We start from the raw sequence: 230,686 nt of genomic DNA, 5'->3' as shown, positions 1-230,686 counted from the left end.
TTACGTGTTGTAAAGTTGGATTTCATTTTAGTTTAAAATTGTAACTTTAACATTTTTTCTGCCCCAATTACTAGACGAAGCTTTATCTGGCATTAAAACATCAATTTTGTGACCTTTAATCGCGCCACCAGTATCTGCTGCAATTGCAATTCCATAGCCTTCAACATTTACAGTAGATCCTAATGGAATAACAGATGGATCCACCGCAATTAATTTCATTCCTGGGTTTGCAGTTAGATTATATCCTCCCCATGCAGAATACACTTGTTGACCTGGCGCATAACCATTTTCAGCTGGATCTGCTGTATAAGCTGTTGCGTGTACATACATTTCTTTTCCTCCAGCAGTTACCTTAGGTTGTTCAGGCTCTACTTTCGAATTATTATTAGCAACAGGTTCAGCTGGTTTATTAGCTTTTTCTTGCTTTTGCTTTTCAGCAACTTCCGCTTGCGCTTTCGCTAAAGCTTCTTGCTCAGCCTTTGCAGCTGCTTCCGCTTTTGCACGCTCTTCCGCTGCAATTCTTGCTGCTTCTTGTTCACGAGCGATTGTTTCTTGTACTGCTTTCATATTTGCTTCAACTTTTGCTTTCTCTTCCGCTGCTAAATTAAGTTGGCTTGCAACCTGATTATATTTAGCTTGAACTGTTTGTAAGTTATCTTGACGTTTTTTCAAGTTATCTTGCAAATCAGCTTGTGCTTTTGCTAATTTTTGTTTATCTACTACTAAAGATGCTTCTTTTTCATCAATCTCTTTTTTATCTTCTTCAATTTGACGAAGATCTTGTTCTTGTAGACGTAAAATTTCTTTATCTGCATCTAAAATTGTAGATACTGCGTTCATACGTTGTATAAAATCAGCAAAGTTTTTTGATTCCACAACAACTTCTACTACTAAACTCGTATTTGAGCTATTTTGAACAGAAACCATACGTTTTTTCATAATATCCTTACGAGCAAGGACTTTATCTTCTAAAACGACAATTTCGTTCTTTTTTTGTTCAATCTGCTTATGTGTTTCATCGATTTTACGTTGAATAGCAGCTTGATCCTCTTTATTTTTTGCAATTGTATTATTTAAATTATGTAGTTCGTTTTCGATACCTTGAATTTCTTTACTAACAGCTTGCTTCTCTTGCTCTTTCTTCTGCATATCTGCATCGTTTTGCTGCAATTGCTGTTGCATGTTGTTAAGTTTCTCGTCGTTTGACTCTGCTTTTACAGCGACTGTACTAGAAAGAACGATAATTCCTGCTAATACTAGACTACTGATTCGCTTAAAATAGTTCATAATCCGACTCCCTTCTTATACAGTTATACATGATTTATTTTACAGTTTGTTTACAGAACCATTAAATACAGTTTATTTTTCATGACAAAAAAAGGGAATTATGAATAAAATGTAATAGATTCTTAAATATTTAACAATTCCTATATTTAAAAATTATAAAAGATGCTAAAATCCAAATATAGAGAAAATATAACTTCTAAAGGCGGTTGAGATAAATACATGTTTACTCAAAAGAAAGCACTCCAACATAAAATTGATCAATTAGAAAATCGTATACAAGAGCTAGAAACAGAATTAAAACAAAAAGATATTGAAAGCCAAGAGACTATTTCTTCTATCCACGACCGTGTACAAAGCGTTGTTCAAGAGCATCAACTTGTAAATAACCAGCACCATACACTCCAAAATTTAATTCAACAATTAAACTCATGTTTTGAAAATGTTTCAACACGTACGACACATTCCAATGAATTAAATAGTGAAATGTTACAAAAAGAACAAAGCTTAATTCAGTCTATTGAAGAAATTATCGATTGCTCTAATGAAGGAAAAGAATCTGTTCACCGTTTACTTATTGTAATTAATAAATTAGGTGAACAATCTCAGCGCACGTCTAATAGTATGAATCATTTAAGTGAACGCTCAAAAGAAATTGAACAAATTGTAGAAGTGATTCAAAACATTGCAGCACAAACAAATTTACTAGCGTTGAATGCAAGTATTGAAGCTGCACGTGCTGGAGAACACGGTAAAGGATTTGCTGTTGTTGCTAACGAAGTAAGAAAACTAGCTGAAAGTACAGCTGAAAGTACAAAAAACATCGGTAACTTAACGAAAAAAATTCAAGAAGAAATTGAAAAAGCATACGATAACACAAAAGATAATTTGCATTTAGTTGATGAAGGTGTAGAAATGAGCGCTGATACTAACGCTAGAATTGAAAACATTTTAATTATGATTCAAACGTTACAAAGCGGTGCTACAAATGTTATTAAAGCTATCGAAAACCAAAAATCTTGTAATAATGATATATTACGTGAATTCGCTAATACACAACAAATGTTCCAAAAGTTAAATACTACTATTATGAATCATATTCATGATGCTGAGAAAGTCGATGTTCAATTAACGAAAAGTCTTGAAGAAACAGTAGTTTCTCATTAATAATAAAAATCCCTTATACTGTTATAAGGGATTTTTATTATATTTCGAATATTTATTTCTTCTCAATATTCATCCGTATTCTTGTTATAATGGACAAGTTGTTTCTTTCGACTAATAAACAAGGAGGTTATTATGGAACAATTTTACTACATTTTAAAATATTTAATTCTTGGTCTGTTCCAAGGACTAACAGAACCAATTCCGATTTCTTCAAGTGGTCACCTCGTTTTAGCACAGCATTTGCTAGGACTAAAAATAGAAGGATTTAGCTTTGAGCTACTTGTTAATTCAGCTTCATTATTAGCTGTATTACTTATTTATAGAAATGACTTAATTCGTCTAACAAAGAATGGTCTATCTTATATATTCACAAGAGCAGAAGATGCAAAATCAGATTTCTTCTTTATTATTTACCTTGTTATTGCAACCATTCCAGCAGGTGTAATTGGAGTTTTATTTAAAGATTATATCGACCACTATTTAAAAGGTGTTAAAATGGTTGGGATTTCCCTTCTTATTACTGCTATCGGCCTTTGGATTATTCGAAACTTGCGTGGACGTAAAAATGATGGCGACCTTTCTATGAAAGATGCAATCATTATTGGTCTAGCACAAGCTTGTGCACTAATTCCTGGTATAAGCAGATCAGGTGCTACAATCGTGGCAGCAATGTTACTTGGTATGAAGCAAGAAACAGCTCTTCGCTTCTCATTCTTACTATACATTCCTGTTAGCTTAGGTGGTTTATTGTTAAGTATTACAGACATTGCAAACGATCCAAATTTAGATACATTATTTGTACCTTATATTGTTGCTTTCATCGCAACATTTGTCATGACATATATTTCATTAAAATGGTTTATGAACATTATGGCAAAAGGAAATTTAAAATACTTCTCTTTCTACTGTATTATCGTAGGTGTGCTAACTATCATTTTCTTATAAAATGAAACTTTAATCAGTGAGGGTTTTGTTCATCCCCCCTGCTGCCTAACTTCTTTGCTCCACCTGAATTTTGAGGTGGGAGTTTTACTGCCCACAAATAGCGTGATAAAAACCCACTTACTGCCCTCATACAGTAAGTGGGTTTTCCTTATGCATAAACTTTCTTTTCCTGACAATACAAGCGAATAACATGTGTATTTTTTTGAAATAAATCATGTGTTAAGCGAATAATAATAAAATTTCGTTTTGTATTATCATCATGAACAAAAATCTGTTCCTCCTCTTGAAAACGCCATGTGCTTTCAAAAGTTGTAATATGATCCCCGCTTACCGAAAAAAGCTCATATTGCATATCATGTACCCTCTTTCAACTTGTATAATCATAATATATTTATATTAAACTTATTATAACTTAATCTATTTTAAATTTGTAATTTTTTCTATTTCGAGCTATTTCAACTTTGTTTTACATTCTTTTAAGCGCTATAATGATAAACGAAATTTCATTGAAAGGAGCTTCATTTTGACTGCATATTTATTTCCAGTAAAAACAGCTTTTATTTTATTTCCTATTTTAGCAATGTTTCTATTAATTCCTTTTTTAATATTTAATTATCGAAAATACGGTTATTTAAATAAATGGCGCTCATTTATTTTATACTCATTATTACTTTACTTATTAAATGCCTATTTTCTTGTTATTTTGCCGTTACCACAAACGTATGATACTTGTAGCCTACAACCCGCTAATACACAGCATATGCAACTCTCACCATTTTATTTCATACAAGAGATTAGTAATCATACATCGGCAATTTTAACGAAACCTACTACTTATTTCTTGTTATTAAAAGAATCTGCATTTTTACAAGTTGCTTTTAACGTTCTATTAACCGTTCCATTCGGTATTTACTTACGTTATTATTTCCGACGTAGTTTCTTCCAAACAGTGTGCATTTCTTTTTGCCTTTCACTGTTCTTTGAATTAACACAAGTAACTGGATTATATGGTATTTATAATTGTGCATATCGCTTATTCGATATCGACGATCTGTTTTTAAACACACTAGGCGGCGTAATCGGTTTTATCATTGCACCAATATTTACGTACTTCCTGCCAAAAACAAGCGAATTAGATAGTCATATTGATTTGGAAACGAAACCAGTCGGATTCGTTCGTCGTCTCATCGCTATGCAAATTGATTGGATCTTCTTATCTATCGTTGTACCTTTCATTAAAAACAAAGGAAACTCACTATTTATTTCTAACATCCAATCTTATACAAATGTATACGAACTCCTTTTCATCGCATGTTCAATCTTAATTTACTTTATTATCATCCCATACTTTACAAATGGAAGAACAATAGGGAAAGCGTTGCTTCGTATTTACATTAAAGGACAAGCAGAGCGTATTACACTAAAAGAATTATTCATTCGTTACGGTATATTCTATTTCATTTTAGGTGGAATCAATTACATTCTTTCTAGTAGCTCTATTTTAAATCATACAGAGCCTTTAGTATTACTAGTTATACTGTTATTCCAATTTGTAATTAACGGGCTATTTATTATTCATGTTTTATTACATGTATTTAGCAGTGATAAATTACTATTTTACGAGCGTATTAGTCATACAAGAAATGCAATTACACTTAAAAAAGCTGACAAATAATAATTTGTCAGCTTTTTTTCATAATCGTAAATAACTTTTTTGTATAAGGGCTTAAAAATATTCCTGTTTCATCTAGTGACTTCCTCACTTTTAGAAACGAATGCAATTCTGGATATATATTTTGCAATTTTTCGTACGTTAACGTATGCATTTTCCCCCAATGTGGGCGCCCTTCATACTTTAGAAAAATTTTCTCCACTTCACCAAAATAAGCGGCATACTTCATACCTTTATACATATGAACAGCTATATACGCTGAATCTCTTCCATATGCTGGACTGAGCCATATATCATCACCTCTCACGTAGCGGCATTCAATCGGGAAGTGCACCTTATACTTTTTCTTTTCAATAAGATTTGAAATTTCTTCTACAACAGCCCTCATATACTTTGAAGGGACACTGTACTCCATTTCATAAAATGGAACTGTACGTGATGTAGCGAACACTTCATAGCTTGGTCCAATTATTTTCGTGTTCGGTACAGCCTTAGCTGATAATCGGCTTACTCCTTTACTTATAGAAGGAAACCATTTACACCCTTTAGATAATAAAGAGAACATCCTATTTTCAAGTAACTCCACCTTTAGTTTATGCCATTTCAAATCACTTGCTTTACTCGTTGTTTCGTTTGTAAATTTCACTTGTACTTCATCTGAATAAGGAAAAACGAAAAATTCAAAATGACGATTCTTCTTATATTCTTCTAGTTTGTTCATTACAGTAGACAATGATTGTTTTTCACTTTCATAAACAAGCGAATACGCTGGGATAACCTTCAATTTTATCTTTACAATGATACCTAGCATTCCAAGCGACAACTGAAATGCTTTCCAATATTCGGCGTTCTCGGTTTCTGAACAAACTACACTCTCACCTGTTGATAAAACTGCCGTGATCTCTATAACTTGTGTTGATAAACTCCCAAATGTAACACCCGTCCCATGAGTCCCCGTACTAATCGCTCCTGCAATAGATTGTGAATCAATATCCCCTAAATTTTCTTGCGCATAACCTTTTTCCTGAAGTAACTTCCCTAAATCATGTAACTTTGTTCCCGCCCACACTTCGGCAACCATCTTCTCTGCATCAATATTCCCAATGCCCTTCAATTCATCTAAAGAAACTAAAATTTCTTCCGTTTGCACAAGAGGTGTAAAAGAATGCCCTGAACCGACAACACGAATTTTCTTTCCTTTTTTTCGTGCAAGCCCCACAACTTCTACTACATCTTGTATACTTTTTGGATACATCGTATAATGCGGTGTTCCTTCTACATTCCCTGTCCAATTTCTCCATTTTTGTCCCTTTATAGAAAGCATTGTCCATCCCCCCGATATGTTGAATACTCTCCAACGATTTCTCCTTGTTTAATGCGATACAAAACAGGAAAACGCTCACATAACTCTCCAGCTTTACTATGACGAAACAAGATAGAATCTCCTATCGCTACTCGTTCCTCACCGTCATAAAAAATTGGCGTTTGCACTTCACCAGCACCTTCTAAAGCTAATAGTTTTGCACCATGCGGCATCCAAACCTCAGGCTCTTTATCTTTACCAACTGCACCTGAGGCAATATATCCGCCACCTAGGCAAGTATAAATAAAAGGAGCCGGTTTGCGTACAACTGGTAAAGCAAATCCGGCAGCTGGCTGAAATTTTACTTCTTTATAATAGTCAAACAGTTTAGGAGAGTAAAAGGCGGATCCTACAGTAATCTCTGAAACTGAGTTATCTTGCTCAGTTGTTTTTATACTTCCTGTTCCTCCCCCATTTACAAATCTTAGTTCAATACCAAGGTTTTGTATTTCTTTTACGATACGTTCTCTTCTTTCTTTAACCTCTAACACTGATTTCTTCTTTAAATACGAAACAGCTTTACTTTTCATCCATTGATTCGGTATATGATCCCCCACCCCGGCAATTTGAGCTTCATATCCCATTACACCATCTAGTATTAAATATGATGAGCCCTTCACCTTTTCTACTATTTTCAAAGCGCTCTGCACATCTTTTACCGGGGATCTTTTTACACCAAAATGAAATTTCAAAAAACGACTACTCATATCAATATCCAAACAAACGCGAAAACACCCTTTAGACTTCTCAGCAATTTTTTCTAAATAAGTAATATGGTCTTCACAATCCACCATACAAGTTATAATGTGCCCTTGCTTTGTCAGCAAATTAATTTCATGTAAAGCTCTTTCATCATAAACAGGATATCCGAGCAATAAATCATTAAATCCTTGTTCAATTAAAAACAAAGCTTCTCTAGGAGAAAAACACATAATACCTTGAAAGCGATTATTTGCAGCCAAAATCTTTTTCATAATTGGAACAGAGCGTAATGATTTACTCGCTATACGAATCTTCTTATCTCCACTTAACTCTATAATCGATTGAATGTTCCTCTCTAAAGCCACTTCATCTAAAAATGCACACGGTAATGGAACTTCCTTAAAAATTCCTCTATCCACAGTTTTCTCTCCTCTTCTATATATGTCTTATACATATTGGAAAGAAAGAATGATTTTCCTGTTTTCAAATAAAAAAAGTTTCTTCTTTACGAAGAAACTTTTTCAAGGCTACTCTACTTCATAGAAATAGTCGCCTCTACTGGATAATGATCCGAGTAATCATTATATGTATATTCTTTGAGCCATGACGTAACAGTCCATTGTGGCGATTTCGACTGTAACACCTTATTCTCTATATACGATGGATTAGCATGGTCCTTACTTGTAATAATATAATCTAAATACTCGGCAGGGCTATCGGGGAAGTTATATTTCGCAATACTGTTTGTCGTCGCATCCCAAGTTGCAGTATGTCCAGTATAAGATGGAATAGAAGCGTGCAATGTTTTGAACATGGATGCGTACTCTGAGTCACTATTATTCTCAGCATTTATTTTATTCACATTCATATCACCACCAATTAACACATACTCGTTATTTGGTATATTTTTATTTTTAATAAACTCTTGAATTTCTTGTAGCTGTTTTGTACGTACAGATGCTGGCGAAGTTTGTCCACACATATTATCTTCAGCTTGTAAATGTGTCCCAATTACATGAACGAAACGATCATTTTTCTTAACTTTTGTGTATACAAATCCTTTATTTGATAAGTTATCTGGCCCACATCCTTTTTCAAATACATATTGAATCTTTTCAATGATTGGCCATTTACTTACAATAGCTACACCGCCATCTTCAGGGGTCGAAGATGAATAGTTACCTAATGTTTTATCCCATTCGTTTCCGTTACTACGACCTAATACTGCCGTTTGATTTGGATATTCTTTCTTCAAATTTCCTAATAAGCGATTTGAAGCGTTATTATCAAATACTTCATTTAATATAACAACATCTTGATTTTTCATATAATCCGCTGCTCCAATTAAATCAGCACGCTCATTTTGTCCCCAGTTCGGATATAAGTTCGTTGATAGCATGTACACATTATGCGTCATCACTTTTAATGTATTATTTTGATTTATAGACATTTCTGCTTGAGCTGAAGATCCACTATATAAAGCTCCTAAACCAATACCAAAGCTAAGTACACCTTTTAGCAATTTACCTTTCACGTTTCATACCTCCATGTACTGTGTAGTGATAAAAAGGCCAAATACTCTATTATGAGATTTGACCTTTTTCAAATATTTAACGATTTCCGTACGTATCAAACCAAAGCTGGATGTATCCAGCAGTAACACGTTGTGCATCCATTAATCGCGTACCTGTCATTGGTGTAACTTCAGCGCGCCATTTATCTGCATATTCTTGTGATACAGCTGCTTTCACGAACCAATCTTTCGTATTATCATTTACAATGCCAGAGTAATCTTGTTTCGCAGCTACTGCCGCTCCATGAATCCAATCTTCTGGATTTGTACCTTTCCAGTTCCAATATCCATTTCCATCCGTTACTTTATAATTATCTTTTATCGTATCTACAAAGTTTTCATATTTAGAATGGAACCCTTGTGGATACGAAAGATTTGTAAAGTTTGCTGCATGCATCGGTTGATTTACATCCCCTAAATAATGAAGAGATAACCCCAAATAGAAGAATGCTTGTTTCATATCTTTATTTTTGTATGACTCACCTGCTAATTTGAAGTATTTAGCCCCAGTTTCCTTTGCCTGCTTTGCAAATGGAATATAAGTTTTTCCATTGTCAGGGTCATAGAAGTGTGAAGCAAATGTGCTATTATCATAATAAGGATTTTCATAGTCCGCAGCATAAATACCGTTCTCTAACTCCGTACGCCATTCATTTAATAGTGCAACTTGATCTTGTTTTACAATTGTCGTATTACGAGACATAATATCCATTGCACGGTTTACAATCCATAAATGAGAGTTTACGCCTTCTTTATGCTTATCTTCAGCAGACCAGCGCGGAATAACTCCAACTCTCTGTCCTCCATCGTTTTCATGAGCAAATGCAACGCTTTGTAATGGCGCTACTAACGTAATAGCTGCTGCTAAAGCAAGAACTTTCTTTTTCATCTGAAATCCTCCATTTTATAATTGAATTATTTTTCATATTTTGTTAGGATCCTACGATGTCTTCCGGTTAACCTATGACTAGAATATCCCACCTTTCACAAAATTTCTATCAATAAATTAAAATATGCAAATGTTCATATCATTATAACTTTATACATAGTGAATATAATGAATGAATACACTTACATTGTAATAAAATATTGTTAAGCTACTGCAAATACTTGTCTAAACTAATGTAAAAAAAGAGTAAAGCGATTAACCGCTTTACTCTTTTTTTCTATTCGATAATATACTTGGCAGCTGTACATTAACTGCCAATTTATGAATAAATCCAAACACTAATCCAATCCCGATAAATATGTATAAGATTGTAAATACCTTTCCAAAATCAGTTTGCGGACTAAAATTCCCATCACCGACAGTCGTCAACGTGACCACACTAAAATATAAAGCATCAAGAGGACGTAATCCTTCAACTGTACTATAAAAAATCGTACCAGATGTTAATGTTAAAAATGTTAATACGAATAATACTTGAAATTCTTTATCTTTCCACGCTCGTAAACAAGCTTTTAACATCCGTTTCAATGTCAACATAAATGAAAGCATTAGACTTCCCCTTCCAAACAAAATACCTTTAGTTAAAGGAAAGTCTATCACCTTTCTATATTGAAGAATGTTCACTTTTCCTAGGATTCATTTTTTATCAAGAAGTATTGCTTCATTTTTAGCATAGATATACAGAATTCAAAAAAGGTATATTAGGTTATTGAAATAAAACCATTTATATTTTAATATTAATATACATAGTTTTATTTTAGTAGTTTTTTACTATTAGAGACAGAAGTACTATTTTAGGAGAGAGTGAATTAATATGGAGAAGAGTTTTTCAAATTTAATTGCTTCAGATGATAAAGAAATAGTCACTGAGACGATTATGATTAAAGATAATATTTTGAAGTTTAATGATATTACTTTACATTTAAGTAATATAGCAGTTGTATACGCGGGTAAAAAGAAATTAAGAATCCCTTATCTTGCGATAGTTATCTTTTTAATATCTTGCTTCTTTATGTTCCAAATTCCATTGGTTGGGTTCATTGGAGGGATTGGATCGGGGCTATATATTTGGTCGGTTTATAAATCGTATTTAAGTAATAATTTGTATTTGAATTTCCAAATGAATTCAGGTCAGTACTATCGAATTTACTTTTCAGATAAGTCTTTTCTAGAAAAAGCTAAGTCTATTGTAGAAAATTCTTTTAATAATAAAAATATGGAATATATAGTGAAGATAGAAGAGCAGAAAATAGTTTATGGAAATGATTACAAGGTAAATGGAGACAACAATGTTATTGATACTACTATTCAAGAGGGAGCCAATGTGAACTCTCATAATAAAGATAGTTTTAATAAGAGAAATGAAGATAATTCCGTGAAGATTCGAGATATTAAAGATTCTTCAATAAATGGAGCGAATTTTGGTAATAATAATAACCTTAAAACTAATAAAGTAGATAACTATGACTGGAAAGAACTTGGTTCAGAGTTGGAAAAAGTAATAGAAGCTATTAAAATTGATTCTGATGTAAAAGAAGCCAGTATTGAAGCTCTTCATGCTAGCAAGGCGGAAGATAGAGATCTTTTTGAATCAACTATTAGAAAAAGATGTAAAGAATTTTCAACAGAGCTTTTTCGAAATACAGCAGACAAAGTGCTTCAACAGATAGTAAATAAAATCTTGGGGCTATGATAACTATTAATAATTGAGAGTTTTATTAATAAAATTAGTTGTATACTTTAAAAGAGTAAAGCATCCACATGCTTTACTCTTTTTTTCTTTTCGATAATATACTTGGCAGTTGCACATTAACTGCCAATTTATGAATAAATCCAAACACTAATCCAATCCCGATAAATATGTATAAAATCGTAAATACCTTTCCAAAATCAGTTTGCGGACTAAAATTCCCATCACCGACAGTCGTCAACGTGACCACACTAAAATATAAAGCATCAAGAGGACGTAATCCTTCAACTGTACTATAAAAAATCGTACCAGATGTTAATGTTAAAAATGTTAATACGAATAATACTTGAAATTCTTTATCTTTCCACGCTCGTAAACAAGCTTTTAACATCCGTTTCAATGTCAACATAAATGAAAGCATTAGACTTCCCCTTCCAAACAAAATACCTTTAGTTAAAGGAAAGTCTATCACCTTTCTGTATAGAAAAAAAGTAGCCCTCTTCTATTTCTAGAAAAGGGCTACTTTTTACTATTCTCTATTATTTAGGTGAAACAAGAATTTTCACTTGTGTTTTATCTTTTACAAGTGCTTCAAATCCTTCTTCAACAACTTGATCCACTGTGATTTTTTTCGTAATTAATTTCTCTGCTTGAATTTGGCCAGAGCTAATTAATTTAATAACAGCTGGGAAGATATGACGGTATCCAAGAATACCGATAACTTCTTTTTCTTTTAGTACAAGGTTGTTTGGCGTAATTGTCGCATCTTTTTCCCACACACTAACAATTACAGTTTGTCCTTCAAAACTTGTACTTTCAATCGCTTGACGAAGTACTACTTCGACACCTGTTACTTCAAAGCTCACATTTACACCTAAACCATTTGTTAAGTTACGAATTTCTGCTAGTACATCTTGAGTTGCTGGGTTCAATACATAATCAGCACCTGCTAATTTAGCTAGCTCTTGACGTTCTTTAGAAAGTTCCACTGCGATAACAGGAGTTGCTCCTGCTGCTTTTGCTGCTTGGATTACAAGAAGTCCAATCGGACCACAACCAAATACCGCTACAGCTTCTCCCTCTTTTAATTTACTTTGACGTACTGCATGAACTGCTACTGCTGCTGGTTCTACAAGTGCACCTTGTTCATACGTCATTTCATCAGGAATATGGTGGACCATATCTTCTGGTACTACTGTATATTCAGAGAAACCGCCGCCTTCTCCGCCAAGACCGTGGAAAACAAGTTGTTCACAAACATTGTAATGTCCGTGTTTACAAGCTTCACATTTACCACAAGAATAAATTGGTTCTACAACGACGCGATCTCCCACTTTATGAGAAGTAACGCCTTCACCGATTTCAACTACCTCACCACTAAACTCATGACCTAAAATAACCGGTGCTTTTACGTGTGTTAATGGGTGCTCTTCTGTTGGAATAAAAATAGGTCCTGCTAAATATTCATGCAAGTCTGTTCCGCAGATACCACACCATTTCACTTTAATCTTAACTGCTCCTGGTCTTACAGTTGGTTCTGGTACTTCTTCTACTCGTACATCGCGTTGATTATGCCAAAGTAATGCTTTCATTTTATACATCCCTCTCTACGTATATACTTAACCTGGTGAAGTTTACCAATCTATTATAATACTTCTATCCATATATTTCAAAAAAACAATCTCGATTACACTAAATTTTAACAAATAACGTTCAATATTTTGTCACTTTGTACTTTTTTCCACATCTGTTAATGCTAATTTCATTGCGGTTGAAATTAGCATTATGCCATAATAGCATAGGAGAGGTGAATATCGCTTGAAATATTTTATTTACTTTATTGTTATCGTAGCGTTTTTAGATACATTTTCACAATTACCTATTATGAGTACTTTCGCTCAAAGTCTTGGAGGAACCCCTCTTGTTATCGGGCTAGTTATCGGTATGTACTCATTCGCTAATATAATCGGTAATATTATTGCTGGCGCTGCTGTCGATAAATTTGGTGCAAAAAAAATACTTTATATAAGCATGGGACTTACGAGTTTCATAGTCTTGTTATATACCGTTGTTCAAAGTGGTGAACAACTATTAGTTGTTCGCTTTATGCACGGTTTTAGTGACGGATTTTTAATTCCTGCTGCCTTTACGTTTTTATCAAAGCAAACGAATTCAGCAAGGCAAGGTAAAGCAATGGCTCTATCTGGTGCCGCTGTTGGAACAGCTGCAATCGTAGGACCTGCTTTCAGCGGCATTATGAAAGCAACAGCTGGTATAGAGTGGGTGTTCATTACTATTTCTATTTTAATGGTCCTTGGTACAATCGTATCTCTATTTTTCTTACCAAATAACGTATCAAGAAAAGATACATCAAGAACACAAATGATGAACAAAGAAGATATGATTGAACTATTGAAATCAGAACCGTTATTACAAGCATATATTGGTGCTTTCACACTAATGTTTTCACAAGGGATTGTCACTTATATGTTACCAGTAAAAGTTGAAGCATTAGCACTTAAAGCATCTACAACAGGCATGATGTTAAGTGTATTCGGAATTACCGCTATCCTCTTCTTCTTACTGCCAACAAATCGCATTTACGATCGATTTAATCGTTCCAAACTAATGCTAATCGGGATTGCAGTAATGGCACTAGCGTTATCTTTACTCGGATTATTTGCAACAAAAGGCATGCTCTTTATCGTTATGATAATTTATGGAATTGGATTCGCTATCCTCTTCCCAGCAATTAATGCTTTACTTGTTGAAAATACAACAGATAGTAACCGAGGGAAAGCATTCGGATTGTTTTATGCATTCTTCTCGTTAGGAGTTGTTGCTGGCTCCTTTACAGTCGGAGCAATCGGGGCATCGCCTAGCGTCAGCTTCGTTATCGGAACTGCATTCTTGTTAACATTTGCTGGAATGATTTTTGTAAGAAGCAAAGTAAAAAAGACAATGATGGGTTAATTCCATCATTGTCTTTTTTTAAAATGCATATTGATATAATCCGTAATATAATGGCAGCGTTGGGATAATACCAATTAATTTGAATATAAAAGGTAGCGGGTCATCCTTCTCTTCATATAAACGTAAAACAAAAACTGCAGTTAAAGTCCAAATGATGCTAAATACGAAGATGCATTGCCAAACGATCGGCGTCAATATTTGTACATCAAAAACAAATCCAAATAGTCCTATCCATGTAATAATAGTCACCACAAAATCAAACTTTTGAATTAGTGTTTGAAACATGCCTCTTACTAGCGAAGTTATAGTTAATATCGCTATAATTACTAAATAAACTTTCCACAACATAATGATAAGCTCCTATTCAACTTTTGACTTTCAACAAGCCGTATTTAATAAACAATATGGCATTATATTTTTCATAAAGATAATACAACGGATAACAAAATAAGAAGAAAATAAGTACAGTTGGTACATCATCTATAATAGAAAAATATTTTACTAGTAATTCCTTAATACTCTCTCCAATCATAATAAACAGTGGAATTATACAAATTGCCGCTAATATTAAACATGGTGTGATCCTCATTTCTTTTAATTTCACCTTACAGTGTGGACACCTGAATGAAAAAGGATGCGGAAGATCAATAATATGTTGTGCAGTAATATTCCCTTCACACTGTGGACATTCAATTATTTCTTTCATTTAGTTCACTCCTTTCTATCCATAAAAAAGAGCCCTATCGAATAGAGCTCTTTGATTGCCGAATATATCACTTTTGTGTATAGCCAAATAACAATGTAAATAAATTAAACTGTAAAGGCAATACTACATTTCTTCATCTACAAAGAAAGTGTATAAATACCGACGATACTTCGACAATTTCCTCGGAAATATTTCCTTTACCCACATAATTTGATACACTACATATGAACAGACAATTGTATTACATAAGCTAAAATAATAACTTAATGTACAAATTAAAAAGCACACTCTTCATATGAAGAATGTGCTTTTATGTTATTAACGTTTAATCCAAACAGCGCCTGCCGATTTATCCTCTGCCTGTCCAACAACTTGGAATTTAAGTCCAAGGTTTGGAACTTTTCTTCCCGCGTCTGCAATTTGTTTGTTACTATATACTTTTGAATCATCAAAAGTTGTAACACCTTGTAATCCAGAATAGTTAAACTGTCCACGTGTTAATGAATTTGCACTCCATGCGGGTGTTTGATCAAATGAAAAGGCAGCGTCTGCAATTTGCATGCCTGTATTACCATACGCTGGTTTCCCGTTTAAATTACCAACAAACGCTTCTGGATGAGAGTCTACAACACCAAGGAAGCCTTCACCTGGATGTACCCCAACCCAGTTATCTTTGAAACTATCATCTGCATACCAAACGACAAGACCAGTATTATACACCGGACCTTTTCCTGCTTTTAATCCATTATCTGATCCAGCATAGTTTCTCCACTCTAAATAATAATAATGTTGTTTCTTCTCTGTCCCATCAGAAACAACGAATCCATTTAACTTCATTTTAGACTGTCCTTCTGCGTCATCTGAAAATACTACTTGTCCATCAACTGTTACATTTACATTATCCATTGCGAAACCTTTATATGTTAAAGCTGGATCTGTAATATAGTCGAATTGTAGTTTAACTTTCTTCCCTTTAAATTGACTTAAATCGTATGATTTATCAATCCATTTTCCATCTGTTGTATCTTTATCTTCTTGGACTATGTTTTCTCCCAATCTATCAATTAATGTTTTCGTTCCATCTTCAGTTACAGCATGTACTTCGATGAAATCACACTCTGCTTCTAGTTCATAATTCGCTTTATAATCAAATTTCGCATTTGTTCCTTTTGTTAAATCAAAGAATGGTGTTTCTAATGTCGTATGCATATCATCTCCTCTTGTACTATAATATGCATGCTTTCCAAACTCCGGTTTAATTGTTTCAACACTTTTACCTGGTAAGTTAACACGTACAACGCCTGGACGATTGGATTTCGTAACACTTTGATCAATATATGTAGGAACGCCTACACCACTCTTAATTTTATCGTAATCTACTTCTAAAATTTTCGCCCAGTTTCCACCCATATTCTTTTGTAAGAAGTCTTTATTTTGTGGTGAAAAACTAGTTGGCTCTGTTCCTGCGATTTTTCCTGTCCAGCTACCTCCACTCATTAATGACCACGCTTCAACAGGTGAACCAGTTCCAGTATATTTCGTGTCATATTCATCCGGTAAGCCAAGGTCATGTCCAAATTCATGTGCAAACACACCTACCGCACCGTCTTCTGGTTCAATTGTGTAATCATGAGCCGCTACTTTTCCACCAAAGTAATCTACATTTGATTTTGTACCTTCAATCGCTACTGGATCTGTTGCTAATTTTGAACGATGTGACCAAATCGCATCATCACCTAATTTACCGCCACCAGCTTCTTGACCAACACCAGCATGGATTACCATTAAATGATCAATTACACCATCAGATTCATTTTGATTACCATCACCATTTGTATCATATCTGTCAAATTGATCAAATTGAGATAAATCTAATCCCTTTTCAGCTGCCACATTTAAAGCTTCCTTCACTAAATCACGTGCGCCTTTTGGTCCTTTATTATCGTGACCACTACTACCATCAGCACCGTAGTCAGACGCTTTTCCTGGAACAGTTAGCCACTCCGTTACATATCCATCTGTCGTATAACTTCCACCAGACTGCTCTTCATAATATTGTTTAAACGTTTTTACTTTTGAACCATCAAATAATGTGTACGGTTCATTACCAAATAACATTTTTTGATAATGCTCTCTACTAAAGTCATTCGAATACATATATCCTGGTGTTTGATCAATATTATTATGTTTATAATCACTAAATTCAACGAGTAATACTAATACTTTATCAGTTCGAACAGACCCTTTATACGGCGCTTGCTTTGCTTTAGAAGTTGGGACTTGTCCATTCAGTTGTTTTTTATTTGGTTCTGGTTTTTGCTCAGGACTCACATTTTTTTCAGGTTTCTTTACTTTCTCCTTTTCCTCCATTTTCTTCTCTTTTACTTTTTTCACGAAATCAGATGCCTCTTTAGCAGTATCCGCCGGAAGAATTTCTTTATTTGCCTGATCCCCTTGCTTCTTTTCAATATATTGCTCTACAGCCTTTTTCGTCTCTTCTTTAGAAGAGGCTGGATTAATCGTTCCTCTTTCTTTCAGCGCTTCTGCTAAACGATCTTCTTGAATTAAATTATGATCAATTGGCGTTGTAGACACACTTTCTTTTGCTGGCGTTTCTGCGTATGCTAACGGAGCACTCATTACAGCTGAGCATCCGATGAGTGTCGCGATCGTTAATGATGACAACACTTTAAATGGCGCTTTTTTTCTCATTTTAATCATCCCCTTGTATCAATCTTAAACTTCAGATAAAAATATGTAATCTATCCTCCCTTGTATAATAAAAGACATGATTCTATAAGAAATAAGCTTTCTGTTATAGAATCATGCCCTCCAGTTTTCTGGTCAGACCCTCTATCTTTTTATGTCGAAATGTGAAAAATAAAGAGTGATTTGTATATATTAAATAGCTTATATTAAAAATTTAAAAGACAATATGCACAATTGCATGAAAATTCTTTCAAACAAAAAAAGAACCCAAGTTAATTAAACTTGGGTTCTCTATTTCGTATTATTTCTCTTGTGTTTTTTCCCAATCAGCTAAGAATTTCTCAATTCCTTGATCTGTTAATGGATGCTTCACTAATGAAGCGATTACGTTTGCTGGGATTGTTGCAATATGTGAACCGTTTAATGCTGCTTCTGTTACGTGAACACTATGACGTACAGATGCTGCAATGATTTCTGTTTCAATGCCGTGAATTGCAAAGATTTCTGCGATTTGGCGAATTAAGTCCATACCGTTATGACCGATATCATCTAGGCGACCTAAGAACGGTGAAACGTATGTCGCACCAGCGCGAGCTGCAAGTAATGCCTGCACCGCTGAGAATACTAATGTAACGTTCGTACGAATTCCTAAATCTGAGAATGCTTTTACTGCTTTTAAGCCTTCTGTTGTCATTGGAACTTTTACAACAACGTTTGGAGCGATTTTTGCTAACTCTTTTCCTTCTTCAATCATTTTATCAGCTTCTAAGCTAATTACTTCTGCGCTTACAGGTCCTTCAATAAAGCTGCAAATTTCACGAATACGCTCATGGAAATCTACGCCTTCTTTTGCTACAAGTGATGGATTTGTCGTTACTCCAGCTACTACACCTAATGAATTTGCCTCTTTAATTTCGTTAATGTTTGCTGTATCAATAAAAAATTTCATTTGTTATTCTTCCTTCCTAATTTTCATTTTATATTTATTTATTTTTTCTTAATAAGCTCTAATTCAATCGGAATAAATTTGTCCACTTTTTTACCTTGTGTTATCTCTTTCGCTGTTTCCATCGCCTTCTCTCCGATTAATTCTGGTTTTTGAGCGACTGTTGCTGCCATACGCCCATCTTTAACCGCTTTTACAGCATCATCCGTTGCATCAAATCCAACAACGACCACATCTGTTTTACCAGCAGATTTCAATGCCTCAATTGCACCTAATGCCATTTCATCGTTATGAGCAAACACTGCTTTTATATCGCTATTTGCTTGCAAAATATTTTCCATAACGGATAATCCTTTTGCACGATCGAAATCAGCTGCTTGTTTTGCTACTACTTTTAAAGACTTATCAGCTACGTTATGGAATCCTTTCCCACGCTCACGAGCAGCAGACGATCCAGGTATTCCTTCTAACTCAGCGACATTTGTTCCTTCACCAACTACTTCCCGAATGTAATCACTAGCCATTTGACCACCTTCTACATTGTTGGAAGCTATGTGAGAAACAACTTTACCTGAATTTGCAACTCGGTCTACTGTAATAACAGGAACATTGGCTGCATTGGCTGCACTTACCGCTGAAGCAACAGCATCTGAGTCGGTTGGATTAATAACAATTACATCGACACCTTTTTGAATTAAATCTTCAACATCGTTTGTTTGCTTCGCTGCATCATTTTGTGCATCAACAGCAATTAATTCAATGCCGCTATCTTTTGCTTTCTTTTCTGCACCTTTTTTCAACGTGACGAAAAATGGATTATTTAAAGTTGAAACAGAAAATCCAACTTTAATAGTTTTATTTCGACCTTTATCGCTAGAATCCTTTGCCCATTCTGGTGGTTCCATTGAACAACCAGCAGTAACTACCATGATGCATGCAACGAGTATCAGTAACCATTTTTTCATGAATTGCCCCTCCATTACGCTTCTTTTCGACGATCAATTAGTACAGCTAGTAAGATTACAAGTCCTTTTACAACTTGTTGGAAGAAAGAAGATACACCTAATAAATTTAAACCGTTATTTAGTACACCAATAATAAGCACACCGATGAATGTACCAACAATCCATCCTCTTCCACCTGAAAGACTCGTTCCTCCTAACACAACTGCAGCAATTGCATCCAATTCGTAAGAAGTACCAGCAGTCGGCTGTGCAGAATCTAACCTTGATGTTAAGACAATACCTGCAAGCGCTGCCAAAATTCCGGAAAGACCGTAAATCATTACTTTAATTCTCGTAACATTAATACCTGATAAAGCTGCCGCTTCTTCATTTCCACCAATCGCAAACGTACGGCGACCAAACGTTGTTTTCTTTAAAATAAAGTACAGTACTGCAAAAGCGATCATCATTGTAACGGCTGGCACAGGAATACCAAGGAAATAACCACGGCCAAACATTTGGAACATTAAATGATCACCAAGGCCAGTGATCGGACGTCCGTCCATATAAACAAGCGTCAACCCGCGAAAAATAGTCATTGTTGCTAAAGTTGCAATAAACGGAGCTACTTTTCCCTTCGCAATAATGATACCGTTTACACTCCCCATTGCAAGACCTGCTAATAATCCAACTACCATTGCAAGGAACGGATCCATGCCACTTGCCATCATTCCGGCAACAAGTGCACTTGATAATGCTAAAATAGAACCTACCGATAAGTCAATACCCCCTGTTAAAATAACGAAGGTCATTCCGAATGCAATGAGTGCATTAATCGATACTTGGCGCAGTATATTAAATAAATTTGGAATTTCAATAAATGCTGGATTTAAAGCTGTAATTACCACGATAATTAATACTAACCCAATTAAAGAACCAAGTTGTTGTAATACATTCCCCTTCTTAGCCATATCTTACTCTCCCCCTGTAGCTAGTGCCATAATAGACTCTTGCGATGCCTGATCTTTCTCTAAAATACCACCGATTTTCCCTTCATGAATAACGAGAACACGATCACTCATTCCTAAAACTTCTGGAAGCTCAGACGATACCATAATAACGGCATCTCCTTGCTCAGTAAGCTTATTCATAATAGAGTAAATTTCTTTTTTAGCCCCAACATCTACCCCTCTTGTTGGCTCATCTAAAATGAGTAACTGCGGATGAATACCTAGCCATTTTGCAATTACAATCTTTTGCTGATTTCCACCAGAAAGAGATTTGACAGCTTGCTCTCCGTTTGCTGCTTTCACATTAAGAAGCTTCATCATATCCTCAGTAAATTGCTGTTCTAAACCTTTATTAACAACGCTTCCCTTTGAAAGACTTTCTAAATTTGGTAAAGCTAAATTTTCACGAATCGAAAAATCTAACACAAGCCCTTCAGATTTTCTATCCTCTGTAATAAAGGCAATTCGTTGTCTAATCGCATCAATTGGACTATCAATTTTTACTTCTTGTCCATTCATGAAAATTTTTCCTGAATCGAGCGGTTCATATCCAAATATTGCTTTCATAATATCCGTGCGACCAGCTCCCATCAAGCCCGCAACACCAAGGATTTCACCTTTTCTAACTTGAAACGAAACATTTTCAAAATTCCCCTTTTTCGTTCCGTTTCGCATTTCAAAAATCACTTCGCCAATTTGACTATTTCGTTCTGGATAACGTTCACCAATACTGCGCCCCACCATCATGCTAACTACTTCATCAAATGATGTTTCTGGAATTAATCTCTTCCCTACATATTCTCCATCACGCAAAATCGTAATAGCATCACATATTGAAAAAATTTCTTCCATCCGGTGTGAAATATAAACGAATGAAACGCCCTCTTTACGCAATTTATTAATAACAATAAACAGAGTTTCAATTTCGCGATCTGTTAATGCTGCTGTAGGTTCATCCATAATAATAACGCTCGCCTTTGTCATTAATGCTTTAGCAATTTCAATAATTTGCTGTTGTCCAACTGATAATTCACCTGCTAGCATAGCACCTCTCACATGTAGACCAAGATCTGCTAATTGTTGCTGGGCAATCGCATTCATTTGACGCGTACGTAAAATGCCCGTTTTCCCATACATTAACTCTTTTCCAAGAAACATATTTTCAGCTACCGTTAAATTCGGTAATATGTTCAACTCTTGATGGATAAATGCAATACCATACTCTTCAGCTTCTTTCGCACTTTTAAAAGTTCGTTCTTTCCCATCAATCATGACTGTTCCACTGTCTTTTTTATATACACCTGTTAAAATCTTCATGAGCGTCGATTTCCCCGCTCCATTTTCCCCCATCAATGCATGGACTTCTCCTGTTTCAATCATAAACTGTGCGTTTTTTAGAACAGGATTACCACTGAACGCTTTTGAAATGTTCTTCATTTCAATATGCATTCTCATCACATCCCTTTATTAAAAAATCACGCCTGCATGTAAAATAACATTCGCATAAGGCGTTGCTTCTCCTGTACGAATAATCGCCTTCGCTCTCTTTGTATGCTCTTTAAATTCCTTATGAGACACATATTCAAATGCTGGCTCTATTAATCGCATCTCAACTTCTTTATTTACCTCTGCATTATTTATAATAACTTCTTCTGCTAACATCACTTTTTCAATTGCCATATCATCAGCAACTACTTGTAATACGTCTAAAAAGCTAGGCTTTCCGATTTCAACTGCTAAATCAATTCGTTTTACTCCATCAGGAATAGGTAACCCGCAATCAGCAATTACAATCGTATCTGTATGTCCAAGTGAAGCAAGGACTGCCGCAATTTCGCTATTTAATACACCGTGCTTTTTCATCCGACAATCACCTGCACTTCACGTACTCTATCTCTCGTTGGCATACCGCCCTGTGCCCCAAGTTTCGTTACAGAAAGACCACCAGCAATATTTGCAAAACGAATTGCCTTTTGAAGTGTTACTCCTTCAGAAAGCGCAACTGCTAACGCACCGTTAAATGTGTCACCTGCTCCAGTCGTATCTACTACATCTACAGCGATACTTGGAACTTGAACAACTTCCGTTCCGTTATGGAAACGAACACCATTAGACCCTTCCGTCATCAATAGCTTATTTGGATATTTCGCAAGTAACTCTTCAATTGGTGATGTGAAATCATTTAATACGATGCGACATTCATGTTCATTCGGCGTAATATAAGTCGCTTTTTCTAAAATATCTTCTGATAAAAATTGTGCTGGAGCCGGATTCAACATAACTGGAATTTTATGCTCCTCACAAATAGACAGAACGTATTTTACTGTTTCAAGCGGAATCTCTAGTTGAAGAACAACCATATCAGCTTTTACAAGAAGGTCTTTTGAACGATCTACAACCGACTCATTTACAAGAGCATTTGCTCCTTGTACGACAACAATACTGTTATCCTCTTCTGCTAAAACGATATGAGCGATTCCTGTCGTCCTATCTGTAACCGGTACCACATAGTCGATAAAAATGCGTTCGTTCTCCAAGTTTTTTCTAACTACTGTTCCGTAATCATCATTTCCTACTGCACCAACCATCGCTACATTTGCTCCTAATCTAGCTGCAGCAACTGCCTGGTTTGCCCCTTTTCCTCCTGGTATCGTATGAAACGCTTCACCAATTACTGTTTCTCCTGCTTTCGGCCGTATTTTTGAAACAGCCACTAAGTCCATTGAAATGCTACCTACTACTGCAATATTTGGCATCTGTCTCATCTCCTTACTTCGTTGTATTTCGTTCTATAATTTCAATCGGTAAACGATAGTGTTTCTCTTCTAATGGATTTCCTTCCATCTGCTCTAACAACAATTCTGTTGCAATTTTCCCCATTTCATAAATTGGCTGTGCAACAGTCGTAATAGATGGATACATCATTTCAGTTAAAGAAATCCCATCGAATCCAATAATTTGTAAATCGTTTGGAATAGAAATTCCCTTTTGAAGTGCAGCCTTTACAATACCAATTGCAATTAAATCATTCCCAGCAACAATTCCATCAATATGCGGATATTCTTCTAATAATTCCACCGCTACCCGTTCACTATTAGCTGGATCGAATGTACTCTCTGCAATCATATAAGAAAGATTATTTTGCGTAATAACGTCTACAAAACCTTCAAAACGTTCATTAGCTGTGCTCACATCACGCGGTCCACGAATATGTGCAATATGTTTACACCCTTTGTCTATTAATAACTTTGTCGCCGCCTGGCTCCCTGCATAGTTATCTGCATATACAGTAGGAATGCGCTCATTAAACATACGGTCAATCGCAACAACTGGAATAGACAAATTCATGTAATTAACACTATTTTGTGGATTCGTTGCTACAATAAATCCGTCCACATTATTTTGTCTAAGCACATCAATGTATTGCTTCTCTTTTTCTAAATTTTCATCAGAGTTACAAAGTACAACTGTGTAGCCTTGCTTATGTGCTACATCTTCTACAGCACGTGCAACTTCCGGAAAGAATGGATTCACGATATTTGGAACAACTAAGCCAATTAAACGAGACTTTTTATTATATAAAGAACGCGCTACTGTACTAGGCTTATAATCTAGCATTTCAATTGCTCGCTCTACTTTCTTTAATGTATCCTCATGGACATATCCATTTTTATTTAACACTCTGGAAACGGTCGCAACAGATACCCCTGCTAATTTTGCAACGTCTTTAATCGTACTCATTCTCTTTTCTCCTCATTTCATGTAACCGTTTACAGAAAATAATATAACGCATTTATAAAAATACGTCAATCATTTCTAACTAAAAAGCATCGCCATAAGGCGATGCTTTTTTATTACGAATATGATACAGTTTTTTCCTTTTCTTCTACAGCAGGCTCTTCAGCATCTTTTTTACGATCAGACAGTTTAATTTTCTGTAAGAAAATCGTAAAGATAGCACCTACTACGATAAATACCAATCCTGTTAAGAATACAGTATGAAGTGAGTCCACTAAAGAGCTTTTCAAAATTGGTACGATGCTATTAGAAAATGCTTCTGGCATTTGTTTTAATGCCTCTGGACTAAATAGCATAGAATATAAACTTTGTGGATCTGTATGAATCATATCTTTAAATTTTGTTACCATTTGTCCCGCTTCTTTTGGGAATGTGTCTAATACAGGTACTAATTTATTTGTTAACGTTGTGCCTGAAGTGTTATTCATAATTGATCCTAAAATTGTAATCCCAAACGTTCCACCGATTTGACGGAAGAATTGACTTGATGATGTTACAACGCCAAGATCTTTTTTCGGGAAGCTTTCTTGTAATGCTAATGTTAATATCGGCATAACAAGACCCATTCCTAAACCGATAACCATCATATAAGAAGTAGCGGTAAGCTTAGTTGTGTGCATATCCATCGTTGTTAATAACCAGAAACCACTAGCCATAATAAGCATCCCTGTAATAATTTGTGGTTTCACACCAATTTTTAATACAAGCTGACCACCAATAATACTCATAACGATCATTGTAATCATCATCGGTGTCATAATCGTTCCTGATTCAGCAGCACTTACGCCTACAATTCCTTGCATAAAGAACGGTACGAACATAATTGCTCCAAACATTCCGATACTCATAAAGAAACCGATCGCATTCAGTAGTGTAAATGTGCGGTTTTTAAAGAAGTGCATCGGTAAAATTGGTTCTTCAGCCTTCGTTTCAACGATAACAAAGCTAACAATACCAATGGCAGCTAGTGCAAATAACCCGATAATTTGCCAAGAACCCCATGCATAATCTTTCCCGCCAAACGTTAACGCAAGTAATAAACTTACAACACCGAGAATCATCGTGAAGATTCCAGCGATATCAATTTTAATTGGTCCTGTTTGTTTATGTGCTTTTAATCCCATTGCAATGAAGATTGTCGCTAAAATACCAACTGGTAAGTTAATATAGAATACCCATCTCCAGTTCACTGCGTCTACAATCCAACCACCAACTTGTGGTCCAATTACAGAAGCAAGACCGTATAGAGCGCCAAAAATACCTTGCCATTTAGCACGTTCTTTTCCCGTGAACATATCTCCGATAATAATCATAGCCATTGGCATCATAATACCGCCACCAAGACCTTGAATACCACGGAAAATAATTAATTCTGTCATACCGTTTGCCATACCACATAACGCTGAACCAACCATAAAGATAATTAATCCTGCTATATATACGTTACGACGCCCAAGTAAATCCGCTAATTTACCTGCAATCGGTACAACCGTTGTTGATGTTAACATGTAAGCTGTTGTTAACCATGTCATTAAACTTAATCCACCTAGTTCACCGACGATACGCGGCATTGCTGTACCAACGATTGTTCCGTCCAATGCAGCAAATAGCATCGCGATTACTAAACCGATTAACAACAACTTTCTATTCTGATTTTCTTGTTGCTCCATGTAATCTCCTCAATTCCTCTTAGTTTTTCTCTTTTTTCTCTTTTTTCTCTGGTTTCCCGCAAATAATTGTTTCTAGCTTTTCAAAGAGGCGCAACAAATCTTCCCTCTCTTGTAATTCTAAGTGTGAGAAGTATTTTGCAATATGCTCATTACGAGCCGCCATCGCTTCTTCTACTGTAGTTTTCCCCTTCTTCGTTAGCTCAATGACAACAACGCGGCGATCATTATCGTCGTGATAGCGCTCTACTAACCCATGATCAATTAAACGATCAGTCATTACTGTAATCGCGCTCGGTTTCACGTACATTTTCTCCGCCAATTGTGTCGCTCTTGAAGCTCCGTAATGATCTAAAATCTTTAAAATATAAAACTGCGGTGGTGTAAGTCCTGATGCTTGCATTTGTTCTAATAGCTCTGTTTGCATTTTCTTTCCTATAGCGAATGTAAGAGCTTGAATCTTATCAATATGAGTCATATCATTTGGCATGTTATCCACCTCTTATTTAAGCAATAAAATATTTAACGTATTTAAATATTAATCCCACAAACAAAATACGTCAACAACTTTCTTTATAAAAACGTTTACATTCTTGTCACAAAGTTGTATAATTTTCGTCGAAGTTAATATTGACAGTCACGGAGAATCGGAGTATATGGCTATGAATCATAAAAAAGGGAACTTTTTTATATTTCATAGCCTTTTTGTATTCTCTCTGTCTTAAAACGCTTCCAATTAATTAGGGGAGGATTTTCATTTTATGTTTTTCACACAATTATTTAAACCTGCGCCCCACGCAGAACGCTTACCAGCTGATCGCACTGATAGCGAATACCGCAAATTGCGTTTGCAAGTATTCTTAGGCATCTTCATCGGTTATGCGGGTTACTACTTTGTTCGAAAAAACTTTTCACTCGCAATGCCATACTTAATCGAACAAGGCTTTAGTAAAGGGGAACTTGGGGTTATCCTTTCAGCAGTATCTATCGCTTACGGATTAAGTAAATTTCTTATGGGTATCGTATCCGATCGTTGTAATCCTCGCTACTTTTTAGCAGCTGGGCTATTTTTATCCGGTATCATTAATATTATTTTCGGCTCATTTTCTTTCATTACAACGAGCATTATACTTATGTTTGTACTTCAGTTTTTAAATGGATGGGTACAAGGTATGGGATGGCCTCCTTGTGGTCGTACGATGGTTCACTGGTTCTCCGTTAGTGAACGTGGTACAAAAATGTCTATTTGGAACGTCGCTCATAATGTCGGCGGCGCGCTTATGCCTTCTCTCGTTACATTAGGCTTATATTTCTTTGCAAATGACTGGAAAAGTATATTTTACTTCCCAGGTATTCTTTCAATTTTGGTGGGGATTTATGTATTAATTACGATGAGAGATACACCTCAATCTTGCGGGTTACCTTCTATTGAAGAACATACTGGGGAATATCCATCAGATGAAAAAGTAGCGGACCGTGAACGCGAACTTTCGGTAAAGGAAATTTTATTTACATACATATTAAACAATAAGTTTTTATGGTACATCGCTATCGCTAACGTCTTTGTTTATTTCGTTCGTTACGGCGTTGTAGACTGGGCTCCTACTTATTTAGTAGAAGAAAAAAGCTTTACTCACAGTAGCTCACGTACAGCTTATGCTCTATACGAATGGGCTGGTATTCCAGGTACACTTCTTTGCGGATGGATGAGTGATAAACTATTTAAAGGGCGCCGCGCACCTGCTGGCATTCTATTTATGGTCGGTGTATTCATTGCCGTTCTTGTTTACTGGCTAAATCCTGCTGGGCATCCAATCATTGATAGTATCGCACTTGTTTCCATTGGATTTTTAATTTACGGACCTGTTATGCTAATTGGTCTTCACGCGCTTGACTTAGCACCCAAAAAAGCTGCTGGAACTGCCGCTGGGTTAACTGGGTTCTTCGGTTACCTAGGGGGAGCTACTTTTGCTAGCGCAGCTATGGGCTTTATTGTAGATGGATTCGGATGGGACGGCGGATTCATTTTGCTCCTTGCTTCTTGTGTGCTTGCAATGTTCTTCCTTGCTCTTACTTTAAATACAGGATCTGCTAAATCAAAAGAAGTTTAAACAAAATATAATGTGTAGAAAAATAAACATAAAAATAGCTCTCAGCATTTACTTACATGCTAAGAGCTATTTTTTATTTATCGTTCTTCTCTTGCTATTTATATTAATCATTTCCCTTCTATTCATACGATTAAAACATTTGCTGAAACATCTTTATTAAAACAGCTAACATAACAGATCCAGTAAATCCACCTAAACAAATTAAACTTACCCCTTGGCTATAAGATAAATTTTGAAATGATTTCATACCTTCCATCCTCCCTATATCCCCTTTGATATTCTTATTGTATCAATGGGAAAAATTTCATAACATCGATTTCGCTGACAGCTAACTTACAAATTTGTAAGTTAACATTTTTTTAAACTTATATATATTCTGTCCACATTCTCCCTCTTAATACATCAAAAAAGACCTCGAATTATATCAAGGTCCTGCTTACACTACAGAATATCTCACTTTATTTTATAATCATAACCGGGCATTTCACACGCTTTGCTATTTTATGACTTACACTACCAAGCACCATCTCTTGCAGTGTATTTAGCCCTCTACTCCCAGCAATAATAAGATCTATATCTCCTGTATTTACATATTGAACAATCGTATCTCCTGGATCGCCATGTAGAATCGTAATTTTGTAGGAAATGTTCTCTTTCTTTAATAAACCCTCAATCTCTTTTAATTTATCTTTTCGACTAGCTGATATTGTTTCTAAATCCGTTTGTCCTTGTATAATATCTGACTTTGCCGTTCTATTATCTACTACGTACACAACTTCAACATGTGTTTCTTCGTTAAATTTCGCAATATATGTTGCATGCTCGGCTGCTCGAAGTGCATGTTCAGAACCATCGCATGCTAATAAAATTTGTTTGTACATATGCTGAATCCCCTTTTCGTTATCCTACCCGTATTATATAATAAAGCCCCCTAAAAAGGAGGCTTCTAACTAGCAATTCTCTTATTATAAGTAGCTAAATTCGCAACGAGCTTCGAGCTACGTTCATTTAACCCTGTGATCCTTACTTTCACACCGTTCTGTTCATATTTCATGATAACTTTATCAATTGCCGCTACTGCTGAATCATCCCATACGTGTGCGTTAGTAAAGTTCATCTCAATTTCTTTCACATCTTCATTGTATGAAAAAGCATTTATATACTCTGCCGTAGATGCGAAGAATAGTTGGCCGTGAATTTCGTATATTTTCTTATTTTCAATATACAAATGTTTCACGTGAATCTTTGCCATATTGAATGCAAATAAAACTGCACTAATTATCGTTCCGATAATTACACCTAATCCTAAATTATGTGTAATTAGGACAATCACAACTGTTACGATCATAACAAATGCGTTTCCTTTTGGTACTTTATGAATCATCGCTACAGAGTTCCAATCAAACGTCCCAATCGAAACCATAATCATAACTGCAACTAAAGCTGCCATCGGAATATGAACAACGTAATCACCTAAAACAAATAGCAATACGATTAAAAAACCACCGGCTACAAGCGTCGATAATCTCCCTCGACCACCTGATTTAATATTAATAACAGATTGTCCAATCATTGCACATCCTGCCATTCCTCCGAAAAACCCAGCAACAACGTTCGCAATCCCTTGTCCACGTGCCTCTTTATGCTTATTACTTTCCGTATGTGTCATATCGTCTAAAACCGACGCCGTTAATAATGACTCTAGTAAACCTATAACCGCTAGCATAACTGAATACGGTAAAATAATTGCTAATGTCTCAAGTGTAAATGGAACATCAGGAATACTAAAGAACGGTAATTCTTTCGGTAAGCTTCCCATATCCCCTACTGTTTTTAACTGTAATCCGCTCATAAGTGCAATGCTTGTCACAATAATAATTGAAATAAGTGTAGACGGAACAGCCGTCGTAATACGTGGACATAAATATATAATTGCAAGTCCTAATGCGACAAGTGCATACATTTGCCAAGTTGCATTTTTAAAATGCGGCAATTGCGCTGTAAAAACTAAAATTCCAAGTGAATTTAAAAAACCACTCATAACGGATTTAGGAACAAACTTCATAAATGAGCTCAGCTTGAACACTCCAAAAATAATTTGAACAATACCTGTTACTATTGTCACAGCAAATAAATATTGCAAACCGTGATCCTTCACAAGAGTGACCATTAATAATGCCATCGCACCCGTTGCCGCCGAGATCATCCCTGGTCTTCCGCCGACAAACGAAATTGTAACCGCAATACAAAAGGCCGCGTACAATCCAACCGTCGGATCTACACCTGCAATAACAGAAAAAGCTATCGCTTCAGGAATTAATGCTAAAGCAACAACAATCCCCGATAGCACGTCCCCTCTCATATTTGAGAACCATTCATTTTTTATAGTTTGAAACAAAGTAACACTCCTCCACTCTTTTATCATTTGATTTTCTCCATAAGAAAATCAAGGCCGACTGCACGAAGGCTATTATATAACGAGCAAAGGATGTTGTGCTATGTAAAAGTTTCCTAAAGAAAAGACGCTACCTTAGCAGCGTCTTTTCTCATTTCATTAATGTCCACCGTGACCTTGACCACTTTCCTGAACAATTTCTAACCTCTCATCCAATATACCTTGTGTTTCAAATGAAACATCACTACTACTTCCTAATAGGAAACCATGGTTATACGGTCCAAGTGTTGGATCATCTTTAAACTTCGGCTGAATAGTAGCAAGGAAGTCATAAACTGGTTGTGAAGCTTTTCCTTCCTCAAGCAAAACAACAGGGGCATGTTTACCCATATGTGAAAACGGTGCTCCCGCAATTGCTAAGTCTGGTGTTTTGCTTGAAACAAATGACAAACCGTGACCTGGTTTTGTGAATCCCCAGCCAAATTTCGTTTTTTCATCTTTAAATTTCGCAAATGCAACCGAATTTTCTGTTGGAGTCTCCCCACTAATACGCGTTACTTTCCCGTATTTACTTAACTCTTTTTCTACTTCTTTCGAAACGATTTTTTCTGGTCCTAACACATATATATTCGCTTTATCTTTTCTCGTCTTTAATGCCTCTATTGTCGCTTCTGGCACTTTATTTTTTTCAGTATATAGAAGAGGTTCTGGCATATGAGAAATCCAATTTACAGCTGGTGTTGTATATAAACGTCCTTCTTCTTCAGACGAACCGATAATAACGCTATTTGGATAATTTCCTGTTATATCGGCATATTCTTTATCAACCTCTTTAGCAAATTTAGCTGGATCCGTTTCTTTTATTTGCTTTACTTTATATTCTTTTAATTGCTCTAGGCTAGATGCCCCTATATCCCCCATCACCATAATTTGCGTTCCATCTTTCGTTCCGAGCGGATTTAATCGTTTTATTTCTTTTAACGTCATTTCGGGTACCTTTTCTTTTTCTATAAATAAAATCGGTCCGTTATTCGGATGATGAATAAGATCCGCACTTGCAATACCTAATTGCCACTCGCTTACTGGCACTAAAATAATAGCGCCTGGCTGATTCTCTTTATGCGTTGCTGGCCATATCGTTTGCGAAGTTAATACTGCCATTTGCAGAGGATCATTTGTATTTAATCTCGTTACATTTTTTAAACTTGTCGTTAATAAATCATTCGATGCACCTTGATTCATTTCTTTCGGCGCAGTTACCTCCTGATTCATTTTCATTTCCTTTTGCTCTGTTTTCTTCTCTTCTGTAGATTCATGATTTTTATGATCTGTACTCGTTTGTCCGCATGCCGCAAGACCGACTGCTGCAATTATTGTTATCCCCAAAATTCGGGTCATCTTTTTCACTATATCGCCTCCGTATTATTCGTTTTCGAGCCAATATTATTACCTAAAATGGAATTTCAACTTTACAATAACAAGCAATTCTGAAGAAATTATGCAGATGCATTATAATCTGCACCATTTCTTCATGATTTTGCCTTACAATTTAAGTAATAACTACAAATGCGGAGGTACTCTATGATCGATATACTACTCGTAGATGATGAACCGAGAATGCTTGAATTATTAACGCTTTATCTTACTCCAATCGGATATAACTGCGTATGTGCAGCATCCGGAGAAGAAGCTATTTCACATATAGAAAATCGAAACTTCAAATTTGTTTTACTCGATATTATGATGCCAAAGATGGACGGGTGGGAAACTTGCAAAAGAATTCGATCATTTAGTAACGTTCCTATCATTATGGTAACTGCTCGTGATCAGACGGTAGATGTCGTTCAAGGGTTAAAAATTGGAGCAGATGATTACGTGACGAAACCATTCCACGAAGAGGAGCTCTTCGCAAGAATTGAAGCTGTTTTACGCCGAACCAATCAACATGCACAAATCCAATATCACGGCATTTTATGGGATGAGGCCAAGCATTTCATTTCTGTCCATAATGAAGAACTTCTTCTCACCCCAATCGAATTCTCTTTACTCGGATTATTTTTACGTCATGTGAACTACGTATTAAGCCGTGATCAGCTCATTGAACGAATTTGGGGATTAAATACAAATACAGAAGATAGAACAGTCGATTCACATATTCGTAATTTACGTGATAAATTACGAAAAGTAAATTTCCCCATTGATCACCATTTAAAAACTGTTTACGGAGTAGGATATCGATGGATTGATATTGAAAACTAAGGAGCAAAACGATGAAGCGAATTTCTATTCAACTCGGATTTTATTTTCTAATTGTTACACTTTTAATCGAAAGTGTTCTATTTGTCTTGCTCTATTATAGCCTTGTAAACAATAGAGTAAATGAAGAAATGACTGCTTTATTAAAGCGTGGAAATAGTCACCGAGATGTCCTTGAAAAATATTTTGACAGGCAAACAATCTCCCATGTTGCTTTAATGGAATCCGAAGCTGAAACAACTGTTATTATTACAAATGCAAATAAGGAAATACTAGCTAAATCCAATGAAATAAATACTACTATAAAAAAACATATTGAAGGAATGCAAACACGAACAGATCATGATGGAGCAATTATAGAGAATCATTGGAAAACATCTAATTATATATGTACAGTTAGCCCAATTGTAGTGGCAGGAAAAACGGAAGGCTATGTATATATGTTTCTCGGGACGGAATCAATCGAAGAAATGGTTAACGGGCTCACACGGCAATTCATTATCGCTGGAGTCATTACTTTCCTATTAACAGCCATCACCATTTTTCTATTATCACGTTTGTTAACAAAACCATTGTTACACATGAAACAAGCGACTGAAAAAATGAGTAAGGGCGATTTATCCGTTTCATTAACAACTACTCGAAATGACGAAATTGGTGAACTAGCACAATCTATCCAAACTCTCGCAAATGATTTACATTACATGAAAACAGAGCGAAGTGAATTTCTAGCAAGTGTTGCTCACGAATTACGAACACCATTAACGTACGTAAGAGGTTATGCTGACATTGCATTAAAAGAAAACACACCCCCAGAGCAACGTCTACGATACTTATCCATTATAAAAGACGAGTCTGATTATATTACAAACTTAGTTCAAGATTTATTTTCACTCGCTCAAATGGAAAAGCATAACTTTTTCATTCAAGTACAGGAAGTGCATTTACACACCTTCCTTACTCGCATCACTGAAAAAATAAATGTGATGTACGGAGAAAAACAAATTAAAGTTGTTTTCACATGTCCTTCCTCACTCTTAGTAAAGCTAGATGAGCAACGCTTTGAACAAGTTATGGCTAACATTTTAAATAACGCGTATAGACATTCAAAAGAACATTCTCATATTAATATTTCTGTTACAGAAGAACATAAACATATTTCCATCAAAATTAAGGACAAGGGAGAAGGTATTCCCCCTGAAGACCTCCCTCACATTTTCGACCGCTTTTACCGTGTTGATAAAGCGCGCTCTAGAGCTACAGGAGGCACTGGTTTAGGGCTCTCCATCGTAAAAGAAATCGTAGAACTACACGGCGGGAATATTACTGTCACAAGTGAAATTGATCACGGATCTTGCTTTACAATTTCATTGCCATCTATATAGAAACACGACTATCATCAATAGTCGTGTTTTCTTATCCTTTAGGACTTTACTTTATAATATAAATTTACGAATTGGCCAAAACGTTTCGTATCCGTTAAAGTTAAATGAATTTCCGGGTTCTTTTCTTTAAATAACGGAACTCCAGAACCTAATATGTGAGGTGTAATCGTAACAACATATTCATCAATTAAATTATTCTTAAAGAACTCTCTCAGTAGACTCCCTCCACCGACCATCCATATTTTAGATCCTTCCTGCTCTTTCAACCTTTTTGTAAACTCTAATACATCTTCATTTACAAACTCTACATGTTCGTTTGAACCTTTTTCTGAATTAGAAAAAACATAACATTTTTTATCTAGGTACGGGAATGTTTCCGTATGCTCTACCACATAATCGTACGTTCTCTTTCCCATAATTATCGTATCAATTGTTTCGTACATTTCTGTATAACCGTTGTCTCCCTCACCTTCTGTTTCCATTAACCACTCTAAATCATCATCTTCTTTCGCGATAAATCCATCTAAGCTCGCTGCAATAAATAAAACAATTTCACGTGACATATCTTTTCCTCCTTACAGCTTCTATTGATAAAATCATCTTATAAGCACTATACTAACCATAAAACATGACAACTTATGTCATGTTAAAAAAGAAAAAGGTGATATCCTTGTCAAAAGCAAAACGTTTACTAGACATTCTTATATTTGCTTCTACGAAAAAAACATTTACAGCTCAAGAAATAGCTGATGAATTTAATATTTCCGTTCGTACTGTCCATAGATACATTTTAGATTTAAGTGATATGGGGTTACCCATTTACGCTGAACAAGGTCGCAACGGGGGATATAAAGTATTAACAAGCAGCATGCTTTCCCCCATTTTATTTACCGAAGAAGAAGCGGTCTCCATCTTTTTTGCTTTCCAATCTTTAAGCTACTATCGTAACTTGCCTTTTAATACAGAAATCAATTCTGTTACTCATAAACTGTATAGCTCTCTACAAAATGATGCGAAAGCTAAAGTTGATAAAATACGTTCTTATATCGCTTTTTGGAATCCGAAAAGAACAATTGATACAACTCTATTAAACGAAGTGTTAACTGCCGCTATTGAAAATAAAAATTTACACTTTCAATACGAATCTAAATCAGGGATAAAAATAAAATATGTTCATCCTATCGGTGTATATGCTCATGATGGGCTATGGTACTTACCATCCTATGACTTCAGCAGCAAAAAAATATTACTGTATCGCGTTGATCGTATTCTTTCTATATTATCAACAGAAGAAAATAAAGATACGTTCATGAATTTAGAAGAATGGTTTGCCTCTAGCTCTAACGTAGTGCATATTCCTACCCAGTTACATGTTTTATTAACGACTGAAGGCGTGCGCCAATGTAAAAGAGTTCCTTACCTTGAAGAATTCGTGGTAGTAAACGAAGACGGGGCAGGTTATATACATTCAACAATTGATAAAGGTGAAATTAACTTTATTACCCCTTTATTTTATAGACTTGGAAAAGATGCACGAGTTTTAGAACCGAAAGAATTAATAGATGGTTTACGTATACGTGCGAAAGAAGTTTTAAATATGTATGGAGACTAAAAAGGCGTAAAAAAACTCCTCTTACGCCTTTTCGCTATGTATTATTTTCTCTATTGCTTCTTTTAATAAATTCTTTGTCTCTTCAAAGTTATGATTCTGCTGTTCTCCTGGATGCACCGTATAAAACTCAGCAAACGAACGCTCTTTATATCTTGGTACGACATGCATATGATAGTGTGTTAGCTCGTTAAAGATTCCACCATTTTGACAAATTGTAATTCCGTCTGGTTTATATAATGCCCTAATCGCTTTTGCAATAAGCTTAGAAGCATCCATAATCGATTTCGCTACAACATCATCTAATTCGTCCACTTCTAAAACATGCTTCTTTGGCACAATTAAAGTATGTCCTGGGTAGAAAGGCGCATGGTCTAAAAAACAAGTTACATAATCATCTTCATACACTTTATATATAATTTCTTCTTCATTTGCTAATTTACAACCTAAACATTCCATCATACTTTCCCCTTTATTAAAAACATAAAAACGTGAGCGCCCTATTCTCACGTTTTTATGTTTCACTTTACTAATTCAATTGTTTCTGTAACTTTTATACTATCCTTTACAGATTGAACAATTGTGCAATTTTTCACCGCAAGTTGCAGTGCCTTGTCTAATTGTTCTTCTGTAATGTTTTGCGCTTTAATTTTATAGTGCAAATGAACACTTTCAACTGGTTTTGATAAAGCTTCACTTCTACCAATTTCAGTTTCAATTGTAAACGTATCGTATGCAATACGTTTCTTTTCTAAAATCGTTCGAAAAACAATTGCACTACATCCTGCGATAGAAGAAACGAGTAATTGTAACGGTGAATATCCGTTTTCTTTCCCAATCGCTAAGTGACCATGCGATAAATCTGCCTCTATATCATCATGCTTAATTTTTATTTTCATAGTTTGCTTCCATCTCCACTTTCATCGGTTTCTTCCGTTTCTTACTCATATAATAATATATGTAGCAGAAAATGATAAATGGAATACCACAATATAAAGCCATTCTTTGTTCTGGAATAAACGCTAAACTAATAACAACGATGCTATTTGTAATTAAAGCTAAAATTGGAACAAGCGGGTATAGTGGTGTTCTATACTTTAAGTCCTCTAATTTTCCTCCACCTTTTAAATACTGACTTCTAAAGCGAAGTTGTGATAAAGCAATAATGATCCAACTTGAAACAGCCGATAAACCAGCTATAGATAATAAGTACATATATACTGTATCTTCTGCAAGGAAGCTTGTTAATAAAGAAAGGCCCGCTACTGCAATTGTTACGACTAACGCTGTAATCGGAATACCACGTTTATTTACTTTCTTGAAAGAAGTTGGTGCCATTCCTTCATTTGCAAGTGACCATAGTATACGCGTTGCTGCATATAACCCTGAGTTCGCTACAGATAGAAGAGCTGTAATAATAACGAAGTTCATAATATCAGCTGCATATGGAATACCGATTTTATCAAATACAACTACGAATGGGCTTTCAATTATCCCTGCTTCTTTCCAAGAAATTAACCCTACTAAAATTGTCATTGTTAAAATGAAGAATAACATAATGCGCCATACTGTATTACGAATCGCACGTGGAATTGTTTTTTCAGGATTCTGACTCTCTCCTGCTGCAATCCCGATTAACTCTGTTCCTTGGAAGGAAAAGTTAACTGTAATCATCGTAAGAAGCACTGCAGCTAGTCCATTTGGGAATAGCCCACCATCACTTACAAAGTTAGAGAAAAGAGGCGCTGCTTCTTTTCCATCGTATGGTAAGAATCCTAGTAATGCGCTACCACCAAGTAGAATGAATGCAATAATTGTAACTACTTTAATACTAGAGAACCAAAACTCTAATTCAGCATAACTCTTCGCTGATATTGCATTTGAAGCATATAAAATAACTCCGAATACGAGACACCATACCCAAACATCAACATTCGGAAACCATCTTTTCATCATTAAACCGATCGATGTTAATTCTAATCCTACTGTTACTGCCCATCCAATCCAGTATAGCCAACCGATCATAAATCCAGTTCCTGGTCCAATAAACTTCGTTGCATACTTTTGGAAAGATCCTGAAACTGGCATTGCTACCGTTAGCTCTCCAAGACAAAGCATTGTTAAATACATAATAAATCCGCCCACTAAATATGAAAGGATGGCTCCCCCTGGTCCAGCCTGATTAATGGTGTAACCTGAACCTAGAAAAAAACCAGTTCCGATTACACCACCTAGTGCGATCATAAATAAATGTCTACTCTTCATCGTACGATGTAATTGCTCATTCGTTGTTTGCTGCATCTTAATCCTCCCCCTACAAGTACCCCTATCTCTTTTTAAAATTTTCTGATAATAAAAATATACACGAAAGCGATTACAATTTCTATATAAAATTAAAACTTTTCTGATAAAACAATATAAAAATTCAAATATTAAGAGCTCACAATACTAATTTGAGGAAAAAAAGGATTTATAAGGAAAAACTCTTACATTTTTTTGTAAGAGTTAACGTATTTCTAATCTTCTAGATAAAATTGATAAACCGTAGTTTACAACAAAATACATACAGGCTGCTAGTATAAATGTCGGAATCATATAATTTACATTCTGCCCGCTAATAATTTGAGCATTATGCATAAGCTCTGGCAATGATATAACAACCGCTAATGACGTATCTTTTAACAATGAAATAAATTGACTAACAAGCGGGGGGACCATTCTTCTTAATGCTTGCGGCAAAATAATATGCCAAAGCGCTTGCACATACGTTAATCCAGAAGACCTTGCAGCCTCAATCTGCCCTTTTTCGATAGATAATAGACCGCTTCGAACAATTTCAGATATCATTGCCGCTTCAAATATTGTTAAAGCAACAATTGCAGCTGTTATAATTTCTAACTTCAATCCCGCTTCCGGAAGTGCAAAATACGTAAAAAATATAATTAAAAGTAGCGGTAAATTTCGAATGACTTCCACGATAAAGCCTAATATTTGTGAGACGACAGGTATTTTCGTATAGCGCAATATTCCTATTACACTACCAATAATAAAGCTAAGTACAATTGCTATGAGCGCTACCTCTAACGTTATGAGTAATCCTTTTAATAAAAAGAGGATATGATCACCTGTTATCGCTCCTTTAAAATCCATTTATACCGCCTCCTTTGCCAAGCGTTTTTCTAAATAACGCACTAGCATACTTAGCGGAATTGTTAATACTAAATAAAACATCCCGACAAATATATATACATCAAACGTAACGAACGTCTTCGTTGAAATTAAGTCTCCTTGATACATTAAATCCGTTCCAGCAATAATTCCGAGTATTGAAGAGTTTTTTACTAAATTGAGAAATTGATTTCCTAGAGGAGGAATGACGATTTTCATCGCTTGAGGTAAGACGACATGATACATCGCTTGCGTATAAGTTAATCCTGAAGAACGTGCTGCTTCCATTTGACCTTTCGCGACTGATAAAATACCAGCACGAATTACTTCCGCAATAAAGGCCGCTGTATAAACTGTAAGCGCAACTGTCCCTGCTACAAAACCGTTGAAAGTAATTCCTATTACAGGCAAAGCAAAATAGAAAATGAATGCAATTAATACGAGTGGAATATTTCTAACAAACTCTACATAGGCAGAGCCAATCCAATTCAAAATACGAATAGGTGAAATTCGCATCACTGCCATAACAATTCCTAAAACAAAACTTCCTATTAGTGCAACTACACTAGACATAACCGTATATTTAAATCCTTCTAAATACATATCAATGTTATTCGTTAATATAGAAAAATCAGGCACATATTCTCCCCTCTTTCTTTACAAGAAGAGGATGAGTACTCTCATCCTCTCACTCTTACTATTTATCACGAGAAATAAAGTTTCATTTTACTTCTCTTGTTTTTGACCAATCCATTTTTCATACAATTTATCGTATGCTCCATTCGCTTTCATATCTTTTAATAAACTATTAATCTCTTTCGTTAAATCGTCTGCACCTTTTTGTACTGCAATTCCATACGGTTCATCCGTGAAAATTTTCCCTACAACTTCATAATTAGAATCTTGTTTTGCCATTCCGTAAAGAATCGCATTATCTGTAGTTAAAACATCGCCTTTACCTGCTTTTAACGCTGTAAATGCCTCACTATAATTCTCAAACTCTAATACTGTTGCTTCTGGTGATTTTTGGCGAATGTTATTTGTAGATGTTGATCCTTTTACAGCTAATACTTTAACGCCTTGTTTTATATCATCAATGCTCTTAATATTGCTTCCTTTTTTCACAAGTAACGATTGCCCTGCTTTAAAATATACATCTGAGAAATCTACTTCTTTTTTGCGTTCTTCCGTAATTGTCATTGTCGCAATAATTGCATCAATATCACCATTTTTCAGCATCGGAATACGTGTTTTAGACGTTACTTCTTTCAGCTCTAGTTTCTTTTCATCACCAAGAATTTTTTTCGCAAGTGCCTTCGCGATATCAATATCGAATCCTTCTACTTGCCCTGTTGAAGGGTTTTTCAATCCAAATAAATTCGTATCATTCTTCACTCCAACTACTAACTTCCCGCGCTTTTTAATTTGCTCAACAGCTCCGCCTTGCTTCGTATTCGTTTCTTTCGCCTCGTCTTTTTTCCCCCCGCACCCAGCAACAATAAACACGAATAAACATGAGAATACGATTAGGGTAAACAACTTTTTCATCTTAAGCATGAAATTCCTCCTTTAATGATTTAATACCCGGCTTAAAAATAGACGTGCTCTTTCTTGTTCAGGATTTGCAAAAAATTGTGATGGTGTTGTATCTTCGATAATTTGACCGTCATCCATAAATAAAATTCTATCTGCTACCTCACGTGCAAATCCCATCTCATGTGTGACGACGACCATCGTCATTCCTTCTTTAGCCAGCGCTTTCATAACATCAAGCACCTCTCCGATCATCTCTGGATCAAGAGCGGACGTAGGCTCATCAAATAGCATAATTTTCGGTTGCATCGCGAGCCCCCTAGCAATCGCCACCCTTTGCTGTTGACCTCCGGATAATTGATGTGGATATACACCTGCCTTCTCCGGGATTCCTACTTTTTCTAAATAAAACATCGCTGTTTTCTCAGCTTCCTCTTTTGAAATTTTATTTACTTTAATTGGTGCTAGTGTAATATTTTGAAGAACTGTTTTATGCGGGTATAAATAAAAGTGTTGAAAGACCATCCCAATATTTCGGCGCAACTCATTCATATTTGTTTTCGCATTGTGTACTTCTGTATTTTGTACAATTAATTCTCCATCGGTAATTGCCTCCAATTGATTTATACACCGAAGTAATGTACTTTTTCCTGACCCTGATGGTCCAACAACTACTACCACTTCACCTTTCTTTACTTGAAGATTAATATTTTTCAAAACTTGAAAGTCACCGTAATATTTATTAACTTTACGAAATTCAATCAACATAACCCCTCCTTCCCCTAACAAAGCATGTACATTCTTTTTATATTCAAAAATAAGCAAAAAAATAACTTTCCTCTTCATTTTGTCCATAAAAAAGAGCAAAGGGATTTCCCTTTGCTCTCTTATTCCTATTCTATTAAGATACTTCTTCTTTTTTATCTTTCCCATATTCATGCTCCCAGAAATCAGCATTTTTAATTCCTAACTGCTGCGGATCGAATACTGGATCTTTTCCTTCTTTTTTCTGCTTTTCATAATCCTTTAATGCGATCAATGCCGGTTTTTGTAATAATAGAATCGCAATAATGTTAACCCATGCCATAATTCCTACACCGATATCTCCTAAAGCCCATGCTGTTGCTGCTGTTTTTACACAACCGTAGAATACAACTCCTAAGAATACAAACTTTAGTACGATAGACATCCAAGGGCGGTCTTTATCACGGTTTAAGTAAGCTATATTCGTTTCTGCAATGTAGTAATAAGCCATAATTGTTGTAAATGCGAAGAATAGTAGAGAAATTGCTACGAAACCGTTTCCAAATCCAGGGAAAACAGATTCTACTGCTGCCTGTGTATAACCAGGACCTGGCTGTGCACCATTTAATTTATTGACGATAAAGTTTTTTCCGCTTGCATCAAATACGTTATACATGCCTGTAATAATCATCATAAATGCTGTTGCTGAACAAACAAATAATGTATCAATGTAAACGGAAAATGCTTGTACTAACCCTTGTTTAGCTGGATGCGATACTTCAGCAGCTGCCGCCGCATGGGCCCCAGTTCCTTGCCCTGCTTCATTTGAATAAATACCACGTTTTACACCCCAAGAAATTGCTAAACCAATAATCCCGCCAAAAGCTGCTTCTAATGCAAATGCACTTTTTAAAATTAACATGAAAGCGTCTGGTAATTTTTCAATATTCATAGCTACAATTACACAAGCTACTAAAATATAGCCAAGCGCCATAAACGGTACTACAACTTGCGCTACGTTAACAATTCGCTTAACTCCACCAAAAATAATAAGTGCTAATGCCGCTACTAATACCGCCCCGGATACAGAAGTATTAATACCAAAAGCTGTTTCTAGACTTACAGCAATACTATTCGCTTGAACACCTGGAAGCAGCATTCCTGTTGCAAGAATTGTCGCTGCAACGAATACTAAAGCGTACCATTTAACACCTAGTCCTTTTTCAATGTAATAAGCAGGTCCACCGCGGAATTGTCCTTGATGTTTCGTCTTATATATTTGTGCTAATGTAGATTCTACATAAGCCGATCCTGCTCCTAAAAAGGCCACCGCCCACATCCAAAAGACAGCGCCTGGACCACCAAATGCAACAGCCGTTGCAACACCTGCAATATTTCCTGTTCCAACGCGCCCTGATAATGAAAGTGCTAAAGCTTGGAACGAAGAAACACCCGCATCCGATTTTTCCCCTTGAAATGTAAGTTTCACCATTTCTCCTACATGTCTTACTTGTAAAAACCTCGTTCGAATGGAAAAATATAGACCTACTCCTAAACATAAATAGACAAGTGCTGGACTCCAAACAATATTATTTATCCAACTTACGATAGCTTCCAACTTTCCCCCTCCTTCTTTATAAAGAATATTCAGAATATATATAAAATTATAAGTGTATACCGAATCTATAACAATATTATTTTAATAAAACAAACATATTTTTGTATAAAAAAACAAAGTATATATTTATTTTATATACTTTGTTCCCTTATCTCTGTATTATATATTCACTATTGCCTCTTGCTTTATAATTCTTTCATACAACTCATCTGATAACTTTTGAAAATCCTCTGGCATATCTTTCCCCTTAAATTTCTTTTGAATCGTACCGTATAGGCCTATATCACGTAACCGTAAAAATAACGGTAACGATTCATACCAACTATCCGCCAGCCTGTGCTCATATTCGTACCCCTTTCTTAACACTTGTAACTGTTTACGAGCAAATTCCGTCTTTTTCTCCAATGTCCACGGTGTAAATAGAACAGAGTAATAGAGAACCATTGCTAAATCATGTATAAAGTAATTATAAGCTGCATCATCAAAATCAAAGACTGTTAGCTCTTTACCATCATAATGAAAGTTACCTGGATGAATATCACCATGCATAAGACCGAATGTTTCTCTTTCAATTGGAAGAGCCTTTATTTCATCCATTAATACAGAAGCAATCTCTTTCACCTTCGCATCTTCTAATCCGCTAACAATGCTACTTTCATCCTCTTCCCACGTATCACGGTAGTCTGTTTTAGGATAATCCATTGTGAGGCGATGCAGTTGTCCAATCGCTTTTCCCCAAGCTTCAAAGAAAGCATCTCCCCAATAAGCCGATTCTTCTCCTTTTACTTGCTCACCTTGTGCATATGTAAATAAAGACGCGAAAAAGAAAGTGCCATCTTCCGCTCCAATTTCTTCTACAAGGTTTTGAGATATTGAATTACGAGGTCCCGCCACTTTTGCCCCATGCTCTGCAACATACCGTAAAAAATCTAGTTCGGCCTCTACCTCTTTTTTAGACCGATGAGAAGAATGGGTTAAGCGTAATACGTAATCTTCATTATTTTTACCCTTCGCCTTAAAAATATAATTTTCAAAATCACCAAGTGGCTTTTCTTCTACTTTCACATTAAATATCTTTGCAGCTTCTGCTAAAATCTCATGTGTAAAAACTCGTTCCACAGCTATTTCCATATTTATTCCCTCCTATATGTACCCTCTAATTAATTCGACATGAATGTGAGAAGTACTGCTATGAAATTGAATAATGCGTGGGCAATCATAGCCGATAAAATAGAATTTGTTTTCTCATATAACCACGCAAATACTACTCCGCTTAAAAAATTCACCGGTAATGTGTTATATGTCGGGATATGAACAACAGTAAATATTATTGAACTTATAAGCATACCGCCCCATATACCATACCTATCACGAAAAAATGTATAAAAAACACCTCTATATAAAATCTCTTCATAGATTGGTGATATAACCGCCGCTCCAATTACCGCGATGCAAAACGAATATATTGATTTATCATTTTGGACCGTCTCCGTTTTAATATTTTCAAAAGAAATCCCCAGTTTCTCCACTATCATTAATACACCAATACTAACTACAATCAAAGAAATAACCGCTACAAATGTCCACAATAAATCTTTCCATGAAAGCTTCCGAATTCCAATATCTTTCCACAACAGTTTATATCTTTTTATGCAAAAAAGATAAACTAAAAATGTAAATATCACTGCCATTATAAGCCCCATTAATACTCCAGCATATAATGAGTTCCCTATTATTTTTAAAGCATAGTCATAAAAAAGAGATTCAACTGTTACTGGAACAATAATGAATACAAATCCAAATAAATATAAGATTTCTTTCCATCCCCACATATACCTCAAAGTCATCTATACCATCCCCTATATCCTATTTTCTTAAGTATAAAAGATGCCGTAACGTAACTTTCAAGCTAATTTTCCCAAATAATCCAAGCATAAATTTCTCACAAACAACAAAAATTAACAGAAGGAATTTTATTCTAAAAGAGGTGGAAATTATGACACAACAAGAAGAACAGCAAAAGAGTAAGAATCAAAAGCATATGTTTCCATCACTTCTGGAAAATATTAATTACATTGAAAATAAGCTCTGTCATTCAGATGATATAAAAAAATTAGATATCCCTTTTCAAAACGGAAAAGGAACAATTTTATATATCGAATCTTTAGCAGACCCAAATTTAATTCATCAATTAGCTCTTGAACCCTTATTAACTCGATCTGATCTATCTTTAGATAAAGCATTTTCTACATTAAATATGAAAAAAGAAACGAATTTAAATTACGGTGTACAACTCTTATTACAAGGTAAATCTTTATATTTCCATGAACATGTCGAAAGCTTTTGTATTTTTGAAACAGCATTATCTTTAAAGAGAGCTATAACAGAGCCTGATAATGAAGGGATTGTACGCGGACCACATACTGGTTTCGTAGAAGATTTAGCAACCAATTTAGCGTCTATTCGTAAACTCATAAAAAGTCCAAATGTCGTCGTTAAATATTTCACACTTGGTGAAGAAATGCACACGAAAGTGGCAATTGCTTATATTCAAAATATAGCTAATGACGATCTCGTTGCAGAAGTGAAAAGAAGATTAGAAATGATTAAGACAGATGCACTCATGCCACCAGGTTACATACAAGAATTTATAGAAGATACGTCTTTCTCACCATTCCCGCAGCAATTAAATACAGAGCGCCCAGATAGAACCGCCGCTAATTTAATGGAGGGACGAGTTGCTATTTTATCAGATGGGGATCCAACAGCTCTTATCGTTCCCGTCACACTATTTGCCTTTTATCAATCTCCAGATGATTATAATAACCGCTGGATTGTCGGTTCTTTCGTACGAATGATTCGCTTAGTAAGTTTCTTAATCGCCTTTCTCTTACCAGCTATATATATCGCAACCGTGGCCTTCCATCCTGATGTATTGCCACTTGAACTCGTTTATACAATTAAAGCTTCATTAGAAAAAGTACCGCTCCCTCCTATTTTTGAAGCTCTCTTAATGGAGTTGATTTTCGAATTATTACGAGAAGCTGGTATTCGTTTGCCGAGCCGCGTTGGACAAACAATCGGTATTGTAGGTGGTTTAGTAATTGGGGATGCAATTGTAAAAGCTGGACTCGTTTCTTACACAATGATTATCGTTGTGGCTTTAACTGCAATTGCGTCTTTTCTCGTTCCATCCAACGACATGAGTTCAGCAGTTCGTATTCTTCGTTTTCCGTTAATGATCCTTGCTGCTATATTCGGATATGTAGGGATTTCATTTGGCTTAATTATAACTTTCGTTCACTTATGTCAGCTTCATTCTTTTCATACACCATATCTTTCCCCTCTTGCACCAATGAATATAAAAGATATGAAAGATGCTTTTGTCAGACTTCCAATTTGGTCGTTTTGGGAACGACCAAATGATTCAAAGCCGAAAAAAATGCAACGACAACATGTAACGAGAGAGGATGAGAACGGTGACAAACACGCAAAGTAAAATTTCTCCAGTTCAATTGACCTTTTTCGTTATTCAATGCCAAATCGGTGTTGGTATACTTTCTCTACCAAACCGTCTTCACCCAATAGCTAAAGGCGGTGGATGGATCTCTATACTCGTAGCTGGTCTTGCGATTCAAATTATTATTTTACTTATGTGGTTTTTATTAAAAAGATTTCCTAATGCAAATATATATGAAATTGTTTGTATGATGTTTGGTAATAAATTAGGAAAACTATTAGGATTATCTTATGTTTTTTATTTTACCCTGATCGGTATGACTGTTATGTTAAATGCTTGTAATGTCATTAAAGTATGGGTTTTGCAAGCAACTCCTTGGTACGCAATTCTCATATTATTTACAATAGCTTGTTGTTATGTAGCTTATAATACATTTAAAGTCATTGTACGATTTTATGTTATGGCTTCTATTCTCATTTTACCAATGGCTCTTTTAATTGCCCTAGGGCTTTCGCGAGCTGATTTTTCTTATATTTTTCCCATTACAGAGGCTGGATGGTGGAATATTATTCAAGCATCGAAAGAAACAATTACGGCAATGTATGGTTTCGAAATTATTCTTATCGCTTTTCCAAAAGTAAATGGGAATCCTGTGGCACGGCTGAAAGCAGTTTCTATTGCTAATGGATTCGTAACCCTTTTTTACACTTTTACGGTTTGGATTTGCTTTATCGTATTTAGCCCAAAGCAAATTGAGCTTATTCCAGAGCCAGTCGCTTACTTATTGCGCTCCTTACATATTGGGATTATAGACCGTACTGATTTAATATTCATACCAATTTGGATGATAACTGTCGTAGCTTCTATTGCTAGTTGTTACTGTGCTGCTTCTATAGGAATTAGGAATATATTCAACCTTGCTAATCATAAAAAAGCTGTTCCACTTGTTGGACTTATCTCTTTTAGTGTCGCCTTATTTATAGATACACCTGAAGAATTAAAAGTGATTGCAAATTTCACTGATAAATTCACTTATATTTTCATCATCGTTCTTCCCTTTTTATTTCTTCTTTATTCCTTATTCAGAAATAAGAAAGGAGCCCCATATGCACAAAAAAACAGTTAAATTATGTAGCATCTTATGTGCTAGCTCACTTCTTTCTGGTTGCTGGGATCAAGAACCTTTAAGGGAGGCTCGATTAGCTTATAGTATTGGATTTGATATTACAGAAGAAAATAAACTTCAACAAACCATCGAACTTGTAAGAAGTTCAGGAAGCGAACAATCTTCATTTGAAAATGAAATACATTCAGCAACCGGCCATAACATACGAGATACTAGCGATACTTTGAAAAAAAATGTGACTGGGAATATTCGCTATTTCAAATACGGTATGCAACTATTAGGAACAAAAATTCAAAAAAAGGGGATATTATCTTATTTAGATATTAGTTTTCGGGACCCTACAAACCCTACTGCTCTGGTAAAACTTATTTCAGTAGATGGTGAAACGGCTGCAATACTAGAAAAAAAGAAAGTAGGAAATTTACTAATTGGAGATTTTCTAAAGAAAAAAATTAAAAGCTTAGAGGACATGAGCATATTTCCAAATGAAACTTTGGAAACAGCCGCTACAAAAATGTTAGATCCCGGCAAAGATTTCACCCTCCCATCTATAAAGCTAAAAGGAAAAGAAGTTGTAACCAATGGGATAGCTCTATTTAATAAGGATAAATTAACTGGGCTTTTACCTTCACGACAATCGGTACTCTTCGTATTACTAACTGATAAAATGGGAACGAGCGCTCGCATAACCCAAAAGCTTACAAATAGCGATTCATCTAGTACGTCTGACTACATTACCATTGACGTGAGCAATCAGAAATTAAAACGAGACTTAAAAATAACAACAGATAAAAAAGGAAATGTTTATGCTCACATTAAGCTCCAACTAAAAGTTATAGCAATTGAATCTCCGAGAGATAATCTGTATACAATGGACGACAGAGAAAAACTAAATAAAGAACTGTCTAAACAGCTCACGAAAGAGGCGAAAAAAATAATAAACAAACTCCAAAAAGCAAATTGTGATGCTTTCGGAATCGGCAGACATCTCATCGCTTATCATCCTGATTTATGGAAGAAAAAAAATTGGAATAAAGATTATGCAAAGGTAAAATTTAAACCGGAAGTAGAAGTAAAGATTTTATATAGCGGCGTCTTAAAATAAAAAGGTTGTATGCCAAGCCGGCATACAACCTTTTATTTCGTATAACGATATACAATTGACTCATACGGTCTTAAGTTAAGATTGGTAATATCTTTACTTGAATCTTTGTAATTTGATAATAATACTTCTTGTTTCATTCCATCCAATTGAACATTCACTGGTGCAGAATACGTTATTTCTTCTCCATAGAAGTTATTTATAACAAGTAATACTTCATTATTTATAGCACGCGTGTATGCCCATATATTCGGATGATTTCCATCTAAAACATCATATTTCCCGTCTGTAATTACATCGTATTTTTTTCTAAGTTCAATTAACTTTTTATAATGATAAAATACAGATTCTTTATCTTCTAATGCCTTCTCTACGTTTATTTCTTTAAAGTTTTCAGCCACTGAAATCCAAGGTGTACTTGTTGTAAAACCACTATTCACCTCTTCATTCCATTGCATCGGAGTACGTGAATTATCACGAGATTTTTGTTTTAAAATCCCGATAATCTCTTCTTTTGATAATCCTTCTTCTAGCTTTATATCATATATATTTAACGATTCCACATCACGATATTGCTCGATGGACTCGAATTTAGGATTCGTCATGCCAATTTCTTCACCTTGATAAATGTAAGGTGTTCCTTGCAACATATGCATAGCTGTCGCTAACATTTTTGCAGATTCATTTCGGTACTTTCCATCATCACCGAAGCGTGACACAATGCGAGGCTGATCATGATTACACCAAAATAACGCATTCCATCCTCCGCCCTTTTGCATTTCACTTTGCCAATTAGACATAATTTCTTTTAATTTAATGAAATCAAAATCAGCTTTCGTCCACTTATCACCATTCGAATAATCTACTTTTAAATGATGGAAACTAAACGTCATGCTTAGTTCATTGCGCTCAGGATTCGAATATTTAATACAATTATCAATTGTTGTAGATGACATTTCTCCAACTGTAATTACATCTTTCCCTTCAAAAACATTTTGGCTCATCTCTTGTAAATATTCATGGACGCGTGGACCATCTGTGTAATATTTACGCCCATCACTTGTAGCCGTGGTGCCTTCATCACTTAAAAATCTTTGATCTTTTGAAATTAAGTTAATAACATCAAGGCGAAATCCTTTTACACCTTTATCGAGCCAAAAGCGCATCATATCGTACACTTCTTCACGAAGCTTTTCATTTTCCCAGTTTAAATCAGCTTGCGTCTCATCAAATAGATGTAAAAAATATTGCCCTGTTTTCTCATCATATTTCCAAGCAGATCCTCCAAATTTAGACTGCCAATTATTCTTTTCATCACGCCAAATATAATAATTTCGATACGGACTATTCTTATCTTCTTTTGCTTCTTTAAACCACTTATGCTCCGTTGAACTATGATTTACAACGATATCAAGCATGATTTCAATGTCACGTACTTTCGCTTCTTTTAAAAGCTCTTCAAACTCTTCCATCGTCCCGTAAGATGGATCAATGCTGTAATAATCACTTACATCGTATCCATTGTCATTTTGTGGTGATCGGTATATCGGTGTTAACCAAATATAATCCACTCCAAGTTCCTTTAAATAATCTAATTTCTCTGTAACTCCCTTTATATCACCGGTTTCTTTATTATAGTAACTATTAAAGCTCTTCGGATAAATTTGATAGACTACACTTTTATGCCAATCTTTCATGCTTAATTTCCTCCTACTTCTGTTTTACTCGTTTCGCAAATAACCATGTTAATGTAAATGGAATTACTACTGCGATTATCATCCCTACAATAAACATTGGAATCGATTTCGGAATGATAGAAATAAATGCTGGCAATCCGCCAATTCCGATTGCTGGTGCTAATACACCATTTAATGTAATAAATATTGCTGCTATAGCAGACCCAATAATCGCTGCATAGAACGGGAATTTATTTCTTAAATTCACACCGAACATCGCTGGCTCTGTAATACCGAAGTACGCTGAGATTGCTGATGTTGATGCCATACTTTTATCATTTTGATTTTTAGAAATCCAGAACATCGCTAATGCCGCACTACCTTGTGCAATGTTAGAAAGAGCAATCATCGGCCAAATAAATGTACCGCCGTGCTGTGCAATTAGCTGCAAATCAATTGCAATAAACATATGATGCATTCCTGTAATTACGAGCGGTGCATATAATGCTCCAAATAATACTGCTCCAAGTACTGGTACCGTTTCATATACGCCAACTAATCCAGCCGTTAATAAATCGCCAATATGACGTGTAACTGGACCGATAATTCCTAACGCTAACACACCCGTTACAACGATTGTTGTAATTGGTACAACTAATAATTGAATTGCGTTTGGCACATGTTTCTTTAAGAAGATTTCAACTTTACTTAATACGAATGCTGCTACTAAAATGGGTAAAATTTGACCTTGATACCCTACCTTTTCAATTTGGAATAACCCTAAAATATCGAAGTACTCAATCTTTTGTCCCTCTAAACCAGTCGCTGCTTTTCCATAATCCCACGCGTTTAATAAGGCCGGATGCACAAGCATTAATCCCATAACAATCCCTAGTATTGGACTACCACCAAAGCGCTTCGTTGCTGACCAACCAACAAGTGCCGGTAAGAATACGAATGCTGTATTGGCCATCATATTAATTAAATCCCAAAGCCCACCTAAGTTCGGATATACTTCTAATAAATTTTTCCCATCAAAAAATAAGTCCTTTGCCCCTAACAGGTTATTAATCCCCATTAGTAAACCTGCCGTAATAATTGCTGGCAAAATCGGCATAAATACATCTGAAAATACTTTTACAAACTTTTGAACTGGATTTAATTTTTTATCCCCTGAACCTTTTACGTCAGCTACTGTCGATTCTTCCATACCTGCAAGCGTTATCAATTCAGCGTATACTCGATCGACATCACCTGGACCAATTACAATTTGAAATACCCCAGCGTTATGAAACGCTCCCTTTACTAATGAAACAGACTGTAATTTATCATTATCTATTTTATTTTCATCTTTTAAAGCGATACGTAGCCTCGTTACACAGTGCGCAGCTTGTTCAATATTGTCTTTCCCACCAATATACTGCAACACTTCTTCTGCTGTTTTACGATAGTCTTTCCCCATATTCCCGTCCCTCTTTTCTTTTTTTGATACCGTTTACACTTACATATTAACTCGTATATATAAGTTAGTCAACACTCGTATATATAAGTTGATGATTTTTTTATAAATAAAGAGATGGAACGATTATTTCGCTCCATCTCTTTATTTTCTTCGCGCCACATCCGAAAAGTGAAAAATATCTAAGCGGTGACGTGATTCCGTATATTCGAACTGACTCCCATCGTATAAATGAGTAAAGTTTTTTACAACGACAACATAGTCTGTTCCATTTAAATCTAAATACTTTCGGTCATCATCTGTACATGGCTGTACTTCAATTACCCTCTGTGAATAGCTAATATGTAGTCCTAATTCTTTTTCGATGTATTTATAAATCGATGCAGTTGCAATTTCTCTCGTTAATCCTGGAATATATTCCGATACAAAATGGTTTATATCTAAAATTACTTTTTCTCCATCAATATTTCGTACGCGTTTAATATGATCTATTTCCGTTTTTTCTTTCACATTTAATAACTTTGCTACATCTTTCGTCGCTTTCATTTTCTCTATTTCCACGACTTCTGTAATACAGTAACGTCCTAAACGTTCATTTTCTTCTTGAAAACTTACAATACCACCAAAGTTAAATTCAATGTTTTTGCGCTTTAATACAAAAACACCTTTTCCATGTATTTTTTGAACATATCCACGCTCTTGCAATAAATCTACAGCTTTTCTTACAGTACCCCGGCTTGCCTCGTACTGCTTCATTAATTCCGTTTCTGATGGAATTTTGCATCCTTCTTTTAATTGTTTATTATCAATAGACTTGCTGATTTCTGTATAAATTTGTTCATACTTACTCATCATCTACAATAGCCCCTTGTCACCTTCTAATTCTATATGTATTATACCACGCTATACTCTTCTGCCAATCTCTCACTTATTTTCCAGTACAAGAAAACTATGGGTAAATATTTAGTCCCTAAAACGTATTTTTATAAATTTTTTAATATTTTTCTTTTCATTCAAAAAAACATATAGTATACTAACTTCAAAATCAGAGGAGAAAGGGAGCAAAGAACTATGCTTACTTATACAACAATTGTAGTTACATTTGCACAAAAACATCATCATCATACTTAACCCTTGAAACCTAGCGGAAAAATTACGCGTAGGTACAAGGGTTATTCCCGTTGTACCTACGCTTTGGCAAAGAGCCATGTAGGTATTTTTTATCTACATGGCTCTTTTTTTATTGCCAAAAATGCTAGTAAAAAATGATGTTTAAGCAAAACTTACTACAAAGGAGTTAACAAAAATGGAAACGAAAAAATGGGGATTATGGATTTTAACAGCTTTTGTTATCGGGAATATGGTTGGCGGTGGCGTATTTATGCTCCCAGCAAATTTAGCACACGTATCAGGTCCAATGGGATCTACACTGGCATGGAGTATTACAGGACTTGGTGTATTTATGATTGCACTCGTATTTGGAAATTTAGCAATTCGTAAACCAGAATTAAAAGCAGGACCACAAAGTTACGCCCAAGCAATGTTCACTTCTCAAAAGACAGGTAAAGTTGCAGGATATAGTATGGCTTGGGGATACTGGGCTGCTAACTGGGCTGCTACAGCATCTGTAATTATTTCCTTTGCAGGATATTTATCAACATTCTTCCCAGTTTTACAAAGTAAGCAAATTCTCTTTTCAACAAACGGATTTTCATTAGAACTTGGAAAAGCTTTAACCTTCATAGTATGTAGTATGATGCTATGGGGAATTCAATATATTCTTTCTCAAAATATTGATAGAGCAGGAAATATGAACCTTCTTGCAACAATCGCAAAAATCATCGGATTTACAATGTTTATTGTAATCACATTATTCATTTTCAATGCCTCTAATTTCGGGGACGGTCAAACATTTATGAATGAAGCTGGACAACCTATTTCGTTGGGTGGACAAATAAATTCCGCTGCTATTGCAACACTTTGGGCGTTTATCGGTATTGAGTCAGCAGTTATGCTCTCTAACCGTGCAAAATCTCAGCACGATGTTAAGAAAGCTACGATTTTCGGATTAATCATCGCTCTTCTTATTTACATGGCAATTACTCTACTAACAATGGGCGCTCTTCCACAAGACGCTTTAAAAGAGTCTCAAAAACCATTAGTAGATGCATTAAATTTAGCAATTGGTACTAAAGGTGCTTATATAATGGCCTTACTTGCACTCGTATCTTTATTCGGCTCTACTGTAGGATGGATCGTTGTTAGCTCAGAAGTACCTTACCAGGCTGCTAAAAATGGACTTTTCCCTAAGTTTTTCAGTAAAACAAATAAAAAAGGTAGTCCTTCAAAATCATTATTTATTACAAATGTGATGACGCAAATTTTCTTATTCTCAACGATTTCTGGTACTGTTTCAGAAGCATATAATTTCGCTATTGTTGTAGCGACATTAGCATATTTAATCCCGTACCTTGTTTCTACCTTGTATCAGTTAAAATTAGTTATTACGGGGGAAACGTATGATGTAATGCCGGGATCTCGAATAAAAGATGGAATCATTACTGCACTAGCATTTTTATATTCCATATGGGTTATTAAAACGGGAACTGCTGATTTAAAAACATTCTTCTTAGGCATTGGTTTGTTTGTATTAGGTCTTATTCTTTATCCAGTTTTAATGAAAAATTCACAAAAAAAACAATAAAAAAGAGAAGCTTTTTGCAGTGCCCCCTGTCAAGTAGACAGTATTAAAAAAGCGCAACTAAGCAACCTGAGTTCTATATTTATATGGACTCAGGTTATTTAATTTCTTTTGAAATCTTTGATGATTATAAAAGTGCATATATTTACGCACGGCAAGTTTGACCTCATTCGCTTTATGGAAGGAGTGTAAATGAAAACACTCTGCCTTAAAGTGACTGAAGAAGTTTTCCATACAAGCATTATCCCAACAGTTGCCTCTTCGAGACATACTTGCCTTCATCTGATATTTTTTAAGTAATTGATTATATTGACGAGATGTATACTGGGACCCTTGATCACTATGTAAGAGGATTCCCTTCATATTTCGTTTTTTCTTTGCCTTTTTAAGTGTATCTAACACAAGTTTTAAGTCGTTTCTACGACTGGTTTCATAGGCAACAATCTCATTATTGTATAAATCCTTAATAGCGGATAAGTACAAGCGCTGTCCATTGAAAATCAAATAGGTAATATCGGTTACCCATTTCTCATTCGGTTTTGAAGCTTGAAACTCCCTATTTAGATGGTTCTCTGAAATCACATAAGCTTCTTTTTTTCCGTAATAAGGTCGTTTTTTCCTAATTACGGCTTTGATACCTAGTTCACTCATCAATCTTTGGATGCGTTTATGATTCAAATGAAGGTTATATGTGGCTTTCAGCCACACTTGTATTCTTCTATATCCATAAATTCCTCTTAATTTTTTATGACACTCCAATATCTTTTTCTTAATTTCGATATCCTCTGATTGTTTTTTTGAAGGCGTCGTATGCCGTTTTATCCATTTGTAGTACCCACTTCTGGTTACACCAGCAATATCGCATAGAATGGTCACTGTATAACCTGTTTTTGTCATTTCATGGATGACTTCGAATTTTTTCGTTTTGGATACGACTTTCATTCCTCCTTTTACATTCCTAAGAGCTTTTTTAACATTTCATTTTCCGCTTCTAATCGTCGGATCTTAGCTTCAGGATCTTCGGGTCTAACCCTTGGTCTACCTAAACCTGGTCCTTTCGCTTTACCGCGTTTTTCTTCTAGTCCTTTGATTCCTTCAGCTTCAAAGTATTTCACCCAACGACTTACAACCGAGTGATGAATACCCAATTCTTTCGCAATGGTTTTATAGCTCATGCCTTCTTTTAAGTGTAAATCTATAGCTTTTTTCTTAAATTCTACATCGTAAGTGACTCTAATTTTTCCCATAAAAAAATCCCCTCCATAGTAAACAGGTTAATGTGCTTTCTTTTTCCTGTCTACTATAAGGGGATCATATCATTTCGCTTCTCTTTTTTTATTAAAAATCAGTTAATAACTTTTCTTTTAGTTCCCCTATATCTAACGGTTTCGCATAATAAAAACCTTGTACAAAGTCGCAACTCATTGATTTTAATAAACTTTCTTGTTCTACCGTTTCTACCCCTTCAGCAACCACTAATAAATTTAAACTATGGGCGATTTCAATAACCGATTTTACAATCGTTCGCTCTGGTTGTGCATGATCATAATGAAACTCACGAATAAAATTACGATCAATTTTCACAATATCAAGTGGTAGTTGTTTTAAATAATATAATGAGGAATACCCTGTTCCGAAATCGTCTAAAGCGATTAAAATTCCCATACTTCTTAATTCTTGTAATGTAGCAATAATATAATCAAAATGACGTACAGCTATACTTTCTGTTATTTCTAATATTAAACGATTTGGCGGAAACCCTGTTCGCTTCAATATACTACGAACAGATAAAATAAATCGCTTTTGCATCAATTGTTGTATTGATAAATTAACAGATAACTTCAGTCCCTCTTGATAATCTGGTAAAGTTTTAAACAGTCGACATGACTTTTCTAGTACCCAGTCTCCTAGTTTTATAATAAGTCCACACTCTTCAGCTACAGGGATAAATTCACTTGGTGAAATAGGACCTTCTTCTGTCTTACAGCGTACTAAAGCCTCAATACCAGTACATTTCTTTGTTTTCAAATCAATAATGGGCTGTAATGCCACTTTTAATTCTTCGTCACGAATCGCTTTTTGCAAAGCAAATTCTATTTTCATTCTACGGTTTATTTTCGCACGTAATTCATCTGTAAAGAAGCACGCCGCATTTCTTCCTTGCTCTTTCGCACTATACATGGCTAAATCTGAATTTTTTAATAACGTTTCAACGTCTTTTCCATCTTGCGGATAGGAACAAAGTCCTAGACTAGCTGAAATATATACTTCATGACCTTCAAGCATAAATGGCGCTTGAAAGCATGACAACACGGATGTCGCTAACTGCCTCATCTCATCATGTGTATGAGTTTTTGTTAACAGCACAAATTCGTCGCCACCAAGCCTAGCCAGAACATCTTTCTCTCCTAGCACATAATGCAACCGTGAAGCAACTTCGCTTAAAAGTAAATCTCCTATCATATGACCTAACGTATCATTCACTAATTTAAAACGATCTAAATCAAAGTAAATCATGCCAAACTCTATTTTCTCTGCAATCATCTTATTTACAGTCGTAATTAACTGTAAACGGTTCGGTAAACTTGTTAACGCATCATGATAAGCAAGTTCCCTATAACGACTTTCGCTTAATCTTAATCTTTGTTCTGCTTCTTTCCTACTACTTATATCATTTCGAATTGCAATAAATTGATAAGGTTCTCCCTTTTCATTTAAAAATGGAACAATTGTTGTTTTAACCCAATAATACGTACCATCTTTTGCTTGATTTCGAATTTCCCCCGTCCAGACTTTTCCACTCAAAATACGCTTCCATAGGATTTGAAAAAATGCTTTCGGATGATATCCGGAATTTAAAATACGGTGATCTTTTCCTATTAACTCTTCTTTTTTATATTTTGAGATTTTACAAAATTTATCATTCACATATGTAATAAGACCATTTCGGTCTGTAATAGCAACAATTGAAGACTCATCTAATGCTAATTTTAAATCTTGCAATGAAGAGTCATATAATGCATGACCTCTTTGTTCTAGCATGCGCACCTCTCCTTGCTTCCTATCTGACTAAAACACAACTCGTTTCTCTTCATAGAAATAGAGATATTTCATGTTCTAACAATACGCCTTTACATAAAATGAAACTTTAATCAGTGGGGGGGTGTCCATTCCCCACTGATCATTAGCCTTCACCAATCGGGCTTTTATCTCCCACCTAACTTCCTCACATTCACCGAATTTTGAGGTGGGAGTCTTACTACCCGTTATTGCGGGATAAATCACAATTTTTTTCTAAATAGGCCGATTAAAATAACATAATATTATTTATAAAAAAGCAATATGGTGCTGTTTTAATTATAGTAGAAGCTTCTCATCTCTCTACTTATCTAAGCTTATTATACAGTATTCTCTTACATTCTTTGAATTTGTAAAGTGACAATTTCATCACTATTAGCCTCTGCTCCCTACTAATACGACCTCACACCTAACCTCTTTTATTTCATTAAATGTTAAGATGTAAATCTAACTGCCGATACATAATGAAATAGAGATTAATATACAAAATGCAACGATTCACGAATAATAATATAAAGTGATACTTTAATCAATGGGGGTTTTACTGCCCACAAATAGCGGGATAAAGCCAAAATTTTCATTTAACATATTGAATTATAATAACAAAATATTAACATATTTTCACCTTGTTTTTGGAAATATTTTATAAATAAATTATTAAACTAAAAAAGAGGATATCCTCTTTTTTAGTTTAATATTGATATGGTATTTGCTGATAACCCGGGTATGGCATTGGATATGGTGCTGGATATGTTACTGGGTACGGTGCTGGATAGTAGCCTCCACCTGCTGCACCCGTTAATGCGCCAGCTGTAAGCCCACCTAACATGCCTCCAGCAAAACTTCCTGGGAAAAACCCTCCGCCCCACGAGCCGCCACCCCAGCCCCATCCACCACCGTGATGATGATGATGATGATTATAATGATTGTGCCCACCATGGTGATTATGTCCGCCATTATGATGGTGCCCTCCATGATTATGACGATAATACAATCCATTATTTTCTATATAATTCATTATTTCCCTCTCCTTTCCATTTCCTCACCTTAATAAGAAGAATTCGCGTAATATGGATAACCATATCCTGGGCTTCATAATGCACCTACTACAAATCCAGGAAAGAAACCTCATTCCCTTTCCTATATAAGAGGCAAGGTTTTTGTCCCTCCTACACTGATCATTAACCAGCAAATAGCGGGATAACAACGTAACAATATACTGTATGTAGGACAAATGCGGAAAGTATAGGACAAATGTCTATATTTTGTAAAAAAAACAAAACACTTTATAATAAGGATGTCAGATTATATCTTCTATTTAAGAAGTCTATATTTAAGAAAGATTAGAGGAATTATATAGAAATGAAGAAACCTATCGTTCAATTATTATTAATATTTACAATCGTATCTATCGTTCTTTTCCTATTAAATACATCGGTTATTTCGTTATATACGTTTGTTGGTGCTCTATGGTCCATCACAATCGTAGGAATTTCATTCGTTATTTTTATCGAAAATAGATCACCCCAAAGCACCTTAGCGTGGTTTTTAGTATTAGCACTTCTTCCTGTTGTAGGTGTACTTTTATACTCTATTTTCGGGCGTAGCCGTTGGAGAAGAAAAAAACATCTTCATCGTTCAGAAGAACAAAGAAAATTATTCCGCGAAATATTAGAAGGAAGACGACTAGAATTATCACTCACAGTTCCATTACATGAACGTTCCATACATTTAACAGAAGTAGTACAAAAATTTGGAGGCGGGCCTGCCACAGATAGAACGACAACAAAACTTTTAACAAACGGTGATCAAACCTTTTCAGAAATTTTGAACGCAATCGAGAATGCAAAACATCACATACATATTCAATACTATATTTATAAATCTGATGAGATTGGTACAAAAGTACGAGATGCTTTAATACAAAAAGCAAAAGATGGTGTTATTGTACGCTTCCTTTATGATGGACTCGGAAGTAATACGTTAAGACGACGATTTTTACAACCTATGAAAAAAGCTGGAATTGAAATTGTCGAATTTGACCCTATTTTTTCAGCTTGGTTACTCGAGACAGTTAATTATCGTAATCACCGTAAAATCGTCATTGTAGATGGAGAAATTGGTTTTACCGGAGGGCTCAACGTCGGTGATGAATATCTTGGTCGCTCAAAAAAATTCCCGGTTTGGCGTGATAGTCATTTAAAAATAGAAGGAAAAGCATTGTATAAATTACAAGCCATCTTTCTAGAAGATTGGCTTTATGCGTCTAGTGGATTGAATACTTATTCTTGGGATCAATTTATGAATAGACACTACTTCCCAGGAAAAGAAATTCCGGATGCAGAAGGTGCGGTGCAAATTGTAGCAAGTGGACCAAGCTCAGATGATAAAAGTATTCGTAATACATTACTAGCTGTTATGGGCTCAGCCAAAAAATCTATTTGGATCGCTACACCATACTTTATTCCGGATCAAGAAACTTTAACATTATTACGCTTAAGTGCAATATCTGGCATAGATGTACGCATTTTATATCCTGGTAAGAGTGATAGTATTATTAGCGATCAAGCATCTCAATCCTATTTCACTCCACTTTTAAAAGCTGGTGCTTCTATTTACAGTTATAAAGATGGATTTATGCACGCAAAGATTGTACTCGTTGACGATAAAATTGCAACAATCGGAACAGCAAATATGGATGTACGTAGCTTTGAATTGAATTATGAAATTATTAGCGTACTATATGAATCAGAAACCGTTCATGATATTAAACGCGATTTTGAAGAAGACTTTAAACACTCCACTGAAATTAAATGGAACTCGTTCCAAAAAAGAAGTATCAAAAAACGAATATTAGAGTCCTTTATGCGACTCATTTCTCCTTTACTATAAGCAATCAATGTGATGTTGATTGCTTTTTCTTTTATATTTCCCCCTTCTCCTTTTCTTTGCATACCATATTAAAACAAGTTATCATAAGATGTATTACTTTATGAAAATAATGTTAGGTGGGAAATACATGTTAGAACAATTTCATATACATTCTGATTTAAAACAGCAGCTTTCTACAATTCATGAAAAGAATAAACAAGAAGCTGGTGAAAATGCACATTTAATTGGCAAGAAAATATATAAAGCATCTGATAACAGCATTATTGAAGATGCCATTACAGCACTTTTACTTGGTAAAAACATTCTATTAAAAGGACCAACTGGTAGTGGTAAAACAGTACTAGCGGAAACTCTTTCTTCTTTATTCCAAAAACCAATGCATAGCATTAACTGTTCTGTCGACTTAGATGTAGAAGGTATTTTAGGATACAACACATTACAAACAAAAGACGGCGCATCTGAAGTTACGTTCGTTAACGGTCCTCTTATGAAGGCAATGAAAAACGGTCATTTCCTTTATATCGATGAAATCAATATGGCAAAACCTGAAACGTTACCACTTCTTCATGGTGCGTTAGATTACCGTAAAATGATTACAAACCCATTTACACAAGAAGTTGTATACGGTGATGACGAATATCGCGTAATTGCTGCGATTAACGAAGGTTATGTTGGGACAAGTGAACTAAACGAAGCGTTAAAAAACCGTTTCGTTATTATTGAAGTTCCTTACATTCAAGGTGATACATTAAAAGAACTATTACTATCTGAATCAAAATTAAATGATGTTGCAACAATTGAAAAGTTCGTTGCATTCGCAAGCGATCTTATGCCTTTAGCTCGTGATGGGCGCGTAAGTGAAGAAGCAGCTAGTATTCGTGGCATTATCGATGCATGTGATTTAGGTGTATATATTCCTGTTATGCGTGCAATTGAACGTAGTATTATCGCAAAATTAAACGATGAAACAGAACAAATGACTGTCCGTGAATTAGCAGAAAGTTATTTCTTTGAGGGATAATTCATGAGACAAATTTTTAGTGACAAAAAAATTGATGCGTCGCTGTTTCTACAAATGGAAAACTTAATGTATGCTCTTCTAAAAGAAGACGATGCCTATCTTGAGTATGGCTATAAAGCATACTACGACGAAATTGAAAAAAAGGTTGTCATTAGTCACTTTTGGGATGATCGAAAAGAAGAGGATACAGTAATCGGATTAAAAAGCGAAGTGTTCTTAAAGGCACTTGGTAATAAACATTACTCGGACATGACTTTAATTCGTTCTTATGCGATTGAGTTACAAGAATCGCCGCTAAAAAAGTTTTTAACACAATTATTTGTTCTATTAGAAGATTTACGTGTTGAGGAAATCGTCAAAAATTTACGTCCTGGCACAAAACATATTTTTAAACGCCGAAAAGAAATGTATCGCAATTACTTTGGCTCACAAAATGAAATAAATCGTGTTCGTAACTATCACGGTGATCGTCTATTTTGTCTATGCTATCTTTCATTAACGAGTGATAAATATGAAATGTTTAATAATGAATATTTCGAGCAAATTGAATCAATTTTGCATGAAACATTCCAAGCTCGTAATACGGAAGATATTATGTATATTGTTGAGAAAATTCGCTATCGTTTAGAAGGACTTCTGGAAAGTGATATGCTTAATAATTATTTCGGACATGCACCGCTTTATTTATCTGTGATTGCAGATGAGAAAGACAGTCGCGCTGAAAAATTAGCAAATGATGATACGCAGCTCCTAGATGACGATGATAACAAAAACAAAATGGATGAAAGCTTCTCGACATGGCACCGTGAAAATAAAAACAATGAAAACGAGAACTTTTTACGCTTTGATTTAGAAAGCGGAACAAAAACAAATATGATGGGTGATACTGCTCGTGAATCAGAAGATGGTGACCAAGCACTTGGTTCTGTACAAGGTACTTCCCAAAAAAGTACACAATCTAACTTTGATGGTGCTGATACAGAGGAAGCAAGAGCGTCTCATGCTTCTAGCCAAAACGACGGTGCATACGGCAAGTATAATGTGGGAGCTTCTCATACATTTAAAGAAGCTCGCAAATCGAATCCTGATGAGAAAAAAGATTACCAAGCCATCAAATCAGTCGTTAATAAAGATGTAAAAGAATTAAAGAAAATTATCGAAAAAACAATTGAAAACAAAACGAATGCAAACAGTGATAAATATTACGGAAGGCTTCGTAAGAAATTCCTTCGTATTTATACTGAAAAACAGCCGCGTATGTTTTATAAAAAAGGACAAGAATCACAAGAGCTCGACGTTGCATTCCAACTATTAGTGGACTGCTCTGGTTCTATGTATAACAAAATGGAAGAAACGAAGAAGAGTGTGGTCCTATTCCATGAAGCGTTGAAATCTTTAAAAATCCCGCACGCTATTAGTGGATTTTGGGAAGATGCTTCTAGTGCTAAACCTGAAGATAAACCGAACGTTATCCATGAAGTTGTTACGTATAAAAACTCAACGTTACCAAACGTCGGTCCAGAAATTATGCAACTTCGCGAAGAAGAAGATAACCGCGACGGGTATATTATTCGTATCGTTTCCGAAAAGCTTGCGAAAAGACCAGAAAAACATAAATTCTTACTTGTCTTTACAGACGGTGAACCTTCTGCACTAGACTATCAACAAGACGGAATTTTAGATACGCACGAAGCAGTCAAACTTGCTCGTAAAAGTGGTATGGAAGTAATCGGCATCTTTATCGAAGAAGGCGAAGCGAAAGAAGCGACTTATCAACTAATGAAAAACATTTATAACCATCACTTCTTAGTTGCAAATCATGCTGAAGATTTACGCCTGAAGATTAAACCATTGTTGAAGAAACTATTACTGAAGACGATTGAATAGAAAAACAGGAGCCACGAGGCTCCTGTTTTTTCGTTCACTCACTGTGTTTCTGGTTGAAATTTATATGGAATGGCTACTTCTAACAATGCTTCAAATCCCCCATCGTAGAATAGGAATCGTTCATTTGCGATTGTCCGATCCACCCACTCGATTGCGGAAATTTCTTCTTCATCTTCTGCACGAAGTTCACCTGTTACTACATTTGCTCGGAATGTAAAAAATAATGCATGATGTCCTTTCTCTTCAAAAAACTTCTCATTTAATGCGACAAGTCCACTGAGTGTGGCAGTTAAACCTGTCTCTTCTTTCACTTCTCTTACTAGTGCTTCCTCTAATATTTCACCTTTTTCAACAGCCCCGCCTGGCAATGAACAAACGTTTTGTTCTATATTATGTACCATTAATATTTTATCTTTTTCGCTATCGTGTATTAATGCATATACAACATCAACTCTTTGCATGTTGCTTTTCTCCCTTCCTAAAATAATTAAGAGCCAATTCCTAAGAATCGGCTCTTCCTATTAATTCATCACTAACTCAGCTGCGAGCTTTTTTTTTAACTTGGCTAACATATCAGTTGTCATTCTGTCTAAATCATATTCTGCCTTAAAGCCCCACTCTTTCATTGCTGCTGTTGCATCAATAGAGTTCGGCCAGCTATCAGCGATTGTTTGACGAGCTGGATCTACTGCGTAATCCATTGTAAAGTTCGGAATGTGTTTACAGATTGATGCTGCAATTTGCTCTGGTTCAAAACTCATTGCTGTAATGTTAAACGCATTTCTATGCACTAGTTTATTTTGATCAGCTTCCATTAATGAGATGATTGCTTGTAAAGCATCTGGCATATACATCATGTCCATGTATGTTCCTTCTGCAATGTATGAGGTGTATGTACCTTTTTTAATCGCCTCATAATAAATTTCAACTGCATAGTCAGTCGTTCCGCCTCCTGGAGGAGCTACGTAAGAAATTAAGCCTGGGAAACGTACACCGCGCGTATCAACGCCAAACTTTTGATGATAATAATCACATAGTAATTCTCCTGCTACTTTGTTTACCCCATACATCGTAGTAGGACGCTGAATTGTATCTTGTGGTGTATTATCTTTTGGCGTTGATGGACCAAATGCACCGATAGAACTTGGCGTGAAAAACTTACAGTTTAATTCACGTGCTGCTTCTAATGCATTTACAAGTCCGCCCATATTTAAATTCCAAGCAAATAACGGATTTTTTTCTGCAGTTGCTGAAAGTAAAGCCGCTAAATGAATAATTGTATCTACTTCATTACGCTTTGCAATATCATGTAATTTTTGTCCATCCGTTACATCTAACGTTTCAAATGGACCAGACGTTACTACTTCACTGTCTGTTTCACGAATATCTGTTGCAATAACATTTGATGCGCCGTATACATCACGAAGTTTCATTACTAGTTCAGAACCAATTTGCCCTAAAGAACCGGTTACTAGAATTTTTTTCATTTTTCCCACTCCCCATTTGCAAGCTATTCAAAAGATGTCGTTACTTAAATGATACCCATTTCTTTCCCTACTTTTTCATACTTACGAATTGCTTCATCTAGCATTTCTTTCGTATGAGCTGCTGTAGGCATATTACGAACGCGTCCCATTCCTTTTGCTACAGTTGGGAATACGATAGATTTTGCGTATACGCCTTCTTCATTTAGACGTTTACTAAATTCTTGTGTTAATACTTCATCACCAATAATACAAGGCGTAATTGGTGTCTCACTTTCTCCAATGTTAAAGCCAAGTTCTTTTAACCCTTGTTTTAAATAGCGACCATTTTCCCATAAACGATCGTGTAACTCTGTACTTTCCATTAGAATTTCAATTGATCTCATACAAGCAGCTGCATCAGCTGGTGTTAAAGCTGTTGAGAATAAGAATGGACGTGAACGCACTTTTAACCAATCGATTAAGTTTTGTTTCCCAGCTACATATCCACCAATTACCCCAATTGCTTTTGATAATGTACCGATTTGGAAATCAACTTTATCAGAAAGACCGAAATGTTTTACAGTACCTGCACCTTTGCCAAGTACACCTGAACCGTGTGCATCATCTACATATGTCATTAAATCCAGCTCTTCTGCAATTTCAACAATCTCTGGTAATTTTGCAATATCTCCATCCATTGAGAAAACACCGTCTGTAATAACCATTAATTTATTATAAAGACCTGATTCTTTTGCCTCGATTGCTTTTTTGCGTAAATCTTCCATATCAGAATGCTTATAAACGATGATTTTCGCTCTTGATAGACGACTACCATCAATAATAGATGCATGGTTTAATTCATCTGAAAGAATCGCATCATTTTTATCCATAACAGCTGAAATCGCTGCCATATTACAGTTAAATCCTGATTGATAAGCAATTGCTGCTTCTGTATGTTTAAACTTTGCAATTGTTTCTTCTAATTTAATATGCAAATCTAAAGTACCGTTAATTGTACGAACAGCTCCTGCTCCAACGCCGTACTTATGAATTGCACCAATTGCTGCTTCTTGTAAGCGATTATCAGTCGCTAATCCAAGATAGTTGTTTGAAGATAAGTTAATATATTCTTTTCCGCCAATTGTAATAATCGGTCCATTTGGACTTTCAATCGGATCAATTACGTTATAAAGCCCCTTTGATTTTAAATCCTCTAAATTTTCTTCTAAAAAGTTTGCAAGTGTTTTACTAGACATCGTGAAGCCTCCCATCGTTCATGTAAGCGGATTATTATCTTAATAGTTCTAATAATCCCTCTACTAGCTTAACACGTTTTCAGAATTTATTATAGAAAAATAGTTTAAAGAAACCGCTTACAATTTCAGATTATATATGATTCATTACAAGAAATCTATCATTTACTTTTCATATTTGATAGAATTAAAAAAATATTTAGGGAGGCTTTAAACATGGCATTTACTGAATCTGATGTATATAATAACGAAGCATTTTTTGAGCAATATATGCAGCGAAGATATCGAGAAAATAGTCCAAACGAATCCCTTGAAAAACCAGCATTCTTTCAGCTCATTGGCAATGTAACAGGAAAACAAATCCTCGATTTAGGTTGTGGTGATGCTAAATTCGGCGAAGAATTATTAGAACATGGATGCCACTCTTACACTGGTATTGAAGGCTCCGAGCTTATGTATGAAAAAGCTAAAAAACAACTAGAAAATAAAAATGGCACCGTTCATTTTTTAAACCTCAAAGACTACACATACCCTCCTTCTACTTTTGATTTAGTAACATCTAGACTCGCCTTACATTATATTGAACACCTTGATATCATTTTTCAAAATGTGTTTCAAACTTTAAAAACAAACGGAACCTTCACCTTTAGCGTTCAACATCCCGTTATTACCTCCTCATTTGAAAGCTTGCAAACGAGTGGTAAAAGAACTAGTTGGCTCGTCGATGATTATTTCGAAACAGGAAAACGAGTTGAGCCATGGATTGATCAAGAAGTTATTAAATATCACCGGACTACGGAAGAATATTTTACATTATTACAACAAGCCGGATTTACGATTACAAGCTTAAAAGAAGCTACACCAAATCGAAACTGTTTTCAAGATGAAGAAGAATATGAACGACGTTTACGTATTCCCCTTTTTCTATTATTTTCTTGCCGAAAATAAAGTGAAACTTTAATCAGTGGGGGATGTTCATCCCCCACTGATTATTAGCCCGCACCAATCGGGCTTTTACGGGCAGTTGATCCCTCAAATAGCGGGGTAAAAAAGACGATGAATCCTCATCGTCTTTTTTCGTTATCTCATCGCCTGAACAGCCTCTTTAAGTACACGTCTTCCTCTTCCATGCGGGATACAGAGCGGTGTCCCAAATAACGGATCAGCGCTTATTTGACACTCCATACGGAATACATCCCGAACTAACTTCTGGTCAATAACTTCTTCTGGTTTACCTTGCGCATATATTTGTTTATCTTGAATAGCTACAATGTTGTCTGCGTAACGACATGCCAAATTTAAATCGTGCAATACCATGACAATCGTTCTTTGCTCTGTTTCATTTAATTCGAATAATAAATCTAACACTTCAATTTGGTGCGTCATATCTAAATATGTAGTCGGCTCATCAAGCAAAATAATATCTGTATCTTGTGCAAGGGTCATTGCAATCCAAGCACGTTGACGTTGTCCACCTGAAAGGGCATGAACATCACGCTCAGCAAATTCTGTCATACCCGTTGCAGCAAGCGCTTTTTGTACCATTTCCTCATCTTTTTCGGACCATTGCTTCAGCCATGTTTGATATGGATAACGTCCTTGCTTTACAAGTTGTAATACCGTAAGTCCTTCCGGTGCTTGTGGCCCTTGCGGTAAAATCGCCATTTGACGAGCGATTTGCTTCGTTTGCATACTTTGAATTGCTTGATTATCTAACAAAATGTCACCGGTTGTTGGCTTTAATAATCTAGCTAGTGAACGTAATAAAGTTGATTTCCCACAACCGTTAGAACCGATGAAGATTGTAATTTCCCCTTTTGGAATTTCTAAATTCAGCTCATCAATAATAATCGTTTCACCATACGACAGCGTCAAGCGTTTCGTCTCCAATGCTTTTTGCATATTCATCTCCCTTTATGAATTCCGACTTTTATAAAGTAAATAAATAAAATAAGGTGCACCAATTGCTGATGTAAATACCCCTGCTGGAATTTCAAGTGGTGTGAAAACTGTACGCCCAATTAAATCTGCAGCGAGTACTAGAATTGCACCGATAATCGCCGCAACTGGGAGCAATGCACCGTAGAAAGAGCCAACTAATCTTCGCGAAATATGAGGTGCCATTAAACCAACAAATCCAATTCCTCCTGCAAAGGCAACTGCCCCGCCAATTAAAGCTGTACTAAGTAACAACATAAATACACGCGACTTCGTTAAAGGAACACCAAGTCCCACTGCTATATCATCCCCTAGCTCTTGTGCATTTAAATGTCTCGCAGCGATAAATGATATTGTCGTTAAAATGAGAACCCACGGCGCAAGTACCATAACATTTTGCCATGAAGAACCGTAAACAGTACCTGTGATCCATACATTCGCTTGACTTGCTCGATAAATTGGTGCTAACAACATAAATAAAGTTGTTGCTGCTTTCGTTAATGCCCAAAATCCAACACCAATTAAAACAAGACTAATCGGTGATAATCCATCATTTTTCCAGGCAAATAAATATACAAAAAACGCTACAATTGTTGCCCCAGCAAAAGCTGCTAGCGGCATATAATGAATGCTTACTGTTAACGCATTGTTTTTATCACTAAATATAGCTAAAAAGAGTACAACTGCAACACTTGCCCCGCCCGTAATTCCGATGATATCAGGAGAAGCAAGTGGGTTTCGAACGAGCCCTTGTAAAATACAGCCCGCTACCGCAAGCGCAATTCCTACGAGGATAGCAATTAAAATACGCGGCATACGAAATTTATTTACAACCATATTTGACATCGCATCGCCATTTCCGGTAATCGCTTGCCATACGTCATAAGGAGCAATTTTCATATCCCCCATACCTGCACTCGCAAAAAATAATCCTATTAAAACAACTAGTAAACTCAATAAGACGAGACAAGCTCGTTTATACATTAAAAACGAGAGCTCGCCTTTTCCAATACGAAACGGAATATACTTCTTCATTTGCTAAGCCCTCTCTTACGTGCAATATAAATAAAGAATGGGGCCCCGATAAATGCTGTCATAACCCCTACTGGTACTTCTTGTGGCATAATGACATATCTTGCTGCTATATCAGCCAAGATTAATAGTATTGCACCTAACAATCCGCTATAGGGTACTCTCCATCTGTGATCTACCCCAACAAGAGTTCTTGCGAAATGAGGAGTAACGATGCCAATAAATCCAATTGGACCAGCAACCGCAACTGAACCACCAGACAACAGTACAATAATAAGTAACACGAATGATTTCATTAAAATCGTTCGTTGTCCGAGCCCCTTTGCAACATCTTCCCCCATCATTAATGTATTTACTTTCCCTGCCATCATAAAAGATGCAATCCAGCCTATTAATAAATACGGGAATACTGATTGTAAAATCTCTAACTTTCTTCCTTGCACAGATCCGGCAAGCCAAAATAACACTTCTTCAAATGCTTTTTCATTTAATACAAGTAACCCTTGTGTTAATGATGAAAATAAAGCGCTTATCGCTACACCTGCTAATGTTAACTTAAGAGGCGTTGTCCCTTCTTTTCCTAAAGAACTAGAGGCAAATACAAGTACTGCTGCAACTGCCGCTCCTAAAAAGGCAATCCATGTGAAAGCTGATAATGATGTCACGGAAAAGAGTACAATTGCTACAACTATAAAGAACGCAGCGCCTGAATTTAATCCAATAAAATCTGGAGAAGCAAGCGGATTCTTTGTTAAAGTTTGCATCAAACAACCCGCAATGGCTAAACTAGCACCAACACTTGCTGCAATTAACGCCCTTGGTAGACGCACATTTTGAATAATAATATGCTCATTTGAACCATTAAAATGGAAAAAAGCATCTAAAGCTAATTTCCAGCTCGTATTTGTATATCCGAAAATAATACTTCCCCAAATACAAATAACGACTGCAACGATTCCAACAAATAATCCAATCCATTTTGCTTGATTTGTTTTTAATAACATGCAGCGTTTCCCCTTCAATGTATAATGATACGTTGTAAGTGTATTTCAACTTAATTCTCATTGTCAACGATAATGAGAACTATTTTCAGTAATATATATTGACAATCAAAAGATAAAAGCTTAATATCATGCTTGCTATTGAAAAATATTCTCAACATGTAGGGGGTACATAATGAATTTCATGCAAAAGAAATCGTTTACAGTATTTGTATTTCTACTAGCTTTTTCACTTCTTTTAAGTGCTTGTGGAAAATCAAATAACAAAGAAGAATCAACAAAAGAAGATAATAAAAAAGAAATGATTACCGTTGAACACGCAATGGGTAAAACAGAAGTTCCTGCTAATCCAAAACGTGTAGTTATTTTAACGAATGAAGGAACTGAAGCTTTACTTGAATTAGGTGTGAAACCCGTTGGTGCTGTAAAGTCTTGGACTGGTGATCCGTGGTATCCACATATTAAGGACAAAATGAAAGATGTAAAAGTTGTTGGCGACGAAGGACAAGTTAACGTTGAAACGATTGCTTCTTTAAAACCAGACTTAATTATCGGTAACAAAATGCGTCACGAAAAAGTGTACGAGCAACTAAAAGCAATCGCACCTACTGTGTTCTCGGAAACATTACGTGGTGAATGGAAAGATAACTTCAAATTTTATGCAAAAGCTTTAAATAAGGAAAAAGAAGGTCAAAAAGTTTTAGCTGATTACGGAAAACGTATGGAAGATTTAAAAGGCAAACTTGGTGATACAGTAAATCAAGAAATTTCTATGGTACGCTTTATGCCTGGTGATGTTCGTATTTATCATGGCGATACATTCTCTGGTGTTATTTTAAAAGAACTTGGATTTAAACGTCCTGGAGATCAAAACAAAGATGATTTCGCAGAACGTAACGTATCTAAAGAGCGTATTTCGGCAATGGATGGCGATGTATTATTCTACTTCACATTCGATAAAGGCAATGAGAAAAAAGGTTCTGAACTAGAAAAAGAATATATAAACGACCCTCTCTTTAAAAACTTAAATGCAGTAAAGAACGGAAAAGCATACAAAGTTGACGACGTTATTTGGAATACAGCTGGCGGTGTAATGGCTGCTAACTTACTACTAGACGACATTGAAAAACGCTTTGTTAAATAATTTCATTGTAACCAGCTCCCTCTTTTATGGAGCTGGTTTTTTCATTTCACTGAAGTGTCACATTATTTCATTTTGTATTTTTATTCCCGATATGTTATATTATAAAAATAAATATAGAATATTTTCTCTATATCAGAATAAATATTCTAATCTAAATTTTCTGATTTATCATTATTTTACTTTATTTTAGAATTCAATTACTACATTTGAAAACGCTTATTATCTTGTTTTCAGGGAAAAATATAATAACGGTTGAAGAAAAATAGATTTTTTCATAAATTTTCTTGCTATTTCCATATAATTCTATTGACTTCTAAATATTTTGTGAATTAAAATAATTACATAAATATCCGTTATACAGGATTAGGGGGAAACAAACATGGATGCAGCTTTAAAATTAGACAAAGCTGGAGAGCAACAATCACCAAAAAAACATCCACCAGGATTATATTTGTTGTTCTTTACAGAGGCATGGGAAAGATTTAGTTATTACGGAATGCGTGGCTTATTAGTTCTTTATTTAACAACGAGCTTAGTAAGTGGCGGTTTAGGCTTTGATAAAGCAGTTGCTGTACAGATTTACGGTATTTTCACAATGTTAGTATACTTCACACCGATTATTGGTGGTTGGCTAACTGACCATTTCATTACGAAACGACACGCCATTACCATCGGCGGTATCATTATGGCGATTGGTAACTTTGTACTATTTTCCATGAACACGAAAACTGGACTTTTCTTAGGCTTAGGATTATTAGTTATCGGTAATGGATTCTTCAAACCAAATATTTCGACTTTATTAGGTCAATTATATAGCGAAAATGATTCTCGTCGTGATAGTGCCTTCACTATCTTCTACATGGGAATTAACTTAGGAGCTCTTATCGCTCCATTCATTTGCGGTTATTTCACAGATTATAGATACGGTTTCTTAACAGCTTGTATCGGTATGATCATTGGACAGATTGCATTTAACTTATTAGCACCTCGTTACTTAGGATCAGCTGGAACAACTGTTGTCGGTAAAAAATCTAAAGAACAAAATGCAAAACCTATTGAGAAAAAACCTTTAACAACACAAGAGAAAAAGCGTACAACTGCAATTTTAATTTTAACTTGTTTCGTTGTATTCTTCTGGGCAGGATTTGAACAAGCTGGTAGTTCTTTAACACTTTACACAGATAAGTTCGTGGATCGTACAATTGGTGGATTTACAATTCCAACACCTTGGTTCCAATCTGTAAACCCACTATTCATTATCTTACTAGCATTACCAGTTTCTGCATTATGGATTAAACTTTCAAAAACAAAAAATGGCGATTTAAAAATTCCTACAAAAATGGCTTTTGGTATGATTTTACTAGGAATCGGGTACTTAGTTTTAACTTTAGCTGTTCTAAAAACTGGTAGCGATGAAGGTAACATTACAATGAAAGCAAACTTACTATTCATTGTATTCACTTACATGTTCCACACAATCGGTGAATTATTCTTATCACCAATCGGTTTATCTATGGTAAGTGCAATCGCACCTCTTAAATTAGCCTCTTTATTAATGGGTGTATGGTTAGCTGGTACTGGCTTTGCAAACTTATTAGCAGGACAATTAGCTGCTTTCACTCAATCTTTAGGATATTTAGAAGTATTCGCAAGCATCGGTGTTATCGTAATCGTGCTAGGATTAGTACTTCTTATGTTCTCTAAGAAAATTGCACATATGATGGAATAGTAAATAAAAAAGACGCTTCTACAATTAGAAGCGTCTTTTCTATTACATCTCTTCTAAAGCCGTGACATCCACGTGAACGCTCTCTCCTGGGTTGGATACGTCATACACTTGAGCACTACCCTTCTGCTCATCACAGCTCTCAATCCATACGGGGACTCCCTCGTATGTAACATCAATTCTACTTGAAGAAGATAATATCTGTTTCACACGTTTTACATCCATTATATTATTCCTCCTTTGGCTTACAACACTCCTTTCTATCTTTTCATATCCCTTCAGAATATATTCCGTCAATTTAGCACTTCAACCGATAGTTTGTTTCTTTCTAACGCGCTAATATATACGCTCTCAAATCTTCCTATTATTAGATCCTTTCCAAATAAAAAAGACGTATATTTCACACGTCTTTTTTCCATAATATTCAAAAATTAAGAAAATAATGTTTTTACTACTTCACTTACTTTATCGTTATGAATTTGATAGTACACTTCTAACCCGCGTCTCTCAAAGCGTACTACTTTATTTTGTTTTAATTTCGTTAAATGCTGCGAAACAGTTGATTGCGGAATTTCTAATACCTCTTGTAATTGTGTTACATTACATGTTCCACGCTGCATCAGTTCCATTACTAAACGTAGACGAAGTGGATGAGCTAATGCTCTTAACATCTGTACGTCTTCTTCTGAAATACGACAGTCAAATTGGTTTTGGTTCATAAAATTCCCCTCATTTTCATTTTTTATTTTCTCTTTATTTATTTATATATCTGTTCTTATATTTCCTGTTACGACATAACTTTATCAACCTATAATGCTGAGAAAATTTTCCGACTTTTATCAGCACACAGTTCAAGAAAAAATCCCACCTGATTTTGAATATTATACTATATGATACAATAAAAAAGCAAAACAAAGGGCTAGCAATACTTTGCTTACAAACGTTGTTTTATCAGGCTTTTTGTTATATTTTCACCTTACTGAAATGTACAGTAATGATATTGTAAAATATCGTCCATAATTGATAACCTATCGTAAAGTAATTTGACCATATTTAACCACTTTGTTACGATAAAAAGGAAATTTAAGTAAGGAGGATGATGTAATATTAAAAAATGGTTTATTATTGCGTTAATTAGCATTGCGGTTGGCTGGACTATTATCGATCACTTCCTATTAGACAACAAAGAAGATATAGCTTCAAAATCAAACACCCCCATTGGAACTGAAGTTGGCAATGTTGCCCGCAATTTCCTTCTAGAAACAACCACTGGTCAAGAAGTTCGCCTTACAGACTATAAAGGAAAAAAAGTAATATTGAATTTTTGGGCAAGCTGGTGTGGTCCATGCAAAATAGAAATGCCTGATATGGAAAAGTTTTATCACGATACTAAAGATATGGGGATTGAAATTGTTGCTGTAAATGCGACAGCTACTGAAAAAGACCCGAACAATGTAAAACAATTTCTTGAAGAAAACAAATATACCTTCCCCGTCCTATTAGATCAGAAAGGCCAGGCAAGTGCCGCATATCAAATCATCAGCATTCCAACATCTTTTGTCATCGATACAAACGGTGTCATTCAATATAAGCATGTAGGACCAATGACATATGAAAAAATGAAAGAATATGTCAATAATTTATAAAAGCGTATTCAAATCAATTTGATTACGCTTTTTGTCTACTTTATGAACAAAATGTTACTTTTAATACTATTATGGAATAATTATACTTTTTCACGTTGACAATAGTGTTGAAGGAGAATATACTAAGCATGTAAGTTGATTGTGAATAGTTTCACAAACAATGTGAATTTCTTCACATATAATAGATAGGAGTTGTCATTATTATGAGTACTTGGACACAAATTTATGACCCATTAAACAATATTTGGTTATCTGCACTAATCGCAGCACTCCCAATTTTTTGCTTCATTATTTGTTTAGTGGGATTCAAAATGAAAGGTTACATGGCTGGGCTTTATAGTGTGATCGTCGCTATTATTCTTGCTATATTTGTTTATAAAATGCCCGCAACTGTAGCTGTAGCATCTGCCGGATTCGGTGTTTTATCTGGATTTTATCCAATTTGTACTATCGTTATCGCAGCTATCTTCCTTTACAAATTAACTGTTAAAACAGAACAATTCAATGTCATTCGTGATAGCATTTCAAGTATTACAAATGATCAGCGTTTACAAGTATTATTAATCGCTTATTCTTTCGGTGCTTTCTTAGAAGGCGCAGCTGGTTTCGGTGTTCCAGTTGCTATTACAGCTGCATTACTTGTAGGTATGGGCTTTAATCCATTAAAAGCAGCAGGTATTTGCTTAGTAGCTAATATCGCTGGTGGTGCTATGGGTGCTATGGGTATTCCAGTTACAGTACCTGCACAATTAACTGGGCTAGATGCATTAACTGTCGGTCGTCAAGCTGTTTACATTTTGCCATTCATTAGCATTGTTTTACCGTTCTTACTTGTTTCAATGGTAGATGGATTTAAAGGCATTAAAGAAACTTGGCAAGGTATTCTTGTAAGTGGTGTTTCTTTCGCAATTACTCAGTTCCTTGTGACTTACTTCTTAGGCGCTGAACTTACTAATATTTTCGCAGCAGTCGTAAGTATGGTCGCTCTTACATTATTCTTACGTGTTTGGCAACCAAAATCTTCTGCTAAAGAAGAAAAACAAGAAGAAAAAGAATCTCATACATTCAATCAAATTTTATATGCTTGGTCCCCATTCGTATTCTTAACTGCATTTGTAACAATCTTTAATTTAAAACCAATTAAAGCTTTATTTGCTCCGGATGGTCCATTGGCAAACTTAGTATTTAACATTCAATTCCCTGGTCTTCATAATGCGGTTATGAAAACTGCACCAATTACAAAGGCTGATACACCTTTCGCAGCGATTTTCAAACTAGATGTATTCTCTTCTACAACTACTGCGATTGTATTAGCAATCATCGTTTCACTTATCGTCTACCGTGTAAACGGCAAAATGATTAAAGAATTAATGATCGAAACAATAAAAGAACTAAAAGTTCCAGTATATACAATTTGTAGCGTTATCGCTTTAGCTTACGTAGAAAACTACTCTGGTATGTCATCTACACTTGGACTTGCATTCTCTTCTACAGGAAATGCATTCCCAGTTCTTTCTCCAATCTTAGGATGGATTGGCGTATTCATTACAGGTTCAGTCGTATCAAGTGGTTCATTATTCGCACCACTTCAAGCAGTAACTGCCGATCAGTTAAACATCGTACCATCTACTCTCGTTTCATTAAACGTAGTTGGTGGTACAATCGCAAAAATGGTTTCACCACAATCTGTAGCAGTTGCTTGTGCAGCAGTTGGACTAGTTGGTCAAGAATCTGCTCTATTTAAAATAGTAATGAAATATAGTTTAATCTTCTTAGCTATTATTAGCTTACTTCAACTTAACTCTGTATTTAATATCTTCTAAAAAAAGCACCGATCCAAATGGATCGGTGCTTTTTACATTACATTTTTTTAGTCTTTAATAAAGAAGCACCAGCAATTTCAGGATGCGTCATTTCGTATGGATCCAAAATAATATCAAGCTCTTCTGCTGTAAGTACACCATGTTCTAAACATAGCTCCCTAACAGATTTTCCTGTCGCAATTGCTTCACGTGCAATGCGAGAAGCTGCTTCATAACCAATATGAGGATTAACTGCTGTAATAACTCCAACACTTTTTTCAACATATTGCTTAAGCAACTCTTCATTCGCTGTAATTCCCTTTATACAGTATTCACGGAATACACGGAAACCGTTATTCATAATACTGATGGATTGAATTAAATTAAATACTAATACCGGTTCCATTACATTTAACTCTAATTGGCCAGCTTCTGACGCTAAGCAAATTGTATGGTCATTTCCAATTACTTGGAAAGCAACTTGGTTAATTACTTCTGCCATAACTGGATTTACTTTACCCGGCATAATAGATGAACCTGGTTGACGAGCTGGTAATTGAATTTCCGCCAACCCAACACGTGGACCAGACGCCATAATACGAAGGTCATTTGCAATTTTAGACATATTCATCATACATACTTTTAGTGCTGCAGATACTTCTGTATATGCATCTGTGTTTTGCGTCGCATCAACTAAGTGCTCTGCACCAACAAGAGGGAAACCACTAAAAGTTCGTAAATGCTTCACAACTTGTTCTATATAAGTAGGGTTTGCATTTAATCCCGTACCGACAGCTGTCGCACCCATATTAACTTCGTATAAATGTTGACGAGACTGTTTAATTCTTTTTATATCACGCTCTAGCACTCTGCTATATGCTTCAAATTCTTGCCCAAGGCGAATTGGAACTGCATCTTGCAAATGCGTACGCCCCATTTTAATAACGTGATCAAACTCTTTTGCTTTATCATGAAAAGCAGAGTGAAGTTCTTCCATTGTAACAAGAAGTTCTTCCAGCATCATAAGAGTTGCTATATGAATCCCAGTTGGGAACGCATCATTTGTTGATTGGGCCATGTTCACATGAGTGTTTGGGCTAATTTTCGCATATTCACCTTTTTCGTATCCCATACGTTCCAGCGCTCTATTTGCAATTACTTCATTAGTATTCATATTAATTGAAGTACCTGCTCCGCCTTGAATCGGGTCTACGATAAATTGATCATGGAACTTTCCATCAACAATCTCTTGTGCCGCTTCTGCAATTTCTTGTCCGATATCTTTAGCTAAGTAACCTGTATCTATATTCGCAAGCGCTGCCGCTTTTTTTACAATTGCCATTGCCGTAATGAGTGACGGATGAATGCGGTATCCTGTAATAGGAAAGTTTTCTACGGCACGTAATGTTTGTACACCATAATAAGCTACACTCGGTACTTCCTTTTCACCTAAAAAATCTTTTTCTATACGTATATCCTTCGTTGCTATCATTTTTCATCACCTATACTTTTCATTCTAAATCCTTATCTAAAGAATTCGCCCTATAAAATACGAGTATCATTAAATGAATTCTTCAGTATCCACTTTCACTATATAGCACCTTTTTTGAAAGCGCAAACATTTATTTTTCTATATATACTTTTTATTAAAGTTTATATAATAGAAAATCCATTCATTCTTCTACTTTCTTTATTTCAACTCGCTTAATTTGATGCATATCCTTTTCAAGAACTTTAAAAGAAAAGCCGTGTTTTTCAATAATATCTCCTTCAGCAACGATCTGTTTTTGTACCATAATCCAGCCACCAATTGTATCTACATCATCAGCGATTAAGTGTATGCCAAATAAATCATTTACTTCACTAATAAGCACTTTTCCCTCTACGATTTTACACCCTTCACTTATATGCTCTATAGGCGGGTGTTCATCTTCATCGTATTCATCTCGGATTTCTCCAACAATTTCTTCTAAAATATCTTCTAGTGTAACGATCCCCGCTGTACCACCATATTCATCATATAATACAGCTAATGGAATTCGTTTTCTTTGCATTTGTAATAGCAAATCATGAATAGGGATATTTTCTAACACTTCAATAACTGGCCTTGTATATGGTGTAATCGAGCACCCCTCGTCTCGATTACCATCCATATAACGAATAAATAAATCCTTTACATTAACCATCCCAATAATTTCATCTTTATCTTCACCAAATACGGGATATCTCGTGTACTTTTCTTGTGCGATTATTTTAATATGTGTTTCAAATGGTTCGTCCTCATATAAACCTACAACTTCCGTACGAGGTACCATAATTTCCTTTGCGACTCTATTATCGAATTCAAAAATATTATTTACATATTTAAATTCCCTTTGATTAATCTCTCCACTCTCATAACTCTCAGATAAGATTAATCGTAATTCTTCCTCCGAATGAGCTACTTCATGTTCAGAAGCCGGATGTAATCCGAATAACCCTGTTACAAGCCTTGCAGAACCATTTAAAGCCCAAATAAACGGATACATTACTCGGTAAAAGTAAATAATTGGCTTCGATAATAATAAGCTAACTTGCTCTGCCCTTTGTATAGCGAGCGTCTTCGGAGCAAGTTCACCAATGACAACATGTAAAAACGTAATAACTGCAAAGGCAATAATAAATGAAACTGTACTTGCAATTGCAGGAGATAAGTGTAGTTTTAAAAACAACGGCTCGAGTATATGTTTTATAGTGGGCTCTCCTAACCACCCAAGCCCTAAAGCAGTAATTGTAATACCTAACTGACATGCTGATAAATACTCATCTAAATTCGAAGTTACTTTTTTAGCTGCCAATGCTCCTCGTCGTTTTTCACTAACGAGTTGATCAATACGACTGCTACGCACCTTAATAATTGCAAACTCAACAGCCACAAAAAATGCTGTTAACGCAATAAGGATGGCTACCATCAGTAATTTTAAAATATCCACATATGCCCTTTAGCTTTCTTAGCTAAAGTTACACCTCCTTTAAAAAAGAAGTTTCACTTTAGTTTCTTCATTTATTTGAAAGCAACCCTATATAAAATTCACCAATTTCAAGCCTCATACAATTCTAAAGGCAAGCCATCAGGATCTTGGAAAAAGACAAATTTTTTATCCGTAATTTCATCCATACGTATCGCTTCAGTCTCCACACCGCATTGTTTTAAATGGTTTACAGCTTCTTCTATATTTGTAACAGCAAATGCTAAATGTCTAAGTCCAGCTGCTTCTGGAAAACTTGGGCGCTCAGGCGGACTTGGAAATGAAAATAATTCAATTTGATACTCTTCCCCTACACATAAATCTAACTTATAAGAATCTCGTTCTTTTCTATATACTTCATTTATCGCTTTAAAACCTAATATCCGAGTATAAAAATCCTTTGACAGTTCATAATTCGAACAAATAATTGCAACGTGGTGCACTCTACATATATTCATGCTCTCTCTATTCCTTTCTTTACCAAAGATGCATATTCTCCCTTGAAATGAAAAACATATATAGCAGAATATCTCTTTTAGGGGGCTTACTATGAAATTTATTACTTTTTTCGTGGGACTTATCGTTGTTTTCTTCCTTGCTTATATTGCTAGCAACAATAAGAAACATATTAAATTTAAACCAATTTTTATCATGCTTATTATACAATTAATTTTAACCTATTTATTATTAAATACAGAAATTGGTCTCATACTTATTACGGTAATTTCTAGCCTGTTTACGAGGCTACTTGAGTATGCTGCCAGTGGTATAAACTTTGTATTTGGCGGTCTTGCAAATAAAGGGGAAATGCCATTTTTCCTTAACGTATTATTACCGATTGTCTTTATCTCCGTCTTAATTGGTATATTGCAACATTTCAAAATACTACCATTCTTTATTCGTTGGATTGGTTTCTTTCTTAGTAAAATAAACGGTCTTGGGAAATTAGAATCTTACAACGCCATCGCTTCCGCTATTGTCGGCCAATCAGAAGTTTTTATTACGGTTAAAAAACAATTAGCCCAAATTCCAAAACATCGACTATATACACTTTGCGCCTCTGCTATGTCAACAGTATCTATGTCCATTGTCGGTGCCTATATGACAATGATTGAACCAAAATATGTAGTAACCGCACTCGTTCTCAATTTATTTAGTGGTTTTATTATCGTACTCATTATTAACCCTTACGACGTTAACGATGATGAAGACATTTTGGTAATAAAAGGGGAAAAACAAAGTTTCTTTGAAATGCTTGGAGAATACATTCTTGATGGTTTTCGTGTAGCAATTGTCGTCGGTGCTATGCTCATTGGATTCGTCGCATTAATGAGTTGCATTAATGACCTATTCCTCATTATATTCGGCATTACTTTCCAACAATTAATAGGCTATGTATTCGCCCCTATTGCATTTCTTATCGGCGTACCAAGTTCTGAAATTGTCACAGCGGGTAGCATTATGGCAACAAAGCTTGTAACAAATGAATTTGTAGCAATGATGGATCTTAGTAAAATTTCCAGCACTCTCTCTATCCGTACAGTTGGTATTATTTCTGTCTTCCTCGTTTCTTTTGCCAACTTTTCTTCCATTGGAATTATTTCCGGTGCGGTAAAAGGGTTAAACGAAGAACAAGGAAATGTTGTTGCCCGCTTCGGCTTAAAATTACTATACGGCGCTACTCTTGTTAGTATTTTATCCGCGATTATTGTAAGTATTATGCTTTAATTAGGTAAAATTTTATCATTTTCTTATCCCTGTCTTTTGTATACAATAACGAATAGGTGTCTTATAAAGTGAAACTTTAATCAGAGGGGGCTATCCCCCACTGATTATTAGCCCTCACCAATCGGGCATTTACGGGCAGTTATCTCCCACCTAACTTCCTTGCATTCGCTGGACTTTGAGGTGGGAGTTTTACTGCCCGTTAATGCGGGATAAATAATCAATACATCTATTTTTTATACATGTACAATACCTTTTATTTAGCGTAAAATATTTTTTATGTGTTTTAATACGCTTCTAGATGTATACACTTTGATTGTTTTAAAGGAGAAAAAATGATGAAATCCGACATTAACAACGAAACTCGAGCCAAAAAAGGACGTTCAAAGAAAAAGCGCCTACTTTGGTTCATTCTTATTCCCTTACTTATTGTAGCAATGGGAGCAGGAGGCTATTCCTTCCATATATACAGTAAAGCAAAATCTGTCTTAAGCAACGCTTATTCTGAACTCGGCCGAGGAGATAAATCCAGCAAACGTGAAAAAGCTGTTAAACCTATGACTGATAATATTTCTGTCCTGATCATGGGTGTTGATGAAAGTGATATCAGGGAAAAAGGTTACGGAAAAGCGACTCGTACAGATGCATTACTACTTGCAACAATTAATAAAAATGATAAATCTGTTAAACTAGTCAGCATTCCACGTGATTCACGCGTCTTCATTAAATCACGTGATAAATATGATAAAATTACACATGCACATGTATTTGGTGGTGTAGACAGCACAATTGATACAGTAGAAAAATTTTTAGATGTACCAGTTGATTACTATGTAAAATTTAATTTCAAATCCTTTATCAAGATTGTTGATTCTCTAGGTGGTATAACTGTCGACGTTCCAGTTGAGTTCACAGAACAAAATAGTAGCGACGAAGCAGATGCAATTCACCTAAAAAAAGGGCGTCAACATTTAAATGGAGAAGAAGCACTTGCACTAGCTAGAACGCGTCATATTGATAGTGATTATATGCGTGGTCAACGACAACAACTTGTTTTAGAGGCTATTGCTGAAAAAGCCCTATCTCTCAATTCCATTAATAAAATCGGAAGCCTATTAGATGCTGTCGATACAGACTTAAAAACAAATTTAACTTTTGATGATATGATGACTATTGCAAAAAATTCAATGGATTCAAATTTAAAAATGGATAAATTGCAAGTGGAAGGTACTGATAAATATATAGGTGGTATTTATTATTACGTTCCAAACGAAAAGAGTGTTAATGATATATCGACAACACTTCAAGAACATCTCGGTGTTACGAATAAAAATGAGCATAAAAAATTATAATAAAAAGGCTGCTAGATTTTTCTAAGCAGCCTTTTTATTATAATTTTCAACATATTTCTCATGCATATTGTGACAAAAAGAGACAATTATTACAGCAGTGTAACGTTTTTTATGAAAACATTACACACGTAGTGAAAATAATAGTATACTAGGACGTACATAATGTTATTTTCATCATTTTTATACAAAAAATGTAATACATATATTTATACAAACTTTTCTGGGGGAAATAAATGAAGCTAAGCAAAATACTGATTGGTTCCGCTATTGCTGGTGGCATATTACTTTGTGTTGGTGGCATTGGTGGATATCAATATGTATCCAAATTAAATAATCAACTAAATACAACTGCACTACCAAACACTACATTTGAAGGTATTTCTCTTGATGGAAAAAATAAAGCAGATATTCAAGCCCTTGTTAATCAAAAGATGAATGAATTAAATCAAAAATCTCTTAACTACGTATTCCAAAATGATAAGCAAAATTACACGTGGAAAGATTTAGGAGTAGATTATAAAGAGAAGGATATTGTCGACAATATCTTTAAAGAACAAGAAGGGAACGTAATGAATCGTTACAATATGCGTAAGCAAGCTGAAAACGGTGAAGTAAAACGTGACTATAAATTAACACCACAATTAAATACAACAACTTATGAAACCTTTATAAAGGATAAATATAATGAAACATTAAAAAATCCTGTCAACGCCGAATTAAGTGTTGAAGGCTCTACAGTAAATATTAGCCAAAGTCAAAATGGGGAAAAAATTGATAAAGGAAAATTAACCGATTTAACAAGCGCAGCTATTACTTCTGGCACACCCGATGTTGTATTACCAGTTACACTAATAAAACCTGAACATTCTACAGAAGATATACAACAAATGGGGATTAAAGAAGTGATTGCTGAATACTCTACCCCAATGGCTGGCCGTAATGGAAATCAGTCCTATAACGTAAATAAGTCAGCTAATACTTTAAGTGGAGTTATTGTAGCACCTGATGAAACGTTTAGTTTTAATGGCCGTGTTGGCGTAACTGATGCTGCACATGGTTATAAATCCGCAGCAGTATATTCACAAGGTAAAGTTATACAAAGTGCAGGCGGAGGCGTTTGCCAAGTAAGTAGTACTTTATACAGCGCAGCTTTAAGGGCAGATTTAGGAATTGTTTCTCGAAGCAATCATTCTATGCCTGTAAATTATTTACCACTTGGGCAGGATGCAGCAGTGGCAGATTATGGTCCGGATTTAAAATTTAAAAACAATACAGGTAAGCATATTTACATTCAAGCATTTTCAAATGGCGGTAGTATTACTACACGTATTTTCGGTACAAATACTGGTAAAAATGTTGAAGTTTCTTCTCAAGTAATTAGTAATACTGGTGATAAAATAACAGCGGTTACGTATAAAAAAGTAACACAAAACGGTGAAGTACTCTCAAATGGACAAATTTCAAAAAGCGTATATAAAAGTGCCCCAAAACAATGAGATAATATCAAACGGACAAATTTCAAAAAGCGTATACAAAAAGGCGTGATCTACTCACGCCTTTTTCTTTTGCAATAATAGTAAAAAATTTTCCAGATGATCTTTCGTTTCTTCTAAAGACCACACACGATTGCCTTGCTTCGCAGCTAATACGCACGCTTCTTCCCACGCGTTCTTTTTCTTCATATTTACTAATTCATCGCGTAATTTCAAAACAATCTCTTCGTCCTCTTGCTCTATAAACTCTTCCATCACGCTTACTATTTCATCCTCATGAATACTTAACGTACAGTACGATTTAAGAAAGTATTGTAATGTTGGATACATATATACTCCCCCTTTATTTATCTGATGGATAAGAAGTAATAATCTTAAATCCTAGATTTCCTGATTTATCTCTCGCTAAAACAGTAACAGCCTTTACTAGTTTGTCTTTTACATTCATATTTTTCTTTATTACTGTTTTTCCAACTGGGAATGAATGAGTTGTATTCAATACAAGACGAGCCTCTTTAGAGTTTTTCAACCAATCCTGAATTTCTTTATCATGTTGTTTTAAACTATCTTTCACAGCCTTTGTCGCTGTTTCCTTATCATAGTATGTACTTGCCGCTGAAACTTTATCTGTCTTCAAACGATTCTTCAAATCCTCTTCTGATTTGCCTACATGCCTTTCAATCGTATGACCATTTTTAGGTGGCCCTTCCATTTCATCTAAAATATTATCACTAATTTTTTCTACTGATGTAGAATGATCCTCTTTTGGTTTTTCTGTTTTTTGTTCTTTTCCTGCACATCCACTTAAAATCAGCATTAGTGCCAATAAACTACTCAAGAAAAGACTACTTAATCGTTTCATCGTATCACCTCTTCCATGATTATTATCGTAACTCCACTAAAAGTCAATTTCACAAAGAAAAAATGGATACAGTTTTAAAATCCCTCATTCATTTCACTATATTTTCCACCCCCCTTTCATCAAATTACTGTTTTTCGCCCTTTTTAAAATATACCCCCATGTTTTTATGATTATTTCCCAGATGAAAACATCAATCGAAACACTCCATAAACCCTTTAAGCACAGGATTTATGGAGTGTTTTTTAAATAAACTAAATATACCCCTATTTTCATATACCCTATACCTATATAAGGTATAAAAACACCTTTCTATCAACTGTTTTCTACATTATGTAAATTTGCACTTGCCTATACAATGTAAATATGGTGTAATGCAAAAAAAGATAAAGGATTTTATAAAATGGCTGAAACAATTCAAAACTTCTTAACAGACTATTATTCAATCGCAATTCCACTTAGTATATTAATCAACATCATCATCAGTCTTTTAGGTTTTATCCCTAGTATTTTTTTGACCGCCATTAATATACAGCTCTTCGGTGTAACAAATGGCACAATCATTTCGATCGCAGGTGAGGCATTAGGGGCTATTATCTCGTTTTATATTTATCGCATAGGCCTTCAAAAGTTCACTCACGATAAAGTAAATAAGTATCCAAAGGTAGAACGTCTTCTTTACGTAGAAGGCAGAGAGGCATTTCTACTCGTCCTATCTTTTCGTTTTATTCCTTTCATTCCGTCCAGTATCGTTACTTTATTTGCAGCTCTCGGCAAAATGTCATTACTCTCTTTCAGTATTGCCAGCACAATAGGGAAAATACCGGCCTTATTGATTGAAGTATATTCTGCATATCATGTCATTAACGGAACAAATGAAGCGAAGTGGATTATTACAATCGCAGGTTGTGTTGGATTGTTTTATTTGTGGAAAAAATGGAGACAAAATAAAGAAGGAGCATAGGCTCCTTCTTTATTTTTTGAAGTATATTCTATTAATATATATATCTTACGAATAGAAATATCTTAGTTTACACCAACAGCACTAAATGATTGCTTAACTGCTGTTACTTCAGCAGAACTCGCACCATATAAATCAGCTGCAGCTTGTACTGCACCAGCACGCGCTTGACTAAATGTAGTAGATTGCGTGAAATACTGTGTATTTGCACGGTAGTAAATCGCACCTAATTTATCTTTACCGATACCAGTTACAGTTACACCAGAATGCGTACCACCATTTGCTAATAAATAAGCTTGTTTGTTAATAATACCACTGTTTGTATGAACGCCACCGTTATCACTTGAACCAGTGTAACGCTTAGAATAATGATCTGGATCACCATATTTCGCTGGATCACTCATAGAACGAAGTGCATCTCCTGCTTGTCCAGGTGTATAAATATCTTCACCAATCTCCCAATCTGGGTTACGGTTATCATAGAATTCTACTAAAGTACCAAAAATATCAGAAATTGCTTCATTTAACGCTCCTGATTCATTTTGATAAATTAAATCCGAGCTATTTTCCGTAACAGCATGTGTTAATTCGTGTCCAATTACATCAATTCCACCAGATAATGAAGTGAATGTTACACCATCACCATCTCCGTATACCATTTGTGAGCCATTCCAGAATGCATTATTATACTTACTTCCGTAATGAACTGTTGATTTTAATGGCGCTCCTGCATCATTAATAGAGTTTCTGTTAAATGTAGCTTTATAGTAATCATATGTTTTACCTGCATAGTAATGAGCATCTACTGCCGCTGCATCATACGCTGCATTGAAAACATTATCTGCATCTGCCCATAATGTTCCTGGTAATGTTGAGCGGTTTTTCGCATCATATGTGAAAATTGTTGCTCCGCGCGTATTATCCTGTAAGTAGTAAGACGATCCAGATAACGTTGTATTAAGCGATTTTGTATCTCCTAATACACCTTTACCAGTTCCAACTTTATTCGTCCCTGTTACAGGCTTTACAACCGCTTTCGCTTCCTGTTTAGGAGCATCTTGCTTAACTGATGACTTATCATCATTCGTTACATGATCAAGTTTATTATATTTATTTAACACTTTACCGCTTTCCGCTTCAATGAAATAGTAATAGTTTCCTGGATTTGGCTCTAAGAAGTTTAAATTCACAACGTATGCATATGTCGTTTCTTCACCATTTTGATATACATATAAGTCCGCTTTTGGATCCACTTCATATTTAGGTGTTACTCCTAAATCTTGTTGCGCAATTTCAATTGCTTTTGCGCCTTCAATCTTATTTTTGTTTTTTAACTTTTCCTTCTTGTCTAAATCAGGCGCAACTGTTCCAGACAATACTTTTAAAGAACCATCTTTACTTACGTGAGCTACTTGAGTAGAACCCCATACAGGCACTCCCTCGTAAACTTGTTGCATACGCACTACCGTTGAATCAGTTACTGCATCTTTCTTCACTTGTTTCACTTTGAAAGAATCTTGCGCACTCTTTTCCCCTAGCTTATAATCACCTTTTGCTGCGTTTAAGTAATCAAACACCACAGATTCCGCTTTCTTACCAGTCGCTCCAGTTAGATCACCAGAAATAAACTCAGGTGACTGTACCGTCTCATTGTACTTCTTAGTAGAGAGTACATTTTTAGAATCCGCAAACGCAGAGCCTGTCCCTCCAAATGTTGTAACTGCCATTCCTGTCGCTAAAACTAATGCTAAACTCTTCCTTTTCATATAACCTTCCCCCTAATAAAAAATTTTTGAAAAAGAGTAATTTCATATTAGCATTATGTTTCCACTATTAATATACTAAAAATTCAAATAATTATTTTCTCAAGTTTTGTAGAATTTTGAGGAACAAATATTGAAAAAAACCCTTTCCGTTGGGAAAGGGTTTTTTTTATAAATTAATTTGTTCAACTGTTTTAGCTTCTTGCCCTAGAGTATCCGGCTTCCAAGCATACTGAATATCCAATACTACAGCTGCAATTGCCATAACCACAAATGTTCCTGCAATTAACTTTTTCATACTATCCCTCCTCTTTACTCTTCTAATAAAGTAATCGCTAATTTATAATAGCGATTACTTTCTTTAAAATCTGAGCATTCTTCTAAGTATTCAGCTAGTTCTAAGTATACTTTCTTTAAATCTTTTATATTTTCCTCTGTTTTAAAGAAAGGAACTACTTCTGTTTCTAGAAATTTTTTATAGAGGTCTCTTTCTTCAAAATATTTATATCTTAAATTTAACAATAAATATAACATCCCTTTGTATCTATCATCTTTCCTTGCAGCAAGGATACCTTTTTCAATCCATTCAGCCGCTTCCTCAAGTTCTCCTAATTGAATACACTGTAACGAGAGCTCATACATGGCATCAATATAATTCATATCCTCTTCTTTTTTATACTTTAAGCATTCTATATAATACTCTTTCGCCTTGGCATAATTTTTTTGTCGGTAGTACAGATAACCAATATTATTTAAAGCAATAGAAAGAATATTATCTTTATCAGCAAAAGAAGTTGCTTCTCTTATGATATGATTATAGATTTCCATAGCTTCATTATATTGTTTTTTTCTAGTATAACTAAACGCAATTAAAAACTTACAATTAATTATATTTCTAAATTTATATTCACTTTTAAAACCTTCTAATGCCACATTAGCAAAATATAATGTCATATGGTCTATTTCCATCTGACTATATGTCAATGCCAAATTATAATATATTCCTGTTTCATAATACCCTAACTCTTTCGCCATCGATTCCGTCTTTAACAGATATTCTAATGCCTGCGTATATTTGTACTGCACAGAATATAATAATGCCTTATTATACGTATATAACATCTTCTGAAAAGGCGAGTATTTCTTATACACTTTCTTCAATCCGTCCAATTCTTCTTCAACAGCAGGGAGATCCCGCTTCATCATTAAATAACGTGTATACAGCAGTTTATAATAATTTATAATTTCAAAATCCAACACATGCTTCATTTCACCTTGCAACTCTTCGTATATGCGCTCTACTTGTTGCTTGTCCAAATGAACTAATGCATTCAACCACTCGTCCAACTTCACTTTCACATCTTCTTCTACATCTCTCAAATCCGTCACAGCAATTTCTAGTCTTGCGCAGAGCAATTGTAGAATTTCTTCTGATGCTTCAATCTTTCCATTTTCGATCTTACTTAAGTATGAGACAGAACAAATGCCCTGACATAATTCTTCTTGTGTCATTTTTTGCTGTAGCCGTTTATAAAAAACTTGCTTGCCTATTTTTTCTAATGTTTGTTGCATTGTCCTCCTCCATTCTCATTACCCCCACTACTCTAATAATACATAAAATCTAGAGAAATATAAATTGATAAATGTAAATTTTCTAAAAAATATGCATTATTTCATTTTTTTCTCTCTTGACTTCAATCGCCTATTACTTCTTTGCTACGAAAGGGGAAAAATTGGTATACTATAACCAAATTACGGAGGTGTTTTCGCAATGAATCATTATAAAGACGATAGTTACGCCTTACATACAGATTTATATCAAATCAACATGGCTTATACATATTGGAAAGATGGTATTCATACTCGCCGTTCTGTTTTTGATCTATACTTTCGAAAGCTTCCATTCGAAAACGGCTATGCTGTTTTTGCTGGTCTTGAAAAAATTGTAGAGTACATAGAAAATTTCAGCTTTACCGAAAGTGACATCGCTTATTTAGCAGAGCTGCAATTTGAAGAAGACTTCCTTCATTATTTACAAAACATGAAATTTACTGGCACGATTCGTAGTATGCAAGAAGGCGAAGTTGTTTTTAATAACGAACCATTATTACGTGTTGATGCACCGCTTGGCGAGGCACAAATAATTGAAACTGCCCTCTTAAATATTGTAAATTACCAAACATTAATTGCTACAAAAGCTGCACGTATGAAGCACGCTGCAAATAATGATGAGCTTTTAGAGTTCGGTACAAGACGAGCTCATGAGTTTGATGCTGCCCTTTGGGGAACACGAGCTGCCTTTATTGGTGGTTTTTCATCTACAAGTAACGTTCGCGCAGGGAAACGATTTGGCATCCCTGTAGCTGGCACACATGCCCATTCTTTCGTTCAAGCATATCGCGATGAATATGTTGCATTTAAAAAATATGCTGAAACACATAAAAAATGTGTATTTCTTGTCGATACATACGACACATTAAAATCTGGTGTTCCAAATGCGATTCGTGTTGCAAAAGAGTTCGGGGATCGTATCGATTTTTATGGTATTCGCCTTGATAGTGGTGATATGGCATATTTATCAAAGGAGGCCAGAAAACAACTTGATGCAGCTGGATTTACAAACACAAAAATTATCGCTTCTAGCGATTTAGATGAATATACGATTATGCACTTGAAATCTCAAGGGGCAAAAATTGATGTATGGGGTGTTGGTACAAAGCTGATTACATCCTTTGAGCAGCCAGCATTAGGGGCTGTTTATAAACTAGTCGCTATTGAAGATACTGACGGAAAATTAAATGATACGATTAAGATTTCATCTAATCCTGAAAAAATTACAACCCCAGGACTTAAACGAGTTTATCGTATTATTAACCGTGTTAACGATCATGCAGAGGGCGATTATATTGCTTTAGAGTCAGAAGAACCCGGAAAAGAAGAGCGTTTAAAAATGTTTCATCCAGTTCATACATATATAAGTAAATTCGTAACAAGCTTTGAAGCACGCGAACTACATCAAGATATTTTCATTAACGGTAAAAGAGCGTATGAATTACCTAATATATTAGATATTCAAAAGTATAATGAACGCAGCCTCTCACTATTTTGGGAAGAGTATATGCGAACTTTAAACCCAGAAGAGTACCCTGTCGATTTAAGCCAAGAATGTTGGGATCATAAAATGAATTATATTCAAACTGTTCGAGAACAGGTTGAAAAAAACATACAAAAATAAAGTGAAGCTTTAATCAGTGGGGTTTTGTCCCTCCCCCACTTCTCCATTTTTCAATACTATATGGATATTTGTAAAAAATATATTAAAATAATAAGAAGAATATTATATTTTTGTAAATTTATATATTAAATTATTTAAAAACAAAATAATATTTGATATTATTTTCTTGAGTCAATTTCAACAAAATAACCAATAAAAAAGAGGACGCAATTGCGTCCTCTTTTTTATAAATCTTTTACTCGTAGTACACGCATTGCATTTAATACCGCAAGTAACGTCACACCAACATCTGAGAAGACTGCTTCCCACATTGTTGCAATACCAAAGGCGCCGAGTAATAACACTAACCCTTTTACCCCTAATGCAAATATAATATTTTGCCATACGATGCTACGTGTACGTTTTGCAATTTTTACTGCTGTCACAATTTTTGAAGGCTCATCAGTCATAATAACGATGTCAGCAGCTTCAATTGCTGCATCTGACCCTAAGCCGCCCATCGCAATACCAACGTCTGCCCTTGCTAGTACTGGCGTATCATTAATACCATCACCGACGAATGCAATCTTTTCTTTACCGCGTTTTGCTGCATCAATTTTTTCGATTGCTTCTACTTTTTGGTGTGGTAATAATTCGGCATGAATTTCATCTAAACCTAATTCTTTACCAACAGCTTCCCCGACTGATTTTACATCACCAGTTAACATGACTGTCTTCTTAATACCTAGTTCTTTTAACTTTTGAATTGCTTGTTTTGAATCCTCTTTTACCTCATCAGAGATAACAATATAACCTGCATATTTACCATCTACAGCAACATGAACTAGTGTACCTACTGTATTTGGTTGCTTAAATGTAATGTTTTCTTTGCTCATTAATTTAGCATTACCTGCGAAAATTTCTTTTCCTTGTACTTTTACAACCGTACCATGACCAGAAATTTCACTATAGTCTTCAATAGCATTTTCATCGATTGATTTTCCATATGCATTTCGAATAGATTGTGCAATCGGATGATTTGAATATACTTCTGCAAATGCTGCATATTCTAATAGCTCTTCAGCTGCGATACCTTCACTAGGCTCCATCTTCGTAACTTTAAAGACACCTTTTGTTAATGTTCCTGTTTTATCAAAAACGATATATTTCACATCATTCAATGCTTCTAAATAGTTACTTCCTTTTACTAAAATACCACTTTTAGATGCCCCACCAATACCGCCAAAGAATCCAAGAGGAATCGATACAACGAGCGCACATGGACAAGAGATTACTAAGAACACTAAAGCTCTATAAATCCAATCGGAGAATGTAGCACCCTCTAAAATAAGTGGTGGAATAAATGCCATTATTGCTGCTGTTATAACTACAACAGGAGTATAATAACGTGCAAACTTTGTAATAAAGTTTTCTGTTGGCGCTTTTTTGCTACTTGCATTTTGTACTAAGTCTAAAATTTTCGATACAGTGGATTCACCAAACTCTTTTGTAACTTCGACAATTAATACACCATTTTGGTTTACAAAACCACTTAATACGTCATTACCAACTTCTACTTCCCTCGGTACAGACTCACCTGTTAACGCTGAAGTATCCATCATTGATGTTCCCTCAACTACTTTCCCGTCTAACGGTACTTTTTCACCTGGTTTTACGATAATATACTCACCAATTTGCACATCTTCTGGTGATACTTGTTTCGTTTCGTTTCCAACTTTCACATTTGCATAGTCAGGACGAATATCCATTAATGACGTAATTGATTTTCGAGAACGATTTACTGCAATACTTTGGAACAGTTCCCCTACTTGGTAAAATAGCATAACTGCTACCGCTTCTGGATATTGTTGAATCGCGAAAGCTCCTAAAGTTGCAATTGCCATTAAAAAGTTTTCATCGAACACTTGGCCGCGAGTTATGTTTCTTACCGCTCTCCAAACGATATCTCCACCTATTAATAAATAAGCAAGGACGAATAATGGAATTGTTATCATTTGCGGTAATCCGGCTAACGCAGCAATTCCTGTCAAAATTCCACCGACTACTAATCTTCCTATCATCTTTTTCACATTTCCATCACCATGATCATGGTCGTGTCCTTTTTCCTCTTCACGAACAACTTTTACATCAGGCTCTAACTTTTGAACAACATTTTTTATATTTTGTACAGTCGATTCAAGTTCTCGTTTATTTGCAACTTCTACTCGTAATTTCTTTGATACGAAATCAACAGTCGCTTCTGAAATTGTTGGCATTTCCTTTACCTTATTTTCAATCTTCATTGCACAATTTGCACAGTCTAAGCCTTCTAATACAAATACTTCTTTTACTGATTTTATTTTTTGCTCTTCTTGCACTTTAATATGTGGCTCTAATTTTGTAACAAGTTGCTTCGCTTCCGTAACAACTTGATTTTCTTTATTTTGCGGTGTTTCTAAAAGCATCGTTTTTGTTGCAAAGTTTACGGAACAAGATGTTACCCCTTCTATATTCCCAACACCTTTTTCAATTTTCATTGCACAATTTGCACAATCTAAACCTTCTAGCATAAGTTTCTTTTTCACTAATGCTTCTGCCATCGTTCTCCCTCCTCGCTTTTTTATTCTTCCTCGTTTACGTGTTCAAACGCTTGCTCGAAGATATGAATTACGTGTTGATCAGCTAATGAGTAATAAACTACCTTTCCTTCTTTACGGTTCTTTACAAGCTTTGCTTGCTTTAATACACGAAGCTGATGTGAGATTGAAGATTGCGTCATTCCTAATAAATAAGCTAAATCACAAACACACATTTCAGCTTCAAATAATGCATGTAATATTCTCGTACGTGTACGGTCACCTAATACTTTAAATAATTCTGCTACTTTACTTAAACTTTCATCAGTCGGAATTGTTTGTTTTACTTGATCCACGATTTCCTCGTGAATTACCGTTTGAGAACATGCTTCCTGTTGCGTTTCTACTTTATTTTCAGCCATCACAGCTCACCTCTTTATTTGAACATATGAACAACTATTCATATGTCTTATACCTTTATTATATGAGCGTCCATTCATATGTGTCAATGAATTCTCATACATTTTTTAAAACATTTCGTTCACATTTCAAAATAAACATATAAATATTCTCCGCATCTATCATGCCCTTCATACAAAAAGGATGCACGAAAACTACCGTGCATCCCTTCTTATTTATCCCGCATTAACGGGCAGTAAGACTCCCACCTCAAAATGCAGTTGGAACAAAGAAGTTAGGTGGGAGATTAACTGCCCGTAAAAGCCCGATTGGTGAGGGCTAATAATCAGTGAGGGATGAAGCCCCCCACTGATTAAAGTTTCACTTTATTAACTTTTACTGCATCCACAATTAACGAAGCAAATCCTAACTTTCCATCCTGATTTCTATGATCAAAGCGTTTCGAACGATAAATAAGTCCACCGTTCTCTTTCCAATCACTATAATGAAACTGGCCATTCTCATCACAGTATTCTAAAAGCTTTACTTGAAAACCTACTGCTTCAAACATAGATATAATCGTTTTGTAGTTATGTACAATTTTATGACTTGCAGCTGGATGATCTAACGGGCCAGGTCCTCCCACTTGCACACCACGCTGATATTCTTCATTGGGGAAAAATGCATCCGGCACTGCACAACGAATATAACCATCATCTTGTAAAAACTCAAAGCATATTTTAGCTGCTTCTATACCTTCTTCATACGATAAATGCTCCCATACATGTTCAGCTAAAATTACCGATAAAGAATTAGGCTGAAATTTATTAAGCCACGTTTCTCTTTTTAATAAATTTAATTCATCCTCATTTGTATGTAACCAACCTGGGTTATTATTATATCCCTCTGCTCCAACGACAACTTTCGTCTCCATCTTTCCACCCCTTCTTATATTCCGACATAAAAATTCGACAACATAACATTGGTCTCCTTTATTTCCCCAAAAGAAAAAGCCTTGCGCGCTCCCTAGACGCACAAGGCTTACTAACTTTATATCCCTTTAATTAGCTTTTTCTAAACTATCTTGCGAACTTCCATCGTCTTTTAAATGACTATGTTTTTTCGAATAAACAAAGTATACAACCACTCCGATTGCTAACCAAACACCGAAGTATATCCATGTTTTTAACGGTAGATTTACCATTAAGAATAGACAGCTTGCAACTGAAATAATCGGTAAGATTGGTACAAGTGGTACCATAAATCCACGTTGTAATTTTGGGTGCGTTTTACGAAGAATGATGACAGTTACACCAACCATCGCAAATGTTAATAACGCTCCAATATTCGCTAAATTCGACAATTCTTTTAAATCGATAAATCCGGCAATTAAAGCACTACCAATTCCTGTTAACCAAACTGAAAATGTTGGTGCTTCTGTCTTCTTGTTAATTTTCGCAAAAGATTTTGGCAATAAACCGTCACGGCTCATAGCGAAGAATACACGTGTTGTAGCGTAGATGTATGCGAAAATTACAGCCATAATACCAATTACAGCTCCAATAGCGATTACACCAGCCACTTTATCTTGTCCTACAACTTCTAATACATAGGCCATCGCTTCAGGTACATCTAATTCCTTATAAGAAACCATACCTGTCATAACGAGACAAACTACAACATAAATGATTGTACAAATGACTAATGAAGCAATAATACCAATCGGCAAATCACGTTGTGGATTTTTCACTTCTTCAGCAGAAGTTGCTAATGCATCAAATCCTAAGAAAGCGAAGAATACTGCTGCTCCTCCGGCAAAGACTCCACTTAAGCCGTACGGTGCAAATGGTATCCAGTTTTCTGGTTTCACGTAGAATACACCAACTGCAATGAATAAAACAACAATACCAATTTTAATTAATACCATTATGTTATTCACACGCTTACTTTCTTTTGTACCTCGTGATAATAACCAAGTTATCATCAACGTAACGATAATTGCGGGTAAGTTCACCATACCACCTTGCGATGGAATCGTTAACAATGCTTTAGGAATTTCAAGTCCTAATCCACTCACTAAATTATTGAAATAACCTGTCCATCCGCCAGCTACTGCGGCAGTCGTTACGACATATACCGATAGCAATGTCCATCCCATTAAATGGGCAACAAACTCACCAATTGTTGCATATGAATATGTGTACACACTACCTGAAACAGGAAGTGCAGATGCAACCTCTGCATAACATAAAGCTGCAAATCCACAAACAATTGCTGCAATCATAAATGAAAAAATAACTGCTGGACCAGCATCTCTTGCTGCTACTAATCCAGTTAATACTAGAACTCCTGTACCAATTATCGCACCAATCCCTAGCATTGTTAGGTCAAATGCCCCTAGCGTTTTCGTCAAAGTTTTACTTTTACTTTCCCCTAACAATTGCGTAACGGATTTCTTTTTAAATAGGTTGGCCACGATGAATGCCCCCTTTTACCAAGAAGAGCTAAGAGGTATTATCTCTTAGCTCTTATCATGTTGTTATATATATTGTTCGATTTTGTTTTGTATAATGCTTCTATTAGCAAGATACTGTTTCTGCTTCTAATAATTCTTTAGCACCTTTGTACTCTACACCGTGAGCTTCTGCAACTGCTTCGAATGTTACATAGCCTTCTAATGTATTAATACCTTTTAATAATGCAGTGTTGCCTAGGCAAGCTTCTTTGTAGCCTTTGTTAGCAATTTGTACTGCATATGGTACTGTTACGTTTGTTAATGCAAGAGTTGATGTACGTGGAACCGCACCTGGCATGTTTGCAACTGCATAGTGAACAACGCCGTGTTTTTCATAAGTTGGGTTATCATGAGTTGTAATACGGTCAGTTGTTTCGAAAATACCACCTTGGTCAATCGCGATATCTACAACAACAGAACCTTGTTCCATTGATTTAATCATTTCTTCTGTTACAAGTTTTGGCGCTTTTGCACCTGGGATTAATACTGCACCGATTACAAGATCAGACTCTTTTACAGCTTCTGCAATATTGTAAGGATTAGACATTAAAGTTTTTACTTGGTTTCCGAAAATGTCATCTAATTGACGAAGACGTTCTGCACTTAAGTCGATGATTGTTACATCCGCACCTAGTCCAACTGCAATTTTAGCAGCATTTGTACCAGCTTGTCCACCACCGATAATTGTTACTTTACCACGTTTAACTCCTGGAACACCTGCAAGTAAGATACCTTTACCGCCTTTGTTTTTCTCAAGGAATTGCGCACCGATTTGTGCAGCCATACGACCAGCTACTTCACTCATAGGTGCAAGTAATGGTAATGAACGGTTTTCTAATTGTACTGTTTCATATGCGATAGCAACAACTTTCTTTTCAATTAACGCTTTTGTTAATTCTGGTTCTGGAGCTAAGTGTAAGTATGTGAATAAGATTAAACCTTCGCTGAAGTGTTTGTATTCGCTTTCAACTGGTTCCTTAACTTTCATAACCATTTCCATGTTCCAAGCTTCTCCAGCCGTATCAACAATTTTCGCTCCCGCTTCAACATACTGAGCATCTGTGAAACCAGATCCTACACCTGCGTCCTTTTGAATGAATACTTCGTGATTGTTACGAACTAAATGTACAACACCTGCTGGTGTCATTGCCACACGGTTTTCGTTGTTTTTAATTTCTGCTGGTACCCCAATACGCATAATGAAATGCCCCCTTATAATTAACAGAAAAAAGGAATTCTTTTTTCTTTTTTAAATAATTAATAACTTATGTCCTTATTCTAGCATAACTTAAAAGTTATGAAAACGCTAACATACTATTTTTTTTAAAGTTTATATATTTAGAATAGTGTAAATATATAAAACATTGATTTTATTGGGTTCTCCGTACCACTCCATCATCTATTACTCTATTTCTATTATATCTATTCAAAATGCATAGTAATTATTTATTATTTGACAATAATGTAACAATGTAAAAAAACTAAGCAATGACGTATACATATACACTTATTACTTTGTTCAATACTTTAGAAATATATTCTTTTCACAAAAAAACAGCTACTAGCATTTAGCCAGCAGCTGGATAACTTATAAATAACTTTGAAAATAGATCTTCTGTCGTCTCGGTAATTTTATCAAACATATCACTTTCACGATCTTCTTGCTCTTTTAACATCTTAATTGTTTCACGTGCGTCTTCAGGATAATCGGTAATGATACCATCCACGTTTAACTTATAATATGCCTTTAAACTTTCCATATCATTTACTGTCCATACGTAAATTGGCTTGTTTAGCTTCCTTGCTTCTTTTACTAATTTCTTATTTAACATGTATTCTTCTGCTACATAAAAATCAGCCTTCACATTCTTTAAGTTAGCTCTACTCGCATACAGTATGTATCCTACTTTTATATTTGGATTTGCACGTTTAAACTCTTTAATAAGCGGATAGTGTAACGTTTGAATGACACATTGCTTCTCAAATTCATTATCTTTAATCGCTTTTAATACTTTGTTTACGAAATCTTTTTCGCCACCATGGAGCTTCACTTCAATATTAAGTTTGATTTTTCCTTTTGCCAGCTTAATGATCTCATCAAGTGTACTTATTTGTCCTGAAAACCCATCTTGACTAAGGGTAAGCTGTCTTAACTCCTCCATCGTTAAATCTGACACGTGAACATTAGCATTCGCAAGACGTTTTAGCTTCAAATCATGTATAACTGCTAGTTCACCGTCTTTTGTTTGCAGTACATCAATTTCAGCGTAGTCTGCTTTGGCATCAATAGCCCCCTGCAGAGCTTCTTTCGTATTCTCTACACCTTTTGAAATATAACCACGATGAGCCATAATAATTGGTTCTTTATATGAATTTGAAATAAACGTTACAATGAAGGCAACGACCATTCCGGCAGTAATAATTCCTACAATATATACACCAATAAATTTCCAACGATGTTTTTGGAAGAAACATTTATCTGCTTTTGTTTTCGAATAATCTAATCCTTCTTCTAATAAAACATCTTCAACCGGAACCTTTTGTAAATACAATCGTGTTATTGCCATAATATAAAATGGCGTCACGATAAAACTAAATAAATACAATGTACTCGTTAAAAATACAGACATTGTTGATTCTGCTAATAATGCAAATGTTCCCTGTGGATTTGTAAATTCATACATGCCCCATAGACACAATAAATACATTCCAAAAAATACACCGTACACAATCCCTATTGAAATAAAAAATCCTACTAAAAAGAATAGTACTTTAAAAAAACTTTCTTTTACTAACGTTGCACTTTTACGTGCTGCTGTGCGAAACGGCTTTTGCTCTAAAACAACAATAGGTAGAACAAAAATCCAGCGAAGGTTCAAATACGCAACTACAGCAAAGAACGTGTAATAACCAACTTGTCCCATCGTTGTCTTAAACAGTTCTCCTGTAATAAAGTTAGGAATTTGAATTTGCGGAATTAATGCCGTTTCATATCCAAGATTTAAAAGAGGTAACAATACGACAGCATATAAAATAAATCCTGGTAAGCAATATGTGAAAAGAGTAGGTAAATACGTTACGGTTTTATATAAAATCGGACGTAATTTCACCTTTTGTCTTTTATGAGCGAAGTACGAAATGATAATAAGCACCGCAAATTCCGTAAAGATAAGAAACAGTGCTAACAATGATAAAATTACGATTGCCAAAATGCCGTATGGTGTCTTTAAAAACGCTAATAATTCATCATTCGTCGCATTTGCATAACCACCAAAATACAATAACTTATTAAAAATGATCCCAAATAGCGGGACAAATACAATCGCTGCTAATAATTTATAAGTAAGTTGAAAGGTTAATACATTCCAAAAAGCAAATCTAACTGTTTGAAAGGAATGTCCCATTACTCCTGGTATAGATAGTCTTTTACGGTGTTGCATATATTCCTCCACATTCTAAAACGATATTTGAGATGGATTCCACATTTCCAATTTCAATCCATCTTTTTAATAATAATATATTCCGCTTAACATGAACACTCTTATACATATAATGAAAAAAGTGATGGCTAATCCCATCACTTTTTTCACTCGCTCTATTTTTTCTCTAGTCCTTGTCCAAATGCTTTTAAGAAACTAAAACCAAATGTAATCGCCCTGTTGATATCTGGATCTTTTAACACTTTAAAGAAATCCATCACTTTTGTTTTTTTGCCACTATTTAATTCCTCTGTTGCAAATTGTAATCCAGTGACTAAACTAGATGTTATTTGTTTCGTTATTTCTGGGTCCACTGAAGATAATGCCTCTCCTGCCCCCATCATATTGTTTAATGCGTTTTTTACTGGTTCACGATTCAATTGTTCAACAGCTATTTTGGAAACATCTTCTTTTGCAGCAAGTAAACTAATTGCTGCATCCAAAATCCCAGCTTTTTGCAACTGCGCTAATAGCTGCATCGTCTCTTCTACTGCTTCTCTATTTTCAGCTAGATCATTTAACAACTCATCTGTTACTTGCTGTTTCTTTTCTTCTTCTGTTACAACCTTCTTTTTAATTAAAGTAATCTCTTTTGCCATGATCTCCGCCCCCTAATTCTGGTCCACAAGTGCTACGTATTGTTTTCTTTGCCACTTTTTCTCGATTTCAACACCATTTTGCGGATGACGTTTTTTATCTCTCGGGTTTGAAGATGGTAACGGACGATTTCCTTTTTCACGTAATACACGCAGTTTCACCATTGTTTGTTTATAAGCTGGTGTACACGTATAAATATCTGTTGCTGTTCCTGTTAAAATATTGATTGCCTCTTCATTTACTGTCGCATGCATCGGCAAATATAACTCATTTCCAGTTACACGATCTGTAACAAGCGCTTGTACTTTGATCTTTCCAAATGGCGATGCTAACTCTACAAGACCACCATCTTTCACATTGCGTTCTTTAGCAAGTTCAGGTGAAATTTCAACAAATACTTCAGACACTTTAGATAAAATACCAGCCGACTTATTCGTCATATTCCCTTCATGGAAATGCTCTAGCATACGGCCATTATTTAATAGTAAATCATACTCATCTGGTGCTACAACTGGCGGAACCCATTCATCTAGTGATAAACGTGCTAGTTTGTCTGGGAAGTTAAATCCATCTACATATAATAATGGTGTATCACTACCATCATGGCTACCCCAACATAAACTATTCCAGCCTTCTAGACGGTCGTACGTCGCTTGAGAGTATAACGGTGCAAGCGATGCAATTTCGTCCATAATTTCACTTGGACTTCCATAATTCCAGTCTCCGCCCAGTGCACGAGCTACTTTTTGTAAAATCCACCAATCTGGTTTTGAATCACCAAGCGGTTTCAATACTTCATATAATCTTTGAATACGGCGCTCTGTATTCGTAAACGTTCCTTCTTTTTCTAAGCTTGGTGCTGCTGGTAAAATAACATCGGCGAAACGAGCTGTTTTCGATAAGAACATATCTTGAACAACAAGGAAGTCTAAATTCGCTAAAATATGTTGTACATGGTTGGCATTTGAATCTACTAAAGCCATTTCTTCTCCCATAACATACATACCACGCAGTTTTCCTTCTTCGGCCGCAAGTAACATTGCGATATTATTTAATCCCGGTTCTTTCGGAATGGTAGTACCGTATGCTTTTTCAAATTTCGCACGATGCACATCATCTGAAACAGCTTGGTAACCCGGAAGCCAGTTCGGTAATGTCGCCATATCACAAGCACCTTGTACGTTATTATGCCCGCGTAACGGATACGCACCGGCACCAGGACGACGGTAGTTACCTGTAACGAGAAGTAAGTTTGAAATTGCTGCTGACGTTGTACTTCCTCCTGTATTTTGAGTTACACCCATTCCCCAAAGTACACAAGTACCATCTGCTTCATATACCATACGAGCCATTTCTTTTAACTGAGCTTTAGAAATCCCTGTAATTCCCTCAGTATAATCAAGCGTATATTTTTCTAGCATTTTGCTATATTCATCAAAGTTCTTTACATTTTCAGCTATGAACTTTTTATCGTGCCATTCTTGATCAATAATGTATTTCGTTATCCCAGCAAGCCATACATAATCCGTTCCTTGACTCGGGTGAACAAATATATCAGCACGCTCCGCCATTTCATGTTTACGAAGGTCTGCGACAATCAGTTTTTGTTCATGTAATTTATGCGCACGTTTCACTCTAGTTGCAAGTACAGGATGTCCTTCTGTTGGATTTGCACCAACAATAATAACAAGACCTGCCTCAGCAATATCTTTCACTGTTCCAGCATCTCCGCCCATACCGACAGTTTTAAATAAACCGTCTGTTGCTGGAGATTGGCAATAACGGGAACAGTTATCTACATTATTTGTTCCATATATTTGACGAGCTAGTTTTTGCATAAGATAGTTTTCTTCATTTGTTACTTTCGAAGAAGAAATAAACCCAAACGCATCGCTACCATATTCTGATTTAATATGTTGCATATTAGATGCAACAACTTCAAGAGCCTCTTCCCATGAAGCCTCAACAAACATATCCCCTTGGCGAATTAACGGCTTTGTAATACGCTCTTCACTGTTCACAAAGTCCCATCCAAATTTGCCTTTTACACATGTGGAAATACCATTAACCGGTGCATCTGAAACAGGTTGCACTTTTAAAATTTGTCGATCTTTCGTCCATACTTCAAATGAACAACCTACACCACAAAATGTACAAACTGTTTTTGTCTTATTAATTTTCGTCTTACGCATCGCGGACTCTACTTCTGAAACTGCTAAAATACTGCTATATCCAGGCTCTACATCTTTTACAAAATCAATCATTGGATTTAGCACATCTGGTTTTAAACCAGTCATAAATCCAGCTTCTCCTAGCATCGTTTTTTCCATTAATGCATTACAAGGACAAACTGTTACACATTGCCCACAGCTAACACAAGACGATTCATTTATACTCACACCATTGTCCCAAATAACACGTGGACGGTCTAAACTCCAATCAATCGATAAAGTTTCATTTACTTGTAAATTTTGGCATACTTCTACACACTGCCCACAAGCAATACATTGATTTGGATCGTATCGATAGAATGGATGCGACGTATCCACTTCGCATGCACTTACTTTCGGTTCATATGGATATTTCTGTTCTTCAATCTCCATCATATGTACTGTATTATGGACTTTACAGTTACCATTATTGTTATCACATACTGTACAATACAATAAATGATTCTCTAATATTCGATCCATCGCTTCAGTTTGTGCTTCCTTTGCACGTTCCGATTGCCTCTCAATATGCATGCCATCTTCCAACTTCGTCGAACAGGCACGTAGTAAACTTCCATTCACTTCTACAATACATGTATCACAAGTTTGAATAGGATCTACCTCTGGTACATGACAAATTTGAGGATGTTCTAAATTACTTTCGTTAAACAATTGGAGTATCGTCTTTTCACCTGATACGAAAAATTCTTTACCATCAACGGTTACACGGACTGTCTGTTCTGTCATAGTTTCCCCTCTCCTTACAACTAACTGTACAACACAATTATGAATCCGTTTTCATAATTGTGTTGTACATATTTTTGAAGCGCCCTGTTGAAATACTTTCCTTTGGAAGTCGATTCTAGATGTTATAAGGTATAACTACGAAAGCTTGAAAATGTCGCTATTCTACAAATCTATTATATCGTACATATACAATAATAACCAAAATAATCTGCCATCTTCTTGTTAGTAGATGCTTTTGTTTTTTCGATGTTTTATGATAAATATGGAGAAAAATACATATAAAGGGGAATTTAATATGGGGCCTATTCAAGAAACATATACAATTGTACGTTATCAATCTGGTACATTTTCAAAACAAACCGATGAGGTTGTTACGGAATCTCCCATTACAATTAAATTAAATAGCGAAGAATACGTAACAGTTGTATGCACTCCTAATTACATTGAAGATATGGTAATCGGTTTTTTAATTTCTGAAGGAATTATTTCTTCTTATAAAGATATTGAAGAATTATGGATCCAAAAAGAAAACGGAATTGTCCATGTAAAATCATCAAAAATTAATCCACTCTATCAAACTTTATATAATAAACGGTACGTAACTTCTTGTTGCGGGAAAAGTAGACAAGGTTTTGTTTTCATCAACGATGCAGCAAAAGCAAAAAAATTACATGATATACATATAACTATTACTCCGGAAGAATGTTTTCACCTAATGACTTCCTTACAACAATCTTCAACTACATTTCGCCAAACGGGTGGTGTGCATAATACCGCTTTATGTGATCGAAATAACATTCTTTTATCAAGAATGGATATCGGAAGACATAATGCGCTAGATAAAATATACGGTCACTGTTTACGAAACAATATATCTGTTCAAGGAAAAATCATTGCATTTAGCGGACGCATCTCATCTGAAATTTTGTTAAAGGTTTCAAAAATAGGTTGCGAAATTGTTCTATCTAAATCAGCTCCAACTAAACTAGCTCTGCAACTCGCCCACGATTTAGGTATTACCGTAGTAGGATTTATTCGAAATGGATCTTGCAATATTTATACACATCCAGAACGAATCGATGGCTACAAAATAAACGATTGAATACGTAAAAGAAAGTGAAAATTTAATCAGTGGAGGGTTTTTCCCTCCCCACTGATTATTAGCCCAACCAATCGGGCTTTTACGGGCAATCCGACTCCCACGAATAGTTGGATAAAAATGACTCCTTTACAAAGCGGGGATTTTAGTTATAAAAATGTAACATATTAAAACCTTGAATAGTTAATAAAGTTAATATATAATTTCATTACATAAAGTGAAGGCTTTTACGGGCAGTTGATCTCCCACCTAACTTCTTTGCTACAGCCGAATTTTGGGGTAGGAGTTTTACTGCCCACAAATAGCGGGATAAAATAAAAACATAGTAGCATAATCTTTTCATTCTTTTACAAATTAAGAAAGAATAGTCACAGAATACATTTAACTAAACTTAATCTTACAAAGTTAATGAATTAAATTTGAATCAATCTAGGAGGTTACAACTATGGAAATTCGCTTATTAACAACAGAGGACGCAGAAATTTATTTGAAAGTTTGTATGGAAGGTTTAACGAAAAACCCTGAGGCTTTTAGCTCTTCTTATGAAGATGTTCTTAAACATGAAAACCCTGTCGCTGCTATGGCAAAGCGATTAAGTAATCCGGATAAGTATACTCTAGGTGTCTTCAAAGATAATGATTTAGTCGGTATTGCTACTCTAGAAACAAAGCCATTTATTAAGCAAGAGCATAAGGCAAAAATTGGCTCCGTTTTTGTTTCTCCAAAAGCGCGTGGTCTCGGTGCAGGACGAGCTTTAATTAAAGCGATTATTGAAAATGCCGATAAATTACATGTAGAACAGCTCATGCTTGATGTTGTTGCTGATAACACTGCTGCAAAAAAATTATATGAGTCCCTCGGCTTCCAAACTTACGGCGTGCAAGAACGGTCCTTAAAACATAATGGCCAATATTGGGACGAAGAGCATATGGTTTTATTCTTAAATAATTAACATTTCAATATAATTTTTCAAAAGCATCTTCTTATTAATTAAGATGCTTTTTTCATTACAACAATGTAATCTTCATGTCACCTTTATCGATCGTTCCAATCCTTTCCATTCGTTATACTAAAAATATAAAGTGAAACTTTACTCAGCGAGGAGGATCCATCTCCCGCTAATTATTAAGTAAACGTATAGCAAGCAATTGATATGTAGAGGAGAATGTAACATGAAACAAAACAAACAAGCTATCTTTTTAATATTTGCTACAGCAATTGTAACTTCTGGACTGGCAATTCTACCCTGGTTTATTATATAGAACACATTAAAAAAGCTTATTGCTTCTTAAGAAGCAATAAGCTTTTTTCTATTATAAAATCCCGAAAAATTTATTTACACAACTTATCATAATAAGCATAGATACCGCAACACACATTACAATCGCATTACGATCTTGCTTTTCTTTTTGTAAATGCTCTACTTTTTTACTCATGTGTACAATCCCCTTTAAAAAAAAGTGTGAGATAGGAAATTTTTCTTATCCGATGCGAGGTGAATACGAAAACCCTCTCTATCTCACATACACAATAGAATGGAATTGTCATTTTATAAATAAAATGACATGACGTTATGTCGCAACATAGGGTATTTGTGTCGCTACGTTTTCTATTATAAAAAATAGTTGTGCAAAACTAGTGCATTTTTTATGTCAATTGCCCAGATCGAAAAAATCAGCCATCCATTCAATCACATAAAAAGAGTTTTTTATTATTTTCATGTAAACTATACAAGTAGAATGAATAGTTTGGGGTGCACAAGATTATGGTGAAAATTTTATTAGTAGACGATGAAGAACGTATGTTACGATTATTAGATTTGTTCTTAAGCCCTCGCGGCTATTTTTGTATGAAAGCTACTTCTGGCCTTGAAGCACTAGAATTAATCGAACAGAAGGACTTCGATATTATTTTATTAGATGTTATGATGCCGAATATGGATGGGTGGGATACTTGCTATCAAATCCGTCAAATTTCCAACGTTCCAATTATTATGCTAACAGCTCGCAACCAAAATTATGATATGGTCAAAGGTCTGACTATGGGAGCAGATGACTACATTACAAAACCATTCGATGAGCATGTATTAGTCGCGCGAATCGAGGCCATATTACGCCGTACGAAGAAAGACGGATTTGTTAGCTTCAATGGTATTGAGTGGGATAAAACGAAACATACTGTTACAGTTTATGGTGAAAGAATCTCACTAACTCCTATTGAATTCTCGTTACTTGGACTCTTTTTACAAAATACAAACCGTGCTTACAGCCGTGATGATTTAATTGAAAAAATTTGGGGCTATCAAACAGACATCGAATACAGAACTATCGATTCACATATTCGTAATATACGGGATAAGTTACGCAAAAAAGGATTTCCAGTTGAAGATTACTTAGAAACTGTCTATAAAGTCGGATATAAATGGAAAAGTGAATAATTACTTTAATCAGTGGGGATGGATAAAACCCCACTGATTAAAGTTTCACTCTATATGAAATAAGGTATGGTGAGAAAATGAGCAAACTTTCCCTTAAAGTTGGGACATACTTTTTAATATTAGCTTTATGTATTGAAACAATTGCCTTCGTATCTTTTTATAAGAACCTTTCAAACATACGCATTGAAGAGGAAACTCTTGCTCTTTTAGAGAAAGGAAATCGCTATAGTAAAATGATTAAAAACCGCGCAAAGTGGGGTGCATATTCTAAAGAAAGGCAACTCACAGAAAGCGCTGAACACAGTAAACGGCCTAAACGTGCTGTGTACCCCGAGTTTGATATCAACACTGAGGCTGAACAATTAGTTGAATCAGAATTAATTGCTAACTCTGATATAGCTATCATTATAACAGACAATAACGGCAAAATTATTTCTACCTCAGAACCCGTAACGAAAGAAATGCAAAAACAACTTACTTGTAAAACAGAGACTATCCCAGAAGGTGGATTAATCGTTGAAAAAAACTGGAAAAAATCAAAATTCATCTCAACAGTAAGCCCGCTGGAAATTCAAGGATTTCAAGGTAAGTTATATATGTTATTAAAGACATCTTTCTTAGAAAATATGTTACTTAAACTCATGAATCAATTTCTTATCATTAGTGTTTTGACAATTATTTTAACTACTATTTCTGTCTTTGTTTTTTCTCGTGTTATTACAGAACCGCTTATAAAAATGAAGCGGGCGACAGAAAAAATGTCAAAATTAAATAAGCCGATTCAATTAGGAATTAAACGAAATGATGAACTTGGAAGCTTAGCAAAAACGATTGAAGATTTATCTAGTGAACTTACGTATATGAAAAAAGAACGAAACGAATTTCTCGCTAGTGTAGCGCATGAATTACTAACTCCATTAACCTATATGAAAGGTTATGCAAAGGTAGCAAAAAGAGATTCTCTAACGAAAGAAGAACGTGAAGAATACTTACAAATCATTGAAGACGAAACGGATAGTGTAACCGATCTCGTACAAGATTTATTTATGCTTGTCCAATTAGAGCAACACCAGTTTGTTATAAAAAAACAAAAAGTAATTCTTAAACCATTTTTAGAACGAATGGTTGAAAAAACAAAAACAACATTAACAAACAAACAAATGCAACTCCATGTACATTGCAAAGATGATTTAGAAGTTTGCATAGACGAAAGACGTATGGAACAAGTTATGTTAAATTTATTACACAATGCTTATCAACATTCACCAGAAAACACTTCTATAATAATACGTGTACTAACCAGTGCAAATACTTTTACAATAAGTGTACAAGATGAAGGTGAAGGTATTCCAAAAGAAGATATCCCACATGTTTTTGATCGCTTTTACCGTGTCGATAAATCCAGAACACGAGCTACAGGTGGAAAAGGTATCGGACTGGCTGTTGCAAAAGAAATTGTAGAACTTCATAATGGTTCTATTGAAGTTAAAAGCGAATTAGAAGTCGGAACAGAATTTATAATTGAATTGCCATTTGTATAATATATGCGTGAAATCACCAGTAGTAGTCAACACTACTGGTGCTATTTTATTTATAAAACCAACTATTATAAGCTAAGCTTTTGAAATTATTCTTATTTCAATATAAAATATAGGTATAACTGTCAAAGATTTGGAGGGTGATACAATTGGATATCCATGTATTAACAAAAGACGAAGCAGAAATTTACTTAGAACTTCGAGTAGAAGGATTAAAACAAAATCCGGAAGCTTTCAGCTCTTCTTATGAAGATATTATTAATAAAGAGTGTGCTATTGAATATAAAGCCCAAAAATTAGCACAAGATGAGAACTATACACTAGGTGCATTTAAAGATGGCACTTTAATCGGAGTTGCAACACTGGAAACGAAACCATATGTAAAACAAGAACATAAAGCAAAAATCGGTTCAGTATACGTGTCTCCAAAAGCACGCGGACTTGGAGCGGGAAAAGCACTTATTAAAGAATGTCTTGAGCTTGCTAAATCTTTAGAAGTAGAGCAAGTTATGCTTGATGTTGTTGTCGGAAACGATGGTGCAAAAAAACTTTATGAGTCATTAGGCTTTAAAACGTTTGGCGTGCAAGAACGTTCATTAAAATATAACGGACAATATTGGGATGAAGAGCATATGGTTCTTTTCCTAGATGAAGAAAAGTAATAAAAAAACATCCTCCATTTATGAGGATGTTTTTTTACTTTCTTGTAAACCATGCTGTATATAATAATTGAATGGCCTCTTCAATTTCTTCCTCTAATAAAGTCGCAAATCCAAGCAATACTGTACTTTTGGGAGAAGTCCCTTCCTTATAATATATCGAAGCAGGATACACTTTAATACTCCTTTCAGCTGCAGCTTCCATTAATTCTTTCTCTTCCATCCCATTATGCACTTTTAATAAAATATGTAGGCCGGAATCTTCCCCTATTACTTCAATGCGATTAGAAAAATATTTTTCTAATACCGAAACAAGACGGTCTCTCTTCTTTCGGTACACAACACGCATTTTATGAATATGTTTTTCCCAATGCCCGTCATTTAAAAATTTCCTAATGATCTCTTGATCCATTCTTGAAACGCTTTGTGTGTAAAATAAATATTGTTGTTGATACTTTTCAATCAATTTCTTTGGTAACACCATATAGCTCATCCGTAATGATGGCAACAATGCTTTAGATAGCGTCCCCATATAAATAACTTTCCCGTCTGTATCTAACCCTTGCAGTGCCGGTATAGGTTTTCCCGAATAACGAAATTCACTATCGTAATCATCTTCAACAATATACCTACCTTCTTCTTTCTTCGCCCATTGTAAAAGCTGCATCCTTCTCGTGATAGGCATAATCATCCCATATGGAAACTGATGAGAAGGTGTAACAAACACAATATTAGCTGAACTATTTTCTAACTCTGAAATACAAATACCATCTTTATCTAAAGATAACATTTGAACATTTTGTTCACCCTGCTCGAAAACAACCATCTTTCGGTGGTAGCCTGGATTTTCAACTGCATAACCACTTCCTTTTAACAATTGAAATAACAACTTCACTAATATTTGCGTACCAGCTCCGATTACAATTTGACTAGCCGAACATCGCACACCTCTAGATTCATACAAATAGCTCGCGATTGCTTCTCGTAAACTTACCTCCCCTTGCGGATGTCCAATAAAAAGTAAATCTTTATTTTCAAATTGCCATACCTCGTTCGTAATTTTTCGATATACATGAAACGGAAAAGTGCTAGTATCCACACCCGTTTGAGTGAAGTCAAATTTATACACCTGCTCTTGAAAAGGTACTTCCCCTATTACCTCTTCGCTACCTTCCGCATGAATCATTTGCTCGATTTCACATACAAAATAACCTTTTCTAGAAATCGACTCAATATATCCTTCGGCAAGAAGTTGCTCATAAGCTGCCTCTACTGTATTTTTACTTACTTGTAAATATGTTGCTAGCTTCCTCTTAGCCGGTAATTTCGTAAAAGCCGGAATCGTTCCATCTTTAATTTCTTTTTTTATATACTCATACAACTGCACATACAATGCCTTCTTACTATTCATATTTAAATTAGGCGTTAATTCTAACATAATATCTGACCCCTTAATAAAACTAAAATCTGATACTTTTTACAGTACCAGATTTTATATATAATTCCTTTTATCATGTCACATATAAAAAATCAAATACTAAAGAGGAGATGCATGATCATGAACAAAAGTAGACGTATCGGACTCATTATGATTATTACAGGAGCCACATTATGGGGATTATCTGGACCGATGATTCAATGGCTATTTCAACATACTAACGTATCATCACTTGATTTTTTAACAATTCGCTTGTTGCTTGCAGGAATATTTATTTTGTCTTTCTTACTAATAAAGAAACAAAACATATTTCAAATTTGGAAACACCCTAGACATTCTATACAGCTTATTATTTTCTCTATTCTTGGCATGCTTGGTGCGCAGTACGCTTTTATCGAAACAGTTCATATTAGTAATGCGGTCACAGCAACACTCTTTCAATTTCTAGGCCCTGTTCTTATTACAATGTATGTTGCATTTGAGCAAAGAAAATTCCCTGCTTCTATGCAAATACTCGCAATTATAACTGCGCTAACAGGAACATACTTTATTATTACAAATGGCTCAATCGAAAATATTGTTTTATCTAAAGCAGCCATTATTTTCGGACTATTAACGGCAATAGGATTTGCATTTTATACCCTTCATCCAGCTTCTCTCATTAAAGAATGCGGAACAACTGTAGTAATTGGTTGGGGGATGTCAATTGGAGGGATTGCACTGCTTATTTGTAATCGTTCTTTTGGATGGAATCAGATTTCGCAAACTTTCACACTTCAAACTTTTTCTATGCTTATTCTTATCATTATAAGCGGCACTCTTTCTTTCCTTCTTTATATCGGTAGTCTTAAATATTTAGCAGCAACAGAAACAAGTATTTTATCTAGCATTGAACCACTTGTAGCTGCCATCGTTTCAATCGCTTGGCTTAATGAGTCTTTTGGAGCATATCAATTATTAGGCGGAGTATGTATTGTTCTTTCTGTTATTTTCTTAACAATGCCTCAAAAAGAGAGAGAACCAACCTTTTCAACTGAACAAATATAGAAAATGTCAAAAGAGGTCGTACAAAACTTACGACCTCTTTTTATGATTTAAAGGAATTGTCCCGCCTGCTAGCAAATACAATTACACTAACAATAAAAATTAGGAGTGTGGCACCATGAAAAAAATCGGAACTATGCTACTTTTCTCCTTCCTCATTACTGGCTGCGCGCAAATGCAACCCGATTCAAATGTACCTAAAAAAGAAGTACTAGAAACATCATCCTCTCAAATTAACGCACCTTCCTTTTTTCACCTTAGTGTCTTAAAAGATGTAAATTGGGAAGAAGCACCATCATTCGTAGAAGGAAAAATACCGTTAAAAGGCATTGAAAGAAAAATTGCAATGGCTGATAGCTCTATTATCGCAAATGAGCAAAATGAAATAATGTGGTTCTTCCTGGATCCTGAAATGCCAACTGGAAAACTATCTATTATCGCGTTAAAACAAGGAACTACAACTCCAACACCAGTACTCTTTCAAAAAGAAACCTCCAAACAAACTTGGACTACTTCAAATACAGTCGATACAACCGTAAAGGAACTCCCTCTCGTAATGTCACTACCTTCATCTGGATTATGGGTATTAAACATATATGTGAATGAAAGATATTATGATCAATTTGTAATCAATGCCGAATAAAGTGACAAAACTGAAACACTTCCTTACAACAATGTAATTTCTACGTCACGTACTTCGATAGATGGATTATCTCTCTTCTCTTATACTTAAAGTAAGAAATGACGCAAGGAGAGATGAGAGATGAAAAAAATGATAGAAGTGATCGTAGCAGTAACTGAGGTTTTAATAAATGGTAAACAAGTTGCAATGGAATTAAATAAATAATGAAAGGGGCTTGAATAAATTTACACTTCTTCATTATTTTGATTTCTTATCTCAAAAAAAGCAGTGCCTTTTTAAGGCGCTGCTTTTGACTATTTATAACTTGGCATTTTCGTAATTTGCGCCACTCCTGAATCAATGGCTGCTTTCGCTACTACTTCTGCAACACTTGGAACAACTCTTTTATCTAATGGATTTGGAATTACATAATTCGCATTACGCTCTTCGTCCGTAATTATGTTAGCGATCCCATATGCTGCTGCTAATTTCATCTCTTCTGTAATATCAGTCGCGCGTACGTCTAATGCACCACGGAATATACCAGGGAACGCTAATACATTATTTACTTGATTTGAATAATCAGAACGACCAGTTCCAACTACAGCAGCTCCAGCTTCTAATGCATCTTCTGGGAATATTTCTGGAATTGGATTCGCCATTGCAAACACAATCGCTTTCTCATTCATCGTCTGTACAAGTTCTTTCGTTAATACATTAGGAGCAGATACGCCAATGAAAATATCAGCCTGATGAATCGCTTCTTTTAATGTTCCACGTACATATTCGCGATTTGTCTTCTTTGAAACTTCGATTTGTGCTTCGTTCATCCATGTTTCACCTTCACAAACAATACCTTCTAAGCTAACTAACGTAATATGTTTTACGCCAGCTTTTAATAATAATTTTCCAATTGCAATTCCTGCCGAACCCGCACCGTTAATAACAATTTTCACATCATCCATTTGCTTACTTACAACTTTTAATGCATTAATAACGGCTGCTAAAACGACAATAGCCGTCCCATGCTGATCATCATGAAATACAGGAATATTCGTTTCTTCTTTTAATCGTCTTTCAATTTCAAAGCAACGTGGTGCTGCAATATCTTCTAAATTAATTCCTGCAAATGTAGGCTCTAAATTTTTAACAAGGGTAACGATTTCATCCACATCAGTCGTCCCTAAACATAACGGGAAAGCATCTACATTCGCAAATTTCTTAAATAAAATACTTTTCCCTTCCATAACAGGCATAGCCGCTTTCGGTCCAATATTCCCTAAACCAAGTACTGCAGTTCCATCTGAAACAACTGCAACCATATTACCACGTGCTGTATAGTCATAGGCTGTTTCCTCATCTGCCGCAATTGCTTTGCAAGACTCCGCTACACCTGGTGTATAAGTCAGGCTTAAATCATCCGCTGTATTTACTTCTACCTTACTTGTAATCTCAATTTTCCCTACTAACTCTTTATGCAATAACAATGATCTTTCATTAATTTGATTTTCTAACATACTTATAATCTCCCCTTAATTTGACAAGCTAGCTATATGAATATAGCTAGCTTGTTTGATCATGAAAACATTGTTAATAAGATTGTCGCTGTTACAACCATTGCTGCCCCGCCTAAACGCGTCGAAATTTGCGCGAACGGCATTAATTCCATACGATTTGAAGCTGATAAAATAGCAACATCTCCAGTTCCACCTAAACCGCTATGACATCCAGTTACAATCGCTGATTCAACTGGATACATTTTCATCACTTTTCCTATAAGAAAACCTGACGCTACCATTGTAAGAACAACCGATGCACAAACAACAACATATCCTACAGAAAGAACTGCCGCTACGTCTTTTAACGGAATATATAGCAATCCTAAACCGACCATTAGCGGCCAAGTTAAATTCTTTGAAATAAATTTATATAAATGGAATGCTCCTTGTTCCATTTTTGCTGGCATTAATTTAAAGTATTTCACAAGTGCCGCTGAGAAAATCATAATGATTGCTCCTGGAATACCGATAAACTTAGAAGCAAATCCTCCGAAGATGAAGAACGTACACGCAATTAATAAACCTGCTCCCATTAATGAGAAGTCAATTGGTTTCTCTGTATTTTGTTCTTTTAATAACTCTGCTTGATTATCTGTTTTCACTAATACACCGTTACCACTAAGCTCAGGTCTCTTCTCACCTAAACGCTTCATATACCCTGCACTCACGATTGCAAACATATTCCCAATAATAGCTGCCGGAATAAGCTGTGATACAAACGTTGCTGATGATTCATTTAAAATATCACTATAAGCTAGCGACAATGGTAAAATCCCTTCTCCGATACCACCACTCACAATTGGTACGATGATAAAGAAAAATGTCTGCTTCATTTCAAATCCAAATAGTGAACCGACTAATAAGCCCACTGCTACAGAAGCTAACGTCCCTACTACTAAAGGAATAAACATACGAACGAAACCTTGTACTAATACTTTACGGTTCATTCCTAAAATACTTCCAACTACTAAACAAGAAATATATAAATATAAAAAGTTCGATTTTTTCATTAACATGGTCGCAGCTTCCATTGAAGCTGGATTCATCCAGTTAAAAAATACAAGTAACGATGGAATAAATAATGAGAGAATTGCTGGACCACCGATATTTTTTAATATTGGAATTCTCATCCCAATGTCACCTAAGAAAATACCCATGATCATAATAACTGCAAAACCACCAATCATATCTGCTGGTAATTTATTATATACAGATGCTCCATAAATAATAGCAGCCAATACTACATATAACGGTAAAGGTATAACACCGATTTTAACGTTCATAATTTTAGAAGCGAAAGATTCACTTTTCAATTCATTGCCTTCAGAAAATGATACCGCTTCCACATTCTTTTGAATTCCCATATGGCACCCCCTTGTTTTCTTAATAACAATATTAAAACGCTTTCAATAGTAAAAATAGCTTTTGTAAGTTTTGTAACTACTTTTGTAATTAAAAAAAGTATAAGCGGCCTATAATAAGTCGCTTATACGTAAAAGTCTATTTTATTTTGGTCAATACACCTTAATTTACTCACCGGTCTTCCCACATTTTGATACACCATTTCATTCTCTAATACTCCGATTTCAGTCAAAAACATTACATACTTTCGAATAGAAACTCTCGAAACCCCTACTAATTGCGCCATTTCATCAGTTGTAAATGCTTGTCCATTAAGTGATTTGATTTTCTTCCAAATTAATTGCAATGTTTGCTTCGTTAATCCTTTCGGAAGCTCTTTAGTGACAGTAGGCTCTCTTTTTTCTTTTTGCAAAATTAACGAATCTAATTCCGATTGACTAATTTTTTGTTGTTCTTTCATGAAAGTAAGTTTTTCTCGATATATAGTTAATGCCTTTTTAAATCGTTCAAATGTAAATGGCTTAATTAAATAATCTACTACACCATATTGTAATGCTTTTTTAATACTCCCCATATCATGTACGGCTGAAATCATCATAATATCGATTTCTTTTTCTTGGTTGCGAATATACATTAAAAGCTCAAATCCAGTTTCTTCAGGCATAAAAATATCAAGTAATACTAAATCTACTCGTGATTCCTCTAATACTTCTATCGCTGCTTTAACTGAGTTAACTGCATGGACAAGTTCAAACCCTCCCACTTGCTCTAAATAATGCGTATTTAACATCGCAACCATCGGGTCATCTTCTACAATTAAAACTTTAATCATATTTGCCTCTCATCCCTACCTTTAGGTATTTCAATTGTTATCGTTGTTCCCTTTCCTACTAATGAATGCATATGAATTTCCCCATTTATTCGCTGTATACTTTCTTTTACAAGATACAAACCATAACCGCGATTATCCCCTTTTGTGGAATAACCTTTTGTAAATAATGCATCCACTGCGTCTTCTTCTATACCTTTCCCCGTATCTTGTACTGTAATAGTTAATGCATTCTGATATTGTATCCCAACTTCAACTTGTTTCTTTTTGCAATGTATCACTGCCTCTAATGCATTATCTATTAAGTTCCCTACAATCGTAATAAGTTCATGAGTAATACTTTCATCATATATTTCCGGCAAGTAAGAATCTTCACTTATAATTAACTTTATATTTTTCTCCCTAGCATAGCTAAGTTTACCTAGTAAAAAACCAGCAAATACTGGACTTTTTATTCTTTTCATAACCCCACCAATTTCATATTGATGCTCTGATACCATGCCGCTTATATACTTTTGTAATTCTTCATATTGTTTCATATGTGTAAGCCCTAATACGACATGCATTTTATTCATAAATTCATGAGATTGTGCCCGTAACGCTTCCGCATATAGCCTAATACCAGTTAGTTCTTCTGCTAATTTTCTAATTTCTGTTTTATCACGAAATGTTGCGATCGCGCCAACTATTTCTCCTTTTACATATAAAGGAACACGATTTGTGACTATCGTAATTCCGTAAATATTTTGTTCTTCGTTTAATTGTACCTCGCCTGTTTGCAACACTTCTTTTATACGCGAATTTGGCATATACAACTCAACATCTTTACCAATAAAGTCTTCTTCAAGTCCACTTTTTTTAAATAGCCGTTTCGCTTCATTATTAATTAACGTTACTCTCGCCTCTTTATCTACAGCAATAATGCCTTCTTTTACAGATTGTAACATCGTATTTCTTTCTTCAAGAATTTTCGCTATCCTGTGCGGCTCAAGACCGAATAAACTTTTCTTTATATGTCTAGCTAGCAATATTGCTCCTATAAGTCCGACTAATACTCCAACTCCGACACCGATATAAATAATATGTCTACTTTCCTTAACTCTCTCTTTTACATTATCTGCCGAGATACCAACGGCCGCCGCGCCAAGTTGTTCACCTGTTTCAGAAAATATTGGTACAAACACTCGCATTGAAATACCTAAAGTTCCTTCTGCTAGCGATACATGTTCCTTCCCTTTCAATGCAGGTCCTTCATCTCCCCCAATAAAATGATGACCTATTTTTTGAGGATTTGGATGAGATTTTCTTATTCCATCCATATCCATAACTACAATAAATTGAACACCTGTATTTTTTAATATTCTATTTGTATACGTTTGGATTGCTGAAGTATCTGCTTTCCCAATCAAACCATTGATTACAACTGAATCATTCGCCACAATGTGTGCAATTGTTTTCGCTTTCTCTGCCTGGCTTTCCTCCGTTGTCCGTTCTACATTATGACTAATTAATATATCTGTCACAAGTAAAGAAAAAATTACAACTGTACAAACTAACAATGTAATCGTTTTCCATAAATTCCATAGTCTTTTTCTTTTTTTCATCCCGTTAATGACTCCCCTAATTACTGAATAGAAAAATAAGTAAGGTGATATTATTTTCACCTTACTTATTTGCTGTTATTATACTTTAAATTTACTAGTCATTGCTTGTAGTTCTTCGGCCATCTCAGCTAAGTTTTGCGAAGCCGAACTAATTTCTTCCATCGAATTTACTTGTTCTTCTGTTGAAGCTGCAACACTTTGCATACTAGCTGTATTTTCTTCTGCAGCCGCTGCAATTTCATCAATAGCGTTTGTCACTTCATTTGCATCTCCAGCGATTCTCTTCGTTGTTTCTACCATTTGATTAACTTGAGAAACAATATGAGTAGTAGAACTTAAAATTTCTGTAAAACTTACTTTCGTTTTTGTTACAACATCTAAGCCTTGTTGAACTTCCCCACTCACATTATCCATTGCCTTAACAGTATGTTCAATATCAGCCTTAATTTCTGCAATTAAATTTGCAATCTCTCCAGATGATTCTCCTGATTGCTCTGCTAATTTTCTAACTTCATCAGCTACAATAGCAAATCCTCTTCCCTGCTCACCTGCTCTTGCCGCCTCAATAGCCGCATTTAAAGCTAATAAGTTCGTTTGAGTAGCAATATTTTGAATTGCTTCAGAAATAGCTCCTACCTGCTTTGATTTCTCATCAAGAAGTTTAATAATAGCATCTGACTCGGATACCGATTTAGAAATAGACTGCATTTGTTTTGCTGTTTGTTCAACCAATTCTTCCCCTTCTTCAGCTCTTTCTCTCGCATGTAATGAGGAGATAGAAATTGATTCCGCGCTTCCAGTTACATCTTGAATTGCTGTATTTACCTGTTGTAATGTAGCCGCACCTTCTTCAACACCTTGACTTTGTGATTCAGCCCCACCTGATACTTGTTCCATTGCAATTGTAATTTGATCTGTCGCATCATTTGCTTGCTGTACGCTCGCTGTTAACTCTTCAGCCGATGCAGCGACATGTTCTGCTGAAAAACTAATTTGAGTAATCACATCTTGTAAAGAGGCAGACATTTCATTAAATGAACTCCCTAATTTCCCTATATCATCCTTGGAATGGATTGTAATTTTCTCTGTCAAATCTCCCTTACTAATTTTATGTGCCGAGTCAGCTATTTTTCTTAATGGTCTTGTAATAGACTTTGTAATGAAATAAATTAATACACTACCAAATACAATAGCGATAGCAATGACAATCAAAGTCTTATAAAACACTGGATTCGCAGCTTGGGTAATTTCTTCGTCGAACATAACTCCAACTACTTTCCATCCTGTTTTCTCATTTGTTGCAAAGATTAAATTCTTTTTATCACCTTGTTCTGTATAAGACACATTTCCTTGTTTTTCTTCATAAATTGGTTTAATCCACGGATCAGTAACTTTTGCACCTGGTTTTCTAGATGGATGACTAACAATTTGCTTATTTTGATCTAGAATAACTGCATAACCTTTTTCACCAATGTTAATCATTTTGGAAATTTTTAAGATGTTATCTAAATTTAAATTAATTCCTATAACACCTTTACCATCTTTTACTTCTTTAGCAATTGTCACTACCATATTTTTAGTAGATGCTGATTGATATGGTGCAGTAACAATTACCTTTCCTTTATTTTCATACGCTTCTTTATACCAAGATCTATCTGTTGGGTTATAGCCATCAGCCATTTGGATAAATGGTTCTCTTATAAACTTTCCTGCCTGTGTTCCAATATAAATACCTTCTACTTCTGGATGAAGTTTTATATATTGCGCTAACTTCGTTCTTACTATTTCTTCTTGTCCGTTTGGATATGTATCCTCTGTTAAAATGTCTGCAAAGTACGCCGCATCAACAAATTTCTCTTCTATATTTTGAGAAATAACAGTATTTAAAACTGAAATATTTTCCTTTGCTTTACCTGTAATTTGTTGTTCAAAATTTGTTTTGGCAGTTTGATATGAAACACCACCGATAATAAGTCCTGGTATAGTTAAAATAAGAAAAAATGAAATGATTAATTTTTTCTTGATACTCATACATTTAACCCAGTTAAATATTTTTTGCATAATAATCCTCCTTTATGTAATAGAACACTTGTGTAATTTTATACAATCAACATGTATAAAACAATATATAATGATAACATGTAATTTTTTCGTCAATTATGCATTTTTACATATCCACTTCTCCTAAACATTTTAATCCTAAAAAACAAGAGAACTTTAGCATATATAATAAGCTAAAGTTCTCTTGTTTTTTAACAGCTTCTCTTCAAAAAAATCTGCAAACCTTCTCTTACAATTTCTTAAATCTTTATCCTTCACCTTATAGTTATATAGTTCATGCTCTTATTCCTAATTTATTTGGAGTTATTTACATAGCTAATTGCCTGACTCCCCATCTGCACCCATGCCTGTTCAAATTTTCCTCTTGGCACTTTTACATCTAAGCTATCATCGAGGGGATCTCGAATATATACAGATTCCTTATCGTACCCAACAAGTACAACACAATGTTCATTATACGTAATAGAAACATCCCCACTATTTGTTTCCCATGTAGTAAATTCATCTTCATCTAAAGGAGCATATGTTGCATTCGTAATCATGACTACCGGGTGCCCTGCTTTTACACTCTTATAAATTTCTTCTATACTCTTCCCTGTTAAGTCCACAGCTTTATTCGGTAAATATTTTTTTGCTAACTGAAAAAGTGGTCCGTGATATACACCGTATCCGGATTCAGAAAAGGTATAAATATTCCCTACAAATCCTTCATTCGGATTCCCACGTACACCATCTTCCATAAAATTAACTTTTTTTATTTCATTTGCTAATTTCATCTTATCTACAGAAACACCTGCGTATTGTAACATCATCGCTAAACTTGTTACTTCGCAGCCTCTATCTAACTCTGGTAATTGCTGAATTAAAGGCACATTTGATAACATGACTTTTTCATCGTTATTACTAAACTCTATCCGTTTTTGACTTTGTACACTTGAAAATAGTAACCCCTTTACTTTCTCCACATACTTTGTAATTCCATTTGTATATGCACCCCATACCCCTATACATAGTAAGGCCATACATATATACCACTTCCATTTTCGTATCACTCTCACGCCCTTTTTAATTCGTTAAATACGAATAAAACGCATTAGCATCTGTTTGAACCATAGGAACAAACTTAAGCTCTTTTCCCTTTTCAGGTTGTTCAAGATTTATCTTCTCCGCTAAATCTTGAATCTTCAAATTCGTTCTATCCATACCTAGCTCATCTGCTATTTCTATTACCTTTTGCTCATTTATTTCTCTTAATACTTGATATATATCTTTGCCATATAAATCAATATGATATTTTTTTGCTTCTTCCTGTACTTTTTGTTCGTACACTTCCCCTGCTAACTCTTCCATCTCTTTTCCTTGTTGAGCAATACCTAGCTTTTCTGCTTCTTCTCTAACTTTCGTTCCGTAGATTTCTTCCTCAATCTCTTCTATTTCTTTTCCTTCAGTTGAAACACCAAGCTTTTCTGCTTCATTATTAATTTTAATCTTATTAATTTGATCAATTAAACTTACAATCGACGTATTCTCTATAGATATTCCTAGTTTCAACGCTTCTTTCCTCACTTTTGTTTCATAAATTTCTTCTGAAAGAATTCCAACATCTTTCCCTTCTGCCGAGATACCTAATTGATTAGCTTCTCTTCCTACTTCCGTCTCATGAATTTCTTTTTCTAACGTAATTTGTTCTTTCCCATCCGTTTCAATGCCTAACTTTTCCGCTTTTTCTTCCGTATGCATTGCATGTATTTTCCCATCATTTAATTGTTCTTTACTACGCTGCGTGTAATCTGTCTTTCCTTTTGTCATTCCAGAAGGGGAGGCACCCCCTAATATACTTAAACTCATTACTCCAATAGTGAATACCGTCATCATTTTCTTTTTCAAGACTTCTTCCTCCCTCTCACGCTTTCTTTTTCCAGCTTTCCCATAAATTTTTTTATACTATGCATAAACTTCATCTCTGTTAGAAATAACCTTATGATTTATCCAGTTCATTCAAAAAAACTTACATCTTTTCTTTCCATCACAAGTTTCCATGATGTAATACATGATACAAGTTGTTTCTTAACTTTCCCTTAAAAAAAAGACGACCTTGTAAAAACAAGATCGTCTTCTCACTTATATTCTTTGATTTTTAGGGAAAATCACTTCAAAACAAGTTCCTTCTCCCCATTTGCTCTCTACCGATATTTTTCCATAATGCTTTTCTACAATCCAATTAGCGATTGAAAGACCTAACCCAGCTCCTTCTGACATACTTCTTGCTTTGTCTCCTTGATAAAAACGATCAAATAAATTTGGAATATCTTCTTCTTTAACTCCTATCCCATTATCTTTCACCCGTATACGAATTGAATTACTCGTTTGTGTGCAATCAATTTGAATATGCCCATCTTCATTCGTATACTTCATCGCATTATCTAACAATATGACCATCATTTGATGGATTCTCTCTCTATCACCCATAAACGTTATATCACGTTCTACTTTTAATATCATCGCTTTTTCTTGATAAGAGGCAATTTCTTTATATGGATTTATAATTTCTTCTAACAACTTATCCAGTTCAAATGTTTTCTTTTCCATCTCAATTTGATTAGAATCCGAACGTGCTAACAACAATAAATTGCTAACGAGTTTCGATAGCCGCCTACATTCTTTTGAAATTGTAGAGATATCCACGGCTTTTTCTTCTATCGTAGCGGATGGGGACTGGAATAATACATCCGTTTTTGATTGAATAACTGCAAGCGGTGTTCTTAATTCATGTGATGCATCGGAAACGAATTGCTGCTGTTTCTCCCATGAATTTTGAATAGGTATGAGTGCCCTGCCAGCTAGGAAAAAACCGATACCTATTGCACATAGACTGCCTATGCTACAACCTATTATGAGAATTAAAAATAAAGTATTTAGCATTTCTTCTTCAGCTGTTGTATCACGTACAATTTGAACTATTTTTCCATCTTCTTGAAACGCAAACGTTCTAAAATATCGTCCTTGCACTTCAATATCTTGCAAATCCCCTACCTTTTTTGGAGAAAACTTTTCCAAATCCCCTTCAAAGTTAGAGCGAAATTTATGGTTATCGCCTTCTATCTCCACTATTTTTCCATTCCAAGTTATTATAGTTATCCGTGGGTCTCGAATTTTGATATTCTCTATACGTTTTCTTGGTGGTGGCATTTTAACATCAAATTTTTCTCTATACTGAGTTATCATTTTTATAGATTGATCCACTTCATTATAAGTACGCTTGTATGTGTACGAATAAATAATACTACCTAATACACCTATTAATAGGATGAATACTAACGAATTCAATATAGTTAGACGAATACGTGTCTTTTGAAACATGCTTCCCTTTCTCATTGTTCTTTTAATATATATCCAATACCTCGAACGGTTTGAATATCTTTCTGATAACCGAATGGTTCTAATTTTTTACGTAAATGATGTACATACACTTCTACAATTGCTACTGTCGTATCTGAATCAAATCCCCAAACACGATCGAAAATTTGTTCACGCATTAAAATCTTCCCGCTATTTTGAATGAGATACTCTAGTAGCTCGTATTGTTTTAATGTCAGCTTAATACCTTGTCCATCTACTTGAATGTCTTTATCTTTTCCGAACAATTCAATTCCTTTATAGCGAATGGTCTGCTGTGTTGTTAAACTACCACTTCTGCGTAGTAATGCACGAATTCTCGCTTTTAATTCAGGGGCCTGAAACGGCTTAACAATATAGTCATCTCCACCAAAGTCCAATCCTTTCACTCGATCTTCTAAAGAATCTCTCGCTGTCAAAAACAAGACTGGCGTTTCAATCTTTTCATCACGTATTTTTTGAATCACTTCAAATCCGTCCATTTCTGGCATCATCACATCAAGCAAAATTGCATCATAAATGTTTTGCAGCGCCAAAAACAAGCCGTCTTCCCCATTCATTGCCGTATCCACTTCAAATTCATCACGTAAAATTTGTACGATAGACTCTAATAACGAGGCATTATCTTCTACTACAAGTAAGCGCATATTCTCACCTTCCACAATCTATTTCAACTCTCTTTATTATTGCATCTCTTCTCTTCATAACGAAATAATGTAATCATATTATGTAATTTCATTTTCAACTATTTCCTTCTAAAGTTTTGCTCGATATAAAATTTTGAACCTTTATTATAAAGGCTCTTTCTTAAATTTTGCTTAATAAAAAATTGAAAGAAATAAGATTCCTCTTATCTCTTTCAATTTTTTACTACATATACCTTTTTACTTGGCAACTCCAAACAATTTAACTGACCACCATACACAGCCCCGCCATCAATTCCAATAATACGATTACTACCAAAATACACTCCGCAATTCTCACTGCCATGAAGCGTTTTTGTTTCCGTATGGCCAAATACAACAACCTTTTCGCCGCTATATCCATTATGAAATTCATTACGGATCCACATTAATGTATATGGTTCTGATTCAGAAACTCGATTCATCGGCTCAACACCAGCATGTACAAAGATATACTCTTCTGTTTCAATGTAATGATCTAATTCTTGAATAAACGTTACATGTTCCTCTAATATATGAGATTGTAAAATCGGTTTTTGGAAGTTTTCCTCATTAACCGCAATGTCTTCTTCTACAAATCCATAGCTATATAACGTTTTATCCCCACCATTCCTTTTTACCCAATGGTTCCATGAACGTTCCTCATCTGTCGTTAACGCCTTAATCATCATATCTTCATGATTGCCCTTTAGAACGAGGGCTCCCGCTTCTTTTAACTCTTTTACCTTTTCAATTACTGCACGCGCATTTGGACCACGATCTACATAATCCCCCAACAAAATTAGTTGATCCTGTTTTGCATCGTAGTGAGCTTCTTCCAATAATTGTTCGAACTTTTCTATTTCCCCATGAATATCACTAATAACAAGTATTCTCTTCATTTCTTCCCCTTCTTTCTAAACCATTCTCTTTCTAATTATAATTCAAAACGACAGAAACTTCTGAATCACATTTATTACAAACTAAAACTATTATCCTTACAACAATGTAAGTCTCTTGTCATCCAATTCGATAGTTGCAATTACTATATTTCTTTATACTAAAAGTAAGAAATGAAACAAAAAACAAGGAGAGATGAGATATGAAAAAAGTGATGGAAGTTGTAGTAGCGGTGGCAGAGGTTTTCGTAAATGGGAAACAAGTTGCAATGGAGTTAAACAAATAATGAAAAAGACAAAATTCATTCTAGACCCTTTACTCATATAAACGAGATAAGACTTCATCATTTCTTTGATCCCTTATCTCCCAATAAAGAAAGCCGCATCCTGAAAAAGGATGCGGCTTTCTCTTATTTTTGACTCGTACGAGCTGAAATACTAATTGCTCTATCTGTTGCTTTTGCAGCTTCATCTAACGCTTCTTTACTATTCTTTCCGTCATACATTGCTTCTAATGCTTTTACAACTGCATCTCTTGATTCTGGGAATACACTAATTAATGCCCCTTGAGTTGCTGGAGATTGCTTCGTTGCTTGTAATTGCTCTACCGTTACTTTTAACTGCGGATACTTTTCATACTGCTCTTTTACTAACGGCTCATTATATGCATCTGGATTAATTGAGAAATATCCTGTTGCAGTATGCCATTTTGCTTGTACATCTGGCTTCGTTAAATATTTCATAAAGTCCCAAGCACCTTGCTGCGTTTCTTCTGAAACCATATTCGTCATCCATAATGATGCACCGCCAATAACAACACCATTTTGTTTCGAATCTTCTGGATACGGAATATACGAAACGCCTACATTAAACTTAGATGCATCAATTAAATCACGAACACCAGCTGAAGAATCTAAATACATAGCAACTTGTCCAGACTGGAACGCAGCACGAATATCATCCCAACTTGCTCCATACTTTCCAAGTGCACCAGCTTTATTTAATTCATCTAACATCCCAAATACTTTTTGACCTTCTTTTCCGTTAAATACCGCTTTCTTTGCAGCATCTTTACGGCCGTTTTCGTTGTCTACATATAAAGCACCTTGTGTCGCTAACAACTCTTCAAAGAACCAACCATAATTCAGCATTGAAAATCCATACTGCTTTACATTTCCGCCTTCTTTAATCGTTAACTTTTTCGCCGCTTCTTTTAACTCATCATATGTTTGCGGAGCTTTCTCTGGATCTAATCCAGCCTTCGCGAAAGCATCCTTATTATAAATTAATACTGGTGTAGATGAATTAAACGGCATAGAATACATTTTTTCATCAACTGAATAATAGTTCGTAATTGATTTTTCTAATTTTGATGTATCGTACTTATCTTTTTTAATCCAGCTATCGATAGGCGTAATCTTTTTGCTATCAATCATATACTTCGTTGTAATTTCACTCGATTGAACAAGAGCTGGCGCTTCTTTCGTTGCAGACATCGTTTTAAATTTCGTTAAAGACTCTTCGTATGTTCCTTGGAACTCTGCCTTTATCTCGTATTTATTCTGCGACTTATTATAGTCTGCAACAAGCCCATCTAGTACACCTTGTGTTTTTCCACCCATTGCATGCCAGAAACGAATTACAGTTTTATCACCATTCTTTTCAACTGGAGCTACTTTTGCCTGTGCTTCAGGTTTCCCCTCTGTTTTACTATTTGAACACGCTGCGCCGGTTAATGCCATTGTGGCTGCCATTAAAAGAGCAGCACTTTTTTTCAATAAACTCATCTCAATCCCACCTTTTCCTATGTATGCTTATTTAATTGCACCTTTTGTTAATCCTTTTTGTAATTGCTTTTGCCCTAAAAATAGTAAAATCAACGTTGGAATGACGATAACCGTAACACCGGCCATTACACTGCCCCAATCAGTTGCAACTTCTTGAGATTGAAGCTGCTTTACACCAATTTGAACCGTTCTTACTTTTTCATCAGTGGTTACTAAGAGCGGCCACAAATACATATTCCACGTTGTTAAAAAGCTATATACTCCAAGCGTAATAAAACTCGTTTTACAATACGGAATTACAACACTGAATAAAAACCTTACATTTCCAATCCCTTCAATAAAAGCAGCTTCTTTCAGTTCATTCGGAAGTGTCATAAAATGTTGACGTAGTAAGAAAATACCGAAAGCTGTTGCAAAAAACGGCACCGTCATCCCAGCAAAACTATTAATCCATCCGAAGTTTTGAATCGTTAAAAAGTTCGGTACCATCGTTGCTTCCCACGGAATAAGCATTGTTGAAATAAACAAGAAGAAAATTAAGTTTCTACCTTTAAACTGAAGAAAAACAAAAGCATAAGCTGCTAAACTGGATACGATAAGTTGTCCAAGCATAACAACTGTCGATACAATTAAACTGTTATATAAGTATGTAAAAAGAGGTACTTTTTGAAAAATATTAATGAAATTATCAAAAGTAAATTGAGTTGGAAATAACCTTCTCATTTGAATATCGTCTGGTGTCATAAAGCTTATTAAAAACGCATACAGTACAGGAAAAAACACCATTACTGCACTAATAATGAGCAGCATGTATAATAGGAAATTTTGTTTCCACTGTTTAACGATCATTTATAATGCACCTTTCTCTCAGCAAACTTAAATTGAATCAATGTAGCAATAAAAATGAAAATAAATAATACCATCGCTTGTGCACTTGCTGTTCCAAATTTATGATTTACAAATGCCTCTTTATAAATCGAGTACACAATTAAATTCGTTGCATCATTCGGTCCACCGTGCGTTAAAATATCAATTTGTCCAAAGCTTTGGAATGCACTAATTAACGTTACTGTCACGATAAAAAATAAAGTTGGTGATAGCATCGGTAATGTAACGCGGCGAAGCTTATATAAATAACTAGCACCATCTATAGATGCACTCTCATATAAAGACGTATCAATATTTTGTAAACCACCTAATATAACTAAAAATGCAAATCCTGTATTCACCCAAACCGTTGTAACCGATACAGAAAACAGTGCCCATTCTGGACTCGTTAACCATGCGATTGCAGGAAGATTCATAGAGGCTAATATATTATTAAATAACCCTACACTTGGATGAAATAAAAATAGCCAAATCACTGCACTAGCAGCTACTGATATTCCCATCGTTGAAGAAAACAGTACTCGGAATAACCCGATCCCTCTTACTTTTTCATTTGCAATTAATGCAAGAAATAAGGCGAATACAATGCTAGTAGGAACTGTATATAAAACAAATAATAAAGTTGACTTTATACTTTTGTAGAAAGCAGGATCCGAAAATAAATATTGATAATTTTCTAAGCCAACGAAAAGATTAGCTTCTCCGTGTATATCTGTTAAATAAAAGCTATAGTAGATCGTCCTAAACAATGGATAGAAAAGAAAAATTGAAAATAACAAAATAGATGGCGCCAAAAACAATAATCCTATTCTTAAATCTTTCGTTCTGCCCCATAAACTCTTCTTTTTTGACACTGTTGTTTGAACTGGTAACTTACCTACTTCAATCATTATTTCGCCACCACTTTCAACTCTTCTTCAGCCACCACTTTTAATCGTTCATTCGTATTTTGGTGAAAGAAGCATAGTTTTTCTTGCGAGAATAATAATTTTACTTTGTCACCTTTGTTCAGGAGTAACTGTCCGATGACTTTCGCACTCCAAGTTGTTCTATTTACCGCAAAGTTTAATATAGATTCATTCCCTAATACTTCTACAGATTGCAGCGTCACTTCTTGTCCTTCCTCAGACAGTGCAATATGCTCAGGACGCATACCTATTCGAATAGTTCCTTCTGGTAATTGCTTTAGCTGTCCAATAGATAATGGGATTTGCAATTGCCCTATATGTAATATGCCTTTTTCTTTATCCACTTCCCCATCATTTATATTCATAGAAGGAGAACCTATAAAACTTGCAACAAATTCGTTTGCTGGTTCGTTATATATATCAAGTGGTGTTCCAACTTGTTGTATACTTCCTTTATTTAAAACCATAATACGATCTCCCATAGTCATTGCTTCTATTTGATCGTGAGTAACGTAAATCATCGTAATTCCTAATCGTTGCTGAATTTCTCTAATTTCAATCCTCATCTGTGCACGTAATTTCGCATCTAAATTCGAAAGTGGTTCATCCATTAAACAAATCGGTGCTTGACTGACGATGGCCCTAGCAAGTGCAACACGCTGTCTTTGCCCGCCTGATAATTGGCCCGGTTTCATTTTCACATACTCTTTCAGTCCTACCATTTCAATAGCTTCCATTAATCGCTTTTGTCGCTCTTCTTTTTGTACCTTCCTTACCTTAAGTCCAAATAAAATATTTTCTTCTACAGTTAGGTGTGGATATAATGCATAATTTTGAAATACCATTGATAGATTACGGTCTTTCGGCTCTAAATCATTTGCAACATGTTCATTAATAATTAAATCTCCCGAAGAAATTTCTTCTAAACCAGCCAGCATTCGTAATAATGTACTTTTTCCACATCCAGAAGGTCCAACTAAAACAAAAAATTCTCCTCTTTTAATATGAACTGATACGTCTTTAACTGCTGTCTCTTCCGCATTTTTATATACCTTTGAAACATTTTTCAATTCAATCACAAGGTTGCACTCCTTTTTTCTTCTTGTATCCACACTTCATAATGACTCGTTGAAATTGCACTTGCTCCTGCACGAATTGCGATTTCTGCATCCTCTCGCGTTTGAATCAGCCCACCTGCAATAATAGGGAATTTTATTTCCTCCGCTAGCTGTTTAATAATAGAAGGCATAATCTCTACTGCATTCGGTTTAGTCGTTTTACAATTTTCAATTGATTTTGTAAGAGATAAAGTATCAACAATAAAAATGCGTTGAATCGTTTTCAATCCAATTTTATTGGCATTTCGAATTGTTGATCCCTTTGTCGAAATAATACCTTGTGCTCCGATAACATCTTGAATATATAAAAGTGCTTCCTCTGTGTTCGTATTTAAGCCTTGTATAAAATCACAATGAAGAAATACATCGTGTCCATGTTTCTGTAGTTCATATACACGCTCTGGTAACTCCAGCATTGAACCAGTCATAAGAAAAACTGTTTTCGGTAATTTTTTGTATGTTTTGTACCCTTTCCAATCCTTTATCATCGCAATATAAGGTTCTTTAAACATTTATTCCACCTAGCTTTTCTATTTTTATCCAAACTAAAAACACCTACTTACATAGAGCACCTTTCTCCTTATTTGAACTCTAGGGAATAGAGCACACTTAAGAAAGCGGCACGTTATATGTAAGCGGGTGTTCTCAAATGTTCTCTACCCTAGTTATTTTGTTACCTTTACTATATTACGCATTTATTAAGTCAGTTTTGATAAATTGTTAATTAGATGTTAATCGAATGTTAATATTCACCATATTACTTTTACAACAATCTAGATATACGAATAAACCCCAACAGAACACAACAATGTTTAAAATTCAATCAATGTGCAAATTCATTCCATAGTTAATGAGTTTTAGTTTTCTCGCCACTGCTTGCGAAGCAAAGTTATCCCAAGAAGTACTATAAAGCGGAATGCGCTTTTCCTCTTGTATTGATAGTGCCCAGGCTGTAACGACATCAGCACCATATCCATTCCCTTGAAACTCCACTAAAGTTTCTACACTTGCCTCAGCAGCTACGGGCGTACTTCTGGCACTGCAACATATAGAAACTACCTTTTCATTTTTTACAATTGCAAAATAAGGTCGCCTCCATTCCATCTGTTCTATTAGATTAGAAAAATTTTCTCGCAAAAGCTCTTTATTCTTCTCTGTTATTTGTATTGTTCTAGTTGGCTTATGTAAATTATTAGGGAACATGAAAGCAGGACCCACCCAAATATTCTCCACCGTTCTCTCTTCATTTAATACTTTAATGATCTTTGCTATCTCAATGTGATTTGAGCATTCTCGAATTAATTTCTCAATCTTACTTATCATTTCACCATGCAGTTTATAATGATACCTCGTTATATTCCCTTCACGAGTTCTGCTAAAAAAAAAACGTGGTGCTTTCAGATTTCCATTTTCATTTACACACTTTATTCTTCCTACTTGATTATGAACAAATAAAACTTCTGCCTGAATTGCTATTAACTCAAGTTCTGAAAATCGCATTTATACCCTCCTTAATTACTATTTGTAGCCTTCTCGATATAGCATCCATCCATTTTTTCAAAACAAAAACCCCATTTAAATACACATTACTGAATCCATCATACTAAAATGACTTCTTCATTCTGTCTATCTAAATGGGATTATTTCGTGCTTTTTATTTCTTCAGCTTGTTATTCCGCCAGTTATGGTTGCGGCTGTACTACTTCATTCGCTCCAGCTACCCTCAACATATTCGCAATATCTTTAAAACCTCTTTTTTCAGCATATTGCAGCGGCGTAATATTTTCCTTATTGGCCATATTTACATCTGCCCCGTGGTCAATAAGCATTTGAATTACTTTCTTATGACTTTCACTACCATTTCCTAATACAATTGCTTCTAATAAAGCTGTTCCACCACGTTCATTCTTATAATTCACATCAATATCTGTATGCTCTAATAATTCTTTAACAACCTCTACATGGCCACGCTCAGATGCAGAAATAAGTGCTGTTCCACCTGACTTAGTCGTTTCCTTCGTATTAACTCCTGCATTAATTAATACTTTTACAATATCCGTATATCCTTCTCTACTTGCATAAAGAAATGGATTACTTTGTTTTTCGTCTTGAATTTCAATATCAGCACCCGCATCAATTAATGCTTTAACTGTCTCTACATGATTTTGATACGTCGCTGCAAGGACAGGCGTTTCTCCGTTGTCACCTTCTACATTGATATTCGCTCCATCTTGGATCAGCTTCATAGCTGTTTCTGTGTCTCCAAGCGTCGTAGAAAGTAGCAACTGTTTGTCCATTAAATTTATACTTTTTTCTTCTTTAGATTCTTCCTGTTCTTTATGCTTTTCTTTTTTCTTTTCGTTTTTCACATGAACCGGTTTTGATTCTGGCTCCTCTTGTTTATCGCAAGCCACTACCGTCATTAAAAGTCCTAATAACATACATAATAAAATTTTTTGTTTTCTCACAACTACAGCTCCTATGAAAGATAATGTTTTCTTAACCATTCCTCCATCACATACAATAACTCTTCTTGAGTACATTTATCCATAAGCCCTTTAGATTCCTTCTTTAATCGGATTATCTTAAACTTATACTATGTTTTCTCAACCTATTGGAATGATACGCCTGATGGCCTCATCATTAACATTATGAAGCAATTAGTTTAGCACGTTTTTACCGCATTTGTATATATTTCTAAAAAGTACATAAAGTGAAACTTTAATCAGTGGGGGTTGTTCATCCCCCACTGATTATTAGTTGAACCAATTGGGCATTTACGGACAGTTGATCTCCCACCTAACTTCTTCGCTCCAGCCGCATTTTGAGGTGGGAGTTTTACTGCCCGTTAATGCGGGGTAAATGATTGCTTTAGGTTACTATATTCCATTGTAACCGTTCTTCTAAAATTTTTACACCTTTTCTATTATTAATGATGCCCACCGTGATTCCCTGTTTTCGGTTTTCCCATCATCTCTTTATTCATTTCCCATTTATGCTCTGATAGCTCTTTATACGAAAGAACTTTCCCCTTATAGTTAGATACAAAACTCTCTGCATCTTTTTTATTTTTAAATGAAATGACATTATAAGCCATCGGTGTCGTTATTGTTTTATCATATACGTAAGTAGCATCTTCTAACGAAACCCAATCTTTCGAATCATAATCTCGAACAAATTTTTCTTTCGTCTTTTCACCTGAATTGATCTCCATCCATTTATACATACAACCGATATCATCAAACTTTAACGCTTTTCCACTTTCTAAAATGATTTCTGTTGCAAATTGATTATCCATTACCCCGATTTGGCAAATATCACATTTATCATGTTTCTCATTAATTGCCACAGCTTTTATTTCCTGTTTTCCACATCCTACTGCCATAAAGATGAAACATACACATATAACAAGTACGACATATTTTACCCTCATTAATATTCCTCCCTAAAAACCGTATACTCCACGAAAAGAATAGCAGAAGGTTGTGTGAGATTTGTGAAAAAACAATGTTCTTTTTGTAATATATGGAACAAAAAAGAGATGTGCAGTTACTTCTACACATCCCTCATCATTCACAACCAGTAATTAATAAATCATCTTCCAGCTTAACTAATAATGTATCCGTATCAATTTCCTGTCCAACTTCTACATTTACTAATCTTATATTTCCACTGATCCCTATCCCGATTTTCTCAAGCTCACCATCATTTTTTCGGATCATCATTAATTTCTCCCATTCATATACGTAAGAGGATTCATTAATAAAAATCTCCTCTACTTTTCCTTTACATGAACTATAAATCTCTTCTATTCTTGTTTCCATTCAAAATCTACTCCCTACTTCACGCGCTTCTCGTTTTCACCTTATTCTACCATTCTTGTACGAAGGCATTTATCTTTTTAAAAATTCAAAATTACCTCATGAACAAAATGATCAAAATAAAGATTATGTTTCTAATGATGTTATTTCTTTAATTATTTACCATTCGAATTGAACCTTTTATTATAAATAAAAAACCTTTTATCTGAATTTTCGTTTTATATTGAAAGCGCAATCATTTTTTTGAGGGGGAGATTACATGGTAGCATTACTTGGATTTGCAATGGTATTCGTCTTTATGTTTTTGATTATGACTAAACGTATGTCAGCCTTAGTAGCATTAATATTAGTTCCAATTATTTTCGCATTAATTGGTGGCTTTTATGCCAATATGGGCCCGATGATGTTAGAAGGAATTCAAAAGCTAGCACCTACTGGTATTATGCTTATGTTCGCCATTTTATATTTCGGAATTATGATTGATAGCGGTTTATTCGATCCTGTTATTAGTAAAATTTTAAAATTTGTAAAAGGTGATCCTTTAAAAATTGTTGTTGGTACAGCTATTCTTACTATTATCGTTTCATTAGATGGTGACGGAACAACAACATATATGATTACCGTTTCCGCAATGTATCCACTATATAAACGTCTTGGAATGAATCCACTTATATTAGCTGGGGTTGTTATGTTAGGGGCAGGTGTTACAAATCTTACACCTTGGGGTGGACCAACTGCTCGGGTTATGAGTGCTCTTGGACTTGATGCATCAGAGCTCTTCACACCACTTATACCAGGAATGATTGCTGGTGCAATTTGGGTAGTTTTCGTTGCCTACTATCTTGGAAAAAAAGAAAGAAAACGTTTAGGAATTATGGATGTACAATATTTAAAACAAATGCAAACAATGGATGAGCAAGCTGCGACTGTTGAAGCTGCCGTGCATAAACGCCCTAAACTTCTATGGATTAACTTTTTATTGACCGCTACATTACTTGTCTGTCTCATACTAGAAGTTATGCCGCTACCTGTTCTATTTACAGTCGCTTTTGCTATTGCCGTTATGATTAACTATCCAAACTTAGAGCAACAAAAAGAGCGTATTGCGTCTCACGCTGGAAACGTATTAGCGGTTGTTTCTCTCGTCTTTGCTGCTGGAATTTTCACAGGTATTCTATCTGGAACAAAAATGGTAGATGCAATGGCTCAAAGTGTTGTTACTCTTATACCAGATGCACTTGGCCCCCAACTTCCAATTATTACAGCTTTACTAAGTATGCCGTTCACATTTTTCATGTCTAATGATGCCTTTTACTTCGGTGTATTACCTATTTTAACGAAAGCTGCTGCCGCTTACGGAATTAGTGCAGCAGAAATGGGACGTGCTTCGTTACTCGGTCAACCTGTTCACTTACTGAGTCCCCTCGTTGCTTCCACTTATTTATTAGTCGGAATGGCCAAGGTTGATTTTGGTGAACACCAACGATTCACTTTACTTTGGGCTGTTGGAACGACAATGGTTATGTTGATTACTGGAATTGTAATTGGAATTATTCCAATATAAGATGAAACTAGAAAAAACAGTAGAGGAAATGTAATAATCCTCTACTGTTTTTATTGTTGTAAAAATCCCCTATGAAGAAACGCGGAAATACCTTCTTTCTGGCCTTCCCACACTTCCATATATAAGCTCCGCATGCACTTTCTTTCCAGAGATCAAATACTCTAAATAGCGCCTCGCAGTTGATCGGCTTACACCTACCATTGAACTTAGTATCTCTGCAGTAATTCCCTCTTCATTAATAGTTAGCATATGCTTTTTTATTTTTGCTAACGTTAAAGGGTCGATTCCTTTTGGCGCATATTCTATTTGATTTGCCTGCACCCCTCTTTGGGACCATAGATGTTCAATCTGTTCTGAAGATAATTGAGTATTTTTCTTTAACTTCGTAATCTTCTTTTGATAACTTTCTAAACTTGTTTTAAACCGATCAAATGTAAGTGGCTTTACAATATAATCTGTTACTCCGCCTCTTAAAGCATGTCGCACTACATCCGTCTCTGATGCGGCTGTAATCATAATAATATCTGTATCATGCAAATTATGCCTAATATATGTGACGAGTTCAGTCCCTTGCATGTCAGGTAAATATACATCTAATAAAACGAGTTGTGGCTTTACAAACTCTAACCATTCTTTCGCCTGTTCCCCAGTCGTTGCTGTTCCAATTACTTTAAACCCCTCAATTTTTTCAGTAAAACGACGATGAATTTCCGCAATCCGAATATCATCTTCTACAATCAATACTTCAATCCCCTCATTCATTACAATTCGCCTCTCTCTTTCGGTAATGCAATGATAAATAAAGCACCACCTAAATCCCCTTTTTCAATCGCAATACTTCCATTTAAATCTTCCACTAACTCTTTCACTTTCGCTAATCCATATCCACGTTTTCCGCCCACTTTCGTCGAAAAACCTTTATAGAATATACTTGTAATTATTTCATCATGAACACCTTGTCCTGAATCTTCTACTTCAATTAATATTTCTTCCCCAATGTCTGTTACAAACATTCTTACTTTCTTATCATGATCTTGATTTCTTTCAATTGCTTCAAATGCATTCGTGATCAAATTCCCTAAAATAGAAACAACGTAATTACTCTCAATATGCGGACTTAACTCTTCTAAACTACTTTCCCGATCTAACATAAAATCAATCTTCAACTCTCGCGCCCTATTATAAAATCCAATTAAAATCCCACCTAACCATGGATTTTGAATTCGTTTCATAATAAATTGAACGAACTCTTGATATACTGCCGTTTCCTTATGAATAAGCTCTAAAGCATCTTCATAAGACTCTAATTGAATAAGCCCTGAAAGCGTATACAATAAATTGTTATATTCGTGTGTTTGCGCCCGTAATGCCTCTGTATATTGCCGTGTTTGAGATAATTCCGCTGTTAATTGATCCATCTCAGATTTCAAGCGCAAGCTGGATACTACACCAGTTACTTTATGATTAACTTTAATAGGTAGACGATTAGCAATAACATCCTGCCCCTTTATATTTAATTGGCGATCAAATTGTTCTTCTCCGGTTTGAAGTACATCCAGTATCGATGAATTAGGAATAACATCTAAAATAAATTTCCCTATTATATTTTGTTGTTTATCTAAAGAAAGGATATCGTATGCCGCTTGATTTACTAAACTAACCATACCATTTTTATCGATTACTACAATTCCTTCACGTACAGATTGAATAACTGTACTATGCTCCTCGTATAAAGATGAAATTTCTTCTGGCTCCATTCCAAACATCATCCGCTTAATACTTTTAGCTAAATATACAGAGCCAATTATCCCAATTAACAGACCTGTTATTGTAATCCAAAACACACGCTTTCCATACACTTCTATCGCTCCATGAATATCATCCATGGAAAAACCAACAGATACTACACCAATAATTTCATTATCCTGATTACGAATTGGGACTTTTCCACGTAATGAAGGCCCTAATGATCCCGTTGCTTTCGAAACGTAAGATTTCCCTTCTAATAGAACCCCTTTGTTATCTCCGCCCACCATAGCTTCTCCTATTTTATCTCGCTTAGGATGTGCATAACGAATACCATCTTTATTTCCAACTACAATAAAGTCAGCATCTGTTTCGATTCGAATTTTTTCTGCAATTGGCTGAATAATAGAAGCTGGATTTTCTTTTTGAAAAGCTTCCTGGATTTCCGGTATAGCAGCAACTGTTTTCGCAACATGCAACGCTCTTTTTCCGATTTGGTCTTCTACCGTTTCAGATAATATGTAGTAAAATAAATAACTCGTTAACAGAAGCACAGCAAGAATAAGTGTACTAATAGTTAATGTAATTCTCGGTTGTAGTTTTAATTTCTTCAATTTCAAAATCATTCCCCTAACATGGCTAAAGATAGAATTTAAAGAAAATACAGTCTTTTGTTTTCGTATTTAATCATAACACGATTACTATATATTTCTTCACTTTATCTCATTACCGTTGCCATAAAAAAGAAACGAAGTAAAATGATTACCTCGTTTCTTAACACTTGCCTCTTATACTTTAAACTTGCCAATCATCCCTTGTAATTCTTCCGCCATTTGCGATAGATGAACTGCTGCTGCATTTATTTCATCTACTGAAGCTAATTGCTCTTCAGAAGAGCCCGCGATATTTTGGACGCTTGCTGCGTTTTCTTCAATCGTTGCTGCAATTTCATTAATAGATGCACTTACTTGTTTTGCATCTACCGTCATTTGCTTCGCTACTTCTACCATACTATCAATTTGTACTACTGTATCATTTGTAGATTTCAATATTTCTACAAAGCTTTTCTTCGTTTCATTTGCAACTACAAGCCCTGATTGTACCTCTGTCCCAACTTGATTCATAGAGCTTACTGTTTCTTTTATATCAAATTGTATCTCTTTCACTAGCTTATCAATTTCCGTAGAAGATTGTCCCGATTGTTCTGCTAATTTCCGTACTTCATCGGCTACAATTGCAAAACCTCTTCCTTGTTCCCCAGCTCTTGCAGCCTCAATTGCAGCATTTAATGCTAATAAGTTTGTCTGCTCTGCAATATGTTGAATCACTTCAAGGATTGCTCCAATTTGTTTCGACTTATCATCTAATAAAACAATGACTTTATCTGACTTTGAAACAGACTCATGAATTAATTGCATTTGATTCACAGTTTGCTCAACTAACTTTCCACCATCTTCAGCTTTTTTCTTCGTATACATAGAGGCTGTAGATACTAATGAAGAACTATCTGCAACACGCTGAACTCCTTCTGTAACTTCTTCTAATAATGTTGCTCCTTCTTCAACTTCTCTCGTTTGTATTTCAGCCCCACTCGATACTTGCTCTATCGCCTGTGTAATTTGTTCCGTCGCTTCACTTGTCTGCTTCATGCTAGCTGTTAATTCTTCTGAAGATGCTGCTACATGACTTGCTGAAATATTTATATTTGAAATGACATTATGTAATGATAATGCCATCTCGTTAAAGCTTTCTCCTAACTGCCCAATTTCATCTTTAGAATGAACTGTAATTGATTCTGTTAAATCACCTTCACTAATTTTTTTCGATGATATTACAAGTTGTTTTAACGGTTTAATAATAGAAGCAATTATAAAGTAAATTAAAACCCCGCCGATCATTAATGAAATACCAATAACAGTTATCGTTTTATAGAAAATAGGCTCCGCCGCTTGAATAATTTCTTTTGAAGGCATAATTCCTGCTATTTTCCATCCAGTTTTCTTACTCGTTTTAAAAGTAATATTACGATCTTCACCATCTAATGAATAATGAAAATCACCAGCTTCCTGTTTATAAAATTCCTTACTAAGTTTCTCTTCTAATTTCTCTCCTGGCTTCAGTGTCGGGTGTGCGACTACATTTTTATCTTGATCAAATATCGCTACATACCCTTCCTTACCGATATTAACCATCTTAGAAGTAGTTACAATATCATTGATAATTAAGTCAATCCCGAGAACACCACTTTTATCTTCGTTTTGTTTTGCTAGTGTAATAACAATATTCCCTGTCGTTTTTGACTTATATGGAGCAGTTACAATCACTTCTCCGCTTTTTTTCACTGCCTCTTTATACCAATCTCTTTCTGTAGGATTATATCCTTCGGGCATTTGAATAGCTGGTGATTGAATAAATTGTCCATTACTAGATCCTGTATAGATCGCTTCCATTTCTGGATGTAATTTATTATATTCTTCTAGTTTATTTTGGATGTTTTGAATTTGATCCGCTTGGTAACTTGATTGTGTAAATAATTTCGTAAAATAAGTTGCATCTACTTTTTTACTATCCAATTCCTTATTAATTACATTATCCAAAATTTTTATATTATCTTTCGCCGATTTTAAAATCGTTTCATTAAAATTTGTTTTCGCCTGCTGATAAGACGTCCAACCAATTACAATACTTGGAAGAATTAAAATAATAATAAATGACACAAGTAACTTTGTTTTTAAACTACTACTCCTTAATTTCCTTTGAAACATATTCCTACCCCTTCATACCGTTTTACATGCAATAACTTACAATTAATCTATTTATAAAAATTATAAGATATGAATACGTTAATGAGACTTTTTATTTCTCTTTACTCATCTTTCTAAATTTAAAAGATTATTGCATACATACTTCATTCTATAAAAATTTAATAATTAAAACAATGTATAAAAATGTATATTATTCGAAATATTATAATTCACAGAAGAACCTCTAGTATCCCACTTACTAAAGGTTCTTTCCATCTTACTATTCTTTAGTTTTTTCTACTTCTTTTTCCTTATCTTCTACTACAGATACAACAGGTTTATCATTTGCTAATTGTTGTACTGCCCCTTTTCCTGCAAACCCTTCTAATAACTCTTTTAAATCAATACCAGAAGAGGCTTTTAAAGTTTCCTGCATTGTTGCCATTAAATCAGTCGCATACCCTGCAACTTTTCCGGCGCCGCTATTCTTTCCACCACCGCCTGTATCAACGACTGTAATTTTATCAATGTTGCTAAGTGGACTCGCAATTTCTTTCGCATAACTTGGAAGCATTTTAAGAACCATATCCATAATCGCGGCTTGCCCATATAATTCAAATGCTTCTGCAATTTTTTGTTTCGCTTCTGCTTCTGCTAAACCTTTTAACCTAATAACATCAGCTTCCGCTGTACCTTGTGCCTTTTGTACTTCTGCCTTTGCCTGACCTTGTGCTTTTTCAATTTCTGCTTTTGCTAAACCTTCTACACGAACTTCTTCTGCACGTGCTCTTGCTTCTGCTTCAATTTTATATTGATCCGCATCTGCTTTTTTCATTTGTTTTACTTTTTCCGCTTCAGCTGATTGTTCAACAGCATAGCGATCTGCATCTGCCTTTTTCTTTACTTCTGCATCGTATTGCTTTTCACGACGCGCAATCTCTTTTTCTTCTAACTCAATTTGCTTTTCACGCTCAATGATTTTAACTCGCATTTGCTCTTCTGTAACACCTTGTTGTGCTTTCGCTTGTTGTAATTCATAAGAAAGATCTGCATCTGCGCGAGCTTGTTCTTGGTCTCTCTTATAAGATTGTACTTTTAATTCCTTATGCTTTTCAGCTTCAGCAATTTGTGCATCACGTTGATATTCTGCTTCTTTTGCTTCTTTCTCAGCACGAGCTTTTTCAATTCGCGCTTCTTTTTCACGCTCTGCATTTGCAACTGTTGCATCACGCTTAACCATTGCAATTTGCGGCTGACCAAGTGCATCTAAGTAGCCGTTTTTATCCATTATTTCTTTAATTGTAAAGGAAACGATGCGAAGTCCCATCTTCTTCAAATCAGTAGAAGCCACTTCATGCACCTTTTGTGCGAATTGCTCTCTATTACTATAAGCATCTTCTACGGTCATGGAAGATAAAATAGCACGTAGATGCCCTTCTAAAACTTCTTTTGCTTCTACTTTTAACTCTTCCGTTTCTTTTCCTAAATATTGTTCAGCTGCTGTAGAAACTTCTTCAATTGTCGATCCTACTTTAATAATAGAAACACCGTTTACTGTAATTGGTACACCTTGTTTCGTATACGTATCACGTGTTCCAACTTCTAATTTGTAGTTTAATAAGCTAAGAAGTTCTGCTCGTTGCATAATTGGAACAACGAAAGTACCACCACCGCGGATAATCTTAATCTTCTTTCCATCATCAGTGATAACAACATTCTTTCCACCACCAAGCCAGTTCCCTGTTACAATTAATGCTTCATCTGGACCAACTGTACGATACTTCGTAATAAATACTAAAATGAGTAGAAGTAAAATTGCGAGTAAAACTCCACCGATAATTAATGGAATCGTCATGTAAATTCCCCCTTATAATTTTGGTTTCTTTAAAGAATAAGCGATGTTTTGTACAAGCAAAACACCATCTTGAACTCCTTCAATAATGACCTCGGTTCCTTGTGAAATATCTTTTTTCCCAATTGTTTTCGCTGGTATTGCATTACTTCCAAATTGGGATGAGATTAATACTTCTCCAAATCCTTCTTTCGGAATCGATATAATTACTTCTCCTTTTCGTCCAATAAATTCATCCATGCGGTGCATTGTATTTTGCTCTGCCTCTGCAATCGGTTTTAAAATTAATATTTTCATTATGAAAACACCGATAAAGGATATAGCAAATGAGCCACCAAAAATAATAATGCTATTAAAGGAAAATAAATATTCTCCTATATAACTAAATCCACATAACATTGCAAAAAAACTAAGTAATAAAGTTACAACGGATACAGATCCTCCACCAAAGCTAAATATTGATTCAAATATATCTCCAAAGAAGATATAAATGACAGTAAGTATAGTTGCAATTATAAATCCGTATAAATAAATTGTTTCAAGTGGATAACCAAACAAGACCATTTCTTATCCCCCTTTCTTAAACAATCCCTTTTTTGTTATGTGTATGCCCCACCTCTTTCAAAAATCATTAATCTTAATTTTCAGTTATTTACTTTTTAAAGAAAAACCTGTAAGACAGGTCTCTAAAAAAGAACAGGAGAAACCTATTGTGACAGGCTCCTCCTAGTAAATAACCGATATATTGTATATCTATATAATATACTATTTTCCACAAAAAGTAAAGTTAAACATACATTGGAAGAGTACTTATTTTACTGATAATGCGTACGCTCCATCGCCATTATCATATTTATATACATACAAGTAATACTTACCTGGTTTTGCATTAAATTTTGCTTCTATATGATTTCCATTAGCTTGACCATAAGCTGCGTAATTTTGCATATCTGATTCATGGTGAAGTACCCATGTCATCCCGATTCCATGTTCATTTAAAACAGAAATATCGATATCTTTCGCTGATGCCACATTAAATGTATAAACATCGGTGTGATCCCCGCCGATAAGGCTACCTTTTATAGTAGTATTTAGCCCGATACGATTTGCTTCTTCTGGACGATTATTTGGTTCTGATTCTGTTACACTTCCATCTTTAATTGTAACAGTTGTTTCGCTTCTACTCTCTTTTCCTTTATCATCCTTTACTACTAACGCTACTTTATAAGTTCCTTCTCTTTCATATGCATGTACTGGATTAACTTCTGTACTTGTACTTCCATCCCCGAAGTCCCATAAATAAGAAACGATTTTTCCATCTTCATCGTTTGACCCATCACTTTTGAATTGAATTCCTTCTTTTACAAGCCCGTTATAAGGTCCGTTTACATTAACCGTCGGGGCTTTATTTTCTCCGTCATCTTTTGCGATACCGTGGAAGACTACATCATATTCAAATTGATTAGAGCTATTCACACGGTAATTGACGAAATATGCTGTAACAGTTTTGTAGCCACTCCATTCTTTTTGCGCCAATTGTTCTAAAGCTTCATTTACTCTTTTACTCATTGCTTTCCAGTCTTCTGACTCACCTTTTGTTACACTACCTGTAAACGTACCTTCTAATGTAAATGTATTAAAGAATTGAGATGTATGCTTTGTCATTTTTGTATCTTTCATAGACAACATATCACTAATTTCTTTCTTCACTTCTGTTAGTGCTTTTGGTGCATGTTCAGCTAAATAATCATCTGCTACTTCCGGCACATTGTACTTATCTTGATTATCAATTAACTGCTGCATATACTCTTGATACTCTTTATTTAACTTAGAATCTTTACTTAAAGTTTCACGATACGTATCATAATTTCCCACATCATTCGCACGAATTAAATCTTGAATTTTATCAAACGTTTCAAACTGATGCGTATATAAGTAAGACTGCAATGCGAACGAGTAGTTATAGAAATCCCAAGAACCATATTTAGCAAATAGTGTACGCTCTGCTGTATAACGACTTGCAGGATCAGATGATAATCCACTAATGATGCTCTTTCTTGGTACAACGTTATTTGTACGAGTAGATCCTGCGAAAAATTCTGCATTCCCTTCTTGGAACCAAGTTAATCTTTCATTTTGATACATATCTCCTCTTCCAAATAAACCGGGAACTTCATATCTCCCTTGAAGATAATGAGTGAACTCATGACGGAATAGCTCTTCTAAACTATAAATACTTTGCTCTGGCGTACGCTCATATGTAAAGAATGTCCCTGTCTCTTCAATATAAATTCCACCGTTGTTTGTCTCATATCCATACAATTGTCTATTTAACTGGTATTCGTCTGGAGTGTTATAGATTACTATCGTTAATACGTCGTCTGCATTACCTTGTTCTAAAGCTTTGTCATTTCCGATCACACGGTGATATTGCGCTTTTACTTCCTTCGCAGCCCAATATAATCTCTTGATTTTTTCTTCTGACACTTTATCCCCAGTTTTAAATACAATAGATCCATCATCGAATGTATACGTTTTTGGTAAGTATTGCTCTTTTCCTTCTTTACGTATCTTCTCTAAATCTACCGTATTCCCGCTATAATCTTTCCCATTATAGTTTGTTGTAATTTGTTCTACTGCAACAAAATACGGCTCACTTAAACGCGGGTACATATGCATTGCCTGTGTAACAACCTCTAATCCTTTATTTGGATTACTATGAAACTTACCTAAACGACTAGCAAAATAAATTCCATTATTAACGAGCCATTTATTTTCTGGCGTTACTTCATTTAGAAGAGCAATACGATTTATTTCATTAATAAACCCATCTACTTTTCCATACCACATCGTTTCATTCGCTTCTTTACGAGCCTCATTTAAGTAAGATTGTATATCATAATCAATGCCTTGCATCATATCGTATACAGCTTGTCCTTTCATACGATCGTCTACATATGCATTAAAATTATCATTATATTGTTTTAAAATATTCGATGCGTATTGCACCGTTTCAACATCACTTGATGCATTACTAATTAATTTTCCATATGCAGATACGACTGTATCTTGCTCATTTGTTCCAAGCTTAAAGTTGGGATTTTTCGCAATAGCTTTTAACGCTGGTAAACATTTGTCCTGGAAGCTTCTTTCATTTAAGTCGCTTAATTCATTATTATAAAATGCAAGATAAAAAGCTGAACGTAACACTTCAGTAAACGTTTGAATTCCTTTTGAATCATCTTTCGTAAATGTACTACCTCTATGAGCTAATTCGTCTATAATTACTTGCATTTTTCCGTTATCTTTATAAAAGGCTTTTGCATCTTCATTAAACTGGAATAAGTCTGTAATTTGGTGCCACTTAATACTGCCTAACGTTTCAATTAATTCTTGATCATTCATTTTGTTTAAATCAGCCATTGAATAGCTTTCTTTAGCTTGCTTTACTGCCGAGTTCTTCGTAATAGATGCTGGTCGCTGTGAAAAATCTCCTACTTTTAAACGTTCTTGAAATGATAATGTTTCCTCGGCTTTAGAAGCGTGTCCGATCTCATCTACTGGTTTTTCAATTCCAACTGGTTTCGAATGCAATACATTATACGGTACCTTTTCTTCTGCTGATACATTCGTTTGAATTGCTCCGAGCGATAGCGCCATTGTACTAATACTAAGCAACACTTTATTGATCTTTGATTGCTTGTTCATATTATTGCCCCCTATTTATATATTCCATTCAAGAAATTAACATATTATCTGGATGAAATGATATAAAATGCAATATTTCATATTATTTCTTCATACATTTTGAACATATAGTGAACGAAAGGGACTTACAGTTTCCACTACAGTTGCTCCATTATTTAAGCAATCGAAACATCTTCGTATTAATATCCTTCCCCTATTCAAAAAGCCCTTATCATAAGCATATTTCAACATGAAATTGCTATAATAAGGGCTTCTCAAAAACTTATATAATTATTTTATATAATAATAAGATAAAACGTTATTTATTTCTTAAATAATCTCTTTCTAAATACAAACATACTTAATGCTGAAAGAACAAGTGCTAATCCAGAAAGTAAGGTCGGTGTGTTAGCTTGACCACCAGTTGCTGCTAAAGACTTCTGATTTTCCTCTTGCTTATTAGCATGTTGTTTATTTGAATCTTTTTCTTTCGCACTCTCTTGTCCTACCACTTTTACTGGACCAACTTGATTATTCCCTTTTGGCTCTTGATCCAATCCAGTTGCTGATTCTTTTACCTCTTCTTTTGTACCTGCAACTTCTTTCGCCGGCTCTTTTACTTCTTCTTTTGTTTCTTCAATTTCTTTTACCGGCTCTTTTACTTCTTCTTTTGTTTCTTCAACTTCTTTTACCGGCTCTTTTACTTCTTCTTTTGTTTCTTCAACTTCTTTTACCGGCTCTTTTACTTCTTCTTTTGTTTCTTCAACTTCTTTTATCGGCTCTTTTACTTCTTCTTTTATTTCTTCAACTTCTTTTGTTGGTTCTGTCACTTCTTCTTTTTCAACTATATTCTGGATTACTGTTCCGTTAAAGCTTATACTAGTTTCATCCGAATCTAAATCAAATTTATATACCTTTTCACCTGGAGTACTCCATTTCATTACTCCGTTATTAAACGTTCCACCCTCACTTGTTAGTTTAATATTCTCAATAGTTTCTCCTTCTAAGTCATATACCGGAACTTTAATTTCTTCATTTACTTTCGCTTCATTTAAAATGATTTTTTGTCTCCCGACATCAATTGTAAACCACTGACCTAATTGTATTAACGGCCTTACATCACGAACCTCATTTCCAGCTAATTTTAAACTAAGTAAGTCTAACATTGGACCAATAACCGTTACATCTTTAATATGATTGTCTGCAAGATTTAACCACTGTAAGTTTTTTAATGAAGATAACGGTGTTATATCTTCAATTTGATTATGAGATACATTCACAGCGTTTAATTGTTTCAAATCGGAAATGAATTCTATATTTTTTAAACCCAATCCTTCTAAAGTTAAGCTTTCTAAATTCGTCATGTACTCTAAACCTGTTACATCTTTTATCTCTTTTCCTTTTTCTTTAAGTATCTCTAATGTTTTAATCTGTAATAAATCTTCTTTTGTTATAGGGGCATTTATATTCTTTCTACCAAAGTTTTCTTTATTAATATGTTGTTGTAAAGTTTTATCAAGAATCAAATTTTCACTTTCTTTTTGTTTTTCAACTATATTCTGTACGACCATCCCATTAAACCTTATTTTACTTTCAGCAGAATTCGTATCTAGTTTAAATTCATATATTTTTTCTCCAGGACTATTCCATTTTATAAATCCGTTACTCAGCGTAGCCCCCTCACTTTTCAATTTAATATTTTGAAGTGGCTCTCCTTTAAAATTGTATACTGGAATTTTTATTTCTTCATCTACGCTTGCTTCATCTAAAAAGATTTTTTGTCTTTGAATATCTATTGAAGTTCGCTTACCCAATTCCTCAACAGACTTTATGTCAGAAATTTCATTCGCTCCAAGATTTATCTCATGTAAATTTGTTAAATTACTCAGTGGCGATATATCAGAGATATAATTCTCTTCTAAATTCAATACTTGTATTTTTACTAATTTAGATAATGATGATATATCTTTTATTTCACTATCAGCAATTTCTAGTTCAATAAGATTACTCATTTTACTAATAGGCTCAACATCGCTAATTTTATTATTTCCTATCCATAGTAGTTTCACATTCTTTAACTTCTCAATACCCGAAAGATTACTAATTTGATTATTTGCTAAGTATACTTCTTCTAACGATAACACTGTAAATAATGGTGTAAGATCCTTTATATTATTACCAATTAAATCTAATATTTTAATCTTTTTCATTTGACTTAACGGTGTAAGATCTGCAATTTTGTTATCTCTTAAAAAGAGCATGTCAAGATTCTCTAGCTTAGAAACGGGTTGAATGCTTTCAATTGGATTAGAGGATAAATCTAAATATTTCAAATGTCTCAATCCCGAGATAACAGATATGTCTGTTACATTAGACTCTCTTAATGTCAACTTCTCTAAGTTTGTCATATATTCTAAACCAGCTATTTCATTTATCCCCTCACCTGAGTATATGGATAATGTTTTAATTTTTAATAAATCTTCCTTCGTTATAGGTTCATTTATATTTTTTCTCTCTAAATTATATTTATTAATATGCTGTTGTAATTTCTTATCAACTATTACATTTGCACTTTCATCTTGTTGATCCACTTTATCCTCTTTATTTTCCTTTTGATCTTTTGGAACATTGTTTTCTAGATTTAATGCATTTACTTCAAACTGCACCTGGTACTTATTATCATAGGCCATTGTCGGAATATAAATATGCATTTGCATATTATATCTTTTTCCTAATTCTCCAACTTCAAATTGAATAACCTTCGTCCCATTTTTCTTTTTATCCTCTGATATGACTTTTACATCATGGAATACACCAGGAGTATCAATATCCTCTGTTTTCAAGTATTCGAAGAAATCACTATCACTTAACGTTGCCGTTACAATTTTCTTCCCATTCTCAATAGTTAATTTAGGATTTTTTATATAAACAGCTGCCATAGACTCTTCATTCGTTTTATCTTTATACGCTTTAATAACAGCATCATATGTACCATCTTCTAAAGCATGTCCAGTTTTGTTCGCCTCAATTGCTACAGCTGCTAAAGCAGGCGTTGAATACGTAGCAAATGGAAGTGATAACGCCGCAGCGATAATCATCGCATTTATATGTTTTCTTTTAGTTTTTTTCAACTTTACATCTCCTCCAAAATATATAAATCGAAATGTAATCATTTCTCGAATAAATGATAATGATTTTCATTATCATTGTCAACTAAAAAATAAAAAGTTTACAAAAAAATAACCCCTTTACAAGGGGTTATGCCATTTTTTCTCCTGATTCTTCTTTAAAAAAGCTCTTCATCGCATGAAATACATCTGCTTTTTGCTTTAAAATATAATATCTGAAATTCTCGTCTTTAATATTTTTATATGCTGACATAAGCGTACTGTGGCGGTTGTACTGATTCACTTCCCCATACCCAAACATATTACACTTCTTCATCAACTCTTCCACAAGCTTTACGCATCTAGCATTATCCGAAGTTAAATTATCACCGTCTGAAAAATGGAATGGATAAATATTATAACGGTCTGGTGAATATTTATTATCGATTAACTCAAGTGCTTTTTTGTATACAGAAGAACAGATCGTTCCGCCACTTTCCCCTTTTGAGAAAAACTCTTCTTCTGTGACGACCTTTGCTTCCGTATGGTGAGCAATAAACTCAATGTCTACGGTTTCATACTTTGTGCGTAAAAATCTTGTCATCCAGAAAAAGAAGCTACGTGCCATATACTTCTCCCATATCCCCATCGATCCACTCGTATCCATCATCGCTAATACAACGGCTTTTGAATCTGGCTTTAACACTTCATTCCAAGTACGGAACTTTAAATCTTCTTGGTGAATTGGATGGAAAGATGCTTTACCACGCATTGCATTTCGTTTATATGCAGATATCATCGTCCGTTTCTTATCAATATTTCCCCATAATCCTGTTTTTCTAATATCATTAAATTCAATATGTTCAATCCGGTTTTCATCCATTTCTTTTCTCTTTAAATTAGGCAGCTCTAACTCTTTGAAAAACGCTTGCTCCAATTCTAAAATTGAGACTTCTGCTTCATAATAATCTTCTCCAGCTGCATCTCCTGCCCCTTGCCCTTTTCCTGGTCCCTTCTGTTTTTGACCACCTGATCCATCTCTTGCAACAACATCACCAACTTTGCTGTCACCGTTTCCTTGCCCAACGTGTTTGTTTTTATCATAATTGTATCTAATCTTATATTCATCTAAAGAACGAATCGGTATTTTCACAACATCCTTGCCATTAGACATAACTATACTTTCTTCTGTTACAAGGTCTGGTAAATTATTTTTGATTGCCTCCTGCACTTTTTCTTGATGGCGTTGTTGGTCGTCATATCCTTTGCGATGGAGGGACCAGTTTTCCTGTGAAATCGTGTAATTTGGTTGGTTTTCTTCGCTCATTCCTTTCCCTCCTTACTGTAATTGTCTTCCCCTATGAACAGCAATCTATAATTTTGTTTTCTAGTGTGCGTAACTAGAATATTTGAAAAATAACTGTTCATCGAAAATCATCCCATAAACATATATAGCGTTTTTCATACAATACTCCGAGCATCCTAAACAAAATTTTGCCACTCACATAATAGAAAGAAACATTCAGCCGTTGATAAGAAAGAAACACAATGCATTGTTGCACACATTTTCGTTTTGCAACATATTGTATTGTGTTGGCTTTTTTGTATGAATGGTTGGTTACTCTATCATATGCATATTGTAAAAATAATTGACAAGAAATTCATAAAATCGCATCTTAATTTATTATATTCGGACAAGCTATGACATTTTTTACAGATATCAATAGATAACAAAACGCCGCCCCAAGAATAAGAGACAGCGTTTTGTTATCAAACTATCGATTTAACAAACTACCTACATATCGTAACAATTCATTCGCAGATGAAGAATTATAGCCATGCTCATCAATTAAGCGTGCAACAACATCATTGATTTTCTTAAGCTGATTTTCGTCTGGTGTTTTCGTTGATGTTGTAATTTTCACTATATCTTTTAAATCGGCAAATAATTTTTTCTGAATCGCTTCACGAAGACGTTCGTGTGAATTATAATCAAAGCGTTTCCCTTTACGTGCATAAGCAGAAATGCGAATTAAAATTTCTTCACGGAATGCCTTTTTAGCATTTTCTGAAATTCCAATTTGCTCTTCAATCGAACGCATAAGTTTTTCATCTGGGCTCATTTCTTCACCAGTTAACGGATCACGTAATTTTGATTTATTGCAGTATGCTTCGACGTTATCTAAGTAATTATCCATAAGTGTCTTAGCTGATTCTTCGTATGAATAAACAAATGCTTTTTGTACTTCTTTCTTAGCAATTTCATCGTATTCTTTTCTCGCTAATGAGATGAAATTCATATAGCGCTCTCGGTCCTCACTACTAATTGACGGGTGCTGATCCAATCCGTCTTTTAACGATCTCAGTACATCTAGTGCATTAATAGATGGTACCTCTTTTCGAATAATTGTAGAAGAAATTCGGTTAATGACATAACGAGGGTCAATCCCCTTCATACCTTCATCTTGATATTCGCGTTGCAGTTCCTCTACATCAATCGTATTATATCCTTCTACCGTTTCTCCATCATATAAACGCATCTTTTTAATTGCATCAATATCTGGACGCTTCGGGTCTTTTAAACGAGTTAAAATAGTGAACATTGCTGCAACGCGAAGTGTATGCGGTGCAATATGAACATTGGACACATCACTTTCACGAATCATTTTTTCATAAATATGTTCTTCTTCACTAACCCGTAAATTATATGGAACCGGCATTACAATAATTCGTGAATGCAATGCTTCATTTTTCTTATTTGCTATGAAGGAACGATACTCTGTTTCATTTGTATGCGCTACAATTAATTCATCTGCTGAAATAAGCGCAAATCTTCCTGCTTTAAAATTCCCTTCTTGTGTAAGCGATAGTAAATGCCATAAAAATTTCTCATCACATTTTAACATCTCTTGGAATTCCATCATGCCGCGGTTCGCCTTATTTAATTCTCCATCAAATCGATATGCACGAGGATCTGATTCCGAACCGTATTCTGCAATTGTAGAAAAGTCTAGACTACCTGTTAAATCGGCAATATCTTGTGATTTTGGATCAGAAGGACTAAATGTACCAATTCCTGTACGGCGATCTTCAGAGAAGAAAATACGTTCTACAACTACATCCTCAATTCTTGACCCATATTCTTGCTCTAAACGCATAACATTTAATGGTGATAAATTCCCTTCAATCCTTACTCCATATTCATCAAAGAAATCATTCCGTAAATGCTGTGGAATTAAATGAAGTGGATCTTCATGCATTGGGCATCCTTTTATTGCAAAAATCGCTCCACGATCTGTTCGTGAATATGTTTCTAATCCTCGTTTCAACATCGTAACTAATGTTGATTTCCCCCCACTAACAGGCCCCATTAATAATAAAATACGTTTCCTAACATCTAATCGTTTTGCAGATGGATGAAAATATTCTTCCACAAGGCGTTCTAAAGCATCCTCTAATCCAAATAGCTGATTACTAAAGAAGTTATATTTTCTTCTACCATCAACTTCTTCAATTCCAGCATCTTTTATCATATTGTAAATGCGAGAGTGTGCTGTTTGAGCCACCCATGGTCTTTCTTTCACAAGCTCCAAATACTCCGCAAACGTACCTTCCCATTGTAAACGTTCTTCTGCTTCCCGATATTGTTCAATTTTCTTTAGAATATCCATTATAGCTCCTCCCCCATCTCCTTGTTCAATCGGATTATTATAAAAGGTATGCTAGGATGTCCTTAAACATTCTTTAAATCAAAACGAAATATATAATAGCGCTATAAAATTCTCTCCAAAATTCAAAGAAAATTCTGTATAATAAAGGTATTAAAGTTTTCACGCTGCTATTCATTGTAAATAAATTCTTTTCTTCTGGGAACCTTACATACATTTCGATTCACAAATAGGATTCGTCAACCGAAAAAGTAAGGGGGAAATTAGTATGAAGTTATTATTAATTTTAGGTGTATCACTCACATTTCTTACAGCTATTTTCACATCTGGTTATAACGATAAGCCAGGTACAAAAAAAAGTGATGTGCTTTTCAGCACATCACTTTTTTCTTGTTTTTTATACACTATTTAAAATAAATATTTTCCACATCGTATATCGATAAAGGGCGATTATAAAAATAACCTTGTACGATTTTCACATTCTTTTCCTTTAAAAACTGTATTTGTTCCGCCTTTTCTACTCCTTCTGCAATTACATTTAACCCTAGAGTATGTGCTAAATTAATAATTGCAGCCGTAATATTCGTATCTCTTTCATCTTTATATATACCTTCCATAAAAGAACGATCAATTTTTAACGTATCAATCGGATATGTTTTTAAATAACTTAAAGATGAATATCCCGTTCCAAAGTCATCTAAATGAATCTTTAAATTTTGTTCTTTTAACTGCAATAACACTCTTTTTGATACATCTTTATGTATAAGAGCCCCTTCTGTAACTTCTATTGCTAATAAATGAGGGGGAACGTTGTACTTATTTAAAGCACGTGTAATCATCTCTATTAATGTAATAGAGCGAAAATGTTTAGCTGAAATATTAACTGCGATTGGTACAACCACATATCCTTTATTTAACCATTCACGTATCTGTTCACAAACTTGATGTACTACCCATTCATCAAGTTTAATAATAAACCCTGTTCTTTCAGCAAGTGGGATAAATTGATTGGGCGAGACAAAACCTAGCTCCTTATTCTCCCACCTTATTAAGGCTTCCATACTGGATATCTTTTCCGTTTCAATATTAATTTGAGGTTGATAATAGAGGGAAAATTCATTTTTCTCTATAGCACGATGTAACTGATTTTCTATTATAAACCTTTGTTCACGTTCACAATCTAATCCACTACAATAAAAATGATAATACCCTTTTCCTTTTTCCTTTGCTTTTTCCAAAGCTGCGTCGACTCTTTGGAAAAGCATTTTTTCATCCATTCCATCTTCTGGGGCCATTACAATCCCAATTGATGCACTCAAATAAACATCCTCTTCTTCTATTACAAAATGCCCACTAATTTTTTTTAATATTGTTTGTGCAACTTCCTCTACGTATTCTCTCGTTATATTTTCTATTAACATAACAAATTGATCATCATGTTCTCTAAATAAATGCATATCTTCTATTTTTAGGTCTCGTAAGCATTCAGTAACTTTTTTTAAGACTTGATCCCCTTCTTTATGACCAAATGTATCATTAATAAGGTGAAATTCATCCAAATCTATAAAAACCAATGCGAATTCTTTATTCTCAGCTAAAAATTCATTTAGCTTATTTGTACATGATATTCTATTCATTAACCCCGTTAACTGATCAAAGTAAGCTAAATATTCTGTTTTCATCTCATTTAATACTTGCCTCGTAACATCTCTCGTAACAATGTACCCCCCGACGATTTCACTATTCACAATAATGGGGATTGTCCTCACGGAAATATAAAGTTCATATCCTTCTTTATGAATATATTTCTTTGCAACAATTTGTTTTGCTCTTCCCTGTAAAACATTTTTAAATATAATTTGAAAAGTTTTTTCATATTCTTTATTTATAAACTGACAAATAAATTGGTCCTTTAACTCTTCATATCGATACCCAAAAATTTCATAAGTCGCTGGATTTGCATATGTAATTCTTCCAATAGAATCTACAGATATAATGGAATCATTATTATATTCTAGTAATGACTTAAATAACATTTGTTTTTCTTCTATTTCCACTTTTTTCTTAACCTGTGCTGTAATATCTCTAGTAATACAAATAATAAACTGACATGTTCCATTTACATCGCATACTGGATTAAGTGAAGATTCATAATGTATATCACCAGTTGGCAAACTAATTACATCACAAAATGTAATTGCTCTCGCTTCTCTCATTACTTTTGCATATTGTCCTTGCAATAACCTTGCCGTATCTTCTGGTAATACTTCTGCAAAAGTTTTCCCATAACATTCTTTCCCTAGCCTGGCGTGATTCATTCCTATTTTATTCACATAAATATATTTAAAAGTTTCATCATCAATAACTTTCACAATAAACACTAAATCTTGAATAGCATGTAACAATCCCTGTCTTACTAAATCCATATCTATCATACTTAAAAAGGTATTTTGATTATTATATTGTTCCTTCATATTTATCTCAACCCGTCTTATCTATTTTTATTCATATATCTCATTCTATATGAATATGTACCTTTTTAAAATGTATGATTACATATTTTTTTAAAAATAAAAAAGCCGCCAAATGGCGACTTTTAATACACGATTTCTAAATCTAATCCTGGATAATTTTGTTGACGGAACGCTTCATAAATTAAAATTGCTGCTGTATTAGATAAATTTAATGAACGTACTTTATCCGTCATTGGAATACGTAAACAATGATCGAAGTTTTCTTCAATTACATTAGCTGGTAATCCATTTGTTTCTCTTCCAAATACGAAATAGTAATCCTTCTCACGTTTGCTATAATCAAATGCTGTATGAGCTTTCTCGCCATACTTTGTTAAATAAAAGAATTCACCATCTTTATTTTTCTCATAAAATTCTTCGATTGAATCATAATACGTAACTTTTACGTGCTGCCAATAATCTAATCCTGCACGCTTTAACATTTTGTCATCCGTTGAAAATCCAAGCGGTCTAATCAAATGTAATTCTGTTCCAGTTGCTGCACAAGTACGTGCAATATTTCCTGTATTTGCTGGAATTTCTGGTTGATATAAAACAACATGTACTCCCACGCGATATTCACCTCTATTTTTTATCTACTACGTATTATACCACTTGAACGAAAAATCTCTACCCATTAATAATATGAAAGAATTTATATTTCATTTGTGGTGTATATTTACTAGAATCTTCATAGTTCCAATAACGCCTGCGGCTATTCGCTGAATGTGCATTTACAAGCGGCATACCATCTGCGTCTTTTGCTACTACAATTGTCGTATGATTCCACCTACCATCATCCTCAAAATCATACGCAATTACATCGCCAAGAATAAGGTCTTCTGGCCTTTCTACTGCTTCTGCTCGAAGCCCTGTTGTAGCACCTGACAAATACCAATAAAAAGAGTGTGCTACAGCCCAGCTCCAACTCCACTGGTTTCCCCTTTGCCACCACCCTTTACGAATGTTAGGATGTCCATTCATCGGTACTTCTCCAGTGTGCAGACATTGTGAAATGAAATTTGTACAATTATCCGGAAAATTACGGTATGCAGAATTGCGATCATCCCACCAACGCTCTGCATATTTCACTGCCTCTAAACGATTATATTGATATGAACCGTATTTTTCTTTCGTGACTTCCCGTTCTAACGTTTCACCTATTTCTATTTCTTCTGACACTTCAAGAGCATAATCATCTATTATACAACTATTTTTCAAACAAACTCGTCGTTTTAATTGTTCCTCTTCGATATAAAATAATTCTTTATGCCTAATTAAATATTTCAAGTGTATTTGATAATCAATTTCTTGATGCTCATTACTATTTAATTGTCTAATGAAAGAAATATCTGCAGTTGCTTTCACTATATGTGCACTACGCTTTTGAAACAATTGTTTCTTTCTCTGTACCATTTGTAACAAATCTACTGCAATACCGTCTACATCTGTTCGTTTCTCTGTTATATATGCTAAAAACTGTTGCACTTGCTTTTCAATATTCGCTTTTACAACCATTTCGTCTCCCTCCCATATTACAATATGAAAAAGGGAGATATTATCTACTCTTTTTTCTGTGCTAACAATTCAAGTCCACGATTCATTTCATGAAGAACCTCTTCATCTTTCTCACGTTCCATCGCTTTTTCAATCGCTTCTCCTACTCCATCTCCACCAATTTTCCCAAGTGCCCATGCTGCTGTTCCTCGAAGTACTGGTCTTGGATCATCTTTCATAACACCGATTAAATCAGGAATTGCTGCTGTTTCTTTGAAATGTGCAAGTGCTAAAATAGCATTTCGTTGCAATGGTTTTTTACCTCTCCATGAACCAGACATAATTCCATACTTCTCTTTAAAATCACGATTACTAATTGTTAAAAGTGGTGTTAATAACGGTTTAACTAACTCAGGGTCAGGCTCCATTTCAGGATGGTTATGAAAATCCATTCCTTTATTTTTCGGACAAACAGTCTGACACGTATCACATCCATATATACGGTTTCCTATTTTATCGCGATATTCTTCAGGCAGAAACCCTTTTGTCTGTGTTAAAAATGCAATACATTTCTTCGAGTCCAACTGCCCGCCTTGTACTAAAGCACCTGTAGGACAAATATCAATACATTTCGTACAACTTCCACATTGATCTTCTATTGGTCGATCAGGAGGGAATGGAACATTCGTAATCATTTCTCCTAAGTATACATACGAACCAAATTCCGGCGTAATAATAGCGCAGTTCTTACCACTCCATCCAATACCGGCACGCTCTGAAACAGCTCGATCACTTAGCTCCCCTGTATCAACCATTGACTTCACTTCTATATCCGGCAGCTTTTCGATTAAATACGCCTCTAACTTTTGCAAACGATCTCGTAGAACAAGGTGATAATCTTGGCCCCAAGAAGCACGGCAAAAAATCCCACGTCGTTCCCCTCGTTTACTTAATGGTGCATTTTTTAATTTTGAAGGGTACGCTAAAGCAATCGCAATAATTGATTTCGCACCAGGTAACAATAGCTGTGGATTCGTTCTCTTCTCTATATCAGGCTCTTCGAATCCCGACTGATAATTTAATTGTTGTTGTTGGATTAGACGCTGCTTTAATTCCTCAAATGGTGAAGCACTGGCAAAACCTATTTTATCTATACCAATCGTTTTACTATACGCAATTACATCTTGCTTTAATTGTTCAAAGTCCATTTTCAATCGCCTCCACCGATGAATCCATCCCTTATGTAACGACTATATTGGTTATCAATTCACTTTTGGAATAATATTCTTCACTTCTATTTTCGCATACAATTATGATTTTCAAACATTAAAAAACGCAATGCTTCGTTTATCTTAGAAACGAAACACTGCGTTGATCACAATTTATTAGAAAAACATTAAATAAAATTTGGAGCGGGTGAAGAGAATCGAACTCTCGACCAGAGCTTGGAAGGCTCTTGTTTTACCACTAAACTACACCCGCAAATATGAAAAAAATATAAGATATTGAAATAACTTATGTAAAGTAGTATAGCATGTAAAAAAAATCGAAGCAAGAAATTTATCGAAAAAAGTCGAAAAAGTGATGAGATACCTCATCACTTTTTCAATTCTTTATCAATCGCCTTCTTCATACTATCGAAATCAGGGTTTGCAAGATTCCCATTTATATATACTGAAGGAGCACCTTGAACTTTTAATTTTTGAGCACGATCTGAATCTTTACGTACTTTGTCTTTCATTTCTTTACTGTGTAAATCTTTTTTAAACTGTTCTACATTAATTTTCGGAAGCTTTTCTTTCACAATATTAAGAAGTAATTCTTCTGTAATCCATTCTTCCGTATCTTTCTTTTGATTTTGATAAATCTCATCATAGAAAATCCAGAATGAATCTTGATCTTGTTTATAAATTGCTTCACCGGCAGCTGCACCTAAATCAGAGTCTTTTCCGATAAACGGGAAGTTAATAAAATATAACTGCACTTTACCTTTATCAATATACTCTTCTTTTAATCGTGGTAATACTGTTACATCCCAAGTACGACAAGCTGGACATTTAAAATCTCCAAATTCAACTACCTTAACTGGAGCATCATCTTTCCCTAAAGATTGTTGCGTAGAATAAGCAAACATCTCATTCCCTTTATCTTTCTTGTCATTTATGATGCTATACACAATCGTTCCGATTACAATCAATACTGCGATAGAAAAAACTATACCAAGAGCCATGAGTTTGTTTGATGATTTCATATACATTCCTCTTTAATTTCATATTCTGTATACATCATTGTACACAATACACATAATATCAATACTTACATAGGTCACGCAATGAACACGCTCACATAAATTACAAAAATACAACGTTTGTGACAATATTGTGTCGCCTTTTGTCACAAATTATTAAAAAAAGAAGCTCCTATGTAGGAACTTCTTTTAACTTACTGCTTTTTCACGGGCATTTTTTAACATGGATTGCTCTGTTTTTATATCATGGCGAATTACTAATTTCTCACTAACTGCTTGCACATATTCATCATGATTTATATACCCTTCTTTCTCCATTAGCCTTAAAACTACATTCCGTCTCTCAACTGCTTTATCATAATTTTGTGCAGGTGAGTAATAAGCCGGTGCTTTTACTATAGCAGCCATCATTGCACTTTCAGCCAGTGTTAATTGATCCACTTTTTTACCGAAGTAAAGGTTTGCTGCTTTTTCAATCCCCCATGCGCCTTCTCCGTAGTAAATATTACTTACATACAATTTTAATATCTCATCCTTTGTGAATGTACGTTCAATCTTTTTCGTATAAAAAATTTCTTTCCACTTACGGGAAAATGTACGTTCATTAGATAAGAAAGCATTTTTAGATAACTGCTGTGTAATCGTGCTTCCTCCTTGCACAACACCACCAGCTTTTATATTCTCAATAGACGCCCTGATAATCGCTATATAGTCTAAACCGTTATGATGATAAAACCTTTTATCTTCCGTCGCAATAAATGCGTGTGTTAATGATTCTGGCACCTCTAAATTAGCAGGTACATGTAATTTACTAATATCACTTCGCTCAATCATTACATTTCCAACGAATAATAATGCAAAACTTAACAATAATAATAATATAATGGCTTTATAAAGAAATTTAGTTAATGGATTTAATGCAACTTTTTGATGATAATTCACTCTAGATAATACTCGTTCTTTCATCTCGAACACCTCTTTTCCACACAGCATATAACTCTTAATTTAAGAATACCTTGTTATAAAAGAATATCCCATCGATTTCTCTTACACCTACCTTACAACATTGTAAGGTGTAAAAATGTATTGTATCACAGTCCCTTTTTATCTACTATTCATATGAAATGTTGAATATACATTTGTTTATCACACTATTTATAGGCAGTAGGACTCTCCTTAATTTCACTTTATTCTTTTATTATATCAGTTTATACATTTATACTTTTAAACATCTAGCAATCTAATTATATACGATATATTACCATTATACAGAACAAACGTTCCGTAAATCAATACTAATCTCGCTATTTGTAAGCAGTAAGTCTTCTCCCTCAAAACTTGGCTATAGCTAGGAAATTAGGTGGTAGTCCTGCTTCCTCCACCAATTATTAGCCTACACTTTATTATTGTGACCTTTTTCTGAAACAGTATACATAAAGAAAAGGTTAGCAATTTGAGCTGTCCTCAAATAACTAACCTTTTCTTTACAACCTTCCTATAAGATTATATGGCTGAACTTCCCATGTTTCGTATGGAATAAAATGCATTGCTTTCATCGCATCAAGTGTCCTTGATTTCATATGAGGACGCGTTATATACTCATCAATGTTCTCTTCGTTTAAAGCAACAAATTTAGCCTCTTTTATTTCTTCAGGTTGAATTTTTATTTCACCACTAACATATGCTACTTTAAAAACAACAGCTACAATATGCATAGAAGCATTATAATAAATCCCTGTAACTCCGATAGGCTTCACAGTTAATCCTGTTTCCTCCATTATTTCTCTGCAAACAGCTTGATCGAGCGCTTCCCCTTCTTCTACCTGTCCTCCAGGCATTTCCCACGTATCAGCTCGCCAGTGCACTTTCGTTAAAAGCACCTCATTCTTTTCATTTGTTAAATAACCTGCTACGGCAACAATATGCTTTGGTGTTTTATGCTCCACAGAAATACCTCCTAGAAATACGATTATTTAAAATACAAACCTCTAACCATATTCCCTAGCAGCTACAAAATACCTTTAATACTTTACCACCTTAATTAACTCCATAAAAAAAGACCCTATCCGTTAAAGGAAAGGGTCTTCTGTCTTATATTATTCCCCTAAGTCTACGTTGTGGTAAACTTGCTGTACATCTTCTAAATCTTCTAATGCATCAACCATTTTTTCAAATTGTACTTGAGCATCTTCAGGAAGTTCTACATCACTTTGTGCAAGCATTGTTAATTCTGCAACTGTAAATTCTTCAACACCAGCACCTTTAAGTGCAGATTGTACTGAATGGAACTGATCAGGTTCAGCATAAACGATAACAGAATCTTCTTCTTCTAGAATGTCACGTGCATCTACATCTGCTTCCATTAAGATTTCAAGAACTTCATCTGATGTTTTACCTTCAAGACCGATAACAGCTGTCGCATCAAACATGTAAGCGACAGAACCGTTTACACCCATGTTACCACTGTTTTTGCTAAATGCAGCTCGTACATCTGCTGCAGTACGGTTTACGTTATTTGTCAGTGTATCTACAATTACCATAGATCCGTTTGGTCCAAAGCCTTCATAACGAAGCTCGTCATAGTTTTCTTCTGAACCGCCTTTTGCCTTTTCAATCGCACGGTCAATAATTGTTCTTGGCACGTTGTATGTTTTCGCACGTTCTAATACAACTCTTAACGTTTGGTTTGATTCTGGATCTGGCTCGCCTTGTTTTGCTGCCACATAAATTTCACGTCCAAATTTCGCGTATATACGGCTTGTATTTGCATCTTTTGATGCTTTTTTTTCTTTAATATTGTTCCATTTACGACCCATACTTTCCACTCTCTTTCCCATTTTAAATCTACATAAAAATATTAATATGAAATATAATGTGTATTCAACACATTTTTAAAAGAAATATAAAAAGTTCATTTTTGATTCATATTACAGACATAATATAAATCACTATCATTTTGTTCTTTCGACAAGTTATATTATACATGAATTCCTAAGTTTATTACGAATTTTAGAATCACATAGCATAATTTAACAAAAAAACCCTAACATTTCTGTTAGGGTTTTTTTAGGTGACATTTATATAGAGTGCTACCCTTAAAATCCTTTATTTTAAAGCATTTTAAAAATTTTGAGCTTCTTTAAACATGATAAATTAAAATGAAACGGAGCCAAAATGGAATCATATTAAATAACTGACACCTTTTACTTTCATTTCTCTCCCTTGATTAAATTTATCATATTTCATTTATTACTGTGATGATTTATTTTATTATTTCTCACTAAACAATAAGAAACAGGGCAAAGCTGCCATGTCCTTTTAAAGATTTGTTATGTAGTATGTTATGAATTATTCATTATCAAACTAAAGTTATTCCTTTTCATTCCTCTACTAATCCCATAATATTTCCTTAATTACTTTCTATTGCAGTATAATTAAAATAGGAAAAAATTTGAAGAAAAGATGGGAGAGAGTAATTATGACACATTCAAATGAGAAAAAAGCACATGGTCTTAAAGGGATAGGAGAAAAGCTAAACCCAACTATCTATCAAGTGAGATTCATGAAATTAGATGAACCAATTCACTTTGAGTCGTTCCCTAAATTAAAGGAATTAGGGGACTGGTTGAGTACTTCAACGCAAATATGGTCGTGCCACTCAACTATGTACAAGTACAACAGAGAAGAGTTTGAAAAGAAGTTTTTGGAAATTACGAAATTACCAGCTGATAATGTGGTAATTTCAACTGGTGGTATCGGATTTAACTTCATGTCACCAGGGTGGAGAGATTCTCTCTAGAGTGCTCGAAAAAATTCTTATATATGTAATATTCTACTGAAATTTTATCCTTTTAATACTTCATAGTTTCTTCCAACTGTATCTAAAGTTCGTCACTTACTCACCGCACGCTACCCCAACGCACTATTAGTGCTTATTTTGTAGTGTGAAGAAAACACAAAAAAACTCTACACAATTAGTGTAGAGCCTTAATGTTAAGCCGTTCGTGATACCGATGGTCGGGGTCGAACCGACACTCCCGAAGGAACACGATTTTGAGTCGTGCGCGTCTGCCAATTCCGCCACATCGGCATAAAAGAAAGGCGGCAACCGGATTTGAACCGGTGGTAAAGGTTTTGCAGACCTCTGCCTTACCACTTGGCTATGCCGCCATATGAAGTTAAAATGGAGCGGAAGACGGGATTCGAACCCGCGACCCCAACCTTGGCAAGGTTGTATTCTACCACTGAACTACTTCCGCAAAAATGGCTGGGCTAGCTGGATTCGAACCAGCGCATGACGGAGTCAAAGTCCGTTGCCTTACCGCTTGGCTATAGCCCACCGAAGTTTTACTTAATTATATGTAAGTATCCATTATTTTATTTGTAATTTTAAAAAATAAAAATGGGGCGACTGATGGGAATTGAACCCACGAATGCCGGAGCCACAATCCGGTGCGTTAACCACTTCGCCACAACCGCCATGTTGTGTTTATATATTTGGCAGGGGCAGTAGGAATTGAACCCACACTGGAGGTTTTGGAGACCTCAGTTCTACCTTTAAACTATGCCCCTATGTAAAATGGTGGAGGGGGGCAGATTCGAACTGCCGAACCCGAAGGAGCGGATTTACAGTCCGCCGCGTTTAGCCACTTCGCTACCCCTCCGAAACTTACATGGTGCCGGCTAGAGGACTTGAACCCCCAACCTACTGATTACAAGTCAGTTGCTCTACCAATTGAGCTAAGCCGGCATATTTTATTAAAATGGTGGCTCGGGACGGAATCGAACCGCCGACACGAGGATTTTCAGTCCTCTGCTCTACCGACTGAGCTACCGAGCCTTATTAAAATGGCGGTCCCGACCGGGGTCGAACCGGCGATCTCCTGCGTGACAGGCAGGCATGTTAACCACTACACCACGGGACCATTTGGTTGCGGGGACAGGATTTGAACCTGCGACCTTCGGGTTATGAGCCCGACGAGCTACCGTACTGCTCCACCCCGCGACAATATTATTCATATAATTTATATGGTGGAGGATGACGGGATCGAACCGCCGACCCCCTGCTTGTAAGGCAGGTGCTCTCCCAGCTGAGCTAATCCTCCAAAAGTGGTGACCCGTACGGGATTCGAACCCGTGTTACCGCCGTGAAAGGGCGGTGTCTTAACCACTTGACCAACGGGCCAAAAATTATAAATTCCTTATGGCGGAGAGCAAGGGATTCGAACCCTTGATACGCTTGTGACGTATACACGATTTCCAATCGTGCTCCTTCGGCCAACTCGGACAGCTCTCCAATGGCTCCGCAGGTAGGAATCGAACCTACGACCGATCGGTTAACAGCCGATAGCTCTACCGCTGAGCTACTGCGGAATAATATTGCCTGGCAACGTCCTACTCTCACAGGGACAAGGTCCCAACTACCATCGGCGCTAGAGAGCTTAACTTCCGTGTTCGGTATGGGAACGGGTGTGACCTCTCTGCCATCATTACCAGACATTATTCTTTTGAGACAATCATTATTATAACTTATTCACCCTGAAAGTCAATAAATTTTATATATTCTCTCAAAACTAGATAACGTTGCTTCATATTATATGGTTAAGTCCTCGATCTATTAGTATTCGTCAGCTCCACATGTCACCATGCTTCCACCTCGAACCTATCAACCTGATCATCTTTCAGGGATCTTACTAGCTTACGCTATGGGAAATCTCATCTTGAGGGGGGCTTCATGCTTAGATGCTTTCAGCACTTATCCCTTCCGCACATAGCTACCCAGCTATGCCCTTGGCAGAACAACTGGTACACCAGCGGTGCGTCCATCCCGGTCCTCTCGTACTAAGGACAGCTCCTCTCAAATTTCCTGCGCCCACGACGGATAGGGACCGAACTGTCTCACGACGTTCTGAACCCAGCTCGCGTACCGCTTTAATGGGCGAACAGCCCAACCCTTGGGACCGACTACAGCCCCAGGATGCGATGAGCCGACATCGAGGTGCCAAACCTCCCCGTCGATGTGGACTCTTGGGGGAGATAAGCCTGTTATCCCCGGGGTAGCTTTTATCCGTTGAGCGATGGCCCTTCCATGCGGAACCACCGGATCACTAAGCCCGACTTTCGTCCCTGCTCGACTTGTAGGTCTCGCAGTCAAGCTCCCTTATGCCTTTGCACTCTACGAATGATTTCCAACCATTCTGAGGGAACCTTTGGGCGCCTCCGTTACACTTTAGGAGGCGACCGCCCCAGTCAAACTGCCCACCTGACACTGTCTCCCGGGTCGATGAGACCCGTAGGTTAGAATTTCAATACAGTCAGGGCGGTATCCCACCAGCGCCTCCACCGAAGCTAGCGCTCCGGTTTCAATGGCTCCCGCCTATCCTGTACAAACTGTACCAAAATTCAATATCAGGCTACAGTAAAGCTCCACGGGGTCTTTCCGTCCTGTCGCGGGTAACCTGCATCTTCACAGGTACTATAATTTCACCGAGTCTCTGGTTGAGACAGTGCCCAAATCGTTACACCTTTCGTGCGGGTCGGAACTTACCCGACAAGGAATTTCGCTACCTTAGGACCGTTATAGTTACGGCCGCCGTTTACTGGGGCTTCAGTTCAGAGCTTCGCTTACGCTAACCCCTCTCCTTAACCTTCCAGCACCGGGCAGGTGTCAGCCCCTATACTTCGCCTTACGGCTTCGCAGAGACCTGTGTTTTTGCTAAACAGTCGCTTGGGCCTATTCACTGCGGCTTTCCGTTAAGAAAGCACCCCTTCTCCCGAAGTTACGGGGTCATTTTGCCGAGTTCCTTAACCAGAGTTCTCTCGCACACCTTAGGATTCTCTCCTCGCCTACCTGTGTCGGTTTGCGGTACAGGCACCTTTTATCTCGCTAGAAGCTTTTCTTGGCAGCGGGGAATCAAAGACTTCGCTCCATAAGGAGCTTCCCCATCACAGCTCAGCCTTCACGATAAGCGGATTTGCCTACTTATCAGCCTAACTGCTTGGACGTGCACAACCAATCGCACGCTTCTTCTATCCTTCTGCGTCCCTCCATTGCTCAAACGATAAAGAGGTGGTACAGGAATATCAACCTGTTGTCCATCGCCTACGCCTGTCGGCCTCGGCTTAGGTCCTGACTAACCCTGAGCGGACGAGCCTTCCTCAGGAAACCTTAGGCATTCGGTGGACGGGATTCTCACCCGTCTTTCGCTACTCATACCGGCATTCTCACTTCTAAGCGCTCCACCAGTCCTTCCGGTCTGACTTCACTGCACTTAGAACGCTCCCCTACCACTGATACCATTGGTATCAATTCGCAGCTTCGGTGGTGTATTTAGCCCCGGTACATTTTCGGCGCAGAGTCACTCGACTAGTGAGCTATTACGCACTCTTTAAATGGTGGCTGCTTCTGAGCCAACATCCTAGTTGTCTAAGCAACTCCACATCCTTTTCCACTTAATACACACTTTGGGACCTTAGCTGGCGATCTGGGCTGTTTCCCTCTTGACTACGGATCTTATCACTCGCAGTCTGACTCCTAAGGATAAGTCATTGGCATTCGGAGTTTGACTGAATTCGGTAATCCGATGAGGACCCCTAGTTCAATCAGTGCTCTACCTCCAAGACTCTTACACTTAAGGCTAGCCCTAAAGCTATTTCGGGGAGAACCAGCTATCTCCAGGTTCGATTGGAATTTCTCCGCTACCCACACCTCATCCCCGCACTTTTCAACGTGCGTGGGTTCGGGCCTCCATTCAGTGTTACCTGAACTTCACCCTGGACATGGGTAGATCACCTGGTTTCGGGTCTACGACCACGTACTAAACGCCCTATTCAGACTCGCTTTCGCTGCGGCTCCGCCTCTTCAGCTTAACCTCGCACGGGATCGTAACTCGCCGGTTCATTCTACAAAAGGCACGCCATCACCCATTAACGGGCTCTGACTATTTGTAGGCACACGGTTTCAGGATCTCTTTCACTCCCCTTCCGGGGTGCTTTTCACCTTTCCCTCACGGTACTGGTTCACTATCGATCACTAGGGAGTATTTAGCCTTGGGAGATGGTCCTCCCAGATTCCGACGGAATTTCACGTGTTCCGCCGTACTCAGGATACATTCAAGAGAGAACGAAGTTTCGACTACGGGGTTATTACCCTCTGTGACGGACCTTTCCAGGTCGCTTCGTCTACCTCGTTCCTTTGTAACTCCGTATAGAATGTCCTACAACCCCAAGAGGCAAGCCTCTTGGTTTGGGCTAGATTCCGTTTCGCTCGCCGCTACTCAGGAAATCGCATTTGCTTTCTCTTCCTCCAGGTACTTAGATGTTTCAGTTCCCTGGGTCTGTCTTCCATACCCTATGTATTCAGGTAAGGATACCATACCATTACGTATAGTGGGTTTCCCCATTCGGAAATCTTCGGATCAAAGCTTACTTACAGCTCCCCGAAGCATATCGGCGTTAGTCCCGTCCTTCATCGACTCCTAGTGTCAAGGCATCCACCGTGCGCCCTTTCTAACTTAACCAAACTAAAATTAAAAAAATATGAGCTACACTGTTATCTAGTTTTCAAAGAACATACATTTAAACTTGAGAGATAGTTCTCTCAAAACTGAACGAAACAAAACAAGTCAACGTTTATTGATGAACTGCGTTCATCAATTCTCCATAGAAAGGAGGTGATCCAGCCGCACCTTCCGATACGGCTACCTTGTTACGACTTCACCCCAATCATCTGTCCCACCTTAGGCGGCTGGCTCCATAAAGGTTACCCCACCGACTTCGGGTGTTACAAACTCTCGTGGTGTGACGGGCGGTGTGTACAAGGCCCGGGAACGTATTCACCGCGGCATGCTGATCCGCGATTACTAGCGATTCCAGCTTCATGTAGGCGAGTTGCAGCCTACAATCCGAACTGAGAACGGTTTTATGAGATTAGCTCCACCTCGCGGTCTTGCAGCTCTTTGTACCGTCCATTGTAGCACGTGTGTAGCCCAGGTCATAAGGGGCATGATGATTTGACGTCATCCCCACCTTCCTCCGGTTTGTCACCGGCAGTCACCTTAGAGTGCCCAACTTAATGATGGCAACTAAGATCAAGGGTTGCGCTCGTTGCGGGACTTAACCCAACATCTCACGACACGAGCTGACGACAACCATGCACCACCTGTCACTCTGCTCCCGAAGGAGAAGCTCTATCTCTAGAGTTTTCAGAGGATGTCAAGACCTGGTAAGGTTCTTCGCGTTGCTTCGAATTAAACCACATGCTCCACCGCTTGTGCGGGCCCCCGTCAATTCCTTTGAGTTTCAGCCTTGCGGCCGTACTCCCCAGGCGGAGTGCTTAATGCGTTAACTTCAGCACTAAAGGGCGGAAACCCTCTAACACTTAGCACTCATCGTTTACGGCGTGGACTACCAGGGTATCTAATCCTGTTTGCTCCCCACGCTTTCGCGCCTCAGTGTCAGTTACAGACCAGAAAGTCGCCTTCGCCACTGGTGTTCCTCCATATCTCTACGCATTTCACCGCTACACATGGAATTCCACTTTCCTCTTCTGCACTCAAGTCTCCCAGTTTCCAATGACCCTCCACGGTTGAGCCGTGGGCTTTCACATCAGACTTAAGAAACCACCTGCGCGCGCTTTACGCCCAATAATTCCGGATAACGCTTGCCACCTACGTATTACCGCGGCTGCTGGCACGTAGTTAGCCGTGGCTTTCTGGTTAGGTACCGTCAAGGTGCCAGCTTATTCAACTAGCACTTGTTCTTCCCTAACAACAGAGTTTTACGACCCGAAAGCCTTCATCACTCACGCGGCGTTGCTCCGTCAGACTTTCGTCCATTGCGGAAGATTCCCTACTGCTGCCTCCCGTAGGAGTCTGGGCCGTGTCTCAGTCCCAGTGTGGCCGATCACCCTCTCAGGTCGGCTACGCATCGTCGCCTTGGTGAGCCGTTACCTCACCAACTAGCTAATGCGACGCGGGTCCATCCATAAGTGACAGCCGAAGCCGCCTTTCAATTTCGAACTATGCAGTTCAAAATATTATCCGGTATTAGCCCCGGTTTCCCGGAGTTATCCCAGTCTTATGGGTAGGTTACCCACGTGTTACTCACCCGTCCGCCGCTAACTTCATAAGAGCAAGCTCTTAATCCATTCGCTCGACTTGCATGTATTAGGCACGCCGCCAGCGTTCATCCTGAGCCAGGATCAAACTCTCCAATAAAGTTAGTTTGTCTAGCATCTAAAAATAAAAATTGACGTTTACGTTGTTTGTTTCGTTCAGTTTTCAAAGAACTACTTCGTCGCTCAATTGCGACTTTCTTATGTTAACATCTTCGTATTCCGATGTCAACTAAGTTTTTCGAATTTCTTTTTTTGTCGTTCACTGCGTTTCCGCATCAGCGACGTTTATTAATATATCATGCAGTATATGTAGGGTCAATACTTTTTATAAAAAAATTTCACATCCCGTTAAAAGCTTAAAAAATCATATCTCCTTATCATTTTACTAAGTTTACACACGAGTGAAAATTCTAAATTTTATGTTATATTGTTATTATAGGAGCGTGGTGAGAATGAGCATTAAATATTCGAACAAAATCAATAAAATTCGGACCTTCGCATTAAGTTTAGTATTTATCGGTCTCTTCATTACATACTTAGGAGTCTTTTTCCGTGACAACATTATTATTATGACAACATTTATGATGGTTGGCTTTTTAGCTGTTATCGCTAGTACTGTCGTTTACTTTTGGATTGGTATGTTATCTACTAAGACTGTACAAATTATTTGTCCAAGCTGCGATAAGCCAACAAAAATGCTTGGTCGTGTCGACGCATGCATGCATTGCAACCAACCTTTAACACTGGATCCGAGTTTAGAAGGAAAAGAATTTAATGAGAAGTACAATAAAAAAAGCTATAAAGGATAACACGTACTTTCACTTTAGTATTTTTTCATCCCTATATAATAAAGAAAGAGGGTGACTTAATCGTCACCCTCTTTCTTTATTATATATTACGCCTTATGACACTCTGGACAAACGCCATAAATTTCTAAGCGATGACTATTAATAATGAATCCTGTCGTTTTCGCAGCTTCCTCTTCAAGCTGTTCCAAACCTCCATAAGGAAAATCAACAATCTTACCACATTTTTCGCAAATCACATGATAATGTTGACTTGTAACATAATCAAATCTACTTGAAGCGTCCCCATAAGTTAATTCCTTTACAAGTCCAACTTCTTTAAACACACGTAAGTTATTATAGACAGTCGCAACACTCATATTTGGAAACTTACCTTCTAATGCTTTATAAATGTCATCCGCTGTTGGGTGCGTCATAGATTCCACAAGGTACTCTAAAATAGCATGACGCTGTGGAGTAATGCGTACACCCGTATTTTTCAGCATTTCTAGCGCTTCTTTTAATTCTTCTTTGACCACCGTCATGCACCCCGATTCTATACGGATTATTATTTTATAATTCTTATAAAGAGTGTACTCTTTTTCTTATAAATCGTCAATATTTCTACTATAAGTATGTGGTTTATTTTTGTATATAGCCTTATTCTTATGTACCTTCCCGCATTTCCTATACATTTACATAGAAAAAAGTGCGACATAATCGCACTTGGAATACTATCATCTGAGGAGGTATGCCCTACACTTTCACTTTATGTATCGCAAGAAAATATGTATAGACGCATGCCTTACATATGTATTTTTTTCCACATTAATATAGATTTATTTTATATAAGAAAGAACGTCCTCAATATGTCCTTCCACTTTCACTTTACGCCATTCTTTTACAAGTTCACCATCTTTATTGATAAGGAATGTAGAACGCTCGATTCCCATGTACTCTTTTCCAAAGTTCTTTTTCAACTTCCAAACATCGTACAATTCTGCTACTTTATGATCTTCATCTACTAAAAGTACAAATGGAAGCTCATGCTTCTCGATGAATTTCATATGTCTGTTCACCGAATCAGGACTTACACCAAGGATGACCGTGTCCTTCTCTTGGAATAATCCATATGCATCACGAAAATCACATGCTTCGGTTGTACACCCTGGAGTCATATCTTTTGGGTAAAAATATAAAACTACATTTTTACCTCGGAAGTCAGCTAAGCGAATTTGTTCTCCCGTACTTCCCTCTAATGTGAATTCCGGTGCTATTTCTCCTACTGTGATCATTGTTATCACTCCTTTTCTTTTCTATTACTATAACAAATGCTACCTTATTTTTCATTGTCCATTACAGTCCTTACCACAAAAGCAAACGGTAATGTATATCCAATTAGTGCTTCTCCAATTGCAATCCATCTTCCGATTCCAATCGGAGCTATATCACCATATCCAACGGACAATAAAGTAACCGCGCTAAAATATAAACATATTTCAACGAGTTGAAAGGAATGAGCACTTAGCCTATCCCCATCTTCTTTTAAAACCGCAAAACCCATTTCCTCTAGCACAACATAACTTAATCCAAACGCAATCAGTACCGTTGTATAAATTAAAAACAACGTAGCTAAATTGTACAGCGAAAAGAAACGATTGGAATTTGAATATGAACTCCATAATAATTGGACACTTCTCAAAATAGCGATTGCCGCAATTAATAGAATAAATCCCCATAACATGTCCTCCACCTCATTTTATATGTATGAGGACTATAGCTGATTTATCCCTTAGAAACGAACAAGCTTCTATAATTAATTCCCCGCACCACGATATCGTTTAACCCCTTGATTCCAGAGGGTAATTGCAATAGTAAAACAGATAACACCAACAATTGGCGTTGCGAAAGCATAGCTATTCCACTCTGTTTTTCTTAAAAAGTATGCTGCTGGATATACCCCAACAAATGCAAACGGTAAAACAAACGTTAAAACAAAGCCAATAACACGGTTATAAATATCAACAGGATAGCGTCCATAATTCCCTATGTTATACATAAGCGGCATAATGGAACTTTTCGCATCCGACCAAAAGCCAAGACTTGCAAGCGTAACAAATATCCCGCCGTACACAAGTGCCCCTCCCCCTACCATAAGTAGGAATAAGAAGAAATCATACCAGTAAAAAGATAATTGCAGCTCCATTGCTGCATAACCCATCACAATAATCCCCGTAATGGCTCCAATTAAAGATTCAAGTTCCATTCTTTCTAATATAATTTGAAATAAACTATGAATCGGTCTCGTTAATATACGATCCATTTCTCCTTTAATAATGTAACGATCATTAAAATCCCATATATTAAAGAAAGCTGAAAAAATGGCAAACGGTACTAAAAAGAAACCATAAATAAAGATTACTTCTTCTCGGCTCCACCCTTTTAGTGCTTGGGTATGCCCAAACACAACGAGAATGAAGATTAAATTAACAGCTTGTAGTGATAAATCTGAAAGTAATCCGACGATAAAATCGCCACGATACTCCAATTTTGTTTTTATATATTGACTTGCATATTGCAAAAATAATTTTATATATATCATCTCGTCATCCCCCTTGTACGATTAGACGTTTTCTCGCCGTTTTCCACATCAGTACAATTGGAATAATAAGTATAATTGCCCAAATCACTTGAAATAATAAAGCTTCATATAACTTACTTCCTTGTATACCTTCAGAGAAAATCATACTTGGAATATAACTAATTGCTTGAAACGGTAAAAACACCATTGCTTTTTGGGCCCATAACGGATAAAAACTAATCGGTAATAATAAACCAGAAAATAAATCGATAACAACACGTTTCGCATACATAATTCCACTATTATTAAATAAGAAGAATGTAAGCATTCCTGTCATTAAATTTATTTGTGTATTAATGATAAAACTAAATATTAAAGATAAGAAGAAATATAACCACGTTTGAAAATTTGTTGTAATTTGTAATGAAAATAATAACGTAACAATAACCATGCCCGGAATTGAAAAGAAAGCAAAACGAAATATCCCTTCTCCAAGCCCTTGCATAACTTTCATACCTAAATAGTTATATGGACGAATTAGCTCTACCGCCACACGTCCTTCTTGAATTTCCATCGCAATTTCTCTATCTATATTATTGAAATAAAAAGCGCGTGCCATCCATGCGATCGCAATATACGTAGTCATTTGCGAAATAGATAAACTTTCAATATTCTCTTTCCCGCTATAAATTGCTTGCCATAAAAAATAATACGCACCAATGTTAATCGTATAAATTAAAATCCCGCTGTAATAATTTGTACGATAAGCAAGCATCATTAAAAAGCGAATCCGAATCATTTCAATATACTTACCCATGCATAATACCTTCTTCATAAATGTTACGAATAATTTCCTCTGTAGACACTTCGTTAATTTTCAAATCTTTAATTTGAAAGGCTTGTACTACTTTAGAAATCAACATAGAAATGATAACTTCTTCATTCGGTATTTTTGCAACCCATGCGTTTTCTTCTTTCGCTTTTAACCACACAACATGGCTATCTGGCATAACCATTGATAACTCCTGGTATGAAACTGGGGCAACAAACTGAAAATGTATTTCCTTTTCTACTCCCCACTGCGTACGAAGATTATCTAAAGATCCATCATACATAATATTCCCTTCATCAAGCATGATGACGCGTTCACATAAAGCTTCAATATCAGTAATATCATGTGTCGTTAATAAAATTGTTGTTTTATAACGTTCATTCATCTCTTTTAAGAATTCTCGTATTTTCAATTTCACAAGAACATCTAGTCCAATTGTTGGCTCATCTAAAAATAATAACGGCGGATTATGAATTAACGCCGCTGCCAATTCACAACGCATTCTTTGACCAAGAGATAATTTCCGTACCGGTTTATCTAATAAAGGACCGATATCTAACGTTTCAATAACATGTTCCATATGTTCCTTATACTGAGCGTCTGATACACCGTACACTTTCTTCAATAAACGAAATGATTCTTGTACAGCAATATCCCACCAAAGCTGGGAACGCTGACCAAACACAACGCCGATTGTTCTTACAAATTCTTCTCTCTGTTTGTGTGGATTCATTCCATTCACTGTAATTTGTCCTGATGTCGGAGTCAAAATCCCTGTAAGCATTTTAATCGTCGTTGATTTACCAGCACCATTCTCACCAATATAACCAACCATTTCACCTTGCTTTACAGTAAAAGAAACATCATTTACTGCTGGTACTATTTTATAATTACGATTTAATAAATCGCGAAATGCACCCTTTAATCCCGGACGACTTGAATAAGCTGTAAACTCTTTACGTAACCCTTGTACCTCAATTACCGATTTCATAATCGGACCCCCTTCCTAAATGTCACAACGAATAGTTTACCCAACTGCTCCTTCTATCACAAACAATACGTCTTTTCAAAAAACATGTTAGAATAATACATAGATTTTTGTAAGGAGATGAATTGTAGTGAATTTCACAAAATCAGAAGCGTTACATAAAGAAGCTTTAGAACATATCGTTGGTGGTGTTAATAGTCCTTCCCGTTCTTTTAAAGCAGTTGGAGGCGGTTCTCCTGTTGCAATGGAACGCGGAAAAGGTGCTTATTTCTGGGATGTAGATGGAAATAAATATATCGACTATTTAGCAGCGTATGGCCCTATTATTACTGGACATGCTCACCCACACGTGACAGAAGCAATTAAAACAGCGGCTGAAAACGGCGTACTATACGGTACTCCAACAGCATTAGAAGTAAAATTCGCAAAAATGTTAAAAGAAGCAATGCCCGCTTTAGATAAAGTTCGCTTCGTGAACTCTGGTACAGAATCCGTTATGACAACCATTCGTGTTGCTCGTGCTTACACTGGCCGCACAAAAATTATGAAATTCGCTGGTTGTTACCACGGTCATTCCGATTTAGTACTTGTAGCAGCTGGCTCTGGTCCTTCTACTCTTGGAATTCCTGATTCAGCGGGTGTGCCACAAAGTATCGCTCAAGAAGTTATTACTGTTCCGTTTAATAATGTAGAAACTTTAAAAGAAGCGTTAGATAAATGGGGACATGAAGTAGCAGCTATCCTTGTAGAGCCAATCGTTGGAAACTTCGGTATTGTTGAGCCAAAACCTGGCTTCCTTGAAAAAGTTAATGAACTTGTTCACGAAGCTGGTGCACTAGTAATTTATGATGAAGTTATTACTGCTTTCCGCTTTATGTATGGCGGCGCTCAAGACTTACTTGGCGTAACCCCAGATTTAACAGCACTTGGTAAAGTTATCGGCGGTGGACTTCCAATTGGTGCTTACGGTGGTAAGAAAGAAATTATGGAACAAGTTGCACCGCTCGGTCCTGCATACCAAGCTGGTACAATGGCTGGGAACCCTGCTTCTATGGCATCAGGGATTGCCTGCCTAGAAGTACTTCAACAAGAAGGCGTATACGAGAAATTAGATGCACTTGGCGCAATGCTTGAAAAAGGAATTTTAGATCAAGCTACAAAACATAACATCGATATTACAGTAAACCGTCTAAAGGGTGCATTAACTGTATACTTCACAACAAATACAATTGAAGATTACGATGCAGCCAAAAATACAGATGGTGAAATGTTCGGTAGATTCTTCAAGCTGATGCTTCAAGAAGGTATTAATTTAGCACCTTCTAAATATGAAGCATGGTTCTTAACGACAGAACATACAAAAGAAGATATTGAATATACAATTGAAGCTGTTGGCAGAGCATTTTCTACCCTAGCGAACAATAAATAATCTCTTCATTACAAAAGGAAAAAAGAAAGCCCATCTTTCTTTTTTCCTTTTTTCTATTTCATAAATCCCTCATTAATAGTATAATTATTCATAATTATCTGTTTTATATTCTTTTATATCCTTACTATCCATGTATACAAGGCAGTTCACGCCTTAAATAGTAAGATTATTCAAAATTCATTTTCCAGAGGGGGGATTGACGGATGCTCAACAAAAAAAATAAATGGACACCGTCTTTATTTCGGAATTATAAAAATGCAGAACACGATGCGTGTGGAATCGTTTCCGTTATGGAAAAACGAAGAAATCCTACAAAAGAAAACATCGATCTTTGTATACAATCGCTAGTCAAAATGAATCATAGAGCTGGTTTCATTAATGGCGAAGGAGATGGTATCGGAATTCATATCGACATGCCAAAAGCACTTTGGAATGAAAAACTGAAAAGTAGCGGATATAATCCAACGATTGTGGATCATCCCCACTTTATCGTTGGACATTTTTTTCTAAACAAAAAAGAAAACATTGCTGAGTTAAAAGATTACATTCGTACGCAACTAAACAATGAAAGCTTTACAATTGTTCTCGAAAATGATGATGTAATAAACTCAGATGCACTTGGTCCTCTTGGTAAACAAGAAGAACCTTTATTTTGGCAAATTGCCCTTATCGCCGAAAGTGAAGTTAAAAATATTGAACAAACATTATTTTCTGTAACAATAAAAATCGAAGAAAATGAAGCAATTCATGTTGCCTCATTAAGTCATGAACATGTTGTATATAAAGTTCTCGGTGCTGGCGATACACTCGTTGCTTATTACAATGATTTACAACACCCACTTATCGCTTCAACTATGACACTAGGACATAATCGCTATTCTACTAATACGTTATCTAATTTTTTTCGTGTACAACCATTTAGCATTCTCGGACATAATGGCGAAATTAACACGATTGCAAAATTACGCGATCAAGCTGAAATGATTAATGTACCACTTACTGCCGTGGGCAGTGATTCCCAAGATTTAAACCGCACCTTAGAAACCCTTCTCGTTCAGTATAACTACAGTTTATTTGAAGCAATGGATATATTATTTCCACCAATTATTAATGAAATAAAACTTTACGAAACAAGCTTACAAAACTTATACACTTATATACGTGAGGCTTGGGGGCATTTCGCACAAGGTCCAGCTGGTATTATTTCACGTTATAAAGATGAAGCTGTTTTCAGTGTCGATTCCCTTGGATTACGCCCAGTTTGGAAAGTAGAGACAGAGAGCTCCTATATTTTCTCTTCTGAACCTGGCGTTGTATCACCAACTGAATATGTAGCAGAGCCGAAACCACTCGCTCCTGGAGAAAAAGTTGGATTAAAATGGAATCAACAAGATGAGCTCGTTCTCTATGAATACGACAATTATCAAATTGAAGTATATAACCGTTTTAAGAAACGAATCGATGTTACCAATTATCATGTAAACTTATCTATCCCTGAAACGAAAGAAGCTGAGGGATTATGTGATTCGGTTCAAGTTGAAACGAATCAATACGTCGCTTTTGGCTGGGATCGAGAACATATTCAGCTCCTTGAACAAATGGCGACAAAAGGCGTCGAACCAATTCGGTCACTTGGGCACGACTCACCACTTGCCGCACTTGATACAGATAGACGAAATATTGCTGATTTCATTAAGGAAAGTGTAGCCGTTGTTACAAATCCAGCAATCGATCGCGATCGCGAAGTTGAACACTTCTCCACACGTACTGTACTCGGAGAGCGTCCGGGTTTATTAGATAACTCTAAACAACCATTTGTAATCGAGATGCTTTCACCCATTATTTTAGAAGGGAATTTAGCTCAATCTATCGCGGCAGACTTACACACGATTACGTACGAACAACTTATACAGCTATTCATTACTCATAGCTCGGTCTCTACAATTTCTATTACATTTAGTCCATCAGAAACTCTACAAATCGCATTAAATCGAATTAGTTCCGAAGCGATAGCAGCCGTTAAAAATGGTGCTTCCCTACTATTATTAGATGACGCTAAATCTCATCAAAATGAACTGTTATGGATTGACCCACATTTAGTTACTGCTAAAGTACATCAAGCATTAACTGAAAATAAATTACGCCGGAAATGCTCTCTCGTTATACGTTCCGGTGCCCTTCGCTCCTTACACGATATCGTCACGCTATACGGATTAGGGGCAGATGGTATTAATCCATATTTATTGTTCGCAACGGTAAATGATGAAACAAAATTACCAATTACTAATTTGTATACCGCACTTAATAAAGGACTAGAGAAAGTAATTTCAACGATTGGAATTCATGAATTACGCGGTTACGGTCGCCTCTTCTCCTCTATTGGATTACATGAGGAAATCGCAAATATATTACAAATTACAAACTTCTGCGGTTCAAATAATTTAGCTTTTTCACTTGAATCACTTGCTGAAGATGCAAAAATTCGAGCTGAGGATTTTAACAATCCAAAAGTTAGAATGCGAAAATCATTTCATATATTCCCGCGGATTTGGAAAGCAATTGGTGATGTTGCAAAAGGAAACTCTTATGATGATTACCGCGACAAGTTAAGTGAATTAGAAGAAAACACTCCCATCGCAATCAGGCACCTTGTTCAAACAAAACAAGCACAGCATGTAGTTCCGACTGAAGAAGTGTCCATCGGCATTCACAATCATGATTTACCATTTATTATTAGTTCCATGTCATTTGGTTCTCAAAATGAAATTGCCTTTCGCGCGTATGCAGAAGCTGCCGATCAGCTAAATATGATTAGTTTGAACGGTGAAGGCGGCGAAATTAAAGATATGATTGGTAAGTACCCACATACACGCGGACAACAAGTTGCATCTGGCCGATTTGGAGTAAACGCTGAACTACTAAATTCATCAAATTTAATTGAAATTAAAATAGGTCAAGGAGCAAAGCCTGGCGAAGGTGGACATTTGCCTGGTTCAAAAGTGACTGCCAAAATTGCGGAAGCACGTAATGCTACAATTGGTTCGGATTTAATTTCACCTTCTAACAACCATGATATTTATTCAATTGAAGACTTGGCTCAAATGATTACAGAAATTAAAACGGCTAATCATCTTGCAAAAGTAGCTGTAAAAGTTCCTGTCGTTCCTAACATCGGAACAATTGCTGTCGGTATCGCAAAAGCTGGTGCTGACTTTATTAACATTAGTGGATTTGATGGCGGAACAGGTGCTGCGCGTATTCACGCATTGCAACATGTTGGTCTTCCTGTAGAGATTGGTGTTAAAGCTGCTCACAATGCGTTACTAGAAGCAAATATGAGACATAAAGTAGAGATTTGGGCAGATGGCGGTATTCGAAGTGTAAATGACGCCTTAAAAATCATGCTCCTTGGAGCAAACCGGATCGGATTTGGCACATTATCAATGATTGCAATTGGCTGTACAACTTGCCGTGGTTGTCATCTTGATACGTGCCACGTCGGAATTGCAACACAAATTGAGTCTGAAGCTCAAGCGAAAGAACATGGACTGCGCCGTTTCGTTCCACGTGAATTAGAAAGCGCAGTTACAGGGCTATTAAGCCTATTCACTACTTTCGGTACAGAATTGAAACGTTTAACAGGGCAGCTCGGTTACACAAACTTACAAGATATTATCGGACGATCGGATTTATTAGAACAAACTCGAGGCAAGGACTTATTAGACTTACGTAATTTAATACAAACGATAGAAGATTCATCTGTGAAAATAACGGCATCTGTACAAGAAAAACAATTTGAAACAACAAATTCTCTCCAGTCAAAAGAATTAGTAAGCGTCGGCGTAGAGCAACGCGTAATGGGCGGTCTAGAATCCTGTTATCGTATTCGTAGCAAATTATATGAAAACACTCATCTTGAACCACTTACATTAAAGTATACAAACGGATCTGTTCCCGGAAACGGATTAGGCGCGTACAATAGCGAGAACTTATTTATACACGTAAATGGTGGCGCGCAAGATGGAATTGGAAAAACTTCATTTGGCGGTGGCATTTATATAACGAAAGCAAAAGGAACAGATGGAACATATTATAACGGTTCTGTCGGAAAAGGATTTGGATACGGTGCTCAAAAAGGTGCATTATACGTGCAAGGTAACGCTGATGCTCGTGCTGGCATTCGCCTTTCTGGAGCAGATATGATAATTGGAGGCAGAATTACAAAACCACTCCGCGAAAAAGAACAAGGAAATATCGGAGTATATTCTAATATAAAAGGATTTGCTTTTGAATATATGACAAATGGTCGCGCTCTTGTTTTAGGAGATCCTGGTCCATGGATTTGTGCCGGCATGACTGGTGGTGTTGTTTATTTACATCATGAGCCAAACTTAGGTTTAACAGAACACGCTTTAAAAAGAAGAATTGCTAAAGGTGCAAATGTAACATTGCAGCCAATTAGTAAAAATGGTTTGCAAGATGTGAATGAATTATTATTAGACTACATTCGTGTATTAAATGAGCACGAACAATATGAAGAAGTCGCTTTGTTAACACCATTATTAGATGATATCCAGCTTCACTTCTATGAAATTATCCCGAAAAAAGAACAGGCGGATCCATCTATTTCAACTGAATGATATGTACAATATTTATTTTCATAAAGTGAAACTTTAATCAGTGGGGGTTTTGTTCATCCCCCACTGATTATTAGCCCTCACCAATCGGGCGTTTACGGGCAGTTGATCTTCCACCTAACTTCTTTGCTCCAGTCGCATTTTGAGGTGGGAGTTTTACTGCCCGTTAATGCGGGATAAAAAAATTGACGAAGCGAGCATCGCATAGTAATCTAGAATAACAATTTGAAACCTGCTGAAATTCAGCAGGTTTTTTTATTAAAGAATAGATGTTTAAAGAGAATTTGGAGAAATTATAAATTGATTGGAATTTATTTATTAAACTTTTTAACGTCACTAAAATATCACTTGCTAACATATTGTAATGAATGTATAGTATCATGTTGTACATTCATTATGACAAGAGAAAGGATATCAATAAGGGTATGAAACTTGGTGCTCGCATTTTAAAAACGGGTATTGCCATTACATTAGCTTTATTTGCTTGTATTTTACTTCAATTACCGAGTCCTGTATTTGCGGGAATCTCAGCTATCTTTGCTGTTCAACCGTCTGTATACCGCTCGTATTTAACTGCTCTTGAGCAAATTCAAGCAAACGTAATTGGTGCTGTATTCGCTATCGTATTTGCTACTGCTTTTGGACATAATCCTTTTATTATTGGATTAACGTGTATATTAGTAATTGCTCTTACTTTACAATTACGCTTAGAAAAAACAATATCACTCGCTTTAGTAACAGTTATCGCCATTATGGAGTATCAAGGCGAAGATTTCTTTAATTTTGCCTTACTTCGATTCGCGACGATTATGATTGGAATTATTGCGGCTTCGCTTGTAAATTTAGTATTTATGCCGCCAAAATATGAAACAAAACTTTACCATCGCATCGTTGATAATACAGAGGAAATTGTTAAATGGATTCGTATGAACAGTAGGCAAGCTTCTGATTTTACAACGCTAAAAACCGATATTGATCGCATGAAAGAAAAAATGATAAAACTAAATCATTACTATTTGCTGTATAAAGAAGAAAGAAGCTATACGAAAAAAATACAATTCGCGAAAATTCGTAAGCTCGTTTTATTCAGACAAATGTTAGCGACAACAAGCCGCGCTTTAAGCACGTTAAAATCATTACATCGCACCGAAAATGAACTGCGCTATATGCCAGAAGAGTTTCAGGAATCTATTCAAAACGAACTTGATTCATTAACGCATTATCACGAACAAGTGTTATTAAAATTTATTGGTAAAGCAAAGAAACAACAATCCGTTGAGATGCTTGATGAAGTTGAAACCGGTAAACAAGAATTGATTGATATCTTTATGGATTATCAAAATAAGGACGATGAGGAAGCATATAAAATATGGTTACACCTCTTCCCTCTTATTTCTTCAATTATTAACTACAGTGAGGAAGTAGAGCATTTAGATTTACTTGTGGATAGCTTCTACACATACCATAAACCAGAAAGCGAACTCCAAATCGAAGATAAAAAAGAAGACGAATAAAAAACAGCTCCTTTTACGCTAAAGGAGCTGTTTCTGTTATATGCTGAAGTTGATATAGATTGTAATAAAATCCCCTCTTTTTCATTAACTCTTCATAAGAACCCTTTTCTTTTATTTCACCATCTTCAACATAAATAATTGTATCAACATGCGTAATCGTCGCTAATCGATGTGCAATAATAATTGTTGTCCGATCTGCAGCTAACGTTTGCAGTGCCTCTTGAATATATCGTTCATTTTCTAAATCTAAAGCGGAAGTTGCTTCATCTAATATAAGTAAAGACGGATTCTTTAGAAAAACCCGTGCGATTGCTACACGCTGTCTTTGTCCACCAGATAATTTCACACCACGTTCCCCAACGACAGTATCATAGCCCTCTGGCAACTCTGTAATAAAATTATGAATTTGTGCAGCTTTGGCAGCTGAAATCACTTCCGCCTCTGTAGCTTTCGGATTGCCATATAAAATATTAGCCCCGATTGTATCGCTAAATAATAAATTATCTTGTAGCACAATTCCAATATGACTACGTAAATTTCTCATATTATACTTTCTTACATCTATCCCGTCTATATAAACTGCACCTTCAGAAACATCGTAAAAACGCGGAATTAAACTAGCAAGAGATGACTTTCCTCCTCCACTTGCCCCTACAAGCGCAACCTTCTCTCCCGGGCGCATAGTTAATGACAGATTATGCAATATTTCTTTTTCATCCGCATTATAACGAAAAGAAACATTATCAAATATAACTTCCCCATCTAGCCTTTTCGTTTGCACCGCATTTGGCACATTAACAATATCGTATTTTTCATCCAACAATTCAAACACTCGATCCATCGAGGCGAAAGACTGTGTTAATGTTGTAGATGAATTAACAAGGCGACGAAGCGGACTATATAAACTATCCATATATCCAACAAAAGCAACCATCGTACCCAGTGTTAACGACCCTTGAATTACCTCATATGCCGCAAAACCAATAACAAGTAACGGCCCTAAATCCGTTAACGTATTCACTACCGAAAACGTTCTCGCCGTCCAACTCGTATGAGTTAGTGCTTTCGTTAAAAATTCATTATTTCTCTTTTCAAACTGTCCTCTTTCATACTCTTCTAATGCAAAACTACGTGTCACTTGCATCCCTTGAATACGTTCATGTAAATACCCTTGCATAGTTGCTAACGCTTGCGAGCGCTCTTTCGTCAATTTTCGAAGGCGCCCGAAAAAATATTTCACTGCAACTACATAAATAGGTAAGATTAATAAAGCAACAAAGGTTAATTTTATATTCATAGAAAACATAACGATAATGGCAATAACAATTGTTGCAGTATCTAACCAGACATTCATAAGACCAGTAATTACAAAGTCCTTCGTTTGTTCTACATCATGGATTACACGTGAAATAAGCTCCCCTGTTTTTGTGTTCGAATAATAACGTAAGCTCAATTTTTGCAAGTGCCCAAAAATGTATTTTCGTAAATCGTATAGTATTGTATTGGCAATGCGTTGCGCGAAATATTGACGATAATATTCTATCGGCGGTCTTACTACTGCAAAAATAAAAAAAGCAATCCCAATTGCGGTTATTAATTGAGACGTTTTTTCTTGAAGCGATCCCGTGCCTTGAATAACATCATCAATAATATACTTTAATAACCATGGCATAATAAGCGGGATACCGAACTTCACAAGACCAATAATAATTGTAATAGCAATAAGCCATCGATATGGTTTAACAAATTGTAAATATCTTTTTATACCTTGCACATAATCCCCCCTCTAATAGGACAAACCTGCCGGGAAATTCCCTGCAGGTTTGTTTTAATTTCTGTACATTAAATATCTTTCGTACCACATATCTACGAAATCCGGTGCGAATGGACCTTTTCTTTGATGAATCCACTGTGTTAAATGTGCTACATTTCGTTTTAAAATTGTATCAATAACAGGTGGATACTGCATAATTTGACTATGCTTTTCATACTCATCTTCATCCAAAAGTGTATATGTCATATCTGGATACACTTTAATGTCTAAGTCGTAATCAATATACTTTAATGCTTCAGAGTCATATGCAAAAGGAGAACTTAAATTACAATAATAATATACTCCTTCTTCTCTCAGCATTCCAATTACATTAAACCAATAATTAGCATGGAAGTAACAAATCGCAGGTTCGCGAGTAACCCATGTTCGACCATCTGATTCTGTAACTACTGTACGATCATTTGCTCCGATCACAAGGCTCTGCGTCCCTTTTAAAATTGTTGTCTCTTCCCACATTCTATGAATGGAGCCATTATGTTTATAACTATGTATTTGTACCTTTTCTCCTTCTTTGGGAAATCCCATATATGCTCCCTTCTTTCAACCGCAAATGCTTTTCTTAAGTTGTCTTAACTACCCCTTGAACTGCATTCACTTTTTTTCTATTATAACTTTTTTGTCAAAATTTTAAAACTAAAGCGATAGGACACTTGTTTTCATGAGGAATATAATGAAGTTTGTATTATTGAATACCACATCACTAACCCCTTTAACGAAGGAACATTTCCTATGAATTAGCAATACGTATTTTAGAAGATTAAACGAAGATATAACAAAAAGAAAAGCCCCCTCACCTCTGTTTAAGAAAGGACTTTTCACCTAAAATCAACAACATATCTCACCCTTAATTTGAAATTATTTTTTCGATTTCAAAAGATTGAATCACATTATTCGTTTGCTGTTCAAATTTTTCATGTAAAAGTTTTAATGCTATTTCTGTTCTATATATTTCTTGACGGATAAAATGCAATTCTTTTTTATCGCACGTATCCCTTTCACTCATTTCAATTTGCTGATACTTCTCTAAATGCGATTGTAACTTTAAAAGCTCATCCATCGTTTCCAACTGCTCTCCTACCAACTTATCAAAGTCGTTCATCACTTACCCCCTTTTTGATTCATTCGCCATTTATAATTCCTATTACATATTTCTAATCGTGAACTTCTTTCTCCTTTGACTACATTTGTTGACTTATTAGAAGTTATGTCGTTCCCTTTATTTTCATTACAGTGACACACACACAAAGAAAACACTTCTCTCGAATTGGAGAAGTGTTTTTCTTTCATTACTCGTTTGAACTAGAAGATTGTGATTGTTTTGCAGCTGATTGTGCATTTTGTTTTTTCACTGCATGCACATCTGTTTCAGTTGCAAACTCTGTACCATAACTAGCATTTGCACTTTGAGCAGCAGAAGCTTGTGCTTTCTGTGCCTCTGATTGTGCGTTCGCTTGTTTTACTGCTTGTACATTCGTTTCAGTTGCAAACTCTGTACCATAGCTAGCATTTGTACTTTGAATGCTAGCACCAGAAGTTGCCTTATTATAACCTTGTTGTTTTTTACTCATCTTTCTCACCTCCACAACAAATAATGTAACCAAACTATCTAGAACCTATCCGTAATTTTCTTTTTATAATTTCCGCATATATCTCTTATCACTCATTCAAACTACACATGATGGAGGTGGGAATATGTATACTGGACGTGATATGACTGAGCTAACTATGATTTCCAAAAATGAATGGAAAGAGGATGAATTAGCTTATTTTCATCATTCATTTCAGCAAATTATGCCTTATCTAAATGTAGAGGGCCAAACGATTTATAAAGAAGTTGTGAAAGAAATCGAGTCACGGGGCGGATTATAAACGCGTGGATTTTCAACCTCAAAATACAAATTTATTTTCAATATAAAAAACGTGTTCCAAATTTCTGGAACACGTTTTTTATTATTTATCCCGCTATTTGCCGGGCAGTAAGACCCCACTCAAAATGCAGCGAAAGCAAAGAAGTTAGGTGGGAGCCTTGCTGCCCATAAAAGCCCGATTGGTGAGGGCTAATAATCAGTGGGGGATGAAGAAAACCCCCACTGATTAAAGTTTCACTTTACTGCATTATAATTTTCTCAACACACTTTTCGTAAATTGTACGATGTGATTTCGAGAAAGGTAACTGTTCAAACGCTTCTTTCGATACAAACTTTAATGTATCCGTTTCGACAATATTACCTGTTACTTTTCCGTAAAATATGAAGATATCCCAAGTACGATGTGTAAAAGTATGTTGTACATTCATCGCGTATTCATCAATAGAAACAGGGAGATCAAAGCTCTCCTTCATATAATCCGTAAGCTGTTGTTTTTGATTACGAATACCTTCACTTAGTTCAATATTCGGGAACTCCCACATATTAGCCAGTAATCCCGTACTTGGGCGTTTATTAATTACGTAACGGCCATCTTCAGTTTGAAGTACTCCCGCAACGAGCGGTACCATTGTAGGTGCTTTCGCTTTACTCTTCACTGGTAGTTCTTTTTGAACACCTTCAGCATACCCTCTGCAATGTTCACGTACAGGACAAAGTAAACAAGATGGATTTTTCGGTATACAAATTAATGCCCCTAATTCCATCAAACCTTGGTTAAAATAAGATGGATTTTCTATAGAAATAATTTCACGCACAATCTCTTCAAAAACTTTTCTCGTTTTCGGTTTTGCAATATCATCCCACACTGATAAAATACGAGATAATACGCGCATAACATTTCCATCAACCGCTGGCTCTGGTATGCCATATGCAATACTTAAAATGGCACCTTTTGTATATGGTCCCACTCCTTTTAATTTTTCAATTTTCTTTACATCGCTCGGTACTGTCCCGCCGTATACTTCTTTTACCTCTTTTACTGCAGCATGTAAATTTCGTGCTCTAGAATAATAACCTAAGCCTTCCCATGCTTTTAATACTTCTTCATCATCGGCAGTTGCTAGCGCTTCAAGCGTAGGAAACTTCCCCATAAAATTTGCGTAATATGGTTTTACAGCCTCTACCCTTGTTTGCTGTAACATAATTTCTGAAACCCAAACACGGTATGGATCTTTATTTTTTCGCCACGGTAAATCACGTTGTTCTTTTTCAAACCAACCAATTAAATCATTTTGAAACTGTTCTATGTTAAACTCATTTAATATTTCAAGTGTCAAACTTGATCCCCCTCATTTTTTTGCATATACGTACTATTATAAAGATTTTAGGAAAAAATTTAAGTAAGATGACATAGGAAATAGAAGGCAAAGGACTTGAGGTATCGAATAAAAAGAGTTACATTAATAAAAAACGGAGGTGGATTTCTATGGACACAGCCACTCACCTTGTTATGGGCGTTACTCTAGGCAGTTTGGCAACATTAGATCCAGCTATAGCACAAAGTGATATTGGGCCACAAGCAGTGATGCTTGCAACAATTGCCGGTTCCAATATTCCTGACATCGATACAGTTTTAAAATTGCGTAATAACGCTAAATATATAAGAAATCATCGCGGGATTACTCATTCCATCCCTGCAGTGATCCTTTGGTCACTCCTTATAAGTGGCATCTCTTTCGCCTTCTTTTCAGACGCTCCCTATCTGCATCTACTACTTTGGTCATTTATTGCCGTTTTTCTTCATGTCTTTGTGGATATTTTCAATGCCTATGGTACACAGGCATTAAGGCCCTTCACAAAAAAATGGGTAGCGCTCGGCATAATTAATACGTTTGATACTGTCATTTTCTTTATCCATATACTAGCTATCGCCTGTATGCTTGTCGGAGCACATAAAGGCTATACTGCTTTAGCAGCGTATATATTAATGTTTGTTTACTACATTGGCCGCATTATGATGCATCGAAATATCAAAAGTGTAGTATACAAACGTTTCAAAAATGTAGAGAAAGTAATTATTTCTCCTTCTTACAAATTTTATCATTATCATTTAGCCGTCGTTACAACTGAACATTACTACGTCGCAAGATGGCACCGCGGTAACATCCTTGTATACGACAAATTCGATCGCGTACCGTTCCCGAATACCGCCATTATGCAAGCCGCTGTGCGAGATGAAAATATATCTGCTTTCTTATCTTTCTCGCCTGTATATCGCTGGGATATTTTCGATTATGATAACTATTATGAAGTTCGATTTATTGATTTGCGGTATCGAAGTAAAGATTATTATCCATTCGTCGCAATCGTTCAGCTCGATCAAAATTTAAATATTATTAGTTCATATACAGGATGGATTTTCAGCGAAGAGAAACTTCGAAAGAAACTGGAATTGCTTCCACATTAAAAAAAGCGACCTACGTCGCTTTTTTTAATGTTTCAAATGATCTTCTTGATTGATTAAATGGCTATACTTCGGATTATTTGTACGCATTTCATGAAGGCGCCCTCCATGATTATTAACCCATGTTCGTACCACTTGTTCAGTCATTTCCTCACCTTGGTAACGACCTTATTTAGCATAAGTTGTTCGGAAGTCTTCCCAGAGTAATTCAACCCATGCACGAGCTTGTGCGTAAGAAAGGTTGTCATTTTTATCTAATAATTCTTTCGTTAATGTTTCATAAATATCATTCATGTTCTATTCTCCTTTTACCTATTTATTCCCTTAATTTCTAAAGGATAGTTTCTTCTATTTTGCACATTCTATAAGTGATACTTCTTAAAGAGGTATCAACTGATAATGAGGGGGCGTTCTTAATGGGTAGACAAGCCGAATTTTGGTCTGAGTCAAAAAACAACAGCAAAATCGACGGTCAACCGAAAGCGAAATCACGCTTCGCTTCGAAACGACCTAACGGCACAATTAACACGCACCCACAAGAGCGTATGCGTGCTGCAAATCAGCAGGAAGAGTAGTACAAATTAAATTCCTACACGAGGTGATAAAGATGAGCTACCGTGACCATTTAGATCGTCGTTCTGAATTATTTAACCATACGTGGACTCGTCCAAAACATGCGAAAGCGCAAGTTAATGGACAGACGCAACAAACCCAGTCTCTCATTATACTGGCAAACGAATGTAAAAAACGCCAATTTTAGAATCTCCTATCTCCTTTAACGCCTACCAAAGATGAAAACCAGAGAGATATTCACTCTCTGGTTTTTATTTTTCCTGCAGCAAGGAAATTGGTATTCCAATCTCTTCATTATCATTTTGCTTATATCCCCAAGCAAATACCCCATTGAAATACGTAATTTTAAATACCACACCAGGTTCTTCTACTAATTCATATGTCTCACCAATATGGAATTTATTTATATCTATCATATAAGCACGAGCCATAGCCATTTTTCTCATTAATACATCGAATTCATTTACAATTCCAAGTTGCTCAGCCTTTACTGCTTGCTCCTTCAAAACCCCAATTTCTTCCCTTAGCTCATGTGGTGTCATTTCACTGTAGCGTTTTGGCGTACCCATCTTATTTCCTCATCCCTCTTCACGTTTCATTTGTAAAAATATATCTATCTCATCAATAGAGAATCCTTTTCGATATAACGCTTGCTTCACCTTATTTTCGAATGTCCAACCATCATACTTCTTATATTTCTCATAATATTTATTCCCATGATAGTGTAACGCTTCTTCTTGCTGTTCGTCATCTTTTTCGTCTTTCAATTCTTCCAAGCAAATTTGAATCACATCTCTAGAATATCCTTTACGAACAAGCATTTCATCTAACTTTAGCTTCATTTGTAAAAATGAATGCTTTTGATAAGATTTTTTCTTCTTTTCTATAAGAAACAAAGCATTCTCCATTTGCTTCTCCTTTGGATACTCTTGTAAACTATGTGTAATGATTAAATCCTGAACACCTTTACTTAATAGCCCTCTCCTAATAACAGTTGGACCTTTTTGATTCACATTACTTTGCGTTCGCACGTATGAAATAGCGTACTCTTTATCATTAATATATCGATCATGTAATAATTTCGAAACGACTTCAGAGATGATGGCCTGTCCCACTTCTTTTTTTCGTAAGAAATCTTCTATTTCTTGTTTTGTTCTCATTTGATAGGATAAATAGGAAATCGCTTGTAAATATGCTTTTTGTACCTCTTCATTGTACAAAATATTCCCTAACGCTACTTCATCAATTTCTAAGCCTTTTTGTAATCCATGTTTCATTAAGATTGATTGATTCACACTAAACCCGTACTCTTCGCCTTGACCTTTATCAATATAAATATTAAATCGTTCTTTCGATCGTTTTTGCACTTCTATTTTTGTAATGACAGTCATACTCTCACCTCTCTATTATTTTAACATAGTCAAGGAACGTTTTTTCTTTTCAAGAATATATATAATGAGGAGGAAATAATTGTGAAAATCGCAATTTCTGGTGGCTCTGGCTTTATAGGCAAATCCCTTTCTAGTTTTTTTATTCAAAAGGGATTTACTGTTTACATTCTTACTCGAAAAAAAATTGCTGAAACTTCACACACTAACCTTCAATACGTACAGTGGACACCGGATTTACAGACCTTCCCTCTCTCCTCTATCGATGTAGTTATTAATCTAGCTGGAGAATCTATTAATAGTAGATGGACAAAAAAACAAAAAGAATCAATTTTAAACAGTAGAATTCAAACAACAAAAGGACTCATTAAACAATTACAAAACCTTGAAACAAAGCCACACACATTTATTAATGCAAGTGCCATTGGATACTATGGGACATCTGAAACCGAATCTTTTACAGAAAAGCAAGAGACTCCAGGAGATGACTTTTTAGCAAACACAGTATATTTGTGGGAGCAAGAAGCATCTAAAGCCCGCTCCATTGGAATAAGAACTGTCTACACAAGATTTGGAGTCGTATTGGGCGCAGATGGAGGAGCTCTTCCAAAAATGCTACTTCCCTATCAATTATATATCGGCGGTACACTTGGATCTGGAAACCAATGGTTATCATGGATTCATATAGACGATGTCGTTCGTATGATTGATTTCATCATTCAAAAAAAAGAAATTGACGGACCTTTTAATATTACAGCGCCAACGCCAATACGGATGAAAGAGTTCGGTGAAATTATTGCCACTATAACTAGGCGACCTCATTGGCTACCTGTTCCTTCATTTGTACTTCGCGCTTTACTCGGTGAGATGAGTATACTTGTATTAGAAGGGCAACATGTATTACCCAATAAAGCTATTAAACATCGATATCAATACACATTTCCAACAGTTAACCATGCATTACAAAATATCCTCTTGCATACAATGTAGTACTTTTAAAATACAGTTTTACGGGTAGTCTATCTCCTCCAAGACTTCTTACTTTTTAAACACCGGAGCATTACTACACGAAAAACCTTTCAGTTACTTTGTCTAAACCTATTCTACACATTACAAGGTGACGGAAATGAGGTCTCTATGAAAATATTGCTCAAACAAGCCATTGTATATCCTATTACATCCCAAAAGTTTCAAGGAGATGTACTCGTTATAGGAGAACGCATTGCCGCGGTCAAACCTCATATTGATACTACTCAGGATATGACCGTTATAGATGCACGAGCTCTTCATCTCTTGCCTGGATTTATTGATGTTCATACTCACCTTGGCCTCTACGATGAAGGTACTGGTTGGGCTGGTAATGATGCAAATGAAACATCCGAAGTTTCAACACCGCATATCCGTTCTTTAGACGGGATTCATCCTTTTGATATTGCATTTCAAGACGCTGTACAAAATGGTGTTACGACTGTTCACGTGATGCCCGGAAGCCAAAACATTATCGGCGGTACTACTTGCGTAATAAAAACTGCTGGAACTTGTATTGATCATATGATTATTCAGGAACCTGCTGGTTTAAAAATTGCCTTTGGAGAAAACCCTAAAAAGTTCCATAGTAACGGTACAAAAGAATCAATAACACGTATGGGAATTATGGGGTTACTTCGTGAATCATTCTATGACGCACAACACTACGGGCATGAAGCTGATTTTCGAATGCTACCTATTTTAAAAGCACTCCGCCGAGAAATACCGGTACGTATCCACGCTCACCGCGCAGATGATATCACTTCAGCTTTACGCTTTGCGACAGAATTCAATCTTGATTTACGTATTGAACATTGTACAGAAGGACACTTTATTGTTGAAGAGCTTTCGAAACACAATTTAAAAGTTTCAGTTGGACCTACTCTTACGCGACGTTCGAAAATCGAACTTAAAAACAAAACGTGGGATACTTATCATATTTTATCGAAAAATGGAGTAGAAGTTTCTATTACAACCGACCACCCTTATACACCCATTCAATATTTAAATGTTTGCGCTGCCATTGCAGTAAGAGAAGGATTAGATGAGAAAACAGCGTTGGAAGGAATCACTATTTTCCCAGCTCGAAATTTACGTTTGGAGGATAGAATTGGAAGCATTGATGTTGGAAAAGATGCTGACCTCGTGTTATGGACACATCATCCTTTCCATTATTTAGCCAAGCCTGTACTCACTATGATTGACGGAAAAATAATTTACAAAAAAAATAAAAAAACTAGTTTATTTTTTTGACTAGATACAGTATTATACGATTATAAACTGAATGAAACCATAATCAATTTGTGTCGTGATTATCATTTTCAAATTGATGAATGGGGAAGGCAAATGGTGCGCCACCAGCGTTAGAAACTGGTTCTAGTGGGTTCGATTCCCACCCCGAAATTTTTTAAAGATTGATATAAAAATTTCGAGGGTGGGTGCTTTTTCGTCATGCTACCCTCGTGTGAGGAGGAGTTAGTGTGTTGAAAAAACGCGACTTACACGACAGCCACGTTCTATACGAATTAATGGTGGATCCTGCTGTCTTCCCTTTTGTGCGTCAAAAGGCCTATTCTTATGAAGAATATTTATTTTTAACGAAACAAACAATCGAAGCCGAAGAGCGTGGAGAATTAATCTCACGCACAATTTTAGATGAATGGGGTAACCCCATCGGCACAATTACTTTATTTGATGTGCAAGAAAAAGCTGGATTCCTCGGAACTTGGCTTGGCAAACCATATCATGGTAAAGGATATAATAAATTGGCGAAAGATTCATTTTTTAGCGAACTTTTCTATGAATTAGATATTGAAACGATTTTTATGCGCATTCGTAAAATAAATATTCGGTCTATTAAAGCTGCCGAAAAACTACAATATGTAAATCTAGCAAACGAAACAAGAAAAGCCGTTTATGATGAAATTAACGCGCATGAAGAAGTATATAATTTATATGAAATTCCAAAAGATCAGTATACACTTGCAACAATGCGAGATACAACATTCCAAGAAGCACACCAATTAAAAGAAGCGTAATCTAAAAATTCAGAAATGATAATTAATCATTACTAGTTTGACATATATGTATATCACCCCATGTCTTTGGAAACGATAGATAGTGACTTTAGGACACGAGGTGATTTGTAATGGATAAAAAGAAACGTGATAAAGCAAAAAACACATTATCTAGTACACAAGAAGTTCTCTATCAGCGGGAATTTCGAAAAGCAGATCGTGCAGCGGGCTATCGCTCAAAAAGTATTTAAAGTGAAACTGAATAATTAGAAGGTTTCCCCCCTAATTATTCAGTTTCATTACATAAGATTTTCCAATGAATTAGCAAAAAAGGTTCCTTATTTATAAGGAACCTTTTTTGTCAGAGTGTTGGGAAACCCTTTAGGGTTCCCAACACTCTGGAATCTTTTTTGATTTTAGCGAAAGAAAACAACAAAAAATAGTAGAATTTAGAAAAATAGCCCTCCACCAACCCCTTTTTGGTTAGATGGAGGGCTATTTTTTTCATGTTTTGACAAGCGGCGGTGAGGTAAGCCTGCATTTGGACAGATTTCAGCCCTCGAAACCGAGCATATCGATAGCCATGTAGTTCTTTTGCATCCGCAAAGCTTCGCTCTATAGTTGAACATCGTACTTTATACAACTTTTTCCCTGTAGCTGTTAGTTTGTTTTTTCTAGCGATATCTTTATATTTCTCCCATATATGATGGGTGATAACTTTTTGTTTTTGTTTCTTTGAAAAGCATACCTCACGTAGCGGACAAACAGCGCAGTCTTCTGGATTCGATTTATATTGACGATATCCTTCGCGATCCGTTGTCGCATATTCTAAAATACATCCCATCGGACAAGCAAATGCATTCATTTCTTCTACATATTTAAATTGGCTTTTCGGTACTTCTTTATTTCTCTTTCCAAATCGGCGATACCCCATCACCATAAATATATTTCTTTCTGATAACTTCTTACAGATATATCCTGTAAAATAGCCTGCATCAAGAGCTACAGCTTCCACTTCAAACCCGAATTTATCAACTTGAGCTTGTAGACGTGCTAAATACGGCTCGGAATCTGCCATATTTCCAGCCGTTATATAGGTATCTGTAATAATATTGTACTTCGCATCAGTCGTACGATGATCTAAAAAATGAAAACCGTTCGGTTTTCCATCTCTCATTAAAAATCCACTATCTGGATCCGTTGTACTTATCCGAGTTTTTTTAGTAGGGGTATCACTTTCCTTTCTAGGTTTTAATTCTTTTTTCCGTGCGCCTCACGATCTTCGATTACCGCAGCTTCTAGTTCATCTATATAGAACTTTGCCTTTTCTTTTTTATATTTATGTACAAATTTATTTTTATTGGCATTGGCCTTAATGTGTGTGGAATCTGTCATCAACGCACGTCCTCCTACCATACGGCGCTCCGTCGCTTGTCTCACAATCTCATCAAAAATTTCTTCGAAAATATTTGTATGAACGAAACGAGTACGGCGATTCCAACTGATTGTAGAATGATCTGGAATTGTATCTGATAGAGAGAACCCTAAAAACCAACGGTAGGCAATGTTCGTTTTAATCTCCTTTTCCAATTGACGCTCAGAACGAATACCATAAAAATATCCAATAAACATCATCTTAAATAAAACGATAGGATGGATTGACGGACGGCCATTGTTTTCACAATAATAAGGGCGTAACTTCTCCTCAATAAAATCAAAACTAATTGTCGCTTCAATCGCACGAAGGAAATGATCTTGTGGAACCAATTCTTCTACAGAAACAGATACACGCTCGTCGCGATGATTTTTTAAAGCACCCATCATAAGAAATCTCTCCTTTTCCTCTTTTTTATCAGTGTTGACACATAAAAAGAGGTTCAGACACAAAAATAGGCTGTGGAGAAGGCTTTCTCCACAGCCTGGCAAAAAAGGTTCCTTATTTATAAGGAACCTTTTTTGTGGACAACCTTATCCACAAAAACCGTAGAATTGTGCATAAATTACAAAAGTATTTTACGAATTCATTTATTTAAATGAATTCGTAACGTGAGAATTGTGGATAATTTTCTAAAAATTGTGGATTATGTGGATATAGCTGTTAATATTCCGATTTTACTGTCTAATGAAAGCGTAATCCTTTGTGGATAAAGTGAAACTTTAATCAGTGGGAGTTTCGTTTATCCCCAATGATTATTAGCCCTCACCAATCAGGCTTTTGCGGGATAAGTTAATAATTCACGTTTATTTTTTTTACAACAATAAAAAAAACCCTCTTTAAATGCTTAAAAGAGGGTTTCATATTAAGTAAAAGATTCGGCAAGAACTGGTGATTTAATAGGTATATGATTCGGCTCTGCATGATTTTCTGCCAAAATTGTATCCACAATATGACCAGCTGGCTCAGGACGATAAATACTTTTCATTGCTTCTTTCATCTGAAGAAGCTTCATATCATCTTGTAATAACGCCTCTGTTTTTGCAAAAACTTCACTATCATCACGAATTACAACTGCAGCCCCTTTTTTTTCAAAATACAACGCATTTTCATTCTCTTGTCCTGGGACAGGTTTATATAAAATGACAGGTACTTGTAATGCAGCTGCTTCGCTTAATGTAATACCACCTGGCTTCGTAATCATACAAGAAGTAACACGGAACAATTCATCAATGTTTTCAACATAACCAAATACTTTTAAAGCATCAGAACCTTGTTCCTGTAGTTCCATTAAATCCTGCTTTAAAGCTTCGTTTTTCCCACAAACGACAACTACTTGTAAGTTTGGTACTGACATAAATGACTGGCATAGCTCTTTTACACTCCCTAGCACACCATGAGCACCTGCTACAATTAGTAACATCTTTTTATCCTTACATAACTGATATTTATTATATATAATTGCTGGATTTATCTTTAGCTCAAAACTGCTACGAATCGGAATCCCTGTTTCAACAATTTGTTCTGCAGGTACACCGATATCAACCATCACTTTTTTCACATGATCGGTTGCTACAAAATAACGATCTACTTCTCGATGGATCCATATTTTATGCACGCAAAAATCCGTTAATACGTTATAAACAGGAATAGAAATACCTATTTGCTTTTTCAATTCTGGTACAGCGATGATTGGAAAGGTATTAATAACAATATCCGGTTTCTCCACCTGTAATAGCGTCTTCAAACGCTTTCTCCCAAAATTCGCATACCAAGATGCTATTTTTTTATCATAAATTTTCTCTACACCATAATAAAACAAACGATATAATTCTTTTCCTACCGTATAGCTTTTTAAATATAAATATTTTGTAATATCGGTTATAACTGGATGTGATTCTCCAAACAAGTCGCATACAATTACATCTTCGATTCCTTTTTGGCGAAATGTTTGTTCTAATGTTTTTGCCACTTGCACATGACCGTTACCGTAATGTGCAGTTAATATTAAAACCTTGGGGTTTTTTATCAAACAAATCCACTCCTAGCTTTTTGTTTCTCCATATTGCATATACGACAATAGGAAAAACATTTTCCTTAAAAACTACATACTCGGATTCTAATACTTTCCTGTTAGCTATGTATCTGTCGTGGATATGCAAAGCATATAAGATTGACCCCTTAATCCTATCTGTGCTCATATCTTTACATTATACTTTCCTATAAGAGCTTTCGCAATAACTTACAAATGTTCTATATTCCATAATACTCACTCTTTTACTTCTTAATTCTTTTTACTATTTTGATTTCCCTTTACAATTATGTAAATTTCTCCGCTTATTCTTTACAAAAATATGGATATTCCCTTTTCAGTATACTCTTTTCTAAATATATACTCTAGATTTTATTATGAAGAAACAAAAAGCCTAACCAAATGTTTAGGTTAGACTGCTTGTAAAATATGTTTTGCATGTTCAACATTTTCTTCTGTCGGTGGATTCACATCCGCAAGTGGATACTTATGTCCAAGTGCCTCCCATTTATAAACACCGAGCTTATGATATGGCAGCACTTCCACTTTCTTAACATTAGATAGACTTTGAATAAAGTTTGATAATTTTTGCAAATCCTCTTCACCATCGGTAACACCGGGAACCAATACATGTCTTACCCAAATTGGTTTCTTTCTATCCGATAAATAACGAGCAAATTGTAAAATGTGTTCATTTGGTTTCCCTGTTAATTTACGATGTTTCTTTGAATCAATATGCTTCAAATCCAATAAAACTAAATCTGTATACTCCATTAAAATATCTAGCTTATTTTGGAATTCTGGTTCTTCAGAATAACAACCGCCAGAAGAATCGATTGTTGTATGGATACCAGCTTCTTTGCACTTTTTAAACAACTGGGTTAAGAAGTCTAGCTGTAATAGTGGCTCTCCACCGCTAACTGTTATACCGCCTCCAGAAGCTTCAATAAATGGAAGGTAACATGTCACATCCTGCATCACTTCTTCAACTGTTATTTCTTTACCTTTACCGATTTCCCATGTATCAGCATTATGACAATATTGACAACGTAATAAACACCCTTGTGTAAATATGACATAACGAATCCCTGGGCCATCAACAGTACCACAAGACTCTACAGAATGTATTCTTCCTTTTACCATGTTACTTCCTCCTTTATTGAAACAGCCTCCCTCCGCTATATATTAAAAGCGGAGGGACACTTTTTTCACTTACATGCTTTCATGCATTGTACGGTTTATTACATCAATTTGTTGTTCACGAGTTAATTTAATAAAGTTAACAGCGTAACCAGATACACGAATTGTTAATTGTGGATATTTTTCAGGATGCTCCATTGCATCCATTAATGTTTCACGGTTAAATACGTTAATATTTAAGTGGTGTCCTTCTTTTATTGCATATCCATCAAGCATAGATACTAAGTTGCGTACTTGTACATCATCTTCTTTACCAAGTGCTTTTGGAATAATAGAGAATGTATTTGAAATACCATCTTGTGCATCTTCATATGGTAATTTAGCTACAGATAATAATGATGCTAATGCACCTTTTGTATCACGGCCATGCATTGGGTTTGCGCCCGGTGCAAATGGTTCTCCAGTACGACGTCCATCTGGAGTGTTACCAGTTTTCTTACCGTATACAACGTTAGATGTGATTGTTAAGATTGACATTGTATGAACAGAATTACGGTATGTTTTATGTTTGCGAAGCTTGTTCATAAATGTTTTCACAAGATTTACTGCAATTTCATCTACACGATCATCATTGTTACCGTATTTAGGGAAATCTCCCTCAATTTCGAAATCAACTGCAATACCATTTTCATCACGAATTGGTTTTACTTGTGCATATTTAATTGCACTTAAAGAATCTGCTACTACAGATAATCCAGCGATACCTGTTGCCATTGTACGAAGAACATTTGTATCATGAAGTGCCATTTCAATACGTTCATAGCTATATTTATCGTGCATATAGTGAATTACATTTAATGTATTTAAGTATAGACCAGCTAACCATTCCATTGTCATATCGAATTTACGCATAACTTCTTCATAATCTAATACTTCAGAAGTAATTGGTGCGTATTCAGGACCAACTTGTGCTTTTGACTTTTCATCTTTACCACCGTTAACCGCATATAGTAATGCTTTCGCTAAGTTTGCACGTGCTCCGAAGAACTGCATTTGTTTACCAATTCTCATTGCTGATACACAACAAGCAATACCGTAGTCATCACCGTAGTCAGGACGCATAATGTCATCATTTTCGTATTGAATTGCTGATGTTTTAATAGACATTTTCGCACAGTAGTTTTTAAAGTTTTCTGGTAATTGTTTAGACCAAAGAACTGTTAAGTTTGGTTCTGGTGCTGGTCCTAAATTATCTAATGTATGCAAGAAACGGAATGAGTTTTTTGTTACTAACGGACGACCGTCTAATGCCATACCACCGATAGATTCAGTTACCCAAGTTGGATCTCCAGAGAATAGTTCATTATAATCAGGTGTTCTTGCAAATTTCACAAGACGTAATTTCATAATGAAATGGTCAACAATTTCTTGTGCTTCTTCTTCTGTTAAAGTACCATTTGCTAAATCTCTTTCAATGTAAACATCTAAGAATGTAGAGGTACGTCCAAGGCTCATTGCTGCCCCGTTTTGCTCTTTAATTGCTGCAAGATAAGCAAAGTATAACCATTGGAAAGCCTCTTGTGCATTTGTAGCTGGCTTAGAAATATCGAATCCATGAGAAGCAGCCATCTGTTTTAACTCTTGAAGTGCACGCATTTGCTCAGATAATTCTTCGCGTAAACGCATTGTATCTTCGCTCATTACACCGCCAGTTAAATTATAATCAGCTTTTTTCGCTTCAATTAAATGATCTATACCATATAGCGCTACGCGGCGATAGTCACCGATAATGCGTCCACGTCCATATGCATCTGGAAGGCCAGTAATAACACCTGATTTACGAGCCGCTTTCATTTCTGGTGTGTATGCATCAAATACACCTTGATTATGAGTTTTACGCCAGTCTCTGAAAATACTGCTAAGTTCTTTATCCATTTCATATCCATACGCTTCACAAGCTTGTTCTGCCATACGAATACCACCATATGGTTGTAAAGAACGTTTAAATGGTTTATCAGTTTGGAAACCGACCACTTTTTCAATATCTTTATTTAAATATCCTGGTTCATGTGATGTAATAGAAGAAACAATTTTTGTATCCATATCAAGAACGCCACCGTTTTCACGTTCCTTTGTTGTTAAATCCATTACTTGATCCCAAAGTTGTTTCGTTGCTTCAGTTGCTTCCGCTAAGAAAGAGTCTTCTCCCTCGTAAACGTTTACATTATTTAAAATGAAATCGCGAACATCAATCTCTGCTTTCCATTTTTCACCTTTAAAGTTTTCCCACGCGCTTTTTACATTTTCTAATACTTGAGTCATCCTAATCTCCTCCATTTTTGATTAGTACAGGACTACGATTTTTTATATAACAGCTTACACACTTAGAATACTACTTTTTTTCGGAAGTGGACGAAATAGTTGTGACATGTTTGTGAAACGTTGAGCAAACTACTACATGCATAGTGTTAACCTCATATAAAACTCTTTAGAATTAACCCTTTCTTTAATTGTATTTTTTTGGTATTCTTATATACGAGTCCTATTTTGTAATATAAGAACGATACCCATTGTAGAGCTGTAATACTCTTATCTCCTAATCTGTTATAGTTTTTATAACAGAGCAAAAAAGTGTACATACGTTGTACACTTTTTTTGTTACCACTATAAAACATCTCTTTTTCTATTTCCATCGTAAAATCCACCACGACTGTTTGTTAATGCAATTAATTGCTCTAATCCTTCTATATGATCACCAATAATTCGAAGGACAGCTGGAGGATGACCTATTTTTGCGAAATGTTCACTGGGACGAATACGGTTCATCTTATCAACATCGACACGACTTACACAAGCGATTTCAAAACCTGAAAGTACAGCTTTCACTTGTGCTACACAAGGTGACAATAATGATTTATACCCTATTTCCTTCAAACAAGTACGACTAAACGCATTAGGTACAGCAATAAGAGAGCCTACTCCTAAATCTTTTCTATCACAAGCTAAATTTAATGCATATTTAAATGCTGTTACAAGATGAAGTGGTACTCTCAAATCTAAATAATGATTTAAATCATTTAATGCGACATCCGTTCCATCTGCAATAGCTTTTGCAAAGGGATATAGCTCACTAGCTGGAATAACAAAATCACCGTCTATAAATAAAACAATTTCTCCTTTTGCAAAATAAGTTCCAAGCGAACGCCCCACATCGTTTCCAAGTGCTTCTTTATACACAATTGTTGTTGCTCCCTTGTCTTTTGCAATTGTTGCCGTTTTATCGGACGAACCATTTACAACAACGATGATTTCAAAAGGTTCAATTTTGCGAAGCTCTTCTATAACGTTTCCAATTGTTTTCTCTTCATTTTGCACAGGAATAATTACCGATAATTGCTCTCCTTTATACAAATTAGATGTAACGCCCCATCCTTGATAAAAATCTTCAAAATTTAGAGTATGATAGACACTCTCTCTTTTCCTATTTCCATCATAATATCCTCCGCGCCCATCGCTGCCTAATATCCGCTCTGCTACAGCTTCTATATGATCACCTATCATTCGTTTTTCAGATTGAGAAAGATCCGTGCCATATGCAGCATGCTCGAATGGACGAAATTTATTTGGCGTAATAACGTCAATTGCACAATGACGACTAATTCTCCATTTACTTTGTGCTAGGCGTAGATGAGCCACAATAGGATTAACAAAACATTCGTCTCCAATACTTTGCACAACTTCCTTCGTCAGCGCATGAGGTACAGATAATAAAGAATCAATTTTTAATTCTTCACGCTCTAACATTGCATTTAATATTTGGCGCCATACTGTCACGGAGTGCGGTTTTTGTTTCTTTAAAAATAATGCGTCCAAATTATTTAAAACGATGTCCGCCTGATCATGTAAAATCGGATTAAGGAATAATTGTAATTTTGAAGTTTGAATAGCAAAATCTCCATCTACAAACAGTAATACATCACCTATCGCATGTTTTGCACCAACTGCGCGTCCAACGTCGTTACCAAGTGACTCTTTATGCTGGATTACTGTACATCCTAAGCTCTCAGCAATCGCTTCTGTACCATCATTACAACCATTTGCTACTACAATAATCTCTACTGGATTCAATGGTTTTACCGATTGAACCACATCTGAAATCGTATCCACTTCATTACATACGGGAATAATAACTGATAACGACTTAGCCATTGTTTTCTTCACGAAACCATTTAATAGTTTCTTTCAATCCTTGTTCCCACGTTACTTTCGCTTGAAACTGAACGAGTTCTCTTAATTTCGTTACGTCTGGTCTTCTATTTGGAATCTCTTCAAATCCATGTGGATATACTTCCTCAAATGGAACGTGCACAATTTTGGAAATAGACTTCGTTAATTTTTTTATATCTTCCGCTACTACCCTTATATTTTTTTCATTCTCAGAACCTATATTAATAATTTCACCATTTACCTTCTCATCCATTGCACGAATTGTTGCCTCGACCGCATCACTTACATACGTAAAGCAGCGTGTCTGCTTTCCATCTCCATACACGAGAATATCGTCACCTTGCAAAGCCGCACGAATAAATCATGGAATTACTCCCGCGTACGGACCATCTTTCGCTCTTGGACCATAAATATTAAAATAACGAACAATCGTTACAGGTAAACCTTCTAATGCGTACCCTAAACATAATGTTTCCTCTAACGTTTTACAAATTGCATAACTCCAACGTATTTTGGAAGTTGCACCGTATAAACGATCTCCTTCTTCAGAGAATGGCGGCTCTCCCTTTCCATATACTTCAGAAGTAGATGCAAATACTACTTTCTTCTTCCCTTTTAACGCTGCTTGTAAAATATTTCTCGTTCCATCGAAATTTGTTTCAATAAGCTCTACACTTTTTTCCATTGTAGTTTTGACTCCCAAAATTGCAGCTAAATGAAACACCACATCATGTTGATTCACTAATTCATAAATTGAATTTTTATCTAAAACGCTTATTGGAATAACCCGGAGCTCTTTCATTAACTCATTATGATATTTATTTTTTCCTTTATAGAAGTTATCCACAATAGTAACTTCATAACCTCTTTTCACCAACTCTTCAGCTAAATGCGAACCAATAAATCCTGCTCCACCTGTAATTAAACATTTTTCACTCATACACTCACCTTCTTTACGATTCCACGTGTATCTATTAATCGCTCAATCCCTTTAAAAAGATTCCAATCGATGCTAGAGTGATCCGTTACAATTAAAATACAATTTGCTTGTTTAATTCTTTGTTCATCTAATGGAACAGATTGATATAGTGTATCTCCAATTTTCGCTGTAGAAATATACGGATCATGATATTCTATCTTGTATCCTTCTTTTATTAATAATTGAATAATTGGCAACGCCGGTGATTCTCTCAAATCATTTACATCTTTCTTATATGCAATCCCTACTATTAAAACCGTTGCGGGTGATTGCACCACACCTTTTACTTTCCCGATTATTTTCGCTGGCATTTCTTCATTAATTACATGTGCTGCCTCAATTAATTGACTAATTGCTCCAGCCTTTCTTATTCTCCATTGAAAATATAAAGGATCTACCGGAATACAGTGTCCTCCTATTCCTGGTCCTGGCCAATACGGAGTAAATCCAAACGGTTTTGTAGATGCCGCTTCAAGCACCTCATAAAAATTAATATTCAAACTTTCACAAAGTATATTTAACTCATTTACTAATGAAATATTAACTAAGCGCTGAATGTTTTCAAATAACTTACACATCTCCGCTACTTTCGGAGAACTAACTGGAACGACTACATCAAATATAGTGCTATACAAATCCTGTACTTTTTGTTTACACTGCTCGGTTTGTCCACTAATAACTTTTGGAATTGTTTCAACTGAATACCGGCTATTCGCTGGATCAATTCGCTCTGGAGAATACCCAATATAATAATCTTCTCCTACCTTTTTACCTGTTTGAGAAATAATAGGAATGATAACTTCCTCCAGTGTACCTGGATATGTGGAGCTTTCAAAAATGAAGGTTTGTCCTTCTTGAAGGTGTTGTTGTATATAATGGGAGGCTGAAACGAGTGCACTTAAATCGGGTTCTTTATTCTCATTAATTGGCGTAGGCACAGTCACAATAACATACTCACTATTTTGGAACTCCGCAAAACCTTTATCTGGTGTATTTACTATTAATTTTCTCTCGTTCAATAAATTTTGTAATACGTTAGAAGAAACATCAGGAATATAACTTTCTCCTTTAATTATTGATTCTATCTTCCTATTATCTTTATCTAATCCAAGTACAGCATGTCCTCTTTCTGCAAAAAGAACCGCTAAAGGAAGGCCAACATATCCTAATCCAATAATGGTTACTTTACTACTAGCATTCATCTATATTCTCTTCTTCCCTTCTCAATTGTAGTATTATATCTCTATCCCTTTCTCCGTCTGTAAAACTCCCGCGCCCATTCGTATGTTGTAATAAATAAGCAATCGCCTCAAGCTGATCACCGAAAATACGATCGAATGCAGGAATTCTTCCATTTACAAACCCATGTTGCTCTGGACGTACTCGATTTGTTTTTATAACATCTACAAATTCCACTGCTGTAATAGAGCATTCTTCTAAAATAGCTTTCATTTGAGCTAATGGTGGAATGATAAGGGAATCATATCCAATTTTCTCTATTACCTTTTTATGCATAGCATGTGGCACTGCCGTTAATGAGTTGTTCCATAAATCTGGTCGTTTCGCTACCAAATTCACGAAATATTTCCCCATACTAATTGGATCTGCCGGGTGAAACATATCTAACAAACATTGCAAATCATTTAACGCCACATCGTTTCCGTCTTCAATAGCATGCAAAAATGGAATTAGCTTTTTTGCCGGAATAGCAAAATCACCATCAACAAATAAACAAATATCTGCCGTAGCATGCATAGCCCCTATCGCTCGTGCTACATTATGTCCAAGTGCCTTCGCGAATTCAACTACAATAACATTCTCTAGCTTTGCTTGTTTAATTGTCTCGGTATCTGCTCCATTCGCAACAACTATAATTTCATCTACACCTGCCTTTTTCACTTCCTGTATGACAGATCTTATAGTCATTTTTTCTTCTGATACGGGTATAATAGCACTGTATTTCGCCTTTTCCTTTTGTAATAAAACTGGTTTATACTTCCCTATAAACTCTCTATCCCTGTTTCCCTCCGAAAAACCGCCACGTTTACCATATGTTTCGATTACGTATTGCAAAGCACACAAATGATCACCCATAATACGACTAGTCGCCTTCGGATAAGGAGAACCAGGTGATGTACCCGTATGCACAGGACGAACCTTATTCGTATGAATTACATCGACCGAAGCCATATCGGCAATATCTACTCCTCTAGACATCGCCATCGCTTGAAATAGTGCTGGATCTGCTAAATTCCACCACCCAAGATTCTCAATAACATCCCGATTCATCGCATGTGGAATTGCGATTAAAGAACCAACAACAAGCTCTTTTTTATTCAAATAACGATTCAACATGAATTTTCCAACTGTCGTATAGTGTGGTCTCATCTTTAAATAAACAGACCATGTTAAATTATTCACAACAATTTGATGCCCTTGCTGAACTCCTTTCACGAAACGTTGTAGCTCTTTACTCTCAATAACGATGTCACCATCTAAAAACAATACAATTTCACCTTTTGCTTCTCTAGCTCCAATTGCCCTTCCTACATCATTACCAAGAGAATGTTTATAATAAATTACATGGCAACTATGCTGTAATGCGACTTCATTCGTTCCATCTGTCGATCCATTATCTACTACAATAATTTCATACGGCTTCAGCTTCTCCACTTCTACTAAAACTTGTGATAAAGTACTTGCTTCATTATGCGCTGGAATAACAACTGATATTCTCATACTTGTATCACTCTTACCCTTCCAAGCGAACATAAGCAATAATAGGAATACGCACAAGTACATCTTCAGGTGGTCCATAAGAAGGAGATGTACGAACACTTACTGCCCCGTCCGTAACAGATAAAAGAATACCTGCAACAATTTCGGCCGCTGTCACAACTTGCACTAATTCACCAACATGGTTACGCAATTCATCAGTAAATAACATATATAAGTCTCCTTTCTTACACTTCTTTCATTGATATAATACTTGTAAATGGTAATAAAACTTCAGTTCCTATTCCTTCTTGCAGCGTTAAGAAATCGTCACCAACTGCTACAATAACACCTATTAACTGTCCAACTGTCACAGTAATCTCTACGTTTTTACCTAAATATTGCTTTGCAATTTCCTTAAAAGGTGATGTATTGCATTCTTTTAAAATGTTACAAATAATAGATTGAAATTGACTTGATTCTATAAACTCTTCCGTAGCTTGCTTAGAATTTCTTTGAATAAATCTCGCAAAGTTTTGTGAAAATAAAAGTCGTTCCACAGCAGGCAGTAACTTGTCATCTAAAAAATAGCCTAATTGTCTATTAAACAGTCTGGATAATTTATGCCAATATTTTCTGAACAGACACATATGCTTCTCCTCCTATTATTTTTAAAGTATAAAAATTTACATCCATACATCTTAATTTATACAAAGCAGACTTTTTTTGTGATAGGTAAGGCATACATTTTCTAAAAGAAATAATTGTTTCAGAGCATAAAAAAAGATAGATGGTTTCCCATCTATCTCTTTGCTAATCTTTAATTTTTAATTGTCACAATGGCAGCTACGCCGTAATATACCCCTCTTGATAATTCTGCTTGTCCGGATATAGAAGCTGTAACAAGGGATCCACCACTTGCCGAAAAATATTTTGCAGCTTCTAACGGAATACCATCTTCTTTCACATCAATATGTGTTCCATCTTGCCAGTCTATTTTCTGCATTGTTGCTGAAAAGTCCCCAGTCACTTTACCAATTTCCTTACCATTCATCTCTAAAAATATCCATTCCCATTTTGTTAAACTTAGTACTTGTTTCAACTCTCCAATTTTCTTTCCATTTACACTATAAAATATATAGAAGTTACGCACGCCCATCTTCTTTTGAACACGCAGCAATCTTTCTCCCGATTGATTATATAAATAAAATTGTTGCTTATGTAGTCCCTTAAAAAGAAAAGAAAGTGCGCCTTTCCATATACTTTGAATAACGGAATTATACTCTTCTTTTAAAAACCCTACTGCACTGCCATCTAATCCAAAGTACGTTATTACTTGAAATACCCCTACCTCTCTACGAACAACGAACTTTTGTTGTTCAAATAATCTAGAGCTCCCCATATTACAATTATCCTGTCTAAGCATTTTTGCTCTTCGTTTTTCTATAAAACTATATATTAGTAATCCAAACGCTGGTAGCAAAATACCTATTAATTTCAGAATTTCTTTATCTGAAGTGAATATTGTTCCTTTTTTATATTCCATAACTAATCCAATTACAACGATAATCCATACAATGATAGCTATAAACAAAGTTCGTTTCGCATTGCGTGCATGATGCTTATGTATACTCATAAACCTCCCCCTTTTCCATTTATTTCATTATCGCACCGCACATATATTTCCTCAATGCAAAAAAGACTATCCAAAAGGACAGTCTTTTACACTTCTATATTTCGTAACATCGTATAAATGTCGTTATTCACTTTACCAAATGATTTAATGTTATTTTGAATGTTAGATAATAAAACCACATATACACTACCATTTTTACTAAAACCATTTAAGCAATTCCAACCTGGCATTACACCATGATTTGAATAGCTTCCTGGATCTACATACCAGCCAAATCCATAATCCTTTTTCACGGCTGTAAACATTTGATTATAACTCTCTTTTGAAATTAATTTTCCAGAAAAGAGTGCTTCATTAAATAAATATAAATCATGCGCGCTCGTATATATATCACCACAACCATATAGTTGTGACATGCTCGGAATATTAGGTGTTGTCATATTGTTATTCACTATTTTATAACCCGTTGATGGGAATCTTGTTTGTTCCAATGCTGTACCGAAACCAGAATGTTTCATACCCGCAGTCGCAAAAATATGTTGTTTTATATATTCTTCGAGCGACTGTCCACTTACCTTCTCAGCAATGTAAGCAAGTATAGAGTAGTTCGAATCGGAATACTTCCATTTCTCTCCTGGACTCCCGATACGCTTTTGATTTCCTATCCGCTTTATCAGTTCTTCATGAGAAATATCCTCTTTTCCCTGCTCATATTCCGGAATGCCTGATGTATGTGTTAATAGATGTTTTAACTGAATGCTATTACCTTGAGGAAAGTCTGGAATATACTTTGCAATTGTATCCTCTACTTGTAACTTATTTTGATCTTTGAGTTGCATAATAGCAGTCGCCACAAATGCTTTTGAAATAGAACCAATATAAAAGGTCGTCTCTGAATTATTCGGCACTTGCTTCTCTTTATTAGCCATGCCGTATCCTTTATTCACAAGAACTTTCCCATTCTTCACAATAACAGCTGTCCCACTAAATCCCATGCTCTGTAAATATTGATCCAATTGAGCGTTTTCATTAATTTCTTGAGGCGGTCCCTCAGCAGGTTTCTCTATAACTTGCGCCTGTTTTATCTGTTCTTCCTGTTCTTTTTGTTTTCTTTGTTTTTCAGCTTCTTGCCTTTTCACTTCTTCTATCTTTTTTATCTCTTCTTGCTTCTTCATTTCTGCTGCTGCTTTTAAAGTTTCCTCTTTTTTATTATGCGCAACAATTTTTGTATACATGAAATATACAAGTGATAATAGTAAGACGAGAATGATTGTTCTTTTTATGTATACAATCGGCCGACGTGCTTTCCCATTAACAGTATTTTTTTCCTGATCCATGATTACCTTTTTCCCCTTATTTACCGATAATTTAATTCATCTACACAAGACTTTCTCCAAATCATTTCAGTAGATTATAGACACTCCATTCTATGTCATCCCTACTTTATCACGCGCTGAACATATTACCAACCTATATGTATAAAAAAGAAAAAGAAAATTTACAAAAGTAAGATTCTCTTTAAAATTTCAACATAATAAAAGAGGATATCCTGTAAAAGATTGTTGTTATCAATCTTTTTGGATATCCTCTTATCTAACTATTTATACGTGTTTTTTCATATCATCGGCAACAGATTCAACATTTGTACCTACGATAACTTGTACACTTGTTTCACTTAATTTCATAACACCTTTTGCACCCGCACGTTTTAATGCTGGTTCATTTACTAAACCTGCATCTTTCACTTGTAAGCGTAAACGCGTTGCACAGTTATCAATAACTGTTAAGTTGTCTTTTCCGCCTAAAGCTGCTACGTAAGTTTCACCAATTGAACCTGCAACTGGTGCCTCACCATCTTCAACTAACTCATCGTCATCTTCACGACCTGGAGTTTTCAAGTTGAACTTCTTAATTAAGAAGTAGAATACTGCAAAGTAAATTGCTGCATAAATTAAACCGATACCTGCTAATAATACAGGTTTTGTTGCAATACCAAAGTTGATAACATAATCAATAGCACCAGCACTAAATGTGAAACCATCATGAATGCCAAGTGATGTTGTTATGAATAAAGAAAATCCTGTTAATACTGCATGCACACCATATAATACTGGTGATAAGAACATGAATGAGAATTCAATTGGCTCTGTAATACCAGTTAAGAATGAAGTTAATGCTAGACCACCTAACATACCTGTAACCATTTTACGTTTTTCTGGTTTAGCAGCCGCAATCATTGCGAAACATGCTGCTGGTAAACCGAACATCATAACTGGGAAGAAACCAGTCATAAACATACCTGCTGATGGGTCTTTTGCAAAGAAGCGTGCAATATCACCATGAACGATATCACCAGCTGCGTTTGTAAAGTCACCAAGTACGAACCAGAAGTATGTGTTCATTACGTGGTGTAAACCGATTGGAATTAATAAACGGTTTAATAATCCAAATAACCCTGCACCGATTGAACCTAAGTTTACGATACCGTGTGATACTGCATCAATACCAGTTTGGATTGTTGGCCAAATTTGACCGAATACTAATCCTAACAGAAGCATTACAATAGAAGTAATGATTGGTACGAAACGTTTTCCAGCAAAGAATCCTAACCATTCTGGTAGTTTAATCTTATGGAATTTATTGTATAGTAATCCAGCAACAACCCCAGCAATAATACCACCGAGTATGGCCATATTTATTTTTGGCGTTAACGCCGCTGCTTTTGAAATTTTATTCATTGTATCCGCTAATTTAGTTGGATCTACTGAACCGACTAAATCTTGAACACTTTTTAATTTATCATTTAGTTCTGCTGTTGAGTAAGTAACACTTAAAGCATTAGTTGTATTCTTCATAACTAAATAACCAATTGCACCTGCAAGACCAGCTGCACCACTACCGTCAACAGATAAACCGATTGCAACACCGATTGCAAAAATAAGTGCTAAATTATCAAAAATTGCTGCACCGGCCTGTGCCATAACAGGAATGTTTAATACGTCTTCTTGTCCTAGACGAAGCAATAATCCTGCTGCTGGTAGCACTGCGATTGGAAGCATTAACGCTTTACCAATACGTTGTAAAAACTGCAACATTTTAATTCCCCCTATCAAATTTATGAAATCGTTATCATTATAAGTACGCCTTAGAAAACGCTTTCTATTTACATAACCATAATAACATATAGTTGTATAGATGTGTAGTTTTTATTTCCGAACTTTTTATGGATAAATCTCCTATTTCCAAACTGTTATATAAAAGGAAAATTTTCCTTTTATAACACGGAATAATCGAAACTGAAGACTCACTATAGAACATTCAACTTTCGTTTTATCATTCCACTTTTTCATGTTATTATTTATTTCCGAGCATATCGGGAAAAGTAAACTTAGTTAATTCGAAATAGGAGCGTTGGTACTATGCAGTGCATTGAAACAAACAACTTACAGCAGTTGTTAGAACAAGTAAAACCATATACGAAAAAAGGAAAACTTGCTACTTATATCCCCGAACTAGGAAATGCAAATCCAAATGATCTAGGGATTGCTATTTTCCATAAAGAAACAGAATATATTCATGCTGGTAACTCACAAACACTATTTACTCTTCAAAGTATTTCTAAAGTAATTACACTTGCTCTTGCCCTTTTAGACCGTGGTGAAGAATATGTATTTTCTAAAGTTGGAATGGAACCAACTGGTGACCCATTTAATTCTATTATTAAGCTTGAAACAACAAGTTCTTCCAAGCCTCTTAATCCAATGATTAATGCGGGTGCATTAGCTATTACAAGTATGCTAGCTGGTAATGATAACGAGGAGAAGATGGAACGCATTCTTCAATTTGTGCGTGATATAACAGACAATCCTACTATTAGTTATTCTTCTAAAGTTGCCACTTCTGAATTAGAAACAGCTTACTTAAACCGTTCACTTTGTTACTATATGAAACAAAATGGCATCATCGATAACGATATTGAAGAACTTATGGATTTATATACGCGTCAATGTGCAATTGAGGTTAACTGTATCGACCTAGCACGTATTGGTTTAATCTTTGCAATGGATGGATATGATCCTTATAAAAAGAAACAGATCATCCCTAAACATATTACGAAAATTTGTAAAACATTTATGGTTACTTGCGGGATGTATAATGAATCTGGTGAATTTGCAATTCGTGTTGGAATCCCTGCAAAAAGTGGTGTAGCGGGCGGCATTTTCGGCTGCGTAAAAGGCAAAATGGGAATCGGTATTTTTGGACCAGCTTTAGATGCAAACGGAAATAGTATCGCTGGTTTTAAAATTCTTGAATTACTTTCTGCCCAAGAAGGTTGGAGTATGTTTTAATTTAGAAGTTATCCTGCTATATTGGCAGGTTTTTTATTTCACAAAAAATCCGTTCTACTAGGCATCAACACAATTCAAAAAAACAGTAATAAAAGTTCTCTTTATTATGCATATTTGCTCCCCCCTCCTGAATAATATAGTACAACCTAGCGCTGTATGTGGAGGTGTAAAAGATGAAACTCATATTTCAAATGGAGAAACAACCTGTTCTCGAAAAAACAATTCTTCTTTTCATATTGAGTATTGTAGAAAGTTTGAAACTAAAAGTTGTTTCACTCGATGAAGCTCACCGATACATATTCAATTTAGAAGTGCTTGAACTATTAATGGATCGGAACATCGATGATCAAGTATTAGAACTTATTCATTTTGGAATGGGACTTGAAGACATTTACCATGTACTTCCCGAAGAACTTGAGCATAGTATTGAAGAACTGAAATGGCTTTGTATTCAAGTTTTAAGTGAGTACAGTATGCATGATGATGAATGTGCACAACTAATTGAAGATATACGCTAAAAAGCACCTATGCAGGTGCTTTTACTTTTTTAAACCTTTTTACACACAAAGATTTGTATAATACTTACAATCTTTCATTACCGTGAAAAGATTTCACGTCGATATATGCAATTTTTTAGTGTATTTCCAAGGAAATACTCGAATACTGTTTTCCCTATCCTTCTTACAACAATTGATCAATTCCAATAAGAATTAATAACACACCTGCAATTACAGTTGCCCATTTCCCTAAGTATTCAGCTAAAAATCTTTTACCAACATACGTAAAACCACTAATACAAATAAAACTAAAAACTCCAGAAATACATGCCGTAAGCCAAAGATTTAAATTTGTTACTCCAGCATCAAATCCACCTGCAATATTGTTTATGGACAATGCAACTCCTAAAACAATTGCTTCAGAAAAACTAATTGTTTTAGAACCATCAAAATCTGCTTTTTCTGGATTACGTAAAACCCCCATAAGTACACTACTATTTTTAGATTCTACGGTATCTTTTTGACTCAAGAAAGGCTGACATAAAATAAACACCCCGATTATTCCTAAAACGATTGCTCCAATAATGTTTGCTGTGAACTCTGAAATAAATAATGCGATCCAATTCCCAAAGAATCCAGCTAGTAAAGTAAATAAAAATCCAAAAAATGCGATGATAAAATTGTTAAGCCACGAAATTCGAATTTTACGAATGCCATATGCAATCCCAACACCTGCATTATCTAAATTAGACGCAATCCCGATTAAAAAAATTGAAAATAAACCTGCCGTACTCATCGTACAGTCACCCCTTTTCTCACTTTTCGTTGCATATTATGAAAATGTTGAGCAACTGTGCCTGTCTGTTTCATATACTTGTAATAAATGCTCAACATTTTTTCAACGATAGACAATAGAAAAGGAGTGCCTACATTATGCCCAATGAAAATCCAAATGAGCGGCTCGGTAAATTAATAAAGAAACTGTTAAAGGAGCGCGCTCTATCTATGCGCCAACTAGGAACACTTACAAATATTGATCCTGCAACAATTTCAAGAATAATTAATGGCAAACAACAACCGAAGCAAAACCATTTACAAAAATTCGCAAACTGTCTACAAGTTCCACCGCAATTATTACTTGATGAAATGTACCCTAACTCTCCACACATAAATAAGGAAAAAGCAGATATGTACACATCTCTCGATACAATTCAACAAACATTACAATCCTCTAACCTATTCGACTTCGAATACACAACAACTCGTGTAAAACAAGAACTTGAAAATTACGAGCGCTATGCTCAAACTACTGAAGGTGAAAAACGTATTCACGAGAGTTTCAAAAGTAAAATAGAACAAATTGATAGTGCTGGTCCTTTCATTGAGCAATTAACAAATATGTACCAACAATTTTGTACAGAAACCATTTCAACCGAAGAGCGTGCAATTATTGGGGGTGCCTTACTATATTTCATTTTATCAACAGACATTATCCCCGATTATCTTTTTCCAATCGGCTATTTAGATGATGCGATTGCCGTTGAATTAGCTAAAGAGAAATTAATTGAAATAAAACGAAAAACATAGAAAAATAAAGAACTATTTCAGTTGTTTATGTTCAACTCTGAAATAGTTCACTAAAAAAGCGTACAAGTACATACCTGTACAATTTCAATACACTAATCTATTTTTTTGTATGACACCATTCATATATGAACGCTGTTATTACTTTTGTAAATTCAATTAACTGCTCAACTTCAACTTTCTCATTTATTGAATGAGCTTCTTCTAATGTACCTGGTCCGTAAATAACAGCTGGAATGTTAAACTCACTAAACCATCCGCCATCAGTTACCGTTGCTGACATATCTAAAATTGCATTTTTAGATAAAATAGATTCATGTACTGAACTTAGCGTTTTGACAGCAACATGTTCGCTATCTACTTCTAAAGAAGGAAAAATTTCGCCACGATCCACAATCATTGATTCTCCGCCCCACTTAAATTGTGGTGGGTTCTCTCTTAACCATGGATCTGCTGCTGCCACTTTTCCTAAATACTCTTCTATTTCTTCTATTATTTGTTCATGCGTTTCATTTGGATAAAAATGTACGGTTATCCACAATCGGCACTCATCCGCAATAAATGCCGCATGACGTCCTCCTTCAATAACAGCTGGATTAATTGTTGTTGTTCCAGATGGATAGCCTTCATATGTTTTCATAACTGCCCAATGACGCTCTAATTCTTGTAAGCTTTGGACAATCTTCATCATTTTCTCAATCGCACTCGCTCCAAATAGACGTCCTCCAGCATGGATCATTTGTCTACGTGTTGCATCATGAAACGTTAGCGGGCTTTTCACTGTAATCCATCCAGTAATTACTCCGCCCTGCCCTTGCATATGTAAATTACTTGTATCAACTACTACTGCAAAATCAGCATCATAACCACGCTTACAACATTGAAGTGTCCCTGCTTCTCCTACTTCTTCGCCAATTACCGATTGAAAAATTAAATCTCCAGGTAATTCAATCCCCACTTCTTCTAAAAGCTGAATAGCAAATAAGGCTCCAGCTAGTCCACCTTTCATATCTGCCGCGCCTCTCCCAACTAACCAACCATCTTTTATAAACGGCTCAAACGGCTTTATTTCCCACGGTTCGTCCTTTGATACTTCTGCAACATCTATATGTCCATTAATAATGAGACTTTTATGTGACTCACTTGCTGTCCCCTTTTTCACTCCAACAACATTCGGATCATTTGGATATACATCCCATTTATCAATACTAAAATTTCGTTTTTTTAGAAACTCCGCAACAAATTCTTGCGCCCCATTTGTATTTCTTGCTGGTGGTGCTGGTGTTTCAAAACGAATTAAAGTTTTTGTAAGTTCTAGTAGCTCCTCTTTTCGTAAATCAATCTGTTCTAATAGCTGTGAAACTTCTTGATTCATTGCTAATTCCCCTTTGCATACGTAGTATGTTTCCAAATTTATTTTCACAAAAAAAGAGACTGTTTACAATCTTACAGTCTCCAAATTAATCACTATTATAAACTTTCTAATTCGGTTGTATTTGTCTTTTCAGTATGTTCTACTTTACTTCTCTTATTTCTAGTAGCACGATAAAACAGTAAACAAACAATCATAAATGGAATACCACAATACAATGCCATTCTTTGTTCCGGAATGAAAGCCATGCCAACAATTACTGCTAAATTTAATACTAACGCAAGAAGTGGAACAAATGGATACAATGGTGTTTTAAATTTTAAGTCCTTAATATCCCCGCCTTGCTTCAAATATGTCCTTCTAGCCAATAAATTTGAAAGAGCAATAGATGCCCAAACTAATATTGCTCCAAACCCAGCAATAGAAAGAAGCCATAAATAAACTGTATCTTCCGCATAAATACCTGATAGTAATGAGAGACACCCTACAAACGTACTTACAATCAATGCATAAATAGGAACACCGTTTTTAGATAATTTACCAAAAATCGGGCTAATCATTCCTTGATTAGACATAGACCATAGCATACGGGAAGTTGCATATAATCCTGAATTCGCAACTGATAGTACAGCTGTAATAATAACGAAATTTATAATATCAGCCGCATAAGGAATACCAATTTTATCAAATACAACTACGAATGGACTTTCTATCACTCCTGCTTGCTGCCAAGGAAATAGTCCCGCAAGAATAAAAATAGATAGTACAAAGAAAATAAGTATGCGCCAAACTGTATTATTAATTGCCTTCGGGATAGTTTTCTCTGGATTTTCACTCTCACCAGCTGCAATACCAACTAGTTCTGTTCCTTGGAAGGAAAAATTAACTGCAATCATTGTAATTAAAATGGCTGATAATCCATTTGGGAACAATCCACCATAATCAGTAAAGCTAGAAAACATCGGCGCTGGTTCATTTCCTTTCATATCTAGAAAACCAAACATTGCTGCCCCGCCCAAAATGATAAATGCAATAATTGTAATTACTTTAATACTTGCAAACCAGAATTCAACTTCCGCAAAACTTCTTGAAGATAACGCATTAATAACAAAGAGTAATACAGCAAACACTACGCACCAAATCCATGATGATACATCTGGAAACCAACGTTTCATTAATATACTAACTGCAATTAATTCAATGCCTATCGTAGCCGTCCAGTTTAGCCACGACATCCATCCCACTACATAACCCGCTGCAGGTGAAATATGTTTTGTAGCATATGTTTGATACGATCCTGCATCAGGCATCGCAACCGCTAACTCTCCAAGACAGAGCATCGTTAAATACATAACAAATCCACCGACAAGATACGCTACAATCGCTCCTCCAGGTCCAGCTTCATGAATTGTATAACTGGATCCTAAAAAAAGCCCAGTACCAATAACCCCTCCGAGTGCAATCATAAATATGTGCCGACTTTTCAATTCTCTTTTTAATCCTTGGTTTTGATCCATCATATAAATCCCCCCTTTTCACTTTGCAAACCCATTTAATGTAAGCGTTTTTAAAATTCTTCATAGTAAAAATAATTATTTAAAAGAGCAAAAATACATACTACTTATATTAATCACTACCTGTTATTAAAAGGTCATCCCTCACTGTTATTAATAGTTTTTGATTAGCGATAGCTTGTCCTTCTACCACTTCTAATGATTCGATATAACCACTGATTCCCACTTTAATTTCCACCTGCTGCTTATCTATTGTTTCAATTAACGCTAATTTTTCCCACTCATATACGTAAGAACTTTCAGTAACAAATAATTTCTCTACTTTCCCATAACAAGGACTATACACGCCTTCTATAACCGTCTTCACTTTATAAATTCCTCCCTCTTATTAATTGAAACTGAAACGTTGCATACACTATAAAGATTCATAATCCCCCTACTCTTTAAATTTAGAGATCTTAACTACTATTCATGCAAAATACGTACCAACCTCAATACCTATGTAAAATTAGTATTTCTTACGAAAAAAATCTGCATAACCGCAAAAAATTTCTATCATTTGAAAATTTTTAAGAGAAAATAGCAAAAAAATTTTGCGATTTTATAAGAATTTTAATAAAATTATAAAAAGTCGGTCTTCATAGGGTATAACGAGGAGAAGATAATACATGCATACAGAAGAAATCAATTTTAAAAAGATTATTGAAATGAATGTGCTATACGAAACTTTACTCAATGAACTAGATATTGGGATCCATATTATTAATGAGGAAAGTAAAACGATTATCTATAACCGTAAAATGATGGAAATTGAATCAATGGATCGCTTAGATGTGCTAGATAAAAATCCTTTAGAAGTATTTGCATTTGAAGAAAATAAAAATAGTACTCTTATAGAGGCTTTAAAACTTGGAAAAACAAACAAAAATATAAAACAAACGTATTTTAACAATAAAGGACAAGAGATTACGACGATTAACGATACTTTTCCTATAATAGAAAATGGAAAAATTAAAGGCGCTATTGAAATTTCAAAAGAGATTAGTCATTTAAAGCAAACAATGAAAACGAACCTTTCTCGAAAACAAAATACTAATTTTACCTTTGATCACATAATTGGTGATTCTAGAGCTATTCAATCGGTCATTACAGAAGCAAAGAGAGTAATACGTACGCCATCCTCCATACTTATCATCGGGGAAACAGGGACCGGTAAAGAGCTATTTGCGCAAAGCATCCATAATGAAAGCCAGCGTTCAACAAAACCATTTATTTCGCAAAACTGTGCCGCTATACCAGAAACCTTAATGGAAAGTTTACTATTTGGTACAAATCGAGGTGCTTTTACAGGAGCAATAGATAAACCTGGTTTATTTGAAGAGGCAAATGGGGGAACTTTGTTATTAGATGAAATCAACTCATTAAGCCCAGCACTTCAAGCTAAATTATTGCGTGCTATACAAGAGAAAACAATACGAAGAATTGGGGGGGCGCAAGAAAAAGAAATTGATGTTCGTATTATAGCAACTATTAATGAAGATCCTCTTGAAGCCATAGCACACAATCGATTAAGACAAGACTTATATTACCGATTAAGCGTTGTTACTTTATGTCTTCCACCTTTACGGGAACGAAAAGAAGATATTGCATATCTTGTTCAACACTTTATTGAAAAATACAATATCCAATTTAATCTTAGCGTAAAAGATGTAGATTTAAACGTAAATAACTTCCTCTATAAATACGATTGGCCTGGTAATGTGAGAGAACTAGAACATATAATTGAAGGCTCCATGAACTTAATAGAAGATGAAGATATCATTACAGCGTTCCATATGCCAACGCACTTTCGCGAACTAGCAAAAAAGGAACTGAATATGCAGACTCCGCTAACTAGTCACAATACTGATACGCCACAAACTTTAAAACGTATAATCGAAGAAATGGAAAAGAAATATATCCATCAAATTCTTAAAGAAAATAAAGGTAATATCTCACAAGCCGCAAAATTTTTAGGATTGAGTAGACAAAACTTACAATATCGAATTAAAAAATTGCACTTACACATATGAAATGAATCTTTCTCCAAGTGCAAAGAAACTGGTAAAATATGTTATGATAAACGTATAATATGCTAGAAAGGGGCAATGTATATGAGTAATGATAAGAAGTTGAAGTTATTACACTACTTAGGTCTTTTCCCTACCATTCTATGTATAATGCTATTCATTGATATGAGCAGCTTTCCTCATGCAAAGCTCCTAGGCACAATTAGCGGCTCCTTTGCAGCTATTATGCTTGCTGCTTTTTGGAATTTGAAGCTACGTATGAAGAAAGAGAAATCTTCTTAATTTCAGAGTGCAAAAAAATCGAGCCTTATCAGCTCGATTTTTTTACTTATTATTAAAATTCAACATTCTCCAAATACAATCCACTCGCCTCAGCAAGACAATTAATTTGATTACGTTGTTTTTCCTCTAAAATGTTTGGAATTGCGTCCGCCTCTAATTGCCCTAATCCAACTTCAATTAATGCTCCAACAATTTTCCGCACCATGTTATGAAGGAATCCGTTACCACTTACTCTAATTTGTACAAATCCTGATTCTTCGGAAACATCAAGTGTATACACTTCTCGAACCATAGATTTTTTCTTAGACTTTGCATTTGAAAAGGCAGTGAAGTCATGTGAACCAACTAAATGTTTCGCAGCTTCTTTCATACTTTTCACATTTAATTGTTTATTCACGTGCATGCTGTATTTACGCATAAATGGGTTCGTATGCTCTTCATTCCAAATTTTATAAAGATATGTTTTTGCTTTAGAATTGTAACGAGCATGGAAACGATCTGGTACTTCTTCTACACTCGTAATACTAATATCATTTGGTAAATATTGATTTAAATACTTTTTCACTTTATGTTCTACTAACTTCTCATCACTTTGAAAGTTAGCTACTTGATTCAAAGCGTGTACACCAGCATCCGTTCTACTACAGCCGATAATTTCAATTTCTTTTCCGACCATTTCAGATATTATACTTTCGATTTTCCCCTGAATCGTATTGTCATTATTACCAAGACGTTGCCACCCTTTATAACGCGCACCATCATATTGAATCGTCAATTTATAATTGTTCATTATATTCTCCTTACTTCCATTCGTTAAATAAAATATACCCTCACATAGCTCTTGCTTTGTGAGGGACATATCCTTATTGAATGTTACTTTCTAACAAGTTTCACTACATTTTCTACATGAGCTGTATGCGGGAACATATCAACTGGTTGTACATACTCCACTTCATAGCTCTCCATTAATGTTTCCACATCACGTGCTAATGAGGAAGGGTTACAAGACACGTAAACAACTTGTTTCGGTTTCACTTTTAAAATCGTTTCAAGTAATTTATCATCACAACCTGTACGCGGTGGGTCAACAACAATGACATCTGGACGCCAGCCTTCTTTTACCCACTTTGGTAACCATTGTTCCGCTTTACCAGCTTCATACTTTGCATTTGTGAATCCGTGGCGTTTTGCATTTTTCTTTGCATCTTCAATCGCTTCTGGAATTACATCCATACCACGTACTTCCGCTGCATCATTCGCAAGCCAAAGTCCAATCGTACCGACACCACAATACGCATCCACAATCTTCTCGTTTCCTGTTAAAGCAGCTGCTTTTTTCGCTTCATCGTATAAAACAACTGTTTGTTCTGGATTTAATTGGAAGAATGCGCGTGCTGATAATTCAAATGATAAATCACCTAGTGTTTCTTGAATTACTTCTTTTCCAGCTAATTTAAATGTTTTATCACCGAAAATAACAGATGTTTTACGCCAGTTTACGTTTTGCATAATTGATTTAACACTTGGCATTTGTTTTTGCACTTCTGCGATAAATTGATCTTTATTTGGTAATTCTTCTTTTGTTGTAATAAGTGTGACTTGCACTTCCCCTGTTTGAACTGCAGTACGTGTCACAATTGTACGTACTAAACCTTTTTGTTTTTTCTCATTGTAAATAGAAACATTTAATTTTTCTAATATACGTCTTACAACTTTTGTCGCTTCATTCGTTGCTTTATGTTGAATCATGCAATGAGAAATATCAATTAACTGATGTGAGTTTTGCTTATATAACCCTGTAATAACCTTTTCGTCTTTACGCCCCACTTGCAATTGACTTTTATTACGATAATGCCATGGATTTTCCATACCAAGCGTCGGGCGAATTTTCTCTTCTAGACTGTCATTCATATACTTCTCGAATGCTTGTACAACGATATCACGCTTTTGATTTAATTGTTCTTTATAATCTAAATGCTGCAATTGACAGCCACCACACTCCTCATATACTGAACATGGTGCTTTCACACGATGTGGTGATGATTTACGAACTTTTTTCACTTTCGCTTCAGCGAAGCCACGCTGAATTTTCGTTGCTTCAGCAACAACTTCTTCTCCTGGTAATGCCCCTGGAATGAAAACAACTTGTCTCTTAAAATAACCAACGCCTTCTCCGTTAATCCCAAGACGTTTAATTGTCACAGGAAACGTTTGACCAACTTCCAACTTACTCTCTTGTTGCTTTTGTATCATTATTACACCTCTACTCTATACTTTTCCATAAATATAACGCTGCATAACTGCAATATGGTTCACACTCTTGTTTCACTTTTTCTAAAAATGCATCATCAGGCTTATCATCTAATTGAAATACACCTTGCACTGCGCGCTGAATTCCAATGTCTGCTTTTGGAAACATATTTTTCCGACCAAGCCCAAACATTAAAAAGTTTTGCACTGTCCATGCCCCAATACCCCTTATTGGTAACAATTGTGCCGATACTTCTTCTTCTGTTTCGTTTTCTATCCTTGCTAAATCTAATTTACCGCCTACAATATGTTTTGCTAATCCTACTATATATTCGGCTTTTCGCTGACTAAACTTCTGCTCTCTCAATTCTTCTATTGAAATGTTCGCTACTCTTTCTGGTGTTGGGAAAAAGAAAACGCCGTTCTTCTCTGTCCCATATCGCTTTACAAATTGATCTGTTAGCACAGTAGCAAATTTCAAATTTATTTGTTGATGAATAATACAGCGAAGAAGACAAGCGAAATAATCGAATTCTAAAATAATTGGAGTATAAGCATATGTTTCAAATAGTGGACGTAATGATGTGTTTAAAAAATGATTTTGTATATTTTGAAACGGTTCATTCCAGTGAAAAATGGATCTCATTCGTTTCATTACTTTCTCTTGATCTCCTGCCTGACTAGAGATCCAAAACTGTGGATTTTGAACAGTACCAATCCCTTGCAAACGAACAACAATCTGTTCTTCGTCTATAAAAAGCGGGACATAAATTACTTTCTCGTCTAATTGAATAACGTTTAACGGGTCGAAAGATAAACGCTTTAGTACTTCCTCAAAATGGTACGGATATTCTAACGTAACATGTTCGCTCCACATACGTTTCCCCATCCTTTTTACACATCATTATAGCATGAGAAAACCGCAAGCATACATGCTTACGGTTGATTGCTTTTTACTAAATCATCTAGGCTTTTAAAATGATACCCTTTCTCGCGCAAATCATCAATGATTTTCGCAAGTGCTTCTGCATTATCTTTTGATATTGCATGAAGTAACAAAACAGATCCTGGATGAATCATAGTCATTACATTATTATGAGCGTATTGCCATCCTCTTTGCTGATCTACTTTCCAATCAAGAAATGCAAGCGACCAAAACACGTTATAATATCCCATGTCTTTCGTAAGCGCTAGCGTTCTTTCACTAAACACGCCTCGCGGAGGGCGTACATATTTCACTTCTTTTTGCCCAGTAACTTTTTTAATCTCTTCCGTTACGCTCGTTAATTCTTCACGAAGTTTTGCATCATTTACTGTTGTAAAATCTGGATGACTCCAAGAATGATTACCAATAATATGTCCTTCATTTTTCATTCTTAATAATAAATCTTTTTGTGTTTTTATATAATGTCCCGTCACAAAGAAAGTTGCTGGTACTTTTTTCTCCTTCAGTACATCTAAAATCTTTCCTGTATATCCATTTTCGTATCCATTATCAAATGTTAAATAAATATCTTTTTTCTTCGTATCTCCTAAATAAAACCCACCATTTTTTTGTAGTAATTCTGTATATAGTTTCCCTGCATCTGGCACCGTTTCATTTTTAGGACGTGGGATTCCCCAGTTATGTGGTGTATTCGTATAAGCAAATGTTGAAACTGGAACAAGTGCCATCATAATTGAAAAAATGAGACCTATATATAACCATTTATATTTCATAAATAGTCTCCTTTCCATATATAATCGTACCTGTAGTTTCTGTTTCCCTGCTTTCTTTCATGCTGAACATGTTTTTCTATATATACCAAAAAATGCACCTCGAATAATTCGAGATGCATTTCTCTTTACTTAAATACAGGTTCTTTAAAGCTCGCCAATTTTTCAAGTGATGTTTTATCAACATCAGCATGTAGACTTTTACCATGAGAATCCATCGTTACAACTGCTTTAAAACCATCGATACGTAAATGCCACATTGCCTCTGGGATACCGAATTGTAAGAAATCAACATCTTTCACTTCTTTAATACATTCAGCATAATATTGCGCTGCACCACCAATTGCATTTAAGTACACACCACCGTGTTCTTCTAAAGCTGCTAATGTTTTAGCACCCATACCACCTTTACCAATTACAGCACGAATACCGAACTTTTTCATAATATCGCCTTGATATGGCTCTTCACGAATACTTGTCGTTGGACCTGCCGCTTTAATTTGCCAATTATCATTTTCATCTTTCACTACAACTGGACCACAATGATAAATAATTTGTCCCTTTAAATCTACTGGACAATCGTTATCCATTAAATGTTTATGAATCGCATCACGTCCTGTATACATCATGCCGTTAATTGTAACAACATCACCAACACGAAGTTCACGAATTTGCTCTTCTGTAATTGGAGCTTGTAATACGATTTCACGCTGCTCTGCTTGTTCTTGCGCAGCATCTTGCTGAAGTGTATCTTCACCTTCCTGGTACAACCAATCCATAATTTCACCTGTTTCAGGATGAATTGTTACACCAAGACGACGATATGCCCAACAATTATACGCAACAGATACGTAGAAGCTCGCTGGCAAACGATTATATACTCCAACTTTGCAACCTAATAAAGTTGTTTCTCCGCCAAATCCCATCGTACCAATGCCAAGCTTATTCGCATTCTCTAATACGTACTCTTCAAGTTTGTGTAATTCTGGAACTGGATTTACATCATCTAATGTACGGAATAATTGATTTTTTGCTAATTCGTAACCTGATGTGCGGTCTCCCCCGATACCGACGCCGATTACTCCTGCGCTACACCCTTGACCTTGCGCTTGATATACTGCATGAAGAAGGCATTTACGAATTCCTTCTAAATCACGCCCAGCTCGTCCAAGTCCTTCTATTTCACAAGGCAGGCTATATTGAATATTTTTATTCTCACAACCGCCGCCCTTTAAAATTAAACGTGCATCAATGTAATCTTTTTCCCATTGTTCAAACTTAATAACAGGTGTACCTGGTCCTAAATTGTTTCCGCTATTGTCTCCAAAAAGAGAATCAACAGAGTTTGGACGAAGTTTACCATCTTTTGTCGCCCGCTCAAGCGCACTATAGATAGCTTCCTTCAGTTTTAATTGATTCACACCAACTGGTGTATAAATTTTAAACGTTGGCATCCCTGTATCTTGGCAAATTGGCGAGATATTATCATCTGCCATTTTAATGTTATTCGTAATTGTGCCAAGTGCCATCGCCGAACGAGTTCCTGCATTTTCTCGTTCTTTCGCTTGTTGAATTGCGCGACGAACATCTTTCGGTAAGTTCGTTGACGTTTCAACAATTAGTTGATACATGCTTTCTTGAAGCTTTTCCATTGTTACTTCCCCCTCAATTGTGAACGCTACCAAAACGTTATGAAATGAAAATTCCATTGTTATACTCTTCAGCTGTTTATTTATTTCACGCCATTAAAGGTTAAATGAAATTTTTCACAACTTGATTATACCTTTTTTTCTATATTCCTTCTATTATCCGTACAGAAAAAGGCTGCCAATTTTGTAGTGGCAGCCTTTTTAATATATTATTCGTCTTTTTTAAATTGCTCACATTTCAGTTCTAATTCATCTAACATTGCAAGAAGACGATCTACATCTTCTAATTCTACCTCTTCTGGTTCAATCGTATCAATTACTTCAATGAACATATTTAAACGTTCTTTCAAATATACTAGTTGTGAATCTTTACCTTGAATTGCTTTTCCCATGAAGGCACTCTCCTTTTAATTCGAGTTGCTTTTATTATACCGCAAAAATGATTGCTATGGGCATGTAATTTCATCAATTTCGTCACAGTAATTCATTATAATGTAAGCCCTCTCTCTTTTTTTACAAAAAAGTTTCACTTTATAAAAAGCTCATATTCTTCTATTATAGAGAATGGACAAATTGTTATTTCAATAGTCAAAGGAGTATTTCATATGACGATATCACAAATAATGAAGCCGATTACTCCTTCTTACGATCCATGGGAAGCGTATATGGACCTTGAAGAGTACGGCAAACTACTATTAACAAACGTTGAGTTTACAACGACGACGTTATGCAATATGCGTTGCGAGCATTGCGCTGTTGGTTACACATTACAGCCGAAAGATCCAAACCCGCTTCCGATGGAGCTTTTATTAAAACGATTAGATGAGATTCCTCATTTACGTTCTTTAAGTATTACAGGCGGAGAACCTATGCTTTCAAAAAAATCCGTCGACAACTATGTAACACCACTCTTAAAATACGCCCATGAACGAGGCGTTCGCACTCAAATTAACTCAAACTTAACTATAGATTTAGCACGTTACGAACAAATTATTCCCTACTTAGATGTATTGCACATTTCACATAACTGGGGAACAATCGATGACTTCGTTGAAGGCGGATTTGCAATGATGGAGCGTAAGCCTACTTATGAACAGCGCGCTAAATTATTTGAAAGAATGATTACAAATAGTAAAGCTCTATCAGAGGCAGGTGTACTCGTATCAGCCGAAACTATGTTAAACAAACGAACTCTACCACATATTGAACATATTCACCGTCAAATCGTTGAAGAAATGGGCTGTAAACGTCATGAAGTTCACCCGATGTATCCGAGTGACTTCGCTAGTACACTTGAAATTTTAACAAAAGAAGAAATTCGAAATGCAGTTGAACATTTATTAGAGATCCGTGATGAAAATGTGTGGATGTTATTCGGAACATTACCTTTCTATGCATGTAGTGATAATGAACACGATTTAGCTACACTAAAGAAATTACATGAAAGTAAAAATGTAACTGTCCGCAATGATCCAGATGGTCGTTCTCGTTTGAACGTAAATATTTTCGATGGAAATATTATCGTGACCGACTTCGGTGATGTCCCGCTTCTAGGTAATGTACAAACAAATACACTACAAGAAGCTTACGACAAATGGTGTGACTCAAAAACAGCAAAATCATTAAGTTGCCATTGTCCTGCCGTGAAATGCCTTGGACCAAACGTTCTTGTAAAAAATAGCTACTATCCAAAAGAAGATTTCTTATCAAAAACATCAAACATTATGTTATAAAGTGAAACTTTAATCAGTGGTTGTTTTGTTCATCCCCCACTGATTATTAGCCCACACCAATCGGGAGTTTACGGGCAGCAGGGCCTCCCACCTAACTTCTTTGCTCCAGCCGAATTTTGAGGTGGGAGTTTTATTGCCCGCAAATAGCGGGATAAATAAAAAACGTCAGCTTATAGGCTGACGTTTTTTATTTCATTGTGCATGCGATGAAGAAACAAATTTAAAAAATAAATGATCATGAATTGGAATAGCGGCTCCGATTCCTTGAGATGTAATATTTTTCACGACAAGCTTTTTTTGATTCCCTTTTAACACAAGGTAGACTTCTCCAAATGTTACTTTTCCTTTTTCATTTACTGCTGGTGTATACGCATATAAATATCCAAGTTGACTTGGACTAATATTATAAACACGCTCATGTCCGGTACCATAACCAATGGTTGTTTTAAATGAAAGTGGCAATTGTACTTTTTCAAGCGCTTTTAGAAGCATCATTTTTTTCACATCTGTAGTATCTTTCATATCTGCTGTTAAATCACCTTCGATTGTCTTTTGGGTTTCTTGCTTATAGCGAAGTGGGTATAAGCGATCCCCTCCGCGATTATCATATACATTTCGATTTACTTGCTTATATTCCCAATTAATCGATGTGTCTATTGACTCATAATTTAATGCCCATTGCCCTAAATAAATTTTCGCTCGGTACCCTACTGCAAGCGGTGCATTCGAAATTGTCGTTTCATTAAACATTCGAATTAAATCTGGGTTTTCAATTTTGATATTTGCTGTTTTCAATAGTTCTTGCGCAAACTTACTTGGCTGTAAACGCGGTAAATCTTGTGCGTCATTTGGAAATGTATTATCCTTTGAAATATTTAAAACAGATGAAGGCATTTTTACTTCTACCGTTGTCTTTGCAAAACTACTGTTAGGAAATAATAAAATAAACGAGACCATGGTTGAAAGACATATGCTGTATACTCGTTTCACCTGTCTGGCTCCTTCCTATGTAAAGGTATATAAATTACTGTATTTAGTGTTTTCCCTCTGAAGCATTGTTATCCCTATTTTTCATAATAAATAAAAACCAATTCCCATAATGACATACGCAGCTAATAAAGTGCCTCCTTCAAACCAGTTTGTATCCCCATCATTTGAAATGGCGATAGTTAAGAAAACAGCTGTAATCATAGAAACAAGTTCTGGTATTGTAAATACTAGAGGCATCTTTTGTGCAAAAAGCATCGAAAGAAGTACTAACACAGGAGCAACAAACATGGCGATTTGTAATGTAGAACCTACTGCAATTTCTACTGCGATATTTACTTTATTTTTATATGCCATAATAATCGCAGATGCATGTTCTGCTGCATTACCAACAATTGCAACGATAATAACCCCTATAAATAACTCTGACCAGCCAAACGACTTTGCGACCGTTTCAAAAGTATGTACGAGTGCCTCTGACACATAAGCAACTGCAAGTGTTGCTATCGCTAAAATGAGTATCGCTTTACCTTTGGACCACTCTGGCTCTTCCTCATGCGCTACTTCATCACTTTTATGTTGATATACACCACGGTGCGTAACTAACTTAAATAGCAATGCAGCAAGATACATAATGATCATGATAATAGAAACACCGATACTTAATTGATACGTCTTTCCAGCATCCATCTTCATTGAAAAAATCTCTGGAATAACAAAGGCTACGACAACAGCAAATATTAATAAAGCTGAATTATGTCTTGCATCATAAACATTGAAACTTTGTCTTTTATACTTAAGGCCACCTATAAAGAAGGATAACCCTCCTACCAGTAATAAGTTTCCAAGTACAGAACCAGTTAAGGAAGCTAAAACAACTTCTGTTAATCCTGCCTGGAGTGCAAAAATTGAAATGATAAGTTCCACGGCATTACCGAAAGTTGCATTTAATAAACCACCTATCCGAGGCCCAGAAACAATTGCTAAACTTTCTGTCGCCCTCCCCATAAAACCAGCTAATGCAATAATAGTAATGCAGTATACAGCAAACATAATAGTTTGTGGCCAATGAAGTGTTTTTCCGATTACAGAAAGTGGTACACCTATAAGCGCTACTATGAGAAATATTTTATTAAACATGCTTTTCATCCTTCCATCGTATGTATTTCTCCTCGATATTATTATTATTCATCTCCTAACTTGTCCGATTTCATCACAATTACGTTTAAAAAATCGGATTGAAGAAAACAGTATGAAAGATATTTAAATTATCTTGTCCAGACAGAAAAAATTATGAATTATGAAAAGAGGCTAAAAATATGCACTTAAAAGAAAAAATCGCAACTATTATTCAAGGTCAACGCACTGGTGTATTATCTACTGTACGTAACGATAAGCCACATAGCGCCTTTATGATGTTTTTCCACGAAGATTTTGTACTATATGTTGCAACAGATCGAAATTCAAAAAAGATAACAGATATTGAAAAAAAACCCAATGTACATGTACTACTTGGACGTGAAGGAAAGAAATTAGATGAGGATTACATTGAAGTTGAAGGTATAGCTTCCATCGAAGAAGATCAAACATTAAAAAACAAATTTTGGACTAATAGCTTAAAACGCTGGTTACTCGGTGCGGAAGACCCTAATTACGTACTAATAAAAATCAATCCCGATACAATTTATTACATCGATAGTGCTGGTACGACCGAGCCCGAGTTTTTACGACTATAAAATAAAAACAAGCCCCCCTTAGGTGGGCTTGTTTTGTCGAAAGGTTCTTCTGAAAAAAACAATAAAATAGGTGGAACTTTCTAAAGATTCTGTTATATAATAGCAGTAACTTAAATAAACTGTATTAAAACAGATTGAGGGGAGAAATTAAAATTGATGAAAAGAGAAGAACGAAAAAACATGATTGAGTTTATTGAAAAGAAAAAAGGGATTGAACGTGACGAATTATTATTTATGACGGATGATGAAGTAGAGCATATTTATAATGTAACGTACTTTTTATATGAAGAAATAGCAGAGTAGTATAATAAACCCCCACCTTATTAAAAATATAGGGCGGGGGTTTATTTCGTTTTTATACATGAGAATGATTTTCATGTATAATAATGTAAGATTGGAGGAGTTTCACTATGAGTTCATGGCTATTATTCGCACTATTATCAGCAATTGCTGCTGCCCTCGTATCTATTTTCGGAAAGATTGGCTTAGATGGAATCGATGCCAACGTCGCAACAACGGTTCGCTCTATTATTATGGCATTATTTATGGTAGGAGTTATTATTATACAAGGTAAATTTCAAAATATCGGTGATGTCCTCCTAAATAAAAAAGCACTGCTATTTATCACATTAAGTGGAATCGCTGGTGCTTCGTCATGGCTATTTTATTTTCTTGCGTTAAAAACAGGAAAAGTTTCACAAGTAGCACCTATCGATAAATTAAGTGTAGTATTTTCCATTATTCTCGCGATGATTATATTAGGTGAAAAGTTAAACTTTATGACCGGTATTGGTGTAGTCTTTATTACAGCTGGTGTATTATTTATCGCTTTCAGCTAAAAAAACCGCTATTATTAGCGGTTTTTTCTTTTCCTTATGTAAATCCACACAATCAATATTACAATTGCCGAAACTAATAAAATCCATATTCCATAATGATGTAAACTATATTCAACAAAGCGCCACTTCTCTCCCAGTTTCCAACCTAAGCCAATAAAAACACTTATCCAAATTAGTGCACCACCGTAAGCATACAAACAAAATCGCCACAATGTTAAATTTGAAACTCCAGCAAAATATGCTGTTAAATGACGTACTCCCGGTATAAAGTAGCCAATCATTAAAAGAAATGGACCGTATTTTTCAAATAAAATATGTGTTTTTTCAATATGATGTTCCTTAATTCTAACTTTCGGACCATATTTTTTTAAAACAGGGAGCCCAAGTTTTAAACCTAATATGTAACTTAATGTAATGCCAAGCATTGCACCTGCCATTCCACTTAAAAAAGCAGCTGTTCCTGACATAACTCCTTTTGAAATGTTATATCCAATAAAAGTCAATAAAAACTCATCCGGTATAGGTAATCCAACAATTCCGCCAGCTAAAGCTATAATAATTCCAAAATATCCATAATGTGCGATTAACTCGCCAATATGTTGTTCCATTCGGAAGACACATCCTATACACGATCGTTATCCCATATTGTGCCCATTCTATCTTTAAGACAAACATGGTATACATATTCACTATACATTGTTTTTATAATGAACTCTACTTCTATTCCATTCCTTAAATAGAGATTTAATCAGTGGTTTTTTATCCATCCCCACTGATTATTAGCCTGAACCAATCGGGATTTTACGGGCAGCAGGGCTCCCACTTAACTTCCTTGCATTCGCTCAATTTTGGAGTAGGAGTCTTACTGCCTATAAATAGCGAGATAAAAAAATAAAAATTCATAGGCTTATTTTTTTGTTACAATAAAGGGAAGTTACTTTTTGCAACGGTTTAACTCTCAAGAAAAATGATATATCTAGCAAAAAAATAGTTTGGTCTATATAATGCAACTTCTACCTATTAGAGTAACATGCACCCTTTTACATACAACATCATTTTTCTAAATTATACAGGGGGAACGAACATGACCATTGAAAAACAATTTATCCAAAAGATTTACTATAAAACATTTTTAACAGAAGACTCTTCCATTCCGGTAGCGGAAGTACTCGGTGAAGCATATATAAATGAATCAAAGAATGAATTCTCCAATATATCTAATATTCGCTTTGCACAAGGTGAAGTTTATTTTCAAACTAACGACTTTGAAGCCGCTATATTCAAATGGGAGAAAGTAAATAATGAACTTGCTCTCTGGGCTATGAAGAATATTGCAGATGCTTATTTCGAATTAAATTTCTTGCCAAAAGCAGAAGAAATTTATACATCTATCCAAACAGAAGATACAACTCTTACAATGGAAGTTTCCCTACAACTTCTTTCCCTTTATATAGAGCAAAATCGTTTAGGACTAGCATTTAAGACGATTAGCGAAGCTGTTGCATTTCAACCAGACTATCCAAATATTACTGCAATCGCTCGATCGTTCTATGAAAAACAAGAAGATTGGAATAATGCTATTGAACTCGCTGTTCAAGAAGGAATTCGAACAAAATCATTACACTGGTTCGATACTTTAATCAATTATGTGAACAGAGGCTTTACTAAAAAAATTAAACCTGAGTATTTCTATGAATCTTTAAAAGCCTTATATACAATTGATCAAGTTCAATTTAAAGAGCTTGTTATCTCACTTTGGAACAGCTATGAAAATGAATCATTCCATCTACCTTGGATTCAAACAATAAATCACCTATTCTTACATGTTGAAGTAGATGCTCATGACGATTGGAATGAAATTTCTACTCGCTATCAAGAGACGTACTTCGAATTGATTACTGGACAACATTTCATACACGAATTACAAGGACTTGTACCAGATTTATTAACAAATTGGTTTAGTTTAATGAGAGCGGAAGATTCTTTACTTGTCTCCGCAGCAGTATTAGCATGGAATGAAGTTTCACCGACAACTCTAGAATCATTACTCGTAAAAAGCGCAGGTGCCTTACTTTCAAATGCATCAACTCATGCAAATGTTGATATGGCAGACGTATCAGCATTATTTGAAACGATTGCTGCATGGGCTGAGAAGAATGATGTAGATTTAGGTCATCAATTCACACTACTTGTTCGTGAGTTATACGATTTAACTGTTACACAACTTCTAGTAGCAGGAGCTAGCGATTATGATAAATCAGCCTTTATTAACTCTATACTAGGAGAAAATATATTAAATGAGGCTATAA

201 protein-coding genes, 16 tRNA genes, 3 rRNA genes and 5 pseudogenes (1 of these 225 only partly in view) are annotated in these 230,686 nt (G+C 35.6%); 58 read left to right on the top strand and 167 right to left on the bottom strand.

Annotated elements, in window-relative coordinates; genetic code table 11:
• Nucleotides 1–27: 27 nt before the first annotated feature.
• Entirely contained in the window at nt 28–1,287 is a 1,260-nt protein-coding gene (locus tag JFU23_RS19090) for a 3D domain-containing protein (protein WP_085309131.1), read from the bottom strand.
• 645 nt (nt 1,288–1,932) lie between these two features.
• On the opposite strand from JFU23_RS19090, the pseudogene JFU23_RS31235 reads away from it, so the two are divergent.
• Nucleotides 1,933–2,451, top strand: a pseudogene (locus JFU23_RS31235) (methyl-accepting chemotaxis protein); the annotation flags it as partial.
• Between the two features lie 132 nt (nt 2,452–2,583).
• Nucleotides 2,584–3,396, top strand: coding sequence for an undecaprenyl-diphosphate phosphatase (locus JFU23_RS19080; protein ID WP_002010553.1), 813 nt, complete (start codon nt 2,584–2,586; stop codon nt 3,394–3,396).
• Nucleotides 3,397–3,544: 148 nt separating this feature from the next.
• On the opposite strand, the gene JFU23_RS19075 is transcribed toward JFU23_RS19080, so the two are convergent.
• Nucleotides 3,545–3,748 carry a hypothetical protein gene (locus JFU23_RS19075; protein WP_201032477.1) on the bottom strand — a complete coding sequence of 68 codons (204 nt, stop codon included), beginning with the start codon at nt 3,746–3,748 and terminating at the stop codon, nt 3,545–3,547.
• A gap of 171 nt (nt 3,749–3,919) precedes the next feature.
• On the opposite strand from JFU23_RS19075, the gene JFU23_RS19070 reads away from it, so the two are divergent.
• The gene (locus tag JFU23_RS19070; protein WP_201032476.1) at nt 3,920–5,071 is read left to right on the top strand and encodes a VanZ family protein; all 1,152 of its coding nucleotides are present in this window, start codon (nt 3,920–3,922) and stop codon (nt 5,069–5,071) included.
• A gap of 7 nt (nt 5,072–5,078) precedes the next feature.
• Here JFU23_RS19070 and JFU23_RS19065 read toward each other — a convergent pair whose 3' ends face one another.
• The 5 genes from JFU23_RS19065 to JFU23_RS19045 all read right to left on the bottom strand — a co-directional run bounded on the left by JFU23_RS19065 (nt 5,079) and on the right by JFU23_RS19045 (nt 10,204).
• Nucleotides 5,079–6,392, bottom strand: coding sequence for a D-arabinono-1,4-lactone oxidase (locus JFU23_RS19065; RefSeq protein WP_201032475.1), 1,314 nt, complete (start codon nt 6,390–6,392; stop codon nt 5,079–5,081).
• On the bottom strand, nt 6,380–7,552 hold the full coding sequence (locus JFU23_RS19060; RefSeq protein ID WP_201032474.1) for an amino acid deaminase/aldolase: 1,173 nt from the start codon (nt 7,550–7,552) through the stop codon (nt 6,380–6,382). The genes JFU23_RS19065 and JFU23_RS19060 overlap by 13 nt, the downstream gene beginning before the upstream one ends.
• A gap of 113 nt (nt 7,553–7,665) precedes the next feature.
• Nucleotides 7,666–8,667: a sphingomyelinase C gene (gene sph / locus JFU23_RS19055; protein WP_002125262.1), complete on the bottom strand. Its 1,002-nt coding sequence runs from the start codon at nt 8,665–8,667 to the stop codon at nt 7,666–7,668.
• Nucleotides 8,668–8,743: 76 nt separating this feature from the next.
• A complete protein-coding gene (cerA, locus tag JFU23_RS19050) occupies nt 8,744–9,595 on the bottom strand; it encodes a phospholipase CerA (protein ID WP_085309119.1) in 852 nt (283 codons plus the stop codon).
• A 264-nt stretch (nt 9,596–9,859) separates the two neighbouring features.
• Nucleotides 9,860–10,204, bottom strand: a complete 345-nt coding sequence (locus JFU23_RS19045) for a potassium channel family protein (RefSeq protein ID WP_000948239.1) — start codon at nt 10,202–10,204, stop codon at nt 9,860–9,862.
• 265 nt (nt 10,205–10,469) lie between these two features.
• Here JFU23_RS19045 and JFU23_RS19040 point away from each other — a divergent pair, with 265 nt between their 5' ends.
• On the top strand, nt 10,470–11,348 hold the full coding sequence (locus tag JFU23_RS19040) for a hypothetical protein (RefSeq protein WP_137058469.1): 879 nt from the start codon (nt 10,470–10,472) through the stop codon (nt 11,346–11,348).
• 73 nt (nt 11,349–11,421) lie between these two features.
• Here the strand turns inward: JFU23_RS19040 and JFU23_RS19035 are convergent, their stop codons facing one another.
• Both JFU23_RS19035 and bdhA read right to left on the bottom strand, forming a co-directional pair.
• Complete coding sequence (locus tag JFU23_RS19035) at nt 11,422–11,766, bottom strand: potassium channel family protein (protein WP_000948238.1); 345 nt, start codon at nt 11,764–11,766, stop codon at nt 11,422–11,424.
• Nucleotides 11,767–11,884: 118 nt separating this feature from the next.
• A complete protein-coding gene (gene bdhA, locus JFU23_RS19030) occupies nt 11,885–12,937 on the bottom strand; it encodes a (R,R)-butanediol dehydrogenase (protein ID WP_000645834.1) in 1,053 nt (350 codons plus the stop codon).
• 226 nt (nt 12,938–13,163) lie between these two features.
• Between bdhA and JFU23_RS19025 the strand changes: the two genes are divergently transcribed.
• On the top strand, nt 13,164–14,318 hold the full coding sequence (locus JFU23_RS19025; RefSeq protein WP_201032473.1) for an MFS transporter: 1,155 nt from the start codon (nt 13,164–13,166) through the stop codon (nt 14,316–14,318).
• Nucleotides 14,319–14,336: 18 nt separating this feature from the next.
• On the opposite strand, the gene JFU23_RS19020 is transcribed toward JFU23_RS19025, so the two are convergent.
• The 12 genes from JFU23_RS19020 to JFU23_RS18965 all read right to left on the bottom strand — a co-directional run bounded on the left by JFU23_RS19020 (nt 14,337) and on the right by JFU23_RS18965 (nt 26,588).
• Nucleotides 14,337–14,666, bottom strand: a complete 330-nt coding sequence (locus JFU23_RS19020) for a hypothetical protein (protein ID WP_078185075.1) — start codon at nt 14,664–14,666, stop codon at nt 14,337–14,339.
• 16 nt (nt 14,667–14,682) lie between these two features.
• Nucleotides 14,683–15,024, bottom strand: a complete 342-nt coding sequence (locus tag JFU23_RS19015) for a hypothetical protein (RefSeq protein WP_002125258.1) — start codon at nt 15,022–15,024, stop codon at nt 14,683–14,685.
• A gap of 318 nt (nt 15,025–15,342) precedes the next feature.
• Entirely contained in the window at nt 15,343–17,736 is a 2,394-nt protein-coding gene (inhA2, locus tag JFU23_RS19010) for a M6 family metalloprotease immune inhibitor InhA2 (RefSeq protein WP_201032472.1), read from the bottom strand.
• A gap of 298 nt (nt 17,737–18,034) precedes the next feature.
• Complete coding sequence (fsa, locus tag JFU23_RS19005) at nt 18,035–18,682, bottom strand: fructose-6-phosphate aldolase (protein ID WP_201032471.1); 648 nt, start codon at nt 18,680–18,682, stop codon at nt 18,035–18,037.
• A 38-nt stretch (nt 18,683–18,720) separates the two neighbouring features.
• On the bottom strand, nt 18,721–19,644 hold the full coding sequence (gene rbsB, locus JFU23_RS19000) for a ribose ABC transporter substrate-binding protein RbsB (protein WP_002090926.1): 924 nt from the start codon (nt 19,642–19,644) through the stop codon (nt 18,721–18,723).
• Between the two features lie 14 nt (nt 19,645–19,658).
• A complete protein-coding gene (locus JFU23_RS18995; RefSeq protein WP_201032470.1) occupies nt 19,659–20,594 on the bottom strand; it encodes an ABC transporter permease subunit in 936 nt (311 codons plus the stop codon).
• Nucleotides 20,595–20,597: 3 nt separating this feature from the next.
• Complete coding sequence (gene rbsA, locus JFU23_RS18990; RefSeq protein ID WP_201032469.1) at nt 20,598–22,082, bottom strand: ribose ABC transporter ATP-binding protein RbsA; 1,485 nt, start codon at nt 22,080–22,082, stop codon at nt 20,598–20,600.
• 18 nt (nt 22,083–22,100) lie between these two features.
• Complete coding sequence (gene rbsD, locus JFU23_RS18985) at nt 22,101–22,496, bottom strand: D-ribose pyranase (protein WP_002125248.1); 396 nt, start codon at nt 22,494–22,496, stop codon at nt 22,101–22,103.
• Entirely contained in the window at nt 22,493–23,389 is an 897-nt protein-coding gene (rbsK, locus tag JFU23_RS18980) for a ribokinase (protein WP_193663973.1), read from the bottom strand. Before rbsK ends, rbsD begins: the two co-directional genes overlap by 4 nt.
• Before the next feature lie 13 nt (nt 23,390–23,402).
• The gene (gene rbsR / locus JFU23_RS18975; RefSeq protein WP_061673981.1) at nt 23,403–24,374 is read right to left on the bottom strand and encodes a ribose operon transcriptional repressor RbsR; all 972 of its coding nucleotides are present in this window, start codon (nt 24,372–24,374) and stop codon (nt 23,403–23,405) included.
• Between the two features lie 113 nt (nt 24,375–24,487).
• Entirely contained in the window at nt 24,488–26,101 is a 1,614-nt protein-coding gene (locus tag JFU23_RS18970) for an MDR family MFS transporter (protein ID WP_044444494.1), read from the bottom strand.
• 19 nt (nt 26,102–26,120) lie between these two features.
• On the bottom strand, nt 26,121–26,588 hold the full coding sequence (locus JFU23_RS18965; protein ID WP_002140385.1) for a MarR family winged helix-turn-helix transcriptional regulator: 468 nt from the start codon (nt 26,586–26,588) through the stop codon (nt 26,121–26,123).
• A gap of 271 nt (nt 26,589–26,859) precedes the next feature.
• On the opposite strand from JFU23_RS18965, the gene glpT reads away from it, so the two are divergent.
• On the top strand, nt 26,860–28,209 hold the full coding sequence (glpT, locus tag JFU23_RS18960; RefSeq protein ID WP_002063790.1) for a glycerol-3-phosphate transporter: 1,350 nt from the start codon (nt 26,860–26,862) through the stop codon (nt 28,207–28,209).
• 130 nt (nt 28,210–28,339) lie between these two features.
• Here glpT and JFU23_RS18955 read toward each other — a convergent pair whose 3' ends face one another.
• The 4 genes from JFU23_RS18955 to JFU23_RS18940 form a co-directional block, all read right to left on the bottom strand.
• Nucleotides 28,340–28,456, bottom strand: coding sequence for a DUF4027 family protein (locus JFU23_RS18955; RefSeq protein WP_201032468.1), 117 nt, complete (start codon nt 28,454–28,456; stop codon nt 28,340–28,342).
• A gap of 211 nt (nt 28,457–28,667) precedes the next feature.
• Complete coding sequence (locus JFU23_RS18950) at nt 28,668–29,090, bottom strand: universal stress protein (protein ID WP_002010593.1); 423 nt, start codon at nt 29,088–29,090, stop codon at nt 28,668–28,670.
• A 65-nt stretch (nt 29,091–29,155) separates the two neighbouring features.
• Nucleotides 29,156–30,607 (bottom strand): SulP family inorganic anion transporter, encoded by a 1,452-nt coding sequence (locus tag JFU23_RS18945; RefSeq protein WP_201032467.1) that lies wholly within the window; start codon nt 30,605–30,607, stop codon nt 29,156–29,158.
• 156 nt (nt 30,608–30,763) lie between these two features.
• Nucleotides 30,764–32,011, bottom strand: coding sequence for a cell wall-binding repeat-containing protein (locus tag JFU23_RS18940; protein ID WP_201032466.1), 1,248 nt, complete (start codon nt 32,009–32,011; stop codon nt 30,764–30,766).
• Between the two features lie 174 nt (nt 32,012–32,185).
• Between JFU23_RS18940 and JFU23_RS18935 the strand changes: the two genes are divergently transcribed.
• Both JFU23_RS18935 and JFU23_RS18930 read left to right on the top strand, forming a co-directional pair.
• Nucleotides 32,186–32,863 carry a response regulator transcription factor gene (locus tag JFU23_RS18935; protein WP_061689168.1) on the top strand — a complete coding sequence of 226 codons (678 nt, stop codon included), beginning with the start codon at nt 32,186–32,188 and terminating at the stop codon, nt 32,861–32,863.
• Between the two features lie 11 nt (nt 32,864–32,874).
• Nucleotides 32,875–34,245 (top strand): sensor histidine kinase, encoded by a 1,371-nt coding sequence (locus JFU23_RS18930; protein WP_002167094.1) that lies wholly within the window; start codon nt 32,875–32,877, stop codon nt 34,243–34,245.
• Nucleotides 34,246–34,283: 38 nt separating this feature from the next.
• Here JFU23_RS18930 and JFU23_RS18925 read toward each other — a convergent pair whose 3' ends face one another.
• Entirely contained in the window at nt 34,284–34,808 is a 525-nt protein-coding gene (locus tag JFU23_RS18925; RefSeq protein WP_016101817.1) for a dihydrofolate reductase family protein, read from the bottom strand.
• A gap of 65 nt (nt 34,809–34,873) precedes the next feature.
• Here JFU23_RS18925 and JFU23_RS18920 point away from each other — a divergent pair, with 65 nt between their 5' ends.
• Entirely contained in the window at nt 34,874–35,857 is a 984-nt protein-coding gene (locus tag JFU23_RS18920) for a helix-turn-helix transcriptional regulator (RefSeq protein ID WP_201032465.1), read from the top strand.
• Between the two features lie 21 nt (nt 35,858–35,878).
• On the opposite strand, the gene JFU23_RS18915 is transcribed toward JFU23_RS18920, so the two are convergent.
• The 10 genes from JFU23_RS18915 to JFU23_RS18870 all read right to left on the bottom strand — a co-directional run bounded on the left by JFU23_RS18915 (nt 35,879) and on the right by JFU23_RS18870 (nt 44,764).
• Nucleotides 35,879–36,364: an HIT family protein gene (locus JFU23_RS18915; protein ID WP_201032464.1), complete on the bottom strand. Its 486-nt coding sequence runs from the start codon at nt 36,362–36,364 to the stop codon at nt 35,879–35,881.
• Nucleotides 36,365–36,375: 11 nt separating this feature from the next.
• Nucleotides 36,376–36,753, bottom strand: coding sequence for an OsmC family protein (locus JFU23_RS18910; protein ID WP_201032463.1), 378 nt, complete (start codon nt 36,751–36,753; stop codon nt 36,376–36,378).
• On the bottom strand, nt 36,737–38,155 hold the full coding sequence (locus tag JFU23_RS18905; protein WP_201032462.1) for an amino acid permease: 1,419 nt from the start codon (nt 38,153–38,155) through the stop codon (nt 36,737–36,739). Before JFU23_RS18905 ends, JFU23_RS18910 begins: the two co-directional genes overlap by 17 nt.
• 204 nt (nt 38,156–38,359) lie before the next feature.
• A complete protein-coding gene (locus tag JFU23_RS18900) occupies nt 38,360–39,004 on the bottom strand; it encodes an amino acid ABC transporter permease (RefSeq protein WP_002134376.1) in 645 nt (214 codons plus the stop codon).
• The gene (locus JFU23_RS18895; RefSeq protein WP_002090963.1) at nt 39,005–39,661 is read right to left on the bottom strand and encodes an amino acid ABC transporter permease; all 657 of its coding nucleotides are present in this window, start codon (nt 39,659–39,661) and stop codon (nt 39,005–39,007) included.
• 87 nt (nt 39,662–39,748) lie between these two features.
• Entirely contained in the window at nt 39,749–40,579 is an 831-nt protein-coding gene (glnH, locus tag JFU23_RS18890; protein ID WP_201032461.1) for a glutamine ABC transporter substrate-binding protein GlnH, read from the bottom strand.
• A gap of 12 nt (nt 40,580–40,591) precedes the next feature.
• The gene (locus tag JFU23_RS18885) at nt 40,592–41,410 is read right to left on the bottom strand and encodes an amino acid ABC transporter ATP-binding protein (protein ID WP_307838470.1); all 819 of its coding nucleotides are present in this window, start codon (nt 41,408–41,410) and stop codon (nt 40,592–40,594) included.
• A gap of 46 nt (nt 41,411–41,456) precedes the next feature.
• A complete protein-coding gene (locus tag JFU23_RS18880; RefSeq protein WP_033714570.1) occupies nt 41,457–42,917 on the bottom strand; it encodes an alanine/glycine:cation symporter family protein in 1,461 nt (486 codons plus the stop codon).
• A gap of 159 nt (nt 42,918–43,076) precedes the next feature.
• A complete protein-coding gene (locus JFU23_RS18875) occupies nt 43,077–44,048 on the bottom strand; it encodes a phosphotransferase enzyme family protein (RefSeq protein ID WP_201032459.1) in 972 nt (323 codons plus the stop codon).
• Between the two features lie 29 nt (nt 44,049–44,077).
• Nucleotides 44,078–44,764 carry a CPBP family intramembrane glutamic endopeptidase gene (locus JFU23_RS18870; protein ID WP_201032458.1) on the bottom strand — a complete coding sequence of 229 codons (687 nt, stop codon included), beginning with the start codon at nt 44,762–44,764 and terminating at the stop codon, nt 44,078–44,080.
• Between the two features lie 149 nt (nt 44,765–44,913).
• Here JFU23_RS18870 and gerKA point away from each other — a divergent pair, with 149 nt between their 5' ends.
• From gerKA to JFU23_RS18855, 3 genes are read left to right on the top strand one after another with little or no spacing between them, the layout of a single operon-like run.
• Entirely contained in the window at nt 44,914–46,416 is a 1,503-nt protein-coding gene (gene gerKA, locus JFU23_RS18865; RefSeq protein WP_201032457.1) for a spore germination protein GerKA, read from the top strand.
• Nucleotides 46,397–47,503 carry a GerAB/ArcD/ProY family transporter gene (locus tag JFU23_RS18860; protein WP_085309077.1) on the top strand — a complete coding sequence of 369 codons (1,107 nt, stop codon included), beginning with the start codon at nt 46,397–46,399 and terminating at the stop codon, nt 47,501–47,503. Before gerKA ends, JFU23_RS18860 begins: the two co-directional genes overlap by 20 nt.
• Nucleotides 47,484–48,608 (top strand): Ger(x)C family spore germination protein, encoded by a 1,125-nt coding sequence (locus JFU23_RS18855; RefSeq protein ID WP_016093346.1) that lies wholly within the window; start codon nt 47,484–47,486, stop codon nt 48,606–48,608. Before JFU23_RS18860 ends, JFU23_RS18855 begins: the two co-directional genes overlap by 20 nt.
• Before the next feature lie 32 nt (nt 48,609–48,640).
• On the opposite strand, the gene treC is transcribed toward JFU23_RS18855, so the two are convergent.
• The 3 genes from treC to treR form a co-directional block, all read right to left on the bottom strand.
• The gene (gene treC / locus JFU23_RS18850) at nt 48,641–50,302 is read right to left on the bottom strand and encodes an alpha,alpha-phosphotrehalase (protein ID WP_201032456.1); all 1,662 of its coding nucleotides are present in this window, start codon (nt 50,300–50,302) and stop codon (nt 48,641–48,643) included.
• 13 nt (nt 50,303–50,315) lie between these two features.
• Nucleotides 50,316–51,743, bottom strand: coding sequence for a PTS system trehalose-specific EIIBC component (gene treP / locus JFU23_RS18845; protein WP_002063769.1), 1,428 nt, complete (start codon nt 51,741–51,743; stop codon nt 50,316–50,318).
• Between the two features lie 141 nt (nt 51,744–51,884).
• On the bottom strand, nt 51,885–52,595 hold the full coding sequence (gene treR, locus JFU23_RS18840) for a trehalose operon repressor (RefSeq protein ID WP_002063767.1): 711 nt from the start codon (nt 52,593–52,595) through the stop codon (nt 51,885–51,887).
• A 451-nt stretch (nt 52,596–53,046) separates the two neighbouring features.
• Here treR and JFU23_RS18835 point away from each other — a divergent pair, with 451 nt between their 5' ends.
• The gene (locus JFU23_RS18835) at nt 53,047–54,444 is read left to right on the top strand and encodes an amino acid permease (protein WP_201032455.1); all 1,398 of its coding nucleotides are present in this window, start codon (nt 53,047–53,049) and stop codon (nt 54,442–54,444) included.
• Nucleotides 54,445–54,501: 57 nt separating this feature from the next.
• Here JFU23_RS18835 and JFU23_RS18830 read toward each other — a convergent pair whose 3' ends face one another.
• The 4 genes from JFU23_RS18830 to JFU23_RS18815 all read right to left on the bottom strand — a co-directional run bounded on the left by JFU23_RS18830 (nt 54,502) and on the right by JFU23_RS18815 (nt 58,537).
• The gene (locus JFU23_RS18830; protein ID WP_201031428.1) at nt 54,502–55,383 is read right to left on the bottom strand and encodes an IS3 family transposase; all 882 of its coding nucleotides are present in this window, start codon (nt 55,381–55,383) and stop codon (nt 54,502–54,504) included.
• 8 nt (nt 55,384–55,391) lie between these two features.
• Complete coding sequence (locus JFU23_RS18825) at nt 55,392–55,688, bottom strand: transposase (protein WP_201032454.1); 297 nt, start codon at nt 55,686–55,688, stop codon at nt 55,392–55,394.
• Nucleotides 55,689–55,779: 91 nt separating this feature from the next.
• Nucleotides 55,780–57,483 (bottom strand): sensor domain-containing protein, encoded by a 1,704-nt coding sequence (locus JFU23_RS18820; protein ID WP_201032453.1) that lies wholly within the window; start codon nt 57,481–57,483, stop codon nt 55,780–55,782.
• A gap of 727 nt (nt 57,484–58,210) precedes the next feature.
• Nucleotides 58,211–58,537 carry a cobalt transporter gene (locus JFU23_RS18815; RefSeq protein ID WP_201032452.1) on the bottom strand — a complete coding sequence of 109 codons (327 nt, stop codon included), beginning with the start codon at nt 58,535–58,537 and terminating at the stop codon, nt 58,211–58,213.
• 344 nt (nt 58,538–58,881) lie between these two features.
• Between JFU23_RS18815 and JFU23_RS18810 the strand changes: the two genes are divergently transcribed.
• From JFU23_RS18810 to JFU23_RS18800, 3 genes are all read left to right on the top strand, one after another.
• A complete protein-coding gene (locus JFU23_RS18810) occupies nt 58,882–60,411 on the top strand; it encodes a cardiolipin synthase (protein ID WP_201032451.1) in 1,530 nt (509 codons plus the stop codon).
• Nucleotides 60,412–60,538: 127 nt separating this feature from the next.
• On the top strand, nt 60,539–61,432 hold the full coding sequence (locus JFU23_RS18805; RefSeq protein WP_000892986.1) for an ATP-binding protein: 894 nt from the start codon (nt 60,539–60,541) through the stop codon (nt 61,430–61,432).
• Nucleotides 61,433–61,435: 3 nt separating this feature from the next.
• Complete coding sequence (locus JFU23_RS18800) at nt 61,436–63,319, top strand: vWA domain-containing protein (RefSeq protein WP_002029726.1); 1,884 nt, start codon at nt 61,436–61,438, stop codon at nt 63,317–63,319.
• 38 nt (nt 63,320–63,357) lie between these two features.
• Here the strand turns inward: JFU23_RS18800 and JFU23_RS18795 are convergent, their stop codons facing one another.
• Genes JFU23_RS18795 through JFU23_RS18785 form a run of 3 tightly spaced genes read right to left on the bottom strand, consistent with a single transcriptional unit; the run spans nt 63,358 to nt 66,041 of the window.
• Nucleotides 63,358–63,780 (bottom strand): NUDIX hydrolase, encoded by a 423-nt coding sequence (locus JFU23_RS18795; RefSeq protein ID WP_201032450.1) that lies wholly within the window; start codon nt 63,778–63,780, stop codon nt 63,358–63,360.
• A 60-nt stretch (nt 63,781–63,840) separates the two neighbouring features.
• Entirely contained in the window at nt 63,841–64,806 is a 966-nt protein-coding gene (locus JFU23_RS18790; protein WP_201032449.1) for an L-threonine 3-dehydrogenase, read from the bottom strand.
• 44 nt (nt 64,807–64,850) lie between these two features.
• On the bottom strand, nt 64,851–66,041 hold the full coding sequence (locus JFU23_RS18785; RefSeq protein ID WP_201032448.1) for a glycine C-acetyltransferase: 1,191 nt from the start codon (nt 66,039–66,041) through the stop codon (nt 64,851–64,853).
• A 213-nt stretch (nt 66,042–66,254) separates the two neighbouring features.
• On the opposite strand from JFU23_RS18785, the gene JFU23_RS18780 reads away from it, so the two are divergent.
• The gene (locus JFU23_RS18780; RefSeq protein ID WP_201032447.1) at nt 66,255–66,986 is read left to right on the top strand and encodes a class I SAM-dependent methyltransferase; all 732 of its coding nucleotides are present in this window, start codon (nt 66,255–66,257) and stop codon (nt 66,984–66,986) included.
• A gap of 132 nt (nt 66,987–67,118) precedes the next feature.
• On the opposite strand, the gene JFU23_RS18775 is transcribed toward JFU23_RS18780, so the two are convergent.
• From JFU23_RS18775 to JFU23_RS18765, 3 genes are read right to left on the bottom strand one after another with little or no spacing between them, the layout of a single operon-like run.
• Nucleotides 67,119–67,940, bottom strand: a complete 822-nt coding sequence (locus tag JFU23_RS18775) for an ABC transporter ATP-binding protein (protein ID WP_002167083.1) — start codon at nt 67,938–67,940, stop codon at nt 67,119–67,121.
• A 12-nt stretch (nt 67,941–67,952) separates the two neighbouring features.
• Complete coding sequence (locus JFU23_RS18770) at nt 67,953–69,011, bottom strand: FecCD family ABC transporter permease (protein ID WP_201032446.1); 1,059 nt, start codon at nt 69,009–69,011, stop codon at nt 67,953–67,955.
• Complete coding sequence (locus JFU23_RS18765; RefSeq protein ID WP_085309063.1) at nt 69,008–70,012, bottom strand: FecCD family ABC transporter permease; 1,005 nt, start codon at nt 70,010–70,012, stop codon at nt 69,008–69,010. The genes JFU23_RS18770 and JFU23_RS18765 overlap by 4 nt, the downstream gene beginning before the upstream one ends.
• Before the next feature lie 172 nt (nt 70,013–70,184).
• On the opposite strand from JFU23_RS18765, the gene JFU23_RS18760 reads away from it, so the two are divergent.
• On the top strand, nt 70,185–71,153 hold the full coding sequence (locus JFU23_RS18760; RefSeq protein WP_002125165.1) for an ABC transporter substrate-binding protein: 969 nt from the start codon (nt 70,185–70,187) through the stop codon (nt 71,151–71,153).
• Nucleotides 71,154–71,532: 379 nt separating this feature from the next.
• Nucleotides 71,533–72,882 carry a peptide MFS transporter gene (locus tag JFU23_RS18755; protein WP_201032445.1) on the top strand — a complete coding sequence of 450 codons (1,350 nt, stop codon included), beginning with the start codon at nt 71,533–71,535 and terminating at the stop codon, nt 72,880–72,882.
• A 42-nt stretch (nt 72,883–72,924) separates the two neighbouring features.
• On the opposite strand, the gene JFU23_RS18750 is transcribed toward JFU23_RS18755, so the two are convergent.
• Together JFU23_RS18750 and JFU23_RS18745 are read right to left on the bottom strand one after the other, a co-directional pair.
• Complete coding sequence (locus JFU23_RS18750; protein ID WP_002010492.1) at nt 72,925–73,104, bottom strand: acid-soluble spore protein H; 180 nt, start codon at nt 73,102–73,104, stop codon at nt 72,925–72,927.
• A 206-nt stretch (nt 73,105–73,310) separates the two neighbouring features.
• On the bottom strand, nt 73,311–73,598 hold the full coding sequence (locus JFU23_RS18745) for an ArsR/SmtB family transcription factor (RefSeq protein WP_001075217.1): 288 nt from the start codon (nt 73,596–73,598) through the stop codon (nt 73,311–73,313).
• A 387-nt stretch (nt 73,599–73,985) separates the two neighbouring features.
• On the opposite strand from JFU23_RS18745, the gene JFU23_RS18740 reads away from it, so the two are divergent.
• The gene (locus JFU23_RS18740; RefSeq protein WP_307838368.1) at nt 73,986–74,525 is read left to right on the top strand and encodes a redoxin domain-containing protein; all 540 of its coding nucleotides are present in this window, start codon (nt 73,986–73,988) and stop codon (nt 74,523–74,525) included.
• 203 nt (nt 74,526–74,728) lie between these two features.
• Nucleotides 74,729–76,348: a lactate permease LctP family transporter gene (locus tag JFU23_RS18735; RefSeq protein ID WP_002029741.1), complete on the top strand. Its 1,620-nt coding sequence runs from the start codon at nt 74,729–74,731 to the stop codon at nt 76,346–76,348.
• Nucleotides 76,349–76,385: 37 nt separating this feature from the next.
• Here JFU23_RS18735 and aspA read toward each other — a convergent pair whose 3' ends face one another.
• The 3 genes from aspA to gloA2 all read right to left on the bottom strand — a co-directional run bounded on the left by aspA (nt 76,386) and on the right by gloA2 (nt 79,793).
• Nucleotides 76,386–77,819 (bottom strand): aspartate ammonia-lyase, encoded by a 1,434-nt coding sequence (gene aspA, locus JFU23_RS18730; RefSeq protein ID WP_002029742.1) that lies wholly within the window; start codon nt 77,817–77,819, stop codon nt 76,386–76,388.
• A 181-nt stretch (nt 77,820–78,000) separates the two neighbouring features.
• On the bottom strand, nt 78,001–79,299 hold the full coding sequence (locus JFU23_RS18725; protein WP_016093357.1) for a hemolysin family protein: 1,299 nt from the start codon (nt 79,297–79,299) through the stop codon (nt 78,001–78,003).
• Nucleotides 79,300–79,406: 107 nt separating this feature from the next.
• Nucleotides 79,407–79,793 (bottom strand): SMU1112c/YaeR family gloxylase I-like metalloprotein, encoded by a 387-nt coding sequence (gene gloA2 / locus JFU23_RS18720; RefSeq protein WP_001017670.1) that lies wholly within the window; start codon nt 79,791–79,793, stop codon nt 79,407–79,409.
• Between the two features lie 91 nt (nt 79,794–79,884).
• Here gloA2 and JFU23_RS18715 point away from each other — a divergent pair, with 91 nt between their 5' ends.
• The 3 genes from JFU23_RS18715 to JFU23_RS18705 all read left to right on the top strand — a co-directional run bounded on the left by JFU23_RS18715 (nt 79,885) and on the right by JFU23_RS18705 (nt 83,908).
• Nucleotides 79,885–81,063, top strand: a complete 1,179-nt coding sequence (locus JFU23_RS18715; protein WP_000668860.1) for a NupC/NupG family nucleoside CNT transporter — start codon at nt 79,885–79,887, stop codon at nt 81,061–81,063.
• 332 nt (nt 81,064–81,395) lie between these two features.
• Nucleotides 81,396–82,412, top strand: coding sequence for an LCP family glycopolymer transferase (locus JFU23_RS18710; protein ID WP_002029713.1), 1,017 nt, complete (start codon nt 81,396–81,398; stop codon nt 82,410–82,412).
• 233 nt (nt 82,413–82,645) lie between these two features.
• Nucleotides 82,646–83,908, top strand: a complete 1,263-nt coding sequence (locus tag JFU23_RS18705; protein ID WP_201032444.1) for a VanW family protein — start codon at nt 82,646–82,648, stop codon at nt 83,906–83,908.
• Between the two features lie 54 nt (nt 83,909–83,962).
• On the opposite strand, the gene JFU23_RS18700 is transcribed toward JFU23_RS18705, so the two are convergent.
• Together JFU23_RS18700 and JFU23_RS18695 are read right to left on the bottom strand one after the other, a co-directional pair.
• Nucleotides 83,963–84,235 carry a hypothetical protein gene (locus JFU23_RS18700; RefSeq protein ID WP_016097207.1) on the bottom strand — a complete coding sequence of 91 codons (273 nt, stop codon included), beginning with the start codon at nt 84,233–84,235 and terminating at the stop codon, nt 83,963–83,965.
• A 13-nt stretch (nt 84,236–84,248) separates the two neighbouring features.
• The gene (locus tag JFU23_RS18695; RefSeq protein ID WP_201032443.1) at nt 84,249–84,767 is read right to left on the bottom strand and encodes an RNase A-like domain-containing lipoprotein; all 519 of its coding nucleotides are present in this window, start codon (nt 84,765–84,767) and stop codon (nt 84,249–84,251) included.
• A 400-nt stretch (nt 84,768–85,167) separates the two neighbouring features.
• Here JFU23_RS18695 and JFU23_RS18690 point away from each other — a divergent pair, with 400 nt between their 5' ends.
• Nucleotides 85,168–85,728 (top strand): TVP38/TMEM64 family protein, encoded by a 561-nt coding sequence (locus JFU23_RS18690; protein WP_085309053.1) that lies wholly within the window; start codon nt 85,168–85,170, stop codon nt 85,726–85,728.
• A 62-nt stretch (nt 85,729–85,790) separates the two neighbouring features.
• Here JFU23_RS18690 and JFU23_RS18685 read toward each other — a convergent pair whose 3' ends face one another.
• The 3 genes from JFU23_RS18685 to JFU23_RS18675 form a co-directional block, all read right to left on the bottom strand.
• Nucleotides 85,791–87,491, bottom strand: a complete 1,701-nt coding sequence (locus JFU23_RS18685) for a M4 family metallopeptidase (RefSeq protein ID WP_002140339.1) — start codon at nt 87,489–87,491, stop codon at nt 85,791–85,793.
• 166 nt (nt 87,492–87,657) lie between these two features.
• Nucleotides 87,658–87,786 (bottom strand): NprX family peptide pheromone, encoded by a 129-nt coding sequence (locus JFU23_RS18680; RefSeq protein WP_000733136.1) that lies wholly within the window; start codon nt 87,784–87,786, stop codon nt 87,658–87,660.
• A gap of 14 nt (nt 87,787–87,800) precedes the next feature.
• Complete coding sequence (locus JFU23_RS18675; RefSeq protein ID WP_201032442.1) at nt 87,801–89,060, bottom strand: helix-turn-helix transcriptional regulator; 1,260 nt, start codon at nt 89,058–89,060, stop codon at nt 87,801–87,803.
• A gap of 199 nt (nt 89,061–89,259) precedes the next feature.
• Here JFU23_RS18675 and JFU23_RS18670 point away from each other — a divergent pair, with 199 nt between their 5' ends.
• On the top strand, nt 89,260–90,723 hold the full coding sequence (locus JFU23_RS18670) for a nicotinate phosphoribosyltransferase (protein ID WP_002169184.1): 1,464 nt from the start codon (nt 89,260–89,262) through the stop codon (nt 90,721–90,723).
• Nucleotides 90,724–90,947: 224 nt separating this feature from the next.
• Here the strand turns inward: JFU23_RS18670 and JFU23_RS18665 are convergent, their stop codons facing one another.
• The 8 genes from JFU23_RS18665 to fdhF all read right to left on the bottom strand — a co-directional run bounded on the left by JFU23_RS18665 (nt 90,948) and on the right by fdhF (nt 103,225).
• Nucleotides 90,948–93,302, bottom strand: a complete 2,355-nt coding sequence (locus JFU23_RS18665; protein ID WP_201032441.1) for a heavy metal translocating P-type ATPase — start codon at nt 93,300–93,302, stop codon at nt 90,948–90,950.
• 20 nt (nt 93,303–93,322) lie between these two features.
• Nucleotides 93,323–93,700, bottom strand: a complete 378-nt coding sequence (locus JFU23_RS18660; protein WP_002010461.1) for an ArsR/SmtB family transcription factor — start codon at nt 93,698–93,700, stop codon at nt 93,323–93,325.
• Nucleotides 93,701–94,050: 350 nt separating this feature from the next.
• Nucleotides 94,051–94,611, bottom strand: a complete 561-nt coding sequence (locus JFU23_RS18655) for a class I SAM-dependent methyltransferase (RefSeq protein ID WP_033713463.1) — start codon at nt 94,609–94,611, stop codon at nt 94,051–94,053.
• A 126-nt stretch (nt 94,612–94,737) separates the two neighbouring features.
• Nucleotides 94,738–96,153 (bottom strand): amino acid permease, encoded by a 1,416-nt coding sequence (locus JFU23_RS18650; RefSeq protein ID WP_201032440.1) that lies wholly within the window; start codon nt 96,151–96,153, stop codon nt 94,738–94,740.
• Between the two features lie 103 nt (nt 96,154–96,256).
• Nucleotides 96,257–97,390, bottom strand: coding sequence for an alanine dehydrogenase (gene ald / locus JFU23_RS18645; protein ID WP_201032439.1), 1,134 nt, complete (start codon nt 97,388–97,390; stop codon nt 96,257–96,259).
• 370 nt (nt 97,391–97,760) lie between these two features.
• A complete protein-coding gene (locus JFU23_RS18640; RefSeq protein ID WP_201032438.1) occupies nt 97,761–99,632 on the bottom strand; it encodes a glycerophosphoryl diester phosphodiesterase membrane domain-containing protein in 1,872 nt (623 codons plus the stop codon).
• Between the two features lie 155 nt (nt 99,633–99,787).
• Nucleotides 99,788–100,270 (bottom strand): helical membrane plugin domain-containing protein, encoded by a 483-nt coding sequence (locus tag JFU23_RS18635; RefSeq protein ID WP_085309041.1) that lies wholly within the window; start codon nt 100,268–100,270, stop codon nt 99,788–99,790.
• 12 nt (nt 100,271–100,282) lie between these two features.
• Entirely contained in the window at nt 100,283–103,225 is a 2,943-nt protein-coding gene (gene fdhF / locus JFU23_RS18630) for a formate dehydrogenase subunit alpha (RefSeq protein WP_201032437.1), read from the bottom strand.
• Nucleotides 103,226–103,520: 295 nt separating this feature from the next.
• On the opposite strand from fdhF, the gene fdhD reads away from it, so the two are divergent.
• Both fdhD and JFU23_RS18620 read left to right on the top strand, forming a co-directional pair.
• Nucleotides 103,521–104,327 carry a formate dehydrogenase accessory sulfurtransferase FdhD gene (gene fdhD, locus JFU23_RS18625; RefSeq protein ID WP_137059776.1) on the top strand — a complete coding sequence of 269 codons (807 nt, stop codon included), beginning with the start codon at nt 103,521–103,523 and terminating at the stop codon, nt 104,325–104,327.
• 442 nt (nt 104,328–104,769) lie between these two features.
• Nucleotides 104,770–105,276: a GNAT family N-acetyltransferase gene (locus tag JFU23_RS18620; RefSeq protein WP_000405886.1), complete on the top strand. Its 507-nt coding sequence runs from the start codon at nt 104,770–104,772 to the stop codon at nt 105,274–105,276.
• Between the two features lie 361 nt (nt 105,277–105,637).
• On the opposite strand, the gene JFU23_RS30950 is transcribed toward JFU23_RS18620, so the two are convergent.
• On the bottom strand, nt 105,638–105,760 hold the full coding sequence (locus JFU23_RS30950) for a hypothetical protein (protein ID WP_002113959.1): 123 nt from the start codon (nt 105,758–105,760) through the stop codon (nt 105,638–105,640).
• A gap of 329 nt (nt 105,761–106,089) precedes the next feature.
• Here JFU23_RS30950 and JFU23_RS18615 point away from each other — a divergent pair, with 329 nt between their 5' ends.
• From JFU23_RS18615 to JFU23_RS18605, 3 genes are all read left to right on the top strand, one after another.
• A complete protein-coding gene (locus JFU23_RS18615; protein ID WP_016126538.1) occupies nt 106,090–106,761 on the top strand; it encodes a response regulator transcription factor in 672 nt (223 codons plus the stop codon).
• A gap of 77 nt (nt 106,762–106,838) precedes the next feature.
• The gene (locus JFU23_RS18610) at nt 106,839–108,302 is read left to right on the top strand and encodes a HAMP domain-containing sensor histidine kinase (protein WP_201032436.1); all 1,464 of its coding nucleotides are present in this window, start codon (nt 106,839–106,841) and stop codon (nt 108,300–108,302) included.
• 146 nt (nt 108,303–108,448) lie between these two features.
• A complete protein-coding gene (locus JFU23_RS18605; RefSeq protein ID WP_002029700.1) occupies nt 108,449–108,961 on the top strand; it encodes a GNAT family N-acetyltransferase in 513 nt (170 codons plus the stop codon).
• Nucleotides 108,962–108,995: 34 nt separating this feature from the next.
• Here JFU23_RS18605 and pdxR read toward each other — a convergent pair whose 3' ends face one another.
• Nucleotides 108,996–110,396, bottom strand: coding sequence for a MocR-like pyridoxine biosynthesis transcription factor PdxR (pdxR, locus tag JFU23_RS18600; RefSeq protein ID WP_201032435.1), 1,401 nt, complete (start codon nt 110,394–110,396; stop codon nt 108,996–108,998).
• Between the two features lie 120 nt (nt 110,397–110,516).
• Here pdxR and JFU23_RS18595 point away from each other — a divergent pair, with 120 nt between their 5' ends.
• Nucleotides 110,517–111,443: a DMT family transporter gene (locus tag JFU23_RS18595; RefSeq protein ID WP_002091048.1), complete on the top strand. Its 927-nt coding sequence runs from the start codon at nt 110,517–110,519 to the stop codon at nt 111,441–111,443.
• A 115-nt stretch (nt 111,444–111,558) separates the two neighbouring features.
• Nucleotides 111,559–112,083, top strand: coding sequence for a DUF4871 domain-containing protein (locus tag JFU23_RS18590; protein ID WP_002167075.1), 525 nt, complete (start codon nt 111,559–111,561; stop codon nt 112,081–112,083).
• Nucleotides 112,084–112,376: 293 nt separating this feature from the next.
• On the opposite strand, the gene JFU23_RS18585 is transcribed toward JFU23_RS18590, so the two are convergent.
• The 20 genes and pseudogenes from JFU23_RS18585 to JFU23_RS18495 form a co-directional block, all read right to left on the bottom strand.
• Entirely contained in the window at nt 112,377–113,579 is a 1,203-nt protein-coding gene (locus JFU23_RS18585; RefSeq protein WP_085309029.1) for an NAD(P)-dependent malic enzyme, read from the bottom strand.
• Between the two features lie 59 nt (nt 113,580–113,638).
• Nucleotides 113,639–114,985 (bottom strand): 2-hydroxycarboxylate transporter family protein, encoded by a 1,347-nt coding sequence (locus JFU23_RS18580; protein WP_016093372.1) that lies wholly within the window; start codon nt 114,983–114,985, stop codon nt 113,639–113,641.
• A 122-nt stretch (nt 114,986–115,107) separates the two neighbouring features.
• Entirely contained in the window at nt 115,108–115,815 is a 708-nt protein-coding gene (locus tag JFU23_RS18575; protein WP_201032434.1) for a response regulator, read from the bottom strand.
• On the bottom strand, nt 115,812–117,416 hold the full coding sequence (locus JFU23_RS18570) for a sensor histidine kinase (RefSeq protein ID WP_201032433.1): 1,605 nt from the start codon (nt 117,414–117,416) through the stop codon (nt 115,812–115,814). The genes JFU23_RS18575 and JFU23_RS18570 overlap by 4 nt, the downstream gene beginning before the upstream one ends.
• Before the next feature lie 78 nt (nt 117,417–117,494).
• The gene (locus JFU23_RS31355; RefSeq protein ID WP_434476221.1) at nt 117,495–118,313 is read right to left on the bottom strand and encodes a methyl-accepting chemotaxis protein; all 819 of its coding nucleotides are present in this window, start codon (nt 118,311–118,313) and stop codon (nt 117,495–117,497) included.
• Between the two features lie 120 nt (nt 118,314–118,433).
• Nucleotides 118,434–119,447: pseudogene (locus JFU23_RS31350) on the bottom strand (HAMP domain-containing protein); the annotation flags it as partial.
• A gap of 323 nt (nt 119,448–119,770) precedes the next feature.
• Nucleotides 119,771–120,499 (bottom strand): C39 family peptidase, encoded by a 729-nt coding sequence (locus tag JFU23_RS18560; protein WP_002125127.1) that lies wholly within the window; start codon nt 120,497–120,499, stop codon nt 119,771–119,773.
• 43 nt (nt 120,500–120,542) lie between these two features.
• On the bottom strand, nt 120,543–121,364 hold the full coding sequence (locus tag JFU23_RS18555; protein WP_002140315.1) for a hypothetical protein: 822 nt from the start codon (nt 121,362–121,364) through the stop codon (nt 120,543–120,545).
• Nucleotides 121,365–121,598: 234 nt separating this feature from the next.
• Entirely contained in the window at nt 121,599–122,837 is a 1,239-nt protein-coding gene (locus tag JFU23_RS18550) for a sensor histidine kinase (protein ID WP_201032431.1), read from the bottom strand.
• An 11-nt stretch (nt 122,838–122,848) separates the two neighbouring features.
• A complete protein-coding gene (locus JFU23_RS18545) occupies nt 122,849–123,520 on the bottom strand; it encodes a response regulator transcription factor (RefSeq protein ID WP_002091066.1) in 672 nt (223 codons plus the stop codon).
• Between the two features lie 212 nt (nt 123,521–123,732).
• Nucleotides 123,733–124,437 carry a metallophosphoesterase family protein gene (locus tag JFU23_RS18540; RefSeq protein WP_060750505.1) on the bottom strand — a complete coding sequence of 235 codons (705 nt, stop codon included), beginning with the start codon at nt 124,435–124,437 and terminating at the stop codon, nt 123,733–123,735.
• Nucleotides 124,438–124,844: 407 nt separating this feature from the next.
• A complete protein-coding gene (locus JFU23_RS18535) occupies nt 124,845–126,221 on the bottom strand; it encodes an ABC transporter substrate-binding protein (RefSeq protein WP_016101861.1) in 1,377 nt (458 codons plus the stop codon).
• A 27-nt stretch (nt 126,222–126,248) separates the two neighbouring features.
• Nucleotides 126,249–127,070, bottom strand: a complete 822-nt coding sequence (locus JFU23_RS18530; RefSeq protein ID WP_002125118.1) for a carbohydrate ABC transporter permease — start codon at nt 127,068–127,070, stop codon at nt 126,249–126,251.
• Nucleotides 127,067–127,999, bottom strand: coding sequence for a carbohydrate ABC transporter permease (locus tag JFU23_RS18525; protein ID WP_201032430.1), 933 nt, complete (start codon nt 127,997–127,999; stop codon nt 127,067–127,069). Before JFU23_RS18525 ends, JFU23_RS18530 begins: the two co-directional genes overlap by 4 nt.
• Nucleotides 127,999–129,096, bottom strand: a complete 1,098-nt coding sequence (locus JFU23_RS18520; protein ID WP_201032429.1) for an ABC transporter ATP-binding protein — start codon at nt 129,094–129,096, stop codon at nt 127,999–128,001. Before JFU23_RS18520 ends, JFU23_RS18525 begins: the two co-directional genes overlap by 1 nt.
• Nucleotides 129,093–129,647 carry a glycerol-3-phosphate responsive antiterminator gene (locus JFU23_RS18515; RefSeq protein ID WP_201032428.1) on the bottom strand — a complete coding sequence of 185 codons (555 nt, stop codon included), beginning with the start codon at nt 129,645–129,647 and terminating at the stop codon, nt 129,093–129,095. The genes JFU23_RS18520 and JFU23_RS18515 overlap by 4 nt, the downstream gene beginning before the upstream one ends.
• Nucleotides 129,648–129,954: 307 nt before the next feature.
• Entirely contained in the window at nt 129,955–130,635 is a 681-nt protein-coding gene (locus JFU23_RS18510; RefSeq protein WP_201032427.1) for a GNAT family N-acetyltransferase, read from the bottom strand.
• Nucleotides 130,636–130,817: 182 nt separating this feature from the next.
• Nucleotides 130,818–131,678 (bottom strand): ankyrin repeat domain-containing protein, encoded by an 861-nt coding sequence (locus JFU23_RS18505; protein ID WP_085309007.1) that lies wholly within the window; start codon nt 131,676–131,678, stop codon nt 130,818–130,820.
• A gap of 386 nt (nt 131,679–132,064) precedes the next feature.
• A complete protein-coding gene (locus JFU23_RS18500) occupies nt 132,065–132,568 on the bottom strand; it encodes a nitrous oxide reductase accessory protein NosL (protein WP_002140312.1) in 504 nt (167 codons plus the stop codon).
• A 136-nt stretch (nt 132,569–132,704) separates the two neighbouring features.
• Nucleotides 132,705–132,959 (bottom strand): hypothetical protein, encoded by a 255-nt coding sequence (locus tag JFU23_RS18495; RefSeq protein WP_002029671.1) that lies wholly within the window; start codon nt 132,957–132,959, stop codon nt 132,705–132,707.
• Between the two features lie 256 nt (nt 132,960–133,215).
• Here JFU23_RS18495 and JFU23_RS18490 point away from each other — a divergent pair, with 256 nt between their 5' ends.
• Nucleotides 133,216–134,520: a CitMHS family transporter gene (locus JFU23_RS18490; protein WP_002188234.1), complete on the top strand. Its 1,305-nt coding sequence runs from the start codon at nt 133,216–133,218 to the stop codon at nt 134,518–134,520.
• Nucleotides 134,521–134,589: 69 nt separating this feature from the next.
• On the opposite strand, the gene JFU23_RS18485 is transcribed toward JFU23_RS18490, so the two are convergent.
• From JFU23_RS18485 to JFU23_RS18445, 10 genes and pseudogenes are all read right to left on the bottom strand, one after another.
• Nucleotides 134,590–135,282: a response regulator gene (locus JFU23_RS18485; protein WP_002029668.1), complete on the bottom strand. Its 693-nt coding sequence runs from the start codon at nt 135,280–135,282 to the stop codon at nt 134,590–134,592.
• Nucleotides 135,282–136,886, bottom strand: a complete 1,605-nt coding sequence (locus tag JFU23_RS18480; RefSeq protein ID WP_445816280.1) for an ATP-binding protein — start codon at nt 136,884–136,886, stop codon at nt 135,282–135,284. Before JFU23_RS18480 ends, JFU23_RS18485 begins: the two co-directional genes overlap by 1 nt.
• 168 nt (nt 136,887–137,054) lie before the next feature.
• Nucleotides 137,055–137,915: a methyl-accepting chemotaxis protein gene (locus JFU23_RS31230; RefSeq protein ID WP_372361859.1), complete on the bottom strand. Its 861-nt coding sequence runs from the start codon at nt 137,913–137,915 to the stop codon at nt 137,055–137,057.
• An 81-nt stretch (nt 137,916–137,996) separates the two neighbouring features.
• Nucleotides 137,997–139,031 (bottom strand): annotated as a pseudogene (locus JFU23_RS31225) (HAMP domain-containing protein); the annotation flags it as partial.
• Nucleotides 139,032–139,290: 259 nt separating this feature from the next.
• On the bottom strand, nt 139,291–140,865 hold the full coding sequence (locus tag JFU23_RS18470) for a flotillin lipid rafts scaffold protein FloT (protein WP_085308997.1): 1,575 nt from the start codon (nt 140,863–140,865) through the stop codon (nt 139,291–139,293).
• Between the two features lie 12 nt (nt 140,866–140,877).
• Entirely contained in the window at nt 140,878–141,426 is a 549-nt protein-coding gene (locus JFU23_RS18465) for an NfeD family protein (protein ID WP_002091085.1), read from the bottom strand.
• 246 nt (nt 141,427–141,672) lie between these two features.
• Complete coding sequence (gene colA / locus JFU23_RS18460) at nt 141,673–144,570, bottom strand: collagenase ColA (RefSeq protein ID WP_201032425.1); 2,898 nt, start codon at nt 144,568–144,570, stop codon at nt 141,673–141,675.
• A 302-nt stretch (nt 144,571–144,872) separates the two neighbouring features.
• Nucleotides 144,873–147,680, bottom strand: a complete 2,808-nt coding sequence (locus JFU23_RS18455) for a leucine-rich repeat domain-containing protein (protein ID WP_201032424.1) — start codon at nt 147,678–147,680, stop codon at nt 144,873–144,875.
• Between the two features lie 127 nt (nt 147,681–147,807).
• On the bottom strand, nt 147,808–148,983 hold the full coding sequence (yhbH, locus tag JFU23_RS18450) for a sporulation protein YhbH (protein WP_002010376.1): 1,176 nt from the start codon (nt 148,981–148,983) through the stop codon (nt 147,808–147,810).
• 448 nt (nt 148,984–149,431) lie between these two features.
• A complete protein-coding gene (locus tag JFU23_RS18445) occupies nt 149,432–151,327 on the bottom strand; it encodes a PrkA family serine protein kinase (RefSeq protein WP_085308991.1) in 1,896 nt (631 codons plus the stop codon).
• 265 nt (nt 151,328–151,592) lie between these two features.
• Here JFU23_RS18445 and JFU23_RS18440 point away from each other — a divergent pair, with 265 nt between their 5' ends.
• On the top strand, nt 151,593–151,736 hold the full coding sequence (locus tag JFU23_RS18440; protein WP_201032423.1) for a hypothetical protein: 144 nt from the start codon (nt 151,593–151,595) through the stop codon (nt 151,734–151,736).
• On the opposite strand, the gene JFU23_RS18435 is transcribed toward JFU23_RS18440, so the two are convergent.
• The 9 genes from JFU23_RS18435 to JFU23_RS18395 form a co-directional block, all read right to left on the bottom strand.
• Nucleotides 151,729–153,798 carry a sensor domain-containing protein gene (locus tag JFU23_RS18435; RefSeq protein ID WP_201032422.1) on the bottom strand — a complete coding sequence of 690 codons (2,070 nt, stop codon included), beginning with the start codon at nt 153,796–153,798 and terminating at the stop codon, nt 151,729–151,731. The two genes, JFU23_RS18440 and JFU23_RS18435, sit on opposite strands and share 8 nt — an antisense overlap.
• 122 nt (nt 153,799–153,920) lie before the next feature.
• Nucleotides 153,921–154,409, bottom strand: a complete 489-nt coding sequence (gene trmL / locus JFU23_RS18430; RefSeq protein WP_000538149.1) for a tRNA (uridine(34)/cytosine(34)/5-carboxymethylaminomethyluridine(34)-2'-O)-methyltransferase TrmL — start codon at nt 154,407–154,409, stop codon at nt 153,921–153,923.
• Between the two features lie 58 nt (nt 154,410–154,467).
• Nucleotides 154,468–155,355, bottom strand: a complete 888-nt coding sequence (locus JFU23_RS18425) for an amidase domain-containing protein (RefSeq protein WP_201032421.1) — start codon at nt 155,353–155,355, stop codon at nt 154,468–154,470.
• A 44-nt stretch (nt 155,356–155,399) separates the two neighbouring features.
• Nucleotides 155,400–156,542, bottom strand: a complete 1,143-nt coding sequence (gene queG / locus JFU23_RS18420) for a tRNA epoxyqueuosine(34) reductase QueG (protein ID WP_002115986.1) — start codon at nt 156,540–156,542, stop codon at nt 155,400–155,402.
• Between the two features lie 200 nt (nt 156,543–156,742).
• Nucleotides 156,743–156,816: transfer RNA gene (locus tag JFU23_RS18415), tRNA-Gly, on the bottom strand.
• A gap of 115 nt (nt 156,817–156,931) precedes the next feature.
• Nucleotides 156,932–157,585 carry a DsbA family protein gene (locus tag JFU23_RS18410; protein WP_002091101.1) on the bottom strand — a complete coding sequence of 218 codons (654 nt, stop codon included), beginning with the start codon at nt 157,583–157,585 and terminating at the stop codon, nt 156,932–156,934.
• 186 nt (nt 157,586–157,771) lie between these two features.
• Nucleotides 157,772–158,548 carry a transglycosylase domain-containing protein gene (locus JFU23_RS18405; RefSeq protein WP_002029649.1) on the bottom strand — a complete coding sequence of 259 codons (777 nt, stop codon included), beginning with the start codon at nt 158,546–158,548 and terminating at the stop codon, nt 157,772–157,774.
• Nucleotides 158,549–159,066: 518 nt separating this feature from the next.
• The gene (locus JFU23_RS18400; RefSeq protein ID WP_085308983.1) at nt 159,067–159,528 is read right to left on the bottom strand and encodes an NUDIX hydrolase; all 462 of its coding nucleotides are present in this window, start codon (nt 159,526–159,528) and stop codon (nt 159,067–159,069) included.
• 150 nt (nt 159,529–159,678) lie between these two features.
• Nucleotides 159,679–160,398 (bottom strand): YebC/PmpR family DNA-binding transcriptional regulator, encoded by a 720-nt coding sequence (locus JFU23_RS18395; RefSeq protein ID WP_002113875.1) that lies wholly within the window; start codon nt 160,396–160,398, stop codon nt 159,679–159,681.
• A 662-nt stretch (nt 160,399–161,060) separates the two neighbouring features.
• On the opposite strand from JFU23_RS18395, the gene JFU23_RS18390 reads away from it, so the two are divergent.
• Nucleotides 161,061–161,381 carry a DUF3884 family protein gene (locus tag JFU23_RS18390; protein WP_201032420.1) on the top strand — a complete coding sequence of 107 codons (321 nt, stop codon included), beginning with the start codon at nt 161,061–161,063 and terminating at the stop codon, nt 161,379–161,381.
• Nucleotides 161,382–161,590: 209 nt separating this feature from the next.
• Here the strand turns inward: JFU23_RS18390 and JFU23_RS18385 are convergent.
• The 18 genes from JFU23_RS18385 to JFU23_RS18300 form a co-directional block, all read right to left on the bottom strand.
• Nucleotides 161,591–161,672: transfer RNA gene (locus JFU23_RS18385), tRNA-Leu, on the bottom strand.
• A gap of 9 nt (nt 161,673–161,681) precedes the next feature.
• Nucleotides 161,682–161,752 (bottom strand) — tRNA-Cys (locus JFU23_RS18380).
• A 14-nt stretch (nt 161,753–161,766) separates the two neighbouring features.
• Nucleotides 161,767–161,841 (bottom strand) — tRNA-Gly (locus JFU23_RS18375).
• Between the two features lie 5 nt (nt 161,842–161,846).
• A tRNA-Gln gene (locus JFU23_RS18370) sits at nt 161,847–161,921 on the bottom strand.
• 64 nt (nt 161,922–161,985) lie between these two features.
• A tRNA-His gene (locus JFU23_RS18365) sits at nt 161,986–162,061 on the bottom strand.
• Nucleotides 162,062–162,080: 19 nt separating this feature from the next.
• A tRNA-Trp gene (locus JFU23_RS18360) sits at nt 162,081–162,154 on the bottom strand.
• A gap of 8 nt (nt 162,155–162,162) precedes the next feature.
• Nucleotides 162,163–162,246: transfer RNA gene (locus tag JFU23_RS18355), tRNA-Tyr, on the bottom strand.
• Nucleotides 162,247–162,256: 10 nt separating this feature from the next.
• Nucleotides 162,257–162,332, bottom strand: a tRNA-Thr gene (locus tag JFU23_RS18350).
• 14 nt (nt 162,333–162,346) lie between these two features.
• Nucleotides 162,347–162,422 (bottom strand) — tRNA-Phe (locus JFU23_RS18345).
• Nucleotides 162,423–162,431: 9 nt separating this feature from the next.
• Nucleotides 162,432–162,507, bottom strand: a tRNA-Asp gene (locus JFU23_RS18340).
• Nucleotides 162,508–162,510: 3 nt separating this feature from the next.
• Nucleotides 162,511–162,587, bottom strand: a tRNA-Met gene (locus JFU23_RS18335).
• Nucleotides 162,588–162,611: 24 nt separating this feature from the next.
• Nucleotides 162,612–162,687, bottom strand: a tRNA-Val gene (locus JFU23_RS18330).
• 5 nt (nt 162,688–162,692) lie between these two features.
• Nucleotides 162,693–162,767 (bottom strand) — tRNA-Glu (locus JFU23_RS18325).
• Between the two features lie 19 nt (nt 162,768–162,786).
• Nucleotides 162,787–162,878 (bottom strand) — tRNA-Ser (locus JFU23_RS18320).
• Nucleotides 162,879–162,880: 2 nt separating this feature from the next.
• Nucleotides 162,881–162,955: transfer RNA gene (locus JFU23_RS18315), tRNA-Asn, on the bottom strand.
• Nucleotides 162,956–162,963: 8 nt separating this feature from the next.
• Nucleotides 162,964–163,079 (bottom strand): 5S ribosomal RNA (gene rrf, locus JFU23_RS18310).
• A gap of 100 nt (nt 163,080–163,179) precedes the next feature.
• Nucleotides 163,180–166,101: ribosomal RNA gene (locus JFU23_RS18305) — 23S ribosomal RNA — on the bottom strand.
• Nucleotides 166,102–166,247: 146 nt separating this feature from the next.
• Nucleotides 166,248–167,799: ribosomal RNA gene (locus JFU23_RS18300) — 16S ribosomal RNA — on the bottom strand.
• The 16S, 23S and 5S rRNA genes sit together here with 15 tRNA genes alongside, the layout of an rRNA operon.
• Before the next feature lie 352 nt (nt 167,800–168,151).
• Here JFU23_RS18300 and JFU23_RS18295 point away from each other — a divergent pair.
• Nucleotides 168,152–168,508, top strand: a complete 357-nt coding sequence (locus JFU23_RS18295; RefSeq protein WP_201032419.1) for a YgzB family protein — start codon at nt 168,152–168,154, stop codon at nt 168,506–168,508.
• A gap of 86 nt (nt 168,509–168,594) precedes the next feature.
• Here JFU23_RS18295 and perR read toward each other — a convergent pair whose 3' ends face one another.
• From perR to JFU23_RS18265, 6 genes are all read right to left on the bottom strand, one after another.
• Nucleotides 168,595–169,023, bottom strand: coding sequence for a peroxide-responsive transcriptional repressor PerR (gene perR, locus JFU23_RS18290; RefSeq protein WP_165762387.1), 429 nt, complete (start codon nt 169,021–169,023; stop codon nt 168,595–168,597).
• 300 nt (nt 169,024–169,323) lie between these two features.
• Entirely contained in the window at nt 169,324–169,779 is a 456-nt protein-coding gene (gene bcp / locus JFU23_RS18285; protein ID WP_201032418.1) for a thioredoxin-dependent thiol peroxidase, read from the bottom strand.
• Nucleotides 169,780–169,823: 44 nt separating this feature from the next.
• Complete coding sequence (locus JFU23_RS18280; RefSeq protein WP_002091112.1) at nt 169,824–170,228, bottom strand: potassium channel family protein; 405 nt, start codon at nt 170,226–170,228, stop codon at nt 169,824–169,826.
• A 72-nt stretch (nt 170,229–170,300) separates the two neighbouring features.
• Nucleotides 170,301–171,086, bottom strand: coding sequence for an ABC transporter permease (locus tag JFU23_RS18275; protein WP_002091114.1), 786 nt, complete (start codon nt 171,084–171,086; stop codon nt 170,301–170,303).
• Between the two features lie 4 nt (nt 171,087–171,090).
• Entirely contained in the window at nt 171,091–171,882 is a 792-nt protein-coding gene (locus JFU23_RS18270) for an ABC transporter permease (RefSeq protein ID WP_000521522.1), read from the bottom strand.
• Nucleotides 171,875–172,888 carry an ABC transporter ATP-binding protein gene (locus tag JFU23_RS18265; RefSeq protein ID WP_002010347.1) on the bottom strand — a complete coding sequence of 338 codons (1,014 nt, stop codon included), beginning with the start codon at nt 172,886–172,888 and terminating at the stop codon, nt 171,875–171,877. Before JFU23_RS18265 ends, JFU23_RS18270 begins: the two co-directional genes overlap by 8 nt.
• Nucleotides 172,889–173,015: 127 nt before the next feature.
• On the opposite strand from JFU23_RS18265, the gene hemL reads away from it, so the two are divergent.
• From hemL to JFU23_RS18250, 3 genes are all read left to right on the top strand, one after another.
• Nucleotides 173,016–174,314: a glutamate-1-semialdehyde-2,1-aminomutase gene (gene hemL / locus JFU23_RS18260; protein WP_002010346.1), complete on the top strand. Its 1,299-nt coding sequence runs from the start codon at nt 173,016–173,018 to the stop codon at nt 174,312–174,314.
• Nucleotides 174,315–174,517: 203 nt separating this feature from the next.
• A complete protein-coding gene (locus JFU23_RS18255; RefSeq protein ID WP_201032417.1) occupies nt 174,518–178,954 on the top strand; it encodes a glutamate synthase-related protein in 4,437 nt (1,478 codons plus the stop codon).
• 422 nt (nt 178,955–179,376) lie between these two features.
• Nucleotides 179,377–180,465: an aromatic acid exporter family protein gene (locus JFU23_RS18250; RefSeq protein WP_002063696.1), complete on the top strand. Its 1,089-nt coding sequence runs from the start codon at nt 179,377–179,379 to the stop codon at nt 180,463–180,465.
• Nucleotides 180,466–180,478: 13 nt separating this feature from the next.
• Here JFU23_RS18250 and JFU23_RS18245 read toward each other — a convergent pair whose 3' ends face one another.
• From JFU23_RS18245 to JFU23_RS18230, 4 genes are all read right to left on the bottom strand, one after another.
• Nucleotides 180,479–182,239 (bottom strand): ABC transporter ATP-binding protein, encoded by a 1,761-nt coding sequence (locus tag JFU23_RS18245; RefSeq protein WP_085308977.1) that lies wholly within the window; start codon nt 182,237–182,239, stop codon nt 180,479–180,481.
• A 54-nt stretch (nt 182,240–182,293) separates the two neighbouring features.
• Nucleotides 182,294–182,824 carry a nucleoside tri-diphosphate phosphatase gene (gene ntdP / locus JFU23_RS18240; protein WP_000506630.1) on the bottom strand — a complete coding sequence of 177 codons (531 nt, stop codon included), beginning with the start codon at nt 182,822–182,824 and terminating at the stop codon, nt 182,294–182,296.
• Between the two features lie 319 nt (nt 182,825–183,143).
• Nucleotides 183,144–183,398, bottom strand: coding sequence for a YgaB family protein (locus JFU23_RS18235; RefSeq protein WP_000997588.1), 255 nt, complete (start codon nt 183,396–183,398; stop codon nt 183,144–183,146).
• Between the two features lie 187 nt (nt 183,399–183,585).
• Complete coding sequence (locus tag JFU23_RS18230; protein ID WP_002125062.1) at nt 183,586–183,867, bottom strand: gamma-type small acid-soluble spore protein; 282 nt, start codon at nt 183,865–183,867, stop codon at nt 183,586–183,588.
• A 124-nt stretch (nt 183,868–183,991) separates the two neighbouring features.
• Between JFU23_RS18230 and JFU23_RS18225 the strand changes: the two genes are divergently transcribed.
• Nucleotides 183,992–184,168 carry a hypothetical protein gene (locus JFU23_RS18225; protein WP_002091123.1) on the top strand — a complete coding sequence of 59 codons (177 nt, stop codon included), beginning with the start codon at nt 183,992–183,994 and terminating at the stop codon, nt 184,166–184,168.
• Between the two features lie 238 nt (nt 184,169–184,406).
• Here JFU23_RS18225 and mutY read toward each other — a convergent pair whose 3' ends face one another.
• Nucleotides 184,407–185,504, bottom strand: coding sequence for an A/G-specific adenine glycosylase (mutY, locus tag JFU23_RS18220; protein ID WP_201032416.1), 1,098 nt, complete (start codon nt 185,502–185,504; stop codon nt 184,407–184,409).
• A 149-nt stretch (nt 185,505–185,653) separates the two neighbouring features.
• Here mutY and JFU23_RS18215 point away from each other — a divergent pair, with 149 nt between their 5' ends.
• A complete protein-coding gene (locus tag JFU23_RS18215) occupies nt 185,654–186,634 on the top strand; it encodes a metal-dependent hydrolase (RefSeq protein WP_002010329.1) in 981 nt (326 codons plus the stop codon).
• Between the two features lie 24 nt (nt 186,635–186,658).
• On the opposite strand, the pseudogene JFU23_RS18210 reads toward JFU23_RS18215, so the two are convergent.
• A pseudogene (locus JFU23_RS18210) lies at nt 186,659–186,925 on the bottom strand (YfhJ family protein).
• A gap of 122 nt (nt 186,926–187,047) precedes the next feature.
• Here JFU23_RS18210 and JFU23_RS18205 point away from each other — a divergent pair.
• Both JFU23_RS18205 and JFU23_RS18200 read left to right on the top strand, forming a co-directional pair.
• Complete coding sequence (locus tag JFU23_RS18205; RefSeq protein WP_002010326.1) at nt 187,048–187,206, top strand: small, acid-soluble spore protein K; 159 nt, start codon at nt 187,048–187,050, stop codon at nt 187,204–187,206.
• A gap of 32 nt (nt 187,207–187,238) precedes the next feature.
• Entirely contained in the window at nt 187,239–187,391 is a 153-nt protein-coding gene (locus JFU23_RS18200) for a YpzG family protein (RefSeq protein WP_002010325.1), read from the top strand.
• Between the two features lie 64 nt (nt 187,392–187,455).
• On the opposite strand, the gene JFU23_RS18195 is transcribed toward JFU23_RS18200, so the two are convergent.
• Both JFU23_RS18195 and recX read right to left on the bottom strand, forming a co-directional pair.
• Entirely contained in the window at nt 187,456–187,773 is a 318-nt protein-coding gene (locus JFU23_RS18195; RefSeq protein WP_002029631.1) for a YfhH family protein, read from the bottom strand.
• 9 nt (nt 187,774–187,782) lie between these two features.
• Entirely contained in the window at nt 187,783–188,595 is an 813-nt protein-coding gene (gene recX / locus JFU23_RS18190) for a recombination regulator RecX (protein ID WP_002125056.1), read from the bottom strand.
• An 81-nt stretch (nt 188,596–188,676) separates the two neighbouring features.
• Here recX and JFU23_RS18185 point away from each other — a divergent pair, with 81 nt between their 5' ends.
• The 4 genes from JFU23_RS18185 to JFU23_RS18170 all read left to right on the top strand — a co-directional run bounded on the left by JFU23_RS18185 (nt 188,677) and on the right by JFU23_RS18170 (nt 191,887).
• A complete protein-coding gene (locus JFU23_RS18185; protein WP_201032415.1) occupies nt 188,677–189,582 on the top strand; it encodes a TIGR01777 family oxidoreductase in 906 nt (301 codons plus the stop codon).
• A 147-nt stretch (nt 189,583–189,729) separates the two neighbouring features.
• Nucleotides 189,730–190,872, top strand: coding sequence for an amidohydrolase (locus JFU23_RS18180; protein ID WP_002091127.1), 1,143 nt, complete (start codon nt 189,730–189,732; stop codon nt 190,870–190,872).
• A gap of 227 nt (nt 190,873–191,099) precedes the next feature.
• Complete coding sequence (locus JFU23_RS18175) at nt 191,100–191,657, top strand: GNAT family N-acetyltransferase (RefSeq protein WP_002091129.1); 558 nt, start codon at nt 191,100–191,102, stop codon at nt 191,655–191,657.
• 110 nt (nt 191,658–191,767) lie between these two features.
• Nucleotides 191,768–191,887 (top strand): YfhE family protein, encoded by a 120-nt coding sequence (locus tag JFU23_RS18170; protein WP_000358484.1) that lies wholly within the window; start codon nt 191,768–191,770, stop codon nt 191,885–191,887.
• Nucleotides 191,888–191,997: 110 nt separating this feature from the next.
• On the opposite strand, the gene JFU23_RS18165 is transcribed toward JFU23_RS18170, so the two are convergent.
• From JFU23_RS18165 to nagE, 14 genes and pseudogenes are all read right to left on the bottom strand, one after another.
• A protein-coding gene (locus JFU23_RS18165; RefSeq protein WP_374191743.1) for an IS1182 family transposase occupies nt 191,998–193,460 on the bottom strand; the annotation gives its coding sequence in 2 pieces (ribosomal slippage) (nt 191,998–192,899 and nt 192,899–193,460; 1,464 coding nt in all).
• Nucleotides 193,461–193,936: 476 nt separating this feature from the next.
• Nucleotides 193,937–195,103, bottom strand: coding sequence for a diglucosyl diacylglycerol synthase (locus JFU23_RS18160; protein WP_002125051.1), 1,167 nt, complete (start codon nt 195,101–195,103; stop codon nt 193,937–193,939).
• 411 nt (nt 195,104–195,514) lie between these two features.
• Nucleotides 195,515–196,246 carry a pyruvate formate-lyase-activating protein gene (pflA, locus tag JFU23_RS18155; protein WP_002010313.1) on the bottom strand — a complete coding sequence of 244 codons (732 nt, stop codon included), beginning with the start codon at nt 196,244–196,246 and terminating at the stop codon, nt 195,515–195,517.
• Between the two features lie 69 nt (nt 196,247–196,315).
• The gene (pflB, locus tag JFU23_RS18150; RefSeq protein WP_201032414.1) at nt 196,316–198,565 is read right to left on the bottom strand and encodes a formate C-acetyltransferase; all 2,250 of its coding nucleotides are present in this window, start codon (nt 198,563–198,565) and stop codon (nt 196,316–196,318) included.
• 152 nt (nt 198,566–198,717) lie between these two features.
• Complete coding sequence (locus JFU23_RS18145) at nt 198,718–198,936, bottom strand: hypothetical protein (RefSeq protein ID WP_002125049.1); 219 nt, start codon at nt 198,934–198,936, stop codon at nt 198,718–198,720.
• Nucleotides 198,908–200,452 carry a glycosyltransferase family 2 protein gene (locus tag JFU23_RS18140; protein ID WP_002166984.1) on the bottom strand — a complete coding sequence of 515 codons (1,545 nt, stop codon included), beginning with the start codon at nt 200,450–200,452 and terminating at the stop codon, nt 198,908–198,910. Before JFU23_RS18140 ends, JFU23_RS18145 begins: the two co-directional genes overlap by 29 nt.
• Nucleotides 200,445–201,410 (bottom strand): annotated as a pseudogene (locus JFU23_RS18135) (NAD-dependent epimerase/dehydratase family protein). Before JFU23_RS18135 ends, JFU23_RS18140 begins: the two are co-directional and overlap by 8 nt.
• Nucleotides 201,407–202,651: a nucleotide sugar dehydrogenase gene (locus tag JFU23_RS18130; RefSeq protein WP_098636262.1), complete on the bottom strand. Its 1,245-nt coding sequence runs from the start codon at nt 202,649–202,651 to the stop codon at nt 201,407–201,409. The pseudogene JFU23_RS18135 and the gene JFU23_RS18130 overlap by 4 nt, the downstream one beginning before the upstream one ends.
• Nucleotides 202,641–204,188: a glycosyltransferase family 2 protein gene (locus JFU23_RS18125; RefSeq protein ID WP_002140281.1), complete on the bottom strand. Its 1,548-nt coding sequence runs from the start codon at nt 204,186–204,188 to the stop codon at nt 202,641–202,643. Before JFU23_RS18125 ends, JFU23_RS18130 begins: the two co-directional genes overlap by 11 nt.
• Nucleotides 204,189–204,201: 13 nt before the next feature.
• Nucleotides 204,202–204,396 carry an LSm family protein gene (locus JFU23_RS18120; protein ID WP_002125042.1) on the bottom strand — a complete coding sequence of 65 codons (195 nt, stop codon included), beginning with the start codon at nt 204,394–204,396 and terminating at the stop codon, nt 204,202–204,204.
• 16 nt (nt 204,397–204,412) lie between these two features.
• A complete protein-coding gene (locus tag JFU23_RS18115; protein ID WP_002125041.1) occupies nt 204,413–204,814 on the bottom strand; it encodes an LSm family protein in 402 nt (133 codons plus the stop codon).
• A 170-nt stretch (nt 204,815–204,984) separates the two neighbouring features.
• A complete protein-coding gene (locus JFU23_RS18110) occupies nt 204,985–205,800 on the bottom strand; it encodes a sugar ABC transporter ATP-binding protein (protein ID WP_201032413.1) in 816 nt (271 codons plus the stop codon).
• 86 nt (nt 205,801–205,886) lie between these two features.
• The gene (locus JFU23_RS18105) at nt 205,887–207,137 is read right to left on the bottom strand and encodes a serine hydrolase domain-containing protein (RefSeq protein WP_201032412.1); all 1,251 of its coding nucleotides are present in this window, start codon (nt 207,135–207,137) and stop codon (nt 205,887–205,889) included.
• Between the two features lie 264 nt (nt 207,138–207,401).
• Nucleotides 207,402–208,895, bottom strand: a complete 1,494-nt coding sequence (nagE, locus tag JFU23_RS18100; RefSeq protein ID WP_002169219.1) for an N-acetylglucosamine-specific PTS transporter subunit IIBC — start codon at nt 208,893–208,895, stop codon at nt 207,402–207,404.
• Between the two features lie 324 nt (nt 208,896–209,219).
• On the opposite strand from nagE, the gene glsA reads away from it, so the two are divergent.
• Together glsA and JFU23_RS18090 are read left to right on the top strand one after the other, a co-directional pair.
• Nucleotides 209,220–210,149: a glutaminase A gene (gene glsA, locus JFU23_RS18095; RefSeq protein ID WP_201032411.1), complete on the top strand. Its 930-nt coding sequence runs from the start codon at nt 209,220–209,222 to the stop codon at nt 210,147–210,149.
• A gap of 173 nt (nt 210,150–210,322) precedes the next feature.
• Entirely contained in the window at nt 210,323–210,667 is a 345-nt protein-coding gene (locus JFU23_RS18090; RefSeq protein ID WP_002091149.1) for a DUF3969 family protein, read from the top strand.
• 163 nt (nt 210,668–210,830) lie between these two features.
• On the opposite strand, the gene ytaF is transcribed toward JFU23_RS18090, so the two are convergent.
• Nucleotides 210,831–211,442: a sporulation membrane protein YtaF gene (ytaF, locus tag JFU23_RS18085; protein WP_201032410.1), complete on the bottom strand. Its 612-nt coding sequence runs from the start codon at nt 211,440–211,442 to the stop codon at nt 210,831–210,833.
• 137 nt (nt 211,443–211,579) lie between these two features.
• Between ytaF and JFU23_RS18080 the strand changes: the two genes are divergently transcribed.
• Nucleotides 211,580–212,233 carry a helix-turn-helix domain-containing protein gene (locus tag JFU23_RS18080; protein WP_002169221.1) on the top strand — a complete coding sequence of 218 codons (654 nt, stop codon included), beginning with the start codon at nt 211,580–211,582 and terminating at the stop codon, nt 212,231–212,233.
• A gap of 97 nt (nt 212,234–212,330) precedes the next feature.
• Here the strand turns inward: JFU23_RS18080 and JFU23_RS18075 are convergent, their stop codons facing one another.
• The 3 genes from JFU23_RS18075 to JFU23_RS18065 all read right to left on the bottom strand — a co-directional run bounded on the left by JFU23_RS18075 (nt 212,331) and on the right by JFU23_RS18065 (nt 215,483).
• On the bottom strand, nt 212,331–213,653 hold the full coding sequence (locus JFU23_RS18075; protein WP_085308954.1) for an acetylornithine deacetylase: 1,323 nt from the start codon (nt 213,651–213,653) through the stop codon (nt 212,331–212,333).
• A 47-nt stretch (nt 213,654–213,700) separates the two neighbouring features.
• Complete coding sequence (locus tag JFU23_RS18070) at nt 213,701–215,122, bottom strand: amino acid permease (RefSeq protein ID WP_085308952.1); 1,422 nt, start codon at nt 215,120–215,122, stop codon at nt 213,701–213,703.
• Between the two features lie 106 nt (nt 215,123–215,228).
• A complete protein-coding gene (locus JFU23_RS18065) occupies nt 215,229–215,483 on the bottom strand; it encodes a biotin/lipoyl attachment domain-containing protein (RefSeq protein WP_085308950.1) in 255 nt (84 codons plus the stop codon).
• A gap of 301 nt (nt 215,484–215,784) precedes the next feature.
• On the opposite strand from JFU23_RS18065, the gene JFU23_RS18060 reads away from it, so the two are divergent.
• Nucleotides 215,785–217,188 (top strand): sigma-54 interaction domain-containing protein, encoded by a 1,404-nt coding sequence (locus JFU23_RS18060; protein ID WP_201032408.1) that lies wholly within the window; start codon nt 215,785–215,787, stop codon nt 217,186–217,188.
• An 81-nt stretch (nt 217,189–217,269) separates the two neighbouring features.
• Nucleotides 217,270–217,467, top strand: a complete 198-nt coding sequence (locus tag JFU23_RS18055; protein WP_002140273.1) for a hypothetical protein — start codon at nt 217,270–217,272, stop codon at nt 217,465–217,467.
• 52 nt (nt 217,468–217,519) lie between these two features.
• Here JFU23_RS18055 and truA read toward each other — a convergent pair whose 3' ends face one another.
• The 6 genes from truA to JFU23_RS18025 all read right to left on the bottom strand — a co-directional run bounded on the left by truA (nt 217,520) and on the right by JFU23_RS18025 (nt 223,474).
• Nucleotides 217,520–218,257 carry a tRNA pseudouridine(38-40) synthase TruA gene (truA, locus tag JFU23_RS18050; protein ID WP_002125027.1) on the bottom strand — a complete coding sequence of 246 codons (738 nt, stop codon included), beginning with the start codon at nt 218,255–218,257 and terminating at the stop codon, nt 217,520–217,522.
• 83 nt (nt 218,258–218,340) lie between these two features.
• Nucleotides 218,341–219,720, bottom strand: a complete 1,380-nt coding sequence (gene rlmD / locus JFU23_RS18045; RefSeq protein ID WP_085308944.1) for a 23S rRNA (uracil(1939)-C(5))-methyltransferase RlmD — start codon at nt 219,718–219,720, stop codon at nt 218,341–218,343.
• Between the two features lie 10 nt (nt 219,721–219,730).
• The gene (locus JFU23_RS18040; RefSeq protein ID WP_085308942.1) at nt 219,731–220,594 is read right to left on the bottom strand and encodes a DNA-3-methyladenine glycosylase family protein; all 864 of its coding nucleotides are present in this window, start codon (nt 220,592–220,594) and stop codon (nt 219,731–219,733) included.
• Between the two features lie 59 nt (nt 220,595–220,653).
• Nucleotides 220,654–221,436 (bottom strand): delta-lactam-biosynthetic de-N-acetylase, encoded by a 783-nt coding sequence (gene pdaA / locus JFU23_RS18035; RefSeq protein WP_002029593.1) that lies wholly within the window; start codon nt 221,434–221,436, stop codon nt 220,654–220,656.
• 125 nt (nt 221,437–221,561) lie between these two features.
• On the bottom strand, nt 221,562–223,085 hold the full coding sequence (gene fumA / locus JFU23_RS18030; RefSeq protein WP_085963289.1) for a class I fumarate hydratase: 1,524 nt from the start codon (nt 223,083–223,085) through the stop codon (nt 221,562–221,564).
• Nucleotides 223,086–223,291: 206 nt separating this feature from the next.
• Nucleotides 223,292–223,474, bottom strand: a complete 183-nt coding sequence (locus JFU23_RS18025; protein WP_002010264.1) for an SE1561 family protein — start codon at nt 223,472–223,474, stop codon at nt 223,292–223,294.
• A 213-nt stretch (nt 223,475–223,687) separates the two neighbouring features.
• On the opposite strand from JFU23_RS18025, the gene yfkAB reads away from it, so the two are divergent.
• On the top strand, nt 223,688–224,815 hold the full coding sequence (yfkAB, locus tag JFU23_RS18020) for a radical SAM/CxCxxxxC motif protein YfkAB (RefSeq protein ID WP_002125019.1): 1,128 nt from the start codon (nt 223,688–223,690) through the stop codon (nt 224,813–224,815).
• Nucleotides 224,816–225,007: 192 nt separating this feature from the next.
• Here yfkAB and JFU23_RS18015 read toward each other — a convergent pair whose 3' ends face one another.
• Together JFU23_RS18015 and cax are read right to left on the bottom strand one after the other, a co-directional pair.
• Entirely contained in the window at nt 225,008–225,805 is a 798-nt protein-coding gene (locus JFU23_RS18015) for a YfkD famly protein (RefSeq protein ID WP_002125017.1), read from the bottom strand.
• An 81-nt stretch (nt 225,806–225,886) separates the two neighbouring features.
• Nucleotides 225,887–226,942: a calcium/proton exchanger gene (gene cax / locus JFU23_RS18010; protein WP_201032407.1), complete on the bottom strand. Its 1,056-nt coding sequence runs from the start codon at nt 226,940–226,942 to the stop codon at nt 225,887–225,889.
• A gap of 179 nt (nt 226,943–227,121) precedes the next feature.
• Here cax and JFU23_RS18005 point away from each other — a divergent pair, with 179 nt between their 5' ends.
• The 3 genes from JFU23_RS18005 (at nt 227,122) to JFU23_RS17995 (ending at nt 228,377) form a co-directional block, all read left to right on the top strand.
• Nucleotides 227,122–227,538 carry a pyridoxamine 5'-phosphate oxidase family protein gene (locus JFU23_RS18005; RefSeq protein WP_201032406.1) on the top strand — a complete coding sequence of 139 codons (417 nt, stop codon included), beginning with the start codon at nt 227,122–227,124 and terminating at the stop codon, nt 227,536–227,538.
• Nucleotides 227,539–227,694: 156 nt separating this feature from the next.
• On the top strand, nt 227,695–227,841 hold the full coding sequence (locus JFU23_RS18000; protein ID WP_000817786.1) for a BH0509 family protein: 147 nt from the start codon (nt 227,695–227,697) through the stop codon (nt 227,839–227,841).
• A 107-nt stretch (nt 227,842–227,948) separates the two neighbouring features.
• On the top strand, nt 227,949–228,377 hold the full coding sequence (locus tag JFU23_RS17995) for an EamA family transporter (protein WP_002029573.1): 429 nt from the start codon (nt 227,949–227,951) through the stop codon (nt 228,375–228,377).
• 14 nt (nt 228,378–228,391) lie between these two features.
• On the opposite strand, the gene JFU23_RS17990 is transcribed toward JFU23_RS17995, so the two are convergent.
• A complete protein-coding gene (locus JFU23_RS17990) occupies nt 228,392–228,985 on the bottom strand; it encodes a DedA family protein (RefSeq protein ID WP_002029574.1) in 594 nt (197 codons plus the stop codon).
• Between the two features lie 476 nt (nt 228,986–229,461).
• Between JFU23_RS17990 and JFU23_RS17985 the strand changes: the two genes are divergently transcribed.
• Nucleotides 229,462–230,686, top strand: partial view of a tetratricopeptide repeat protein gene (locus JFU23_RS17985; protein WP_201032405.1) — the beginning only. The gene runs 1,559 nt beyond the window's last position; 1,225 of the gene's 2,784 nt are visible here — the first part of the coding sequence; its start codon is at nt 229,462–229,464; its stop codon lies off the right edge, out of view.

It is taken from the genome of Bacillus sp. TH50 (assembly GCF_016650565.1).
GTDB classification, from domain to species: domain Bacteria; phylum Bacillota; class Bacilli; order Bacillales; family Bacillaceae_G; genus Bacillus_A; species Bacillus_A mycoides.
The sequence above is the reverse complement of the archived record's forward strand: the minus strand, read 5'-3'. Positions and strand labels throughout refer to the sequence as shown.

Bases quoted from the DNA above. Each gene is read 5' to 3' on its own strand.
- gerKA (WP_201032457.1), top strand. From the start codon at position 44,914: ATGACACAACAAGAAGAACAGCAAAAGAGTAAGAATCAAAAGCATATG.
- JFU23_RS18700 (WP_016097207.1), bottom strand. From the start codon at position 84,235: ATGTATCCAACATTACAATACTTTCTTAAATCGTACTGTACGTTAAGT.
- JFU23_RS18495 (WP_002029671.1), bottom strand. From the start codon at position 132,959: ATGGAAACAAGAATAGAAGAGATTTATAGTTCATGTAAAGGAAAAGTA.
- JFU23_RS18620 (WP_000405886.1), top strand. From the start codon at position 104,770: ATGGAAATTCGCTTATTAACAACAGAGGACGCAGAAATTTATTTGAAA.
- JFU23_RS30950 (WP_002113959.1), bottom strand. From the start codon at position 105,760: ATGAGTAAAAAAGTAGAGCATTTACAAAAAGAAAAGCAAGATCGTAAT.
- JFU23_RS18545 (WP_002091066.1), bottom strand. From the start codon at position 123,520: ATGCGCTTACTTGTAGTAGAAGATAATGCCTCGTTATTAGAGTCTATC.
- JFU23_RS18640 (WP_201032438.1), bottom strand. From the start codon at position 99,632: ATGCAACACCGTAAAAGACTATCTATACCAGGAGTAATGGGACATTCC.
- JFU23_RS18515 (WP_201032428.1), bottom strand. From the start codon at position 129,647: ATGTTTAAAGAACCTTATATTGCGATGATAAAGGATTGGAAAGGGTAC.
- JFU23_RS18195 (WP_002029631.1), bottom strand. From the start codon at position 187,773: ATGGGTACGCCAAAACGCTACAGTGAAATGACACCACATGAGCTAAGG.
- aspA (WP_002029742.1), bottom strand. From the start codon at position 77,819: ATGATAGCAACGAAGGATATACGTATAGAAAAAGATTTTTTAGGTGAA.
- fsa (WP_201032471.1), bottom strand. From the start codon at position 18,682: ATGAAATTTTTTATTGATACAGCAAACATTAACGAAATTAAAGAGGCA.
- JFU23_RS18805 (WP_000892986.1), top strand. From the start codon at position 60,539: ATGTTAGAACAATTTCATATACATTCTGATTTAAAACAGCAGCTTTCT.
- JFU23_RS18995 (WP_201032470.1), bottom strand. From the start codon at position 20,594: ATGGCTAAGAAGGGGAATGTATTACAACAACTTGGTTCTTTAATTGGG.
- treR (WP_002063767.1), bottom strand. From the start codon at position 52,595: ATGATGAGTAAGTATGAACAAATTTATACAGAAATCAGCAAGTCTATT.
- JFU23_RS18775 (WP_002167083.1), bottom strand. From the start codon at position 67,940: ATGCAAAAAGCATTGGAGACGAAACGCTTGACGCTGTCGTATGGTGAA.
- JFU23_RS18275 (WP_002091114.1), bottom strand. From the start codon at position 171,086: ATGATATATATAAAATTATTTTTGCAATATGCAAGTCAATATATAAAA.
- JFU23_RS18905 (WP_201032462.1), bottom strand. From the start codon at position 38,155: ATGCAGCAAACAACGAATGAGCAATTACATCGTACGATGAAGAGTAGA.
- JFU23_RS18265 (WP_002010347.1), bottom strand. From the start codon at position 172,888: ATGAAATCGGTAATTGAGGTACAAGGGTTACGTAAAGAGTTTACAGCT.
- yhbH (WP_002010376.1), bottom strand. From the start codon at position 148,983: ATGAGCGAAGAAAACCAACCAAATTACACGATTTCACAGGAAAACTGG.
- JFU23_RS18705 (WP_201032444.1), top strand. From the start codon at position 82,646: ATGAAGCTAAGCAAAATACTGATTGGTTCCGCTATTGCTGGTGGCATA.
- JFU23_RS18530 (WP_002125118.1), bottom strand. From the start codon at position 127,070: ATGATCGTTAAACAGTGGAAACAAAATTTCCTATTATACATGCTGCTC.
- JFU23_RS18685 (WP_002140339.1), bottom strand. From the start codon at position 87,491: ATGAAAAGGAAGAGTTTAGCATTAGTTTTAGCGACAGGAATGGCAGTT.
- JFU23_RS18920 (WP_201032465.1), top strand. From the start codon at position 34,874: ATGACAACTTATGTCATGTTAAAAAAGAAAAAGGTGATATCCTTGTCA.
- JFU23_RS18900 (WP_002134376.1), bottom strand. From the start codon at position 39,004: ATGGATTTTAAAGGAGCGATAACAGGTGATCATATCCTCTTTTTATTA.
- inhA2 (WP_201032472.1), bottom strand. From the start codon at position 17,736: ATGAGAAAAAAAGCGCCATTTAAAGTGTTGTCATCATTAACGATCGCG.
- ald (WP_201032439.1), bottom strand. From the start codon at position 97,390: ATGCGTATTGGGGTACCAGCAGAAATTAAAAACAACGAAAACCGTGTG.
- JFU23_RS18835 (WP_201032455.1), top strand. From the start codon at position 53,047: ATGGAAACGAAAAAATGGGGATTATGGATTTTAACAGCTTTTGTTATC.
- JFU23_RS18575 (WP_201032434.1), bottom strand. From the start codon at position 115,815: ATGATTAAAGTTTTAATTGTAGAAGATGACCCGATGGTTGCGATGTTA.
- JFU23_RS18750 (WP_002010492.1), bottom strand. From the start codon at position 73,104: ATGGATGTAAAACGTGTGAAACAGATATTATCTTCTTCAAGTAGAATT.
- JFU23_RS18200 (WP_002010325.1), top strand. From the start codon at position 187,239: ATGAGCTACCGTGACCATTTAGATCGTCGTTCTGAATTATTTAACCAT.
- JFU23_RS18510 (WP_201032427.1), bottom strand. From the start codon at position 130,635: ATGCGATTTTCAGAACTTGAGTTAATAGCAATTCAGGCAGAAGTTTTA.
- glpT (WP_002063790.1), top strand. From the start codon at position 26,860: ATGTTTTTCACACAATTATTTAAACCTGCGCCCCACGCAGAACGCTTA.
- glnH (WP_201032461.1), bottom strand. From the start codon at position 40,579: ATGCTTAAGATGAAAAAGTTGTTTACCCTAATCGTATTCTCATGTTTA.
- JFU23_RS18550 (WP_201032431.1), bottom strand. From the start codon at position 122,837: ATGTTTCAAAAGACACGTATTCGTCTAACTATATTGAATTCGTTAGTA.
- JFU23_RS18855 (WP_016093346.1), top strand. From the start codon at position 47,484: ATGCACAAAAAAACAGTTAAATTATGTAGCATCTTATGTGCTAGCTCA.
- pflB (WP_201032414.1), bottom strand. From the start codon at position 198,565: ATGACTCAAGTATTAGAAAATGTAAAAAGCGCGTGGGAAAACTTTAAA.
- JFU23_RS18535 (WP_016101861.1), bottom strand. From the start codon at position 126,221: ATGAGTTTATTGAAAAAAAGTGCTGCTCTTTTAATGGCAGCCACAATG.
- recX (WP_002125056.1), bottom strand. From the start codon at position 188,595: ATGACTGTCATTACAAAAATAGAAGTGCAAAAACGATCGAAAGAACGA.
- JFU23_RS18570 (WP_201032433.1), bottom strand. From the start codon at position 117,416: ATGAAAAAAAGAAAAAGACTATGGAATTTATGGAAAACGATTACATTG.
- JFU23_RS18735 (WP_002029741.1), top strand. From the start codon at position 74,729: ATGAGTACTTGGACACAAATTTATGACCCATTAAACAATATTTGGTTA.
- JFU23_RS18950 (WP_002010593.1), bottom strand. From the start codon at position 29,090: ATGTACAAACAAATTTTATTAGCATGCGATGGTTCTGAACATGCACTT.
- JFU23_RS18780 (WP_201032447.1), top strand. From the start codon at position 66,255: ATGGCATTTACTGAATCTGATGTATATAATAACGAAGCATTTTTTGAG.
- JFU23_RS18965 (WP_002140385.1), bottom strand. From the start codon at position 26,588: ATGCCAAATGATATGACTCATATTGATAAGATTCAAGCTCTTACATTC.
- JFU23_RS18560 (WP_002125127.1), bottom strand. From the start codon at position 120,499: ATGGCCTTACTATGTATAGGGGTATGGGGTGCATATACAAATGGAATT.
- JFU23_RS18830 (WP_201031428.1), bottom strand. From the start codon at position 55,383: ATGAAAGTCGTATCCAAAACGAAAAAATTCGAAGTCATCCATGAAATG.
- pflA (WP_002010313.1), bottom strand. From the start codon at position 196,246: ATGGTAAAAGGAAGAATACATTCTGTAGAGTCTTGTGGTACTGTTGAT.
- JFU23_RS18870 (WP_201032458.1), bottom strand. From the start codon at position 44,764: ATGACTTTGAGGTATATGTGGGGATGGAAAGAAATCTTATATTTATTT.
- JFU23_RS18390 (WP_201032420.1), top strand. From the start codon at position 161,061: ATGACACATTCAAATGAGAAAAAAGCACATGGTCTTAAAGGGATAGGA.
- ytaF (WP_201032410.1), bottom strand. From the start codon at position 211,442: ATGAGTACGGCAGGTTTATTTTCAATTTTTTTAATCGGGATTGCGTCT.
- JFU23_RS18410 (WP_002091101.1), bottom strand. From the start codon at position 157,585: ATGAAATCATCAAACAAACTCATGGCTCTTGGTATAGTTTTTTCTATC.
- JFU23_RS18000 (WP_000817786.1), top strand. From the start codon at position 227,695: ATGAAAAGAGAAGAACGAAAAAACATGATTGAGTTTATTGAAAAGAAA.
- JFU23_RS18215 (WP_002010329.1), top strand. From the start codon at position 185,654: ATGGACACAGCCACTCACCTTGTTATGGGCGTTACTCTAGGCAGTTTG.
- rbsR (WP_061673981.1), bottom strand. From the start codon at position 24,374: ATGAGTACGATTAAAGACGTTGCAAAATTAGCAGGGGTATCTGTTGCG.
- JFU23_RS18225 (WP_002091123.1), top strand. From the start codon at position 183,992: ATGTATACTGGACGTGATATGACTGAGCTAACTATGATTTCCAAAAAT.
- JFU23_RS18970 (WP_044444494.1), bottom strand. From the start codon at position 26,101: ATGGAGCAACAAGAAAATCAGAATAGAAAGTTGTTGTTAATCGGTTTA.
- JFU23_RS18470 (WP_085308997.1), bottom strand. From the start codon at position 140,865: ATGACGATTCCATTAATTATCGGTGGAGTTTTACTCGCAATTTTACTT.
- JFU23_RS18230 (WP_002125062.1), bottom strand. From the start codon at position 183,867: ATGAGTAAAAAACAACAAGGTTATAATAAGGCAACTTCTGGTGCTAGC.
- JFU23_RS18500 (WP_002140312.1), bottom strand. From the start codon at position 132,568: ATGAGGGTAAAATATGTCGTACTTGTTATATGTGTATGTTTCATCTTT.
- JFU23_RS18715 (WP_000668860.1), top strand. From the start codon at position 79,885: ATGAAATTTATTACTTTTTTCGTGGGACTTATCGTTGTTTTCTTCCTT.
- JFU23_RS18910 (WP_201032463.1), bottom strand. From the start codon at position 36,753: ATGAAAATAAAAATTAAGCATGATGATATAGAGGCAGATTTATCGCAT.
- JFU23_RS18675 (WP_201032442.1), bottom strand. From the start codon at position 89,060: ATGCAACAAACATTAGAAAAAATAGGCAAGCAAGTTTTTTATAAACGG.
- JFU23_RS18080 (WP_002169221.1), top strand. From the start codon at position 211,580: ATGCCCAATGAAAATCCAAATGAGCGGCTCGGTAAATTAATAAAGAAA.
- glsA (WP_201032411.1), top strand. From the start codon at position 209,220: ATGCAGTGCATTGAAACAAACAACTTACAGCAGTTGTTAGAACAAGTA.
- ntdP (WP_000506630.1), bottom strand. From the start codon at position 182,824: ATGGGATTTCCCAAAGAAGGAGAAAAGGTACAAATACATAGTTATAAA.
- JFU23_RS18765 (WP_085309063.1), bottom strand. From the start codon at position 70,012: ATGTTATTAAAAACAAATCAAGCAAAATGGATTGGATTATTTGTTGGA.
- JFU23_RS17990 (WP_002029574.1), bottom strand. From the start codon at position 228,985: ATGGAACAACATATTGGCGAGTTAATCGCACATTATGGATATTTTGGA.
- gloA2 (WP_001017670.1), bottom strand. From the start codon at position 79,793: ATGAATATATGTAGAGTGCACCACGTTGCAATTATTTGTTCGAATTAT.
- JFU23_RS19045 (WP_000948239.1), bottom strand. From the start codon at position 10,204: ATGCTTTCATTTATGTTGACATTGAAACGGATGTTAAAAGCTTGTTTA.
- JFU23_RS18875 (WP_201032459.1), bottom strand. From the start codon at position 44,048: ATGGAAATAGCTGTGGAACGAGTTTTTACACATGAGATTTTAGCAGAA.
- JFU23_RS18435 (WP_201032422.1), bottom strand. From the start codon at position 153,798: ATGAAGGAACAATATAATAATCAAAATACCTTTTTAAGTATGATAGAT.
- JFU23_RS18925 (WP_016101817.1), bottom strand. From the start codon at position 34,808: ATGTCACGTGAAATTGTTTTATTTATTGCAGCGAGCTTAGATGGATTT.
- JFU23_RS18525 (WP_201032430.1), bottom strand. From the start codon at position 127,999: ATGATTGAAGTAGGTAAGTTACCAGTTCAAACAACAGTGTCAAAAAAG.
- JFU23_RS18070 (WP_085308952.1), bottom strand. From the start codon at position 215,122: ATGATGGATCAAAACCAAGGATTAAAAAGAGAATTGAAAAGTCGGCAC.
- rbsB (WP_002090926.1), bottom strand. From the start codon at position 19,644: ATGAAAAAATGGTTACTGATACTCGTTGCATGCATCATGGTAGTTACT.
- bdhA (WP_000645834.1), bottom strand. From the start codon at position 12,937: ATGAAAGCATTACTTTGGCATAATCAACGCGATGTACGAGTAGAAGAA.
- JFU23_RS18425 (WP_201032421.1), bottom strand. From the start codon at position 155,355: ATGGTTGTAAAAGCGAATATTGAAAAGCAAGTGCAACAGTTTTTAGCA.
- JFU23_RS18690 (WP_085309053.1), top strand. From the start codon at position 85,168: ATGGCTGAAACAATTCAAAACTTCTTAACAGACTATTATTCAATCGCA.
- fumA (WP_085963289.1), bottom strand. From the start codon at position 223,085: ATGGAAAAGCTTCAAGAAAGCATGTATCAACTAATTGTTGAAACGTCA.
- JFU23_RS18405 (WP_002029649.1), bottom strand. From the start codon at position 158,548: ATGAAAGAACGAGTATTATCTAGAGTGAATTATCATCAAAAAGTTGCA.
- JFU23_RS18180 (WP_002091127.1), top strand. From the start codon at position 189,730: ATGAAAATATTGCTCAAACAAGCCATTGTATATCCTATTACATCCCAA.
- JFU23_RS18935 (WP_061689168.1), top strand. From the start codon at position 32,186: ATGATCGATATACTACTCGTAGATGATGAACCGAGAATGCTTGAATTA.
- JFU23_RS18445 (WP_085308991.1), bottom strand. From the start codon at position 151,327: ATGGATATTCTAAAGAAAATTGAACAATATCGGGAAGCAGAAGAACGT.
- JFU23_RS18955 (WP_201032468.1), bottom strand. From the start codon at position 28,456: ATGAAATCATTTCAAAATTTATCTTATAGCCAAGGGGTAAGTTTAATT.
- JFU23_RS18280 (WP_002091112.1), bottom strand. From the start codon at position 170,228: ATGTTATGGGGATTTATTCTATTAATTGCGGCAATCGCTATTTTGAGA.
- JFU23_RS18670 (WP_002169184.1), top strand. From the start codon at position 89,260: ATGAATCATTATAAAGACGATAGTTACGCCTTACATACAGATTTATAT.
- JFU23_RS17995 (WP_002029573.1), top strand. From the start codon at position 227,949: ATGAGTTCATGGCTATTATTCGCACTATTATCAGCAATTGCTGCTGCC.
- treC (WP_201032456.1), bottom strand. From the start codon at position 50,302: ATGAAAGATTGGCATAAAAGTGTAGTCTATCAAATTTATCCGAAGAGC.
- JFU23_RS18250 (WP_002063696.1), top strand. From the start codon at position 179,377: ATGAAACTTGGTGCTCGCATTTTAAAAACGGGTATTGCCATTACATTA.
- JFU23_RS18810 (WP_201032451.1), top strand. From the start codon at position 58,882: ATGAAGAAACCTATCGTTCAATTATTATTAATATTTACAATCGTATCT.
- JFU23_RS19080 (WP_002010553.1), top strand. From the start codon at position 2,584: ATGGAACAATTTTACTACATTTTAAAATATTTAATTCTTGGTCTGTTC.
- JFU23_RS18655 (WP_033713463.1), bottom strand. From the start codon at position 94,611: ATGGAGACGAAAGTTGTCGTTGGAGCAGAGGGATATAATAATAACCCA.
- JFU23_RS18585 (WP_085309029.1), bottom strand. From the start codon at position 113,579: ATGTTAGAAAATCAAATTAATGAAAGATCATTGTTATTGCATAAAGAG.
- JFU23_RS18090 (WP_002091149.1), top strand. From the start codon at position 210,323: ATGAAACTCATATTTCAAATGGAGAAACAACCTGTTCTCGAAAAAACA.
- JFU23_RS18825 (WP_201032454.1), bottom strand. From the start codon at position 55,688: ATGGGAAAAATTAGAGTCACTTACGATGTAGAATTTAAGAAAAAAGCT.
- JFU23_RS18205 (WP_002010326.1), top strand. From the start codon at position 187,048: ATGGGTAGACAAGCCGAATTTTGGTCTGAGTCAAAAAACAACAGCAAA.
- JFU23_RS18885 (WP_307838470.1), bottom strand. From the start codon at position 41,410: ATGGACAAAATGAAGAGGAAAGTTATTTTTTTGCTTATTTTTGAATAT.
- JFU23_RS18235 (WP_000997588.1), bottom strand. From the start codon at position 183,398: ATGAACGACTTTGATAAGTTGGTAGGAGAGCAGTTGGAAACGATGGAT.
- fdhF (WP_201032437.1), bottom strand. From the start codon at position 103,225: ATGACAGAACAGACAGTCCGTGTAACCGTTGATGGTAAAGAATTTTTC.
- JFU23_RS18760 (WP_002125165.1), top strand. From the start codon at position 70,185: ATGAATTTCATGCAAAAGAAATCGTTTACAGTATTTGTATTTCTACTA.
- JFU23_RS18120 (WP_002125042.1), bottom strand. From the start codon at position 204,396: ATGTTATTTACTGATGAATTGCGTAACCATGTTGGTGAATTAGTGCAA.
- JFU23_RS18815 (WP_201032452.1), bottom strand. From the start codon at position 58,537: ATGAATTATATAGAAAATAATGGATTGTATTATCGTCATAATCATGGA.
- cax (WP_201032407.1), bottom strand. From the start codon at position 226,942: ATGTTTAATAAAATATTTCTCATAGTAGCGCTTATAGGTGTACCACTT.
- JFU23_RS18580 (WP_016093372.1), bottom strand. From the start codon at position 114,985: ATGGGAATTCAAAAGAATGTGGAAGCGGTATCATTTTCTGAAGGCAAT.
- JFU23_RS18785 (WP_201032448.1), bottom strand. From the start codon at position 66,041: ATGTCTAGTAAAACACTTGCAAACTTTTTAGAAGAAAATTTAGAGGAT.
- JFU23_RS19040 (WP_137058469.1), top strand. From the start codon at position 10,470: ATGGAGAAGAGTTTTTCAAATTTAATTGCTTCAGATGATAAAGAAATA.
- JFU23_RS18130 (WP_098636262.1), bottom strand. From the start codon at position 202,651: ATGAATGCTAGTAGTAAAGTAACCATTATTGGATTAGGATATGTTGGC.
- colA (WP_201032425.1), bottom strand. From the start codon at position 144,570: ATGAACAAGCAATCAAAGATCAATAAAGTGTTGCTTAGTATTAGTACA.
- JFU23_RS19015 (WP_002125258.1), bottom strand. From the start codon at position 15,024: ATGAAAGAAATAATTGAATGTCCACAGTGTGAAGGGAATATTACTGCA.
- JFU23_RS18105 (WP_201032412.1), bottom strand. From the start codon at position 207,137: ATGGATCAGGAAAAAAATACTGTTAATGGGAAAGCACGTCGGCCGATT.
- yfkAB (WP_002125019.1), top strand. From the start codon at position 223,688: ATGACGATATCACAAATAATGAAGCCGATTACTCCTTCTTACGATCCA.
- JFU23_RS19090 (WP_085309131.1), bottom strand. From the start codon at position 1,287: ATGAACTATTTTAAGCGAATCAGTAGTCTAGTATTAGCAGGAATTATC.
- JFU23_RS18465 (WP_002091085.1), bottom strand. From the start codon at position 141,426: ATGGTCTTGTTTGGTTATCCACTTGAAACAATTTATTTATACGGATTT.
- JFU23_RS19075 (WP_201032477.1), bottom strand. From the start codon at position 3,748: ATGCAATATGAGCTTTTTTCGGTAAGCGGGGATCATATTACAACTTTT.
- JFU23_RS31355 (WP_434476221.1), bottom strand. From the start codon at position 118,313: ATGGAACAAGTATCAGGTGGGGCTGAATCACAAAGTCAAGGTGTTGAA.
- JFU23_RS18125 (WP_002140281.1), bottom strand. From the start codon at position 204,188: ATGAGAATATCAGTTGTTATTCCAGCGCATAATGAAGCAAGTACTTTA.
- JFU23_RS18255 (WP_201032417.1), top strand. From the start codon at position 174,518: ATGCTCAACAAAAAAAATAAATGGACACCGTCTTTATTTCGGAATTAT.
- JFU23_RS18710 (WP_002029713.1), top strand. From the start codon at position 81,396: ATGATGAAATCCGACATTAACAACGAAACTCGAGCCAAAAAAGGACGT.
- JFU23_RS18540 (WP_060750505.1), bottom strand. From the start codon at position 124,437: ATGAAGAGAATACTTGTTATTAGTGATATTCATGGGGAAATAGAAAAG.
- rbsA (WP_201032469.1), bottom strand. From the start codon at position 22,082: ATGCATATTGAAATGAAGAACATTTCAAAAGCGTTCAGTGGTAATCCT.
- JFU23_RS18790 (WP_201032449.1), bottom strand. From the start codon at position 64,806: ATGAAAAAAATTCTAGTAACCGGTTCTTTAGGGCAAATTGGTTCTGAA.
- rbsK (WP_193663973.1), bottom strand. From the start codon at position 23,389: ATGCCAAATATTGCAGTAGTAGGTAGCATTTCAATGGACTTAGTGGCT.
- JFU23_RS18485 (WP_002029668.1), bottom strand. From the start codon at position 135,282: ATGAATGAGGGGATTGAAGTATTGATTGTAGAAGATGATATTCGGATT.
- JFU23_RS18440 (WP_201032423.1), top strand. From the start codon at position 151,593: ATGAAGTTATTATTAATTTTAGGTGTATCACTCACATTTCTTACAGCT.
- JFU23_RS18820 (WP_201032453.1), bottom strand. From the start codon at position 57,483: ATGCTAGAACAAAGAGGTCATGCATTATATGACTCTTCATTGCAAGAT.
- JFU23_RS18800 (WP_002029726.1), top strand. From the start codon at position 61,436: ATGAGACAAATTTTTAGTGACAAAAAAATTGATGCGTCGCTGTTTCTA.
- queG (WP_002115986.1), bottom strand. From the start codon at position 156,542: ATGGACTTTGAACAATTAAAGCAAGATGTAATTGCGTATAGTAAAACG.
- JFU23_RS18005 (WP_201032406.1), top strand. From the start codon at position 227,122: ATGCACTTAAAAGAAAAAATCGCAACTATTATTCAAGGTCAACGCACT.
- JFU23_RS18635 (WP_085309041.1), bottom strand. From the start codon at position 100,270: ATGGCAAAAGAGATTACTTTAATTAAAAAGAAGGTTGTAACAGAAGAA.
- JFU23_RS18110 (WP_201032413.1), bottom strand. From the start codon at position 205,800: ATGAGTATACATAAGCATCATGCACGCAATGCGAAACGAACTTTGTTT.
- nagE (WP_002169219.1), bottom strand. From the start codon at position 208,895: ATGTTGCAGTTTTTACAACGTATTGGTAAAGCGTTAATGCTTCCAATC.
- JFU23_RS18755 (WP_201032445.1), top strand. From the start codon at position 71,533: ATGGATGCAGCTTTAAAATTAGACAAAGCTGGAGAGCAACAATCACCA.
- JFU23_RS18025 (WP_002010264.1), bottom strand. From the start codon at position 223,474: ATGGGAAAAGCAATTCAAGGTAAAGATTCACAACTAGTATATTTGAAA.
- JFU23_RS18040 (WP_085308942.1), bottom strand. From the start codon at position 220,594: ATGTGGAGCGAACATGTTACGTTAGAATATCCGTACCATTTTGAGGAA.
- truA (WP_002125027.1), bottom strand. From the start codon at position 218,257: ATGAACAATTATAAATTGACGATTCAATATGATGGTGCGCGTTATAAA.
- JFU23_RS18615 (WP_016126538.1), top strand. From the start codon at position 106,090: ATGGTGAAAATTTTATTAGTAGACGATGAAGAACGTATGTTACGATTA.
- JFU23_RS18660 (WP_002010461.1), bottom strand. From the start codon at position 93,700: ATGGCTGAAAATAAAGTAGAAACGCAACAGGAAGCATGTTCTCAAACG.
- pdxR (WP_201032435.1), bottom strand. From the start codon at position 110,396: ATGTTAGAATTAACGCCTAATTTAAATATGAATAGTAAGAAGGCATTG.
- cerA (WP_085309119.1), bottom strand. From the start codon at position 9,595: ATGAAAAAGAAAGTTCTTGCTTTAGCAGCAGCTATTACGTTAGTAGCG.
- bcp (WP_201032418.1), bottom strand. From the start codon at position 169,779: ATGATCACAGTAGGAGAAATAGCACCGGAATTCACATTAGAGGGAAGT.
- JFU23_RS18595 (WP_002091048.1), top strand. From the start codon at position 110,517: ATGAACAAAAGTAGACGTATCGGACTCATTATGATTATTACAGGAGCC.
- JFU23_RS18930 (WP_002167094.1), top strand. From the start codon at position 32,875: ATGAAGCGAATTTCTATTCAACTCGGATTTTATTTTCTAATTGTTACA.
- JFU23_RS18170 (WP_000358484.1), top strand. From the start codon at position 191,768: ATGGATAAAAAGAAACGTGATAAAGCAAAAAACACATTATCTAGTACA.
- JFU23_RS18745 (WP_001075217.1), bottom strand. From the start codon at position 73,598: ATGAACCAAAACCAATTTGACTGTCGTATTTCAGAAGAAGACGTACAG.
- JFU23_RS18795 (WP_201032450.1), bottom strand. From the start codon at position 63,780: ATGCAAAGAGTTGATGTTGTATATGCATTAATACACGATAGCGAAAAA.
- JFU23_RS18270 (WP_000521522.1), bottom strand. From the start codon at position 171,882: ATGGGTAAGTATATTGAAATGATTCGGATTCGCTTTTTAATGATGCTT.
- JFU23_RS18665 (WP_201032441.1), bottom strand. From the start codon at position 93,302: ATGGCAGAAGCATTAGTGAAAAAGAAACTTATGCTAGAAGGTTTAGAT.
- JFU23_RS18115 (WP_002125041.1), bottom strand. From the start codon at position 204,814: ATGTGTCTGTTCAGAAAATATTGGCATAAATTATCCAGACTGTTTAAT.
- JFU23_RS18610 (WP_201032436.1), top strand. From the start codon at position 106,839: ATGAGCAAACTTTCCCTTAAAGTTGGGACATACTTTTTAATATTAGCT.
- treP (WP_002063769.1), bottom strand. From the start codon at position 51,743: ATGGGGAAAGACTATCGTAAAACAGCAGAAGAAGTGTTGCAGTATATT.
- JFU23_RS31230 (WP_372361859.1), bottom strand. From the start codon at position 137,915: ATGAAGCAGACAAGTGAAGCGACGGAACAAATTACACAGGCGATAGAG.
- JFU23_RS18055 (WP_002140273.1), top strand. From the start codon at position 217,270: ATGAGTAATGATAAGAAGTTGAAGTTATTACACTACTTAGGTCTTTTC.
- JFU23_RS19020 (WP_078185075.1), bottom strand. From the start codon at position 14,666: ATGTTGTGGAAAGTTTATTTAGTAATTATAGCGATATTAACTATAACT.
- pdaA (WP_002029593.1), bottom strand. From the start codon at position 221,436: ATGAAATATAAATGGTTATATATAGGTCTCATTTTTTCAATTATGATG.
- JFU23_RS18140 (WP_002166984.1), bottom strand. From the start codon at position 200,452: ATGGCTAAGTCGTTATCAGTTATTATTCCCGTATGTAATGAAGTGGAT.
- rlmD (WP_085308944.1), bottom strand. From the start codon at position 219,720: ATGATACAAAAGCAACAAGAGAGTAAGTTGGAAGTTGGTCAAACGTTT.
- JFU23_RS18505 (WP_085309007.1), bottom strand. From the start codon at position 131,678: ATGTACTCAAGAAGAGTTATTGTATGTGATGGAGGAATGGTTAAGAAA.
- JFU23_RS19035 (WP_000948238.1), bottom strand. From the start codon at position 11,766: ATGCTTTCATTTATGTTGACATTGAAACGGATGTTAAAAGCTTGTTTA.
- JFU23_RS18695 (WP_201032443.1), bottom strand. From the start codon at position 84,767: ATGAAACGATTAAGTAGTCTTTTCTTGAGTAGTTTATTGGCACTAATG.
- JFU23_RS18490 (WP_002188234.1), top strand. From the start codon at position 133,216: ATGGTAGCATTACTTGGATTTGCAATGGTATTCGTCTTTATGTTTTTG.
- JFU23_RS18295 (WP_201032419.1), top strand. From the start codon at position 168,152: ATGAGCATTAAATATTCGAACAAAATCAATAAAATTCGGACCTTCGCA.
- JFU23_RS18145 (WP_002125049.1), bottom strand. From the start codon at position 198,936: ATGGAAATAGAAAAAGAGATGTTTTATAGTGGTAACAAAAAAAGTGTA.
- JFU23_RS18395 (WP_002113875.1), bottom strand. From the start codon at position 160,398: ATGGGTCGTAAATGGAACAATATTAAAGAAAAAAAAGCATCAAAAGAT.
- fdhD (WP_137059776.1), top strand. From the start codon at position 103,521: ATGGGGCCTATTCAAGAAACATATACAATTGTACGTTATCAATCTGGT.
- JFU23_RS19065 (WP_201032475.1), bottom strand. From the start codon at position 6,392: ATGCTTTCTATAAAGGGACAAAAATGGAGAAATTGGACAGGGAATGTA.
- JFU23_RS18770 (WP_201032446.1), bottom strand. From the start codon at position 69,011: ATGAAGAAGTATATTCCGTTTCGTATTGGAAAAGGCGAGCTCTCGTTT.
- JFU23_RS18590 (WP_002167075.1), top strand. From the start codon at position 111,559: ATGAAAAAAATCGGAACTATGCTACTTTTCTCCTTCCTCATTACTGGC.
- JFU23_RS18060 (WP_201032408.1), top strand. From the start codon at position 215,785: ATGCATACAGAAGAAATCAATTTTAAAAAGATTATTGAAATGAATGTG.
- JFU23_RS18680 (WP_000733136.1), bottom strand. From the start codon at position 87,786: ATGAAAAAGTTAATTGCAGGAACATTTGTGGTTATGGCAATTGCAGCT.
- rbsD (WP_002125248.1), bottom strand. From the start codon at position 22,496: ATGAAAAAGCACGGTGTATTAAATAGCGAAATTGCGGCAGTCCTTGCT.